This window comes from Natronorubrum daqingense (assembly GCF_001971705.1).
GTDB lineage: Archaea > Halobacteriota > Halobacteria > Halobacteriales > Natrialbaceae > Natronorubrum > Natronorubrum daqingense.
In genome coordinates, this window is sequence record NZ_CP019327.1 from 1 (window position 1) to 224,537 (window position 224,537).

General features: G+C 62.5%; 229 protein-coding genes (1 of these 229 running past the window's edge). 112 read left to right on the forward strand and 117 right to left on the reverse strand.

All coding sequences use genetic code 11. The features are described 5' to 3' along the window. Positions 1–68 precede the first annotated feature (68 nt). Both BB347_RS00005 and BB347_RS00010 read left to right on the forward strand, forming a co-directional pair. Positions 69–1,952, forward strand: a complete 1,884-nt coding sequence (locus BB347_RS00005; RefSeq protein WP_076579729.1) for a PAS domain S-box protein — start codon at positions 69–71, stop codon at positions 1,950–1,952. Positions 1,953–2,076: 124 nt separating this feature from the next. Next, entirely contained in the window at positions 2,077–3,207 is a 1,131-nt protein-coding gene (locus BB347_RS00010; protein ID WP_076580220.1) for a DUF373 family protein, read from the forward strand. 41 nt (positions 3,208–3,248) lie between these two features. Here the strand turns inward: BB347_RS00010 and BB347_RS00015 are convergent, their stop codons facing one another. The 4 genes from BB347_RS00015 to BB347_RS00030 all read right to left on the reverse strand — a co-directional run bounded on the left by BB347_RS00015 (position 3,249) and on the right by BB347_RS00030 (position 7,318). After that, positions 3,249–4,091, reverse strand: coding sequence for a polyprenyl synthetase family protein (locus tag BB347_RS00015; RefSeq protein ID WP_076579727.1), 843 nt, complete (start codon positions 4,089–4,091; stop codon positions 3,249–3,251). A gap of 84 nt (positions 4,092–4,175) precedes the next feature. Next, entirely contained in the window at positions 4,176–5,378 is a 1,203-nt protein-coding gene (locus BB347_RS00020; RefSeq protein ID WP_076580218.1) for an MFS transporter, read from the reverse strand. A 198-nt stretch (positions 5,379–5,576) separates the two neighbouring features. Then, positions 5,577–6,533, reverse strand: coding sequence for an electron transfer flavoprotein subunit alpha/FixB family protein (locus tag BB347_RS00025; RefSeq protein ID WP_076579725.1), 957 nt, complete (start codon positions 6,531–6,533; stop codon positions 5,577–5,579). Next, positions 6,530–7,318 (reverse strand): electron transfer flavoprotein subunit beta/FixA family protein, encoded by a 789-nt coding sequence (locus tag BB347_RS00030; protein ID WP_076580216.1) that lies wholly within the window; start codon positions 7,316–7,318, stop codon positions 6,530–6,532. Before BB347_RS00030 ends, BB347_RS00025 begins: the two co-directional genes overlap by 4 nt. Before the next feature lie 221 nt (positions 7,319–7,539). On the opposite strand from BB347_RS00030, the gene BB347_RS00035 reads away from it, so the two are divergent. The 4 genes from BB347_RS00035 (at position 7,540) to BB347_RS00050 (ending at position 10,482) form a co-directional block, all read left to right on the forward strand. Further along, positions 7,540–8,016, forward strand: a complete 477-nt coding sequence (locus BB347_RS00035; protein ID WP_076579723.1) for a TRAM domain-containing protein — start codon at positions 7,540–7,542, stop codon at positions 8,014–8,016. 158 nt (positions 8,017–8,174) lie between these two features. Further along, complete coding sequence (locus BB347_RS00040) at positions 8,175–9,173, forward strand: MBL fold metallo-hydrolase (RefSeq protein WP_076579722.1); 999 nt, start codon at positions 8,175–8,177, stop codon at positions 9,171–9,173. A 108-nt stretch (positions 9,174–9,281) separates the two neighbouring features. Then, positions 9,282–9,749 carry a Tfx family DNA-binding protein gene (locus BB347_RS00045; RefSeq protein WP_257787626.1) on the forward strand — a complete coding sequence of 156 codons (468 nt, stop codon included), beginning with the start codon at positions 9,282–9,284 and terminating at the stop codon, positions 9,747–9,749. Positions 9,750–9,873: 124 nt separating this feature from the next. After that, positions 9,874–10,482, forward strand: coding sequence for a hypothetical protein (locus BB347_RS00050; protein WP_076579720.1), 609 nt, complete (start codon positions 9,874–9,876; stop codon positions 10,480–10,482). Positions 10,483–10,517: 35 nt separating this feature from the next. Here the strand turns inward: BB347_RS00050 and BB347_RS00055 are convergent, their stop codons facing one another. Next, on the reverse strand, positions 10,518–11,189 hold the full coding sequence (locus tag BB347_RS00055; RefSeq protein ID WP_139326969.1) for a hypothetical protein: 672 nt from the start codon (positions 11,187–11,189) through the stop codon (positions 10,518–10,520). A 62-nt stretch (positions 11,190–11,251) separates the two neighbouring features. Next, complete coding sequence (locus tag BB347_RS00060) at positions 11,252–11,629, reverse strand: hypothetical protein (protein ID WP_076579716.1); 378 nt, start codon at positions 11,627–11,629, stop codon at positions 11,252–11,254. 122 nt (positions 11,630–11,751) lie between these two features. Here BB347_RS00060 and BB347_RS00065 point away from each other — a divergent pair, with 122 nt between their 5' ends. After that, positions 11,752–12,654: an HFX_2341 family transcriptional regulator gene (locus tag BB347_RS00065; protein ID WP_076579714.1), complete on the forward strand. Its 903-nt coding sequence runs from the start codon at positions 11,752–11,754 to the stop codon at positions 12,652–12,654. Positions 12,655–12,672: 18 nt separating this feature from the next. Here BB347_RS00065 and BB347_RS00070 read toward each other — a convergent pair whose 3' ends face one another. Beyond that, positions 12,673–15,372, reverse strand: coding sequence for an efflux RND transporter permease subunit (locus BB347_RS00070; protein ID WP_076580212.1), 2,700 nt, complete (start codon positions 15,370–15,372; stop codon positions 12,673–12,675). A gap of 154 nt (positions 15,373–15,526) precedes the next feature. Between BB347_RS00070 and BB347_RS00075 the strand changes: the two genes are divergently transcribed. From BB347_RS00075 to BB347_RS00085, 3 genes are all read left to right on the forward strand, one after another. Beyond that, complete coding sequence (locus BB347_RS00075) at positions 15,527–16,198, forward strand: hypothetical protein (RefSeq protein ID WP_076579712.1); 672 nt, start codon at positions 15,527–15,529, stop codon at positions 16,196–16,198. 158 nt (positions 16,199–16,356) lie between these two features. Then, positions 16,357–19,164, forward strand: a complete 2,808-nt coding sequence (locus BB347_RS00080) for a valine--tRNA ligase (RefSeq protein ID WP_139326968.1) — start codon at positions 16,357–16,359, stop codon at positions 19,162–19,164. Positions 19,165–19,223: 59 nt separating this feature from the next. Then, the gene (locus BB347_RS00085; RefSeq protein ID WP_076579708.1) at positions 19,224–20,228 is read left to right on the forward strand and encodes an immunoglobulin-like domain-containing protein; all 1,005 of its coding nucleotides are present in this window, start codon (positions 19,224–19,226) and stop codon (positions 20,226–20,228) included. Positions 20,229–20,421: 193 nt separating this feature from the next. Here the strand turns inward: BB347_RS00085 and BB347_RS00090 are convergent, their stop codons facing one another. The 6 genes from BB347_RS00090 to BB347_RS00115 form a co-directional block, all read right to left on the reverse strand. Further along, positions 20,422–20,799, reverse strand: a complete 378-nt coding sequence (locus tag BB347_RS00090; protein WP_139326967.1) for a hypothetical protein — start codon at positions 20,797–20,799, stop codon at positions 20,422–20,424. A 163-nt stretch (positions 20,800–20,962) separates the two neighbouring features. Next, positions 20,963–21,991: a hypothetical protein gene (locus BB347_RS00095; protein WP_076579704.1), complete on the reverse strand. Its 1,029-nt coding sequence runs from the start codon at positions 21,989–21,991 to the stop codon at positions 20,963–20,965. Between the two features lie 90 nt (positions 21,992–22,081). Next, positions 22,082–22,864, reverse strand: a complete 783-nt coding sequence (locus tag BB347_RS00100; protein ID WP_076579702.1) for an ABC transporter permease — start codon at positions 22,862–22,864, stop codon at positions 22,082–22,084. Between the two features lie 45 nt (positions 22,865–22,909). Continuing rightward, positions 22,910–23,692 (reverse strand): ABC transporter permease subunit, encoded by a 783-nt coding sequence (locus BB347_RS00105; protein WP_076579700.1) that lies wholly within the window; start codon positions 23,690–23,692, stop codon positions 22,910–22,912. Then, positions 23,689–24,639, reverse strand: coding sequence for an ABC transporter ATP-binding protein (locus tag BB347_RS00110; protein WP_076579698.1), 951 nt, complete (start codon positions 24,637–24,639; stop codon positions 23,689–23,691). The genes BB347_RS00105 and BB347_RS00110 overlap by 4 nt, the downstream gene beginning before the upstream one ends. A gap of 205 nt (positions 24,640–24,844) precedes the next feature. Further along, positions 24,845–25,573 carry a DUF1405 domain-containing protein gene (locus BB347_RS00115; RefSeq protein WP_076579696.1) on the reverse strand — a complete coding sequence of 243 codons (729 nt, stop codon included), beginning with the start codon at positions 25,571–25,573 and terminating at the stop codon, positions 24,845–24,847. 154 nt (positions 25,574–25,727) lie between these two features. Here BB347_RS00115 and pdxS point away from each other — a divergent pair, with 154 nt between their 5' ends. Beyond that, positions 25,728–26,639: a pyridoxal 5'-phosphate synthase lyase subunit PdxS gene (gene pdxS / locus BB347_RS00120; RefSeq protein WP_076580210.1), complete on the forward strand. Its 912-nt coding sequence runs from the start codon at positions 25,728–25,730 to the stop codon at positions 26,637–26,639. 90 nt (positions 26,640–26,729) lie between these two features. Here the strand turns inward: pdxS and BB347_RS00125 are convergent, their stop codons facing one another. From BB347_RS00125 to BB347_RS00135, 3 genes are all read right to left on the reverse strand, one after another. Further along, on the reverse strand, positions 26,730–27,065 hold the full coding sequence (locus tag BB347_RS00125; protein WP_076579694.1) for a hypothetical protein: 336 nt from the start codon (positions 27,063–27,065) through the stop codon (positions 26,730–26,732). 95 nt (positions 27,066–27,160) lie between these two features. After that, on the reverse strand, positions 27,161–28,042 hold the full coding sequence (locus BB347_RS00130) for a homoserine kinase (RefSeq protein WP_076579692.1): 882 nt from the start codon (positions 28,040–28,042) through the stop codon (positions 27,161–27,163). Positions 28,043–28,122: 80 nt separating this feature from the next. Further along, entirely contained in the window at positions 28,123–31,347 is a 3,225-nt protein-coding gene (locus tag BB347_RS00135) for a methyl-accepting chemotaxis protein (RefSeq protein WP_076579690.1), read from the reverse strand. 350 nt (positions 31,348–31,697) lie between these two features. Between BB347_RS00135 and BB347_RS00140 the strand changes: the two genes are divergently transcribed. From BB347_RS00140 to BB347_RS00150, 3 genes are all read left to right on the forward strand, one after another. Beyond that, positions 31,698–33,044, forward strand: coding sequence for an ABC transporter substrate-binding protein (locus BB347_RS00140; RefSeq protein WP_083687699.1), 1,347 nt, complete (start codon positions 31,698–31,700; stop codon positions 33,042–33,044). Between the two features lie 143 nt (positions 33,045–33,187). Next, a complete protein-coding gene (locus tag BB347_RS00145) occupies positions 33,188–34,537 on the forward strand; it encodes an ABC transporter substrate-binding protein (RefSeq protein ID WP_076579684.1) in 1,350 nt (449 codons plus the stop codon). Positions 34,538–34,740: 203 nt separating this feature from the next. Beyond that, the gene (locus tag BB347_RS00150) at positions 34,741–36,075 is read left to right on the forward strand and encodes an ABC transporter substrate-binding protein (RefSeq protein ID WP_139326984.1); all 1,335 of its coding nucleotides are present in this window, start codon (positions 34,741–34,743) and stop codon (positions 36,073–36,075) included. A gap of 22 nt (positions 36,076–36,097) precedes the next feature. Here the strand turns inward: BB347_RS00150 and BB347_RS00155 are convergent, their stop codons facing one another. Both BB347_RS00155 and BB347_RS00160 read right to left on the reverse strand, forming a co-directional pair. Further along, entirely contained in the window at positions 36,098–37,336 is a 1,239-nt protein-coding gene (locus tag BB347_RS00155) for a polysaccharide deacetylase family protein (RefSeq protein WP_076579680.1), read from the reverse strand. A 170-nt stretch (positions 37,337–37,506) separates the two neighbouring features. Beyond that, entirely contained in the window at positions 37,507–38,100 is a 594-nt protein-coding gene (locus BB347_RS00160) for a DUF6149 family protein (RefSeq protein ID WP_076579678.1), read from the reverse strand. A 326-nt stretch (positions 38,101–38,426) separates the two neighbouring features. Between BB347_RS00160 and BB347_RS00165 the strand changes: the two genes are divergently transcribed. From BB347_RS00165 to BB347_RS00175, 3 genes are all read left to right on the forward strand, one after another. Beyond that, positions 38,427–39,665 carry an NAD(P)/FAD-dependent oxidoreductase gene (locus BB347_RS00165; RefSeq protein WP_076579676.1) on the forward strand — a complete coding sequence of 413 codons (1,239 nt, stop codon included), beginning with the start codon at positions 38,427–38,429 and terminating at the stop codon, positions 39,663–39,665. Between the two features lie 199 nt (positions 39,666–39,864). Beyond that, entirely contained in the window at positions 39,865–40,101 is a 237-nt protein-coding gene (locus BB347_RS00170) for a hypothetical protein (protein ID WP_139326966.1), read from the forward strand. An 84-nt stretch (positions 40,102–40,185) separates the two neighbouring features. Further along, complete coding sequence (locus BB347_RS00175; RefSeq protein ID WP_076579667.1) at positions 40,186–40,596, forward strand: DUF7124 domain-containing protein; 411 nt, start codon at positions 40,186–40,188, stop codon at positions 40,594–40,596. Between the two features lie 28 nt (positions 40,597–40,624). Here the strand turns inward: BB347_RS00175 and BB347_RS00180 are convergent, their stop codons facing one another. Then, positions 40,625–41,275, reverse strand: coding sequence for a trimeric intracellular cation channel family protein (locus tag BB347_RS00180; RefSeq protein ID WP_076579665.1), 651 nt, complete (start codon positions 41,273–41,275; stop codon positions 40,625–40,627). A 119-nt stretch (positions 41,276–41,394) separates the two neighbouring features. Here BB347_RS00180 and BB347_RS00185 point away from each other — a divergent pair, with 119 nt between their 5' ends. After that, positions 41,395–41,931 (forward strand): DUF5815 family protein, encoded by a 537-nt coding sequence (locus tag BB347_RS00185; RefSeq protein ID WP_076579663.1) that lies wholly within the window; start codon positions 41,395–41,397, stop codon positions 41,929–41,931. 330 nt (positions 41,932–42,261) lie between these two features. Beyond that, entirely contained in the window at positions 42,262–45,492 is a 3,231-nt protein-coding gene (gene carB / locus BB347_RS00190) for a carbamoyl-phosphate synthase large subunit (protein WP_076579661.1), read from the forward strand. A 195-nt stretch (positions 45,493–45,687) separates the two neighbouring features. On the opposite strand, the gene BB347_RS00195 is transcribed toward carB, so the two are convergent. Further along, positions 45,688–47,355 carry a hypothetical protein gene (locus BB347_RS00195; protein WP_076579660.1) on the reverse strand — a complete coding sequence of 556 codons (1,668 nt, stop codon included), beginning with the start codon at positions 47,353–47,355 and terminating at the stop codon, positions 45,688–45,690. A 202-nt stretch (positions 47,356–47,557) separates the two neighbouring features. Between BB347_RS00195 and BB347_RS00200 the strand changes: the two genes are divergently transcribed. Beyond that, positions 47,558–48,340, forward strand: a complete 783-nt coding sequence (locus tag BB347_RS00200; RefSeq protein WP_170871997.1) for an ABC transporter ATP-binding protein — start codon at positions 47,558–47,560, stop codon at positions 48,338–48,340. A 136-nt stretch (positions 48,341–48,476) separates the two neighbouring features. Here BB347_RS00200 and BB347_RS00205 read toward each other — a convergent pair whose 3' ends face one another. Further along, entirely contained in the window at positions 48,477–49,139 is a 663-nt protein-coding gene (locus BB347_RS00205; protein ID WP_076579656.1) for a GNAT family N-acetyltransferase, read from the reverse strand. Between the two features lie 150 nt (positions 49,140–49,289). Between BB347_RS00205 and folP the strand changes: the two genes are divergently transcribed. Further along, a complete protein-coding gene (gene folP, locus BB347_RS00210; protein ID WP_076579650.1) occupies positions 49,290–51,827 on the forward strand; it encodes a dihydropteroate synthase in 2,538 nt (845 codons plus the stop codon). A gap of 131 nt (positions 51,828–51,958) precedes the next feature. Further along, positions 51,959–52,717, forward strand: coding sequence for a hypothetical protein (locus BB347_RS00215; protein ID WP_076579648.1), 759 nt, complete (start codon positions 51,959–51,961; stop codon positions 52,715–52,717). Between the two features lie 26 nt (positions 52,718–52,743). Here BB347_RS00215 and BB347_RS00220 read toward each other — a convergent pair whose 3' ends face one another. After that, positions 52,744–52,989 carry a hypothetical protein gene (locus BB347_RS00220; protein ID WP_076579646.1) on the reverse strand — a complete coding sequence of 82 codons (246 nt, stop codon included), beginning with the start codon at positions 52,987–52,989 and terminating at the stop codon, positions 52,744–52,746. 174 nt (positions 52,990–53,163) lie between these two features. Here BB347_RS00220 and BB347_RS00225 point away from each other — a divergent pair, with 174 nt between their 5' ends. From BB347_RS00225 to BB347_RS00235, 3 genes are all read left to right on the forward strand, one after another. Continuing rightward, positions 53,164–54,219, forward strand: coding sequence for an aldo/keto reductase (locus BB347_RS00225; protein ID WP_076579644.1), 1,056 nt, complete (start codon positions 53,164–53,166; stop codon positions 54,217–54,219). 179 nt (positions 54,220–54,398) lie between these two features. Next, positions 54,399–55,385 carry a bile acid:sodium symporter family protein gene (locus tag BB347_RS00230; protein WP_076579642.1) on the forward strand — a complete coding sequence of 329 codons (987 nt, stop codon included), beginning with the start codon at positions 54,399–54,401 and terminating at the stop codon, positions 55,383–55,385. Between the two features lie 102 nt (positions 55,386–55,487). Continuing rightward, entirely contained in the window at positions 55,488–55,946 is a 459-nt protein-coding gene (locus BB347_RS00235; protein WP_076579640.1) for an NUDIX hydrolase, read from the forward strand. Between the two features lie 11 nt (positions 55,947–55,957). Here BB347_RS00235 and BB347_RS00240 read toward each other — a convergent pair whose 3' ends face one another. Together BB347_RS00240 and BB347_RS00245 are read right to left on the reverse strand one after the other, a co-directional pair. Next, the gene (locus tag BB347_RS00240; protein WP_076579638.1) at positions 55,958–57,394 is read right to left on the reverse strand and encodes a DUF402 domain-containing protein; all 1,437 of its coding nucleotides are present in this window, start codon (positions 57,392–57,394) and stop codon (positions 55,958–55,960) included. Positions 57,395–57,461: 67 nt separating this feature from the next. After that, a complete protein-coding gene (locus BB347_RS00245; protein ID WP_076580208.1) occupies positions 57,462–57,839 on the reverse strand; it encodes a DUF7532 family protein in 378 nt (125 codons plus the stop codon). Positions 57,840–58,173: 334 nt separating this feature from the next. Here BB347_RS00245 and BB347_RS00250 point away from each other — a divergent pair, with 334 nt between their 5' ends. The 5 genes from BB347_RS00250 (at position 58,174) to BB347_RS19750 (ending at position 61,258) form a co-directional block, all read left to right on the forward strand. Continuing rightward, positions 58,174–58,671, forward strand: coding sequence for an FxLYD domain-containing protein (locus BB347_RS00250; RefSeq protein WP_076579636.1), 498 nt, complete (start codon positions 58,174–58,176; stop codon positions 58,669–58,671). Positions 58,672–59,016: 345 nt separating this feature from the next. Next, on the forward strand, positions 59,017–60,024 hold the full coding sequence (locus BB347_RS00255) for a PrsW family intramembrane metalloprotease (protein ID WP_076579634.1): 1,008 nt from the start codon (positions 59,017–59,019) through the stop codon (positions 60,022–60,024). 86 nt (positions 60,025–60,110) lie between these two features. Beyond that, on the forward strand, positions 60,111–60,461 hold the full coding sequence (locus BB347_RS00260) for a hypothetical protein (RefSeq protein WP_076579632.1): 351 nt from the start codon (positions 60,111–60,113) through the stop codon (positions 60,459–60,461). Positions 60,462–60,845: 384 nt separating this feature from the next. Beyond that, positions 60,846–61,067 carry a hypothetical protein gene (locus BB347_RS00265; RefSeq protein ID WP_139326965.1) on the forward strand — a complete coding sequence of 74 codons (222 nt, stop codon included), beginning with the start codon at positions 60,846–60,848 and terminating at the stop codon, positions 61,065–61,067. A 65-nt stretch (positions 61,068–61,132) separates the two neighbouring features. Then, entirely contained in the window at positions 61,133–61,258 is a 126-nt protein-coding gene (locus BB347_RS19750) for a hypothetical protein (protein ID WP_257787627.1), read from the forward strand. A 141-nt stretch (positions 61,259–61,399) separates the two neighbouring features. Here the strand turns inward: BB347_RS19750 and BB347_RS00270 are convergent, their stop codons facing one another. Both BB347_RS00270 and BB347_RS00275 read right to left on the reverse strand, forming a co-directional pair. Beyond that, entirely contained in the window at positions 61,400–62,158 is a 759-nt protein-coding gene (locus BB347_RS00270; RefSeq protein ID WP_076579628.1) for a TrkA C-terminal domain-containing protein, read from the reverse strand. A gap of 142 nt (positions 62,159–62,300) precedes the next feature. Beyond that, positions 62,301–62,975, reverse strand: a complete 675-nt coding sequence (locus BB347_RS00275; protein WP_076579626.1) for a riboflavin synthase — start codon at positions 62,973–62,975, stop codon at positions 62,301–62,303. A gap of 164 nt (positions 62,976–63,139) precedes the next feature. Here BB347_RS00275 and BB347_RS00280 point away from each other — a divergent pair, with 164 nt between their 5' ends. Next, complete coding sequence (locus BB347_RS00280) at positions 63,140–63,427, forward strand: DUF7533 family protein (protein WP_076579624.1); 288 nt, start codon at positions 63,140–63,142, stop codon at positions 63,425–63,427. Here the strand turns inward: BB347_RS00280 and BB347_RS00285 are convergent. The 4 genes from BB347_RS00285 to BB347_RS19500 all read right to left on the reverse strand — a co-directional run bounded on the left by BB347_RS00285 (position 63,424) and on the right by BB347_RS19500 (position 67,288). Further along, on the reverse strand, positions 63,424–64,602 hold the full coding sequence (locus BB347_RS00285) for a M24 family metallopeptidase (RefSeq protein ID WP_236995967.1): 1,179 nt from the start codon (positions 64,600–64,602) through the stop codon (positions 63,424–63,426). The genes BB347_RS00280 and BB347_RS00285 overlap by 4 nt on opposite strands. 35 nt (positions 64,603–64,637) lie before the next feature. Continuing rightward, positions 64,638–66,512, reverse strand: a complete 1,875-nt coding sequence (locus BB347_RS00290; protein WP_076579620.1) for a UvrD-helicase domain-containing protein — start codon at positions 66,510–66,512, stop codon at positions 64,638–64,640. Positions 66,513–66,615: 103 nt separating this feature from the next. Further along, complete coding sequence (locus BB347_RS19965) at positions 66,616–66,774, reverse strand: DUF7563 family protein (protein WP_449289605.1); 159 nt, start codon at positions 66,772–66,774, stop codon at positions 66,616–66,618. 328 nt (positions 66,775–67,102) lie between these two features. Next, positions 67,103–67,288, reverse strand: a complete 186-nt coding sequence (locus BB347_RS19500) for an HVO_0416 family zinc finger protein (RefSeq protein WP_076579618.1) — start codon at positions 67,286–67,288, stop codon at positions 67,103–67,105. A 195-nt stretch (positions 67,289–67,483) separates the two neighbouring features. Here BB347_RS19500 and ubaA point away from each other — a divergent pair, with 195 nt between their 5' ends. Then, positions 67,484–68,371 (forward strand): SAMP-activating enzyme E1, encoded by an 888-nt coding sequence (gene ubaA / locus BB347_RS00300; protein WP_076579616.1) that lies wholly within the window; start codon positions 67,484–67,486, stop codon positions 68,369–68,371. Between the two features lie 16 nt (positions 68,372–68,387). Here ubaA and BB347_RS00305 read toward each other — a convergent pair whose 3' ends face one another. The 4 genes from BB347_RS00305 to BB347_RS00320 form a co-directional block, all read right to left on the reverse strand. Continuing rightward, positions 68,388–69,350, reverse strand: a complete 963-nt coding sequence (locus BB347_RS00305; RefSeq protein WP_076579614.1) for a hypothetical protein — start codon at positions 69,348–69,350, stop codon at positions 68,388–68,390. A 45-nt stretch (positions 69,351–69,395) separates the two neighbouring features. Next, positions 69,396–70,181 (reverse strand): SDR family oxidoreductase, encoded by a 786-nt coding sequence (locus BB347_RS00310; RefSeq protein ID WP_076579612.1) that lies wholly within the window; start codon positions 70,179–70,181, stop codon positions 69,396–69,398. Between the two features lie 114 nt (positions 70,182–70,295). Next, positions 70,296–71,765, reverse strand: coding sequence for a sodium:solute symporter family protein (locus BB347_RS00315; RefSeq protein ID WP_076579610.1), 1,470 nt, complete (start codon positions 71,763–71,765; stop codon positions 70,296–70,298). Next, positions 71,762–72,037 carry a DUF3311 domain-containing protein gene (locus BB347_RS00320; RefSeq protein ID WP_076579608.1) on the reverse strand — a complete coding sequence of 92 codons (276 nt, stop codon included), beginning with the start codon at positions 72,035–72,037 and terminating at the stop codon, positions 71,762–71,764. The genes BB347_RS00315 and BB347_RS00320 overlap by 4 nt, the downstream gene beginning before the upstream one ends. Positions 72,038–72,212: 175 nt before the next feature. On the opposite strand from BB347_RS00320, the gene BB347_RS00325 reads away from it, so the two are divergent. The 3 genes from BB347_RS00325 to BB347_RS18870 all read left to right on the forward strand — a co-directional run bounded on the left by BB347_RS00325 (position 72,213) and on the right by BB347_RS18870 (position 74,885). Continuing rightward, the gene (locus BB347_RS00325) at positions 72,213–73,103 is read left to right on the forward strand and encodes an ArsR/SmtB family transcription factor (RefSeq protein ID WP_076579606.1); all 891 of its coding nucleotides are present in this window, start codon (positions 72,213–72,215) and stop codon (positions 73,101–73,103) included. A gap of 154 nt (positions 73,104–73,257) precedes the next feature. Further along, entirely contained in the window at positions 73,258–74,661 is a 1,404-nt protein-coding gene (gene dnaG / locus BB347_RS00330) for a DNA primase DnaG (protein ID WP_076579604.1), read from the forward strand. A gap of 62 nt (positions 74,662–74,723) precedes the next feature. Further along, the gene (locus BB347_RS18870; RefSeq protein WP_157524973.1) at positions 74,724–74,885 is read left to right on the forward strand and encodes a hypothetical protein; all 162 of its coding nucleotides are present in this window, start codon (positions 74,724–74,726) and stop codon (positions 74,883–74,885) included. A gap of 22 nt (positions 74,886–74,907) precedes the next feature. Here the strand turns inward: BB347_RS18870 and BB347_RS00335 are convergent, their stop codons facing one another. Next, positions 74,908–76,260, reverse strand: a complete 1,353-nt coding sequence (locus BB347_RS00335) for a DUF92 domain-containing protein (RefSeq protein ID WP_076579602.1) — start codon at positions 76,258–76,260, stop codon at positions 74,908–74,910. A 206-nt stretch (positions 76,261–76,466) separates the two neighbouring features. On the opposite strand from BB347_RS00335, the gene BB347_RS00340 reads away from it, so the two are divergent. After that, positions 76,467–77,072: an undecaprenyl diphosphate synthase family protein gene (locus tag BB347_RS00340; RefSeq protein ID WP_076579600.1), complete on the forward strand. Its 606-nt coding sequence runs from the start codon at positions 76,467–76,469 to the stop codon at positions 77,070–77,072. 10 nt (positions 77,073–77,082) lie between these two features. Here BB347_RS00340 and BB347_RS00345 read toward each other — a convergent pair whose 3' ends face one another. Together BB347_RS00345 and uppS are read right to left on the reverse strand one after the other, a co-directional pair. Further along, positions 77,083–77,457 carry a hypothetical protein gene (locus BB347_RS00345; protein ID WP_076579598.1) on the reverse strand — a complete coding sequence of 125 codons (375 nt, stop codon included), beginning with the start codon at positions 77,455–77,457 and terminating at the stop codon, positions 77,083–77,085. A gap of 170 nt (positions 77,458–77,627) precedes the next feature. Continuing rightward, positions 77,628–78,584: a polyprenyl diphosphate synthase gene (uppS, locus tag BB347_RS00350; protein WP_076579596.1), complete on the reverse strand. Its 957-nt coding sequence runs from the start codon at positions 78,582–78,584 to the stop codon at positions 77,628–77,630. A 125-nt stretch (positions 78,585–78,709) separates the two neighbouring features. Between uppS and BB347_RS00355 the strand changes: the two genes are divergently transcribed. The 4 genes from BB347_RS00355 to hemA all read left to right on the forward strand — a co-directional run bounded on the left by BB347_RS00355 (position 78,710) and on the right by hemA (position 82,388). Then, positions 78,710–79,114, forward strand: a complete 405-nt coding sequence (locus BB347_RS00355; protein WP_076579594.1) for a DUF5778 family protein — start codon at positions 78,710–78,712, stop codon at positions 79,112–79,114. A 40-nt stretch (positions 79,115–79,154) separates the two neighbouring features. After that, on the forward strand, positions 79,155–80,264 hold the full coding sequence (gene ahbB / locus BB347_RS00360) for a siroheme decarboxylase subunit beta (RefSeq protein ID WP_076579591.1): 1,110 nt from the start codon (positions 79,155–79,157) through the stop codon (positions 80,262–80,264). Between the two features lie 103 nt (positions 80,265–80,367). Continuing rightward, on the forward strand, positions 80,368–81,024 hold the full coding sequence (locus BB347_RS00365; protein WP_076579589.1) for a precorrin-2 dehydrogenase/sirohydrochlorin ferrochelatase family protein: 657 nt from the start codon (positions 80,368–80,370) through the stop codon (positions 81,022–81,024). Then, on the forward strand, positions 81,021–82,388 hold the full coding sequence (hemA, locus tag BB347_RS00370; protein ID WP_076579587.1) for a glutamyl-tRNA reductase: 1,368 nt from the start codon (positions 81,021–81,023) through the stop codon (positions 82,386–82,388). Before BB347_RS00365 ends, hemA begins: the two co-directional genes overlap by 4 nt. Before the next feature lie 134 nt (positions 82,389–82,522). Here hemA and BB347_RS00375 read toward each other — a convergent pair whose 3' ends face one another. After that, entirely contained in the window at positions 82,523–82,702 is a 180-nt protein-coding gene (locus BB347_RS00375; RefSeq protein WP_076579585.1) for a hypothetical protein, read from the reverse strand. A 120-nt stretch (positions 82,703–82,822) separates the two neighbouring features. Between BB347_RS00375 and BB347_RS00380 the strand changes: the two genes are divergently transcribed. The 5 genes from BB347_RS00380 (at position 82,823) to BB347_RS00400 (ending at position 85,274) form a co-directional block, all read left to right on the forward strand. After that, positions 82,823–83,104 (forward strand): 4a-hydroxytetrahydrobiopterin dehydratase, encoded by a 282-nt coding sequence (locus BB347_RS00380; protein ID WP_076579583.1) that lies wholly within the window; start codon positions 82,823–82,825, stop codon positions 83,102–83,104. A 4-nt stretch (positions 83,105–83,108) separates the two neighbouring features. Next, positions 83,109–83,486, forward strand: coding sequence for an LWR-salt protein (gene lwrS, locus BB347_RS00385; RefSeq protein ID WP_076579581.1), 378 nt, complete (start codon positions 83,109–83,111; stop codon positions 83,484–83,486). Between the two features lie 109 nt (positions 83,487–83,595). Further along, positions 83,596–83,952, forward strand: coding sequence for a hypothetical protein (locus tag BB347_RS00390; protein WP_076579579.1), 357 nt, complete (start codon positions 83,596–83,598; stop codon positions 83,950–83,952). Between the two features lie 70 nt (positions 83,953–84,022). Beyond that, positions 84,023–84,331, forward strand: coding sequence for a hypothetical protein (locus BB347_RS00395; RefSeq protein ID WP_076579577.1), 309 nt, complete (start codon positions 84,023–84,025; stop codon positions 84,329–84,331). Between the two features lie 145 nt (positions 84,332–84,476). Continuing rightward, positions 84,477–85,274, forward strand: a complete 798-nt coding sequence (locus BB347_RS00400) for an alpha/beta fold hydrolase (protein WP_076579575.1) — start codon at positions 84,477–84,479, stop codon at positions 85,272–85,274. Positions 85,275–85,337: 63 nt separating this feature from the next. Here BB347_RS00400 and BB347_RS00405 read toward each other — a convergent pair whose 3' ends face one another. Next, positions 85,338–86,654 carry a YihY/virulence factor BrkB family protein gene (locus BB347_RS00405; protein WP_076579573.1) on the reverse strand — a complete coding sequence of 439 codons (1,317 nt, stop codon included), beginning with the start codon at positions 86,652–86,654 and terminating at the stop codon, positions 85,338–85,340. Positions 86,655–86,758: 104 nt separating this feature from the next. Continuing rightward, entirely contained in the window at positions 86,759–87,877 is a 1,119-nt protein-coding gene (locus BB347_RS00410; RefSeq protein ID WP_076579571.1) for a tRNA (guanine(26)-N(2))-dimethyltransferase, read from the reverse strand. Positions 87,878–88,005: 128 nt separating this feature from the next. On the opposite strand from BB347_RS00410, the gene BB347_RS00415 reads away from it, so the two are divergent. Beyond that, positions 88,006–88,362 (forward strand): hypothetical protein, encoded by a 357-nt coding sequence (locus tag BB347_RS00415; protein ID WP_076580206.1) that lies wholly within the window; start codon positions 88,006–88,008, stop codon positions 88,360–88,362. A gap of 193 nt (positions 88,363–88,555) precedes the next feature. Here BB347_RS00415 and hisH read toward each other — a convergent pair whose 3' ends face one another. The 3 genes from hisH to BB347_RS00430 all read right to left on the reverse strand — a co-directional run bounded on the left by hisH (position 88,556) and on the right by BB347_RS00430 (position 91,349). Continuing rightward, positions 88,556–89,218, reverse strand: a complete 663-nt coding sequence (gene hisH, locus BB347_RS00420) for an imidazole glycerol phosphate synthase subunit HisH (RefSeq protein ID WP_076580204.1) — start codon at positions 89,216–89,218, stop codon at positions 88,556–88,558. A 118-nt stretch (positions 89,219–89,336) separates the two neighbouring features. Beyond that, positions 89,337–89,939: a uracil-DNA glycosylase gene (locus tag BB347_RS00425; protein ID WP_076579569.1), complete on the reverse strand. Its 603-nt coding sequence runs from the start codon at positions 89,937–89,939 to the stop codon at positions 89,337–89,339. 102 nt (positions 89,940–90,041) lie between these two features. Next, on the reverse strand, positions 90,042–91,349 hold the full coding sequence (locus BB347_RS00430) for an acetamidase/formamidase family protein (protein ID WP_076579567.1): 1,308 nt from the start codon (positions 91,347–91,349) through the stop codon (positions 90,042–90,044). 351 nt (positions 91,350–91,700) lie between these two features. Between BB347_RS00430 and BB347_RS19150 the strand changes: the two genes are divergently transcribed. After that, the gene (locus BB347_RS19150) at positions 91,701–91,859 is read left to right on the forward strand and encodes a DUF7576 family protein (RefSeq protein WP_168170914.1); all 159 of its coding nucleotides are present in this window, start codon (positions 91,701–91,703) and stop codon (positions 91,857–91,859) included. Positions 91,860–92,252: 393 nt separating this feature from the next. On the opposite strand, the gene BB347_RS00435 is transcribed toward BB347_RS19150, so the two are convergent. Next, positions 92,253–93,203 (reverse strand): formyltetrahydrofolate deformylase, encoded by a 951-nt coding sequence (locus tag BB347_RS00435; protein WP_076579565.1) that lies wholly within the window; start codon positions 93,201–93,203, stop codon positions 92,253–92,255. 189 nt (positions 93,204–93,392) lie between these two features. Between BB347_RS00435 and BB347_RS00440 the strand changes: the two genes are divergently transcribed. Next, on the forward strand, positions 93,393–94,778 hold the full coding sequence (locus BB347_RS00440) for an NAD(P)/FAD-dependent oxidoreductase (protein WP_076579563.1): 1,386 nt from the start codon (positions 93,393–93,395) through the stop codon (positions 94,776–94,778). Positions 94,779–94,946: 168 nt separating this feature from the next. Here the strand turns inward: BB347_RS00440 and BB347_RS18875 are convergent, their stop codons facing one another. The 4 genes from BB347_RS18875 to BB347_RS00460 all read right to left on the reverse strand — a co-directional run bounded on the left by BB347_RS18875 (position 94,947) and on the right by BB347_RS00460 (position 97,220). Next, complete coding sequence (locus BB347_RS18875) at positions 94,947–95,099, reverse strand: C2H2-type zinc finger protein (RefSeq protein ID WP_076579561.1); 153 nt, start codon at positions 95,097–95,099, stop codon at positions 94,947–94,949. 66 nt (positions 95,100–95,165) lie between these two features. Continuing rightward, positions 95,166–95,423, reverse strand: coding sequence for a hypothetical protein (locus tag BB347_RS00450; RefSeq protein ID WP_076579558.1), 258 nt, complete (start codon positions 95,421–95,423; stop codon positions 95,166–95,168). 108 nt (positions 95,424–95,531) lie between these two features. Then, positions 95,532–95,816, reverse strand: a complete 285-nt coding sequence (locus BB347_RS00455; protein WP_076579556.1) for a DUF7511 domain-containing protein — start codon at positions 95,814–95,816, stop codon at positions 95,532–95,534. Between the two features lie 12 nt (positions 95,817–95,828). Beyond that, complete coding sequence (locus BB347_RS00460) at positions 95,829–97,220, reverse strand: GTP-binding protein (protein WP_076579554.1); 1,392 nt, start codon at positions 97,218–97,220, stop codon at positions 95,829–95,831. Between the two features lie 174 nt (positions 97,221–97,394). Between BB347_RS00460 and BB347_RS00465 the strand changes: the two genes are divergently transcribed. From BB347_RS00465 to purQ, 5 genes are all read left to right on the forward strand, one after another. Beyond that, a complete protein-coding gene (locus tag BB347_RS00465; protein ID WP_076579552.1) occupies positions 97,395–99,089 on the forward strand; it encodes a nucleoside recognition domain-containing protein in 1,695 nt (564 codons plus the stop codon). A gap of 176 nt (positions 99,090–99,265) precedes the next feature. Continuing rightward, a complete protein-coding gene (locus tag BB347_RS00470) occupies positions 99,266–100,513 on the forward strand; it encodes an FAD/NAD(P)-binding protein (RefSeq protein ID WP_076579550.1) in 1,248 nt (415 codons plus the stop codon). Positions 100,514–100,609: 96 nt separating this feature from the next. Then, positions 100,610–100,978 carry a rhodanese-like domain-containing protein gene (locus BB347_RS00475; RefSeq protein WP_076579548.1) on the forward strand — a complete coding sequence of 123 codons (369 nt, stop codon included), beginning with the start codon at positions 100,610–100,612 and terminating at the stop codon, positions 100,976–100,978. 106 nt (positions 100,979–101,084) lie between these two features. Next, positions 101,085–101,336 carry a phosphoribosylformylglycinamidine synthase subunit PurS gene (gene purS / locus BB347_RS00480; protein ID WP_076579546.1) on the forward strand — a complete coding sequence of 84 codons (252 nt, stop codon included), beginning with the start codon at positions 101,085–101,087 and terminating at the stop codon, positions 101,334–101,336. Next, complete coding sequence (gene purQ / locus BB347_RS00485; protein ID WP_076579545.1) at positions 101,337–102,029, forward strand: phosphoribosylformylglycinamidine synthase I; 693 nt, start codon at positions 101,337–101,339, stop codon at positions 102,027–102,029. A 305-nt stretch (positions 102,030–102,334) separates the two neighbouring features. On the opposite strand, the gene BB347_RS00490 is transcribed toward purQ, so the two are convergent. The 7 genes from BB347_RS00490 to BB347_RS00520 form a co-directional block, all read right to left on the reverse strand. Then, positions 102,335–103,666: an ABC transporter ATP-binding protein gene (locus BB347_RS00490; RefSeq protein ID WP_076579543.1), complete on the reverse strand. Its 1,332-nt coding sequence runs from the start codon at positions 103,664–103,666 to the stop codon at positions 102,335–102,337. Further along, entirely contained in the window at positions 103,663–104,694 is a 1,032-nt protein-coding gene (locus tag BB347_RS00495) for an ABC transporter ATP-binding protein (RefSeq protein WP_076579541.1), read from the reverse strand. Before BB347_RS00495 ends, BB347_RS00490 begins: the two co-directional genes overlap by 4 nt. 2 nt (positions 104,695–104,696) lie before the next feature. Further along, on the reverse strand, positions 104,697–105,860 hold the full coding sequence (locus BB347_RS00500) for an ABC transporter permease (protein ID WP_076579539.1): 1,164 nt from the start codon (positions 105,858–105,860) through the stop codon (positions 104,697–104,699). Then, a complete protein-coding gene (locus BB347_RS00505) occupies positions 105,860–106,834 on the reverse strand; it encodes an ABC transporter permease (protein WP_076579537.1) in 975 nt (324 codons plus the stop codon). The genes BB347_RS00500 and BB347_RS00505 overlap by 1 nt, the downstream gene beginning before the upstream one ends. Before the next feature lie 89 nt (positions 106,835–106,923). Next, positions 106,924–108,480, reverse strand: coding sequence for an ABC transporter substrate-binding protein (locus BB347_RS00510; protein WP_077202620.1), 1,557 nt, complete (start codon positions 108,478–108,480; stop codon positions 106,924–106,926). A 419-nt stretch (positions 108,481–108,899) separates the two neighbouring features. After that, complete coding sequence (locus BB347_RS00515) at positions 108,900–109,274, reverse strand: hypothetical protein (protein WP_077202621.1); 375 nt, start codon at positions 109,272–109,274, stop codon at positions 108,900–108,902. A 99-nt stretch (positions 109,275–109,373) separates the two neighbouring features. After that, on the reverse strand, positions 109,374–110,492 hold the full coding sequence (locus BB347_RS00520) for an archaeosine biosynthesis radical SAM protein RaSEA (RefSeq protein WP_076579531.1): 1,119 nt from the start codon (positions 110,490–110,492) through the stop codon (positions 109,374–109,376). Between the two features lie 209 nt (positions 110,493–110,701). Between BB347_RS00520 and BB347_RS00525 the strand changes: the two genes are divergently transcribed. Then, the gene (locus BB347_RS00525) at positions 110,702–111,208 is read left to right on the forward strand and encodes an Lrp/AsnC family transcriptional regulator (RefSeq protein WP_076579529.1); all 507 of its coding nucleotides are present in this window, start codon (positions 110,702–110,704) and stop codon (positions 111,206–111,208) included. 55 nt (positions 111,209–111,263) lie between these two features. Here BB347_RS00525 and BB347_RS00530 read toward each other — a convergent pair whose 3' ends face one another. Together BB347_RS00530 and BB347_RS00535 are read right to left on the reverse strand one after the other, a co-directional pair. After that, complete coding sequence (locus BB347_RS00530) at positions 111,264–112,493, reverse strand: M20 family metallo-hydrolase (protein WP_076579527.1); 1,230 nt, start codon at positions 112,491–112,493, stop codon at positions 111,264–111,266. Positions 112,494–112,726: 233 nt separating this feature from the next. Continuing rightward, on the reverse strand, positions 112,727–112,915 hold the full coding sequence (locus BB347_RS00535) for an HVO_0649 family zinc finger protein (RefSeq protein ID WP_076579525.1): 189 nt from the start codon (positions 112,913–112,915) through the stop codon (positions 112,727–112,729). 157 nt (positions 112,916–113,072) lie between these two features. Between BB347_RS00535 and BB347_RS00540 the strand changes: the two genes are divergently transcribed. After that, positions 113,073–113,288, forward strand: a complete 216-nt coding sequence (locus BB347_RS00540; RefSeq protein ID WP_076579523.1) for a DUF1328 family protein — start codon at positions 113,073–113,075, stop codon at positions 113,286–113,288. A 248-nt stretch (positions 113,289–113,536) separates the two neighbouring features. Continuing rightward, a complete protein-coding gene (locus BB347_RS00545; protein WP_076579521.1) occupies positions 113,537–115,504 on the forward strand; it encodes an aldehyde ferredoxin oxidoreductase family protein in 1,968 nt (655 codons plus the stop codon). Positions 115,505–115,602: 98 nt separating this feature from the next. Here the strand turns inward: BB347_RS00545 and BB347_RS00550 are convergent, their stop codons facing one another. Then, positions 115,603–115,992, reverse strand: a complete 390-nt coding sequence (locus tag BB347_RS00550) for an ArsR/SmtB family transcription factor (protein WP_076579519.1) — start codon at positions 115,990–115,992, stop codon at positions 115,603–115,605. Positions 115,993–116,212: 220 nt separating this feature from the next. On the opposite strand from BB347_RS00550, the gene BB347_RS00555 reads away from it, so the two are divergent. Both BB347_RS00555 and BB347_RS00560 read left to right on the forward strand, forming a co-directional pair. Beyond that, positions 116,213–116,875: a helix-turn-helix domain-containing protein gene (locus tag BB347_RS00555; protein ID WP_076579517.1), complete on the forward strand. Its 663-nt coding sequence runs from the start codon at positions 116,213–116,215 to the stop codon at positions 116,873–116,875. A 137-nt stretch (positions 116,876–117,012) separates the two neighbouring features. Then, complete coding sequence (locus BB347_RS00560) at positions 117,013–117,174, forward strand: DUF7560 family zinc ribbon protein (protein ID WP_076579515.1); 162 nt, start codon at positions 117,013–117,015, stop codon at positions 117,172–117,174. On the opposite strand, the gene BB347_RS00565 is transcribed toward BB347_RS00560, so the two are convergent. From BB347_RS00565 to BB347_RS00615, 10 genes are all read right to left on the reverse strand, one after another. Beyond that, a complete protein-coding gene (locus tag BB347_RS00565; RefSeq protein ID WP_076579513.1) occupies positions 117,171–117,620 on the reverse strand; it encodes a pyridoxamine 5'-phosphate oxidase family protein in 450 nt (149 codons plus the stop codon). The two genes, BB347_RS00560 and BB347_RS00565, sit on opposite strands and share 4 nt — an antisense overlap. A gap of 80 nt (positions 117,621–117,700) precedes the next feature. Further along, a complete protein-coding gene (locus BB347_RS00570; RefSeq protein ID WP_076579511.1) occupies positions 117,701–118,108 on the reverse strand; it encodes a hypothetical protein in 408 nt (135 codons plus the stop codon). Next, entirely contained in the window at positions 118,109–118,381 is a 273-nt protein-coding gene (locus BB347_RS00575) for a hypothetical protein (protein WP_076579509.1), read from the reverse strand. 85 nt (positions 118,382–118,466) lie between these two features. Further along, positions 118,467–118,817, reverse strand: coding sequence for an AzlD family protein (locus BB347_RS19505; protein WP_076580202.1), 351 nt, complete (start codon positions 118,815–118,817; stop codon positions 118,467–118,469). A 58-nt stretch (positions 118,818–118,875) separates the two neighbouring features. Continuing rightward, entirely contained in the window at positions 118,876–119,664 is a 789-nt protein-coding gene (locus BB347_RS00585; protein WP_076579507.1) for an AzlC family ABC transporter permease, read from the reverse strand. Positions 119,665–119,759: 95 nt separating this feature from the next. Beyond that, the gene (locus BB347_RS00590) at positions 119,760–119,957 is read right to left on the reverse strand and encodes a hypothetical protein (protein ID WP_076579505.1); all 198 of its coding nucleotides are present in this window, start codon (positions 119,955–119,957) and stop codon (positions 119,760–119,762) included. Between the two features lie 85 nt (positions 119,958–120,042). Beyond that, positions 120,043–120,333, reverse strand: a complete 291-nt coding sequence (locus tag BB347_RS00595) for a ubiquitin-like small modifier protein 1 (RefSeq protein WP_076579503.1) — start codon at positions 120,331–120,333, stop codon at positions 120,043–120,045. A 94-nt stretch (positions 120,334–120,427) separates the two neighbouring features. Beyond that, positions 120,428–120,769: a hypothetical protein gene (locus BB347_RS00600; RefSeq protein WP_076579501.1), complete on the reverse strand. Its 342-nt coding sequence runs from the start codon at positions 120,767–120,769 to the stop codon at positions 120,428–120,430. A gap of 112 nt (positions 120,770–120,881) precedes the next feature. Next, positions 120,882–121,268 carry a hypothetical protein gene (locus tag BB347_RS00605; RefSeq protein ID WP_076579498.1) on the reverse strand — a complete coding sequence of 129 codons (387 nt, stop codon included), beginning with the start codon at positions 121,266–121,268 and terminating at the stop codon, positions 120,882–120,884. 1,380 nt (positions 121,269–122,648) lie between these two features. Then, a complete protein-coding gene (locus BB347_RS00615) occupies positions 122,649–122,984 on the reverse strand; it encodes a DUF7344 domain-containing protein (RefSeq protein WP_076579493.1) in 336 nt (111 codons plus the stop codon). Between the two features lie 165 nt (positions 122,985–123,149). Here BB347_RS00615 and BB347_RS00620 point away from each other — a divergent pair, with 165 nt between their 5' ends. The 7 genes from BB347_RS00620 (at position 123,150) to BB347_RS00650 (ending at position 133,021) form a co-directional block, all read left to right on the forward strand. Then, positions 123,150–124,166 (forward strand): Cdc6/Cdc18 family protein, encoded by a 1,017-nt coding sequence (locus BB347_RS00620; protein WP_076580200.1) that lies wholly within the window; start codon positions 123,150–123,152, stop codon positions 124,164–124,166. 265 nt (positions 124,167–124,431) lie between these two features. Beyond that, a complete protein-coding gene (locus BB347_RS00625; RefSeq protein ID WP_076579491.1) occupies positions 124,432–125,169 on the forward strand; it encodes a hypothetical protein in 738 nt (245 codons plus the stop codon). After that, a complete protein-coding gene (locus BB347_RS19510; protein ID WP_076579489.1) occupies positions 125,169–125,552 on the forward strand; it encodes a hypothetical protein in 384 nt (127 codons plus the stop codon). Before BB347_RS00625 ends, BB347_RS19510 begins: the two co-directional genes overlap by 1 nt. Then, positions 125,549–127,876, forward strand: a complete 2,328-nt coding sequence (locus tag BB347_RS00635) for a type B DNA-directed DNA polymerase (RefSeq protein ID WP_076579486.1) — start codon at positions 125,549–125,551, stop codon at positions 127,874–127,876. The genes BB347_RS19510 and BB347_RS00635 overlap by 4 nt, the downstream gene beginning before the upstream one ends. A 122-nt stretch (positions 127,877–127,998) precedes the next feature. Next, positions 127,999–130,872 (forward strand): PAS domain-containing protein, encoded by a 2,874-nt coding sequence (locus BB347_RS00640; RefSeq protein WP_076579483.1) that lies wholly within the window; start codon positions 127,999–128,001, stop codon positions 130,870–130,872. Next, on the forward strand, positions 130,869–131,333 hold the full coding sequence (locus BB347_RS00645; protein WP_076579480.1) for a response regulator: 465 nt from the start codon (positions 130,869–130,871) through the stop codon (positions 131,331–131,333). The genes BB347_RS00640 and BB347_RS00645 overlap by 4 nt, the downstream gene beginning before the upstream one ends. Next, positions 131,330–133,021: a bacterio-opsin activator domain-containing protein gene (locus BB347_RS00650; protein ID WP_076579477.1), complete on the forward strand. Its 1,692-nt coding sequence runs from the start codon at positions 131,330–131,332 to the stop codon at positions 133,019–133,021. Before BB347_RS00645 ends, BB347_RS00650 begins: the two co-directional genes overlap by 4 nt. Positions 133,022–133,142: 121 nt before the next feature. Here BB347_RS00650 and BB347_RS00655 read toward each other — a convergent pair whose 3' ends face one another. From BB347_RS00655 to BB347_RS00670, 4 genes are all read right to left on the reverse strand, one after another. Then, on the reverse strand, positions 133,143–134,000 hold the full coding sequence (locus BB347_RS00655) for an endonuclease/exonuclease/phosphatase family protein (protein ID WP_076579475.1): 858 nt from the start codon (positions 133,998–134,000) through the stop codon (positions 133,143–133,145). Between the two features lie 284 nt (positions 134,001–134,284). Beyond that, positions 134,285–135,196 carry a formyltransferase family protein gene (locus BB347_RS00660; protein ID WP_076579473.1) on the reverse strand — a complete coding sequence of 304 codons (912 nt, stop codon included), beginning with the start codon at positions 135,194–135,196 and terminating at the stop codon, positions 134,285–134,287. Between the two features lie 198 nt (positions 135,197–135,394). Then, a complete protein-coding gene (arcS, locus tag BB347_RS00665) occupies positions 135,395–137,152 on the reverse strand; it encodes an archaeosine synthase subunit alpha (protein WP_076579471.1) in 1,758 nt (585 codons plus the stop codon). 79 nt (positions 137,153–137,231) lie between these two features. Beyond that, positions 137,232–137,594, reverse strand: a complete 363-nt coding sequence (locus BB347_RS00670) for a TRAM domain-containing protein (protein WP_076579469.1) — start codon at positions 137,592–137,594, stop codon at positions 137,232–137,234. 187 nt (positions 137,595–137,781) lie between these two features. Between BB347_RS00670 and BB347_RS00675 the strand changes: the two genes are divergently transcribed. Continuing rightward, positions 137,782–138,114, forward strand: coding sequence for a HalOD1 output domain-containing protein (locus tag BB347_RS00675; RefSeq protein WP_076579467.1), 333 nt, complete (start codon positions 137,782–137,784; stop codon positions 138,112–138,114). Between the two features lie 143 nt (positions 138,115–138,257). Here the strand turns inward: BB347_RS00675 and tgtA are convergent, their stop codons facing one another. Beyond that, positions 138,258–139,733, reverse strand: a complete 1,476-nt coding sequence (tgtA, locus tag BB347_RS00680) for a tRNA guanosine(15) transglycosylase TgtA (protein WP_076579465.1) — start codon at positions 139,731–139,733, stop codon at positions 138,258–138,260. Between the two features lie 329 nt (positions 139,734–140,062). Here tgtA and BB347_RS00685 point away from each other — a divergent pair, with 329 nt between their 5' ends. Both BB347_RS00685 and BB347_RS00690 read left to right on the forward strand, forming a co-directional pair. Next, positions 140,063–141,562 carry a hypothetical protein gene (locus BB347_RS00685; protein ID WP_076579463.1) on the forward strand — a complete coding sequence of 500 codons (1,500 nt, stop codon included), beginning with the start codon at positions 140,063–140,065 and terminating at the stop codon, positions 141,560–141,562. Between the two features lie 175 nt (positions 141,563–141,737). Next, entirely contained in the window at positions 141,738–142,856 is a 1,119-nt protein-coding gene (locus tag BB347_RS00690) for a hypothetical protein (RefSeq protein WP_076579461.1), read from the forward strand. 29 nt (positions 142,857–142,885) lie between these two features. Here BB347_RS00690 and BB347_RS00695 read toward each other — a convergent pair whose 3' ends face one another. Continuing rightward, positions 142,886–143,440, reverse strand: coding sequence for an NUDIX hydrolase (locus BB347_RS00695; protein WP_076580198.1), 555 nt, complete (start codon positions 143,438–143,440; stop codon positions 142,886–142,888). 177 nt (positions 143,441–143,617) lie between these two features. Here BB347_RS00695 and BB347_RS00700 point away from each other — a divergent pair, with 177 nt between their 5' ends. Next, a complete protein-coding gene (locus BB347_RS00700; protein WP_076579459.1) occupies positions 143,618–143,893 on the forward strand; it encodes a PadR family transcriptional regulator in 276 nt (91 codons plus the stop codon). A 271-nt stretch (positions 143,894–144,164) separates the two neighbouring features. On the opposite strand, the gene BB347_RS00705 is transcribed toward BB347_RS00700, so the two are convergent. The 6 genes from BB347_RS00705 to BB347_RS00730 form a co-directional block, all read right to left on the reverse strand. After that, positions 144,165–145,502, reverse strand: a complete 1,338-nt coding sequence (locus BB347_RS00705; protein ID WP_076579457.1) for a DUF4397 domain-containing protein — start codon at positions 145,500–145,502, stop codon at positions 144,165–144,167. Positions 145,503–145,657: 155 nt separating this feature from the next. Next, entirely contained in the window at positions 145,658–146,425 is a 768-nt protein-coding gene (locus BB347_RS00710; protein WP_076579455.1) for a hypothetical protein, read from the reverse strand. A gap of 95 nt (positions 146,426–146,520) precedes the next feature. Then, positions 146,521–147,000, reverse strand: coding sequence for a hypothetical protein (locus BB347_RS00715; protein WP_076579453.1), 480 nt, complete (start codon positions 146,998–147,000; stop codon positions 146,521–146,523). Positions 147,001–147,084: 84 nt separating this feature from the next. Next, complete coding sequence (locus tag BB347_RS00720) at positions 147,085–147,333, reverse strand: hypothetical protein (RefSeq protein ID WP_076579451.1); 249 nt, start codon at positions 147,331–147,333, stop codon at positions 147,085–147,087. A 65-nt stretch (positions 147,334–147,398) separates the two neighbouring features. Then, complete coding sequence (locus BB347_RS00725) at positions 147,399–148,739, reverse strand: polysaccharide deacetylase family protein (protein ID WP_076579449.1); 1,341 nt, start codon at positions 148,737–148,739, stop codon at positions 147,399–147,401. 105 nt (positions 148,740–148,844) lie between these two features. Continuing rightward, positions 148,845–149,216: a hypothetical protein gene (locus BB347_RS00730; RefSeq protein WP_076579447.1), complete on the reverse strand. Its 372-nt coding sequence runs from the start codon at positions 149,214–149,216 to the stop codon at positions 148,845–148,847. A 162-nt stretch (positions 149,217–149,378) separates the two neighbouring features. On the opposite strand from BB347_RS00730, the gene BB347_RS00735 reads away from it, so the two are divergent. Then, positions 149,379–149,786 (forward strand): pyridoxamine 5'-phosphate oxidase family protein, encoded by a 408-nt coding sequence (locus BB347_RS00735; protein WP_076579445.1) that lies wholly within the window; start codon positions 149,379–149,381, stop codon positions 149,784–149,786. A 26-nt stretch (positions 149,787–149,812) separates the two neighbouring features. Here the strand turns inward: BB347_RS00735 and trmY are convergent, their stop codons facing one another. Continuing rightward, positions 149,813–150,409, reverse strand: a complete 597-nt coding sequence (gene trmY / locus BB347_RS00740; protein WP_076579443.1) for a tRNA (pseudouridine(54)-N(1))-methyltransferase TrmY — start codon at positions 150,407–150,409, stop codon at positions 149,813–149,815. A 181-nt stretch (positions 150,410–150,590) separates the two neighbouring features. Between trmY and BB347_RS19155 the strand changes: the two genes are divergently transcribed. Next, positions 150,591–150,764 carry an HVO_A0556 family zinc finger protein gene (locus tag BB347_RS19155; RefSeq protein ID WP_168170915.1) on the forward strand — a complete coding sequence of 58 codons (174 nt, stop codon included), beginning with the start codon at positions 150,591–150,593 and terminating at the stop codon, positions 150,762–150,764. A 61-nt stretch (positions 150,765–150,825) separates the two neighbouring features. Here the strand turns inward: BB347_RS19155 and BB347_RS00745 are convergent, their stop codons facing one another. The 3 genes from BB347_RS00745 to BB347_RS00755 all read right to left on the reverse strand — a co-directional run bounded on the left by BB347_RS00745 (position 150,826) and on the right by BB347_RS00755 (position 152,601). Continuing rightward, the gene (locus BB347_RS00745) at positions 150,826–151,017 is read right to left on the reverse strand and encodes a hypothetical protein (RefSeq protein WP_076579441.1); all 192 of its coding nucleotides are present in this window, start codon (positions 151,015–151,017) and stop codon (positions 150,826–150,828) included. Positions 151,018–151,021: 4 nt separating this feature from the next. Continuing rightward, positions 151,022–151,210, reverse strand: coding sequence for a DUF7511 domain-containing protein (locus BB347_RS00750; protein WP_076579439.1), 189 nt, complete (start codon positions 151,208–151,210; stop codon positions 151,022–151,024). Positions 151,211–151,497: 287 nt separating this feature from the next. Further along, positions 151,498–152,601, reverse strand: a complete 1,104-nt coding sequence (locus BB347_RS00755) for a S1C family serine protease (protein ID WP_076579437.1) — start codon at positions 152,599–152,601, stop codon at positions 151,498–151,500. Between the two features lie 151 nt (positions 152,602–152,752). Between BB347_RS00755 and BB347_RS00760 the strand changes: the two genes are divergently transcribed. Beyond that, positions 152,753–154,120 (forward strand): tRNA pseudouridine(54/55) synthase Pus10, encoded by a 1,368-nt coding sequence (locus BB347_RS00760; RefSeq protein ID WP_076579435.1) that lies wholly within the window; start codon positions 152,753–152,755, stop codon positions 154,118–154,120. A gap of 129 nt (positions 154,121–154,249) precedes the next feature. On the opposite strand, the gene BB347_RS00765 is transcribed toward BB347_RS00760, so the two are convergent. Then, positions 154,250–154,549 (reverse strand): hypothetical protein, encoded by a 300-nt coding sequence (locus BB347_RS00765; protein WP_076579432.1) that lies wholly within the window; start codon positions 154,547–154,549, stop codon positions 154,250–154,252. A gap of 82 nt (positions 154,550–154,631) precedes the next feature. Between BB347_RS00765 and rnhB the strand changes: the two genes are divergently transcribed. Both rnhB and BB347_RS00775 read left to right on the forward strand, forming a co-directional pair. After that, a complete protein-coding gene (gene rnhB / locus BB347_RS00770) occupies positions 154,632–155,339 on the forward strand; it encodes a ribonuclease HII (protein WP_076579429.1) in 708 nt (235 codons plus the stop codon). Positions 155,340–155,460: 121 nt separating this feature from the next. Continuing rightward, a complete protein-coding gene (locus tag BB347_RS00775) occupies positions 155,461–156,471 on the forward strand; it encodes a sodium:calcium antiporter (RefSeq protein WP_076579427.1) in 1,011 nt (336 codons plus the stop codon). Between the two features lie 80 nt (positions 156,472–156,551). Here the strand turns inward: BB347_RS00775 and BB347_RS00780 are convergent, their stop codons facing one another. The 3 genes from BB347_RS00780 to BB347_RS00790 all read right to left on the reverse strand — a co-directional run bounded on the left by BB347_RS00780 (position 156,552) and on the right by BB347_RS00790 (position 159,614). Beyond that, a complete protein-coding gene (locus BB347_RS00780) occupies positions 156,552–158,177 on the reverse strand; it encodes a preprotein translocase subunit SecD (protein WP_076579424.1) in 1,626 nt (541 codons plus the stop codon). Further along, positions 158,177–159,061, reverse strand: coding sequence for a protein translocase subunit SecF (gene secF, locus BB347_RS00785; protein WP_076579421.1), 885 nt, complete (start codon positions 159,059–159,061; stop codon positions 158,177–158,179). Before secF ends, BB347_RS00780 begins: the two co-directional genes overlap by 1 nt. A 79-nt stretch (positions 159,062–159,140) precedes the next feature. Then, the gene (locus BB347_RS00790; protein WP_076579418.1) at positions 159,141–159,614 is read right to left on the reverse strand and encodes a DUF5812 family protein; all 474 of its coding nucleotides are present in this window, start codon (positions 159,612–159,614) and stop codon (positions 159,141–159,143) included. A gap of 201 nt (positions 159,615–159,815) precedes the next feature. Between BB347_RS00790 and BB347_RS19970 the strand changes: the two genes are divergently transcribed. Beyond that, positions 159,816–160,121, forward strand: a complete 306-nt coding sequence (locus BB347_RS19970) for a DUF7344 domain-containing protein (protein WP_076579415.1) — start codon at positions 159,816–159,818, stop codon at positions 160,119–160,121. Between the two features lie 599 nt (positions 160,122–160,720). Beyond that, positions 160,721–161,533 carry a TrmB family transcriptional regulator gene (locus tag BB347_RS00800; protein ID WP_076579412.1) on the forward strand — a complete coding sequence of 271 codons (813 nt, stop codon included), beginning with the start codon at positions 160,721–160,723 and terminating at the stop codon, positions 161,531–161,533. A 43-nt stretch (positions 161,534–161,576) separates the two neighbouring features. Here the strand turns inward: BB347_RS00800 and BB347_RS00805 are convergent, their stop codons facing one another. Further along, on the reverse strand, positions 161,577–162,029 hold the full coding sequence (locus tag BB347_RS00805; protein ID WP_076579409.1) for a response regulator: 453 nt from the start codon (positions 162,027–162,029) through the stop codon (positions 161,577–161,579). A gap of 179 nt (positions 162,030–162,208) precedes the next feature. On the opposite strand from BB347_RS00805, the gene BB347_RS00810 reads away from it, so the two are divergent. Both BB347_RS00810 and BB347_RS00815 read left to right on the forward strand, forming a co-directional pair. Then, positions 162,209–163,510, forward strand: coding sequence for a glucose-6-phosphate isomerase (locus tag BB347_RS00810; protein WP_076579407.1), 1,302 nt, complete (start codon positions 162,209–162,211; stop codon positions 163,508–163,510). Positions 163,511–163,626: 116 nt separating this feature from the next. Further along, positions 163,627–164,742 (forward strand): CPBP family intramembrane glutamic endopeptidase, encoded by a 1,116-nt coding sequence (locus BB347_RS00815; protein WP_076579405.1) that lies wholly within the window; start codon positions 163,627–163,629, stop codon positions 164,740–164,742. Between the two features lie 15 nt (positions 164,743–164,757). On the opposite strand, the gene BB347_RS00820 is transcribed toward BB347_RS00815, so the two are convergent. Both BB347_RS00820 and BB347_RS00825 read right to left on the reverse strand, forming a co-directional pair. Next, positions 164,758–165,216: an NOB1 family endonuclease gene (locus tag BB347_RS00820; RefSeq protein ID WP_076579403.1), complete on the reverse strand. Its 459-nt coding sequence runs from the start codon at positions 165,214–165,216 to the stop codon at positions 164,758–164,760. 4 nt (positions 165,217–165,220) lie between these two features. Then, positions 165,221–165,466 carry a PRC-barrel domain-containing protein gene (locus BB347_RS00825; RefSeq protein ID WP_076579401.1) on the reverse strand — a complete coding sequence of 82 codons (246 nt, stop codon included), beginning with the start codon at positions 165,464–165,466 and terminating at the stop codon, positions 165,221–165,223. Positions 165,467–165,648: 182 nt separating this feature from the next. Between BB347_RS00825 and infB the strand changes: the two genes are divergently transcribed. The 3 genes from infB to BB347_RS00840 all read left to right on the forward strand — a co-directional run bounded on the left by infB (position 165,649) and on the right by BB347_RS00840 (position 169,849). Continuing rightward, on the forward strand, positions 165,649–167,448 hold the full coding sequence (infB, locus tag BB347_RS00830) for a translation initiation factor IF-2 (protein WP_076579399.1): 1,800 nt from the start codon (positions 165,649–165,651) through the stop codon (positions 167,446–167,448). A 228-nt stretch (positions 167,449–167,676) separates the two neighbouring features. Further along, complete coding sequence (locus tag BB347_RS00835) at positions 167,677–168,789, forward strand: acyltransferase (RefSeq protein ID WP_076579397.1); 1,113 nt, start codon at positions 167,677–167,679, stop codon at positions 168,787–168,789. A 103-nt stretch (positions 168,790–168,892) separates the two neighbouring features. Continuing rightward, positions 168,893–169,849, forward strand: coding sequence for a DUF6159 family protein (locus BB347_RS00840; protein WP_076579395.1), 957 nt, complete (start codon positions 168,893–168,895; stop codon positions 169,847–169,849). A 55-nt stretch (positions 169,850–169,904) separates the two neighbouring features. Here BB347_RS00840 and BB347_RS00845 read toward each other — a convergent pair whose 3' ends face one another. The 3 genes from BB347_RS00845 to BB347_RS00855 all read right to left on the reverse strand — a co-directional run bounded on the left by BB347_RS00845 (position 169,905) and on the right by BB347_RS00855 (position 171,909). Beyond that, positions 169,905–170,282, reverse strand: a complete 378-nt coding sequence (locus tag BB347_RS00845; protein ID WP_083687696.1) for a DUF4870 domain-containing protein — start codon at positions 170,280–170,282, stop codon at positions 169,905–169,907. 257 nt (positions 170,283–170,539) lie between these two features. Next, positions 170,540–170,920 (reverse strand): cyclophilin-like family protein, encoded by a 381-nt coding sequence (locus tag BB347_RS00850; RefSeq protein WP_076579391.1) that lies wholly within the window; start codon positions 170,918–170,920, stop codon positions 170,540–170,542. 80 nt (positions 170,921–171,000) lie between these two features. After that, entirely contained in the window at positions 171,001–171,909 is a 909-nt protein-coding gene (locus BB347_RS00855; RefSeq protein WP_076579389.1) for a hypothetical protein, read from the reverse strand. Between the two features lie 176 nt (positions 171,910–172,085). Between BB347_RS00855 and BB347_RS00860 the strand changes: the two genes are divergently transcribed. The 4 genes from BB347_RS00860 to BB347_RS00875 all read left to right on the forward strand — a co-directional run bounded on the left by BB347_RS00860 (position 172,086) and on the right by BB347_RS00875 (position 175,495). Further along, positions 172,086–172,436: a hypothetical protein gene (locus BB347_RS00860; protein ID WP_076579387.1), complete on the forward strand. Its 351-nt coding sequence runs from the start codon at positions 172,086–172,088 to the stop codon at positions 172,434–172,436. A gap of 127 nt (positions 172,437–172,563) precedes the next feature. Further along, on the forward strand, positions 172,564–174,252 hold the full coding sequence (gene pyrG / locus BB347_RS00865; RefSeq protein WP_076579385.1) for a glutamine hydrolyzing CTP synthase: 1,689 nt from the start codon (positions 172,564–172,566) through the stop codon (positions 174,250–174,252). After that, positions 174,252–175,169, forward strand: coding sequence for a glutamine-hydrolyzing GMP synthase (gene guaA, locus BB347_RS00870; RefSeq protein WP_076579383.1), 918 nt, complete (start codon positions 174,252–174,254; stop codon positions 175,167–175,169). The genes pyrG and guaA overlap by 1 nt, the downstream gene beginning before the upstream one ends. Next, on the forward strand, positions 175,166–175,495 hold the full coding sequence (locus BB347_RS00875) for a DUF7126 family protein (RefSeq protein ID WP_076579381.1): 330 nt from the start codon (positions 175,166–175,168) through the stop codon (positions 175,493–175,495). The genes guaA and BB347_RS00875 overlap by 4 nt, the downstream gene beginning before the upstream one ends. Before the next feature lie 524 nt (positions 175,496–176,019). Here the strand turns inward: BB347_RS00875 and BB347_RS00880 are convergent. Both BB347_RS00880 and BB347_RS00885 read right to left on the reverse strand, forming a co-directional pair. After that, positions 176,020–176,820, reverse strand: coding sequence for a 5-formyltetrahydrofolate cyclo-ligase (locus tag BB347_RS00880; RefSeq protein WP_076580196.1), 801 nt, complete (start codon positions 176,818–176,820; stop codon positions 176,020–176,022). Positions 176,821–176,902: 82 nt separating this feature from the next. After that, positions 176,903–177,562: a MogA/MoaB family molybdenum cofactor biosynthesis protein gene (locus BB347_RS00885; protein WP_076579379.1), complete on the reverse strand. Its 660-nt coding sequence runs from the start codon at positions 177,560–177,562 to the stop codon at positions 176,903–176,905. Between the two features lie 103 nt (positions 177,563–177,665). On the opposite strand from BB347_RS00885, the gene BB347_RS00890 reads away from it, so the two are divergent. Next, the gene (locus BB347_RS00890) at positions 177,666–178,691 is read left to right on the forward strand and encodes a zinc-binding dehydrogenase (protein WP_076579376.1); all 1,026 of its coding nucleotides are present in this window, start codon (positions 177,666–177,668) and stop codon (positions 178,689–178,691) included. A gap of 68 nt (positions 178,692–178,759) precedes the next feature. Beyond that, a complete protein-coding gene (locus tag BB347_RS00895; RefSeq protein WP_076579373.1) occupies positions 178,760–179,068 on the forward strand; it encodes a hypothetical protein in 309 nt (102 codons plus the stop codon). Between the two features lie 19 nt (positions 179,069–179,087). Here BB347_RS00895 and BB347_RS00900 read toward each other — a convergent pair whose 3' ends face one another. Next, a complete protein-coding gene (locus BB347_RS00900) occupies positions 179,088–179,417 on the reverse strand; it encodes a DUF7853 family protein (RefSeq protein WP_076579371.1) in 330 nt (109 codons plus the stop codon). 126 nt (positions 179,418–179,543) lie between these two features. Next, positions 179,544–180,113, reverse strand: a complete 570-nt coding sequence (locus BB347_RS00905) for an NUDIX hydrolase (protein ID WP_076579369.1) — start codon at positions 180,111–180,113, stop codon at positions 179,544–179,546. A 331-nt stretch (positions 180,114–180,444) separates the two neighbouring features. On the opposite strand from BB347_RS00905, the gene BB347_RS00910 reads away from it, so the two are divergent. After that, a complete protein-coding gene (locus BB347_RS00910) occupies positions 180,445–181,563 on the forward strand; it encodes a GNAT family N-acetyltransferase (RefSeq protein ID WP_076579367.1) in 1,119 nt (372 codons plus the stop codon). A 91-nt stretch (positions 181,564–181,654) separates the two neighbouring features. On the opposite strand, the gene BB347_RS00915 is transcribed toward BB347_RS00910, so the two are convergent. Continuing rightward, positions 181,655–182,068 (reverse strand): Lrp/AsnC family transcriptional regulator, encoded by a 414-nt coding sequence (locus tag BB347_RS00915; RefSeq protein ID WP_076579365.1) that lies wholly within the window; start codon positions 182,066–182,068, stop codon positions 181,655–181,657. A 102-nt stretch (positions 182,069–182,170) separates the two neighbouring features. Here BB347_RS00915 and carA point away from each other — a divergent pair, with 102 nt between their 5' ends. Further along, entirely contained in the window at positions 182,171–183,247 is a 1,077-nt protein-coding gene (gene carA / locus BB347_RS00920) for a glutamine-hydrolyzing carbamoyl-phosphate synthase small subunit (protein ID WP_076579363.1), read from the forward strand. 124 nt (positions 183,248–183,371) lie between these two features. Here the strand turns inward: carA and BB347_RS00925 are convergent, their stop codons facing one another. From BB347_RS00925 to purH, 3 genes are all read right to left on the reverse strand, one after another. Continuing rightward, the gene (locus BB347_RS00925) at positions 183,372–184,292 is read right to left on the reverse strand and encodes an NAD(P)/FAD-dependent oxidoreductase (protein ID WP_076579360.1); all 921 of its coding nucleotides are present in this window, start codon (positions 184,290–184,292) and stop codon (positions 183,372–183,374) included. After that, a complete protein-coding gene (locus BB347_RS00930; protein WP_076579357.1) occupies positions 184,289–185,473 on the reverse strand; it encodes an ABC transporter substrate-binding protein in 1,185 nt (394 codons plus the stop codon). Before BB347_RS00930 ends, BB347_RS00925 begins: the two co-directional genes overlap by 4 nt. A 352-nt stretch (positions 185,474–185,825) precedes the next feature. Further along, positions 185,826–187,463, reverse strand: a complete 1,638-nt coding sequence (gene purH / locus BB347_RS00935) for a bifunctional phosphoribosylaminoimidazolecarboxamide formyltransferase/IMP cyclohydrolase (protein ID WP_076579353.1) — start codon at positions 187,461–187,463, stop codon at positions 185,826–185,828. A 177-nt stretch (positions 187,464–187,640) separates the two neighbouring features. Between purH and purB the strand changes: the two genes are divergently transcribed. The 4 genes from purB to BB347_RS00955 all read left to right on the forward strand — a co-directional run bounded on the left by purB (position 187,641) and on the right by BB347_RS00955 (position 191,463). After that, the gene (purB, locus tag BB347_RS00940; protein ID WP_076579350.1) at positions 187,641–189,026 is read left to right on the forward strand and encodes an adenylosuccinate lyase; all 1,386 of its coding nucleotides are present in this window, start codon (positions 187,641–187,643) and stop codon (positions 189,024–189,026) included. 119 nt (positions 189,027–189,145) lie between these two features. Continuing rightward, positions 189,146–189,574 (forward strand): nickel-responsive transcriptional regulator NikR, encoded by a 429-nt coding sequence (gene nikR, locus BB347_RS00945; RefSeq protein ID WP_076579348.1) that lies wholly within the window; start codon positions 189,146–189,148, stop codon positions 189,572–189,574. A 248-nt stretch (positions 189,575–189,822) separates the two neighbouring features. Further along, positions 189,823–190,197 (forward strand): cupin domain-containing protein, encoded by a 375-nt coding sequence (locus BB347_RS00950; RefSeq protein WP_076579345.1) that lies wholly within the window; start codon positions 189,823–189,825, stop codon positions 190,195–190,197. 108 nt (positions 190,198–190,305) lie between these two features. Next, entirely contained in the window at positions 190,306–191,463 is a 1,158-nt protein-coding gene (locus BB347_RS00955; RefSeq protein ID WP_076579342.1) for an acyl-CoA dehydrogenase family protein, read from the forward strand. A 69-nt stretch (positions 191,464–191,532) separates the two neighbouring features. Here the strand turns inward: BB347_RS00955 and BB347_RS00960 are convergent, their stop codons facing one another. Further along, positions 191,533–192,108, reverse strand: a complete 576-nt coding sequence (locus BB347_RS00960) for a HalX domain-containing protein (RefSeq protein WP_076579339.1) — start codon at positions 192,106–192,108, stop codon at positions 191,533–191,535. 196 nt (positions 192,109–192,304) lie between these two features. Between BB347_RS00960 and BB347_RS00965 the strand changes: the two genes are divergently transcribed. Continuing rightward, positions 192,305–193,075 (forward strand): CPBP family intramembrane glutamic endopeptidase, encoded by a 771-nt coding sequence (locus BB347_RS00965; RefSeq protein WP_076579336.1) that lies wholly within the window; start codon positions 192,305–192,307, stop codon positions 193,073–193,075. 68 nt (positions 193,076–193,143) lie between these two features. Here the strand turns inward: BB347_RS00965 and BB347_RS00970 are convergent, their stop codons facing one another. From BB347_RS00970 to dapA, 7 genes are all read right to left on the reverse strand, one after another. Next, entirely contained in the window at positions 193,144–193,866 is a 723-nt protein-coding gene (locus BB347_RS00970; RefSeq protein ID WP_139326964.1) for a hypothetical protein, read from the reverse strand. Positions 193,867–194,156: 290 nt separating this feature from the next. Continuing rightward, positions 194,157–195,365 (reverse strand): M20 family metallopeptidase, encoded by a 1,209-nt coding sequence (locus BB347_RS00975; RefSeq protein WP_076579330.1) that lies wholly within the window; start codon positions 195,363–195,365, stop codon positions 194,157–194,159. Further along, on the reverse strand, positions 195,362–196,192 hold the full coding sequence (gene dapF, locus BB347_RS00980) for a diaminopimelate epimerase (RefSeq protein ID WP_076580194.1): 831 nt from the start codon (positions 196,190–196,192) through the stop codon (positions 195,362–195,364). Before dapF ends, BB347_RS00975 begins: the two co-directional genes overlap by 4 nt. 4 nt (positions 196,193–196,196) lie before the next feature. Continuing rightward, positions 196,197–197,573 (reverse strand): diaminopimelate decarboxylase, encoded by a 1,377-nt coding sequence (lysA, locus tag BB347_RS00985; protein ID WP_076579327.1) that lies wholly within the window; start codon positions 197,571–197,573, stop codon positions 196,197–196,199. A gap of 57 nt (positions 197,574–197,630) precedes the next feature. Next, positions 197,631–198,467, reverse strand: a complete 837-nt coding sequence (locus BB347_RS00990; RefSeq protein WP_076579324.1) for a 2,3,4,5-tetrahydropyridine-2,6-dicarboxylate N-succinyltransferase — start codon at positions 198,465–198,467, stop codon at positions 197,631–197,633. Further along, a complete protein-coding gene (gene dapB, locus BB347_RS00995) occupies positions 198,464–199,231 on the reverse strand; it encodes a 4-hydroxy-tetrahydrodipicolinate reductase (protein WP_076579320.1) in 768 nt (255 codons plus the stop codon). The genes BB347_RS00990 and dapB overlap by 4 nt, the downstream gene beginning before the upstream one ends. After that, complete coding sequence (dapA, locus tag BB347_RS01000; RefSeq protein WP_076579317.1) at positions 199,232–200,173, reverse strand: 4-hydroxy-tetrahydrodipicolinate synthase; 942 nt, start codon at positions 200,171–200,173, stop codon at positions 199,232–199,234. It lies immediately after the preceding gene. A 425-nt stretch (positions 200,174–200,598) separates the two neighbouring features. On the opposite strand from dapA, the gene BB347_RS01005 reads away from it, so the two are divergent. Together BB347_RS01005 and BB347_RS01010 are read left to right on the forward strand one after the other, a co-directional pair. Further along, positions 200,599–201,423: a M48 family metallopeptidase gene (locus BB347_RS01005; protein WP_076579315.1), complete on the forward strand. Its 825-nt coding sequence runs from the start codon at positions 200,599–200,601 to the stop codon at positions 201,421–201,423. A 260-nt stretch (positions 201,424–201,683) separates the two neighbouring features. Further along, positions 201,684–202,070, forward strand: coding sequence for a hypothetical protein (locus BB347_RS01010; RefSeq protein ID WP_076579312.1), 387 nt, complete (start codon positions 201,684–201,686; stop codon positions 202,068–202,070). Between the two features lie 150 nt (positions 202,071–202,220). Here the strand turns inward: BB347_RS01010 and BB347_RS01015 are convergent, their stop codons facing one another. Further along, positions 202,221–203,282, reverse strand: a complete 1,062-nt coding sequence (locus BB347_RS01015) for a twin-arginine translocation signal domain-containing protein (RefSeq protein ID WP_083687695.1) — start codon at positions 203,280–203,282, stop codon at positions 202,221–202,223. A gap of 148 nt (positions 203,283–203,430) precedes the next feature. On the opposite strand from BB347_RS01015, the gene BB347_RS01020 reads away from it, so the two are divergent. Beyond that, positions 203,431–203,928, forward strand: a complete 498-nt coding sequence (locus BB347_RS01020; RefSeq protein ID WP_076579306.1) for a LabA-like NYN domain-containing protein — start codon at positions 203,431–203,433, stop codon at positions 203,926–203,928. Positions 203,929–204,008: 80 nt separating this feature from the next. Here BB347_RS01020 and BB347_RS19160 read toward each other — a convergent pair whose 3' ends face one another. Then, complete coding sequence (locus BB347_RS19160; protein WP_168170916.1) at positions 204,009–204,185, reverse strand: hypothetical protein; 177 nt, start codon at positions 204,183–204,185, stop codon at positions 204,009–204,011. A gap of 250 nt (positions 204,186–204,435) precedes the next feature. On the opposite strand from BB347_RS19160, the gene BB347_RS01025 reads away from it, so the two are divergent. The 6 genes from BB347_RS01025 to BB347_RS01050 all read left to right on the forward strand — a co-directional run bounded on the left by BB347_RS01025 (position 204,436) and on the right by BB347_RS01050 (position 210,576). Then, the gene (locus tag BB347_RS01025) at positions 204,436–204,927 is read left to right on the forward strand and encodes a PUA domain-containing protein (RefSeq protein ID WP_076579303.1); all 492 of its coding nucleotides are present in this window, start codon (positions 204,436–204,438) and stop codon (positions 204,925–204,927) included. Positions 204,928–205,258: 331 nt separating this feature from the next. After that, a complete protein-coding gene (locus BB347_RS01030) occupies positions 205,259–205,648 on the forward strand; it encodes a nascent polypeptide-associated complex protein (protein WP_076579300.1) in 390 nt (129 codons plus the stop codon). 3 nt (positions 205,649–205,651) lie between these two features. After that, complete coding sequence (locus BB347_RS01035; protein WP_076579298.1) at positions 205,652–206,494, forward strand: 50S ribosomal protein L11 methyltransferase; 843 nt, start codon at positions 205,652–205,654, stop codon at positions 206,492–206,494. A gap of 164 nt (positions 206,495–206,658) precedes the next feature. Then, complete coding sequence (gene ppsA / locus BB347_RS01040) at positions 206,659–208,995, forward strand: phosphoenolpyruvate synthase (protein ID WP_076579294.1); 2,337 nt, start codon at positions 206,659–206,661, stop codon at positions 208,993–208,995. An 85-nt stretch (positions 208,996–209,080) separates the two neighbouring features. Further along, the gene (mfnA, locus tag BB347_RS01045) at positions 209,081–210,166 is read left to right on the forward strand and encodes a tyrosine decarboxylase MfnA (protein ID WP_076579292.1); all 1,086 of its coding nucleotides are present in this window, start codon (positions 209,081–209,083) and stop codon (positions 210,164–210,166) included. A gap of 74 nt (positions 210,167–210,240) precedes the next feature. Continuing rightward, entirely contained in the window at positions 210,241–210,576 is a 336-nt protein-coding gene (locus BB347_RS01050) for a hypothetical protein (protein ID WP_076579289.1), read from the forward strand. Between the two features lie 17 nt (positions 210,577–210,593). Here the strand turns inward: BB347_RS01050 and BB347_RS01055 are convergent, their stop codons facing one another. Next, entirely contained in the window at positions 210,594–211,955 is a 1,362-nt protein-coding gene (locus tag BB347_RS01055; RefSeq protein ID WP_076579287.1) for a sodium-dependent transporter, read from the reverse strand. A 215-nt stretch (positions 211,956–212,170) separates the two neighbouring features. On the opposite strand from BB347_RS01055, the gene metG reads away from it, so the two are divergent. Continuing rightward, positions 212,171–214,297 carry a methionine--tRNA ligase gene (gene metG, locus BB347_RS01060; RefSeq protein WP_076579285.1) on the forward strand — a complete coding sequence of 709 codons (2,127 nt, stop codon included), beginning with the start codon at positions 212,171–212,173 and terminating at the stop codon, positions 214,295–214,297. 535 nt (positions 214,298–214,832) lie between these two features. On the opposite strand, the gene BB347_RS01065 is transcribed toward metG, so the two are convergent. Beyond that, positions 214,833–215,120, reverse strand: a complete 288-nt coding sequence (locus BB347_RS01065; RefSeq protein ID WP_076579282.1) for a GYD domain-containing protein — start codon at positions 215,118–215,120, stop codon at positions 214,833–214,835. Positions 215,121–215,239: 119 nt separating this feature from the next. On the opposite strand from BB347_RS01065, the gene pyk reads away from it, so the two are divergent. The 5 genes from pyk to BB347_RS01090 all read left to right on the forward strand — a co-directional run bounded on the left by pyk (position 215,240) and on the right by BB347_RS01090 (position 220,226). Then, a complete protein-coding gene (gene pyk / locus BB347_RS01070; protein ID WP_076579280.1) occupies positions 215,240–217,012 on the forward strand; it encodes a pyruvate kinase in 1,773 nt (590 codons plus the stop codon). Positions 217,013–217,088: 76 nt separating this feature from the next. Further along, positions 217,089–217,544 carry a DUF7312 domain-containing protein gene (locus tag BB347_RS01075; protein WP_076579277.1) on the forward strand — a complete coding sequence of 152 codons (456 nt, stop codon included), beginning with the start codon at positions 217,089–217,091 and terminating at the stop codon, positions 217,542–217,544. 84 nt (positions 217,545–217,628) lie between these two features. Then, the gene (locus BB347_RS01080; protein WP_076579275.1) at positions 217,629–218,267 is read left to right on the forward strand and encodes an NfeD family protein; all 639 of its coding nucleotides are present in this window, start codon (positions 217,629–217,631) and stop codon (positions 218,265–218,267) included. Between the two features lie 111 nt (positions 218,268–218,378). Then, entirely contained in the window at positions 218,379–219,512 is a 1,134-nt protein-coding gene (locus BB347_RS01085) for an SPFH domain-containing protein (protein ID WP_076579272.1), read from the forward strand. Between the two features lie 90 nt (positions 219,513–219,602). Then, positions 219,603–220,226 carry a winged helix-turn-helix transcriptional regulator gene (locus BB347_RS01090; RefSeq protein ID WP_076579269.1) on the forward strand — a complete coding sequence of 208 codons (624 nt, stop codon included), beginning with the start codon at positions 219,603–219,605 and terminating at the stop codon, positions 220,224–220,226. A 75-nt stretch (positions 220,227–220,301) separates the two neighbouring features. On the opposite strand, the gene BB347_RS01095 is transcribed toward BB347_RS01090, so the two are convergent. The 3 genes from BB347_RS01095 to BB347_RS01105 all read right to left on the reverse strand — a co-directional run bounded on the left by BB347_RS01095 (position 220,302) and on the right by BB347_RS01105 (position 222,187). Next, a complete protein-coding gene (locus BB347_RS01095; RefSeq protein WP_076579267.1) occupies positions 220,302–220,970 on the reverse strand; it encodes an HAD family hydrolase in 669 nt (222 codons plus the stop codon). A gap of 188 nt (positions 220,971–221,158) precedes the next feature. Continuing rightward, on the reverse strand, positions 221,159–221,392 hold the full coding sequence (locus BB347_RS01100) for a DUF7123 family protein (protein WP_076579264.1): 234 nt from the start codon (positions 221,390–221,392) through the stop codon (positions 221,159–221,161). 267 nt (positions 221,393–221,659) lie between these two features. Continuing rightward, positions 221,660–222,187, reverse strand: coding sequence for a DUF84 family protein (locus tag BB347_RS01105; RefSeq protein ID WP_076579261.1), 528 nt, complete (start codon positions 222,185–222,187; stop codon positions 221,660–221,662). A 217-nt stretch (positions 222,188–222,404) separates the two neighbouring features. Between BB347_RS01105 and BB347_RS01110 the strand changes: the two genes are divergently transcribed. The 3 genes from BB347_RS01110 to BB347_RS01120 all read left to right on the forward strand — a co-directional run. Beyond that, a complete protein-coding gene (locus BB347_RS01110; protein WP_076579258.1) occupies positions 222,405–223,385 on the forward strand; it encodes a transcription initiation factor IIB in 981 nt (326 codons plus the stop codon). A 77-nt stretch (positions 223,386–223,462) separates the two neighbouring features. Beyond that, positions 223,463–224,155: a type I 3-dehydroquinate dehydratase gene (locus tag BB347_RS01115; protein ID WP_076579256.1), complete on the forward strand. Its 693-nt coding sequence runs from the start codon at positions 223,463–223,465 to the stop codon at positions 224,153–224,155. A gap of 90 nt (positions 224,156–224,245) precedes the next feature. After that, positions 224,246–224,537: the 5' portion of a DUF7575 domain-containing protein gene (locus BB347_RS01120; RefSeq protein WP_076579251.1), read on the forward strand. Its footprint extends 155 nt past the window's final position; 292 of the gene's 447 nt are visible here — the first part of the coding sequence; the start codon lies at positions 224,246–224,248; its stop codon lies off the right edge, out of view.

Here is a 224,537-nt window from a genome sequence, read left to right on the forward strand (position 1 = left end):
TCGAGGCCAAGTGCCGCTAAATCGGCCCGTGTACTATTATAGGTCGACACCCAACCGATTGCTAACAGATGACTTCCGGGATATCCGTACTGTGCGTCGACGACGACCCGGACATCCGAGCACTGACGACGACGGCGCTCGAGCGAACGGGTGAGGAGTTCACCGTCGTCACGGCAGGCTGTGGTCGCGACGCACTCTCCCGACTCACGGAGCGTGACCGGATCGATTGCGTCGTCAGTGATTACGACATGCCGGGTATGGACGGCCTGGAGTTACTCGACGCCGTCCGCGATCGCGATCCCGAACTCCCGTTTATTCTGTTCACCGGGAAGGGGTCAGAAGAGATCGCCAGCGACGCGATTTCGGCCGGCGTCACGGACTACCTACAGAAGGGGTCGGGGATGGACCAGTACACGGTTCTCACGAATCGGATCGAAAATGCCGTCGATCGACACCGAACGAGTCGCGCACAGCGCCGGAGTGAACGCGAACTCGAGCGCTACCGGACGCTCGTGGAATCGAATACCGATCCGATGTACGTGCTTGATTCTAACGGGATCTGTACGGTCGCGAACGAGGCGTTTTGTCGACTGGTGGAAACCGACCGTGAGGCCGTCGTCGGTACCCACATTTCTGACCTCATCTCTCGAGACGGACTCGAGCGTGGTGCAAAGACAGTTCGACAGTTGCGACAGGGGAATAGCACGTCCACTCGATACGAAGTCAGTCTCGGTCGAGACGACAACCGCTGGGTCGGCGAAGCGAACCTCGCGATGGTAACCGACGAGGACGGCAATATGACCGGATCGACCGCCGTTATCCGGGATATTACGGAGAGAAAACGCCGAGAACGTGAGCTGACGCAGTACGAGGAGGTCGTCGAACTCGCGCCGATTTCGCTGTTTATCCTCGGACCCGACGCGACGATCGAGTGGTTCAACGACGAGTTTGCCGAGGCGTTCGCAGAGGACGCGGACGAACTCCACGGCATGCGGTTTCCGGAACTCGTCGATCGAGGGTACTACGACGATCACGTCATCGAGAAGTACAACGATCAGGTTCGGGAGTTGCTCTCATCGTCGACCGACCTTCAGCGCGCGGAGTACCACATTCGCTTCCAGGCACCGGACGGCGAAGAACGGATTCACGACGTGCACACGAAACTCCTCCCGCTCGAGGACGGCTCGTTCGCCGGGACGATTCACGCGATCCGTGACATTACCAAACGCCGACGCTACGAACGCGAACTCGAGCACCAGAACGATCGACTCGAGGAATTCGCCGGCGTCGTCAGCCACGACTTGCGAAATCCGTTGAACGTCGCCCAGGGAAACCTCGAACTCCACGCGGACGAGTGTCCGGTCGAGACCGACACCAAGATGGGGTCGGTCGAGCAAATCCGCCACTCGCTGGACCGAATGGACGACCTGATCGAGGAACTCCTCTCGCTCGCTCGCCACGGACAGCGCGTCGGCGAACTCGGGCCGGTCGACCTCCCGCGACTCGTTCAGCAGTCCTGGAACGCTGTCGATACCACCGGTGCCACACTCGCGTGTTCGGTCGACGCCACGATCAGCGCCGACGAAGGCCGCGTCCGTGCACTCCTCGAGAACTTGTTTCGGAACGCCGTCGAACACGGGAGTGCGGGCTCTGACCTGGAATCTGGACGGGAGGAGGGGCACATCGGCACGGACGTGACCGTGACTGTCGATTTGCTCGAGAACGACGGCTCGACGAGTGGGTTTTACGTCGCTGACGACGGCACCGGGTTCGAGACGGATCCCGAGAAACTCTTCGAATTCGGCCACACGACGACGAGCGACGGGACGGGCCTCGGACTGGCGATCGTCGACGGAATCGCCGCTGCTCACGGCTGGACGGCGAGTGCCCGCGAGAGTCGGAGCGGCGGCGCTCGATTCGAGATCAGCGGCGTCAGGGTACTCGAGGAGTAACTCTCCGCCGGAAGGAACCGAAACGGCTCACGAGTGTCAATGCTGGGAATCAGTTACCATAGACACGTTCGTTTTCTGTCGTTCCCAGAAGATGGAAATACCCCGCACGCGAACGTTCGATTACATGCTGTTGGTCCTCTGTGTCGACCTCGACGACGACCTCGGGCGAAAAACCGGGTTTTCGACCCCGGTTATCGGCCGCGACCCCGTCGAGGAGGCAGCCGTCGCACTCGCGACTGCAGACCCGGAGGACTCCGACGTCAACGTCATCTTCCAGGGATTGCACATCTACGACGACCTCTCCGACCGTGACGAGAGCGTCGAAGTCGCCGTCGTCACCGGCAACGACGAGGGCGACGTGAAAGCGAATCGCGAGGTCGGCGACGAGGTCGATACTGTCCTCGCGAGCGTCTCGACTGCCGAGGACGTCACCGCGCTCGTCGTCACTGACGGCGCACAGGACGAATCCGTCATCCCTATCATCCGATCGCGGGTTCCCATCGACGGCGTCCGCCGCGTCGTCGTTCGTCAGGCACAGAACCTCGAGTCGATGTACTACACGATCAAGCAGGTACTCGACGACCCCGAGACGCGCGGAACGGTATTGATCCCGCTCGGAATCCTGTTACTCATCTACCCGCTCGCGCTGATCGGTTCCGCGCTGGATATGCCCGGATTCGTCCTCGGGACGACGTCGGCGCTACTCGGACTGTACCTCATCTCTCGAGGGCTCGGACTCGGAGAGCGACTCGACGACACCGTCGAGCGAACGCGCCGCCTGCTCTATGCCGGGCGCACCACGTTGCTCGCCTACGTCGTCGCTGCCGCCTTGTTCGTCCTCGGTGCGGTCAGCGGCCTCGATACCTTAGACGGCGTTCAAGAAACCACGCCCGGTCGAGTGGGTGCCCCGGTCATGCTCGCGGCGTTCGTCTACGGCTCGATTCAGTGGTTCGCCGCCGCAGCGCTCACGACCAGTCTCGGACAGATCACCGACGAGTACATCGCGGGCCGCTTCGAGTGGCGTTACCTCAACGCGCCCTTCTACGTCATTTCGATCGCCTTCGTCTTGCACGCCGTTAGCGCGTACTTCCTCGACGTCGTCGAGATGAGCTATCTCGCGATGGCGTTGACCGCCGGCACGCTCCTCGGTATCGTGAGTACGCTCGCGTTCGCCGTCCTCGAGTCCCGATTCTCGGAGTCGAGCGACCCAGAACAAGACGTCGAGGAGGGGACGCGGGATTTCGACGGAGCGTAAGATCGCCCGCTCCGCTCGGCCTGCCCTCGTCGTTTCTGGGGCTACCGCTCGCGTTCGACGACGAACCGCGCCAGTTCGAGGAGGTACTCTCTGGCCGTCGGGTCGACCACCTCGACGCGCTCGAGGGCCTCGATGGCACGATCCGACTCCTGTCTGGCCCGACTGTTCGCTTCCTCGGGTGTAAGGTCGGTCACCTGTACGACCGACGGCCGCTCGAGGGCGGCGTCGTGGCCGGTCGGCTTGCCGAGGTCGTCCGGGTCCGCGATCGCGTCGAGGACGTCGTCTCGGATCTGAAACGCGATGCCGACCCGTTCGGCGTACTCGCCGAGCGCTTCGACGGTAACCGGATCCGAGTCGGCGGCGATCGCGCCGAGTTCGGCGGCGGCACGAAAGAGTGCCCCCGTCTTCCGCCGGGCGAGTGTCATGTACTCCGCTTCGCTTTCGGGTTCGGCTGCCAACTCCGTTGCTTCGCCGACGCCGAGTTCGACCATCGCCTCGGTGACCACCTGCATCGCGTTCGGATCCGCAGAGAAGAGCGCGAAGGCCTCGCCGAGCAATCCGTCACTCGAGACGATCGCCGGCCCGTAGCCGAACTCGGCCCACGCGCTGGTGGTCCCGCGACGCAACTCGGAACGATCGATGATGTCGTCGATGACGAGCGACGCACTGTGGACGAGTTCGATGCCGACGCCGAAATCGACTGCGTCTGTCGTCGTTCCGCCGACCGTTTCGCAGGCCAACACTGTTACCATCGGCCGGACGCGTTTCCCACCTGAGAGTGCCGTGTGGCGAACTTCCTCCTGTAGCGCGTCCGGCTCGAGGCCGTCGACTACCTCGACGAGGCGCTCCTCGATCAGCGCCCGACGACGCTCCAGACGTTCCATTGCCAGCGCTTAGGACGGGGGTAAAAAGTAGGTGACGGATCAGGACCCATCGAGCATACTGACACTCTTAGAGCAGGTCGGCTCTCACTCCTGGGGCATTCGAAGCGTGAGGAGCGTGATGAGCCCGACAATCGCCGCCATAAGGAAATACCCTTCGTCGAAGTACCCCCGTTCTGCGATCCAGCCGAAGACGACCGGGCCGGTCGCGCCGAGCATCGACGCGCTCGAGCGGATGAGGCCGAGTCCGGTGCCCTGGACCTCGGGTGGGATCGTTTCGGTGAGGTACGACTGAGTGATCGCACCGGAACCGAGCATCGTGCTCATCAGGACCGTCACGCCCACGATCGGCCAGAATCCCTCGACGGAGGGAAGCAGGGCGAACCCGATCGCAGCGCCGCCGAGTACGAGCGGCAGCGACGCGCGAATCCCGATCCTGTCGTAGGCCGTCCCGGCCAGGGGTTTGATCACGACGCCGACGGCGAAAAACAGCCCGAACAGGCCGCCGGCGACCGTCGGCGAGACCCCCTTCTCGACGGTCAAGTACGTCGGATAGAACGCCGAGAACGTCTGCCAGACGAAGAGGAAGACGAACATTACGACACCCGTGAAGAGAATCGTCGGATTGCGGAAGGTTTCCCTGATGGCACCCCAATCCGTGTCCGCATCGTCCTCGCTCGAGTCGGTCGGCGAGTCGCTCGTCGGCAGCGTCAGCCAGATAATGACGGCGGCGAGTCCCAATATCGGGAGGACGTATCCGAGTCCGGCCTGCCAGGCAACCCAGACGGCGAGCACGCTCGCAATCGGCGGCAACACGGTCTGTCCGATATCGCCGGCGGCCATCGTTACGCCTAGTGCGCTTCCGATTCGATCCGGGTAGAGATCGGAGAGGGCGGTCATTCGCGCAATCGGATACTGCGAGAGCCCGAATCCGACGAATCCCGTCGCTAGAAACAACACCGTCGCCGTCGGGGCGAGGAGCACGAGTCCGAGACCCACGATTACGACCGAGACGCTGATCGTCAGAATCCGGCGCTCGCCGTAGCGATCCGCGAGAATTCCACCCGGCACCTGACCGATGGCGTAGCAGAGCCAGATGATCGTGACGAGCAATCCGGCGGTCGTCAGCGTGAGCCCGAAATCTTCGCTGAAATACGGCAACAAAACGGGGTAGATCATCCGCGTCCCGTTGAGCAAGCCCCACCCGAGAGCGATCGCCAGGAGCGTTTTCCCGGTGCCGCCCGCCCACAACCCACGGATTTCTCGACGAACCGCCGTTCGATAGCTCATCGGATCCAGTACGTCGCCCAAACGGCCGACGGGTAGAAACCCTCTCGAGAAGCGGACAGTCCTGCCGACGTCCTCGAGTCACCAGCTTCTTGTCGGAAGCTCAGCCGATCGTTCCGCTCGGGTCGCTTGGGACGCTCACGCAAGAAATCTCGACCAAAAAAGGCCGCTCGCTCCTGTGGTCGCTCGCGGTAGCCTCGATTACCCGCCGAACTCTTCGGTCAGTGCCGGCACGACGTCGAAGAGGTCGTCGTGGATCGCGTAGTCCGCGATGTCCATAATCGGCGCGTTCGGGTCCGTGTTGATCGCGACGATCGTATCGGAGCCCTTCATCCCGGCGACGTGCTGGACCGCACCCGAAATACCGATCGCGATGTAGACGTCCGGCGTGACGACCTTTCCGGACTGACCGACCTGGCGGTTTTTGGGCAGCCAGCCGTTGTCGACGATCGGGCGCGACGAGGAGACCGTCGCGTCCAGCGCTTCGGCGAGTTCCTCGATGATCGGGATGTTATCTTCTTCTTCGATCCCCCGGCCGACGCTGACGAGCACCTCGGCCTCGCTGATATCGACGTCGCCGCCGGCGACTTCCTCGAAGCCGGTGACGGTCGAGCCGATCGCGCTCTCGTCGATCTCGACGTCGGCGGCTTCGATCGCGGCGTCGCCGGTTCCTTCGGCGACGGGCCACTCGGCGCTGCGGATCGTGACGACCGACTCGCCCTCGAGTTCGTTCGTCGTCTCGACTTTGCCGCCGTACATCTCGCGGGTGGCGATCAGCGTGTCGCCGTCGGTCTCGAGGCCGATCGTGTCGGTCACGATCGGAAGATCGAGTTGGTTGGCGACGGCGGGGGCGTAGTCGAGGCCGTTGACGCTGTTCGGGATGAGGACGTACTGCGGGGCGAGGTCGTCGTAGAGTTGGGTGACGGCCTGCGTGTAGACGTCGTGGTTGAACTCCTCACCGTGGGACACGGTGTGGATGGCGTCGACGCCCTCGCGGTTGAGGTTCTCGGCGAAGTCGTCGACGGCGCCGCTGATTGCGGCGAGGTGGAGGTCGCCGCCGGTCTCGTTCGCGAGTTCGCGGCCGGCGGTGATAATCTCGTAGCTGACGTCGCGGAGTTCGCCGCGGCGGTGGTCGGTGATGGCGAGAATGTCCGTCATGGTGCCACCCCCTTGTCGCGAAGGAGTTCACCTAACTCGCCGGCGGTCTCGTCGGCGCTGCCGTCCCAGACAGTCACGTCGCTCTCGCTCTCCGGTTCGTACATGTCCGTGAGGGTAAGCTGGGATTCGGTCGCGCTCTCGTCGAGTCCGAGGTCGCCGAGGCTCTGGACGTCGAGTTCCTTGCGCTGGGCCTGGCGGATGCCACGCAGGCTGGCGTAGCGTGGCTCGTTGATCCCCGTCTGGATCGTCAAGACGGCCGGAAGCTCGATGTCGGTAAGTTCCTCGACGCCACCCTCGAGTTCGCGTCGGACGGAGGCGACATCGTCGAGGTCGTGCTCGAGATGGTTGACGACGGCACCCCACTGTGCGCCGATTTCTTCGGCGAGGGAGACGCCGGTTGCCCCGAAGCTGTCGTCGCCGGCTTGGACGCCGGTCAACACGAGGTCGGGGTCTTCTGCGTCGACGACGGCGCTGAGAATCTCCGTCTTCGCGTTGACATCGAGGAGGTCGACGTCCTCGAGGGAGTCGTCCCAGATGCGGACGGCGCGGTCGGCACCTTTCGCGAGCGCCTGCCGGATGGTCTGTTCGCTGTCTTCGGGACCGATCGTGACAGTGACGACTTCGTCAGCGATGCCAGCTTCTTGGAGCTGGACGGCTTCTTCGACGGCGTAGTCGTCCCATTCGTTGAGATCGGCACCGAGGTACTGGTCAGCAATCTCGGTGTCTTTGATCTCGAACTCGTCTTCGACGGTCGCGACTTCTTTGACCGTAACGAGGATTTTCATCATTGATCAATGCAACGTCCGTACCGTAAATCTTTTCGAAACGCTCCTTCGGATGGCTCCGGTTCATTTAGCGATTGTAACTGAAGCAAACTCGTTGGATTACACTCACGAACGGTGTGAGACAAAGGTCTTCCAGCGTTTCCTTCCAGCACGTCTCGAGGCGGGCGTCGGTCGATCTCCGAGACGGAAACGGTTTAACGCCACCGCTGGTAGTACGCTGTATGGCAGACTGTCCACTCGCCGACGACTGTCCGAGTTACTCCGAGCGGATCTCGGGTATGGGGTGTCAACACTACGGCGACCGAGGTGGCAAGGAGTGGTGCCAACACTACAGCCAGCCGATCGACGACCTCAAAACCCAACCCGTCAAGCAGGGCCAGGAGGTCGTCATCGACGTCGTCGATATGCACGAAAGCGGGGCCGGCGTCGGTCGAACCGACGACGGCTTCATCGTCATGGTCGACGGAGTTCTGCCGGAAGCCCGCGCTCGCGTCGAGATCACGCGAGTCCACAGCAACCACGCCCGTGCGGAGGAACTCGAGTTGCTCCCGATGGACGGCGAGGAGTCGGCCGACGGTGACGGCGACGACGGCGAAGGCGCCGCTGCCGACGGTGAGGAGGACGAATCCGAGGACGCCGTGTCGAGGGCGACCGACCGTGAGCGACTCGGTAGTCGCGAGAACTTCTGGGGATCGTAAGGCCGCTCTCGATACTGTGGACAGTCTTCGAGCGACGCGCTTTTCCCGACACGTTCGGATTTACCGACTGATTCGTTCGACACGCTATCGTGGCAAACTGCCCCGCGTTGGTGGCCGTTGTCACAACAGTTTTCCCACCGCTCATGTGATATGGTCCCATGGATCGAATTTCACTCTCGAATTCGGCGTTCGAAGGCGACAACAACGCCTACCTGTTAGCGGACGGTGAGGAAGTCGTGCTAATCGATACGGGCGACTGGATGGAGACGACGCGCGAGCAACTCGAGGCCGCGTTCGCCGACCGAGGACTCTCGTTTGCCAACGTCGATCGAATCTTTCTCACGCACTGGCACGGCGATCACACCGGGCTCGCAGGGCAGATTCAGGCCGAGAGCGACGCGGCGGTGTACGCACACGAAGCCGACGCATCGCTCATCGAGGGCGACGAAGGTGCGTGGCAGGAGCTGCACGACCTCCAAAAGCGGTACTTCGACCAGTGGGGGATGCCCGAGGCCAAACAGGAGGTCCTCCTCGAGCGGATGGTCTCCGGCGACGAATCGAACGACGCGCCGACCGTGACGACGTTCGAAGACGGCGACCGCTTCGCCCTCGAGGGGTACGAACACGACCTCGAGGTCGTCCACGCCTCCGGACACGCCGCGGGGCTGTCGATGTTCGAGACGACGGTCGACGGCCGCCGCGAGGTCGTCTCGGGCGACGCGCTATTGCCCGTCTACACGCCGAACGTCGGGGGTGCTGACGTTCGCGTCGACAATCCGCTCGAGAAGTACCTCCGGGCCCTACAGGGCATCGTCGACGCGGAGTACGACCGCGCGTGGCCGGGCCACCGCGATCCGATCGACGACCCGGCGGGACGGGCCCAGTACATCATCGACCACCACGAGGAGCGCGCCTGGCGAGTTCTCGACGCGCTCGATCGAAAGGGCCCTTGCGACACCTGGACCGTCAGCGACGACCTCTTCGGCGAACTCGAGAGCATCCACATTCTCCACGGACCGGGCGAGTCCCACGCCCACCTCGAGCACTTGGAGCGAGCCGGCACCGTCGTCCGGGAAGGCGACGAGTATCGGCTGGCGGATGGCGTCGCCGACGAACTCGCCGACAGCGAGGACGAGCGCTGGGAACTGGCGTACTGACTCCCGGCGAGTGAATCGGGGAAGCTTTGACCTTGCTACCGGCTAACTGTATCGTATGAGCGGACGCGAATTCGGACTCGAGAGTCGTCGGCAACTCGAGCGGCCGTGGTGGTCGCCGTGATCGACGAGGTAGCGGCGCTACTCGACGACATCGGGTTCGACGCCGAGACGAGCGTGCTGACCGAACGACAGGCGCAGGTGCTCGCGTTACGCGAACGCGACGAATCACAGGCCGACATCGCGGACGCCCTCGGGACCTCTCGGGCGAACGTCTCCTCGATCGAGTCGAGCGCTCGCGAGAACCTCGAGAAGGCCCACGAGACGGTCGAATTCGCGGAGGCGCTGCGCGCACCAGTTCGCGTTAGCGTCCCCGAGGGAACCGATCTGTACGACGTACCACAGCTCGTCTACGATGCGTGTGACGACCAGGGCGTCAAGGTCGGCCACACCGCCCCGGATCTGATGAAGGTGGTCAGCGACGCCGCGGGCTCGGCAGTCTCGGGCCGGGAAGTGGCAGCCTCGTTGCTCGTCGGCGTCACGGCTGACGGAACAGTCCGTGTCCGACGACAGGAGTAGTTTTTCGGTCGATTCAGGTCGTTTAACGGCCGTTTGGCAGCCGTTCGGCGAACGTCCGGCGACCGTTCGACTCGCTCGAAAAGGACCGCCAGAGCAAAACGCGACCGTCGCGTAGCTGGCGACGATGGGGACTGACCTGCCAGCAGCGCTCGCCGAGTCGTGGCACCCGATCGGAACGAAGACCGGCGAATCGAGCGTGCTCGTCGCGTCGATTCACGCCGAAACGACTGTCTACGGACCAACTGAACCTGCGGACGGAATCGAGTCGCTCGAGTTACTCGACATTCCGCCTCGCTCGCTCTTCACGGTCGATCTCTCGATTTCGCCGTCGCTTTCAGCCGTCGGCGTCTCGCCGGAGTCGGTCTTTTCGAAAGCGGCACCGAAGGCGAAATCACAGTTCGTCGAGACGCTCGAGGACGAGGGGCTGGTCGTCGAGGAGACGCGAAACACTCTCGAGTTCGAGGCGACGAACGGCGCTGCCGGTGCCTGGTACGTGCTCGATGCCGGCTACCCGGTTCCCCTCGACGGTGACGACCGATCGACCACCCTCGGCGTCGAGGCCCACGTCGCCGTCTGGCCACTCGAGGAGACGTTCGGGATGGCCGGTGGCATCGTGCCGCTCGAGGCGAACGAGCACGACGCGGGCTCGAGTAAACCCGAACAGAAACTCGAAATCGCTCCGGGTCGTGACCGTGAGACGATCGCAAAGTTGATTCGCACCGTGGATCCGTGAACGTTTGTCGATGCGGCAGCCTTCCGTTGACGAAATCACGTGTTGTTTCGTTCCAGTGTGTACTCCAAAATCATGTAACTGATTACGTCCTCGCTGAACTCAGCACCTCGTGACCACGAGAGGAATGTTAACACTATCGCTAATGGGAGCAATACGAGCAACGTCCCGGTCGATGCTGCAGCCTCAGCAAGATCGAACGATATCAACACGAGCAGTGCAGTATACGCCATTATCAGGACGATTCCACAGACTGTGAATCCACGCATAGCGAGAAAGAGTGCCTGAAGACGGATGGAACGGCTTCGAGACGTCGTCTCGAGTTTCGCGAGAACGAGTCGGTAGATGCTTTCCCAGTCGTTGTAGCTCGCGTCGAGGTCGAATTCCGCCCGGACAGACTCGACAAACTGAATGTCTGTCGGTTTTACGTCTGACGCCTCGCCATCTTTGGTGCCTTCAGTAACTCTTCGCATTCGTTCGATGAAGTCGTCTTCGCTCGAGTGAATAGTTCCACCCAATGCTTGCGTCATCAACCCGAGCGTGTACGCGAACACGATGAAGACGATTGAGCCACCGACGGTCACTTCGGTCAAGATAATTTCTGCTCCGCTGTACGGGATGAGGAGACTGAGCAATAGAAATGCTCCAGGAAGAAAACTAGCAAGGATATCGTAGAGATTGAAGTGGGATAACGATTCTTCTGTTTGCAAGGGTTTTGGTCAAATAATCTACCTAAATATTTAAAATAATTGGTTGATAGCGGCTGGGTCGTCTACGAATTGATTCGCTTGACAACGCGTTCGAATTCAGATGGGTCGACGCGATATTGCCCTGCTTCGTTCGTGACCACTCCATCTTGCTCGAGCGATCGTAAGGAGGGATATGCCGCGCCGAGTTCGAGTTCGGCTTTCCGTGCAATCTCCACTGGATTCAGACGATCGTCGGTCGACAATCCGAGTGAACTCTGTGCCAACTCTCCCAACAGAACGACCAATACTTTCTCTGGCGGCGAAAGGTCGGCGAAGGACGTCTGATAACGGAACTGGCCGTCACTGCTGAGACGGAGATACGGCGAGAGGATACGACTGAGTCGTTCCGGATCGACAGGCTCCTGGGGAATCACTAACTCGTCCAGTCGCTCTGTACTCATATTGGTCACTATTCCTTCTGCTGTTATAAAAGTATACGATATTCGAGATAACCTTCCGAATCGGCGACTGTCACTACGAGATGATCAATACTATTAGAAGTCCAACGCCCAAACTAACGTTCATGCAAACCCACATCGTTCCGGTCGGCTTCGACTACGACCGGCTGATCGCGCCCCTCGTGCGCGATCAGATCGACGTCGACAGCGTCATTTTACTCGAGGGAGCCGTCGGCAGCGAGGCCAACGTCGAGTACTCCCGGCACCTCTCGGAGAAACTCGAGACGGACTTTCGGAACCTCCTCGGCGCGAGTACGGACCGGTTCGTCCTGGAAGACGTCTACGACTACGACGCGGCGTTCGAGCAGGCCTACGACCTGATCACGGCGGAACTCGACCGCGGGAACGAGGTCTGGGTTAACGTCGCCGCGATGCCCCGAACCGTCAGTTTCGCGTTCGCGAACGCCGCTCACTCGCTGATGGTCGAACGACAAGAGGATCGCGAAGGCATCCACACCTACTATACGGCCCCCGAGAAGTACCTCGAGACCGAACTCGCCGAAGAGCTTCGCGAGCAGATCACCCTGCTCGAGGACTTCGACGCTGAGTCGGAGTCGGTCGACGGCGACCGGATCGACTCCCGTCTCGAGAGCGCTCGCGACCTTCTCTCGGAGTTCGACGAACGCGGGACGACGATCGGTGCCAAGGAAATCGACGGCCGCCACATCGTCGAGTTGCCCGTCGCCTCGTTTTCGAACGTCAAGCCGTTCGAGGAACTCATCCTCTACAAACTCGGCGAGGACGGCGAGTTTGACTCTGTCTCTGAACTCGCCGAGGCCTTAGCTCGCGAACTCAACGAGGAGTACACCGACAGCTTCCGTTCGAAGGTCATCTACAACGTCGATCGACTCGGGCCGGGCGGCAAAGGCTACATCGAACGCGAAGAACGCGGCAAATCCTACCGCACCAGACTCTCTCGCATCGGCGAACTGTGGGTTCGCGCCCACTCCGGTGACGACTCGAGTTGACCTCGGTGACGACCCAGGTTAGTTCCGATACCGACCGAGTCGCTCGTGAACTCGCTCGCGGAGCACGAGCAAACACGGCAGGACGGTCAGGCAGGCGATGAAGGCGAAGACGATGCTCAGTCCCGTCACCAGCCCGAAGCGTTGCAACGGCGGGGAGAGCGCCAACGCGAGGACCCCGAACCCGGCCGCCGTCGTCGCCGCGCTGCCGAGTAACGCCCCGCCGGTTCCCGTAATCGTCGCGGTGAGCGCGGCCTCGAGTGACTCCCGTTCGTCTCGTTCCGCGACGAAGCGCTCGCTGACGTGGATGCTGTAGTCGACGCCCAATCCGATCGCGAGACTCGTGATGACCGCCGTTTCGCTGTTGAACGGCACGTCGAGCAGCGCCATCGTTCCGAGCAGCCACGCCAATGCGGCGACGACCGGTGCGATCGTCACCGCACCGAGGGAAGGGGCACGGTGGCGATACCAGTAGAGCCCCGTCAGGAAGACGAGGATGACGACCAGCGTCACCGCGAACGCCTGCACGAGCGTCTCGAGGAGCGCGTCCTGCACGACAGCCGTCGTCACCGGTCCGCCCGTCGCGACGGCCGAGACGGGTGCGGTATCCTCGATTTCGTCAGCCACGTCACGCGTGTCGTCGTCGACGTCCTGTGCGGAGGCGTCGCCCTGTACGTTCACGAGGAGCCGCGCGGATTCGTACTCGGTGTCGCCGCCACTCTCCCCGTCGTCGACGTTGTTTCCACCGTCGCCGTCCCCGCCGTCGACGTCGCCACCGTCCCCGTCGACCCGGTGGAGCACGTCCGCCGCTCGGTCGGCGTCGGCGTCGAACAACACGTCGTAGAAGCCAGCGACGTCCTCGTTTGGGAGCCCGTCGCCGGTCGTATCGCGTTCCTCGAGTTCGCTCGCGACGGTTTCGTTGTCACTTGCGATTTCGTCGATCACCGACGGTGGGCCGTCGATTGCGGCTTCGCCGTCAGGCCGGAGGACGATGGTTCCGTCGTCGGCTTCGGTACTGTCGCCGCTCAACACGCCATCGTCGGTAGTGGTGGCATCGGCCATCGCCGTCAGTGCCGCCGGATCGGTGACGTTCTCGGTCACCAGTATCTGTGTCTGCCCGCCCTCGCCGCGGTCGGCGAAGTTGTCGCCGAGGTAGGCGGCGTCGTCGCTGATCGTGTACGTATCGGGTGCGAGCGGTCCCGGCATGGCCTTCGCCCACTCCGGAGCGTCCTCGGGGAGGAAATCCGCCTCGTTGAACTCCGTGTCGATCGTCGTCGCCCCGTAGGCACCACCCGTCGCGAGGAGGAACGCGACGAACACGATTCCGAGCGGAACCCGTCGGGGCACCGCGGCAACCCGGGAGAGAATCCGGTTTCCGGCCCCCGAACTCGATCCGAACGGGCGCTTCGCGCGGTTTCGATCGAATCGACCCTCGAGCACGCCGTCGACCTCGACTTTTAGCGCCGGCACGAGAATCGCGAAGGCGACGAACGTGGCGAGGATCCCACCCGCACTCAAGATTGCGAAGTCCTGAATGGCCGGCAGCGGACTCACGACGTTCGAGAGGAAGCCGACGCTGGTCGACACCGTTGCGGCGGCGAGCGCGAGGACGACACCCGCGAGACCCACGCGCATCCCCGTTCTCGAGTCGTCTCCACCATCCTCGAGCATCCCCGCTCTCGCCTCACGATAGCGCATGACGACGTGCAACGCGTAGTCGATGCTCAGCCCGATGAGCAGGAAGGGGACGGCGATCAGCAGTTGACTCGAGGGGATCTCGAGCCAGCCCATGATCCCGGCGAGCCAGGCCATGACGACACCGATGCCAAACAGCCCGATGAGCACGTCGACGACGTCGCGGTAGGTAATCGCGAGGACGCCGAGGACGAGCACGATCGCGACGGGCGTGATGATTGCGAAGCTGTCGCCGACGGCGCTCGAGGACGCTTCGTCGGTGACGCCGTCGCCGAAGACGAACGCGTCGTCGAAGCGCTCGTCGACGAGGCCGTCGATCTCGACCTGCGCGTCGGCGACGGTGTCGGATTCGTCGTCCGGCCCCGCCTCGTCGTCCTGAAAGAGGAGAACGAGTCGCGACTCAGATTCGGTCTCGCCCGGTTCGTAGCCGGTAGGAAGGAACTCGTAGGGATCGTCGCCTTCGCCACCCTGTTCGGGCCCCTGCGCGTCTCCCTCGTCGTCTCCAGCCTCGTCGGGGTCGAGCACGTCGGCGAGCAAGTCCTCGACGTCCGCATCAGAGCGAGAATCGAGCGCGTCGATCTGTTCCTCGAGGGTCGGCTGACTGGTATCGGGCGCGCCGTTCGCCTCCTCGGCTCGGTCCTCGAAGACGGCTCCCGTCGCGACGAGATTCTCGAGGCCGACGAACCCTTGCTCGTCGAGCGTTTCGTTCAGCTCCTCGTCGTCGCGGACGTCCTGTTGTAACTCGAGGCCATCGAGGAGTGAATCGCGCGTGAGGACGTCGCCGCCCTCGTCGCGAACGACGATCTGGGTGACGACGGCGTCGTCCGTCTCGTAGGTCGCCTCGATTTCCTCGAGTGCCTCGGTCTCTTCGGAGTCCGTCTCGAAGTCGCCGATCTCGCCGTCCTCGCTCTCGCCGATCGCTGCGCCGGCGGCGACGACGGCCGTCAGGAGCAAGACGAGGACGACGACGAGTCGGCTGTGGGAAACGAGCGCGTTCGCGTACCGTGGCGCGAGACCGCCGCTCACGGTTCGCCTCCCGTTTTCGCCATCGTCTCCTCTCGCTCCGTCACCAGCGTCTCGTCTCCCCCGAAACTCGCCTGAGAATGCATTGGCGATTCTCGAACCGGGCGAGTGATAGCCGTTGGGATCGAATTCGGTGTCGTATAATCGAAACCCGATTATGAACACGGAAATCGACCGCGAACGCGGCGTCCTCAGCCCCGCGGATCGCGCGTACTTACTCGGCGAACGGGAAATGAGCCACGACCAGTCGAAGCGAAACGCGGAGGCACGGATCAGACGACGGATTCGTGCGGGGATGCTCGACTTCGATCTGTTCTTGCACACGCTGTCCGAGAAGGACCGCCGGCAGGTGTTCGAGGAACCGGCGTCCGACGAGGCGGTAATCGAGGCCGTTCGCGCGATGGTCGCCTTCACTTATCTGGGACTCGAGGAGACGGGCCAGGACTTCGACGCGGTCCTCGAGCCCGCAGTCAGGAGTGCAGAGGAGTACCTCGCGGCGACTCGAGGCGACGAAACCGTCTCGGTGGACGTGACCTTCGACGTCGAGACGACCGTCGAGTCCTCGCTCTCCGGCGTCGTCTCGCGACTCGAGGCCGGCGATCCGGTCACGCCGCGCGAACTATTCACGCTGGTCATGCAGGGCGAGCACGATCCGACGGTCTACGACCGAATCGCCCTCACTACGGCGACCGACGAGGACCGAACGGACGGGTTTCTCGAGCGATTAGCGTCGTACCTCGAGGGCGACTTGCAGCGCGTGACCGACTCGCAGGCGGTTATCGTCCTCGAGTCCGACGATGGGACGACTGACGATCTACAGACGGATTGAACTCGGCGACGCGGGGACGAAACACCTAACACCGCTCCCGGGGCAACGAGTAGGTATGACCGAATACGTCGCAGCCGCTGCAGTTGCGGGCCGTCCTAACGGCGTGTTCGTAGGGCCGCCGTAGGCCCCATCTTCCCTCCCCCGTTTCGACGGATGTATTGTTGCCGACCAGCATTCACCGAACAACGACCGGTATCTCCGATGAACGAACACGCCTGCCACACCGAGACGACGCATCGACGACGCCCTTCGCGGGCGGTGAGAGCATGAGTGCGGACGCGCCCGACCGAGCCGACGACGAGTCTCCCCTCGAGGACGAAGAGCCGACGCTCGAGGGCGGCTACGACCCCGAAGCAGTCGAGAACCGCTGGCAGAACCGGTGGCTCGACGAAGCGGTCTACGCCTACGACGGCGATCCGGGACAGGACCCGAACACGACGTACGCGATCGACACGCCGCCGCCGACGGTTTCGGGCAGCCTGCACATGGGCCACCTCTACGGCTCGACGCTGCAGGACTTCGCCGCCCGGTTCCAACGGATGCACGACGGAAGCGTGCTCTTTCCGTTCGGATACGACGACAACGGCATCGCGAGCGAGCGTCTGACCGAGACCGAACTCGAGATCCGCCACCAGGACTACGAACGCCGCGAGTTTCAGGAACTCTGTCGCGAGGTCTGTGCGGAGTACGAAGCCGAGTTCACGGAGCAGATGCAGAGCCTCGGGACCTCGATCGACTGGTCGCACACGTACAAGACCATCGAGCCCCGCGTCCAGCGCATCTCACAGCTTTCGTTCCTCGATCTCCACGAGAAGGGCCGCGAGTACCGCAAGAAAGCCCCCGCGATCTGGTGTCCCGAGTGCGAGACCGCGATCTCGCAGGTCGAGACCGAAGACGACGAGCGCCACTCGCACTTCAACGATATCGCGTTCGAATTGGCATCCGACGGCGCCGACCGCGAGGAGTTCGTCATCTCGACGACGCGGCCCGAACTCATCCCGGCCTGCGTCTCCGTCTTCGTCCACCCCGACGACGAGGCGAATCAGGACCTCGTCGGCGAAACGGCGCGAATCCCGATCTTCGGCCACGAAGTGCCGATCATCGCGGACGAGCGCGTCGACATGGAGAAAGGTAGCGGCGTCGTAATGTGCTGTACCTTCGGCGACCAAAACGACATCGAGTGGTACCAAGCACACGACCTCCCCCTCCGAGTAGCGATCGACGAATCCGCGACGATGACCGACCTCGCCGGCGACTACGAGGGCATGTCCACCGAGGAGGCCCGCGAGGCCATCGTCGAGGACTTAGACGAGGACGGCTCTCTCCGCGACCGCTGGGAGATCACCCACGCCGTCGGCGTCCACGAGCGCTGTGAGACGCCCGTCGAGTACCGCGTCTCCAAGCAGTGGTACGTCGAGATTCTGGATCACAAAGAGGAGTACCTCGAGGCCGGCCGGGAGATGGAGTGGTACCCCGAGAAGATGTTCACCCGGTACAAACACTGGATCGAGGGCCTCGAGTGGGACTGGCTCATCTCTCGCCAGCGCGACTCGGGAATCCCGTTCCCGGTCTGGTACTGTGGGGAGTGCGACCACGAGATTATGGCGGAAAAGGAGGATCTGCCCGTCGATCCCCTGAGCGACGACGCGCCAGTCGACGCCTGTCCGGAGTGTGGTCACGACGAATTCGAGCCCGAAGAGGACGTCTTCGACACGTGGGCGACCTCCTCGCTGACGCCGCTCATCAACGCCGGCTGGGACTGGGACCCCGACGCCGACGGCGGCGACGGCGAATTCACGATGGCAAACCCGGAGCTCTATCCCTTCGATCTCCGGCCACAGGGCCACGACATCATCTCTTTCTGGCTGTTCCACACCATCGTCAAGTGCTACGAGCACACGGGCGAGGTGCCCTTCGACGCGACGCTGATCAACGGCCACGTGCTCGACGAAAACCGCGAGAAGATGTCCAAATCGCGGGGCAACGTCGTCGATCCGAACGACGTGCTCTCGGAGTACCCCGTCGACGCCGTCCGATTCTGGGCGGCCAGCGCCGCCGTCGGCGACGACTTTCCCTATCAGGAGAAGGACCTCCGTGCGGGGGAGAAGCTCCTGCGAAAGCTCTGGAACGCCTCGAAACTCGTCGACACCCTCGCGCCCGCCGACCCCGACGAACCCCCGGAACTCGAGGCGATCGACCGCTGGCTACTCGCCGAACTCGACGACGCAATCGAGGAGCTCACGGCCCAACTCGAGGAGTACGAGTTCGCGAAGGCTCGCGACCGACTCAGAACCTTCTTCTGGAACACGTTCTGTGACGATTACTTAGAGATCGCGAAAGGCCGCGAAGACAACCCCTCGACGCAGTACGCGCTGCGAACCGCACACCGAACCTTCCTCGAGCTGTGGGCGCCGTTCTTGCCCCACGTCACCGAGGAGATCTGGCAGGCCGTCTATAGCGACGATTCCGACGAACTGGAGGCAAACAGCATCCACACCCGCGAGTGGCCGCGTCCACAGGGCTACGAGGCAGACCTCGAGGCTGGCGAGACGGCGACGGAAGTCATCTCCGCGCTTCGTCGGTACAAGAGCGAGAAGCAGTTGCCGCTCAACGCCGACCTCGAGTCGGTGTCGGTCTACGGCCCCGTCGAGGGCTTCGAGGACGCCATCCAGAACGTGATGCACGTCCAGGAGTTGACGCTGCTCGAGGACGAACCCGAAGTGACGACCGAAGTCGCCTCGATCGACCTCGATTACTCGACGCTCGGGCCGAAGTTCGGCTCGAAAGTTGGAGACATCGACGCCGGGATCGAGAGCGGCGAGTACGAGATCGACGAGAGCGAGGACGTCCTGCGCGTTGCTGGCGAGGAACTCGAGAGCGACCTGTTCGAGGTCTCCCTCGAGCGAACCTACTCGGGCGAGGGTGAGATGATCGAGACCGAGTCAGCGGTCGTCGTCGTCGAGTAAGTTCCGATCGCGGTTTTACCTTGGCGAGCCTATTTATTGGTCCGCAATAATGTTCGCGTATGTCTGCTCCGACTCGCCGGAGACTGCTCGCTGCGGCCAGTATCGGTGCCCTCGCGGGCTGTATCGAGGGAATGGAACCAAGTAGCGGATCGTCCGACGACCCCGAATCAGACGACCCCGGATCGGACGGCGCACCGACGTCCTCGAGTCCGCCCGGGGACACCGAACCCGACTCCTGTCCGACCTACGGCGACAACGTTGACCGAGTCGTTTGCTACGACGACGTCGACGATGCCGAAACCGTTCTCGAGCCCGACGATCGGTGCGTCGAGGACGGTGGCTCGATCGCGTTTACGCTCGAGAACGGCTCCGACGAGCGTCTACAGACCAACTTCTACAACTGGCGGATAGACAAGTACGTCGACGACGAGTGGTACCGCGTCGCCCCGATGGAGCACAACGATCCCCTGATGTCGATCGAACCGGGCGAGAGCCACACCTGGACCGTGACCGTCGATCAATCGGGGGACGACGACGGAGAATTACCAGTCGGAAGTGGCGGGACTGAAGAGCTGACGCTCTCGGCCGTCGGAGCCGGAACGTACGCGTTCCGCGCTCGCGGCTGGTTCGACGGCGACTCACACGAGGAGTCGTTCGCGTTCGCGAGCACGTTCGACTTCGAGGGCGATCGCCTCGAGTTGACGCCCTCGGACGCGATTTCGGACACCGAGTGGGAGGACGACGTCCTCGTCGCTCACTCGACGCGGGGCGACCCGGACGACGACAACCACCGACTGGGTGCGTTCGACCTCGAGCGCGTCTCCGAATCCGAGGTGGGGACGGGCGACGGAGGAGACGAGAGACCGGAGTCGGTGATCACCGAACAACTGTTCCGACAGCCCCGGCTTCGGGACGTGATCGCGCTCTCGATCGAGAACGACGCCGACGACGTTCGACTCGAGGAGTACGACGCGACGCGGCCGATATTCGGCGCGCAATCGGACGGCCGCTACGAGTTTCAGGGAGAGTACTATCGGATTTCGACGCGGGAACTCGAGGAGTGACTGGCTACAGCGTCGATTGGGACCACGTTGAGGGTGTCATAGAACAGTTAGCATACCTTGCTCTGGTGATCTCGGGAAGCGATAAGTACAGGTGATACAGGTATCACTACAAGATAGGCAATTAGTGAGATTACGAGAGTTTCTTTCATTGTTCTGATCACACTGTTGGGATGACTACAAGAGTCGGTAACCGTTAATCGTCCTGTTCGTAGAACACAGCGGCTGCGTCGTCGTTCCGAGTTACGTAAGCGGCGGATTCAAACTCGTCGTCGCCTTCGTACCGTGGTAGCTCTTCAATTTGATTGATTGTCTCTTCTCGTTCTTCTTCGTCGTCGAGTCGCTGTGTCGCAGTATTGTTTGTCTCAATCGCTTCGACGACAACTGACTCTATAGGGCCGCCAATTTCCGGGTCTTCAACGCTCGTCGTCTCCGACTCAGGCGGCGCAGTATCGTACGGACGGGCAACGACACGGGTAACACGACTGTCGTCATCGTCATTGTTTCCGAGACAGCCTGCAAGAACCAATGATGTGGCACAGCCGCTCCCGGCAAGGAACTTTCGACGATTCATATCCTAGCCTTTCCGGTAGAATGGTAAATGTTTTTATTAAACTAAAACCGCTCTTTGTTCTGTCCCGTTCTCGCTCAGTGCGCAGAACTACTTATCGGCGTGTTCACAGTAGGAACGGATAAAATCAACACCGTGGAAAGCGTTCTATGACGCCCTCACCACGTTAATTAGAGACGGGACGAGACCGGACTCGATTGACCGCCACGCCTTCTTCTTCCCACGTCGCCGTCGCGGTTACTCGATCGCCGTCGATATCGACGGACCGGTTCGCTCCGGTGGTGCCGAGTGTTTCCTCGAGCGTCGCTTCGTCCGGGTCGTCGATAATCGCTGCAAAGTTGCCGGTGGACGTCCCTTCGCCCTCGACGGTGAGCGACGAAACGATGCTCTCGGCGTCCTCGAGTCCCTCGAACGAAAAATCGACGAACGCGCCGTTTCCGTCCGTTTGGGCACCTCCTCCGACCTGACCGACGACGGCGTCGCCGCCACCGGCGCTCGCGGCGGTCCACTCGAACGTCTCGGATTCGTCCGTCGCTCGCTCGCCGTCTCCCTCCGACGCGTCGATGGTCGTCTCGAGTGCGGCCAGCGGATCACCAGCGTCGGCGACTACGAACGCGTCGCTACCGACGGCGATCGCAGCCTCCACACTCCCCTCGACCGGTGTGTACACGTCGTAGCCGCTGATCTCGTCCGTCCGCTCGAGTTGCCTGATGAATTCGGCCTCCGGGTCGGCGGTGAGACGCTCGTCGATTTCCGCGGGCTCGATTGAACCGATCACGACGAACGTCTCGGGTGTTTGCACCAGGTCCGAAACGCTCGAGTCGAACGCGTCGTCGTCGTCGAGAATCCCGCCGAGTCGGTACTGGCCGAGATCGAGCCCGACGAAGAAGTACGTCGAAAGTGCCCCTTCCGAAACGGGCGCGATCATCGGGTCGGCTTCGTACTCCGCTGGGACCTCGTCGTCCGGCTCAGCCTCCGCGAGTTCGTCACCGACGTAGTCGTCGATCGTCGCCCAATCCAGGGAGGCGAACTCGAGTGCGCCGTCCTCGAGCGCGAGCCACTCGGTGTACGCGGGTAGCTCCTCGCCACCCTCCTGTGTGGCGACCGTGAGGGACCCTGTGGTCCCGACGGTTGCCGCCGTCGCCGTCGCCGTCGCAGCCGCGAACTCGAGCACGTCCCGTCGCTTCGGTGTCATGTGTGGACAGTACGCCGTTTACATCGATATAGCCCGTCCCTGCGTTCGTCACCGGTTGCGTGTCGGACCGACTGCGAAACGACGGTCGGATCAGATGTCTCGGCGCGTAAAGACGACGATGGCGACGGCGAGCAGGGCGAGAAACGCCGCCAGTAAGATCCCGGCGTCGAGAAACGCGTACTCCTCGTGAACGAGTATCTCCGTCTCGTCGTAGTACCGACTGGGCGTGACGGTACCGATCCACTCGTAGTCCGGATCCACCCTCGAGATACCGTCGACAAGCCACAGGACGAAGACCAGACCCAACGACGCCGCTCTGGCGGTCCGCACGTGGTCGAGGAGCACCGACAACACGAGTCCGATCCCGGCACAGACCAGCAGGTACGGCACCGAGAGCAGGTGCACCATCGCGAGCGCGACGGGGTCGAACGTCTCGCCGATGAGCAACGCGCCGAGGAAGACGATGACCGGGACTCCGACGTTCAACGCGACCAAGGGCACCCATAAGGCGGCAACCTTCTGGAGGACGACCGACTCTCGGGAGATCGGATTCGAGAGCGTGAGGTCCATCTTCCGGGCTCGAAGGTCACTCACGATCAAGCCAGCGCCGACGTACGCGAAGTAAATGGCGACGAGGAGCGACCAGAAAAAGGAGTAAATCTCGGCGGCGATGAACCCCTCGATCGTGTGGAGTTCTTCGATTCCGAACATGTCGAACATGAACCCCGGGAACGCCTCCTCGAGCACGTCCATCTCCGCTTGAATGCCGGGAAACATCGAGAAGTAAAACGCCGACAGCACGGCGAAGACGGCGACGAGGACGAGCGAACTCCGAACCCGCTTTCTGGACTCGACGCGGAGGATGGCAGTCATGGGGAGACCTCCTGTGAGCCGAGCGCGCGATGTTCGAGTTGCATCTCAGATATCCCTCCGGACGAAGACGGCGATAGCACCGCCGAGCAAGACGAGAAACGCCGCCAGTAAGATCCCGGCGTCGAGAAACGCGTACTCTTCGTGGACGAGAATCGCCGTTGGGTCGTAGTATCGACTCGGAGTCAATTCGCCAACCCACTCGAAATCCGGGTTCATGTGGGACAGACCGTCGATCAGCCAGAGGACGAACACCAGCCCGAATGCAGTGGCTTGCGCACTCTCGACTCGATCGAAGATCACGGAGAGTACGATACCGATCCCGGCACAGACTAACAGGTACGGAATACCGAGCGCGAGCGCCATCACGAGCGCGACGGGATCGAGCGACTCCTCGAGCACCCTCGCCCCGACGAGGAGGGCGGCCAGTAGCCCGCCGTTTAGCGCGACCAGGGGGACCCACAGTGCGGCGACTTTCTGGAGGACGACCGACTCACGAGAGACCGGCGTCGAGAGCGTGAGATCCATCCGACGCGTGCGGATGTCCCGCGAGATCATTCCCGCGGCGACGTACGCGAAGTAGATGCCGGCGAGGAGGACCCAGACGAACGGAAAGATGTAGCCGCCCAGAAAGCCCTCGATCGTGTGCAACTCCTCGATACCCAGTAACTCGAGCACGTACTCCGGATAGATCTCCTCGAACAGTTCGGCCTCCTCCTGGATACTCGGGAAGACGACGAGGAAGAACGCCGAGAGCACGACGAGCAAGCCGGTCAGGGTGAGCGTTCCGCGGACGAGCCGTCCCGACTCGTTACGAAGGATGGCCGTCATCCCGTTTCCTCGGATCCCGCGCCGTAGTAGTGCTTGAAGATATCGTCCAGTTGCGGATCGCCGATGTCGACGTCTTCGATGTCGAATTGGACGAGGTGCTCGAGCAACGCGGCGGATTCGCCGGTGTAGGTGAACCGAACCGTCCTGTCGACGACGTCTACGTCGATCATCTCCGGCGTAGTAAAGCGCTCCGCCTCCACCGGTTCCCCAAGCTGGACTCGAACGTCTTTTCCGCCCCTTCGGAGCAAATCGTCGATCTCCTCGAGTGCAACCACCTCCCCATCGCGGATGATACCGACGCGGTCGCAGACGCGCTGGACCTCGCTCAGGACGTGCGAGGAGAAGAAGATGGTCGTCCCGGCGTCGCGTTCGTCCTCGAGAAACAGGTGCATTCGGTCCTGTTTGAGCGGGTCCAACCCGGATGTTGGCTCGTCCATGATAACCAGGTCCGGATCGTGCATAAACGCCTGCACGATGCCGAGCATGCGTCGATTTCCGTGCGAGTAGGTTTCGACCGGCTTCTCGAGTGGCGGCCGAAACAACTCTAAGAGTTCCTCCCGGCGGTCGTCCCCGCGCATCCGGGCGAAGTAGTCGAGGACCTGCTTCCCCGTCAGTCGTTCCTCGAACCCGAGGGTGTCCGGGAGATAGCCGACGTTTCGCTTCACGTCGGTGAGCGCCCGCCGATCCCGAATATCCGCACCGAGAACCGTCGCCGTTCCCGCCGTCGGAGAGATGAGTCCGAGCAGTAGTCGAATAGTCGTCGTCTTCCCCGCGCCGTTTGGGCCCAGATAGCCGAATATCTCGCCGGCCCCGACCTCGAAGGTTACCTGATCGTTCGCGGTGACGTCGCCGTAGCGTTTGGTGAGTCCCTCGAGGCTGATAACCGTATTTTCGGGAGTCGAATCGGCGTCGACGACATTGCTATCGGTCTCAGTCTCAGTGCGCATGGCTCATCACGGTTCGGTGGGACACTGCGGCGTCGAGCGGACGCGTCACACAGGGGTGTCGACACCTCGAGTCGGTATAAATCGCGTCCCCCTTCGAGCAGACAGTCGTCTCGAGGTGGCTGTTTCGTGGAGTCGATTACGCAGTCTTAACGCTCGAAACGGTCGCTCGTTCGTTACTGGGCCAGACGGGAGGACGAGGACGAGTTCACCCGCCCCCGGGGTCAGTTCCAGCAGTTTCACCGCCGGTCCGACCGACTTCGGCTCGCTCGCACTTCTTCACTCGAGTCGCGAGCGCGAGAAAGAGCGCGAGCAGGGTGAACGTCACCTCGCCGGCGGCGATGACGCCGAGGGCGTCCGCCTCGAGAAACATGGCCGTCTCTCGCTCCACGGGAATCGTCGTGTGGTGGGGGTCGCCGACGACGGGGATGAAGTAGTCGACGATCAGGTTGCTCGCGTACCAAGCGAGTGCGACGGCGACGCCCCAGACGGGAAAGTCGGTAATTCGGTGGAGGACGAACGCCTGGACGACCATCGCGAGGTGACTCCAGAAGAGAAACTGGAACATCAGCGGGTGAAGGTAGGCGTAGGAGTCGGAGAAGACGAGCAAGGTGTAGGGCGTCCAGAGCCCGAGGATGACGTTTCCGAAGAACGCGAGCGCGGTCAGCCACGGCAGTTCGTGCCCGAGTTTCCAGGCGGCGATGGCGAGGGCGATCAACAGCGTCGCCATCGGGCTGTCGGGCACCCAGGGCCACATCACCGTCGCCGTCTCCGCGAACTGTCCGGAGTAGTACCAGAAGCCAAAGGCCGTCCCGACGAGGTTGATCGCGACGACGAGCCACGCGAACCGGAGGCCGAGATCCTCGAGCAGTTTCGGCACGGGGGCGAGATACCTCGGCAGCGGATCGCGCTCGGGTAACCGACTCGTCTCGAACATCGTTCACCTGACGTGATGGTCGTCACTCGCAAAACAGTAGCGGTTGTCCGACCCGTCTCGAGCGTCGATTCTCAACCCGAGTGACCTGTTACCACGCGAACTGATCCCGATTCGAACGGACATGTGTAAGTGCGGTGGGTTCGAACCACCGGCCATGACTGGAACCGAAACCGATCTCGAGGAACTGCGACGCGGGACCGACCTGATCAAGCGCGGATTCGCACAGATGCAAAAAGGCGGCGTCATCATGGACGTCGTCAACCCCGAACAGGCGCGGATCGCCGAGGACGCCGGCGCGGTTGCCGTAATGGCCCTCGAGGCCGTCCCCGCAGATATCCGCAAACGCGGCGGGGTTGCCCGGATGGCAGATCCCGCTGACGTCGCGGAGATCGTCGAAGAAGTCTCCATTCCGGTGATGGGGAAGGCCCGGATCGGCCACACGAAAGAAGCCCAGATTCTCGAGTCCGTCGGCGTCGACATGATCGACGAGAGTGAGGTGCTGACGCCCGCCGACGACGCCTACCACATCGACAAACGCGACTTCACGGCGCCGTTCGTCTGTGGCGCACGCAACCTCGGCGAAGCCCTGCGCCGGATCAACGAGGGCGCGGCGATGATCCGAACGAAGGGCGAAGCCGGCACCGGCGACGTCAATCAGGCCGTCCACCACCAGCGCACGATCAAGGGAGCCATCCGCGAACTCGAGGGCATGACCCACGAAGAGCGCGAAGCCTACGCTCGAGAGATCGAAGCCCCAGCCGAGTTAGTCCACGAGACCGCAGAGATGGGGCGTCTCCCCGTCGTCAACTTCGCTGCAGGCGGCATCGCGACGCCCGCCGACGCCGCGCTCATGATGCACCACGAGTGCGACGGCATCTTCGTCGGCAGCGGGATCTTCGGCGCAGAGAACCCGCCCGTGATGGGCGAGGCCATCGTCGAAGCCGTGAACAACTGGGACGACGCCGACGCCCTCGCAGACATTTCGAAGAACCTCGGCAAGGGCATGAAAGGCGACGCGAACGTCGACCTCCCCGAGGAGGAGAAACTGCAAGGTCGCGGCGTCTAACACCGATTCCACACTCTCTGTCCGCCTCGTACTGTCGTCGATCTCTCAACCCGACTGTTCACCGATTCTCACGCTCGAGAGCATTCCCCCTCAACGACGCCACAGAACCATCGCACAGTAAAAGCCGAGATACGTCACCAGCGACCCGAGGACGAACGACAACACGCTCGAGGGAGCAACGACCGCGCCGGCGGCGACACCGCCGAGTGCGAGGACGACGCTACCGACCTGAACGACCGGTCGTTCCCAGTATTCGCGAACCGTTTGTGGGTCGCGATACGCGAGGAGTTCGAAACCGATTGTTCCGAGTCCCCCGACGAGCGCGGCGAACACCGACAGCGATGCGTCGACGAGCACGAACACGAACACGAAACTGGCGACGGCGAGAACGAAAAGCGCGAGGATGGCGTCCATCAGGGTCCCCATCAGATGTTCGTGATTCCTATAGACGGTCGTGACACCGATAGCTGCTCGTAATGCCACTAAATTGGTCGGTCGTATGCGTACTCGGTCGCAGGCGTCTAGTCCCGGTATAGCCGCGCGCCGTCGCCGATCCGCGTCTGGTAGGCTCGACTGGTCACACCGAGCGCGTCGAACGCGTCGACCATCGCGCCGGCAACGTCGCGCTGGTCACGTTCCTCACAGACGGCGAGGATTCCCGGACCCGCTCCGCTGACGGTGACGCCAGTCGCACCGGCCTCGAGGGCCGCTTCGTGGACGCGATCGTAGCCGTCGATTAAGGCGCTGCGCTTTGGCGTCACGATCGCGTCGTTCATCCCGCGACCGACTAGTTCGGGATCGTTTTGCGTCATTCCGACGGTGAGCGTCGCCGCGTTTCCGACGGTCTCGACGACGTCCTCGAGTGCGGCCGAGTCGGGAACGACACCCCGCGCGTCGCGCGTAGACACTGATTGATCAGGCAGGCAGACGACGACGGGAATCGAGGTATCGACTTGCGTGACGTGGTCGCCGGAGACGATGGTGAAGCCGCCCAGCAGCGAGGGAGCGACGTTGTCCGAGTGAGCCTCACCGGAAACGAGCGCTTCACCCTCCGCAGCGATCGGCACGAGTTCCGTCCGTGAGAGCCCGCGGTCGTAGAGTGCGTTGAGCGCCAGCGCCGCCCCGGCAGCGCTCGCTGCGGACGAACCGAGACCCGAGGACGGGCGAATTCCCTTATCGATCTCGATGTGTGCCGGTGCGTCGAGGGCCTCAGCGACCGCTCCGACGGTGTTCTTGTTCGGATCTTCCGGAATGTACTGGCTGCCGGCACCCGTGACGGTAATTCGCGTTTCCGACGCGCGTTCGACCCGGACGACGTCGGCGGGCGTCTCGAGGGCAACACCAAACACGTCGAACCCACTCCCGAGATTCGCACTCGTCGCAGGTGCCCGCACGGTGAGCATGCCGAGTGCTTCCGAGAGTGCAGGCAAAAAGGTAGCGGACCGAGACGACCGTTCGGACCATCTCGGTTCGAGCGGCGACGTTACGTGTCGTCTGGCTCGCCGAACGTGAATACGTCGTCTTCGCCGTCTTCGGCGTCTTCGTCCGCGTTTTCGGCGGCCGCCTCACTGTCGCCGGCAGCGGCTTCGTCGTCTCCGCTGAAGTCGATCGCGTCGGCGTCGGTCGCCGCTGCGCCCGACGTTTGCTCGTCATCGTCGTCTTCCGGTTCACCCGCTGCGAACGGCACCGCTTCTGGCGTGTCGTCGTCTTCGCCGTCAGCCTCCGACTCGAGCGGCGTCGCAGCCGATGGGTCGGTGCTCGTCCCCGTCTCGTCCACAGCAGTGTCGCCCGTGGAACCCGACTCCGCGTGGTCGTCGAGTCCAAGGATATCCTCGGCAGCGAGTTCCGAGCCGTCACCGGTCGGCGCTTTTGGATCAGCGACTGGTCCATCCTGTGTCTCGCTCGCCGGTACCCGTTCGTCCTGCGTGTCGGGTTCGACGGACTCGGTCTCGAGCGTGTCGGGACTCGAGGCTGGTTCGACTGGCGTCGTGGTCGTCTCACTCCCAGTGACCACCTCGCCCGTGTCAGCGTCTCGAGCCGGCGCGTCACCGCTCGTCTTGGCGTCTCGAGTCGGCGCGTCGCTCGCAGGCTCCGGTTCTGGTTCTGCCGGTTCAATCGGTGCGTCACTCACTTCCGCCGGCGCGTGATCCGCAGGTTCCGTCGCCTGTTTCGGCTCGGACACTGCCGCGGTAGCGGATTGTGAGTCCTCGGCTGGCACCGCATCGTCCGCCTCATCCGTGACAGTTTCTGACGAATCGAACGTGATGCTCTGCCCGCCGCGGTGATCGTCCGACGGCGGCTGGCCGTCGTCGTCATCCTCGGCGTCGAACGCCGGCGGCTCGGAATCGTCGTCGTCCGAGTCGTCGAACGTGTCCTCGAGGTCGGCCCGCGCTGCGTCGGTCTCGAATCGATCGAGCGCCTCGGAGAGTTCGGCGGCCTGCCCGGAGAGGTTCGACGCGGATTCCGTCACTTCCGTCAGCGCCGTCGTCTGCTCTTCGGCGGCAGCAGCGACGTTCTCCGCCTCGGAGGTCGTCTCCTCGGAGACGGTTGCCGCGTCGTCGACCATCGCGACGACTTCCTGCGTCGAGGCGGCTTGCTCTTCGGTCGCGGCGGAGATTTCCTGGACGCCGACGTTGGTCTCCTGGGCGAGGCTGGTAATCTGCTCGAGCGCCTCGACGGCTTCTTCGACCTGCTCGCCGGCACTTTCGATGTTGGTGCTCGTCCCTTCGACTTCGTCCGCGGACTGTTCGGTTCGCTCGCGAATCGCCTCGAGGCGATCCTCCGCTTCGTCGGCGGCTTCTGCAACGTCTTCGGAGAGTGCCTTGACTTCCTTTGCGACCACGGAGAACCCTTCGTCGTCGCTGCCACTCGCGGAGCGAGAGGCCTCGATGTTCGCGTTGAGCGCCAGCATGTTCGTCTGGCGCGCGATTTCGGAAATCGTCGCGATCAGTTCGTCGATCTGTTGGACTTCCTGCTCGAGGCGGCGGATTTCGTCGACGGCATCTCCCGCTTCGGTTTCGATTTCGTTCATCGCCTCGATCGCCTCCTGTGCGGCTTCCTGCCCGCCCTGTCCGGTGTTGACCGTCCGTTCGGCGATATCTGCGACCTCGTTCGAGGAGGCGGCGATCTCTTCGGTCGTGGTCGAGAGCGCGCTCATCTCCTGGTTGACCGACTGCAGCGACTGATTCTGTCGCTCGGCACCGTCGGAAATCTCCTGAATCGACTCGGTGACCTGCTGGGAGGCCGAACGCACCTCCTCGCTCGAGGCCGTCACTTGCTCGGAAGCGGTCGCGACGTCGGTCGCGAACCGGTTGAGTCCGGCGACCGTTTCCTCGATTTCCTCGAGCATCTGGTTGAACTCGGAGCCGATCTCTTCCATCGCCTCGTTGTCGCTTTCGGCGTCCATGCGAGCGGTCAGGTCGCCGTCGGCGGCGGCTTCCATGACGTCGCTGTACTCGTCGGCTTTCCGCTCGAGTTGGTCGTTGATTCGCTCGACGCGCTTGCGTTCTTGCTCAGCCTCTTCGCGAGCCGATTCGGCCTCTTCGATCTGCTCTCTGAGCGCGACGCGCATCGAGTCGAAGCCGTTGTAGAGTCGGCCGATGTTGTCGACGCGTTTGGTCTCGAGGTCGACGTCGAGATTCCCGTCTTCCATCTTGCCTGCTTTGCCGGTGAGTCGGTCGATCGAGACGGCGGTGTTGCGCCCGAGGACGGCACCGATGAGTCCGATCATGAGCACGCCGGCGAGCGTAGCGATGTATCCCCAGTCGTTGACCGTGTTGACGAAGCCGTAGGCCTCGCTTTCGGGTTCGTGGGTGACGACGACCCAGTCGGTTCCCATCACGCGTGCCGAACTCACGACGTAGTCGTCGTCTTCGATCTCGTAGGCGTTGTTATCGAAGTTCAGTTCGGAGCCGTCGACTTCGTGCGTGCCGGCGCCCTCGGTTCGGGCCGGATCGACGATTGCGCCAATGTCACCGCCGTATTCGTCGCCGAGCGTCTCGTGGTCGCCGCCGTAGTCGGCATTGTCCATCATCAGCTCGTCGTTCCCGTCGAGAACCGTCGTGGTAACGCCGCTGTCGTCGTCGAGGGTGTTCGCGTGCGCCTCGACTTCTGCCGTGTAGACGATCGCGCGGTCGTCTTCGTTCGGCACGGACTGGACGTACGTCATGACGGCGACCTCCTCGTCACCGAGGTCACGATCGACGGTGTACGGTTCCGAAACCCACGGCACTTCTTCCGGGTGGCTCTCGTCTGCCTCACCGTGTGCGATGTCGTACGCTTCCTCCGGGACGCCTTCGATATCCTCGGCCGCTGCCGTGTCGGCGTCGAGGTCGGTGCTCGCGAGAACATCGTCGTCGTCGGTATCGACGTAACTTATCGCGTGCGTGTCCGCATCGAGATGCTCTTCCCAGTCGAGGAATCGTTCTTCGATCGCAGCTGATTCGTCGCTCGCGACGACGTCAGACCAGGCGATCACCCCGATGGTGTGCTCGTTTTGCTCGTTCCACATCTGGAGGTTCTGTGCTTCCTGGTCGGCGAACGACGTGTGATCGTCCTGGACCCGATCTTCTACCTGGTCGGTGATTCCTGCAGTCGCGACGAATCCAACCAATCCGACACCCAGACCGAGTACCAACAACACGATCCCGAACTTGACCGCGTATCGACGGCGGATCGCGGATGGCACCAATCGTCGAAAGACGTCCATAGATATTGTACGGGTACGAGTGTCCCTACATAAATTGTCAGTCACAGTTATCGGGAATGATAATTGGTTTACGTTGTCCATTTTACAAAAACGTCGGGTAGTTATGAATGAGTACACAACATCGAGCGATGAACTACGAGAAGCAGCAGTATAATTCAGAAATGAAATAGGTACTGAAATTACACCGTTCGTCGAACGCGCTTTCTCTCGAAACGGCCTCGAGTCGATCTAGTCTCTTCGACTAACGAGTTAACTATTGTTAAGCGTATGGCACACAAACACAACCAATTGACGTAGTAGCATTGATTTATTCACAAGTGTTAAACATATACTCCGTACTAACAGTCACTATGGAAAACACGTCCTCTATGCAGACTCTCGAGGATAACGGTCCGAACACGCTCGATCAGTTGAGTGTGCGTCGCCGACACGTTCTTCGATCGACCGCGGGCGGAATTGCCGGACTCTCACTCGCAGGTTGTCTCGACTCGACCGGCGTCGGTTCCGAGAGCAGTGACGACGAGGAACCGGTCACGATCGGATTGCTCGCTCCCCATCCCGAAAGTGACTATATCGGCCGCTCAATGGCACAGGCTGCCGAACTTGCCGTCGACGAACTCAACGAAAACGGCGGTATCGACGATACGCCCGTCGAACTGGTCGTTGCCAATACGAACGCGACGCCACTCGAGGCCCGACGCCAGTATCAACACCTCGTCTTACGGGAGGGGGCGGACGTGACGATGGGCGTCTTCGACAGCCCGGCGCTCAGAACGATCATGAACGATATCGCCGAGCACGAGACGATTCACCTCACAACTGGGGCTGCGTCAGCGACGGTCAGTGAACTGATCGCCGACGACTACGATCGGTACAAGTATCACTTCCGTGTGGGCCCGACGAACGACCACCACCTCGGAACGTCACAGATGTCCTTTCTCGACGAGATGGCAGACGACCTCGACTGGAACTCGGTTGCGCTTCTCGCAGAGAATTACGATTGGACGCAAGCGCCATGGGACGTCTATCAATCCGAACTCGAGGACACCGGAGTAGAACTCGTCGTGGACGAACGCTATCCGCCGGCGACCGACGACTTCACGAGTCGCTACGAGGAGGCGGAGGAGGCGGGCGCCGATATGGTGTTGATCTCGGCTGCGCACACCGGAAACGAGGCGATCGAGGACTGGGCGACACAGCAACGACAGTTCGCGTTCGGCGGGACTCACGTTCCGATGCAACTCCCCGAGTACTTCGAGCAAACGAACGGTGCATGTGAGTACGCCGTCGGACAGACCAGCGCGACGGCAGACAGCGAGTTCGCCGGGGGTGACACCGCGGCGTTCGTCGACGCCTACCGGGACGAGTTCGACGGTGCAGAACCGGTCTATACGGGGTATCACACCTACGACGCGGTGAACCTGTTTGCAGCCGTGGTCGAATCCGCTGGAACGCTCGAGACGGATGCGCTCGTCTCGGAACTCGAGACGGAGGTGTACGACGGCGTCGCTGGCACAGTCGAATTCTACGGCGACGGCGACGAATATCCACACGACCTCGTCTCCACCGATGAAGACACGCTGTTCTACCAGTGGCAAACGACCGACAGCGGCGACGGAGTACAGGAAATCATCTGGCCGGAGGAACAGGCGACGGATCTTGCTGCCGGCGAGTACGTCGATCCCGAGTGGGTGTAAGTACGTCTCGAGGGTACGGAACGTCGAACGTATGGTATGACTGGCGTTCACTAGAGCAATGGTATCGTGCCAGTACCTCTTATCTAAATGAATATCATATTTTCATAACTGTTAAGCAATCTAGTTGATAATCGCAGACTCATATGCATGAACATCTATGCCAAGGTGGGGGGAACAACGGATCGGGTTCTCGAGTGGGACGCGATTCGCTGAATCGGCGGACGGTACTCAAAGCGACGGGCGGTGCTGCAGCGAGCGTCTCTCTTGGGGGTTGTGTCGGATCGTACGAACTCGTCGGCTCGAGTCAGGATGACGACGAGACGATCCGTATCGGGGTCTTGGCACCGGAACCGGAGAGCGACTTCATCGGTCGATCGATGGCGCAATCGGCTGAGGTTGCAGTGACGGAACTCAACGAGGACGGCGGAATCGCCGGCCGAGACGTCGAACTGGTCGTCGGGAATACGAAAGACTCTCCGACCGAGGCGCGTCGGGTGTATCAGCAACTCGTCCTCGAGGAGGACGTCGACGTGACGGTGGGGATGTTCGACAGCCACGCGCTCGAAAATATCATGGATGAGATCGCTGATCAGGAACTGGTCCATCTCACGTCGGGCGCGGCGACGACTGCGGCGAGTCGAATGGTCTCCGAGGAGTACGACCGGTACAAGTACCACTTCCGTGTTGGACCGACGAACGACCGGGACCTCGGTAACGCACAAATCAGCTTCATGGACGAGTACGCCCACGAAATCGGCTGGGAGTCGATCGCGGTGTTAGCCGAGGACTATCCGTGGGCGGACGAGCCGTGGGACATTTACCGAGACGAACTCGCGGACACGCGAGTCGACGTCGTCTACGAGGAACGGTATCCGCCGGCGACGAACGACTTTACGGACCTCTACGACGACGTCGAGGAAGCCGGTGCCGATGCGGCCTTCGTCACGACCGCTCATACCGGTAACGAGGCGGTTCTCGACTGGTCGACCGCCCAACGACAGTTCGCATTTGGGGGGATCCACGTTCCGATGCAACTGCCGACGTACTACGACGACATCGGGGGTGCCTGCGAGTACGGCATCGGCTACTCGACGGCGACGGAAACGAGCGAGATTACGGACGCGACACAACCGTTCGTCCAGGAGTACGCCGACGAATTCGGTTCGTATCCACAAGATATGGGGTACAACACGTACGACGCCGTGCGAATCTTCGCCGACGCGGTCGAGGCTGCGGGGACGGTCGATTCCGAGGAACTCGTCTCGGAACTCGAGGACATCGAACACGAGGGGGCAAGTGGCTACATCGAGTTCCACGATTCGGACGACGAGTTTGCCCACGACCTGGTCTTCGATCCGGAGACACCGACGGCAGTCTACTTCCAGTGGCAGACGACCGACGACGGAGAACCGGTGAGGGAGGTTATCTGGCCCGAAGAACACGCGACCGACGATGCGGCAGGCGAGTACGTCACGCCGCCGTGGCTCGCGTAAGTGCCGGTCGTCTGATCGGTTCCGTCACATCGGCCGTCTGCGAACGCGATTTTGCCCGCCGTGAGCGTGTTTTCTCGACCTCATCGATAGTAAACACGAACAATCGATACTCCGTCTATCGGTTATGCCTGTGTGTAACAATGTTCTGACGGTTGGTACCTATTCACAAATACTAAGTTATATCAATATAAATGACCGTCAGTATGGTCGATACCGATCAGTGGGGCCGGCAGGCGGAGACAGCGACGCGCGATGATCGGACCCGTCGCCCGAATCGACGACAGTTCGTTGTGGCTACGGCTGGCGTTGCGGGCGGTGTTTCACTCGGTGGTTGCCTGGATTCGTTCGAGACCGTTTCTGGATCGACGACTGAGGACGAGACGATCACGATCGGGGCGTTGGCACCTGATCCGGCCGACGACTACCTCGGCCAATCGATCGTCCACTCTGCCGAACTCGCCGTCGAGGAGCTCGCGAATAATGGTGGAATAAACGGCCACGACGTCGACATCGCTATCGCCGACACGAAGTCGAGTCCGCTCGAGGCCCGTCGCGAGTATCAGCGCCTGGTACTCGAGGAAGACGTCGACGTGACGGTGGGGATGTTCGCCAGCGAGGCGTTACTCGCCATCCTCGACGATATCGCGGAACACGAGATCATTCACCTCACGTCGGGCGCGGCAACGACGGTCGCGAGTCAGTTGGTCAACGAGGAGTACGACCGGTACAAGTACCACTTCCGTGTCGGCCCGACGAACGACGCCGACCTCGGGCGGATGCAAGTCGACTTCCTCGACGATATGAGCGAGGAGATCGGCTGGGAGTCCATCGCGCTCTTCGCGGAGGATTACGAGTGGACAGAGGCTCCGTGGGAGGTCTATCAGGACCAGCTCGAAGGGGCGGGTGTCGAAATCGCGACGGAAGAGCGATATCCGCCGGCGACTGACGATTTCGGTGACCTCTACACGGAGGCCGAAGAACAGGATGCGGATGCGGTGTTCATTACGACTGCTCACACGGGTGACGACGCGCTGTTGGACTGGGCAGTTCCCCAGCGACAGTTCGCGTTCGGGGGGATCCACGTCCCGATGCAACTGCCAGCGTACTACGACCTGGTCGATCAGGCCTGTCGGTACGGCGTCGGACAGACCAGCGCGACGGCGACGAGTGAGATCACGGACCTCACACAGCACTTCGTCGGCGAGTATCAAGACGCCTACGACGGATCGAACCCAGTCTACACGGGCTATCACACCTACGATGCGGTGATGCTCTTCGCCGACGCCGTCGAGCAAGCGGACACCCTCGACTCCGACGAACTGGTCTCGACGCTCGAGGACGCGTCCTTTACCGGTAGCGCGGGACTCGTCGAGTTCCACGAACCCGACCACGAGTATGCACACGACCTCGTCTACCAACAGGACGAGAATCTCTACTTCCAGTGGCAAGAAAACGACGACGGCGAGGGCGTCCAGGAGGTTATCTGGCCCGAATCGCAGTCGACCGCCGACTACGTTACGCCGGCGTGGCTCGAGTGAGCGGTCCCTCGACGGGCGACGATTAGAACAGGAACCGTTCTTCGAGATCCTGTGGCAAGATCACCTCGAGTTCTCCCGACGATTCGTACTCGTGGAGCGTCTCGACCAGCGTTTCGAAGGACTCGAGATCCGATCCCTCGAGTCGGTGGTAGAAAATGCACGTGATGCCACCCCTCTCGGCGGTCCGCTCGAGTTCCGTCTCGACGCGTTCGGCGTCGGGTTCGCCGATGCGCGAGGCCAGTTTCGTGTTCGTCGTGTATCCCTGGACCGGTTGCCCGCCGGCGAAGCCGATCTCGTGGTGCTCGTCGACGAGCTCGATAGTCGTCTCGTCGTAATCGCCGAACGGGTAGGCGAAGTACCGCGCCCCTTCCTCGAACCCCTCCTCGATGAGCCACTCCTTAGAGTCACGGATCTCGGCCTTCTGTTCCTCGGCGTCGAGTTCAGAAAGATTCGGATGGCTCACGGTGTGGTTCGCGATACACCAGCCGGCGTCGTGGAGTTCGTGAAGTTCGTCGGTCGTCAACCGCGGATCGCCACCGACGTCGCCGCCGTCGATGTAATCCTTGTTGACGAACGTCACCGCAGGGTAGCCATACTCCTCGAGGATCGGGAGGGCTTTCGTGTAATCGGTCTCGTGGCCGTCGTCGAACTGGATCATCACCTTCCCCGTCTCCGGGCGCGGCGTGAAGTGGAAGTCGTCGAACCAGACCGTCCGTTCCTGATCCTCCCCGGCAGTGAGTTGGATGTGAACTTCTTCGACGGACTCGTCGTCGAACCCGTCGTCGATGTCGGTTATTCCGTAGTTGTAGCGCATGAGCGGGAGGTCTTCGCTCACGCCGCGTCGGTACTCGATGGCGTTGCGATCGGTGTCGATCAACCGAAGCCACGGGACGACGAGTTCGCCTGCAGCGCCAGCAACGCCGGGAACGACGGCCGAGAGATCGCGTGCCTCCGAGAAGGTCTTCGTTAGCCGTGCCGTTCCTTCCGTCATCTCGAGGCGTGCACCCTGTGAGCCGACGAGTGCTCGATCCTCGTCGGCCGTGAGCGTGCCGCCGCTTACTTCCCATCGATCGAGGTCCTCGAAGTCGTCGTCGGTGCCGGCGACATCGGGGAGATCGCGATCGTCGCCGTCGTCGCCGTTGCCGTTCGTCGACTCGCCATCGTCGCCTTCCTCGCCGCTCTCGAGAAAGCTGGCGTCTGTACAGCCCGCGAGGCCGATCGTTCCCGCCGTAATTGCCGTCATGTACGCGCGTCGTTTCATCGATCGATGAAGGATCAACGAGTGGCATTGTTACGAGGTCGTTACTGTCTCGTTCGTCACAACGAGACCCGTCTAGCTTTCGACTACTGGTCCGTACGCGACCGACTACTGCTGTTCGGATGCGTGCAAAACGAGGGTTCCACGACGGTTCGAGCGTGAGACGCGGTCGATTACGACTCGAGGTCGTCGTCGCCGACGCCGACGGCCTTCGAGATGTCGGCGTCGTCGGGTTCCGACTGACCGCCGACGACGAGGTCGCCGTCTTCGGTCTCGACGTAGACGTCGTCGGCGAATCCGCCTTCGGCGTGGGGGTGCTCGGGGTCCTCGAGTCGTTCGGGCGTCGACGGAGCGTCGGCCAATCCGTCGGCGGGGGCGAACTGTCCGAGCGGGTCGTCGATGGTAATGTCCCACCGTTCGAAGAACTCGCCGTAGCGGTCGTAGTGGGCCTCGAGTTCGTCCGCGGGGAACTCCATCATCTCGGTCCAGCCGTGGTTGTAGAAATCGAAATTGGCCTGAATGTGGGTAATTTCACGGGCCTCGGCCTCCGAGTAGCCGTCTTGTAGCGCACGGAGGTAGGTGTCGACCGTCGCGTCGAAGAGGTCGTCGAGTCGGTCTTTCCGTTCGTCCGCGCGCTCCGGATCCGCTTTCCCGAGGAAAATCTTGGTGTGTAAGCGAACGAGTCCCGACTTCGCGACCGACCGAACGACGGGGGTCTCGAGGGCTTTCCGGGATGCGAAGTGACGTGCGTTCTGCCGGAGTTTCATGTGCGGTCGTAGGCGGGGGCGACTAAAGAACGGTTCGGACGTCGACAGTGGGTTCGGAGGCGATGCTGGCTTCGAACGTCGATGGTAAGTGCGAACGATACTGCTGCTCGAGCGTCGTTGGGAGTCGACAGCGTCGCCCGGTTGCGGTTTGTCTCAGCTAGCAGCAAACGTTGCAATCTCTACCGTTGGAACGGAATTTGCGTGTTTGTCTTCCGATGTACTTCTCAATACGGCTTACAGTGTACATCTGTTCCATTTCTATCCCGTGCAAGGCAAAATGGACGAGATAGCAATCCACTTTAACCCGCATTACGAACCGTCGTGATATGACCCAGTACGTGATCATCGGTGACGGGATCTCGGGCAGTTCGGCTGCCGAGACCCTCCGGGAAGAAGACCCGGATGCGAAGATTACCGTCATCACCGATGAGGGGGAGCCCCTGTACAACCGGATTCTCATCAAAGAGCACGCGAAAGGCAAGCTCCCGGAGGCGCCGATATCGATTCACGAGGAAGAATGGTACGAAGAACGCGATATCGAGCTCTCGCTCGATACCCACGTAACGAGCGTCGACACCGACGCGAACGTCATTCATACGCACGATTCCGGCGATATCAGCTACGACAAGTTGCTGGTGGCGACCGGTGGGACGCCGACGCAGTTGCCCGTCGACAACAGCGATGCCGACGGAATTCATCACTTCTGGACGTTCCAGGACGCCCGCGGGATTAAAGAACACGCCGAACGATCCGACCGCGGCGTCATCGTCGGCGCGGGGCTCCTCGGAATCGACTTCGCGGCGGTCTGCGGTGCGCAGGGAATCGAAGCCGACTACCTGATGCGTGGCGATCGCTGGTGGCGTTACGCGCTCTCCGCAGAGGGTGCCGAAATCATGCACGAAGGCATGCGAGATGTCGGCGTCGAACCCGTTTTCGACAGCGGGGTCGATCGATTCGAAACGGACGACGACGGGCACGTCGTCGGGGCCGTCGACCCGAACGGCGAGCGCTACGATTGTGACTTCGCCGGCGTCGCGATCGGTCTGACGTTCAACACCGAGTTCCTCCGCGGTGCGGGCTTAGAGCAGAACAATGGTATCGTCGTCGACGAGTACATGCGGACGAACGTCGACGACATCTACGCGGCGGGTGACATTACTCGATTCTACGACGTCTTGCTGGGCGAGCACGCCCAGAACGGCTCGTGGGGGTCGGCCAAGGAACAGGGTCGCGTCGCCGCCGTGAACATGGCCGCGGACGACGAAGCGGAGGCCTTCGAGTGGGTTTCCTCGTACTCGATCACTCACTTTGACTTCCCGTTCCTCTCCTTTGGCCACCCGACGCTCGGCGACGAGCACGCCGAGGCAAAGTACAGCGACACCGAGTGGCGGCGTGTCGCGTTCAAAGACGGCAAGATCGTCGGCGGCGTCCTCATCGGCGATCTCTCACCACAGAGCACGTTCAAACAGCTCATGCGAGAACAGCGCGAGGTCGCCGATCAGGCTGAGGTCCTCCTCGAGAAGCAAGTCGACCTCGATAACCTCGCCCCCGAACAGCAATCCTGACGAACGGGGGTCGCCCTCGTCGATCGAGACGGCCGTTCATCCCGACTCTTCGTCGTATTCTGCCCGAACGGTTCTTTCGCGTCGATTTCACTCGTGCGTCGTTTGTTACAACACTGTGTTACGCGTCTCTTGACACCGTGACCGACAGTTGATTTGGCGAAACTGTTAAGTATTATCATGGCCTGTGGTAACAGTGTACATGGCGTCCAGTGAACTCCACCACAGCGATCACTGCCACCAATCGCTTCGCCTCGAGCGAGTCGAGTCGGTGACCAGCGACGCGACCGTTCGTCACGTCGACCAACTCGAGACGGAGACACTGGAGACGATTTATGCGGCACTAGAAGGGAACCGACCGATCCCGGCGACGGGTACCGACCTCGAGGTCGGTGAGATCATCGTGTTTACTGAGTATCTACGCGTCGTCCGACCCTGAGGCGATCACGAACCGGTCGAAATCGCGAGGGGACGAGTCGCACGTATCGAAGCCGTTTTCCCCCGTGCGCGTCTCCGTGCAGGTATGAACGGCGGTAGCGACATGACGCTCGCGTTCGAACTCGAGGCGCTGAAAGAACTCGCGTCGCCCGAGAGCGTCTTCGAGGACGCCAGAGGCTGGACCGAGTATATCGGCGTCGTCTCCGAGAAGCCGACCTACGTGGTCACGAACTTCACGCGAAAGAACCGTATCCGACAGGACTTCTTCTCGGGCCCGCGCGGAAAAGCCGAGAGCCTCGAGGGTGTCAAAGACCAGTTCGACACCGATCGATACGTCTTGATCGCCTCGAGCGAGGAAGACGAGCAACTCGCGGAGGACGTCGGTTGGGAGTACCTCGCCGTCGAGGACGCAGCAGAGGCCGCAGACTGGATCGTCGCCTCGGACGCCGACGCTGGCGACGACGACGCCGAACAGGTCCGAGACGACTGGCCCTGAGACTCGAGTCGGTTCGGTTTCTGCCGACTCAGTTCACTCGTTGGATCGACTGTGCCGTCGGAAGCGTCCAGCCGTAGGCGACCGCGATCAGCCGTACCAGAACGGTCGTCCCGGCGCACGCGGCCGCCGCAGTCCCGGCGGTGAGGCCCACAATCGTTGCACCGAGGTAGACGATAGCGCCGAGTACCGAACAGCTCGCGTAGAAATCCTCGAACAGGATGAACGGCGATCGATTGAGCAGAATGTCCGCGACTGCTCCGCCGCCAACTGCGTTGATCGTCGCTATCGCGACGACGCCGAAGCCCGAGACGCCGACGTCTACCGCGACGATCGCACCGGCGGTCGTGAACGCGCCGAGTCCGACGCCGTCAGCTACCAGCGCGACTGGGTGATCGTCGGCCGAATCGAGCACGAGGTGCAATCCGATTGCCAGGAGCACGCCGATCGTTCCGAGGGCGATTTCACCCGGCAACTGGAGGGCCAGCGGTATTCGTCCGACGAGGATGTCTCGGGTTACGCCCCCCGCGAACGCCGTGGCGAGGCCGACGACCGCGACGCCGAAGAGGTCGAACTCCCGGCGTATCGCCTTGGTCGACCCGACGAGCGCGAACGCGATCAATCCGATTGCGTTCATGACGGCGAACGGATCCAATACCCCTGCCAGAAACGCCTGAGTCATTGCACTACCTCACGTCGGGACGGTCTTGAGGGCACCGTCTCGACCGTCCGCCGTCTCGAGGCCGGAACTAACGCGCGGAGTCGCCGCGCTTATGGCTTCGCTGGCCCAACTTACCGGTAATGGCAGCGCCCCGCGTCCCGGGTTCCGGCGGCGATCGAACGCTCGAGTTACCCTGTGGGGAGACGCTCGACCCTCACGCGATCGATCTGGGCATGCGCGAGTACGCGTGTGACTGTGGCGAGACGCACGCGGTCGTCACCGACGTGCATCCGCCCTCGCGCTTTTTCCCCGAATCGCTCGTCACCATCTTACAGGAGACGATCGAACCCGCCGACGAGTTCGAGGAGTTCGGCACGCCACACCTACTGGGAGTCGTCATGGAGGAGTTTCCCGAGCAAATCGTCACCTACGACGCCAGCGACGACGGCGGCGTCGGCTACGCGATGCTCTGGGTGAGCGACTTCGACTCGCGGCGACTCCACGAGATCATCGTCGAACTCGTCGTCGAGCTCATGGATCACGCGATCAGTCACGCCGAAGACGACAACGCCGTTACGGATTTCGAATCGCAGATGCTCGAGTTCGACGTGAGCGAGTTCGTCGAGCAGTACCGTCGCCAACGAGATTTCGAGAGCGAACACGACCGCGCACTCTAAATTGAATACCTTTTCTGCGCGCGTTTTGCATGCGCTGGACGGCCGACGACGCGCTTACCGACGTCTCCTCCTCGCGAGTCGACCTGCTCGCTGTGAGTCGGTCCCGAAACGGGAGTCCGCCGAGTGGGTCTCAAACCGGTTGCTGGACGGTACCACGCCACTCCCCTATCTCGTTAACCCGCTGTAATCGTCCGCGCCGGCCCTCTGGCGCTCGCTCGCCACTCGAGGCCGATTCTCACCACACGAGTTCGAAATTCGAAAAGCCATTTCGAGATTCGTACTGTATCGTGGGGCTTATTACGATGTACGAACTGCGATCCAACAAGCAAAATGAGCACGGACCAGCAGGGCGAGGGCGACACCGGGGATGGACGCACGATCTTGCTGATCGGGAGCGGCCCGATCCAGATCGGACAGGCCGCGGAGTTCGACTACTCCGGCGCACAGGCCTGCCGAGCACTGCAGGAGGAAGGTGCTCGAGTCGTCCTCGTCAACTCCAATCCCGCGACGATCATGACCGATCCGGAGATGGCAGACGAGGTCTACATCGAGCCGATTACCACCGACGCCATCTCGGAGATCATCCGGAAGGAGCGTCCCGACGGCGTTATCGCCGGCCTCGGTGGCCAGACCGGCCTCAACGTCACGGCCGAGTTGGCCGAGGAAGGCGTACTCGAGGAGTACGACGTCGAGATCATGGGCACCCCCCTCGACACCATCTACGCGACGGAAGACCGAGACCTCTTCCGCCAGCGCATGGAGAAGATCGGCCAGCCGGTGCCGGCTTCGACGACCATCTCGCTCGACGAGGGTGAAGCGGTCGTCGAACTGACCGAGGACGACCTCGAGGAGCGCGTCGAGGCGGCCGTCGACGAGGTCGGCGGCCTCCCGGTGATCGCCCGCACCACCTACACGCTGGGTGGCTCGGGTTCCGGTGTCGTCCACGAGTTCGACGAACTCCTTCGTCGCGTCCGCAAGGGCCTGCGCCTCTCGCGCAACAGCGAGGTACTCATCACCGAGTCCATCGCGGGCTGGGTGGAGTACGAGTACGAGGTCATGCGCGACGCCGACGACTCCTGTATCATCATCTGTAACATGGAGAACATCGATCCGATGGGCATCCACACCGGGGAGTCGACGGTCGTCACGCCCTCCCAACTGGTTCCCGACGAGGGCCACCAGGAGATGCGCACCGCGGCGCTCGACGTCATCCGTGAACTCGGGATTCAGGGCGGCTGTAACATCCAGTTCGCCTGGCGCGACGACGGCACGCCCGGCGGCGAGTATCGGGTCGTCGAGGTCAACCCGCGCGTCTCACGTTCCTCCGCGCTCGCCTCGAAGGCGACGGGATACCCAATCGCTCGCGTGACCGCGAAGGTCGCACTCGGCAAGCGCCTCCACGAGATCACCAACGAGATCACGGGCGAGACGACCGCCGCGTTCGAGCCAGCGATCGACTACGTCGTCACGAAGGTGCCGCGCTGGCCCAAGGACAAGTTCGACGACGTCGACTTCGAACTGACGACGGCGATGAAGTCGACTGGCGAGGCGATGGCCATCGGCCGCACCTTCGAGGAGAGTCTGCTCAAGGCGCTTCGCTCCTCCGAGTACGAACCCGACGTCGACTGGGCCGACGTGAGCGACGACGAACTCGAGTCCCACTACCTCGAGCGTCCGTCGCCGGATCGTCCGTACGCGCTGTTCGAAGCGTTCGAGCGCGGGTACGACGTCGACGAGGTCGTCTCCCTGTCGGGCATCTTCGAGTGGTACGCCGAGCGCTTCAAGCGCATCGCCGACTCGACACTCGCCGCACAGGAAGGCGACTTCACCGAAGCCGCCATCGCCGGGCACACGAACGCGACGATCGCTGCGACTGCAGGCGGCGACGTCGACGTCGACGCCGTCGAACAGGAAGTTCCCGGACGCACGTACAAACAGGTCGACACCTGCGCCGGCGAGTTCGAGGCCGAGACGCCCTACTACTACTCCGCACGCAAGCCGGAGTTCGAGTCTGGGCCGCTCGTCGGCGACGCCGCCTCGGGAGAACTCGAGGTCGAGCGCGACGTCGAGAGCGTGATCGTCGTCGGCGGCGGCCCGATTCGCATCGGGCAAGGCGTCGAGTTCGATTACTGTTCGGTCCACGCCGTCCAGGCGCTGCGTGAGCAGGGGATCGACGCCCACGTCGTGAACAACAACCCCGAGACGGTCTCGACGGACTACGACACCTCCGACGGGCTGTTCTTCGAGCCGATCACGGCCGAAGAGGTCGCCGACGTTGCCGAGGCGGCCGACGCCGACGGCGTGATGGTCCAGTTCGGCGGCCAGACGTCGGTCAACATCGGCGATCCGCTCCAGGACGAGATCGACCGCCGCGGACTCGATTGTGAGGTCATGGGCACGAGCGTCGAGGCGATGGACCTCGCCGAAGACCGCGATCGTTTCAACGCGCTCATGGACGAACTGGGCATCGCCCAGCCCGAAGGTGGGGCCGCCTACAGCGAGACGGAAGCGATGGAACTCGCCCACGACATCGGCTATCCCGTGCTCGTGCGTCCCTCCTACGTGCTCGGCGGGCGCGCGATGGAGGTCGTCTACGACGACGAGGAACTCGAGACCTACATCGAGGAGGCGGTTCGCGTGAGTCCGGACAAGCCGATCCTCGTGGACGACTTCCTCGCGGACGCCATCGAACTCGACGTCGACGCCGTCGCGGACGGCGAGGACGTCCTCATCGGCGGCGTGATGGAACACGTCGAAACCGCTGGGGTCCACTCGGGCGACTCGGCCTGCATGATCCCGCCACGCTCGCTCGACGGCGAGACGCTGGCCCGCGTCCGCGAGGTCACCGAAGATATCGCGGAAGCCCTCGAGACGGTCGGCCTGTTGAACGTTCAACTCGCGGTGCGCGACGGCGAGGTGTACGTCCTCGAGGCCAACCCGCGCTCCTCGCGTACTGTGCCGTTCATCTCGAAGGCGACGGGCGTCCCGATCGCCAAACTCGCGGCCAGAGTGATGGCCGGGGAATCGATCGCCGACCTCGACGTCGACGAGCAGATTCCCGAGCAGACTTCGATCAAGGAGGTCGTTCTGCCGTTCGACCGCCTGCCGGGCTCGGACCCGCGTCTCGGCCCGGAGATGAAATCCACGGGCGAAGTGATGGGCAGCGCCGACTCCTTCGGCAAAGCATACGACAAGGCTCAGGACGCGACGGGCAAACCGATCCCCGAGTCGGGGACGGCGATCGTCGACCTCTCGGCCGACAAGTTCCCCGACCCCGAGACCGACGCCGGCGAGGCGATCGTCGATGGCTACACCGACCACTTCGACCTCTGTGAGGCCGTCGACCTCGTGGACGCCGTCAAGAAGGGTGAGGTCGATCTGATCGTCTCGCGGGATCGCGACTTACTCGAGGTCGCCGTCGAGGAGGAGATCACCTACTTCTCGACGCCCGCCAGCGCACAGGCCGCACTCGAGGCACTCGAGTCCACGGACGAACCGATCGACGTCCAGCCGATCACCGACCGTCCGAAGCGCTCGAGCGAGTGGGGCCGCTCTGACTGATCGGTCCGCACTCTTTCCGTTCGACATCTTCTACTCGGTCGCCGAATGTGGGTGCTCGAGTCCAGTTGAACGTTTTTGCACCTGTACGGGATGCTTCGCGTCCCTCGAGCCGTGTGAATAAGAGCGCAGCTCCCGTGAGCAGAGCGGGGTAAGTGAGCGAAGTGAGCGAATCCGAGAGGGAACCAAGTTGGTCCGTTACTCGAGCGTGTACCAGTCGAACTGCTCTCTCGCGAACAGCGCGGAGACGATCGGTGCGATCAGTCCGAGCACGAGAACAGTCCACGCGGCGATTTCGATTCCTCGAGCGGAGACCGCTAGCTCGGGGCCGGGTGCCCACACAGTGACCACGAGGAGCAACTCTGCGATGAGTTCGGGTGCGTCGACGTAGAGGACGAGCGCGGCGACCGCCGGGAGGATGATCGCGATCGAGTAGACGATGAACGCCAGCTTGCTCGGCATCACAGCTTCGCGGCTGTTCGTCACCTTCACACTTCCAAATCGTGGGAAGCCCGTGCCGATCCCCGTCGCGAGGGCGGGCGTGACGACGGCACCGAGTGTCGTCGCCGCGACCAGCGCGGCCGTCTGCTCGAGCGAGAGCGGACTGATCAGGCCCAGAGAAAGCGAGACGAGGAGGGCGAGCGGGGCGGCGACGAGGGAACCGGCGACGACGAGTCCCGTAATCGCCTGTCTTCCGGTGAGCGGCGAGGCGACGACGGCTGGGAGCCCTCGACCGAGATCGCCCAGCGGGTTCAGCGTGAACAGCGCACCCGCGGCCCAGACGACGTACAGCGAGAGGAAGACGGCGACGTGAGCGGGGACGGTTCCGGTCTGGAAAATCTCCTGGGCGAAGACGAGCGCGCCGAACAGTGGATAGCCGACGTACGCCAGTCGGATCGGTGCCCGTTTCGTCCGACGAATTGCGGTCACGGTGACCGTTCGAGTCGGCCGAGAGAGGACGCGACCGAGGATCGTATCGAGTCGACTCGAGGACTGACTCTCCTTCCGTGTCGGCTCCGACGTGTCCTCGAATCGGGCCGGATCCGCGAACCAGTGGCGGCGCGCGGAGGCGACGCCGACGGCGAGCGCAGCGCCGCTGAGGGCCACCGCGCCGACGACTGCGGCGAGGGCGCTGGTGCTCGAGGCGTCGACGTTTGGCACGGCGAGCAAGAGCAGGTGGCCGGCCCAGCCGAGTGGACTGTCCTGAAGGGCGACGAAGAGCTGATCGAGGACGAGGTTGAATCGACCCGTCGCGATCGCTCCGAAGTAGAGCACCCAGAATCCGACGAACACCAGCAGTCGATACTGTGCGATGGGTTCGTAGACGGTGACTAGGTGGCGAACCCAGATGCCGAGGACGAATCCGACGGGGATGGCCGTGAACAGCGCCAACAGTACAACGATGACAGCGAGCGCAACGGGCAGGATCGTCCCGGCCCCGAACGCGAACGCGGCCGAGAGAACGAGCGCCGGCGGGAGCACCCAGACGGCGAAGAGCAGGATTTCGGACCCAACGACGCCGACGACGACGGTTCGGAGCGACGTCGACGTCAACAAGAAGGCGGGTTCGTCGACCGAACCGGCGGCCGTAAACGCACGAATCGCGGCCATGAACGTCAGAAAGAGCCAGGCGACGGCGGTGCCTCCAGTCGCGAGTTCGATCGCCATCGCAGCCTCGCTCGAGGTGACGCCGTCTGCGACCTGTTCACCGAGCATCGGGAGCAAGTAGCCGCCGGCGACGACGATCGAGCCGAACATGAAGACGGCGAGTAGCGCCAGCATGAGCAGTTTCGATCGTTCGGACGAGACGGCCCGTATCGTGCGGCGAAACTCCGTTTTGGCGACGACGAGGGAGGTTCGAATCACGAGTGATCACCGCGACTCACTCGAGGGGCGAGAATCGCTGTTACTCGGCGCGTAGCGACGGGAACCATACACAATTCGGCGTCGTGCAACCAGTAAATCGTTTGGATTTTGTCATGCATCGGGTTCGATTGTGTGGCTGTTCTCTCCAGCGGGCCGGACGAACATGTCATACATTTACGTCGACTGGCGCGAAAGAGCCACTATGACCCCCGCCGACGCCCCCGCCATCGAAACCGACGGGCTCACGAAACGGTACGGCGACACGACTGCCGTTTCCGAGTTGACGATGTCCGTCGAGCAGGGAACGGTGTACGGCTTTCTCGGACCCAACGGCGCGGGGAAGACGACGACAATGCGGATGTTGACGACGCTCACGAAACCCACGTCGGGAACGGCCCGCGTCGCCGGCCACCCGATCACGGACCGCGAGTCGGTCACCCCGCATATCGGCTATCTTCCCGAAGAGCCGCCGATCTACGACGAACTCACCGGTCGCGAACAACTCGAGTACGCTGCCGGGTTGCGAGACCTGCCCGCAGACGTCGCCTCCGAGCGCATCGGCGCACACCTCGAGCGATTCGACCTCCTCGAGGACGCCGATAGGCGCATCGAGGGCTACTCGAAGGGGATGCGTCAGAAAGTCGGCGTCATCCAAGCCGTGCTTCACGAACCGGCCGTCGCCTTCCTCGACGAGCCGACGAGCGGACTCGACCCCCGCGCCGCCCGAACGATGCGCGAGACGATCGCCGACCTCGCGGATCAGAAGATGACCATCTTCCTCTCGACGCACATCCTCCCCGTCGTCGACGCGCTGGCCGACGAAATCGGCGTCCTCCACGGCGGCGAACTCGTCGCACAGGGCGACCCCGAGACGCTGAAATCTCGCGCCGAAACCGGCGAAGTCCGCAGTCTCGAGGAAGCATTTCTCGAGGTCACGCAGGACCACGGCGAGCAGGCACCCGAAACGGAACCTTCTGCAAAGTAGTCGAGTGGGAGAGTTCCGCCGGTGTGTAGGGCTTCGACGCTCGGGGGACCGGTTTCGTTTCGTTCGTCTGTCACTCGTTCTACAGTCACTGATCAGTCGTCCTGCGGACGCCGATCAGCCGTTCTTCGATCGCTGATCAGTCGTTCGATCGACCTGTGGCTTGCTCGTAAGAGAGCGTCTCCGCCGTTTCGTCTCGATCGCCACCGTCCGACTGCCGATACTGCTCTCGCGTGATCGTGTAGCGGTGGTGGTCGATGATTTCACCGTCCGGCCTGACGTCCGAGTTGCGGATGATGCCGTCGTACTGGCCGTCGTAGCTGTCGACGTAGGACTCGGCAGCGTTTCGCGAGCGTTCGTTTCCGTCCTGGATAGTGACGGCGACGAGTTCGAGATCCAGTTGGTCGAACGCCAGTTCGATGACGGCGGCGGCGCGCTCGCCCGAGTACCCTCGTCCCCAAAACGGTTTGCGCAACCAGATGCAGGGCTTTGCGGTCTGCGTCTCCCAGTCCAGTCGAAGTCCACCTGCACCCGCGATCGTTCCGGCACCGTCCTCCCCGGTTTTGGGTCGAATTACGTACTGCGCTCGATTTCCCTGCTCCCACTGGCGCTCGAGTTCGTCGATGTGTGCCTTCGATTCCGCGACCGTTTCGTGTGGATTCCACGGCAAGTACCGCGTCACCTCGTCGATCCCCTGCTCGTGCGTCGAACAACACTGATAGAAGTCGAAGACGTCGACGGTCTCGTGACAGAGGGGCTCGAGCGTCAGTCGCTCGGTCTCGATCGTCTCGGGGAACAACATACCCCGCCGTATTCCAACGGGCAAAAAGAACATTCTGGTATCTCATTAGACACGTTAAGAGAGTATCACAGCGACTGACAGACACCTCTCACTCGAGCGTCACGAACGCGACTCCGACACCCTAAAGCGCGCGGACTCTGTGATTTGGGTATGGAGTATTACGAGGCAGCGGACTTTCTTTTCGATCTGCGGCGGTTCCGCCCGAAGCCGGGGACGGAATCCACGGCGGGGCTCCTCGAGTACCTCGAGTCGCCCCACGAGGGGGTGAAGTTCGTACAGATTGCCGGCTCCAACGGGAAGGGGAGCACGGCACGAATGGTCGAACAGAGCCTTCGAGCGGCCGGGTACTCCGTGGGACTGTACACCTCGCCACACCTCGAGGACCTTCGCGAGCGAATCCGCGTCGACGGGCGGAAGATTCCTCGCGGGGCCGTTCGTGACTACGTCGAGGCGACTCGCGAGTACCTCACCGAACGTGGTGCCGACGGCAACTCGCCGACGTTCTTCGAGACGATGACGGCGATGGCCATCTGGCACTTCGGGCGCGAGGACGTCGACGTCGCCGTCCTCGAGGTCGGTATCGGCGGGAAGTACGACGCGACGAGCGTCGTCGACCCCATCGCGAGCGCCGTGACGAGCGTGACGCTCGAGCACACGGGTATTCTCGGCGAGACCGAAGCCGAAATCGCTCGAGACAAGGCCCATGTCGCCCCTACCGACAAGCCGCTGGTGACGGGTGTCTCGGGTGACGCACTCGCGGGTGTCCGGGACGTTGCCGACGAGGTGGTGACGGTTCGCTCGAGGCCGAAAGACGGCGGAGAGACTGTGGACGAAGAAACCGCGGACGAACTCGCAGACGATCCGAGTGACGACGAACCCGCCGACGTGCTCGTCGAGTACGAGGGTCGAGTGAACCACACCGAAAGCGCCGTCACCATTAGACGAGACGACTGGCGATTCGAGACGCGACTTCCCATGCCGGGCGCTCATCAGGCGGAAAACGCCGGTATCGCGGCCGTCCTCGCGAAACAGGTCGCGGATATCGCAGACGACGACCTCGCTCGAGGGCTGCGAAACGCACACTGGCCGGGTCGATTCGAGGTCCTCGATACGGAGCCATTGGTGATCCTCGACGGCGCGCACAACCCCGGTGCCTGCGAGCAACTCGCGGCAACGCTCTCGACGTACGCCTACGACGACCTCCGGGTCGTCTTCGGCTCGATGCACGACAAGGACCACCGCGAGATGGTCGCCGCGTTACCGACGCCCGACTCGGCGGTGACGACGGAACCCTCACTCGCACGCGCCGAGGACCGAGACGTGCTCGCGACGGTGTTCGACGACGCCGGCGTCGCGGACGTTCGGACGAACGAGACGGTTCGCGACGCCCTCGAGAGCACACTCACCGACGCGAGTCCCGACGACTGCGTACTCGTCACCGGCTCGTTATTCGCCGTCGCCGAAGCGCGTTCTCGCTGGACGGCGACCGGCGTCCCGAAACGCGTTCGAACCCTCGCGGACGCCAGCACCGCGCTCTCGAGTGCGAACGTTCCCGGCTTCGCCAGCCACAGCTCTCGAGGCAAGGCCGTCCACCGAGTGCTCACGCTCACGCTCGAGCGCCAGCACGCGACCACACTGCAATCCGCGCTGTTACGCCAGGGCGGCGAGTGCGCCCTCTCCGGTCTCCAGCGGGACGACGAAACCGTCGACGCGGTCTTGATGGGGACGCTGTCGCAGTTCGAGCGTCTCGTCGACACCCTCGAGTCCGAACGGGAACCCGCTCTGACCGACGTCGCCCGAGACGTTCGCGCGACGCTCGAGAACGCCGACGCGAGCGAGGCGACTGGATCGTCAGAGAGTCGAGCGAAGCCATCGTATCCGTGGCACGAACGCACCGCCGTGATGGGGATTTTGAACGTCACGCCGGACAGCTTCCACGACGGCGGCGAGTACGACGCACTCGAGGACGCCCTCGAGCAGGCCGAAGCGATGATCGACGCCGGTGTGGACGTGATCGACATCGGTGGCGAGTCGACTCGCCCCGGTGCCGACCCCGTCCCCGTCGAGGAGGAAATCGAGCGCGTCGTTCCCGTCGTCACCCAGCTCGCGGATCTCGACGTCCAGCTCTCGATCGACACGCGAAAGGCCGCCGTCGCGGACGCCGCACTCGAGGCCGGCGCGGACATCATCAACGACGTCTCGGGGCTTGAAGACCCGGAGATGCGCTTCGTCGTCGCCGAGCACGACGCCGCGCTCGTGGTGATGCACAGCATCGACGCGCCGGTCGTTCCGGACCGGGACGTCGAGTACGACGACGTCGTCGAGGACGTGATCGACCAGCTTTCGGAGCGAATTCTCCTCGCCGAGAAGGCTGGCGTCGACCGCGACAAGATCGTTGTCGACCCCGGCATCGGATTCGGCAAATCAGCCGCCGAGAGCTTCGAGATTCTCGACCGACTCGCGGAGTTCCACGCGTTAGGCTGTCCCGTGTTGTTCGGTCACTCCCACAAGTCGATGTTCGGCCACGTCGGTTGCGAGTCCGGCGAACGCGGGGCTGCGACGGTCGCCGCGAGTGCGCTCGCCGCCGACCGAGGTGCTGACATCGTCCGCGTCCACGACGTGCCCGAAAACGTCGCCGCCGTTCGGACGGCACTCGCCGCTCGCGATCCGGAGCGCTTCGAGTGGTGAGAGTGAGCGCCGGTCCGTCTTGTTCCTCGAGTGAACGGTCTCGATCTCGATAGTCTCAACTGCCGGTCAAACATTCAACTGTCTGGCCCGGTAAGGTCGAGGCGAGCGCATCGTGCGCATCGGATCAACCTATGTCTGAGGATCACGATTCAGCCCACGAGACGGAGTTGCCGACGGATCGACTCGACGAGTACGACATCGACGACCAACTCGAGACGGCCACGTCGCTCGTCGTTCGCACGCCCAAACGCGCGCTGGTGGCGCTCCTCGCCGGGAGCGTGTTGCTCCTCTCGGCGCTGCGCTCGCTCAGCCGCGGACAGTTTCGCGCGGTGCCCAAAGGCGTACTCGGTGCCGGCTTGCTCGGTTACGGCGTTCAACAGGGTCGCGACCACTCGAGCGACGATATCGCGGAGACGTTCGAACCGTCGCTCGAGGAGGTAGACGGTGAGACCGACGGGAAAGAGACGTCCGATCAGGCCCACGCCGCCGCCGAGCGTGACGACTCGGGTCGAGAATCCCAGATCAACGCTGAGGGCGAGATCGACGACTCGGCACAACTCGGTGACGAGCGAAACGACGAGTCTGACGCCGAAATCGAGTTCACCGACGAGTCGGGTGACGAGCCTCGATCGAAACCCGAAAGCGAGGCCGACGCGGAGGATCCGCGACGAAACACCGACGAAGAGACCGAGGTCGACGTCTCCGATACCGCGATGGCCGAAGAGGTCAGCGAAGCGACCGGTCCCGATCCAGAGCAGGCTCAGCCGACCCAGACAGACGCCGACGAACCCGAGGAGACGCCCGAGGAAGACGCCTCGCATCTGAAAGTCGAACCCGACGAGGACGAGGACGAGGCGGAATCGACCGACTCGAGTGACGACGATTCGTAAGCACCGAATTCGGACTCGGGTGACTCTTACTGTCGACGGCTCTGTGCGGTTGCGTGCTCTTCGCGTTCCCACTGGTAAAAGAGAATCGCGGGAACGACGACGGCGACGACGGCGAGAAGTGCGCCCGCGCCGATCGCCCAGCCGGTGAACGATCGCGGATCGAACTGCGAGACGGCGACGTACTGGACGCCGACGGCGAGCACGAGCACGGCGACGACGATCACGAGTACGGGGAGGAATTGCTCGAGTCGTCCCGGACGCTCGGTGGCCATATTCGACCCACGAGGCCAGCGGTATTGAAGCGTTCGAACGACGCTGTAGTCGTGGCTCCGCTCCGGACGAATCGATCCTCGAGCGTGGCCTCGTCCGTCGCTTTCGCTTGTGGGTTTTCCCGTGGCGCGGGACGTTCCGGTCAGGATAAGTCCCCTCGATTCTAAGGCAATCGTATGCACTCTCAGGAACTCGGCGACTCCGGCGTCGAGGTCAGCGAAGTCGGCTTTGGCGCGTGGGTCGTCGGCACCGACTGGTGGGGCGATCGCTCCGAAGAAGATGCACTCGAGATGGTCGAGTACGCCATCGATCAGGGCGTTACGTACCTCGACACCGGCGACGTCTACGGCCACGGCCGCAGCGAGGAACTGCTGGGCCGGCTTCTCCCCGACGTTCGCGAGGACGTGACGATCGCGACCAAAGTCGGCTACGACTTCTACAACAACCCCCAGGCCGGTCACGGCGAACTGCCGAAGGAGATGGACCCCGAGTACCTTCGAGACGCCGTCGAGCAGAGCCTCGAGCGCCTCGAGATCGACACGATCGACGTGCTTCAACTTCACAACGCCAACGTCGACGAGATTACGCCCGACGTGCTCGAACTCTTAGACGAACTCGAGGAAGAAGGCAAGATCCGCGCTCGCGGCCTCGCACTCGGCCCGTCGATCGGCTGGCTCGCTGAGGGCGACCTCGCCATCGAGGAGGAATTCGACTCCCTGCAACTCGTCTGGAACGTTCTCGAACAGGAAGTCGGGAATCACTTCCTCGAGACGATCGACCGAACGGGCTCCTCGACGAGCCTGATTCCCCGGGTTCCTCACTCCTCTGGCATCCTGAACGAGCAGGTTAGGCCAGACACGGAACTCGGCGAGGGCGACCACCGCGGCTTCCGCCCCGACGAGTGGTACGAAACGGGCTGGGAGAAACTCGAGAACCTGCGCTTTTTGGAACGAGATGGCGAGCGAACGATGGGACAGGCCTCCATCGCGTGGCTCCTGAGCCACGACCCGGTCGCGAGCGTGACGCCGACGTTCCGCACGAAAGCAGATATCGACGAGTGGGCGGCCGCGAGCGAGGTGCCGAAACTCTCCGACGAGGAGATGGCCCGCGTCGAAGAACTGTACGCGAACGACTTCGACATCGACCGCGACGACGGAATGGACTCGCTTCGTTCCTCGGTCGACGGCGAAGACATCTCGTCGGCCGGCCTCGACAAACTCGCTGCGGACTGATCGTTTTCGCAGTCGACTGATCGTTTTCGCCGTCGAGTGAACGCCTTCGTTTTGACTCGTTCAGTTTTCGCTGAGACGGTATTCACAGCAACTCACGGAACGGATGAGGCAAATCCTCCGCTTTCTTATACCGACCCGAGAGAGTGTGACTGTGACACTCACGGATTGGTGACTATCGAATGGGAAAATACTCTCGACTCGAGCGAATCGGACAGTTCACGAGCAAGTACTTCGTCGTCTGGGTAGTGATCGCGTCGGGGTTCGCACTCTACTCGCCGGAGCCCTTCGTCCCGATCAGCGACTACATCTCGCTCTTTTTGGGCATCATCATGCTCGGAATGGGATTGACGCTCACGCCGGCGGACTTTTTGCGCATCCTCGAGCGCCCACAGGACGTCCTCGTCGGATCGATGATCCAGTGGATCGCCATGCCGGTGCTCGCCTACGCACTCGTGATCGGTCTCGGATTGCCGTGGGAGATCGGCGTCGGACTCATCCTGCTGGGCGCGGCACCCGGCGGAACGGCCTCGAACGTCATGACGTACCTCGGCCGGGGCGACGTCGCGCTCTCGGTGACGATCACGTCGGTGACGACCATCGCCGCACCGATCGTCATGCCCGCCTGGGTAGTCCTCCTCGCCGGCGAGTCGGTGACGGTTACGTTCGGCGAGATGGCCCAGGAGATCGTCTTGATCGTCCTCCTCCCCGTCGTCGGCGGGTTGATCCTTCGGTACCTCCTCGACGAGCACGCGCCGGCCGCCGCGGAGGTCGGGCTGTCGATCTTCCCCGCGATCAGCGTGCTCGCGATCGTCGCCATCGTCTCCGGCATCGTCGCCCTCAACGTCGAAGAGATTCTGGCCGCGAGCGCGCTCGTCTTCCTCGCCGTCATCGTTCACAACGCCCTCGGATTGGGTGCCGGCTACGGCATCACCCGGGCGACCGGGATGAGCGAACCCCGAGCACGCGCCTGCGCGTTCGAAGTCGGCCTGCAGAACAGCGGTCTCGCCGTCGCGCTGGCGGTCGCCTTCTTCGACCCGATCGCCGCGTTGATTCCGGCCCTATTCAGCGTCTGGCACAACATCTCGGGCCCCGCACTCGCGACCCTCTTTACGCATCTCGACGACGAGACGGTTTCGGGGTCCGACTCGACCTCCGCAGCCGACTAATCCGAATCACTTGACTTTTCAGTATTCGTATTGCTTTTCCCATCAAACGCTAACAGTATTGGGGTCAGACTTTTCAACGGGGGTGGTGTGAGTTAGTATACTATGAATACCGTTACGTATGTACAGAAAGCGTGTGCATACATCACTCGCCAGACGGGCGAACTCCTGGTCTTCGACGGGCCGGGTCACGACGGCCTCCAGATCCCGAAAGGCACGCTCGAGGACGGTGAATCGCCGCGCGAGGCGCTATTTAGAGAGGTTCGCGAGGAGAGCGGCCTCGAGACGCTAAGCGGAACGACACACCTGACGACCGACGTCTGGACGCGTCGCGAGTCGCCGCCCAAGCGCTACGTCCGTCATTTCTTTCACTCGACGGTACAGGACTCACGCGATCGCTGGACCCACACGGTAACTGACGGCGGCGAAGAAGACGGTGCCGAGTTCGACCTCCGCTGGGTCCAGCCGACGACCACGCAGTCGTTTGCCCTCGATCTCGACGACTACGTGCACCTGCTGCCGACCGGTGGCCTCCGCGGCGACGTCGCTTCTGCATCCGATTAGCGTTCTTCCGCTTACTTCGACAGCGCACGCTCGACGGCTTCGGCGACGCCCATCGCCTTCGCGGACAACTCCTCGGTGACGTGGCCCTCGTCGACTGCGGCCTCGAGTTCGTCCGCATCGACGATTTCGACCGTCCCGTCTGGCAGGCGAATCACGTCGACGTAGAGGTCGACGTAGCGCGCCGCGTCCGGAAACAGTTCGACGGGGGTACAGACGTTCACGTAGGTTCCCTTCGTTGAGCCGTCGTCGGCTTTGTACGTCGTCGGATACCACCAACGTCCCTCCCGAAACTTCGTGACGGCCACGTCGCCGTCTGCTTTCGCCACGCCGAGGGCGTCGTAGCTGCCGCCCCCGCGCATCGAGCGCTCGAGCGTAATCGAGCCGTCGCGATCCCAGTCGGTCACCTCGCCTCGACCGAGCGAGAAGCACTGGCCGTCGGGTTTGCCGTGGTGAATCTCGAGGCGGTCGCCCGTCGTCGGGCCGAACTGCTCGGAGACGGCGGCGAACGGAAAATCGTCGTCCTCGGATTCGGTGGCGTTATCGAGTTCGGAGACGGCCTCCGCGAAGTCGACGGCCGCGCTCGCCGCCCGATCGGCGGCCTTGGTTCGGTGGTGGCCGGGCATCGTCGTCTCGACGTCGCGTCGCAGCGTGTCCAGTTCGAACCGGGTTTCGCGGCCGAACCAGCACCACGCCGTCCGACGCGGCGACGCGAGCAGTTGTGGTTCGCCAGGGTCGTCGGGTGCGTCCGCGAGTTCGTCCTCGAGCGTCTCCGCGCGAGTTACAGCCTGCTCGAGGGCGTCCGTCATGCCCTCGAGGTCCGCGTCGACGGCTGGGCGTTGCCAGCGCAGGCCCCAGCCCGCCGGTACGTCGACCGAGAGCAACTCGGTCATCCCGACGAGTTCCTCGGCTCGCTCACCACGGAGGGCCGCAGAAACGCCGGTTCGGTCCCCCGAGAGGTAGCAGAGTCCACCCTGCACCTCGAGCGTCGGGACGACTCGCGGGTCGTCGTCGCTCCAGGGCGGCGTCGGCTCGCGGACCTGCACGCGATAGCGGTTTCCGTCGTCGACGTAGCCGTCCACGTCGTCGTACGTCAGGTAGCCGCGTCGCCCCTCGCCGAGGTCGACCGTCGCGCCGCTGCCGCCGCCAGCCTCGAGCACCTCGCAGTCGAACACGGTGCCGCGAGCGACGGCGTCCTCCCAGCGGAAGGCATCGAGCGCGAGGGACTCGAGTTCGGCCGCGATTTCGTCGACGTCATCGGGGACGCCGGAAACTTCGACGCCCTGTCTGTCTCGTGTCGTCTCGAGGGTCACGTCGGCCGGTTCGGTCGCAAAGTCCGTGTCGAAACGCGCCTGGATCGGGTCCGATGCCTGTACCACGTCGAGGCCGTTCTCCTCGATAAGCTGGGTGATGGCCGTGGTGTAGATGCCACGGACTCGCGCGCTCGTCATTAGAATCCCCCCGTCGTCCGCAGTAGGTCGCGTCCTGTGTCACGTCTGAGCGTTCCACGCACGTCGATCACCGCAACGTCTCGCGGTCGGGGGCGAACCGAACGCGGTCGTTGATCGTCGGCCCGAGCGTCAGTTCGACGGAGTCGTCGGGCAAGAGCCGTCCGTTCTCGACGTACGCGCCCCACGTATCGAATCGGAGCCAGCCGCGCATCTCGTCGGCGTGAGTCATTAGGTCCAGGTGCTCGACCGCGTGTTCGGGGAACTCGGCGCTCGAGTGAGCCATATCCATATCAGAGTAGACGGTGTCGTACTCGTCGAAGAAGTCCTCGAGCGCCCGCGCGTCCGCTTCGACGGCCTCGACGACGGCTTCTGAGGCGGCTCGAAGGTCGTCGGTCTCGAGACCGACCTCCCGCAGCGCCTGCTGGGTTCGCTGATCGAAGTGCATACTCGTCGGTTGGTGAGGGAGGCCTTTGTGCATTCCGAGTGCGCGCTAGGTGCTGCGAGCACCGACTCGAGTGTGTAAACGAGTTTTAGAATACGTGAACGTCTCTTCAAATGAATTAACGGCGTTCGTTATGCTCGAATGTACTATCGATACCTGGATACACCTGTTTTTCTTGGACTTCAACCCCTCGATCGCAAACGGAATGTAGAATTCGAAGCGAGTGTCGATTATGTATTCTCCAACAAACAAGTTTTTTAGAATTTCACGAAATGTTACTGATTTCGTTCACAATTCGATTACTACATATGTCCTTGAGTGTCTGTGTAGATTGTAGATGGGATTGAAACAGACGCGGCGGAAGGTAATCGCAATGGGTGGCATCGGGATCGGTGCAGCACTCGCGGGTTGTACAGGGAGTGCAGACGATGATGACGAAGAATATCAGGGTGGCGGCGACGACGGGGACGACGACGGGAACGATAACGGGGACGACCTTCCCGACGAAGATGAAGTCGAAGACCGTGAGGAAGGTGAGGACTATCTCGAGTTCGGAGATCTCTCGATTACCGAGCACGACTTAGTTGTTGAAGAAGGCGAGTTCCGTGATGAGGTGTACGTCGAGGGAGTTGTCGAGAACGGCGACGACGAAATGTTCGATTACGTCGAGGTCAGTGTTCGCGTGTACGATGCGGACGGACACCAACTCGACCGATACATGACCAACACGCAGGATCTCGACCCCGATCAGACGTGGGCGTTCGAAGTCACTATCATGGAAGATGCCGAAGACGTCGACGACTTCGATATCGCTGTCAGCGGCTCCCAGCACTGAGATCGGTCGTCATCGCGGATTATTTTGAAGAGAATCGAGAGACGTTGTCGGCTTACTCTGTGTGCTGTTCGATGGACGGGAGACAGTACTAAGCGTACGGCTACGGGTGGTGCTGGGAAGTCGTCTTTCACGCGTACCCTCTCGCCGTCGCGACCGACGTCCGTTTGGGACCTCCGCCAGTCTAACCGCTATCAATATACGAGCATGAAATGATCACTCGAGACCGGTTTCGCCCAGTACTCGTCGATTGTTGCCGTTCGATCGCGTCGAACAGTGGGCAACGAATCGACAGGTCCGGAGGATGACCGCCGAACGCTTACCAGCGCGTCTCTCGTAGACGGTCCCATGGACCGACAGCAGGACCCGATCGAGCGAGCCGACGAGCACTCGAGGGACCTCTACGACGTTTCGACGTGGGAACCTCGCTCGCGACTCGATCGATTTTCGTGTACCGTCTTCGATGTCCTCAATTACGGCTACCAGACGGTTCTCCTCGTCGTTGCACTCGCGATCACGCTCCTCTTACTCGTCCAGCCAGCCGTTTTGGTGCTCGAGGATCCGTCACTCGCCGTTTTCTTCGGACTCTCGGTCGTTCCCGCAGGCCTCCTCGCGGCGTTCATCTGGTACACGGACATCACGACGAACGAACCCTTGAGCCTCCTCGTCGCCACGTTCGTGCTCGCCGTCCTGTTCGCGACGTTCGCGGCCGTCGTGAACTCGGCGGTCGGACCCGTGTTGCAGTCGATTCCCCTGATCGGCACGGTGCTCTTTTTCTACCTCATCGTCGGTCCGGTCGAGGAGACCGTCAAACTCCTCGCAGTGCGCTTTTTCGCGTATCGCAGCGACACCTTCGACGCGGTGATCGACGGGGCCGTTTACGGCGCGGTCGCCGGTCTCGGCTTCGCCGCCATCGAGAACGCGATCTACATCTCCGGTGAGGTCGCCGCGGCAGACGTCGGGACGATCACCGCGGCGAGCGGAATCGCGACCGTTCGCGCGCTCGTCGGCCCCGGGCACGTCATCTACTCCGCGATCGCGGGCTACTACCTCGGACTCGCGAAGTTCAACCCCGACAACGCGGGTCCGCTCGTCGTGAAGGGGCTGCTCATCGCCGCGTTCGTCCACGGGACGTACAACGTCACGGTCGGCATCGTCCCCGAACTGGTCGCGACGCTCTACGCGGTTCCCTACGGCCTCGCGTTCGTGGGCTACGTGATCGTCTTCGACCTCGCGGTCGGCTACTACCTCTACCGGAAGATCGTTCGCTACCGCCGGACCTACCGAACCGTCAGAGACGACACTGGTGACGTTCCCGATCCAGAACTCACGGAATTCGATCCGCCACAGCGATAATGCGGATGATTTTCACGCTCGAGTGACCATTTCGGTCACCGACTGCAACGAAGTTTATTTCCCGAGTGGACGTCTACGATGTTGTGATGGTTGCACTCATCGGATCACTCGTCGCGTTCGTCGTCGCATTGCTCGTCGGCGGACTCGCGATCTACTTCGGCGCATCGGTGATCGCCGGTGTCGACGACTACTCACACGCGGTCGTGACGGCGCTCGTGGGCGCGATCGCGTGGGCGCTCGTGGCCTGGATTCCGCTGATCGGGCCGCTCATCGCGCTCGTGGCCTGGATCTGGGTCATCAACTGGCGCTACCCCGGCGGGTGGATGAACGCTGCCCTCATCGGCCTCGCCGCGTGGCTATCCGCACTGTTGATCCTCTTCCTCGTGAACGCGGCCCCCGGGATTCAGATCGACGCGTTCGGCGTGCCGGGCGTCTGATCACGCGGCCCGTTCGCTCTGTTCGCTGTCTTTTTCGACCGTATTCGCTCAGTCGCGTTCGTTCCGTTCACTCGGCCGTTCGTCCGCCTCTCGAGTCGATTTCACGAATACAACAGTAGATATAAGTCACAATACGACAACATTTAGAACGGAAGTCACACTCCAGCAAGCCGCGGGGGCGTACGTCTGAACTGCCCCGGGTGGTAGAGTCACCCGAGACGTGGCTTCCATCCCAGATCGGGATCTGAACGAAGCCATGATTACATTACTAACACGACGATATAAACGTCCCGAACAGCAACCGAATCACACTCCTCGAGAAGTGATTTTGTCGCGACTGATGGAGCCCCAACCGACCCGCCCTCGAGTGTTGGAGTGGTCGATGTGAGCGACGACTCGAGCGGGAACGACGAGGGTGAAGCCACAGACGACCCGCTGCGTGAGTACGAGGCGTACAGCTATCGGGACGAGAACGGCATGAAACGCTGGACGCATTGCCCGAAATGCCACCGCACGGTGATGGTCGTCGCCCTCGTCGAACCCTCCGCCGCACAGGTTGCCCCCTGTGGCTGCCGACTCCCACCGGAGGTCATGAAAAGGCGGTAGCGACCGGCGGATTCTCGACTCGCCCGACCCAAAGAATTATGTTACTTTCCCGACGCTCGACAGGTATGGGAACGATCCTCTTACTGATCGTCTTCGGATTCATCGCGCTCGCGTTCGTGACGTACGCGGCCGTCATCGCCGCGCTCAGGAACTTTTTCGGCGGTGAAAGCTGGGAGGACGTGAACGCGTAACTCGAGGTAGCACGTCTCGACTGCCGTAATTCAGTTCTGGCGTATCCGAACCTGTCCGCGGTCAGTACCGGCTAGTAGGACGAATGCTGTATTGGATAATTTCAGTGAAACTGAATTGAGTAACTCGGAAACTACGTGTGCTTACTGATCGATGACTCGTTCTTGTTCAGAGAGGATGTTTGCGTGTTCGTCACGCGCTTCATTGTGCGCTCCAACGTCCCCTTCGTCTCGGTCTGCGAGTTCCTGTAATCGATCTTCTTTCCCATAGAGGGTCACGGTATCTTCCGGTTGAATCTCTGTATCGGGACCGGGGGCACCAATATAGTCCTCGTTTCGCTCGATCCCGAGCAGGATCACCCCTTCGTCAGAGAGATTCAATTCTCTGGCTGTATCATTTGCCAACCATTCGTCTTCGTTGATCTCAACTTCGGCGACGCGATATTCACTCTGAAGACCGAGTACCTGCGTGTAATCTTGGATGGTAAGGTCAGTCGTATGGTCAAGTGCCCCTTCGATAACTGGCGTCAATGCTCGATTCAATAGTTGGCTCCGAGCGAGAAGGATAATTCCAACAACGCCACCGATAACGTAGATGAGGGTAAGGATGTTTTCGCCCTCAGCGTTGATGAACGACAGAAGGAGCGACGCGAGCGCACTCACAACTCCGACACTTCCAAGTCGGATAAGCCAGATGACAATGGTTCGTCTGCTTGGCTCCGAGACCGTAAACTCTGCCTCTTCGGTCGTGTACCCTGCTCCCGAAAATGCCGATGCCGCCTGAAATGTGGCCACGTCCGGTGAGAGACCAGTCATTCGAAGTGCAATCGCTCCGATCCGGATCACGAGTAGTGCGAGGGCAAAGATGATGAAAACGGACAGGATTTGATTGGTCGCTACCATGAGATGGCGTCCTACAGAGCGCTGTAAAAAGACGTAGTCTTCATTCAACGGGATTGCGATATGAGCAGCCTCTACTGAACGTCTTTTTCACGCTCACTTCGAATAACAAAGCTGTCCTACCAACTGCTATATCGACACCCTATTACAGCAAATCGGATCCGTCCTCGAACCGCGCCTCGAGCAGCCGTTCGACGTACTTCGAGAGCACGTCGACCTCGAGGTGGATCGGGTCGCCGGGCGATTTCTCGGAGAGCGTCGTGAGGGCGTAGGTGGTCGGGATGATCGCCACGGTAACACGCCCGTTTGCTGCGTCAAGATCAGCGACGGTGAGGCTGATGCCGTCGAGCGTGATTGAGCCCTTGTCGACGACGTAGCGGCCGTAGCCCGCGGGCAAATCGAACTCGAAGAACCAGTCGCCTCCCGGCTCGTCGCCGGTCGGCTGTTCCGAGGCGCGTGGCGCCTCGCTCTCCTCCACCGATTCGACGTTCGAAACCGTCGCGACAGCGTCGACGTGACCCTGAACGACGTGCCCGTCGAATCGCCCGTCGGCCGGCATCGCTCGCTCGAGGTTGACGACGTCGCCTTCAGAAAGCTCACCGAGATAGGTCCGTTCGACGGTTTCCGTGGCGAGAAAGACTTCGAACCACGCCCCGTCCTCGAATCGCTCGACGGTGAGACAGACGCCGCTGACGCTGATACTCTGGCCGTGCTCGAGTCCCGTTGCGACCTCGTCGGCCGTGATCCGCAATCGAAGCCCGTCCTCGCTTTGGGCACGCGTGACGATCTCGCCGGTTTCCTCGACGATTCCCGTGAACATACTCGAACGTGCCCGCGGACGAATAAATCCGTTCCGACACCGTGATGCATTCCACGTTCGTCATCGAAAAGTTGTCGAGTTGTATTTTGCACTGGCGTCCGTTGTCCGCAACTCGCAAGCGACAGTCGCCGTCCTTTTGTCCACACCTGCGGTATCCTCGCCCAATGGCCGGTATCATCGATACGATCAAATTGGCAGGGACGCTCGTTCTCGCGCTCCCCGCCGCGCTCGCTGGACTCGAGTTCCTTCTCGTCCGTGGAGATCATTTCGTCGGTGCGACGTTGATCGTCCTCGCCGTCACGCTCGTCATCGTCCAGCAGCGAGTGACGTTGCCCTCCGACGTTCCCGGCCTCCTCGCCAAACGAGCCGCCGGTGCGATCCCAAAAGACGCTGACGACGACCAGAACGACTCGAGCGAAACGACGGCAGAATCGAGCGACAAGCGTTCCTAACGCTCCACCATCGCTGCAGGCTCGAGCGACCGGGACGGTCCCTCTAGATACGCCGCCCGTTGCTCGCCGTCCGGTTTGACGAGCACGTCGGCGATTCGGAGCCACGACCCGTCGTCGACGCGGGCGGCCGACTCGAGTCGCACGACGCTTCCGGATTCGATCCGGTCGCCACCCTCGAGGGGTGGCTCGACTGGCTCGAGACCCACGCCGGAGACGCGAGTCTGAACGGCATCGGGCTCTTCGAAACCGAACGCGCGCACCTCGGCCTCGAGGTCGGCTTCGACGGCGGTCACCGACTCCGAATCGGCGGTCAACATAGCCGCTGCGGAGCGAAAGGACTGGGTGACGCCGACGTGAGCCCGGCGTTCTCGCCCGCCGTCGCCGTCGACGACGAACGTTCGAGTCAGCCCGCCGTGATAGCCCCCGGGCCCGCATGGGGCCGTTTGGACGACGATCGGTTCGTCGGCCCGAAGCGGATCGGCCGTCGAGGAGGATCCTGCTTGCTCCTCGAGCGTCGACGGGTTGTGCTCGGGGTCCGGATTGACGATCGTGTTTGCCCCGGGAAGGCCACCGGCCGAGACGATTTCCTCGTCGACCAGCGTTCGGAGTCGCGCCGGCGTCAGTGGCTCTCCTTCGAGAACGAGCGTTCCGTCGTCGATCATCGTACTCGAGAGGGCTGTCCCGGCACGACGGACGCCGGCGGTCGCGGTCGCCTGCGCACTCGCGATTCGGTCCAATTCTCGCTCCGTCTTCGTCGCTCGAGTCCGACTCACGACAGCCGACGAGGCTAACTCGAAGCCGGCCTCCTCGAGGTAGAGCGCGCTGTCGTGTGGAATGTGTCGTGGGGCGAGCACCGTTCCCGTCTCACTCGAGTCGGCGAGTTTCATTGCGAGCGCGTCGGTTGGGTGACTCGAGGCACTCGTCGAGAATTTCGCGACCCACGCGTCGCCATCGAAGGCGAGTGCGACCGTCTCGCGGTTCCGTTCGGCGATGTGAGGACCGTGACCTCCGCCGGTGATTCGAGGGCGGTCGGCTGTCCCGTCGACCGTCGCCGATTCTTCGAGCGCGAACTCACAGTATCGAATCGTCGGATCGAAACGGGTGCCTACGACCACGAACGCGACCGCCTCGCGCACCTCGAGTTCCTCGTTGAGTGCCGCCTCGAGCGAGTCCACAGCGGTTTCACCGGTGGTGGGTGACGGCGCTGACGTCACGGTGCTTCGGCTTCGAGTTCCTCGCTGTTGGCGTCTGCTTCCTGGGGCTCTTGAGCCGCTTCGATGATCTCCTCGAGTGGCTCCTCTCGGAGTTCGTTGTGGAGCAAGACGTCGATCGGTAGCGTCGGAGCGCCGTCGACGAGGTTCTCGAGTATGACGAGGCGTTCTCGAGCCCGGGACATTCCGACGTAGAAGACGCGGCGTTCGTTGTCGGTGAGGACGGGAACGGGCGAGGTCGTTTTGGTAAACTCCTCACAGCCGGGAATGGCTTCGGGGTCGTCGACGGTCGCGACCATCTGCTCGACGACCTTCTCGGTGAGGTCGGTGCCGATGATGACGTGGTCAGCCTCACGACCCTTCGCGGAGTGGATGGTGCCGACGCGGACGCGGTCGGTCGCCATGCCGGTGTACTCGCCGATTCCGAAGTAGGATTTGATGCTTTTCTTCTGGAAGTTCGTCACTTTCCGGACCATGTCAGACGCCGAGGCTGGGCCGGGCATGAACGGGGCGTACTCCTCGATTACGTCGGCCGGAATCATGAGTTCCTCGAGGTCCTCGATGCCGGTCTCTTCCTGGCGCTCGTCGATTTCGTCGAAGAGTCCGTCGCGTTCGTTCGTTCCGAACGCGGACTCCTGAAGCATGTCGGCGAGGCGTCGTGCCTGCAGGCCGGTAACGTCTTCACCTTCCTCGAGCGCTTCGACGGCGCGGACGTACTGGGTGAGTCGGTCGGTCCACATTCGCTGGTCGGTCAGCGAGGTGAAGGGGACGCCTTCGGTGATGAACTCGTCGATGAACTGGAACATCTGATAGCGCGCCCGGAACAGGATCATGATGGTGCTATCGTCTTCGACGAGCGTTCGGCGGACCATTCGGACGACGTCGAGCATGGAGGCGTTGCGCCGGGCTTCGACGGCACCGCCCTCTTTTCGCGGCTTGAGGTCCTTGTCCTGGCGCTTGTCGATGTGGCGAATTTCCTTGTTGACGGCATTGAGGACGTTCGATGGAAGCCGGTAGGAGTTTGGCAGAATAACGTCGTCGTCGACTTCCTCGTCGAGTAAGAGTGCCGGATCGGCCCCCTGCCAGGAGTAGACAACCTGATCGTCGTCGCCGGCGATGAGGACCTGCTCCATGTGTGGTTTCCATTCCTCGTAGACGTCGTATTGCATCGTCGTGATGTCCTGAAACTCGTCGATCACGAGGTAGTCGACGCTCGGGAGGAGCGAGCGTTGTTTGACGCGCTCGAGCATGTCCGCGAAGCCGATCTTGCCGTGTTCGCCCTTGTAGGAGCGCCAGCCGCGAATCGCTTCGGGAACGTCGATTCGGTCGTCGTCGGAGGGCCACGTCGGCGTGTACTTGTTGCCCTCCTGGGCGTTCGAGTCGATCTCGGGCGGGAGTCGAACCTCCTCTTCGTCCCATTGGAAGGGGACATCGTACCAGTCGGCGACGTCGCGGCTGGTCCGCTGGAGCCACTGGCTCGTCGCGATGATCTTGTTTCCGATCGTCGTCGAGCGAGCGGTTCGGCGACCGGCACCACTGTACTCGTCTTCGTACTCGATGCCGTACTCCTCACAGAACTCTTCTTTGTCGGACTCGCCGATGACGTCGTTTCGAGAGAGATCGAGCAGTTCGTAGGCCTTCGCGTGCATCGTACAGACGTTTCCTTGCAGGGCACGCGGACTCTCGTCGAGTCGCTCAGCCAATCGCTCACGAACCTCTTGTGCAGCCGCACGAGTGTACGAGACGACGAGGATATCCCGGAACGTCACGTCATCCTGTTCGAGGATTTCTTCGACGTGGTCGAGCAGGGCAGTCGTCTTCCCGCTGCCCGGACCACCGAACAACCGGGTCACCTTCGTCTCCGTGGTAGCCATTGTAGCTGTTCAGGGGCGCGACACCCATAAGTCACGTGGGTTTTCCTCGAGAAAAACGTCGACTCGATTCCGGGGACTGCGGCGGGACGCTGTTTTGCGGGCTCTACTGATTTCGCGTCGAACGTGCGTTCCGAATTTCGGCACCGTCTCGGATCTTATCCCGGCAGTCGGGACAGACTCGAGGGTTGTCGACGCCACGCGGTGTGAACACGCGAGCGTATGCATCCGTGACGAACGTCCCACAGTTCTGGCACTCCGGCATAGTCGTTCTCAGCGAAATGTTGGTGATGGAGAGAATATAATTGTATCGAACACAGTTGGAAATATTATCGGTTCCCTCCGTCGGATAATCGCGGGTAACAATCGCTTGTCGACGCTGTTTCCTTGGTCCGAGAGGCTGTCCGTCCGTCCCACGACGTACGAAACGGATCTGTGGGTCGACTCTGGACGACTGCAACGAGGGACGGTTGACTAAAAAATGTGGATATCTCCACCCTCGACGACGCAGTTGCTCTCTGTGAATGTCGACGGCTCGAAACGAAACGGCAGGCGAGCAGTTCGGTTCCGGGTGGGAAGACGGGAGCGGGGGATTACACCGTCGGCTCCCACCCGCAAACGGTACAACTTCGTGCGGACGTATCGTGAAGTCCGCCACAATCGGGGCACTGCTTTTTGTTATAGTCCTGTTCCCACCCGACTTGTTCTACCGCGTGACCGCGGTCGGCAAGGTATTGATCGATGACGTCGTCACCGGCTCCACTGGGTGAGGTTGCCATAGGTGTGTCAATAACTCCCACGCTCTTAAACTGTGTGGTTCACCCACATCTCTGCCTCGAGTGGTCTCTCTCAAACCCCGATCCACGATAGGTCAAACCGTTGGCCATCGGTTCTGACCCAGTCTCGGTTGCTCGAGACGCTCGACTCGCCACCCGACCAGCGGACTTTTCCCCTTCTCGGCCGAATTGACGGGTATGAGCGACCTTCGCCTCGATGCGACCCAACTCGATCGGTACTCGAGACACGTCATCATGGACGAGATTGGGCCCGAGGGCCAACAGCGACTGCTCGACGCCTCGGTGCTCGTCGTCGGCGCTGGGGGCCTCGGTTCGCCCGCGATTCAGTACCTCGCGGCCGCTGGAATCGGTCGACTCGGCATCGTCGACGACGACGTCGTCGAACGCTCGAACCTCCAGCGCCAGATCGTCCACGGCGACGCCGACGTCGGCCGGCCGAAAGTCGAGAGCGCGGCCGACTACGTCGACGCGCTGAACCCCGACATCGACGTCGACGCACACGAGACGCGGATCACGGCCGAGAACGTCGCCGACCTCGTCGCAGCGTACGACGTGGTCCTCGACGCCAGCGACAACTTCGCGACGCGGTACCTGCTCAACGACCACTGCGTCCTCACCGAGACGCCACTCTCTCACGGCGCGATCTACCGCTTCGAGGGACAGGTGACGACGTTCACGAACGAGCGCGGGGCCGAGTCAAGCGTCGGGGACGACTCGAGCGACGGGACCGGCGCCGATCAGTCTCCGGACTCTCCACCGTGTTACCGCTGCATCTTCCCCGAAGCGCCCGAACCGGGAACCGTCCCCGACTGTGCGACCACGGGCGTCCTCGGCGTCCTTCCCGGTACCGTCGGGTGCATTCAGGCCACCGAGGTCGTCAAGTACGTCCTCGGGAAGGGCGAGGTACTCGAGGGTCGCCTCCTCATGTACGACGCCATGGACATGGGCTTCGAGACGGTCGACGTGCGCTCGAACCCGACCTGTCCAGTGTGTGGCGACGAACCGGAAATCGAGTCAGTCGAAGACGTCTCCTACGACGGAACCTGCCAGATTTCGGCCGACTAACTGTTCTCCCTCGTTCTCAACGTACGTACTCGACGGCAGCCTCGCGCACTTCGAGCGCCCCGAGGACGGCGATACAGGAGACGAACGCGATCGTGCCGAGTTTGCCGCCAGCACCCTCGAAGACGGGCGTCACGGCCAGAAAGACCAGTCCGGAGAGGGCCCCAGCGACGGCGACCTGCCACTCGTCGGCCAGCCGATCGACGCTCGACATGCCGACGAAAGAGGCACAGAAGGCAACGGCGGCGAGCGTCGAACCGAGGTCCGGAAACGCGAGCGGAAAGGCGATTCCGGCGACCACGCCGACGACGCCGGAGCCGACGACCCCACCCCACTCGAGACGGACGCTCAGGACGACCGTGGCGACCGCGCCAGCGGCCGCGACGGGGACGATTAGGGAGAGGAACTCCCACTCGGGCGCGCCGGGATCGGCGTACTCGAGACCGACGAGCGCGCCCGCCGTGAGACAGCCGAACAGCGCGAGCGTGCCGAGTTTGCCCCCGACGCCGCCGAACGATTCCGAAGTCGCGGCGAACGCGACTCCCGAGACGATGCCGGCGAGGGCGACGTACTCGAGGGAGCCGAAGACGCCGGGCGAGGCCATGCCGACGAACGAGCCGCAGTAAACCGGCGCGCCGACGTTCGCGACGGCGAGGCCGGCGAACAGCCCGACCAGCGCGGAGGCGAGCACCGGCCCGAGGCCGGCGTAGACGCTCAGCGCGTAGGTTGCGAGGGCCCCGACGACGACGGCGAACCCATCGATTGCGTCCGAGCGATCGAAGCCCGGCTGGTCCGACTCGAACGCGCCGAGCGAGCGTCGGTGCTCGACGAGTCCGGCGACGGCGGCCGTCACCACGAGTCCGACCTGCACGCCGGTCGTTCCGGCGGGCATCTCCACGGGCTCGACCAGCGAGCCGACGAGTAAGGCACCAGCCGTCAGGAGCAACGCGAAGTATCCCGCGAGCTGTGCCGATCGGTACACGAGTACTGCCAGATTGGGGCGATAAGAGAGCGTTACGATTCGAGCCTAACTTCGCATCAATCCGCCGTCGATCGGCACCTCGACGCCGGTGACGAAACTCGAGCGCGGACTCGAGAGGACGGCGACGATATCGCCTAACTCCCGAGGCTCGCCCAGTCGGTCCATCGGAATCTCGTCTGCGAGGGCGGCGAGTCCGTCCTCGTAGTCGTCGTAGATGCCGCGTTCGACGTTCGCTTCGACGAGTTCCTCGATGCGTGCGGTCTCGATCGTCCCCGGGAGGACGGCGTTCGCGCGGATCTCCGGGGCGAACTCCCGGGAAATCGTCTTGACCAGTCCGCTCACGCTCCGACGAACCGAATTCGACAGGAGGAGGCCGTCAGCCACCTCCCGAACCGTTCTCGAGGTGATGCAGGTGATCGTGCCGTAGTCGGAGTCGAGGAGGTGTTCGCGGGACTCCTCGACGGTCCAGACGACGCTCATCACGAGCAGGTCGTAGGTCTGGTACCAGTCCTGTTCGTCGGTCTCGAGGAAGGTCGTACTCGGCGGGCCGCCTGCACTCGTGACGAGGTGATCGAGGCCGCCGAAGGCGTCAACCGTCTCGCTCACGAGGTGGGTCACGTCGTCCGGATCGGTGATGTCGGCCGGCGTGGCCAGCACTTCCCCCGCCGCCGTCTCCGCGAGTTCCGCGCGAGCGTTCTCGAGACGCTCCTCGTCGCGACCACAGAGCATCACGTTCGCACCCGCTGCGGCCAGTGCCTGGGCGCTCGCGAAGCCGAGGCCGCTCGAGGAGGCCGTCACCAGTGCGCTGTTACCGTCGAGGTCGAGATCCATGTGCGGGTAGACGGCGAGGAGCTACTAAGTAGCGATGTCGGCGGAAATCGATGCGGACGGTGGTGTGTGAGGCGAATCAGAACCGGACGTCCGAAGGGACGAAACGACTTCGCTTCAGTCAGCACCCAGTTCGTCGAAGTAGAGCGACTGTTGCTCGTCGGCCGCGGGTGACGTCAGCAGCGAGACGCCGACGGTGACGACGAGTCCGATTCCCATACCGACCAGACCGGCCGTCCACCCGGCGTAGACGCGCGGGACGACGGCGACGAAGAGACTCGAGAGGTAAAACGCCTGACTGAGGACGATTCCGGCGGTGATGCCGGCCCGAGTCGTCCGTCGCCAGTAGAGGGCGACCATCACGGGGAGGGCGAGCTGGGCGAAACCGCTGAATGCTGCGTCGCCGAGTTCGAACAGCGTGGCCGGATTCCAGAGGCTGGCGACGAACGCGGCCGTGGCAAAGATCACGACGCCGACTCGAGCGAGGAGATCCTCGCGGCGCTCGGAGAGGTCCGCTTCGACGAACGGTCTGTAGAGGTCCCGCGTGAAGTACGACGACCCCGAGAGCAACATCGAGTCCGAAGAGGACATCATCGCAGCCATCGCGCCGGCGATGACCAGCGCGGCGAACCAGACGGGCGTGTACTCCGCGAGCACGACGGGGAGAACGTTCTCGCCCTCCGGAATCGTCACGTCGAGGCCGCGAGCCCACGCGCCGAGCATGAACGAGGGAACGAACAGGAGGACGCAGAGGATCGGCCACAGCGCGAACGATCGTTTGAGTACCGTTCGCGAACCCGCGGCGAAGAATCGCTGGTTCACCTGCGGGAACATCGCGACGCCAAAGCCGATCGTGATCGCCGTCGAGAGCATCCACTGAACCGTGTAGAAGTCACTCCCCAGCGCGAGGTGGTGAGCCGCTTCGGCCTCGAGTGCCGACGTCGCCGCACTCGGACCGCCGACGACGGCGAGCACCCAGAGCAGGGCGATCCACGTCGCGAAGAGCATGAACGCCCCTTGCAGGGTGTCGGTCCAGGCGATGCCGCGCATGCCGGCGACGACGACGTAGAGGATCATGAACGCCGTAATGAGCCCTGCGCCGACGGCGTAGGGGACGGCCCCCTCGGTCAGGGCCTCGAGGGCCGTGCCTGCGCCCACCTGCTGGAGCATGACGTACGGAAAGAGCCAAAGCAGGCTGATCCCCGCGACGAGGCCGCGAAGCCGTCTCGAGGCGAAGCGGTCGCCGAGCATCTCACAGAGGGTGACGTAGTCGTATCGCTGGCCGAGCAGCCACTGTTTGTAGCCGATGACGTACCAGAGGATGGCGAAGATGATGCCGTCCATCAGGCCCATGACGAGCACCCATTCGGGGCCTTCCTGATAGGCGACGTTCGGCCCGGCGAAGAACGTGAACGCCGAGAGGAGCGTCGCAAACGTCGTGAAGAGCAAGACGATGGTTCCAAAGGTTCGACTCGCCAGGTAGAAGTCCTCCGCCGTTCGGTCGGTCAGCCGGTAGGCGACTAACCCGATGACCAACGCGAGAATCAGGTAGCCGACGATGATACCGAGTTGGATCGCCAGCGTCACTGTCGTTCACCTCCCGTCCCCGAGGCTCGACTCGAGTTTCCCTCGTCGCTCGAGTCCGTCGCCGTCGAGTTCGATTCGATGCCGATCCCCCAGGCTCGTTGGGTAAACACCCAGAAAACGACCGATGCAACCCCCATCCAGCCGACGTGCCACCAGAGCCACAGCGGTATTCCCCAGACGACGGTACCGTCACCCCAGAGGAACCACGGAATCGCGAGTCCGCAGAGAACGACCGCGACGACGATCCACCCCCAGACTTCGAGTCGACGCATATGCCGTGGTTGGAGTCGACGTTGGTAATCGTTTCCCTTCAACACTATCCATTGAAGAGAATTTCCTATCGGGTGCTCGAGTGCGTGCCGTCGTGCACTTTCCCCAAGGTGAAATCGCTCTTTCAGGGAGGAGAAAGAGTATAGGGGTCGGCAGGCGAATGTCACTTGAACTGATATGGCCCGGCTGTTTCCGTTCCGTTCTGAGCCCACAGAAACCGAGGGCCAACCGCGCGTCGTCGACCTCGAGGGTGAAGACGCCGACGCCGTGTTTAGCGCGCTCTCGTCGACGACGGCGCGGCGGATCTACGCACGGTTAGACGACGAACCGGGGACACCGAGTGACGTCGCCGACGCGATCGATTCCTCGATACAGAACGTCCGCTATCACCTCGAGAACCTCGAGGAGGCGGGATTGGTCGAGGTCGTCGACACCTGGTACTCCTCGCGGGGGAACGAGATGAGCGTCTACGCGACGACGAATGGGCCGTTGATCGTCACGAGCGACGAATCTGCCGCGAGTCGGCTGCGCGAAGCCCTCTCGAGGTTCGTCGGCGGTCTCACCGTCCTCGCTGGAGGGAGTCTGTTGGTCCAACTCGGACTGACCAACTGGGCCGAATCAGCCGCTGACGGTTCGGCTGGCGGTGCAGGTGCACCGGCCGGAACTGACGACGCTGACGGCACCGACGACACAGACGAGACTGGCGGCGATGGAGCCGATACCGAGAGAGCCGATACCGAGGGAGACGATGTCGACGGAGCCGACGCCGATGGAACGGGCGACTCGAGTGCCGACGACGCTGACGACGATTTCGGCGCGCAGGATGCGGACTCCGACGACGAAGCGTCCGGCGAGGACGGCACTGATGGCGACGGTGCAGACGGTGACGGCGCAGGTGGGGAATCGATAACCGGTGACGGTTCACTCGAGGGATCAGGGGACGGGACGGCGGAGGTCGCAGAGGTACTGTTCACGACGGTGCCCCCGGGTCTACTCTTTTTCCTCGGCGGGTCGGTCGTCTTGCTCGCCGTGACGACGTACTGGTACTGGGTTCGGCCAGCGTACTGAGTGGCCTCGTACTCCTTTCGTGTCGCGTTTCGCTCACGCTCTCGTGACGATAGTGATGATGTACAGGTCAACAGCTATTTCCCCGTCACGGCCCAAAATCTAGGTAACCGCTTGCGGTACCGTGTCTGCGGTATCGCATCCGAGGGGAGATACCATGGAAGACACCTCGAAATACCTCATCCACGCCGACGTCACTGCAGACGGTGTCGTCGAGCGAAGCGACGTCGTCGGGGCCATCTTCGGCCAGACGGAAGGCTTGCTCGGCGACGACCTCGACCTCCGCGACCTCCGGCAATCGGGGAAAGTTGGGCGCATCGACGTCAAAATATCGAGTACCGCCGGCCAGTCACACGGCCACCTGACCATCGCGACCAGCCTCGACAAGGTCGAAACCGCGACGCTCGCGGCCTCGCTCGAGACGACCGATCGCGTCGGCCCGTGTCACGCCGACCTCGAGGTCACGGAGATCGAAGACGTTCGCGCGGCCAAACGCAAGGAGGTCGTCGATCGAGCGAAGGAACTCCTGCAGACGGGATTCGACGACTCCGTGATGAGCTCCGAGGAGATTCTCTCGGAGGTCCGCCAACACGTTCGCGTCGAGGACATCACCGAGTACGAGGGCCTTCCCGCCGGGCCGCGAGTGACCGACAGCGACGCGATAATCGTGGTCGAAGGCCGCTCGGACGTGCTCACCCTGCTCAAGTACGGCGTCAAAAACGCCATCGCGGTCGAGGGGACCAACGTTCCCGACGCCGTGGCCGAACTCTCACACCACCGGACGGTGACGGCGTTTCTCGACGGCGACCGCGGCGGTGACCTCATCTTCGAAGAACTCGCGCAGGTCGGCGACGTCGATTACGTGGCGTTCGCGCCGTCGGGAACCTCCGTCGAGGAACTCGATCACCACCAATTGTTCGCCTCGCTGCGCAACAAAACCCCCTACGACGTCGTCTCGGGGGTAAACGAACCGCGGGAGGCGGTCGCTGCGACGGACGGCAGTTCGACCCCCGCACCGGCACCGACGGAGACTGAGCGCAACTCGCCTCCGAACGCGACGGAATCGACACCGACGGCGACTCGAGACGTCTCAGACGCGCCTGCGATTTCCACCCCCACTGACGACGCGACGACGACGCGCTCGTCGACACGTCCGGATGCACTCGAGGACGCGGACGCGGTCGACTCGGCCCCCACATCACGCGATGCGACGTCACCGCAGGCACTCGAGGACGATTCCGAGTCGCCCCGGACCGTTTACGAGCACGCGACGGCGATCATCCGGGCGGAGACCGACACCGTCCGGTTCCTCGACGCCGACGGTGAGCCGATCGACGAAGCGCCCGCCGGGGAGGTCTACGACGAACTCGAGGGACTCGAGTCGGCCCCGGCGACGGTCGTTCTCGACGATATCCTCGATCAGCGAGTACTCGACCTGGCGGCTGACCGCGGCGTCGAACGGATCGTCGCCCAGTCGCTCGGTCAGTTCACCAAGCGGCCGACGGGCGTGCAGATACACGCAATCGACGACATCGCCGCGGAGCCACCCGAGACGGAGTAACCCTTCGGCTCTCGGGTTCTTCCGGACTTCTTGAAGATGCTCGGACCGACGTGTTGATACCCGTGCCGGCGCACGATTCGCTCGAGATGTCCCCGCCACCGACGGCCGCACTCGCCTTGCTCGGACTCTGGATACTCGTCGTGTTCGCCGCGACGAACGCGGCTGCGTACTCTCAGTGGTGGTCGAGTACGGAGGTCGATCCGACGGCAGACGAGCCGAATTGACTGAATTTCGCCGGTGCTCTCCTCAGCCGAAGACGGCGAACGAGACGACGAGGAGTGCACAGATTATCGCTCCAGAGAGCGTCGCGAGGAAGTTTACCCCCTGATTTCCGAGCACCGTCCCCTCGAGCGTCGCTCCCAGCAGACTGTCGACGGTCATCCCGACGATGCCGGCGGTGACGATGATGACGGCACCGACGACGGTGACCTCGGGAAAGAGGAGGTAGGAGATGCCGGCGACGACCACTGCGCCGGCGATACCGGCGACTTCACCCTGCCAGGTGACGCCGCCGTCGGTGCCCGGTTCGACGGGCTCGAGGGTCGTGATCAGTCGGGGCGTCTCGAAGACGCTGCCGATCTCGCTCGAGAGGGTGTCGCTCATGGCCGTCGCCACAGAGCCGGCAAAGGCGAACAGAAACAGCGTCGGTTCGGGGTCTCCGGGCACGAGCGAGGCCGAACTGGCAGCGTAGCCGAGGACGGCGATGATCGCGACCGCTGCGTTCCCGAGGACGTTCCCGCTGCCGCGTGCGCCGTCGTTCGCTTCGGCGACGCCCATCTCCGCTTTCTCTTCGTACCGGAACTTCGAGGAGAGGCCGCCGATCGCGAAAAAGGAGATCAAGACGACGAACCAGCCGTACCCGCCGAGGACGATCGTCAATAATCCGAGCAACACGCCGGTGAGCATCCCCGCGATGGAAGCCGTCTTGAGGGCGTAAGAGGCGTAGCCGAGGGCTGCGGTAATTGCGAGTGCGAGGGCGATTTCGCCGACCGTGAGCGAGAGTGCTGGCTCGAGTTCGGCGAGCAGCCAACCCAGGAGGCCAACCGAGAGCATGACGATCGGGTCGTCGCGTGCGAGGAAGATGTCGCGTAACAGTGAAGCGAGGAGCGCGCCGCTCGCGCCGAGAAAGACCATCGTCGGGGCGCTCGAGCCGATCGTTTCCTGAACGCCGCTTTCAGCGGTGAGTGCGTACGTAACGGCCTGTCCGGCGACGGAACCACCGGTCGAGACCAGGCAGAAGACGGCTACGGGGACGATGGTGTGGTCGGTTCGGCGTCGAGTGAGTTGCTCTGCGACGTTGCCGTAGCCGATGAGCAACACGGTGGCGACGAAGATGACGACCGACATCGACGTCGTAATCGAAATGAGTCCGAGCGTCACGGCCGCGAGAACGAAGGTGATGAGTCCGTACAGCCGTCCGTCCTCGTAATCACCCGGGTACGCGAGGAGGTCGAAGAGCGGCCCGTCGGTGACGGCGAACGCACCCAAAATGACCGTGGCTGCGATCGCAGCGCCAACCCACGGGCCGCCGACCGGGACGGCGAGGGCGAGCGTACAAAGGAGTGCAAACGCACCTGCCCGCCGAACGGCTGCTGTCACGATATCGAGTCCTTTCTGTGGCGATTACTTGAAGGTTCGTGAACCGTTCCGAACCCTCTCACACCCGTGTTTTCGCCATCCTCAGTGAGTCACGCACCGGGCACCGTCCTCGAGTGTGCACGATCGAACGGTCCGCTTTGGGTTTCGCGTTCCCGTGGCGTGAAAACCCGTAACCGGTATAGGAACGGGCGGGAAACGCTCCCGCTGTGGGAGTGTACGAACAGTATCTGTCGCTTCGCATTCGCCGCCACGAGGGTGAGCCGCCGGACCACATCGCCCTCGTCCTCACCGAACGGGACTTGCTCGAGCGCGGAGCGTACGAGACGCTGACCGACTGTTTCGGCTGGGCGTTCGAGTACGCCTCGCAGGTGACGGTGTACGTGAGCGTTCTCGACACGGCTGCCGTTCCGGCGTTGCGACGAGAACTCGAGACGATCGAGGCACCGCAACCGGTTGCCGTTCGCGGACCGGACGACCGGACGCGCGCCGACGCGCCGATTCGGATCGGGATCGGCCTCGGGGGCAAACACGAGTTCACCAGCGCCGTCAGGACGCTCGCGACGCGGGTCGAAGATGGCGAACTCGAGCCCGACGAGATCGACGACGAGCAGGTCGAAGAACACCTGATCTTTCCCTCCGAACCCGACCTCGTCATCAAAACCGGTGCCGAGCGACTCTCCGATTTCATGATCTGGCAATCGGTGTACTCGGAGTTGTACTTCACCGACGTCAACTGGCGGGACCTCCGCAAACGAGACTTCTTGCGTGCCGTTCGAGAGTACTGCAATCGCTCTCGACGGTTCGGTCGATAGGAAACGTCGGTTACCGATCTACTCCTGTGCGCGCCGGTGTCTCGACGGTTTCCACTACCACACCGAGTGGATTCTCGAGCCCGACGATCGGCCCGTCGACGGACAACTCCTCGCCCTGTAATTCGTAGCTGAGAACACCATAATCCTCGAGTTTTGGCAGTATCTCGTGGACGAGTGACACGCGTGCACGCTCCAATGAGACACCGTCGAGACGCGCCATTCCCGACGCGAGAGACTCGAGTGTGAGCGTCGGCTCGGCCCTCGAGAGGAGATAGATGCTGATCCGCGTCCGACCGGTTGCGAGGATGGAGTACGCCGTCTCGACGGACAGATCGGTCACCCGTGCAAACCTGTCGATGTCGATACGAATGTGGGGTGATGACATGGTTACTGATGCACGAATGACAACTATAGCTCTTGTGGAACAATGCTGTCACGTCGAGAATAATACTACTGCGAAAATGCCGACTGAAGCGGCTCGTACGGGTGCTGTAACGGTTTCCCGATAATCACTCCCCGGAGCAGCGACCACCGGTAAAGAACCACGACAGCCGCTCAGTCCGCGGCCTGTCCGCTCGAGTCGAGTCCGTCGGCGTGAGTGCTCTCGGTCGTCTCGAGCTCTTCCGGATCGGGTTGCTCGCCGGAGGGCAGCGAATCGCGGAATCGTTCGACGACCGATTTCGCTTCGACGAGTTCGGGATCGCTGACGGCTCCGAGGAGGGCGATGGCGCGTCGCGCACGGGTTCGTCGCCAGGACTCCTCGCGGTGCTCGTAGGTCCGGATTCCGCGAAGGAAGTCCGCCTTGGAGAACTCCGGCCAGTAGGGAGCACAGAAGAAGACTGCCGCTTCGTTTCCGTTGGCGTGCCACGGCAGGAAGTTCGAGGTCCGTTCGTCCCCGCCCGTTCGGATGATCAAGTCGACGTCGCGAACCGGGCGGTCGTAGAGTCGGTTTTCGATCGTCTCGACGGTGATCTCTCCGGGCTCGAGCCCCGCGCGCTCGACGTCCGTTGCGACGCCCTGAACCGCCTCGAGCAGTTGTGACCGGCCGCCGTAGGCGAGGGCGATGTTGAGAACGAACTGATCGTAGCTTCGGGTTCGGCGTTCGGCGTACTCGACGGCGTCGCGGACGCGTTCGGGGAGGCGTTCGACCTCGCCGAGGGCGCGAATTTGGACGCCGTTATCGTGAACGCGGTCGGCGTCGGCGAACTCGCGGAGTTTCTCACAGAGCAGGTCGAACAGCGCCTCGTTTTCCGCTTCCGGCCGGTCGAAGTTCTCCGTCGAGAACGTGTACAGCGTGAGCTCCTCGACGCCGATTTCCTGACACCACTCGAGGACCTGTTCGGTCGTCTGGACGCCTTCGCGGTGGCCGTCGGTCGCGTCGTCGCCCTTCCGACGGGCGTACCGTCTGTTCCCGTCTTGAATAACTGCAACGTGCGTCGGCGCGCCGGAAACCTCTCTCGAGAGCACCTCCTCGTAGACTGCATCGACGCGTTGCCGGAGCCAGCGCTTCATTGGCGAACAAAAGGTCAGCGATCCCTATGTGTCTTGTGTGGTATACGACACCATGAGAACGAAAGGGGCGTCACGAACGGGGGAAATCGTGACGGCTATCAGTTCGGCGTGCGTCGCGGTGGACAATGGCAGACACCATCGACGACGACCTCTACCGGCGGACCAAGGCGTTGCTCGAGCCGGGCGAAATCGACCTCAACGGTGCGATCGTCCACACCGACTACGACGGGCAAGCGGACGTCCAGATGATGCAGGCGACGATCGACGTCGGCGACGTTATCGCCACGCACTCGGGTCACGATCCGACCGACTGTTACGTCTACTCGGGCAACGACGATACCGACTTTTCCTCGAACCAACACCAGGGGCTGACGCTCGAGGACGAGGAATTCGTCTGGGAGTGCCAGCAACTCCTGCGAGAGGGGAGTTTCGACATCGTGATCTACTACCGAGCGAGCGCCGATCACGAGGCGATTCTCGACGACATCCGCGACCTCGGCTTCGACGTCACGGGCGTTCGCGGCGACTAAAGGACGGATTGTTTATCAGCGAGCAGTACCGAGCACGCGTATGACTTCGGACGTCGACCTCACCGAACGCGAACGGGCGGTCGTCAACGCCTTTCAGGGCGGCTTTCCCGTCGCGAAACGGCCCTTCGAACACGCAGCGGCCGCGATGCGCGATCGAGGGATCGACATCGACGCGACGGCGCTGCTCGAGACGATTCGTGACCTGGACGAGCGCGGCGTGCTCTCCCGATTCGGCCCGCTCGTCAACGCACAAGAGATCGGCGGTGCGGCGACGCTGGTCGCCATGCACGCCCCCGACGAGCGTTTCGACGAGGTCGTCGAGACCGTCAACGACCACCGCGAGGTCGCACACAACTACGAACGCGAGCATCCGTACCTGAACGTCTGGTTCGTCGTGAGCGTTGCCAAAGCCCAACAGGTCGATGCGGTCCTCGAGCAGATCGAGGCCGAAACCGGCCAGGAGACGTACAACCTGCCCAAACAACAGGAGTTTCGCGTCGAAGCCAAATTCTACGTCGACGGACCACTCGGTCCCTCGGACTCGGACTCGAGCGATTCGACCACACCGGGCGTCGACTGCTCGGCCCCCGGTCCCGACGTGTCGCCCACCGACGCCTCCACGTTGACTCCGGCCGAACGCGACCTCGTGCTCGAGGTGCAGGGCGGACTGCCCCTCACCGAGACCCCATACGCAGACGTGGCCGACGCGATCGACCAGGACCGCGAGTGGGTACTCGAGACCACGAAACGCTTCGATCGAGAGGGCAAGATTCGACGCATCGGCGTCGTCCCGAATCACTATGCCCTCGGCTACACGGAAAACGGGATGACCGTCTGGAACGTCCCCGACGAACTCGTCAGCGAGGTCGGCCCCGAAGTCGCCTCGCTACCGTTCGTCACGCACTGCTACGAACGGCCGCGTCACGAGGGCGTCTGGCCGTACAACTTCTTCGCGATGACCCACGGCCGCAGCGAGGCCGAAAGTGACCGGCGCATCGAGCAGGTTCGCGACACGATGGCCGAGTACTGGGACGTCGATGCGGACGACTGGGACTCGTTGTTTTCGACGCAAATATTGAAGAAAACGGGTATCCGGCTCGAGGAGCGAGCGGACGCGAACACAACGGGGGGTGACGAACTGCAAACATGATTTGTCCGCGAGCGACGGTCAGCGAGAGCAGCGCTCTCGCCGGACGGATTTTTTGCGCGAGTGGTCCGCTCCGCGGACCCGAGTGGAAAAAAGGTGGGCACGGATGATTCCACTGCTGCACGATTTCTCGAGTGCTCGCATTCTCGTCTTCGGCGGCGGTTCGGTCGGCGCGCGAAAGGCTCGCCGGTTCGCTCGAGAGGCAGATGTCGTCGTCGTGAGCCCCGAGTTCGCGGACGAATCCTTCGGCGGCGCGTCTCGCATTCGGGGCGCACCCGAGCCGGAGGAGATCGACGACTGGCTCGAGCGCGTCGACCCCGCGCTGGTCGTCGCCGCGACGAGCGACGAGGCGATCAACGACGCGATCGAACGAGCGACTCGAGCCCGCAGTATCTTGCTCAACCGCGCGGATCGCTCGGGGGAACGCGACGCGGGAAGCGTCGTCGTGCCCGCAACCGTTCGGGAAGACCCGGTCGTCGTCTCGATCGCGACCGGCGGGACGGCACCCGCCGTGAGCAAACATCTCCGACGCGAACTCGAGGAGACGCTCGAGGGAGCGGGCGAGATGGCTCGACTCTGTGGCGAACTCAGGGAGGAACTCAAATCCCGGGACGTGTCGCCCGAACGCCGTCGGGAGATCGTCACCGACGTCGTCGAACGTCCTGGCGTTTGGACAGCTTTACGTACGGGTGCTCCTAACTGTGGACAAGTGATTGAGGACGTGCTGAGCGAAGAACTGCCTACCGAGGGTGATCGATCGTGATCCCATCCGGTGTCGTAACCGGTGCACGCGTCACCCACGAGAGCGGGAGTGTCGACGACCTCGCCGCCGCGAGCCCCGAGAGTCAACGACACGGTGTGACGGACCTGTGCTCCGTCCCAGCGATCGAAGAGGCGTACGTCCTCTCGACGTGTAACCGAGTCGAAGCGTACGTCGTCGCCAGCGACGCCGCCGTCGGTCGCGTCGCCGTCTCCCAGTTTTTCGACGGTGTCGACGACGACAGCGTGGTCGTCAGCGACCACGACGAGAGCCTTCGACACCTCCTCTCTGTCGCGGCCGGCCTCGAGTCGGTCGTCCTCGGCGAAGACCAGATTCTCGGCCAGGTACGAACGGCCTACGAGGACGCCCAGAGCGCCGGCGGTATCGGCGAAATGCTCGAGGCTGCCGTCACGAAGGCCATCCACGTCGGCGAACGGGCGCGAACCGAGACCGAAATCAACGAGGGCATCGTCTCACTCGGCTCTGCAGCGACCACGCTCGCCGCACAGGAACGATCGCTCGAGGGCGTTCGCGCGCTCGTCGTTGGGGCCGGCGAGATGGGGCGACTCGCGGCTCGAAACCTCGCAGACGCGGGCGTTTCGGAGGTCGTGGTCGCCAACCGAACGGTCGACCACGCCGAACACCTCGCGAGCGAACTCGAGGCAACGGCCAGTGCGACGTCGCTGTCGGCGCTCGAGTCCCTCGCAAGCGACGTCGCCGTCGTCGTTACGGCTACCGGGAGCGCCGAGCCGGTTCTCGAGGAGACGCACTTCGAATCCGGCGGCTCCGCCGAGAGCGCGGGCAGCCGTTCGACTGCCGGGGACGATTCGACGCGAGTCGTCGTCGACCTCGGCCAACCTCGAGACGTCGCGCCGGCAGCCGACGATCTCCCGTCGGTGACCGTCTACGATCTGGACGACCTCGAGTCGATCACCGCCGAGACCCGCGAACAACGCGCCGACGCGGCTCTCGAGGTCGAGTCGATGGTCGATGCCGAATTCGAGTTGCTCTGTGAGCAGTACAAACGCGCTCGCGCGGACGAGGTCATCGCCGCGATGTACGAATCCGCCGAGCGAATGAAACAGCGTGAACTCGAGACGGCGCTCTCGCGACTCGAGGGCGAGGAATTTTCGCCCGCTCAGCGAGAAATCGTCGAGTCGATGGCCGACGCATTAGTCAATCAACTGCTCGCGCCGCCGACCAAGAGCCTCCGCGAAGCCGCTGCAGAAGACGACTGGAGCACGATCAACACCGCACTCCAGTTGTTCGATCCGGAGTTCGGCGGCGACGACGGCCCGATCGCGCCACCGTTGCCGACCGAGACAGTCGCGACCGAATCCGGACTCGAGGCGACGGACGACGATTAGCGCGGAACGGACTCGACACGGTGTGTGAACGATTGCGACGTAGTGAGGGGAATTTCCGAGAGAGTAGCCGTTTTTCGAGCGATCAGCCGGCTTTCGAGTGACCAGTCGGTTTTCGAGCGACCAGCACTCGAGCGTTAGTGCCAGAGCTTCGTCGCGTCGACGACCTCGAGATCGTCGTCGGCGTCGACTTCCCAGATCCGGAGGACGAGGTGTGCCTTACAGTAGTATTCGGTGGTCTCGATCCCGGTGCGCTCGTTTCTGAGCACGAGCTGGCAGGTGTCGGTATCTAAACACGTTCCAGACCGGTCACACATACGAACATCTCTCCATAGCCGTCTCGATGGTAAGTCCCTGTCGGTGAACACGATTCGCGCGAGTCGAGCGCGATCCGTCGACACGCAATCATTATTTGGATGGATTCCGTTCGAGTGCGTATGGCCGACCTGCTTTCCGACGACGAAATCGAGGCGCAGCTACCCGACGAGTGGACGCGCGATGGCGACGAAATCGTTCGGACGTACGAGTTCGACGACTACCTCCGCGGCGTCAACTTCGCCCAGATGGTCGGCGAAATCGCCGAAGCGCAGTTTCACCACCCCGAGACCATCATCCGCTACGAGGAGGTCGAAATCCGACTGACCTCCCACGAGGAAGGGGGCATTACCGACGAGGATATCGACATGGCCGAACTCATCGAATCCGAGCGAAACGCCTGAGGCGATGGAGGCCCAGTACGTCTTTCGCGCCCGACTCCACCTCGAGTCCGAGCGCCCCGACGTCCATCTCGAGCCGTCGACCGCCGAACCGACGGTGACCGTCTTCTTCGACGCCGCCGAGCCGGGCACCGACGGCTGGAAATTCTTCCGAGAGACGCTGTGGCGCGGCGAGGTGAACGACGAGGCGTACGGGTGTACCCTCATCGAGGAGTGGCTCGACGAACCCGTCGAATCCGTCTCGTTTCGGGAACTGCAGGTCGACGAGGCGTACTTCGAGGCGCTCAAAGACGAAATTGCGGCCGATCTCGAGGCGTTCAACGCCGACGACGTCTCCGCCGTTCTCTCGAAGTACCTCGGCTCGAGCATTCGCGTCCTCGAGTAACACGCTGGTCGTGGACGCTGGCTACGGCTCGTTTGTCTCCTCGAGTAATCGGTCGGTCGTGGCTCTTGCAGGCAGTATCTGCTTTTTCCCCGACGGTGAACCACCGATCATGTGTGCATCGTTGGCGGACGAGGACGTCGGCAAACTCGTCGAACGGGCCGACGGCCGGGTGATCGGAACCGTCGACTCGCTCGAGGGTGGGACGATTCGCGTCGAACCGGAGCCCGACGCGCTCGACACTATCAAGGCCCGATTCGGGTGGGGTGACCTCGGCGAACCGTTCACGCTCGAGGAGAGCGACGTTCGAGAGACCTCCGACACCCGCGTTCACCTCGAAGAGGGGTTTCGGCCGAGCGACCGCGATCGAACCGGTGAGACGGCGGACGACGCGTCGGACGGTGAGGTGCGAACCACTGATCAGTCGACTCCTGGCCCCGAAGAGCCTCGGAATCGCTCGGATCCCTGAGGTGTCCACTCGAGTCGACTTGCCGCTTGCAGGCACCACCGGCTTGCCCGGCGTCCGAGTAGTCTTCGCTATGAGCGCTCGTCTTACGCCGAACGACGTCGGGAAACCCGTCGAAAACGCCGCGGGAGAACGCGTCGCCGTCGTCACCTCGGTCGACCGCGATATCGCGTACGTCAGGCCGGCTACCGATTCGCTCGAGTCGATCACCTCGTCGATCGGGTGGGACGGCATCGTCGAGCAAAGCATCGGCCTGCACAGCGACGCCGTCCGCGAGGTTACCACCGAGACCATCCGACTCGAGGGTGAGTTGCCGTCGACCGACGATACCGTTACTCCCGCACTCGACAGCGGGGGCGGGGGCTCGCCCGACGAAGCGTAACGGCGTAGTGACTGCCACGGTACGGACGACACGGACGAGCGCGCCTCCTTAGTGGGCGACGTACACGGTCGCCCTCCACCCCTCGGCCGATCCGTGTTGCGTGTTCCGGCCCGGAAACTACACCGTTGGTCGTGATTGGAGGGGTATGTCACGACGAGAGGCCGACAGTGGACGCAGCGCTATCGACGACGCCGGCTCGGACGAGCACCAGTCGATCGTCTTCGTTCACGGCGCGATGTTCACGCGAAAACTCTGGCTCCCGCAGGTGCGCGGACTTGCGGACGACTATCACACGGTCGCGTTCGATCTCCCCGGTCACGGCGACCGCGCAAACGAACCGTTTCGAATGAACCCGGCAATCGCCGTTCTCGAGCACGTGATCGAGACGGAAACGGACGGCAGCGCGGTGTTGGTCGGGCTCTCGCTCGGCGGGTACGTCGTGACGGAGTACGCCTACCGCTACCCCGACGACGTCGACGGACTGGTGCTGACCGGTTCGAGCGCGAACCCCGTCGGCGGGATGGAGACGCTCACTCGAGGGGCCGGGGCGCTGGCTCGCCTCGCGACGAAACCGGACATTGGAGAGCGGACGGTCCGGCGATTGGGCGAGCGGTGGGTTCGAAATCGGGACCTCCCAGCGGACGTCGAGGCGGCGATCATCGAGGCGGGAATCTATCCGAGACAGTTCGGCAACGCCGGTCCGGAAATCGCCGGCGAGGACTTCCGCGCGAAACTCTCGACGTACCCCGGCCCGACGATGGTGCTAAACGGCGAGCACGACAAAATCATGCGACGAGGAGAACGAGCGCACGCCGGCGCGGCCCAGGACGCCCGCCTCGAGGTGCTCGCGGGCGTCGGTCACATCTGCAATCTCCACCGCCCGGCGACGTACGCGGATCGCGTTCGACGATTCCTGCGCCAGCGCGTCGTCACGACGCAGTAAGGGCTCGGTGGGTGTCTCGAGTCGGGCGAGCGGTGGGTAACAGTCGGGCGGAGTGGGTACGACTCAGGAGCGTCGATCGCCGATCGCATCGCGGAGGCGACCGGGGAGTCCGAGGATGGAGATCCCGAAGCCGAACAGGACCATCAGCGCGTAGACGCCGAGCGTCGAGGTCCAGACGACGAACATCGCGAGGACGGCCCAGCCGCCGGAGAGGAAGTAAAACGCCGCGATGGACATCGCCGTGCCGTACAACAAGACGAGGTACGGTCCCCAGTCGTGGGCGTGGCCGCGACGGAGTTTTCGCCGAACGTAGCGCTTGAGATCGCCCTCGAGCGAGTCCTTTTCGACGGTCCGCCGTTCGACGTTGTCCTCGAACGAGTCGACTCGGTCGCGAAGCCGTTCGATCTCCTCTCGAAGGGCTTCGGGATCGTCGGATCGATCTCGAGTCCGAGCGCGCTGTCGGGGGCTCGAGTCGGTTTCTGACGGCTGCGTGGCCGTGGCTGCCTCCTCCTCCGTCGTCCCCTCGTCGGCACCCGTGGCGTCGTCGGTCATCGCTTCTATGGAAACCTGTCGTCGGCCGGGACTTTGTAGCTGCCGATCCGCTTCACGGTCGGCGAGGACCGCGTTGAGCACCGCACCGAAGACGAGGATGATCGCCCCGACGTACAGCCAGATGAGCACGAGGAAGACGACGCCGATCGCGCCGTAGAGTGCGTATCCGCCGGTCAACTCGGTGTACACGGAGAACGTCCGACTCAGGGCGAACCAGCCGACTGCAGCGACGACCGTTCCCGGCAGCGCCTCCCACAGGCTGACGTTCGAGTCCGGGAAGATGACGTACAGCGGTAAGAACGTGACGACCAGTCCGAGGACGATGAACAGGGGACCGACGACGCTCGTCCCGAAAACGGGGAGCACGCGAAAGAGGTACTCGAGTCCGCCGACGATCGTCAGTCCGAACGCGATCGCGATGAAGACGATCATCGCGTCCCAGGCGGTGTCGACGAACGACTTCGACGCGGCGGTGCCGTAAATCTGTGAAAACGCTCGATCGAGGCCACGCAGGACGCGACTGGCTCCCCACAACAGTCCGAGCGCGCCGAGGACGGTAGCACTCTGGCGGTTCGTTTCGTCGAGCACCGTCTCCGCGAGGAGTTCCTGCGCCGACGGCGTGAGGATGTCGCTCGCCGCGGCCGTCAGCTGGGACGCGAGCGCTTCACCGCCGATCGACGCGGCGATTCCCAACCCGAGCAACAACATCGGCACGAGCGAGATGAAGCCGTAGAAGGCGACGGCGGCCGCGAGCAGCGTCAGCTGTTGGTGACGAGCGACGCTGATTAGTTCGCGTGCGACTTCGAGGAGTTGGTTGCGATCGAGCACTACTGACCCCCTACGAGGGCCAGCGACGTATGTCGTTCTGTGGCATACTCTGGGGCGAACCGGCGTCGGCTCGCACGATCGGCCACTGACCACTGTGAACGAACTTACTCGAGCGAGTCGCTCGTCGCGTCGAACATTTCGCCGACGCTCGCGTCCGTCTTGAACGTCGTTCCACCGTAGTGTGCCGGTGAGGCTTCGTACCCCGACTCTCGGAGATCCGCGAGGAAGTCGTCCATCGCGTTCGCGGGCAGCCCCCAGTTCTTGCACAGTTTGTGCTGATCGTAGTGAGTCGGCTCGTCGAGTTCCGTCTCGAGCGTCGTACAGAGTTCACGTCCCTTCTCTGCAGTGGCGAACGAGTCCGGAATCCGCTCGCGAACGTCGGCGACGAACTCGCGGTCGCGATACGGGCCGAGCCAGATCGGCCCGGCGACGAGGAGCCGTTTGCCCCCGCAGTTCGGACAGGTTTCGAGCGGGTCCGCGATCAGGCCGTGTTCGGCCTCCCTGTAGAGACAGTCCTCGCAACTCGAGACGTATCCCAGGTGCTCGAGTGCGGCGTCGGCTGCAGTCGGCTTGCGATCTAGCTCGAGGTAAGTCCGCACGTAGTGACTGGTCGCGTGGGTGAGGATTGGCTCGACGCCGACGTCGAAGCGGGCGGCGCTGCGAGCGAGCGCGGAGAGGAGGATCCGGACGCCCATCTCGGGGTGGTAGTCCGTGTTCTGGGGGACGGCGCTGTACGAACGCACGCCGCTGTTGAAGTGTGCGCCACACAGCGGCGCGGTGTCGGTGGCGGTCACGCAGACCAGGTCCCGACACCGAGAAAAGGCGGCGTCGGCGAAGGGCATCGGCGTCCCGTAGGGATCGAGGTCGATCACGTCGAACATCGACTCGTGCATGAGGGCGGTGACGTTTCGGTGTTCGACGCGGGCGTCCTCGAGTCCGTTTCGCTCGAGGTTGGCTCGAGCGAGGTCGACGGCGTCGGGTTCGACGTCACAGCAGGTCACGTCCCAGCCGTCGGCGGCCGCGCGAACCCCGCGAATGCCACTCGCCGCCATCGCGTCGAGGTACGATTCGGCTCGGTCCTCGTGCTCGCGAAAGGCGCGCAACGTCGCGATCGTTAGATCTCGGTTCAACTCCTGTCGGGGGTTGTAGAACACCGACTCCTCGACGCCTTCGGTCTGTTCGCCGGGGACCTCGAGTTCGACCCCACCCTCGGTGACGCGCATACACTCTCTCGAGGGTAGCGGGCGAAAAACGGTGTGGTCTCGCTCGACATCGACGTGCCGGCGTCGACGTATCGGCGTCGACGATGGACAACCGAACCGATTTTACAGTTGCGAACACAGTTCCGGTCGTGCCGGAGGCTAACCCAGTCGAGCAGTGGCAGGCCGCCCTCGAGGAAGCGGGCGAACTCACGCCGGAACTCGTCGAGCAGATCACCGGCGTGCACGGAGACCGGGGGGTCCGTGCGATCGAAGCCGTCGGCGAGGGGCGGGTGAAGGCCTACCAGGACTTTACGATCGTCGTCGGCTACGAAGACGAGTACATCGTCGAAGCCGAGGGCTGTACTTGCAAAGATAGCGAGTACAATTTAGACGACGACGATCCGACCGAACAGTGTTGGCACGTTCTCGCCGTCGCGATCGCTCGCCGGGTTGGCCACGTCGATTACCACGATATGTGGTACTCGGAGGTTCGAGAACTGTTGTAACGGTGCGTTGCGGTCATTATCGGTGCAGATTTCGCACACCCACCTTTTTTCTTCGGATCCTCCTTCGCTTCGCTCAGTCGAACCACTCGAAAAAATCTGTCTGGCGAGAGCATCGCTCTCGCTGACCGTCGCTCACTCCGTTCGCGAAGAGACCAAAAACACCGCTCACTCCCCGTGGTCGTTCGCGGGACAATTATTCGTCAGCGCAAATTCCGACGAAATTCCGCAGAATCTGGAGGCCTGTCTCGCCGCTCTTCTCCGGGTGAAACTGGGTGCCAAAGACGGTGCCGTCCTCGTTGGCGACGATCGAGGGGAACTCGCGCTCGTAGTCGGTCGTCGCGACTGATGCGTGATCGTCGTCAGGTGCCGCGTAGTAGGAGTGGACGAAGTAGGCGTAGTTCCCATCGACTCCCTCGACAAGCGGATGCTCGCGCTCGACGGTCAGTTCGTTCCAGCCCATGTGAGGGACCTTCTGGCCCTCGGCAAATCGAACGTTCGTCCCCGGAATCAGATCGAGGCCTCGCACGGCGGATTCACCGTCGTTCTCGCCTTCCTCGCTGGTCGTCAGAAGCATCTGCATGCCGAGACAGATGCCAAAGAGCGGCGTGTCGCTCTCGGCGACCTCGAGTAAATCCTCTCGAAGCGGGTCAGCGTTCTCGACGCCCTCGCGGAAGGCCCCGACGCCCGGCAGGACGACACCATCGGCGTCGGCGAACGCGTCCGGATCGTCCGTGATCTCGACGTCGGCACCCGCGCGCTCGAGACCGCGCGTGACGCTTCGAAGGTTCCCCAGTCCGTAGTCAACGATGACGACCGATGCGAGCGATTGGTCGTGAGAAGCCGAAACAGCGTTCATACCGACGTTGGGTGGGGCGCGTTCAAGTGTATTGCTGTTCGGGCGATTGTCGACTCGCGTCTCGAGTGCCCGTCTGCCTCGCGTCTCGAGTGCCGATCCGCCCCTCACAGTCGCGCGCTCAGAAACCGTCGAGTCGAGACTGCCCGCCCTCGCTGCCGTCCACGTCCGCGAGATCCGCCGCCCGCTCGAGTGCATTCGCGAACGTCTCCTCCTGACTTCGGTCGTACAGTGTGGCCGCGGGGTGGACACAGAGTAACACGCGCCGGGGCGTCCCCTCGATTCGCACCTCCTCGAGCGAGCCCGCTTCCTTCGTCACTGCCACGGAACGGTCGAGAAGGTGCTCGCTCGGCACCTTTCCGAGCGTGACGATCACGTCGGGGTCGAGGAGGTCGATTTCGTGCTCGAGGTAGCCACGACAGTTCTCGAGTTCGTCCGTCGAGGGGTCGCGATTCTCCGGCGGCCGACAGCGCACGCAGTTCGTGATGCGGACGTCTTCGCGCGCGAGGCCGACGTTCCTGAGGCCGTCGTCGAGGACCGTTCCGCTGCGGCCGACGAACGGTTCGCCCTGCTCGTCTTCGTTCGCGCCGGGCCCCTCGCCGACGAACAGCAAATCGGCGTCTTCGGGACCGGTTCCGTTGACGATCTGCGTGCGAGCGTCCACGAGCGCCGGACAGCGAGTACACTCGGTGACGCAGCGTTCGTCGTCGTCCATCGTTCCCATACTGGTGGCTCGAGCGGCCGCCTACTACGTCTTTCCGGTCGCAGGTGCCACGTCGGGAACACGAGAGCCGGGTCGCCCGACCGATCGCGCTCCGCCGTTCGCCTACAGTCCGTACTGTTCGCGGACGAGGTGTACGATTCCCCGGTCCTCGAGCACGTCCATCGGTGCGAGGAGGTCGAGTTGCACGACGCCCGGCAGCCGTCCGATCTGGACGCCGCCGGTGAACGTACACCGCGAGCGGACCTCGCCCTCGCTCATCTCGAGGAGGTCGGTCGCCCGGTCGAACGCGTTCTGGGTCGCGTCGTTGACCGTCGCGCCAGAGCCGATCACCTGGATTGGGCCCACGTCGTCCTCGAGTTCGACGCCGTGTTGCTCGGCGAGGGTTCGGCCGGCCTCGCGCTCGTCGTCGCTGTACGGTTTGCTGATGAACGGGAGGTCCTCTTCGTTAGGGAGGAGGACGGGGCCGTCGAGCTCGAGACCCTCGATGACTTCGACGTCCATCGTGACGGTACCGCTCACGTCGGTCGTGTGCAAGGAGAGTTCGCCGTCGCCCTGATTCGCGTGGAGGTCGCCGACGTAGACGCCCGCGCCGTCGACCGCGACGGGACAGATGAGCGTCGCACCCGCACGGACCTGTGGCACGTCCATGTGGCCGTCGGTCCGATCCTCGAGGTCGGCTGCAGTTTCGATCCCGTAGTCGTGGTCGGCACCGACGAGGAACTGGCCGAAGTCACCCGCGTTGTGCGAGTCGGGAATCGTGACCGGCGGCGTCGTTCCGACGTTGCCGATGAACGGTCGAAGCCGACCGAGCGTGCCGGGCATCTCGCCGGGTTCGTACAGCAGGATCGGATGCTGTCGGGAGTTTTCGGGGATATCCATCACTTCCGCGGCGTCTGTGGCGAGTTCGTGTGCGCCGTCTTCGTCGAGCGTGATGCCGACCGTGTGGTCGTCGTCGAACGCGACGGTGTAGCCGTACTCGAAGCCGAATGAAGAGGCGTTCGCGCCACACTCGGCGCACTTGATGGCCTCCTCGCCGGTTCCCTCGACGACCGACTCAGGCCACGTCGTTCCACACTCGGGACAGCGGTGGTCGACGAACGGGTCGTCGCCGAAGGCCTCCTCGCGTTCGGCCATCGAGCCCGTGCTGGTCGCCATGCTCGTCACCTCGACGTCGCGGATATGCAACGCGACGGCGTCGCCGACGCTCGCGCCTTCGACCCGGATCGGCCGTGTCACCTCGTGGCCGCCGCGGAAGTCGGGCGTGATCATCGGTCCCCAACACCCCGGCGGCGTGTACGTTCTGATCGTTCCGCCGTCCGCGACGGTCCCCGCCCACTCCTGGTCCGGACCGACGAGTCCCAGCGTGTACTGATCGACCGCGAGTTCCTGTTGCACTTCTTGCTGTGACATACCATGGCAACCTTCGTCGGTAACGGCGATAAGCCTGCTGCTCAACGTACCAGCACACTCCGCGCTCGAGACCGTCAGTGAGCCGTACCTCCCCACCGCTGCTTTCGAACCCTCCCGCTCGGGGGTGGGCGAGTACGCCTCGAGCAGGAGGGTTCGACGCCCCACACTCGAGGCCGTTTCAACCACCGATCTACCTAACTACCCGACTACCCAACGCGCTCCGAGACAAGGGGGCGACAAATCATGTCTCGAGTAAACCGTCCGAGTGACGCCCGCAGACGCCGTCCTGTCGCCGATGGCCGTATCTGCCGGAACAGATCCGTTAAACTTGGTTTTGTCCCATCACTCGCTATGGCTGATTCGACGGACGAGGATTCACTCGAGTGTCTGGCGTGTCGCGATCCGATTACATCGGCTGTCGACCAACGGGTCGTCCCCGCGCTCGAGGACGGTGAGGCGGTGTATCGACACTTTTGTAGCGAGACGTGCCTCGAGGAGTGGATGGCGTAGGTATCAGACCCAGTCGGCCACTCTCACCGTTGTAAATCAGTGACTGGATACACGCGAGACGGATCCGTTTCGTCCGACGAAATGCATCGACTGCGGCCGTCCGTCGCGGTGTGAGTTGGGTGTGGTATTCGCAGAGAGAATGGTTGGAGTAAGACTACCTGCTATCGTGGACACGAGGGAGTTCCACGTCCTCCCCAGCCGATTCGCTCCCTCACTGCGTTCGCTCACTCATCCCTCGCGTGCTGTCGTCGACTGCCCTCACTGTCGTTCGGCCAGTCGACAGCACGCGCCACCGCGTGTTGGATGACCGAGCGGGTACGATACGGTCTCTGTCTGTACTGAACGCGAGTTCGACGGCAGCTCAAAATGCAGAAACAGCGCGACGTGCTACTGTTATTGATTGTTCGCGACGGCGCTGCCGATCCCGTCGACCGGTCGATCCGGCGTGAACTCCTCGAGTTCTTCGGGGAGGCCGAGTTGGTACTCGGTGCCGTTCTCTCTGACAGAGGTTCGACCGCGGTGGACCGAGACGTCGCCATTGAGGTGGAGTTTGACGGCCTCGAGGAGGGCATCCGCCTCGAGTGGCTGCCCTCGCTTTTTCATCTCTTCCAGATCGGCGTCGTCGGGCACGTCGAACGCGCGCTGGGAGATGATCGGGCCCTGATCGAGGTCAGTGGTCACGTAGTGGGCGGTGACGCCGGCCACGCGGACACCCTCTTCGACGGCCTGCCGGTAGGCTTCCGCGCCGGGGAAGGCTGGCAGCAGCGACGGGTGGATGTTGATGATGCGGTCCTCGTAGCGAAAGACGACGTTGGGGCTGAGGATCCGCATGTACCGGGCGAGGACGATCAGGTCGACGTCGTAGTCGGCGAGTAACTCGAGGAGTTCGTCCTCGTTCTGTTGGCCGCCCTCGTCGCCGATGTCGTGAAACGGCACGTCGTAGTGTTCGGCGAGTGGTTGGAGGTCGTCGTGGTTGCCGATGACGACGCCGATATCTGCCCCCAGTTCGTCGTTGGCCCACGCCTCGAACATCGCCTCGAGGCAGTGGCTCTCTTTCGTGACGAGGACGGCGATTCGCTGGTGGTCGCGGTCGGCGGGGAAGCGAACTTGCACGTCGAGTCCGAGGTCGTCGCCGAGGTCGTGGAGGTCTGCCCGAAGCGTCTCCTTCGTACAGACCATCTCCTCGGTGTCGACGGCCAGATACATTCGAAAGACGCCGTCGCGAACGGCTTGATCGAGGTCTTCGATGTTGATGCCGCGCTCGAAGAGGAGGCTGGTCACGCGAGCGATGAGCCCGGTGTCGTCGTCTCCAATGACGGTGATTTCAGTGACATCGGTCGTCATCGCAGCCACCTCCGCTCGAGCGAATATGTAGTCATCACTACGTGATTCAGTCGACGTGTGGTCAAAAGTCCTGCTTTCTGTGGACGAGTCTGAGAATAGAACGATACCATGATACCCTCTCCTTCTACGAATTATTAGCAATTACTAGGGTAGGTTTATTAATAACGCGTCGGCTAGTGCGAGTACCGAATGACGCTTTCACGCACACTCGACGTCGCGATCGTCGGTGCTGGACCCGCAGGCGTCGGTACGGCAGTCGCACTCGAGCGACTCGACGTCGAATACGTCGTCCTCGAGCGCGAGTGTATCGGTGCCTCGTTTCGACAGTGGCCCGCGGAAATGGAGTTGTTGACGCCGTCGTTTCCGGCCAACGCGTTCGGCGTTCGCGATCTGAACGCGATCACGCTCGATACCTCGCCGGCGCTCGCCCTCGACAGCGAGCACCCGACCGGCGACCAGTACGCAGAGTACCTCGAGGCGGTCGCCGAGTTTCACGAACTCCCGATCGAGACGGGAGTCGACGTCGACGCCGTCGTTCCCGACGCCGGATCGTCGGAGTCATCGGACGGAGACGACGCGACAGCCGCGGACGGGTTCACCCTCGAGACGAGCGAGGGTCGACTCGAGGTTGCGTCCGTCGTCTGGGCAGCGGGACAGTATCAGTATCCCTCGAGTGGGTCGATCCCCGGTGCGTCTAGCGCGATTCACGTGTCGACGATCGACTCGTGGGCGGCCCACGCCGATCGGTGGTCGGGCGAGGACGGTTCGCCGGACGAAAGCGACCAGACTGTGGCGGCGTCGACGCCGTCCGCGTCCTCACAGTCCCCAGCATCGCCGCTTGCGGCCGACGGGGCTGGTGTCAGTCCCCCGTCTGCTGACGACGTCGTGATCGTCGGCGGCGCAGAGAGTGGTATCGACGCTGCACTCGGGTTGGCGGATACCGGCCTCTCCGTCACCGTCGTAGATCCCGACGGCCCGTGGCAGTATCGCAGCCCCGACCCCAGTGAGGTTCTCTCCCCGCGAACGACGGACCGACTCGAGGCGGCACTCGACGCCGAGCAGCCGATTACACTCGTCACCGACGCTCGCGTCGAGCGAATCGAACGCGAGGAAACGGGCACGGATTCCTCGAGTGAAGCGAGGGTCGAAACGCGAACTGACCCGTCTGACGGACCTGAGACGCCCGGCTCGACCGTCGAGCGCGCTGGCTACGCGGTGGTCACCGACGACGGGAATCGGATTCACTCGCGCACGCCACCGGTTCTCTCGACAGGGTTCGAGGGGAGTATCACGCTCGTCGACGACCTGTTCGCGGTCGACGAACACGGATTCCCCGAACTCACCGACCAGGATGAATCGACTGCGACGTCCGGCCTGTTCCTCGTCGGCCCGCAGGTCGCCCACGAGGGCCAGCAGTTTTGTTTCATCTACAAGTTCCGCCAGCGCTTCGCCGTCGTCGCCGAGGCTATCGGCGACAGACTCGAGGCCGAAACGACTCCACTCGAGGCCTATCGCGAGAAACGGATGTTCCTCGAGAACCTCGAGTGCTGTGAACCGTCGTACTGTGACTGCTAGGTGCCTTGAGTCCCGAGCGTGTCGAAATCGCCACTGACGACTCGGTTTCGCGCTCGCCGAACACGCCGGGATGGCAGCGACGACAGCGACGGCTGCGAAGGCAGCAACGCGACGGAAGCGGCAAAGTCGGGAGGGGTGTTTCTCGGCCAACCGTCAGTGCCTCAACCGTTAGTGCGTCGTGTGAATGTGCTCGCGAAGCTCGTCGGTTTCGGTGAACGAGTCGTCGCAGACGGCGCAGGTGTTGTGGTGCAGTGCAACGTGCTGGGTCACGCCAGCAGCGGATCGGAACGATTCGTCGCAGTTCGAGCAGTTGTAGGACATCGTGTGTGTCTATGACAGACACTCCTAAAAAGGACGGCCGATACATCGCCGGCGTCTCGAATACGCTCAGACGAGGTCCGTCGCTCGACGCTGCAACGACGGCTCGAGCGTCGTGTCCTCGGCCAGTTCCTCGAGTTCCGCATTCGCGTTACGATCGTTCAGACACTCGAGTGCCTGACGGCGAAACTCCCCGCGAAGGCCGCCCATCTGGACGAGCAGTGCGAGATGTCTGTGTTCGTCCCGTTCGGCCAGCCTCTCGATGGCCTCACGGCGGGTGGTGTGGTGGACAGCTGATTTGACGGCGGTCTGGAATGGCGTTGACATCGTGGGTTCGTTGGGTTGGCTGCTGGGTTCGTTGGGTTGGCTGCTGGGTTTGCCGCGTCGACTGCAGGGTTCGTCGCGTCGGCTGTTCTGTGATCGATACGTCCTCGGCTATCGAATTTCGTCTCGAGAGACGAACGCCGAGCCGGTTGCACGGATCCACGTCTCCTCGAGCGTGGCGGCCGTCACCGACGAGTAGATGGTACAGGTGTCGGGACGGGTTTCGGTTCGCTCGACGTACGCCTGGTAACACGGCGACACGTCGCCGTCCGGCGACGATGGCTCGGAAGACGTCCTCGAGTGCATCCTTTCGATACTATTGGTACTATCAGTACTACCGGTACCGTCGGTGCTGGCGTCTGGCTCGGTTTCGCCGTCGGTGTTTCCGTCGGTCATCGTGGGAGTGAGTCAGTCTGCAATGCCGAGTTCCTCCGTGCGGTCGTGTGCGTGCTCACGCTGGTCGTCGTTCTCGTGTCGGTTCGCCGTCTCGCTGCCATCGGCTGTGTCTGCATCGTCATCTGCGTCGGCCTCGAGTTCGGCTTCGGGCGGCTCGAACGTCGGGAATCGATCCTCGAACGTCGCGTCGGCCGCCAGTTCGTCGTCGGTGGCCAGACACTCCCGGAGGTCGGCCCGAAGCGAGTCGTGATCCATCTCGGTGCCGATGACGACGAGTCGAGTGTTGCGATCGCCCCAGCGTTCGTGCCAGTGGGCCTCGAGTTCGGGGTTGTCCTCGAGGTGCTCGCGACGCTCCTCGGCCGGGAGTGAATCGACCCACCGCCCGCCAGGGCCGACGCGGATCGACTGCCCGGCCACGTTGAACGTAAACGCCTCGTCCTCGCGGCTCACGTTTCGTTCTGCGTTCACGGTTGCATCGCTCTCTTCACCGGCGTCCTCGCTGCTCGCGATCCAGAAGTGACCTTTCGCTCGAACGACCGCGTCGGGGAATCGATCGAGGAGGTCGGCGAAGCGCTCGGGGTGAAACGGCCGGCGCGCCTCGAAGACGAACGAGGTGACGCCGTGTTCTTCCTCGGCCGACGCGTGGGGCTCCTCGAGTTCGCGGATCCAGCCCGCTGACTGGCTGGCAGCGTCGAAATCGAACCGGCCGGTGTCGACGAGGTGTGCGGGGTCGACGCGGCCGTGTTCGGTGCGAACGATCTCGGCGCGCGGCTGGAGCACCTCGAGCGTCGCTTCGATTTCGGCGAGCGTGTCGTCGTCGACGAGGTCGCACTTGTTCAGGAGGAGGACGTCACAGAACTCGACTTGTTCGACGACGAGGTCGCCGAGGTGCTTCTCGGTCCCGTCGTCGTCGAGCAGTTCGTCGGATTCCATCGCCGTCCGGAACTGGTGGGCGTCGACGACCGTCACGGCCGTATCGAGGTGACAGCCCTCGAGCGGTTCGATACCGGTCTCTTCGTAGAACTCCGTGGGATCGAGGTCGGCCTGATCGAATCCGAGCGTCAGCGTCTGCGCGACGGGGAGTGGCTCGGCGACGCCGGTCGACTCGACGACGATGGCGTCGAACTCGCGCGCTCGAGTGAGTTCGCCGACGGCGTCGAGTAAGTCTCCGCGGAGCTCACAACAGATACAGCCGTTCGAGAGTTCGACGAGCTCTTCGTCTTCGTCCGCGATATCCGAGGATTCGGCGACGAGTTCGGCGTCCACGTTCACTTCGCCCATGTCGTTGACGAGAACGGCGAGCTCTCTGTCGTCGCTCTCGCGGAGGACGTGGTTCAGTACGGTCGTTTTCCCCGCTCCGAGTATCCCGGACAGAACCGTGACGGGAATCGAGTTATCGGGCATCTGGTTAACAATAGAATATCAAACCTAATAGTAGTTATTATCTATAGCAGGAGAATTATTAATACCGGCGTTCGAGATGCAGTCACGAATGATCCGAGAGACAGCCTGCACCGCTCGAGTGGAGCGGTGTTCGCCGGGAACGGCGAGAACCGGACCGACTGGGAGCGACACTGAATGACCGGGACGAACCGCGAGCGCGTCGTCCTGATCGGCAAGGAGAGCGTCGGAAAGTCGGCGCTCGCGACCGGACTGACGAACGCGCCACCGACTGCGACGGCCGTCGGGGGCTCGACCGTCTCGTGCGAACGGTATCGATGTGACTCCCTCGAGGTGGTCGACACGCCAGGAATCACCCTCGACGCGGACACGAAAACGACTCGAGACGCGCTCGCCGCCCTCGAGGGTGCGGCGACGGTCGTTCTCGTCGTTCCAGCGACGGATCTCGACCGAGACCTCGCCGATCTGCTTTCGCTCGTGCAGGGACGGGTGGGTGCAGTAGTCGTCACTCACTGGGACAAAGTCGAGTCGATCGACGAGGCAAGCGGTGTCGTCGCGTCCCTCGAGGCCGACCTCGGTGTTCCCGTGATGCCCGTCGATGCGCGACGTCTCGGCCACGTTGCGGCGGACGGTGGGGTCCGAACGGGGGGCGGTGAGGGAGCGGCGAACCGATCGGGGCGGGCTGCAGACGGTCGCGACGTGATCGCCGCGCTCGAGCACGCGGGTGAGTTCCCCGCCGAGACTGCTGTCCGGGCGAACTGGCAGATCGACCCACGTAAACGGGTCTTCGACCGTCCGTACCTCGGTCCGGTGGCGGGTGCACTCGTCCTCGCGTTGCCCGCGCTGGTCGCCGTCTGGTTCGCGAACACCGTCGCTGGAGAACTCGACCCGCTCGTCGACGCCGCACTCGAGGGACCAGTCGCGTACGCGGCGTCACTGCCGGGACCGCTCGCGGCCGTGCTGGGCGGTGAGTACGGCCTGCTCGCGATGGGGCCGTTCCTGTTCGTTTGGGCGCTGCCCACCATGCTCATCTTTGCAGTGTTCATGGGCGCGTACTCGGCGAGCGGGCTGACGATGCGCGTCACGACGGCGCTTCACCCGGTTATGCGCCGGATCGGACTCACCGGCCGGGACCTCGTTAGAGTCGTCATGGGATTCGGTTGTAACGTTCCCGCGGTGACGAGTACCCGCGGCTGCTCGGAGTGCACCCGCTGTACGACGATCTCGGCCATCTCGTTCGGGTCGGCGTGTTCCTACCAGTTCCCCGCCACCCTCGCCGTCTTCGCCGCCGTCGGTATGCCCTGGCTCGTCGGCCCCTACCTCGCGATCCTCGTCGCGACGACGCTCCTCTACGTTCGCCTGATCGCGCCACTCGAGGCCCGAACGACCGCTCTCGCCGTCGATCGTCGAACGTTCCTCGAGTGGCCCCGTCCCCGGGCGATCTGGCGCGAGGCGCGTCGGTCGCTCGCGAGTTTCCTCACGACGGCACTCCCCGTCTTCGCGGGGATCTGCGTCGTCGCCGCGCTCCTGGAGTACGTCGGTGCGCTCGAGCGATTGGGGGCCGTTCTCGAGCCGGCGATGGCCGCGTTTGGACTGCCCGCCGAGACCGCGTTGCCGGTCGTCTTCGCGGCGATCCGCAAGGACGGCATCGCGCTGCTTACTGCGGACACGACGGGGATCGCTTCGCTCTCGGCGCTCGAGGTGCTGGTCGCCGTCTACCTCGCCGGGGTCTTACTTCCCTGTCTCGTCACCGCTATTACGATCGCACGGGAGGTCTCGATCCGATTCGTCGCGACGATGCTCGCCCGGCAGGCCGCCGCCGCGGTCGGATTCGCACTCGCCATCGCCTGGGGCGGCCGGTTGGTGTTCTAACTCTACCGTCGACGGGCCACTCGAGCGGTCCACCGAGTGATCCGTCGGCGTACCAACCGCGAAATCGCTCGAGGGGTCACACCGAACGTAGCGCTGGCCTATGAACTCGAGCTATACAAATACCAGTAGTTAACAACACAAAGGACTAAAGTAACAACACGGCGTACCGGCCGTCCATGTACGAGTGCGTCATCGTCGGCGGCGGCATCCACGGTACCTACTGCTGTCAACGGGTACTCGAGGAGACCGACCTCGAGCGCGAGGATCTCCTGATCGTGGACCCAAACGAACGGCTGCTCGCGTCGTTTCGCCGAAAGGCGGCTGCCTGTGACATGGACGAACTCCGGTCGACGTTCGTCCACCACGTCGGCACCGAGCCGTTCGGCCTCGAGAGCTTCGCCGAAGGCCACGACCGCGAGGACGAACTCCGGCCGACGCCGGGCTATCCGCGCCGCCCGACGCTGTCGTTGTTCCTGGATTACGCAGACTACGTGATCGAACGCGCGAACCTCGCGTCGCTCCACCGGCAAGCGACCGTGAACTCGATTCGTCGATCGGACCAGCGTAGCGAGCACTTCGTTCTCGAGACGACGGCCGAAAACCGAGCGACGGACTCGCCGGCCACCGAACGGATCCGAACTCGCACCTGCGTCCTGGCGATCGGCCACGGCGGCCGCTATCGCGAACCCGAGTGGACCGACGGCGTCGACTCGATCACGCACGTCTGGAGCGATTTCGATCCCGAACGGTCCGTCGATGAGACCGTCGTCGTCGGCGGCGGAATCACCGCCGCCCAACTCGCGACCTGTCTCGCCGCTCGGGAGTCAGTCACGCTCTGTCCCCGACACGAACTCGAGACCGCAGCGATCGAAGCCGACCCGCGCTGGATCAACTGGAATCACATCGGTCACCACCTCCACCGACACCCACCGGGGTCACGTGAGCGACTCGAAACCGTCAGCGAGGCGCGCAACGACGGGACGATTCCACCCACGCTGTTCGAGCGCCTCGAGACGGTCCGCGAGGACGAGTCGCTCTCGGTCCGACGCGGCGACGTTCGCTCGGCTCGCGCAGTCGGCTGCGACGGCCGCGTCCGGCTCTTGCTCGCAGACGGCGGTTGTCTCTCTGCCGACCGAGTCGTGCTGGCGACCGGGTTCGACCCCGTCTTCGAGCACCCATTCGTCGACCGCGCGGCCGACGAACTCGCCCTCGAGCGAGGGTATCGAGGGATGCCAGTTCTCGACGACGAGACGTTGGCGTGGACTCGAGGGGACGGCCAGCCGTCGTCACTATTCGTCACTGGTGCTCTGGCAGCGGGTACCGTCGGCCCGCTGGCGGGTAACATTGCAGGCGCACGTCGAGCGGCGGACCGGCTGGCACCCGCGATCGCCGCGGCCAGCAACCAGGCTATCCCGGCCGACTAACTCGGGTCTCGCGCGTCTCCACATCGACTCTCGTTTCCAGCCGGCGAGTTACGCGCTATCCGCACTGTTTTGGCTGTGTGCTCACGAGTGTGACTCATGAGCAAGATCAGTCCCTCGGAACTCGAGGAGCGACTCTCGAGTGACGACCCGCCGTCCGTCCTCGACATCCGCCCGAGCGACGCCTACGAGCGCGGGTCTATCGACGGAAGCCACAACGTCCCCGTGTACGACGATTTGCGACGCGGCGACGAGGCCGCCCTTCGCGACTCGCTTTCGGAGATCCCGGACGACCGGCCCGTCGTCACGGTCTGTAAAGCCGGCGTCGTCGCGACGAAGGCGACCGACCTCCTCGAGTCGGAAGGCTACGACGCGCTCACGCTCGCTGGTGGCATCCGCCGATGGACGGGGTACAGAAATCAGTCACTGGGCTACCGCCTCTCGTCGTTCCTTCGGCAGTTAGTTTGAGGGGGCTCGAGGCAGCCAACGGTCGCCCACGGCGGCAGTATCCACGTTCGTGTATCACCAAGCAAACCCGAAAGCGTTTTTGAGCACGGTTACGGGGTTTCACGTGATGAGCGCCTACACCGCGACGGTGACCGTCCGACTCAAACACGGCGTCCTCGACCCCGAGGCCGAGACCACTAAGCAAGCCCTCGAGCGGCTCGATTTCGACCTCGAGGATCTCCGTTCGGCGGATCGCTTCGAGATCGACCTCGAGGCCGAATCGCCCGAGAACGCGAGCGAACGCGCGAGCGAGATGGCGAAACGCCTGCTCGCGAACCCGACCATCCACGACTACGACGTGGAGGTCGACGAGCGGTAGATGACCGTTTCGATCATCCGCTTTGGCGGCTCGAACTGCGACCGCGACGCCGAGCGAGCGCTCTCTCACCTCGATATCGACGCCGAAATCGTCTGGCACGAAGACGGGCTTCCCGAGGATACGTCGGGCATCGTCCTGCCGGGTGGGTTCTCCTACGGCGATTACTTGCGCGCGGGAGCGATGGCAGCGCGTTCGCCCATTATGGACGAGGTGCGCGAAGCGGCGGCCGACGGCACGCCCGTCCTCGGCGTCTGTAACGGCGCGCAGGTCGGCTGCGAGTCCGGGCTGACCGACGGCGCGTTTACGACGAACGAGCGCGCTCGCTTCCAGTGTGAACACGTCTTCCTCCGCGTCGAGCGCGCGGATACGCCGTGGACGGCAGCCTACGAGGAGGGCGACGTCATCGAGATTCCGATCGCTCACGGAGAGGGCCGCTACGAGATCAGCGAGGAGCGACTCGAGGCGCTCGAGGACGACGGCCGCGTGCTCTTTCGGTACTGCGACGAGAACGGCGAGCCGAGCGCGGACGCGAATCCGAACGGCTCGAAGCACAACGTCGCGGGCATTCTCGGCGATCGAGAGACGGTCGCCGTGTTGATGCCCCACCCGGAACGTGCGACGTTGCCCGACGTGGGGCGGACTGACGGACAGGGTGTCCTTCGCGGATTCGAGGCAGTCGAACCTGGTGCGTAGTAGTACGCTATCGGGAGTGCTTGGCGGATTTGGTGGCGAATCGTGGCGAATCGTGGCGGCTCCCGGGACCACTCCGTTTGTGCGCTGGCTCAAACAGTACTGGCGTGGCGGTTCGTCGACGAGGATGAGTCCAACGATGAGGGTAAACGGAATCTGAAACGCGTCTCGTCTCCGTCGGATCCGACGTGAGCGACGCCGTTGGACGGGGGTCTCCGTGGCGTCGTCGGAACGGTCATGACCGTTGCCGTCGACTGAAAACGTTCGAAGCAAGCATCGTCGACCGTCACTCGCGGTGGTCGGCTCGTTCAGTCGGTCGTTCCCGTCGTTTCCGCCGCCAGTTGCTCGCGGGCCGTCGACTCGCCGACGAGGTGACAGGCGACTCGGTGACCGTTCTGCTCCGTGCGGAGTTTTGGCTTCGACCGTTGACAGACTGTTGTGAACTCCTCGTCGAGCAACTCGCGTGCCGCCTCGCCGTCGCCGGCCGCGAGCCGTTCGGCCGTGCGTTCGAAGACTGACTCGGCCTCGGCGTCCTCGATTCGGGCATCGAGTTCGTACTCCGACCGGAGCGCATTCTCGACCGCATCGACGGGTAGTTCCTCGGGAACCTCGTTCTCGTCGAGTGGCTCTTCGGGATAGAGTAATTCGTAGAGCCCGTCGATCTCCATCCCGTCTTCGACCCGTTGTTTGAAGTCGAGCAGGGATCGCCAGGTCGACTGGTCGACGTCGTACTCCTCCGGCGGGATGACCTCGGGACAGCGGGTGTGGAACCGACAGCCGCGTGGTGGATTCGCGGGATCGGGGACGGACCCCTTGAGTCGAACCCGTTCTCCCCGCTCCGAGAGGTCAGTCGAGGGAATCGCCGAGATGAGCGCACGCGTGTAGGGATGCTCCGGGTTCGAGAAGAGATCTTCTGTCGGTCCGACCTCCACGAGTTCCCCGAGGTACATGACCCCGACGCGGTCGCAGATGTGTCGAACGACGCCGAGGTTGTGGCTGATGAGCAGGATGCTCAGACCGAATTCCGCCTGCAGGTCCTCCATGAGTTTGAGGATCTCCGCCTGAATCGAGACGTCGAGCGCGCTGACCGGTTCGTCCGCGACGAGCAGCCGCGGGTTCAACACGAGCGCTCGAGCGAGCCCGATTCGCTGTTTCTGCCCGCCGGAGAACTCGTGTGGGTACCGATCGATGTCGTCTGCCTGCAACCCGACGCGGACGAGGAGTTTCTCGATGATCGACCGGCGAAGCTCTCGATCTTTCATCCCGTGGACGATCAGCGGCTCGGCGATCGACTCGCCGATGCTCATCCGCGGATCGAAACTCGAGTCGGGGTCCTGGAAGATCATCTGCGCCTCCCGACGGAAGCGCTTGAGCTCCGTTCGGTCGTACTCGGTAATGTCGCGGCCGTCGAACCGAACGGCACCGTCCGTCGGATCGTCGAGACGGAGGATAGATCGGGCTGCCGTCGACTTGCCACAGCCGGATTCGCCGACGATTCCGAACGTCTCGCCCGCCTCGACCTCGAAGGAGATCCCGTCGACGGCCCGTACGCGGCCGATCTCCTCTTTCATGACCCCTCGAGTCATCGGGAAGTGTTTCTTGAGGCCGTCGACCTCGAGCAGGGCTCGACCGGGGCTCATAGTTCACCTTCCAAGCTGACGGTCGCATCGTGGACCTCCGCCGGATCGGGGAGTTCGTCGATATCGTCGCGCCAGTGGATACAGGACACCTGGTGTTCGTCGCCAATCTCGTACAATGGCGGTTGCTCGCCGACACGACACTCCTCGGTCGCGTACTCACACCGGGCGTGGAACCGACAGCCATCCGGCGGATCGGTCGTGCTCGGGAGGCTCCCGGGAATCGGCTCCAGATTCGACTGGCCGGGGAGACACTCGAGCAGCGCCTTCGTGTAGGGGTGAGCCGGATTCTCGAAGATGTCCTCGACTGACCCGGTTTCCATCACTTTCCCCGCATACATGACGACGACCGTGTCGGCGATCTCGGCGACGACGCCGAGGTCGTGGGTTACGAACACGATGCCCATGTCGTACTCGTCTTGGAGGTCACGAAAGAGGTCGAGAATCTGGGCTTCGATCGTCACGTCGAGCGCCGTCGTCGGTTCGTCGGCGATCAGCAGATCCGGTTCGCAGACCAGCGCCATCGCGATCACGACGCGCTGTTTCATCCCGCCGGAGAACTCGTGGGGGTAGTCGTCGACGCGAGTCGCGGCCTCGGGGATGCCGACGGCCTCGAGGAGGTCGACCGCCCGCTGGCGGGCCTCCGCCTTCGAGACGTCGTGGTGGGCGTCGATCGCCTCCCGGATCTGGTAACCGACGGTGTAGACGGGGTTGAGCGCTCCCTGTGGGTTCTGGAAGACGTGACCAATCCGGCCGCCGCGCAGTTCGCGCAACTCGTCGTCGGGCAGCGCAGTTACGTCTACGCCGTCGAAGTACACCTCGCCGCCGGCGATCTCGCCGGGAGGCATCGGGATCAGTTGCGTCACCGTTTCGCACGTCACGGACTTTCCGGACCCGCTCTCACCGACGACGCAAACGGTCTCGCCGCGGTCGACATCGAAGCTGACGCCGTCGACCGCTCTGACGAGACCGTCGTCGGTGTGGAAGTGGGTTTGTACGTCTTGGATGGAGAGTAGTGGTTCGTCGGTCATCGTTATTGGTGTCGAGGGTCGAGCGCGTCTCGCAACGCGTCGCCGAGGAAGTTGAACGCCAGTACCGTCAGGAACAAGAACACGCCGGGGATCGTCGAGACCCACCAGGCGTTCTGGAGGTCGCCCCGACCGACGGAGATCGCCCGCCCCCACGACCAGACGTTCGGATCGCCGAAGCCGAGGAACGCCAACACCGCCTCATAAAGGATCAGCGACGGGATGACGAGCGTCGCTGCGGTGATGATCGTGTTCGAGACGTTCGGCACGAGGTGTCGCGTGATGATCCAACGCTCGCTCGCACCGACGTTCTTCGCCGCGTCGATGTACGCCTCCTCGTTGCGCTGGAGCGCCTCCGACCGGACGATTCTCGAGGTCGCCGTCCACGTCGTCAGCCCGAGGATCACGATGATCGTGAACAGGTCGCCGCCGTAGAGGTAGACGACGAACAGGATGAGGAAAAACGTCGGGAACGTGAGCATGATGTCGACGAATCGCATCAGCACCTCGTCGACCAGTCCGCCGAAGTAGGCGGCCGTCGTTCCGACGGCGCTCGCGAGCGCGATGATCATCAGACAGCCGATGAGGCCGACCATCATGCTCACGCGAGCGCCGATGACGACGACCTGCAGGATGTCTTCTCCCGACTGCATGGTTCCGAACGGGTGAGCCCACGTGCCACCCTCCCAGCCCGGGACGTACTGATAGAACACCGGCGGCTCGTAGGCGTTCGTGACGTCGATATCAGGGCGTCCGAACACGAACGGGCCGAACACCGCGACCAGGAAGACGAACGCGAGGAAGAACAGGCTCAAGACGGCGGCTTTGTTCTTCTTGAACTCCGTCCAGTAGTGTCTCGTCATCCGCGGGTTCTGGTACAGGGGGACGATTCCATAGAAGAACAACACCGCGATGGTGAGCGCGAACAACCACTCGACGTTCCCCGGATTCGGGGCGAATTCGATCGGCCCCAGGTCGTACTCGACGAGGGGCTGTCGGTGGTGGCCGAACAGGTAGTCCAGAATCCAGCCGACGACGATGGCGCCCATCGTCACCAGGGCCGCGATTCGGGCCCGAGTCAACGTGACGCCGCCGCCGTACTCGTCCCAGTCGATGTCCTCGAAGCTGATGTCGTCGCGAACGGCGTCCGTCTGCGTGTCTGAACTCACTAGCGATCACCGAATTCGATTCGTGGATCGAGCATGGTGTAACAGATGTCCTGTACGAGGTTGCCGATGATGGCGATAAACACCGGAATCAACACTGTCGCCAGCACGAGCGGCGTGTCCTGCTGAATAATTGCGTTGTAGCTGATCAAACCGAGTCCGGGTATCTGGAAGATGTACTCGATGACGTACGCCCCGGCGAACAGCAAGCCGAGGATGTCGCCGACGAGGATCGTGATCAGCGGCACCATCGCCGGTCGGAAGATGTGTCTGACGGTCACCTCGTTCTCCGAGAGCCCCTTCGCCCGCGCCGTCTTGACGAACTCCGCGTGGACGTACTCGAGCGACTCCGCCCGGGCGTAGCGCATCTCGCTGGCGATCGCCGACGTCGAGAGGACGATCACCGGCAGTACCAACTGATGGGCGTTCTCCCAGGAGAGAATCCCGGGAACGTTCGTCGTGTAGTATATGGGGAACCAGTCGAGGTAGACGCCGCCGACCAGGATCAGCATGATCGCGAACCAGAAGTTCGGTAGGCTGACGCCCGTGAACGCGAACAGCGTCGCCGCGTAGTCTTCTTTCGTGTACTGGTGGGTGGCCGAGTACAGACCGATCGCGAATCCGAGGACGACCGAGATGATCGTCGCCGGGAGGACGAACTGGAACGAGTAGATCCACGAGCCCATGATGACGTCGGTCACCGGCTGGTTGTACGTCGTCGACAGCCCCCAGTCGAACGTCACCAGTCCGATCATGAAGTTGGTGTATCGCTCCCAGACGGTGTCGCCGTGGCCGAGTTGGTCTTCGTACAGTTCCCTCGCTTCGTCCGCGTCCATCCCTGACTGGACCTGCTGGTCGACGAACTCGGCACCGGCGGCCGAGATCGGCGAGAAGTCGATAAGCAGGAACGTGATCGTCAGCGTGACCCAGGTCGCGAAAACGGTCCACGCGAGGCGCTTTGCGATGTACGCTTTCATTTGTCGTGTGAATGCATATCAATGTCTATGTCGGAAATCCCCGTTGTCGGGGAGAGTGGTCGTTCAAACTGAACGGGACGATCCCCGCGTTACTGCTCTTGTTCGATCTCCCACCGGTTGATATCGTACTCCCACGAGATGCTCGAGTCTTCGCTCGGTTCGACGTGGTCTCGGTAGCCTTCGATATCCTCGGGGAAGTAGAGGAAGTTCCACGGCTGGTCCTCGCTGAGGATGCCAAACACCTCCGCGAGTTGGCTCTGTCGCTCGTCGGCGTCCGCCATCCTCGCGGCGTCGGAGAGCATATCGGCGACGCCGTGTGGGTCGTCGTAGCCGTAGCCGTTGGCGGACTCGCCGGGCCGCCAGAAGCCCTCCGTCGCCTCGGGTGCGCGGGGATACGCGTTGCGACCGATGCCTGACATGAAGTCCCACTCTTGGGCTTCGCCGGCTTCCTTGTACAGGTAGTCGTCCAGCATCGTGTTCCACGGAACTTCGTCGAGTTCGACCTCGAGACCAATTTCGTCCATCTCCTCCTGAATGATTCGAGCGGTGAGTTCGGTGTCATCCGCGGAGTCGCTGAAGACGAAATTGAGGACGACTTCCTCGCCGTCGCCGTCGACGACGCGGTCGTCGGAGTAGCCGTACGGGCTAGGGAGATTGTCCTCGAGTTGTTGGCGGGCAGCGTCCGGGTCGTAGTCCCACTCGACGACCTCGGAGTTGTCGTAGAAATCGGAGTACTCCGGCGAAAGCGTGTGAGCAACCGTTGCGTACCCGTACTGGACTTCCTCGACGAGTTCCTCCCGGTCGACGGCCATCGTGAGCGCCTGACGCACTTCCGGGACCTGGAGGCCCTCCCAGCCGTCGTCACGCATGTTGTAGAACATGCTCTGGCAGTAGACTGTCGGGTTCTCGAAGATGTTGACGTCGTCTATGTCGTCATCGAACTCCTCGGCGCGACGTGGCGGAACGCCGGAGTGGGTGATCTCGCCCGACTGGAGGGCCGATAGTCGGGTCGACTCCTCGCTCATAACCTGGTACGTCCACTCTTCGATGACGGGGGCGTCCTCGAAGCCGTCGTAGTTTCGCAGGTAGTAGTCGTCGTTGCGAGTGGCATTCATTCGCGCTTCGATCTCGAGCACCTCGACGGTGAACGCACCGAGGTTTCCGGTGTAGGACAGTTCCTGAATCTCGTCGTCTTCGTTCATCGCGTCGCCGTCTTGGTCCTCGACGAACTCCTCGGCGAGGTCCTTGGGGATGACCTCCTGGAAGCCCCAGAGAATCGGTTCCTCGAGGAAACCGGGGAACGGCAGCGGCATCTCGACCGTGAACTCGAATTCGCCGGTCTCCTCGACGTTGAACCAGGCTTGCTCGCCGTCTTCGTCGGCCGCTTCGAACCCGTCCGGGACCTCGTCGACGGACATTCGCCAGTCGTCGGCCATCGAGGCGTTGGCCCAGTTGTCTTCGCCTTGGAGGATCTCGGTGATCGAGTACACCCAGTCCTCGGCGGTCATCGCTCCGTAGGGATCGGACCACTCACCGTGCTCGGTGAGCGTGAACGTCCACTCGGTGTAGTCGTCGTTGACCTCGTAATCCCGAATCAATCGAGGCACGAACTCGTCGTTCTCGTCGAACGCGTACGCCGGGTCCATGACGCGAGTGACCCGGTCTCCGGACGTCGTGTCCGTGATGCGGAACACGTTGTAGTTCGGAGCTTCGCTTCCCTGGGCACCGATCCAGTGCTTCGTGTCTGAGTCCTCTGGAGAGTCCCCGACACAACCCGCTAGAAACGCAACACCACCAGCCGCTATCGACTTCAGCACTGTTCGCCGCTTGTTACCTGTTAACTTGCTTTCGGATCGCACGAGCAACAATTGGTGTGGTATTATATAACACTTTCCACGAATGTGATTTTACAAGTATAGTCACATTCAGTGCTAAATTATTCATTGGTGAACAATACAGTCCATTCACTGTCTGTATCGTACATTCGCAGTACACCCCTCTCAAAATACACACCGTGTCTCTCCGGGACGAGTCGGTCGGCGAAGCCACAGTTCGCCAGCGCGGTTCACCGAAGGGGTGCGTACTGAACGAACAACGACACGCAGAGTAACGTTGTCGCGACGAGTCCCAGTCGGATGCCCGCGTGAAACTGGGCGTTCGGATCCCGCACTCGCGACCGTCCGCCGTCGGGTTCACGGTCGTCGCCAGTGGACTCATCGTCCGCTTGCGCTCGCTGGATCTTCCGCCGCCGCGAGACGGACGGCCGGGTCAAGACGACGGTAATCCCGAAACACCCCACCGCGAGGACGAACAACGCGTCGGCGACGAACGTGAGGCCCCTGCCCGTAACCGCGGTCACGACCGCGACGACGGCGAGACAGCCGACGGTGGCCGCCACCGACGTCTGTAGGTGAGAGCGGTATCGTTCTGTCGTGGTCACTGTCGAGACCAGACAGTAGTTCGTCGTAACTGTTTCGCTACTTGCATGTCGAAATAGCCGGCTGTGGTACCGCCTACTCCGTCGACCACCCCCGCTTCGTTACCGCGTCAGTGGCTGGTTGAAGCTCCGTTCGCGTTCCATGACGACCTCCCACGTCGCCTCACACTCACAGGAGACCTGCTCGAACACCGTCGGGTCCTGTCGGAGGCCGAAGTCCTTGATCGCCTTCTGGACGAGGTCGTCACACTCCTGGCAGTTGTGCGGGCCGCGGTCGGAACCGTGACCGACCGGGTCCGAGACGACGATGGCGTCGATATCGGCCGTTTCCTCGAGTACGTGGGTGACCGACCAGAGCCACGGCGGACGGTAGCCGTCGTTGAAGTAGAGTTCGTCGACCATCGTGTAGCGCTGGACGTTACACGGGTTCATCGAGACGGTGTGACAGCCCTCGACGTCGGCGCAGCGTTCGATGGAGGAGATCATGTCTTCGACGGCTTCGGATTCCGTGAGGAACGGCGGCTTCATCAGGAGGTAGGCTTTGATGCCGGCTGCTGGGCCACTGGCATCAGCTTCGGCGTCACCCGCAGCCTCGTCGGCCGCGACGGCCTCTGCGCAGGCGTCTTCGAAATCCGCGAAGTCGAAGTACTTGTTCACGCAGTCGTGGCGCACGCGGTCCGTGGCCGTCTCGAGACCGATCGCGATGTCTGTGTCGATACCGTGGCGGGTGAAGTCGCCGATCTTCTCGCGGTCGACGAAATCCGGCAGGGATTCGAGGACGATCCGCTCGCGGTCGGCGAACGTCTCGCCGATGGCGCGGCGGGTCTCTGCGCCGACCTCGCGTTCGTCGAGGAACGATCCGGAGGTGTAAATCTTGATCAGGTCCGCCGGCTCGTCGCCGTGTTCTGTCTCGTGTGCGAGGCAGACGTCGATCTGGTCCATGAGGGCGTCGTGGGAGACGCTGCCGCCGTCGACGCTCTCGGCGACGTAGCCACACATCGTACAGCCGCCGGCGCGGGCCCAGCGACAGCCACCGGTGTTGAGGATGATCGTTAGACTCTGCTTGACACCGTCGGGGGTGTTGTCCTCGTCGAGCCAGACGCGGGTCGGCTCGTGGGGGTCGTAACTCGCCTCCTTGCGCGAGCGGATCTCTCGCATCGCTTGATTGTGGGCGTCCATGCCCTTGCCCTGCTCGTAGACCTCGGGCGTGGGTTGACTCATTGGAGAGACAAAACGGCTCGGCGCCTAAAGCGCCTTCGTTGGCGCGTCGGTTACTCGCACGCGGCGGCTCGAGGAGGTGTGTTATACCACCGCTCGAGGCTCGAGTTACCGCATCGAACGTCAGACACATTCGACTATAGACATCGTATTTATATATAACTCGTCACAATACCGAAATTATTTGTTGACGTTAGACGCATTCTTATCTAATGGACGAGACTGACGTTCGCATTCTGAAGGCGATGGCCGATCACGGGACGGTGAGTCCAAACGACATCAAAGAGCAGACGGACATTCCCAAGTCGACGATCTACTACCGAATCGACAAGATGAAAGAGGACGGGACGATCAGAAACGAGATTTTCGACCTCGACAACGATCGGGCCGGCCTCGGGATTACGATTATCTCCGAAGTAATTGCGACATACGACGCGGAGTACCACACGACGGTTGGCGAGAAACTCGCTGATATCGACGGCGTCTCGCACGTGTACTTCATGATGGGTGATACCGACTTCATCGTCATCTCCCACCTTCCCGATCAGGACCACGTCGAGGACCTCATCAGTTCGTTCGAAGCGATCGACGAAGTCGAACGGACCAGTTCCCAGTACACGATCTCGACCACGAAAACGGGTGGAAACGTGTTCTCGAATCACGACCTCGAGACGCTCTTTGCGGCTCACGATATCGACGCGACCACCGACGAACCCTGACCTTTGGCTGACGTGCCGGGCGTGGGGCACTTTCTCGTCGTCTTCGGTGACTAACTTACTCGCGTGCGAGGTCGAGCGCCGCGTTCGCGAGCGTGTTCGCGGCCGCATAACAGTCCTCCCAACTCGTGTACTCCGCCGGCGAGTGGCTCTTCCCGTCCTCGCTGACCGCGAACACCATCCCCGTGTCCGTCACCGACGCGAGGTGGGTCGCGTCGTGGCCTGCACCCGAACCTAACTGCAGACTGTCGTACTCGAGGTCGTCGGCAGCCGACTGGACGGCCTCGATACACCGATCCGCGAAATCGACACTCTCGGCGCGCATCGTCTCCTCGGACTCGAGTTCCACGCCTTCCCGCGAGGCGGCGTCGTTCGCCTCCGCCAGCACCATTTCGTAGGCGCGTTGAACGACGGCGTCGTCGGGATCCCGGAACCCCCACGTCATCGTCACTTCCCCGGGAATGATGTTCACCGAGTTGGGACTCACGTCGATCGAACCGACGGTGCCGACGGTCTCCTCGCCGAGGGAGTTCCCGATGCGTCGAACCGCCTGAATCGTGTCCGCGGCCGCGACGAGCGCGTCGCTTCGGTGATCCATCGGCGTCGGCCCCGAGTGGTCGGGGTCGCCGACGAAGGTCAGTTCTCCCCAGGTGAAGCCGACAATGCCGGTTACGACGCCGACGTCCGAACCCGCCGCCTCGAGTTTCGGCCCCTGCTCGACGTGTAACTCGAGGTACGCCTCGTACGCTTCCCGGGGCTCCGCCGGGACGTCGCCTCGGTAGCCGATGCGCTCGAGTTCCTCGCGGAAGGTCGCGCCGTCGGCGTCGGTTTTCTCGTACTCCGTCTCGAGGTCGTGGGCACCGGCCCAGACGCCGCTGCCCTGCATCGCCGGCTGAAAGCGCGAACCCTCCTCGTTCGTCCAGTTGACGACCTCGATCGGGTGCGTGGTCTCGACGTCTCGGTCGTTCAACGTCAGGACGAACTCGAGTGCCGCGACGACGCCGAGCGCGCCGTCGTAGATCCCGCCGTTTGGCTGTGAATCGAGGTGCGAACCGAGCAACACGGGGGAAGCGTCCGGGTCCGTCCCTGCGCGTCGGCCGAACGTGTTTCCGAACTCGTCGACGCGGACCTCGAGTCCAGCGTCTTCGAGGTGCTCGCGAAACCAGTCTCGAGCGGCTCGGTCGTCCGCTGAGAGCGCTAATCTGTGCAACCCGCCGTCAGCCGTCTCGCCGATCGCCGACTGCTCGTTCAGCAGGTCGACGAACCTGTCACGATCGAGTTCGATCATACCCTCGAGTGAGAGCGTTCGCCGTAAAATACTGACTCGATTAGTCTTCTGTTGTGAATTTACTGTGAAGTGATGTGTTCCTGTCCGATGATGCGTCTGTTGTGCGTTCCGCGTGTTCTCGAGGTGCTGGAGGCGAGCCTGTGGCTACCGAACGTTTTCACGAAGTAATCAGCGACGGCGGGTCGATGGCTGGTATACCCGCCCCGTCCGTTGGTCACCACTCGGTGCTCGCATTACAGTCGCATCTCGCGCGTATCGATCGCATCGCAAGTCGGACAGACGAACTGGTACCGCACGCGACTTCCGGTGGTCGTCACTCGCCAACTCCCGTCGTCGTCGACGTACCCGCACGCCGAACACTGCGGGTCCGATTCGTCGAACTTTGCTCGAAGTTGCTCGAATGGGGAGCGGTACGTAGACATGTGCTACCATATAGCGTGGCAGGGTATAACAGTTAGGGTCGTCCGGTAACAGTGACTGACACGTTCCCCTGAATGCGCGCCATACTGGCCTGTAATCCGAGCGTAGCATCGTGGACGGTCGCCGGCGTTTATCATCCCCGTCGTGGTAGCGACGACTATGCTCGAGATCGCACCGACGATCCCACTGCACGTAACCGACGTCGCGCTGCAAGTCGGCGGCGGCGACTTCCTGTACTGGGCGCTGATCTTCTTCGTGCTCGCGGTCGTCGCCGCCGCGGTCGGCGCTCGTGGCGTCGCCGGCATTTCGATGGAGATCGCCCGGATCTTCGTCCTGGTCTTCATCATCCTCGCGGTCGTCGCATTACTGTTGTAGCGTGCGTCGAGTGACGACTCGAGCGATCGTCGCTCGAAATCTTCCGTCGTTCGCGCGCCGTCGAGACCAACATCAGTTACGTATTGGCAGCATTTGCGGTCGTTTGCCATCGCTTCGAACGACATAGCGTTTTAGAAACGCCGCTCGCCACTCGAACCCGGCAACGGCTATCAGGTAACCAACGTTGGTTACTAATGAGTGGGAATACCTAACAGGATAGGCGACGAAGTGAACGGTGAGACGTTACCATGACTGAACTCGGCGGATTCCAAGACAGGGTCGCCCGCGTCGACCTCTCGGATGGCTCGGTCGCCTACGAATCGATCGACGAGGACGACGCGAAACAGTATATCGGGGCGCGAGGGCTGGGGGTCAAGTACGTCTTCGAACAGGGCGTCGACGTCGACCCGCTCGGGCCGGACAACCTGCTCGCGTTCATGAACGGCCCGTTGTCGGGCACGCAGGTGACCATGAGCGGTCGAATCGCCGTCTGTACGAAGTCGCCACTGACCGGTACCGTCACCGACAGCCACCACGGCGGCTGGTCCGGCGCGCGACTCAAGTGGGCCGGCTTCGACGGCTTACTCTTCGAAGGCGAAGCCGACGAGCCCGTGTACGCCGTCGTCGAGGACGGCGAGGTCGAACTCCGGGACGCCTCGGACGTGTGGGGAAGTGGGTTCCACGAGACTCGCGACGCACTCGAGGCGGAAGTCAAGGGCTCCTACGGCAAGAACCTGAGTATCATGGGGATCGGCCCCGGCGGCGAGAACGAGGTGAAGTACGCCTGCATCATGAACGAGGACGATCGGGCCTCCGGTCGGGGCGGAACGGGCTGTGTCATGGGCTCGAAGAACCTCAAAGCCGTCGTCGTCAAGTCCACCACGAAGATGCCCCAGCCTGCGGACCCGGAGACGTTCAAGGAAGGCCACCAGCAGGCCATGCAGGCGATCACGGAGTCCGAAGTCACGGCACCCAACGAGGGCGGACTCTCGATGTACGGCACGAACGTCCTGATGAACGTCGGCGAGGAAATGGACGGCCTCCCGACGAAAAACGCCCAATACACCTCGACCGAAGCTATGCGCGACGCCGAAGGTGTCGATATCGACGCCGAACGCGTCTCCGGCGAGAACGTCCGCGAGAACATCCTCGTCGACGAACCGACCTGTCACTCCTGTCCCGTCGCCTGCAAGAAGGAAGTCGAAGTCACCGCGATGCACAAAGGCGAGGAGATGAACGTCCGCACGGAGTCCTACGAGTACGAATCCGCCTACGCGCTCGGGCCGAACTCCGGACACACGGACCGCGACGCCGTCGCCCTCATGATCGACCGCTGTAACGACATGGGCCTGGATACCATCGAGGCGGGCAACATGATGGCCATGGCGATGGAGATGACTGAACAGGACAAACTCGAGGACATCGGTACCGACGGGCAGAGCCCGTCCGCTCGTGAGACTGAGTCCCACGCTGGCCTCGAGTGGGGCGATTACGAGACGATGATCGACATGATCGAACAAATTGCCCGCCGCGAGGGTGACCTCGCGGACCTCCTCGCAGAAGGGCCACGCCGGGTCGCCGAGGCGAAAGACGCCCACGACAACTCGCTGGCGGTCAAGGGCCAGACCATCGCGGCGTACGACCCGCGAGCCCTGAAGGGGATGGGTATCGGCTACGCCACCTCGAACCGCGGAGCCTGTCACCTGCGCGGGTACACCCCCGCAGCCGAGATTCTCGGCATCCCGGAGAAGGTCGACCCCTACGAGTACGAGGGGAAGGGCGAACTCACGGCGGCCTTCCAGGACCTTCACGCCATCTCAGACAGCTTCGACATCTGCAAGTTCAACGCTTTCGCCGAAGGCATCGAGGAGTACGTCCTCCAGTACAACGGCATGACCGGCCTGGACGTGAGCGAGGACGACCTTCTCGAGGCCGGCGAACGGATCTACAACCTCGAACGGTACTACAACAACCTCGCCGGTTTCGACGGCAGCGACGACTCGTTGCCCGAGCGCTTCCTCGAGGACGGCATCCGGGGCCAGGGCGCGAGCGAGGGCGAGTACTGCGAACTCGAGGAGATGAAAGAAGAGTACTACGACCACCGCGGCTGGGTCGACGGCGTCGTCCCGGACGAGAAACTCGAGGAACTCGGCATCGACCTCGGGCCCGGAACTGGTGTTTCGGCGGGCGATTCTGCGGCACCGGCCGACGACTGAAGCCGCTCGCTTCCGACCGTCTCCGTTTTTGATTCTTCGAACTGGTCGATATGAACCTAGTCCGCCACCTGATAATATTCTCGAGTAGCGACCGCGTCTCAGTCGTCGGCGACGGTGAACGACGGTTCGGAATCAGCGTTCGCCGTCGGTTCAGTCACTTCGAGGTCGATGGTGCCGCCGCCGACCGACACCTGCACGTCGTCGAAACAGGTTCGGTACTCCGTCGCGTGCTTCCCCGAGGTGTTAATCCGAACGTACGACTCGAGGAGCCCCGCCTCGGCCAGTTGCTCGACTTTACGGTACGCCGTCGAGGCCGGAATTTCACACCGCTCGGAAAGTTCCGTTGCGGTGAGCGACTTCGCGCTCGTCGCCTCGAGAATCGCCCGGCACGCGTCGTCGCTGAGCACCTCGAGTACCGTTTCGGCGTCGATTTCGTCCTCAAGTGCACTCCCGTCTCGCTCCGTCGTGGTGATCGTCGGGGTCGTCATTATCTCATCGTACGAAGTGGGCCACCACGAGTCGTCTCCCACTAAATACAGGGTGTTTTATATGGGGTCGCCTATCTGGTCTCGAATCGGGGACTACTGACGCTGAGGGGCCGTCGACGTCTGTAGCGACCGCCCGATCCGCCTCGCGATACGAGCGAGCGCCATCGATCTCCGGCGCCGGGCACAGCGTTTAGGAGGGTCGCCTTCCCACCACTACTCGATGGCGTCGGGAATCCGTGCCGAAGTGAAGATCGACGATCCGGACGGCTGTGTCGTCACGACGGTCGCCGGTTCCACCGACGGGTCCGTCACCTCCGTCTCGAAGAGTGCGAACCCCGACGCGCCCGAGCGCGTCACCGAGGAGTTCATGCTCGAGAGCGAAACTGACGTCGACTCGGTCGACACCGACGTCGATCTCTCGTCGATTTTCTCCTACGGCTCGAGCGACGTCTACCGATTCACGCGTGCGCTCGATCGGGAGTGCCCCTGCGGGTGGATCGAACGACACGACTCGCCCGTCGTCGACGTCCGCGCACGGGGGAGTGCGCTGTACCTCACGTTTCACGCCGCAGATATGAGCGCACTGCAGGCGATCATCGGCGACCTCAAAACTCACTGCTCGAACCTCGACGTGCAACGACTCCTCCAAACCCAGCAAGGTCGGACCGAACAGCACCTCGTCTACGTCGACCGAAACACGTTGACGACGCGCCAACTCGAGGTCCTCGAGACGGCCCACCGAATGGGCTACTTCGAGCACCCGAAACGGGCGAACGCCGGCGAGGTCGCCGCGGCGCTCGACATCACCAGCACCACGTTCACCGAACACCTCGCAGCAGCCCAGACGAAACTCCTCGATGCAATTCTCGCCTACGACGAGTGACTCTCGCTCACGAATCAGGGATCAAGAACGCTTCGGGAGCTACTGGCATTCGGTGGTGAACCGCAGCCCTATATATACCGACCGCACAGTTGTGAACAGAGACACGCGTCACGATAACTCGGACACCCGCCTCGCTCATGAGTAGATTCGAATTCACCTGTCCCGACTGCACGCAAGTAATCGAGGTCAACGACTCGATGCGAGAAGCCACGCTGACGCACGGCTGTCCAGTTTGCGGCGCTGACGTGACGCAGGAAGCCTTCGACGCCACGCGGTCACAGTCCCCTTCTCGCGATTAATCTCGCTCGACGTCCGTCCGTCGGCCGTTCAGCGAGTCCGGCTCGAGTCGGTACAGTTCGATGTCGAGGTCGGCCTTCGACTGCGCCCAAATTTCGAACAGCGGGCGCTTCGCCTCTCCGTACTGGGCGATCTGTTCGGGCGTCAACGCCGACGGCGGAACGTTCTCGAGTGACCCCGTGGCGATGATGCTTCGATAGGTCGAGCCGTGCTCGTCGTAGACGACGAGTCGCGCACTCGGGGAGGACTCGAGGTACTCCCGTTTCTCGCTGTTCGGCGTCGACACCAACCGCAGATAGAAGGCACGATCCTCCTCGTCGTAGCCGTAGGAGATGGGGATCGCGTACGGATCGTCGGTCCGCGCGAGTGAGAGGACACCCGTTTCGTGGCGGCCAAGGAAGTCGTCAACCGCCGCGTCGGACATCTCGGTTTCCTGGTCGATAGCCATCGTCTCAGTGTGGGACGATGGAAGAACACGCTCTTTATAGTTGCCATCGGCGTCCGGTTGCGTTCGACCCCCGTGAGACGCTACGCTGTCGAATCTGAGGACGACGACGACTCCGACGGCTCCGACGGGTCACCAGTCGCGATACAGACCGGCGCACGAATCTCGAGTGTGGTCTCGAACTCCGCCTCGCGGTCGCTCCGACGGCCAATTCGTCCGAATTGCTCCTCGTGTGCGCGTCGTACCGCCGAGAGCTCTCGATCGCCGAACTCGAGTTCTGCACCGATGTCCGTCCAGTGGTCTGAGTCGACCAAAAACACCTCGCGTTCATCGCTCGCGTAACAGCGTTCGTACGACCGACGGTATCGCTCGAGTGCCGGTCCCAGCGTGGCTTGAACCTGATCGACGAGCGTCGGCAGTCGCTCCGGGGGGATGCTCGCCTTGGCAGCCGCGAGCAAGAGTACCTGCCCCTCGATCGGTTCTCCAGGCATTCACCCACCCGCTCGCATCGCTTTCTGCGCAAATCGGTCGACGAGCGACTCGAGGTCGTCAGCGTCTCCCTCGCTCGTCGCTTCGAAGACAACTGTCACTTCGGTCAGCGTCAGCGAGGGCCCGATACCGACCGTCTCCGAGGAAACCGTGGCCGTCCACTCCGGTCCCTCGACGGTATCGTCGGCGACTTGTTCGCCACCGAGATTTCCCAGATACCGGATCGCGAGTCGCTCGGAGATGCCCCGAAACGATCGCTCGACGCGCGTTGTCATACACCTGCGTTCGGCGGCTATCCCGATAAATCCGCCCGCTGCCTCGCGATGTCTCCGTTTCACGCTGTCCCACCACCGTCGTCGATCAGAGGACGGCTCTGAACGCGACGACGCCGAGGACGCCCGCACACAGCGCCAGCAGGATACTCTCGGTTTTCCACATCACCACCAGGACGACCCCCGCCGCGCCCCACTCTGCTGGCCCGCCGGCCGCGAGTTCCGGCCCGAGCACGGCGATCACGACCGCACCGGGCAAGACGGTGAGTCCGGCCTCGAGGCGCTCGCTCACCTCGATTTTGCGGATGAACCAGATGCCCCCGACCTTCGCGATCACCGTGACGATCGTCATCGCCAGAATCACGCCGACGACGAGCGGATCGAGCGAGAGTGCGCTCGGGACGACGGACTCGAGCGGTGTGGCTCCCGCTGTGCTCACCGTCTGCGCCGGGCCCGCTGCTTCCGGTATCGTTCCCGTCCGGACGAACGAACTGGTCTCAGCGATCATGGCGGATCACCTCGAGGGCGGCGGCAGCTAATCCGCCGATGAGGATGTACCACCGGCCCGGTAACACGTTCGCGGCGATGATGCTCGTTGCGAGCGCGACGAGCCACGGAACGAGCGAGGATTTCCCCTCCCAGAGCTCTGCTGCGAGCGCGACGAAGACCGCCGCGAGGACGAAATCGAAGCCGTAGCGTTCGGGTTCGCCGACCGACTCGCCGGCGAAGACCCCGAGGACGGTCGAGCCAACCCAGAACAGCCAGAGGACGATGCCACTCCCGAGCAAGAACGCGCCGCGGCCGCTTCCGGACTTGAGTTCACGCATCGTCAGCGCCCAGTTCTCGTCGGCCATCACGAGCAGACTGCCGTAGATTTGCGTCGGCGAGAGGTGGCGAAACCAGGGCTGTAACGCCGCCCCCATCAACGAGTAGCGCAGGTTGACCGCGAACGTCGTCGCGACGATTGCCGCGATCGGAATCGGGTCCGCCCAGAGTTCGACGGCGATAATCTGGGATGCGCCGGCTAACACCGTCGCACTCATCAACGCGGCTTCCGCGACGCTCAAGCCGGCCTGATTCGCGAGGACGCCGAACGCGATTCCGTAGCCGCCGACGCCGATCGCGATCGGCGTGCCGGTGAGGATTCCCGCGCGGATTCCGTCCCACCGGAATGTCACGTCGTCGTCCGATGGCGTTTTCACCGGATCCGTCGGCTCGCCGTCGACCGCGTGGTCACTCGAGACGCTCGAGAGAGAGTCACCCGGGTCGTTGTCGTTCGCACTCACTAGCGGAGATGACGTGCGCGCAACTAAATCGTTCTCGGAACCAGCCCGCCGTCGGATCGCGGGAGGGCGATTCGTCCGTTCTCGTCGCTCGAGAGCTACCGCCCGTACACCAAGAGAACCGCGGCGACGAGCGCGAGGAGTGGCCCGTACCACCGTTGACTGACGAGAAATACGACGATACCGGCCAGCACGCCCGTGAGCCCGAGAAAGACACACGCCTGTTCGAATCGCGTCCGGTGTTCGGGTCGATCGTGAACGTTCGAGACGACGTCGACGAGTAGGTCGAGGACCATTTACTCGATCGACTATTCGCTATTCGATCATAATTTTTCCGCTACAACTGGTGGATAATACGACAACTCAACTCCTCTCGCAGCGTTACCCACCCGCCACCGGCGGGAACACCGACAGTCGGTCGCCGTCCTCGAGTGGCGTCTCCGGCCCGTCCATGTGCGTCACGTCGCGGCCGTTCTTCAAGACGCTCAGTTGTGGCCGGATCGAGCGTCGCTCACCGTCCTCGTCGAGTAACTGCCCGTCGAGTCCTTCGTACTCGCCCTCGAGAGTCGAGAGCACGTCCCCGACGGCCATACCGTCGTCGAACGTCTCCTGTTTCTCTTTTTGCCCAACAGCCTCGCGGAAGGTCGCGAAAAAGCGCAACTCGAGTTCCATACCACACGGTTGTTGCTCGAGAGCATAAGTTCGGGTGGCCGCCGACCAGCACACACTCGACGACGACGGCTGCGATGGCCACCCACGGAACTACTCAGGTCGAGGACACCGTCGGTTCGGCCGTGTACGTCACCCCGTCGACCCCCGCTCGCTCGAGCACGTCGTGGATCGTGTCGACACCGATCTCGGCGGCCTCCTCGCGGTCGCCGACGTCGAGTTCGACGGTCACCGAGACGGCGAACGCGATCGTGTAGGGCTCGAAGGGCGCTGTCGGGTGTTCGTCCACCTCGGCGTTCTCGACCTTCCAGTCGACGACGTGCTCGTCTTCCTCGAGGCCCGCCGCGAGTTCCTCGCGTGCGTCTTCTCGCGCCGTGGTCTCGCTGCCGCTGTGGAGCGTCCACCGACACCGTCCGGTTCGGGACACTGTAACCTCCATACGTCCCGTACGCGCTCCGCGCTCGTGAACGCTGGCTTCGTTCTCAGATTCTCTCGATCGCTTCCCACGAAATCGCCGCTCTTCTGCGGGCAGACTGACTCGACCACGGCCGCTAGAGATCCTGCAGTCGAATACCGTCCTCGACCAACCGCGCGTTTCGCTCGCGCTCGAGGTGTTCGCCCAGATCGTCGTGTGCGTGCAACTGCGCGATCACGTCCGCGTAGAGCGTTCGCCACGAAATCGCGTAAATCGGCGACTGGCCCCACGCCCGTAACTCCGGAACGAGGTCGTCGTATCGTTCGTATCGCTCCTCGAATCGATCGATCGCCTCGAGAACCCGACTCGCCGCCTCGCGGTCGTCTTCGGCGTCCGCAATCGCCCGGTTCAACCGTTGCTCCCAGTCTGCAACGGCCGTCTGCATATCCGACGCGACGTGATCGTCGTCGGCCGGTAGTCGCTCGAGTACCGGCTTTGGCACGCCGAGTGAGAGTTCGTCCATATCGGCTGTAGGACGCCGTCTGGCAAGAAACTACGGACGACGAGCCGGATGCTCCGTTCGACGCGTTCCGTCGTTCCTCTTCCCATTTGATAGCGCGACATGTGGTTTATCTTCCGTCGGTACCGCTCTCAATAGCCTCGTTCTCCGCCAGTTCCCTCGGACCACTATCGGTAGCGTCCGCTCTTTCCACAAATTCTCGGGCTGGCCGTCCGTCACGACCGCTCGAGTAAGCGCGAACGCCATCTACTGGTCAATCGGGTCGTTCCGAGTGGTGGTTCACCCCTTCCGGATGGTGGTTTCGAGTCGGGTCGAACCTCGATCGATTCGGTGGCTCGTTCGCACTCACCGCTGCCACCTCAACACGAAATGGCTCCGCACGGTCGACCGGCGAACGAGCGGAGCTTTTCTACGGCAGTGCACCTCGACCGATCACCGTCTCTCCGACTTCGCTGTCCCTCGTTCGATTGTCGCCTCGGAGCTATCGCTCTCGAAGCACACCCACACAATTCTGCCAGCTCCGTCGCCTACGGGCCCGCGTCATCGAATCGATACCATCGACGACGTCCCCTCTGAACGGGTAACACTCTGCAGCGGTGTTCTCCTTTCTGCGTGGCGAATTTTGGCTGCCAATCGTTTCCGAGAACGCGACCGTCGGCGGAGGGGTGGCGTATCGACGCTCGACTCCTGGGTTCGAGCCTTCAGTTCGGTATTCGCTGACTCTCGTGGGAACCCTCAGTTGCGGTCCAGCACGTCTTCACCAGCAATTCGAGTGGCCTCTCACGCACGTCCGTTGAGACCATCTCCAGACTCATTCTATTCGTGTTCTGTCATTTCGATTGAGGAGTGCAAACTGGGACGCTCTATCGACGTTCGAGTGGGTCGACCCGTCATTTCGACCAACTCGAATCGGGACGTTCCGGTCGTCGGTCGGCTGATCGTCTCTCGTTCGCGCTGAAAAGGCGCTCGACGGAGCAATCTCTCAGCGACACTGGCTTCGGAGACTCGAGGTGATCCCGACGCCATCGAGTCGTCCACTCGAAGCGCGGCGAGTTCGGATTTTGATCAGTTCGTTCGCGACCGATCCGCCATCACGCTCCACCCTCGAGTCGCGGTCGCCTCCGGTCGCCGCTTTCGATCGCGTTTCAAATTGCCCCTCGAGCGCCTCGAACACGATACAACAGGCGAATAAACCACATAGGGCGATATCGAATAGAGGTCGTTACGCCACTCGAGTCCTGTCGCGCCGACGAGCGAATTGCTCAACAGCCAAGTTACTGCGGTGACGACACCATCTTCGACAGACGTGCACTCGACGGCCGACACCGCTGAAAATAGTATTCGTCGTACCGGCCAGTAGTGTAACCCGCTTGCGTCCGCTGCTTACGCTTCCACAGCCTGTGGGATGGTCGCTGCGATCGCGTCCATCATCGATTCGACGGCCGAATTCCCCCAGTACCGAACGGTTCGGCTGCGTGAATCGTACTCGAGGACCCCCAGTTCGTCGAGTCGTGGGAGTGCCGAGTGGTGCAACTGAACGACTAACTGCGATTCGTCTTCGCTCGTGTAATCACTGAGTGCGCGAACGAGGTCGTCAACCGAGGCGACTGTCGTCGACGATTCACGGAAGTACCACAGGATTCTGCGACAGCGGTGATTGGCCAGCACTGTCAGCAGTTCGTCTACGGTCGTGGACTGCAGTGGTTGGGCATCGTCCATTGTGTGATCCCTGTGAACGATACACAAACAAATGGTCGACTAATATATAAGTATACCTGCCAGGACCGGCGTCCATCGGTGTACGGGCGAGTCGGTGATCGCGGTTTCGGAAGAATCGGAACCGAGACGCTATCGCTTACAAAGGTCGACGACAAATCAGATACCGTGATCGTCGACGACCGCGTCCTGCGCGAGGATTTCGTCCCCAGCGAGGTGGTTCATCGCCACGACGAGGTGAACCTCCTTTCGGAGTCCCTCGAGCCGATACTGGACGGACACCGAGCAGATCCCGCGTTTTGCTTCGGTCCGACGGGCGTCGGAAAGACCTGCATCGCTCGATACACCCTCGCACAGCTGTGCGAACAGGAACCTGCGGTCTCGGTCGCCTACGTCAACTGCTGGCAAGAGTACACCCGATTTCGAGTGCTCTACGGCATCCTCGAGTCGGTCGGTCGAACGGTCGACATCCACCGATCGACGCCGAAAGACGAACTGTTCGGGCGGCTCCGAGAGACGAACGACAGTCCGATCGTCGTCATCTTAGACGAAGTCGACCAACTCGAGGAGACGGCCGCCCTCTACGACCTCCACCGGTTGGGACACGTCTCGCTCGTCCTGATCGCCAACCGCGAGGAGGAGTTGTTCGCGAGTTTCGACGATCGGGTGCGCTCGCGACTGCGGGCGGGAACGCGGGTCAGATTCGATCGCTACGGAACCGACGAACTCGCCGCGATCCTCGCCGAGCGGGCCGACAACGCCCTCGAGCCGGGTGTCATCACGGATGCCCAGCGACGGACCATCGCCGACGCTGCGTCCGGAGACGCCCGCGTGGGGATCGGCATCCTTCGCTCGGCCGCCAGACGAGCATCTCAGCAGGGTCACGAGCGCGTGACCGACTCCGTTCTCGAGGCAGCGATTCCGGACGCGCGGACGGCGATCCGACGGAAGACCGTCGAGGGGTTGATCGAACACCAGCGAGTGCTCTACGATATCGTCGCCGAAGCGGACGAGATCGAACCCGGCGACCTGTACGACGAGTACGAACGTCGAGTCGACGATCCAAAGACGAACCGGACGCTACGAAACTATCTGACGAAGATGGTCCACTACGACCTGATCGAAGCCGTCGGGGAGCGCCGCGGGCGGACGTACCGGGCCGTCGACGACGGCGCGGTCGACTGAGAGTAGCGGCGGGTTCGCTGGATTTTCCGATTCGAAGGAGGTCGTACGTGTCCGTAGCGCGTTCGCACGCGTCTCGAGTCGCGGCTCTTGTAAGGAGGTCCGGGTCGCGCGTCTGTCCCCGACACTCGAGTTTCGGAACGCGATTCGGCAGGTTCGAATTCGACGCGTTCGACGCTCTACAGGCCAATTTCTCTCATTCGGGTGGTTTCGGAATTTCGGAAACGGTGTTCCGACGCTTATGCGGAACTGGCGCGAGAATTCTGCTATGCGAACACACGCATTCGAGTTCGGCACTGGAGTAACGCTCCTCGAGGTGCCGTCGCCGCGGTCGACGATCGGGCACCGACTCGCCTGTGCGAGGCTGGCCGAAATGGCCGGATCTGGCACCGGTGGGAAGAGGGGGAACGCGACGGCGTACTGGATCGACGCGCGAAATGCGGCCGCACCGCAACTCCTCTCGGAGTGCGCCGCGAGTCCGCACCACCTCGAGCCCCTGCAGATCGCGCGGGCGTTCACCGCCTACCAGCACCACTCGCTAGTTCGAGAGGTCACCCGTCACGTCGACGCGAGTACGGAACTGCTCGTCGCGCCGAACGTCGCCAGCCTCTATCACGACGCGGACCTGTCCGAGTGGGAGCGCGAGGATCTCCTCGCCGCGTCCCTCGAAACGCTCGCCGAACTGGGGCGAGTCCTCGAGTGCCCCGTGCTGGTGACGAGCGCGGTCGACGAACACGCCGACACGATTGCGGCGTACGCGGCGACGAGAATCGAGTGCGTGCGCACCCGCGATGGAATCCGACTCGAGGCCGCGCACTCGGATGGGAAAAGCGACGCGACCGGCGGTGCGGGCGAGGGTCTCACCATCGACGAGACGGCGGGTTACTGGCACGAGGAGTACTGGCAGACGACGATTCCCTACTGGGTCGAGTGCTACGGCGCTGTCGGCGAGGTTCGCTCCGTCGTCGACGCCCACGACCGCGGCCTCCTCGAGGTGACGCCCTGATGGGGCGAACGAACCCGACCTACCGCGACTCGCTGCGGGCGCTCGAGTCCGAGTGGTCGCCGATGCGACGGGCACTGCGCCGGGAGTACCAGGCGGATTTCGACCGGTTGTTCGATCGGGGTCGCACGTTCGCCGACGCGGCGGGTTACGCGAATCCGATGGATCCAGAACGCGCGTTCGTGCTCTCGCTGTTGCTCGCCCACGAGGTCGAGATTCGCCGGCTGCGAGGCGAACTCGAGGAGGTGGAGGGTCGGGTTTCCGATTCGGAGTCGGAGGGACAGGTGCCCGATTCAAAGTCAGTGGATCGGATTTCCGATTCGAACGACGAACCGGACGCGACGCCCGAGGACAAATCGGACGCGACGCGCGAGGGCCCCGGATGAGTCCCTACACGTTCGAGTTCGCGGACGATTCGGTTCGCGAGTGGACGCTCACCGAGACGGGGGCGGAGCCGACGCTCGTCGAGGAGTACGCGCCGTCGGTGTTCGTCTCGGGACCCGACGACGCGCTCGCGGACCTCCGTTCGCGCCTCGAGTCGGACCCGAAGGTGGACGATCTGAGCGTCGAACGCTGGGCGAGGGACCTCCACGAGGTCCACGTCGGCGAGCGAAGCCGGCTGTTGCGCGTCGACCTCGAGCGCGTCAGTGACGTTCGCCAACTCGCCCGCGAGATCCGGGGCGTCCACGAGCGCGAGACGCACGCGCCGGGCACGTTTCGGCTGTACGACGTGGACCTCGAGCCGGGCTTTCGGTACTGTCTCGACCGCGGGATCGATCCGACGCCGAGCCGGGACCTGCGCGTCCTGCGCATCGAAATCGACGACGCCGCGCTGGCCGACGGCGACGTCACCGCGATTCGACTCGAGGGTGAGTCCGTCCTCGAGGATGAGCGGAGGCCCGATCGTGATCGTGACGCAGACGACGTGCAAGCGGTTGGTCGTGGGTCAGACGGTGCGCGAACGGTCGGTAATGTGCCAGACGACGCGCGAGCGACGCTCGAGAACCTCCAGTGGCGACTCGAGCGCGACGACCCTGACGTGCTCGTCGTCAGCCACGCCGAGTTGGTGCCGTTGCTCTCCCGGCGGGCCGCCGAGGTCGGCCTCGAGTCGTTCGCGCTGGGGCGGCTGCCGGGGTGGACGAGACTCGCCGGATCGAACACGTACGAGAGCTACGGGCGGGTGGGTCACTCGCCCGCGCGCTATCGAGTACCGGGGCGGGCGATCGTCGACACCTCGAACAGCTTCCTCTGGCAGCAGTCGGGGCTGGCCGGCCTCGAGTACATGGTCGAGCGGACGGGTCGCCCGCTTCAGGAGGCCGCCTGGGGGAGCATCGGGACGCTGTTGACCTCGAGGCAGATCCGACTCGCTCGCCGCGAGTGGGACGTCCTCGCGCCACAGAACAAGTGGGAGCCGGAGCGATTTTCCGACGTTCGCACGCTCCACGCGGCCGACCGCGGCGGGTTCACGTTCGCCCCCGACGTGGGCTTTCACGAGCGCGTTCACGAGATCGACTTCGCCTCGCTGTACCCCCGAATCATCTGCGAGTACGGCATCAGTCCGGAAACGGTCGGCTGCGCCCACGAGTCGGACGACACTGCGGCGGACACTCGCCGCGTTCCTGATCTCGGGTACGAACTCTGTTCGGGCGGCCCGGCCGAGACGCCGTTTCTCCCGTCGGTTCTCGAGCCCTTGCTCGCGGATCGAGCCGACAGAAAACGCCGACTCGCGGACGATCCGCCGGAGGCGACGGCGAGTCGCCTTCGAGCCGAATCGGGGGCGATCAAGTGGGTGCTCGTCTCCTGTTTCGGTTATCAGGGCTATCGAAACGCCAAGTACGGCCGAATCGAGTGCCACGAGGCTATCAACGCCTACGCTCGCGACGTCGCCTTGACGGCCAAGCGTCGACTCGAGGACGGCGGCTGGCGGATCGTTCACGGTATCGTCGACAGCCTCTGGGTGACGCCGCGAGAGGGGGTCGACCCGGAGCCACTCGAGTCGGTGATCGCTGACGTGTCGGCCGCGGTCGGTATTCCGCTCGAACGCGACGGCAGCTACGAGTGGGTCTGTTTCGTCCCGTTGCGCGAGTCGGTTCGTAGCCGAGAGGCGGCGACGGATCGGGGTGGGACGACGGGCGACGCCGAGACGTCACGCTCGTCCGGTACGGCGGGCGCGCTCACCAGATACTTCGGCAAGCGCGAGTCGGGGTCGTACAAGTTTCGCGGCATCGAGGTGCGCCAGCGGAGCACGCCGACGTTCGTCGCCGAGAGTCAGCGCGCGTTCGTCGAGGCGCTCGACCGCGAGCGGGACCCAGTTGCCGTCTGTGACGTCCTCTCCCGTCGATTAGGGATGCTTCGACGCGGCGACGTCGACCCCGGCGACCTCGAGATCACGACCCGCGTCTCGAAGCCGCGCTCGGCGTATCGTCAGCGGACCCGAACCGTGGGGGCGCTCGAGCGATACGAGCGTCACGGAATCGAGCGCCACCCCGGTCAGTCGGTCCGATACGTCGTAGTCGACGACGAGGCGCGAACTGTAGATCGCGTTCGCATTCCGGTCGAATCGATCGACGAGTACGATCTCGAGTTCTACGAAGGCAAACTTGTCGAGGCCTGTGAGAGTGTGTTGTCACCGCTCGGGTGGGATCGAACGCGGATCCGTCGGCACGTTTCTGGTGTGACAGTGACGCGGCTCTCATCATTCCTCGAGTAGCTGACCATCTCATCGTCTGTTCCGCAGATGAAACTGTATTATGGCTGTGATAGTGCCTACGAACGGTGATTTCGGGGCACCACATTTATACTCGCGAGTCGATTTGTGGATAGCAATTGAGTATGGCAGCGTCCAACCCGCCACCAGGGCAACTTCGATCTCGCATTCGACAACAGGAGGTGGTCGCAGAACTGAGTCAACTCGCGCTCGAGTCGACCGAACTCGAGTCGCTATTGGCGGCGGCGACCAGTGCCGCTCGGGATACCCTCGATGTCGCGTATTGTGGCGTTCTGGAGTCACGAAACGGGGGCGAAACGATGGTGGTGAGAGCGGACGAGGGGTGGCGAAACGGTACCGTCGGAACGGCGGTTGGTCCCCTCGACTCGGATACGGTTGTTGGAACCGCCCTCGAGACCGATATGGCGGTCGTCGTCGAGGATATCGACGCGGCCGACAGCGTGACACAGTCGTCACTCAGCGTCGACCACGACGCCGTCGGTGGGGTCGGCGTCTCGATCGAATCTGATGGCGATCCGTGGGGTGTGTTCGTCGTGTATACGGCGGAACACCGAGGGTTCGCCGACCACGACGTTGCCTTTCTCGAAGACGTCACGTCTCTGCTCGCGTCGGCGGTCCAGAACCGTCAACAACACCAGCGTCTCGAGACGGAACTCGAGACGACGGTCGATCGGATCTCGGATGCGGTCGTCGGTCTCGATACGGAGTGGCAGTTCACGTACGCCAACGATCGGGCTCGAGAACTCCTCGACCGCGAGGACGCGGATTTGCACGGGACGAATTTTTGGGAGGCGTTTCCGGAGGCCATCGATTCGACGTTCGGCCAGGAGTACCGGCGGGCGATGGAGAGACAGGAGTCGACGGCGTTCGAAGCGTACTACCCGCCACTCGAGACCTGGTTCGAGGTCCACGTCTATCCCTCCGAGACGGGACTGTCGATCTACTTTCGAGACATCACCAGCCGCAAGCAGACGGAACGGGAACTACAACGGACCAACCGGACGTTACAGCAACTGTACGCGATCACGGCGGATCGAGAGCGGACCTTCGAGGAGAAGGTACAGGAACTCCTCGACATCGGCCGCGAACGACTCGGTCTCGAGGTCGGGTTCATGGCCGATATCGAACCACAGAACGACCGATTCGAGGTCGTCCACTCGAGCGGGGACGACGAGCGATTGCGGCCGGGGACGGTGACGGAGCTCTCTGAAACGTACTGTCGAAAGACGGTCGAATCCGACGAGTTGCTCGTGCTCACGAACGCACCCGTACAGGGGTGGGCCGACGACCGCGCCTACGATAGGTGGGACTTCGACAGCTACCTCGGCAGCAAGATCCACGTCGACGACGAGCTGTTCGGAACGCTGTGCTTTGCCGACGAGGAGCCCCGATCAGACGCGTTTACGCCCGCCGAACGGGGCTTCGTCGAGTTGCTCACGCAGTGGTTGAGCTACGAACTCGAGCGCCAGCAGCGAAAACGAGAACTCGAGGTGAGCGAACAGCGCTACCGTACGCTGATCGAACACTTCCCCAACGGCATGGTCGCGCTGTTCGACGACGACCTCCGATACACGCTCGCCGGAGGCGGGGTGCTCGAGGAGCTCGACGTGTCGACCGAGACGCTCGTCGGACAGACGGTCGAGGAGCGATACGAGGGTGAGACGCGCGAGGCGTTCGAATCGAACTTCCGGGCTGCGCTCTCGGGTGAGCGTCGACGGTTCGAGTACCACCTTCACGGCCGAGAGTGGCTCGCGTACGCGCTCCCGGTCGAAGACGACGACGGAACGGTGTTCGCCGGCATGGTGATGGTCCAGGACGTCACCGCCCGCAAGGAACAAGAGGAAAAACTCCGCGAGCGCGAGGCCCACCTCGAGCGATTCAAAGCGTATACCGACGACATTCTGGACGCAATCGACGACGTCTTTTACGTCGTCGACGAGGACGGGTCGTTCCAGCGCTGGAACGAGACGCTGTGTCACGTCACGGGGTACTCGGACGAAGAGATCGCGTCGATGAGTTCGATAGCGCTCTTCGAGCAGGACGATCACGAGCAGATGATCGAAGCGATCGGAACGGCGTTCGAGACCGGGTACGCCCGAACCGAGACCAACCTCGTGACGAAATCCGGTGAGACGATCCCCTACGAGTTCATCGCGAGTACGCTCGAGGATCCCACCGGGGAGCCGGTGTTGACCGGCGTCGGGCGCGACATCTCTAACCGGCGAGCAGACGAGCGACGACGCGAGGTGCTCGTGGGCGAACTCGAGGCGTCGAACGAACGTCTCGAGCAGTTCGCCTACGCCGCCTCGCACGACTTACAGGAGCCGTTGCGGATGGTCACGAGTTACTTGACGCTCCTCGAGCATCGATATTCCGAGGAACTGGACGAGGACGCAGAAGAGTTCATCGAGTACGCGGTCGATGGGGCCTCCCGGATGCAAGAGATGATCGACGGGTTGCTCGCGTACTCGCGAGTCGACACGCAAGGAAATCCGTTCGAAGTCGTCGACTGTGAGGACATCCTCGAGGACGTGGTGACCGACCTCGAGGTTCGGATCGAGGAAACCGGGGCTGCTATTACCGTCGAGTCACTCCCGTCGGTATATGGCGATCCGGGACAGCTTCGGCAAGTGTTTCAAAACTTGCTCGATAATGCACTCACGTACTCCGGTGAGCAATCACCTCAGATAGCTGTGTTCGCCGAAAGAGACGGTCACGAGTGGCATATTTCAGTTCAAGATCACGGGATTGGGATCGATCCGGACAACGCAGATCGCATCTTTCAGGTGTTCGATCGACTACACAGCGTCGACGAGTACGCCGGAACTGGAATTGGACTCGCACTCTGTCAGCGCATCGTCGAACGACACGACGGCGACATTCGCGTCGTCTCGGAGCCTGGTGAGGGTGCGAGGTTTACCGTGACGTTGCCAGCACCGCCGGAAACTGCATCCACGACTACACCTGCAAGCAAATGACTAATCGCAGACAGTCTTCTCTCGAGTCAGCACAGATCCTCCTCGTCGAGGACAACCCGGGCGACGTTCGGCTGACCGAAGAAGCGTTCAAACAAGCACAGATCGAGAACGACTTACACGTCGTTCCGGACGGAACTGAAGCCCTCGACTTTTGTTACCAGCGAAACGAACACGAACACGCGCCGCGACCGGACCTCATCCTGTTGGACCTCAATTTGCCACAAAAAAGCGGCGAGGCGGTCCTACAGGAACTCAAGACGGATCCGGATCTCCGCTCGATTCCGATCATCGTCTTGACGAGTTCTCGAGCCGAAGCGGACGTGCTCAGATCGTACGAACTGCACGCGAACGCGTACCTGACGAAACCGGTCGACCCGGACGAATTCATCGAGACCGTCCACGCATTCGAGCGGTTCTGGTTCTCGGCCGTTCGGTTGCCACACAACGGAGAGTACTCATGAGCGACCCATCCACACAGACAGAATCCGACGCCACGACAGAGGCGGCCACGCTAGATGTCCTCCTGATCGAGGACAACCCCGGCGACGCACGACTCATCCAGGAGATGCTCCGCGACACTGAAGAACTCGCCCAGCGGGTCAGTTCGGACGAGTCTGCGGGCCGGACACCCGAAATCACCCGCGAAACGCGACTCGAGGACGGCCTCGAGACGTTCGAGGAGGGCGATTCGGACGTGGTATTACTCGACTTGAACTTGCCCGACAGCGGCGGATTGGACACGCTCGAGACCGTTCACGAGGCGAACGAGGAGACACCTATCGTCGTCCTGACCGGCGTTCGAGATCAGCAAGTCGGCGTCGAGGCGATCCAACGCGGCGCACAGGACTTCCTCGTCAAAGACGAGGTGACGAGCGAGTTGCTCGTGCGGACGATTCACCACGCGATCGAACGCGCACGACAGGAGCGCGAACGCCGTCGTCAGCGCGAGCAGTTAGAGGCGCTCAATCTTCTCAATCGAATCGGCCACGACATCACGCACGCCGTCATCCCGACCGAGACGCGCTCGGAGTTAGAACAGCGCGTCTGTGAACGGCTAGCTGAAGACGACGCCTATCGGTTCGCCTGGATTGGGAGCGTCAACCCGGGGAGTGATCACGTCGTTCCAGCCGCCGCAGCGGGCGCCGAGGAGGGGTATCTCGATACCGTCGAGATCAGCGTCGACGAGGACGACCCGATCGGACAGGGACCGGCCGGAACGGCGATCAGGACCGGACAGGTTCAGGTCGTGAACGATATCGAACGAGACGGCGAGTTCGATCCGTGGAGTGAGGAAGCCCTCGAGCGAGGGTATCGCTCGGTGGCGGCGATCCCACTCATTCACGAGGATCTCGTCTACGGCGTGTTAGGTATCTACGCCGAGTCGCCGCGGTCGTTTACCAGCCCGGAGACGACGATCCTCTCCCGGATCGGTGACGTGATCGCCCACGCGATTACGGCGATCGAACGCAAGGACGCGCTCGTCAGCAACGCGGTCATCGAACTCGAGTTCCGCATCGAGGAGTTAGCGGAGCCACTCGTGCAACTGTCGACGGACGAGGAGTGTACGATCGAACTCGAGCAACTGATTCACGGCGACGAGACGCTGCTCGCGTACGGGTCGGCGTCCAACGTCGAGCAGGAGACGTTCCAGGAGACGATCGGGGAAACCGAGGGGTTCAGTGAGGTTCGATTCCTCACCGTGCGCCGCGACGAGTTCCAGTTCGAACTCGTCGCCCCAGCGGCCGTCTCGCTGTTCGAGACGATCGCGACCCACGGCGGGCGCGTTCAGTCGGCGACGATCAACGACGGCGAGTTCCGTTTCGTCGTCGAACTCCCTCGCGGACGAGACACGCGCCAGATGATCGAACTCATCAACGAGCAACGCGACGACGTCACCTACCTCGCCCAGCGGACCAGCGACCGAAACACGCCGAGTGAGTCGGGATCCACGTCGGTTCTCGACGACGACCTCACCGACAAGCAACGTGCTGCACTCGAGACGGCGTACTTCGCGGGCTACTTCGACTGGCCCCGCGAGAGCACCGGCGAGGAGATTTCCGAGCGACTCGGCATCGCGCCGGCGACGTTCAACCAGCACCTGCGGACGGCAGAACGGAAGTTCTTCGATTCGGTCCTCGGTGAGGAGTGAGCGGGGAAGTACTCGGTAGTTCTGTTGAAACACTCCATCGATGACAGATTTTAGCAGTTGTGCTGAGTACACAGCGCGTATCTCGCCACAGGTGAGTTCTGGAGCGAAATTCTGTTACCACTCAGGGATCGAAATCGGCAATGAGTGCGGCGTGGTCGCTGTGTTCGAATGACTCTCGATCGTAGAAGCAATCAATCGGGTTCAATTCCTCGGAGGCGATGATGTGGTCAAACCGGCTGTTTCCGAAGCTTTCGTCGAGCGTGTCCACGTCCCCGTACCCCCATTGATACCGGAACACGTCCACCATTCCTACGTGGCCCAGTCCCTTGAGGATGTTCAGCGCCGCATTTCGCCACCGATCACGGATTTTCGGATCCTTATCGTTGATATAGGTGACTACCTGGCCATCGGCCAACTCCGTATCGGGTGAGTTGAAATCACCCGCGAGAATCCGGTGTCGCTCTTCACCGTTGAGAATCCGCTGGAAGACTGTCTCGAATATTTTAATTTTCTCTTCGCCCTTCATACTCCCTGGGACAGCTCGCACATTCCAGATTTCGATCTCTCCACCCGCGAGCTCACACGTTGTGACGAGGATCTTCTCGGGGTAGTGTGTGGAAAGATGCTTGCTGTCCTCATTGTCGTACGTTTCATCGAAGAGTTCTAAAGGAGTGTGCTCGATGCAATCAGCGTCACGGACAGCCGTCAAATTACCGTTCGTATGACCGATGTCATGATGTGGGGGAACCTCACTGTCACGCAATTCGTTTGCCCACGAGAGTGTGTCTACGACTCCTTCGTATCCTAATTCGTCGGTAACCAGGTTACGGATGAACTCCCGTCTATACTGGTTCACCTCGTTCAACATTAGCAAATCTGGCTTATTATTCAGATTCTTGAGATATTCAAACTGCGCCGCGATTTCATCCTCTGCTTGGTATGGGAACGCCCCCTTGACGTTCCAGGTGAGTACTCGCATATGTCACCTGCGTTGGCCGACGACAAATAACCAGATTTTAGAGAGCATTGACGACAGTACCTCTCTTCAATTGCATGGAAGTAGTGAGTTCACGGTGACCGAGCGCCTAGTTCACTGATACTGATGTAATTGGGGGCCACTGTGTTGTGTATATCCCCTGTATTCAGCAGGCCATACGTATCAGCCGGTATATATTCCAATACGTTCGACTTGGACGGTCTGCTGTGAGTCAGTTTCGGGGACACCGCGACCGTCCTGCGGTTTCCCCGGTACAGCAAGCCGTTTCAGTTCGTCCAGCGACTCAGATACTCCGCGATCCGGTTCGACGACCGACTTCGCTCGAGTCGCCGCTGGAGGCGTCCGCTGCAGTTTTTCGCGAGGATACGGCCGGCGAACGCGCCGGAGCGTCGCAGATCGCGGGAGTAGAACTCGCCGAGTCGGTGGTCGGGAACGACAGCGGGTTCGAACGTCGGATCTTGCAGGTTCGAGATGCCCGTCGTCAGGAGATCGACCTGGAGGGTGGCGAGGCGGTCGAAGACGTCCCAGAGCGTGTGACAGTGACTGATCGAGACGTCTTCGTACGCGACGATTTCGCCGCCGTCGATCGACTCGTCGAGTCGCTGGAGCGTCGAGCCGGCTCGAGTTCTGCCGTCGTGGAAGGCGACCGGCGGCCCCATTCCGCGGTAGCGTCGGATGTCGGCCGGGTGGAAACTCACGACGCCGTACTCGGGCGCGGTGAGGACGTCGCCACGGATGAGACCGAAGCCGAAGCGAACGACGACGTCGCAGTCGACGGCGAGACGGTCGACGATGTCGTCGGGCAATTCGTTCCAGTTGCCGTCGGTCAACGGGGAACAGCGGACGTGTTCTGCGTCGGCGAGGCAGTCGACGTTCTCGATCGAGTGGCGATGCCATCGTTTCTGATCGTCACCGGCCACTCGACCGAGGGTCCGTTCCGCGAGGACGAACGCCCACGCTCGCTCTCGTTGGGCGATTTTGAAAAACTGTCGGACGTCATCGAACTCGAGGCGCGACTTTTTGTTCCAGGATTCGGCGTCGTACTCCTCGGTACTCGAGTTGACGACGACCAGCGGAATCGTCACGTCGGCCTCGCGTCGTACCCGTTCGATCGCACGCACCTGCCACTCGTAGAGAAACGGTTCGGCTAAAATCCCGACTGTCGACGGGCGAGTCATGTACCACGTCCACGCCAATTTCGCCCTTCGTTACGAGCACCATTTGCAGCGACCGTATTCGGTTGAACCGTGATAGTGACGGGTTCATCCCGGTCAATCGCTGATTGGCCCGGTATTCGTTCAATTATTCGTCACCGGCCATCTGAGCGGACAGAACGCGTGCGGCGAATCACCGGCTGCAGTGAGTGTGCGGACGCGTTATTTCTCTTCGACGTGTCGAATTTCGGCGGCGATGCCGCGCGTGCTCTCTTTCATCTCCCGACCGAACATCTCCGCGCGGCCGATTCCGAACGCCTTCGGCCCCTCGACGACGACCTCGTCACCGACGCGGATGTCCTCGTCGGCGTCGACGATGCCGGGTGCGAGGACGCTGCCGTGGGGAACGAAGCCGTCGATCTCGATTCGTTTCGTCGGGACGTCGCTCGTAACCCAGCGTTTCGCCCCCTCGAGTGTGAACGAAAGCGTCCCGTACTGGGGCACCATCGTCGCCAGTTGCGTCTCCTCGTCGTTTCGAACCTGAATTTTCGGATACCGACTGGTCGTCTGAATATCCTCGAAGAGGTCGTCGCCGGCACCGTCGCCGAGCAGGTAATCCGCGAGGGCGCGGACGGTGTTGTGCTCGCGCTCGCGCTTCGAGTACTTCAATTCGCCCGACAGCGCACTCGAGAGGTTCGCGAGCGATTCCTCGTCGGTCGGGTGACCGCCCTCGGGGACGGTGTAGGTGATCTCGAGGTCGAGTTCGTCTTCGACGCGGCCGACGATGTCGCGATAGCCCTCGCCGGGAACGTGGGCGATGATGTCGGGGTACTCGTTTCGCTCGAGGTAGCGCTCGAGGACCGCGCTCACGAACTGCTTTTCGTCCTCGGACCAGCGACCCGTGACGACGGTGTCGTAGTGTTGGGCGGGGTAGGTCGTCTCGAGTTCCTGGGGAACGACGCCGATAGGGCTGGTCATCGAGACGAGGTGGGCGCGCCACTGGATGGCGTCGTGGAACTGGCGGTGGCTCTGGGACTCGCTGTAGGGTTTGGCCGCCGAGCAAGGGACCAACACGAGCGGATTTTTGAACCGGTTTCGGTAGCGACTCGTCACGCGATCCGCGTAGCGCTGGATCTCGACGCGACGCAGGGTGTCCTCGGTCGCCGCCGAAATTTCGGCGTCTCGCAAGATTGGGGTTCGCTCCTCGAGGTAGCCCCACTGGGAATCGAGTTCGCGCATGGCGGCGGTGAGCCACTGGTCCTGACGGGCCTGTCCTTCGACGTAATCGCGGAGTCGTCCGTCGCGAATCCGACGGCGAACGATGGCGAGTTCGGCCGCGAGCGCGTTGGCGTTGTGTTCGGCGCAGTCCTGTCGAGTGAACTCCTCGCGTGGCTTCTGGCAAGCCGGACACGAGCAGGGCAGTTCCGCCAAGTCCTCGAGGAAGTAGGCCTCGTCGGTGGTGAGGTATCGACCTTCAGTGCCCTTCACGACGGCTGCGGTTTCGTCGAAGAGATCGACTCCCGCGTAGGCGAGGAGGGCGACGTTTCGAGGCGTGGCGACGCCGGAGAACAAGAGCGCGGTGTCGGTCGGAATCTCCTCGCGGACGGAGACGACGGCGTCGACGAGCGCCGCGCCGTGTCCCGTGATCGACTGCACGTCAGAGACGGCGTAGGCGTCGGTCTCTTGGGCCGTCACGTGCTCGCTCGAGACGACGGCGACGCTCGGGTAGTCGACGTCGGGGTGGTCCACGGCGAACGATTCTTGAACCTCGTCGGCCGTCCCACCGGGGAACGCCCGGTGGGGGAGCACGGTGAGTTGGGAGTCGTCACCCGCGGGGACCTCCCGCTCGCCGCTCCAGAGCGAGCCGGCGTCCGCGAGGACGTCGTCGACGAGCGCCGGGGTCGTGACGGGCGACTCGAGGCGGAGTTCGCCCACTCGAGCGGCCCCGTCGCGCTCGTGGACTTCGAAGTAGTCGGTCATACTCGATTATGGCGGGGGCGCGCGAAAGAGGCTGTCGATAGCGATCATCGGGAGGAGGGAACATCCAGGCAGCGACGAATCAAGCGCGGCGCTCGAAGGTCGCCGTCGCGGAGGTGTGTCCGCGGTTGAACGAGAGGATCGTGACTTCGATTACGTCGCCGACCGAGAGGCCGTCGGGAATGTTCTCGACGAAGACGACGAATCCCTGGACCTTGCAGACGGCCTGTCGCTCGCCCGTGTGGTGTTCAGTAAACTCCTGGACGGCGACGTCGTGGCTGTCACCGATTTCGACTGGCGCTTCACGTTGTTGAGCGTCTCGATGACGTTCGTACGATTGCTGTCGATCCGACGAGTCGCTCCCCCCACGTACTCGGTTCACGAGCCACGAACCGAACAACACGGTGATGAGGAGGCCGAAAGCGAGCGACGTTACCTCGAACATAGTCGATGCAGGTGTCGCGGTCGTCTTTGCTGTTTCTGATCTCCGACGGATTCGACCGTATTGGAACCAATTCAGAAACGCCCGTCTGTTCTTAATACGATCACAACATTCGGGCGCCCTCTGAATGCCTGATCAATCATAACACACGGCCACTACATTTTTCCCTTCCCAAACGTTGGGGTGAAGCGTGAGCGATCTATCTATCGGTTCGGCTGAGAACGGCCTCGATGAATCCGTGAGCATCGCGGTCGTTACAGCGGTCGCGGACCGACGGGAAGTCCCCGTAACCGAACTCCCACCACTGTACGAGTGGATCGATCCGGATTCGCTGGACGCCCTGTTCGAACCGACCCGGCGACACGGTTCCCGTTCCGGCTCCCTTGAGTTCGACTACGACGGACACGACATCGTCGTCGAGGTCGAGAACGGCCTCGAGATTACGATCGACGGGACGGCGGCTCCCGAACCGATATCAGCGTCGAGGTACGGGTTCTCCGACGACTCGTCCTCGAGCGTGTAGCGGCTGACGGGCCGTCGAGAGACCGAAATGGATCGATTCGTGTCGGTCACCGTTCGAACGATTTCGTCGCTATTTGTCGCTCTGTATCCGTCACATGTTCTCCGAAAACGTGTTGTGAGCGGCGCTATTCGCCGTGAGCGATGCTACTCGGCGTCCAGATCGACTCGCTCGACCGCCTCCGGCACGCGCTCGAGGACACCCGCTGGCCAGCCCCGATGGCCCAACGTGATCGCCGCGTCAGGATTGGCCTCTACGAGTCGGCTGACGCCCTCGGCTGCGGCCTCGAGGGCCGCGCGATCCGTTCGATCCGGCACTTCCGCGGTGAGCGGATAGCTCTTCGAGAGCGCCCGCGGGAAGGGGCCAAACGGCGGTTGGACGCGCCAGGAGTCGTCGAACTCGTCGGTCCGTGCGGAATTTCCTTCCGTGAGAAACAGCGAGTCGGGCACGGAGAGGCGCTCGAGACGTCGGTGGTGGCGAACGACTTCTGGCCGCCGGGCGCTCTCGTGGGAGGTGTAGAAGAACGCGCCCTTGGAGACGGGGTCGCTTTGCTCGAGTTGGTCGGCGTGATCGAGCAGCGTTCGGTAGCCGTCGAGCATCGTCGGGTGGGCGCGAGCGCGTTGCTCGACGAGTTCGAGGAGGTTCCCCGCGCGAATAGCTTGCTTGATTCGGCGGATCTCTTCGAAGGTGACGTGGAGGTTGTGCGCGCCGAGTTCCGTTTCCCGCGCGTCGTCGTCCAGCGCGCGCAGTTCCTCGGGAGAGTGCTCGGTACAGATGGGACACGAACAGGGCAGATACTCGAGGTCCTCGAGGTGGCGAGTGCCACGAACCGTCAGGTAGCGATCGTCGCGGGCGTAGAGCGCGTAGGCCGCGGAGTCGAAGAGGTCACAGCCCATCGCGACGCCGAGGGCGAACATCATCGGATGGCCGGCACCGAAGAGGTGGACCGGTGCGTCAGCGCCGAGACCGCGTTTGGCTCCCGCGACGGCGTCGACCATGTCGTCGTAGCGGTAGTCGTTCATCAGCGGGACGACCGCACCGACGGGAAACACGTCCAGATTCGTCGCGTCGGCGTGGCGGCCCGCCCGCTCGCGCAGATCCGGGTACGTCGAGCCCTGGACGGGTGCGCTGACGAGCATGTCCCCAGTGTCGACGGTTTCGGCCAACTCGAGGCGCTCCTGGGTCGTCTCGAGTTCGTCCTCGGCGCGCTCGCGAGGGACGTCCGGCGGGGTCGGGATGTCGACCGGCGTCGCGATGTCCGAGCCGATTTCGTGCTGGAACTCGAGGATCTCTTCGGTCGTGACGTCGATCTCACCGTACTCGGAGAGTTGGAACGAGCCCGAGTCGGTCATGATCGCGCCGGGGAAGTCGAGCAGGTCGTGGAGGCCGTCCTCGAGGGCCTCCTCGCGGACGTCTTCGGTCCCGTGGATGATATACGAGTTCGTGATGAGGATTTCGGCGCCGAACTCCGTGGCCAGTCGACGGGGGGCGATCGTGTCCAGATTCGGGTTGATTACCGGCAACAGCGCCGGCGTCTCGACGGTAACGTCTGCTCGCGGAACGGTCAACTCGCCGATTCGCCCACCGGCGTCCGTGTCCCGGACTTCGAAGCACTCGCGCATCGAACGTGGGTTGGGCCGTCCGACGTAAGTCAGTGAAGGTTTCGACCGGGACGTGTCGACCGCCTGTTTTCTCCCCCTCTCGAGGACGATGCTGAGCAAACAAAACCATCCGTTACGACGCCAGAATCGCATGATATCGGCGAGTGCAGGCACAACTACAAACCACGTCTACCGGGGGGTGGTATTTTGCGAGCGAGAACGCTCGTTCACTCGAGGGAGTGAATCAGCGATTAGCGACCGTTACACGAGTGCAAAGTGCGACTTTCGCCGCGATAATCTCGTAACAGTCGGCTCGTTTTAGCCCGTGAGATGCCGATAGCACCGGACGCATGGATTCACGATCGCAGAAACTCGGTGTCGTATTCATCGCGCTGATGGTTGCTCTCTCGGGGGGTCCTGCCCTCGCGGGTGCGTCAACAAGTGCGACTGACGATGCCGGCGACATGAGCGCAACGATTCAAGATACGGACGTTGAGACACTCGAGCTCGATGATGCCACCGTCGAAGACGCGACGATCGAAGAGCTGAACGTCGAGAACTTCGACGCTGACACGACCGAACTCGAAGAGGAACTCGACGGCGCTGACGACGAGAACGGCGCCGACGACGCTGAGAACAACGACGAGGAAGAAACTGCCGCAGTTGTCCAGGACGACGAGGAAGCCGAGGACGATGAGGCTGAAGACGAAGCTGACGACGAGGCGGAAAACGGTGAGGAAGTCACGATCTCCGACATCCAACTCGAGCAACTCGAGCTACAGGATGTCTCCATCGAGGACCTCGAACTCGACGAAGAAGACGAGGACGCTGACGACGCAGACGATGCGGAGGCTGACGACGAGAACGGCGCTGACGACGCTGATGAGAACGACAACAACGAGGAAGAAACTGCCGCAGTCGTCCAAGACGACGAGAACGACGCAGACGACGAGGAAGCGGACGACGAAGACGCTGACGATGAAGACGCTGCAAACGGACAGGATCTGATCGACGAGGACGCTAGCGAGGTCACCGTCGAAGAGCTCACCATCGAGACGATGGACGTCGAGACGCTGACCATCGACGAGCTAACCGTCGGTGACGAAGCTGACGACGAGGAGGCTGACGACGATGACGCCGACGATGCGGACGCTGACGACGAGAACGGCGCCGACGACGCTGACGACGAGAACGACGAAGCGGAAACTGACGCCGCCGTCCAAGACGACGAGAACGACGAAATGGACGACGAGGAAGCGGACGATGAGGATGCTGACGAGGACGCTGACGACGAAGACGCTAACGGCGAAACCGAAGACCTCGGTCAGCTCACCATCGAGCAGTTCGACGTCGACGAGATTACCATCGACTCGATGACCGTCGACGAAGCCAACGAAGAGGAGGCTGACGACGCAGACGACGACGCTGATGCGGACGCTGACGCCGACGACAACGGTGCTGACGACGCCGACGAGAACGACGAAGAAGAAACTGCCGCAGCCATTCAGGACGACGAGGACGACGACGCTGAGGCAGACGCTCCTGACGAAGACGACGCAAACGACGAGGACGCTGACGATGAAGATGCTGACGAAGAGACCGTCACGCAAGCCTCTGCATCCACGATCGACATCGGTGACGCGAGCGCAGACTCGATCACGCTCGCCGACGCAAGCGAACTCGAGGAAGCGGACGATGAAGACGCTGACGACGAGGAGGCTGACGATGCAGACGACGAAGACGCTGACGAAGACGACAACGGACTCCTCAACGGTGACGACGAGGACGAGGACACCGAGGATGACGAGGAAGACGACAACGGACTGCTCCCGAGCGCGTTCCTGAGCTAATCCGGACGTTCCTCCACACTTTTCTTCGCACTACCGACGCTCGAGCGCCCGCTCAGTCCGCATCTGGTAGATCGATGAACGGCGGATTAGCGCGCCAGCACGCGTGCTAACCGTCTATTTCTTCGAGAGAACGGTCGCCTCGTTTTAGCCGCGTGCTCCGCTTCGCCGGGAGTGTATGACGTCACGATCGCAGCAACTCGGTGTCGTATTCGTCGCGCTGATGGTCGCACTCTCTGGGGGACCGGCCCTCGCGGGCGCGTCGACCGGGGCGAGTGCCGACGCCGGAGCGACCGGAGAGACGAGCGCGACGCTCGAGAACGTTCAGATCGATTCGCTCGACCTCGCCGACGCGACGGTCGAGGACGCGACGATTCAGGAGTTGACCGTCGAGAACTTCGACGTGGACGACGAGATCGAGGAGGAACTCGAGGAGAACGACGACGCTGGGAACGGAGACGCCGAGGAGAACGGAGCCGAACAAACCGCGTCGATCGTCCAGGAAGACGACGAGACCGAGGAGGACACCGCCGACGGCGAGCAGGTGACAATCTCGAACATCGCGTTCGAGCAACTCGAACTCGAGGACGTCTCGATCGAGGATCTCGATCTCGAGGAAGCAGACGAAACGGATGCGGACGAAGCGGACGAGGAGAACGCAGACGACGCAGCCGACGGCAACGGCGAGGACGCCGACGAGGAGACCGAAGAGGAGGAACTGATCGACGAGAACGCGACGGAAGTCACCGTCCAACAGCTTACGATCGAATCTATGGCCGTCGAGCAACTGACGGTCGACGATCTGACCGTCGAGGACGACGGCATCATCGATCAGATCGGCGACTTCTTCGACGACATCATCGGCGACGACAACGGTGACAACGACGACGCACAGACCGGCGCGGCCGTTCAAGACGAAGACGAGGATGTCGACGACCCCGCCGCCGAAGACGTCGACAACGGCGACGACCCGACCGAGGATATCGACGTCCTCACGATCGAACAGTTCGACGTCGACAGCATCTCGATCGACTCGATGACGGTCGAGTCGCTCGAGGAAGACGCGGAGTCGAACGACAACGGTGAGAACGAGGCCGAGGACGACGATGCCGCCGAGGACGGCGACATCGTCTCACAGGCGGCCGCGACCTCGATGTCTATCGACACCGTCACTGCCGACAGCGTGACGCTCGGGGAGGCGAGCGACCTCGAGGACGCGACCGACGACGCAGCCGACGGAAACGACGAGGCTGACGAGCAAGACGAAGACGCTGGCGACGACGACAGCGACGAGTAGTCTCGGGTATCCGATTCACCGTTTGGGTTTCAGTTTTCAGCTTCGAAGAGCCGGTAGTACGACAGCGCGAGCACCAGTCGTCCGTCGCGGACGTCTCCCTCGCGGACGGCCTCGAGCGCGTCCGATTCGCTCCAGTGAGTCACGCGGATGCTCTCGTTGTGATCGAGTCGCTGTTCGGCCGTCGGTCGACAGCCGGTGGCGACGAAGACGTGGAGGACCGAATCGGCGAGCCCGTTCGCCGGTTCGACGGTTACCAGCGACTCGAGCGAGTCCGCTTCGTGGCCCGTCTCTTCGGCGAGTTCGCGCCGGGCGGCCGCCTCGAGGGAGTCGTCGTCGGGTTCGGTCCCACCGACGGGGATGCCCCGGTTGACTCGAGAGACGGCCTGTCGCCACTCGTCGATGCAGACGATGTCTCCGTCGGGGGTAAAGGGGAGGATGCAGACGCTCGGCGGTTCGGAGACGTAATCGAACTCGGTTTCGGTGCCGTCGGGCAACTGAACGGACTCGTTAACGACGTCGAACCCCGGACAGGAGTAGGCTACCTGTTGGCTCGTCGTCACCCAAGAGAGCGGATCGTTCGTCATATCGGCCCGTACGCCGGTCTCTGCAAAAAACGCGCTGTCTCGGCGTCGCTCTCGAGCGACGAGACGCACCGTCTCCGCCCGTCGGCCCTATGTCCTGCGTTCTGATTTGCCGAGCGCTCGTACCTGCTCTATAACAAAGCCACAGATCGGTGAACGTCGTCATTCAGAGGGTGATCCATGGATCAGCTCACAGGCTTCCAACGAGACTTGCTGTACGTAATCGCCGGTAAAGACCGTCCGTCCGGACAGGAGATACTCGACGACGTCAATCGCTATATTGACCAACCGGTCACGCACGGCCGGCTGTATCCAAATCTCGACACCTTAGTCGAGAAGGAACTCGTCGAGAAAGGCCAACTCGATCGGCGGACGAACTACTACGCATTGACCCCGAAAGGGAGACGCACCCTACAGCGCCGTCAGGAGTGGGTCGACCAGTACGTCGACGTCTAACACCTCCTGACTGCTCTTCACGGCCGATCCAACCATCCCGAGAGCCGTGGCCTCACACTGTTACTCCGGTCCATTGTCTCCGCGGAGACGTGTCTGCAATTTCTGCGGATAGTCGTCTCGCAACTGCTTTCTGCGGATAGTCGTCTCACAACTGCTTTCTGCGGATAGTCGTCTCACAACTGCTTTCTGCGGATAGTCGTCTCACAACTGCTCACCGGTGCGTTGACGTGAAAAAACGAGGCGGGTGGATGGCGCGTGAGCCTACACGAGGTTAGTCGTCGGCCGGCACCGGCTCTTCTTCCTCGTCGGCTGGGTCGTCTTCGTCGGCATAGTCGTCCTCGGGTTCGTCTTCGAGATCGTCCTCAGGGTCGGTTTCTGGATCGGTCTCGGGATCGTCCTCGAGTTCTTCGTCGTCGAACTCGTCTTCTGGCTCGTCGTCCTCGAGGTCGTCTTCGTCGTCGTCGACTTCGTCCTCGTCCGGCTCAGCTTCCTCCGGTTCACCGTCGACGTCCTCTTCGCCGCCGTCGACGGCAACCCGCATCTCGAACGGTCGGTCGCCTTCTGCGGTCGCACCGTCGCCGTCTCCCTCTTCGAAGTAGCCGATAACGTACACCGTGTACGCGGTTCCTTCCTCGAGGTCGGCTTCGGCGGCGGCGAGTGGGTCTTCCTGTGCGATGACGCCACCGAAGTCCTCCTCGTCGTCGCCCTGGAGGTCGTCGTCGCCCGATTCGAAGAGCTGGATCGTCCGGGAGCCGGAGTCGATCGGCGCGTATCCCGGTGGCTCGGCGTAGGCGACGTTTTCGAAGATGGTGTACCCGTCTTCTTCCTCCGCGACGTCCAGTTCGGGCGAGTTCGGCGAGGCGTTGAAGACGCGAAGCTGGGACTCCTCTTCGACGTCGTCGGGGCCTGCGTCGTAGAGCATCCGAACTTCGAACTCACCGTCGTCGGTGATCTCGTCCTCGAGGTCGTCGTCTTCGTCCTCGAGGTCGTCGTCTTCGTCTTCGAGGTCGTCGTCATCCTCGAGGTCGTCATCGGGGTCGTCCTCGAGATCATCGTCGAGGTCGTCTTCGGGGTCGTCTTCTACGTCGTCCTCGAGGTCATCTTCAGGCTCCGCTTCGGGCTCGTCCGCCGGGTCGTCGTCAGCGTCGTAGTCGTCGTCTTCACCGTAGTCGTCATCGTCGTCGTACTCGTCTTCGTCCTCCTGAATCGACGAGCCGGTTTCAGCCGTTTCGTCGCCGTACTCGCCGATCGCAGCGACCGTATAGTAGTCCGTGTCGACCGTGATGGAGTCCTCGTAGATCGGGTCCTCGTCGCCGGCCTCCGTTATCGTCATCGTGTACGTACCGGGGGCGATGTCGAGGTACGGCGAGAGTTCGTCGTAGCCGACGTCCGAGAGAACCTGCTGATTGGCGATGTAGACGTCGACGTCGGGTGCGTCCGGCGAGAAGTGCCCGACGCGAATCGCGCCCACTCCGCCGTCGTCTTCATCGTCTTCGTCGTCTACGTCGTCTACGTCGTCTTCTTGGATGGCCAGAGCCGTTCCAGTCAGTGCCGACCCTGCGCCAGCGACACCGATTGCCTTGATTGTCGTTCGTCGTGATAGCGTCATACTACGATACAGAATGGTGAGCGAAATCGGGAAAAACCGGTTAGTCAGTTAGCCTGATTGTCGCTTCGTTTACTCGGTCAAACGCTGTGTAGAGTGTCCGTAACTGATCGAACGGCTTTCCTACACACGAGTATCGTCACCGAACACCGCTGCCCTTACCCATCTTCGCCCAGAGACACCTGTGACAGATCTGCCTCGAGTCCCCTGACATGTTCGTTAAACGCATCGACGAACGCCCCGACGTCGTCGGCGAGTCGGCGTACTTCGGGGGCCGAGGGCGGACTGTACTGCGAGATGAGGTACGTTCCGTCCGAGCCGCCGACCCGGAGGTACGAGACCGCCCCCTCGTCCCACTTGAGTTCCCAACGTGTGCCCGAAACCGTCGTCGCGTACGTGCCGTAGTCGCCCTCGTAGCGATAGAGTTCGCTCGCCATCGCGTTTCCGACCTCGCGAATCCGTTCGACGATCCGGTCGCGTTCGGCGACTAGCTCCGCCGTCGACTCGATTTCCGGAAACTCGTCGGGAACGTCCTCGAGGAGTCCGTCGAACGAGCGCACGTACTCGTTGTACGCCGCGACGAACGCGCCGTAGTCGGTCATCGCCGTCTCGAGCGGTTCGGGCTCCGGCGGCTGCTTGCTCGAGACGACGTACGTCTCCGCGCCCGATTTGGGGTCGAATCGAAGGTACTGCACGTCGCCCGCGTCGTACTTGAGCGTCCACGACCCGGCGTCGGTGTCGAACGTCTCCTGGCCGTAGTCGCCGCCCTGTAACACGGCGAGTTCCCGCGCGATCTCGCCGGCGTGTGCTCGGACGCGTGCGGCCAGTTCATCGCGTCGCTGGGCGATGTCGTCCATCCCGTCGACGGCCGTCTCGAGTCCGTCAGTTCCGCCGATTTCGTCGCTCCCCTCGGTCCCGTTGGTCATTGTTCGAGTGAGGGACTCGAGGGCGATACCCCTTGCGTCTCGGGAATTGAGAAACACCCACCCGACGCGGTGGAGGCGAGCGAACAAGCCGATAGCTACAGCGCGGCCTGACCGGCGATCGATTCGGTCGCCTCGAGCACTCGCCCGCGTTCGCGTTCAGCTTCGACGTACATCTCGAGGAGTTCACGGCCGATCAACTCGAGTTCGGGGACGGTCGCTTTCTCCCAGGTCCCGTCGTCGCGACGTTCGACGCGCTGGCTGTCTGGTCGCCACTCGAATCGCCAGTTCTGTCCCCGGATCACGACCGCTGGATCGTCGTTTCGCGCCCACGTCACGTGATCGAGCCGGTCGTCTCCGCCCTCGTTCTCGTCCGCTTCCCCGACCTCGAGATCGTCGAGAAGTTGCTCGAGAAAGGCGTCCGTATACTGAATCGTGCCGTCGTAGGAGTCGACTAGCACGTCGTGAAACACCGACTCGAAGGGCAACTCGTACTGATTGGCGAACAGGGAGACGTTCACGGGATAGCTCAGCAACCGCGACCGCGAGCGGTACTCGGCGGGCGGAAGGTGTGGCATATGGACATCGACGAGGAAGACCCAGTGGAAGTAGGGTGACTCTGTGTCGGCAATTCACGCCTGACTGTCGTCGGAGAACGACTCTCAGTCGACGAACGTATCCTGTCTCTGGTACCAGTTGAGCAGCGTTGTCACGCCGTCGGTGACGACGTTTCGCTGGTCCAACCCACCGTCGACGAGTCCGTTGGCGAGATTCACGTACACGAAATCCTCGAAGTGATCGAAATCCCGGTCGAAGTTGACGTACCAAGGGGTCCACGGATTAGCCGTAAACGCCGTCGTTTCGTACCCCCTCTCCGAAAACCGTCGTGGCAGCGTCCGTCGCGAACGCATGTGCTGTCGGATGCGTTCCGTGTAACACCGACGGAGTTCTGGCGATAACTGCGCGCTACCCGTTCTCACTCGTCGTCGACGACAGACTCGGTCTCGAGATCGGTGACAGCTCCGACCTCGAGATCACCGTCGTCGACGTACTCTTCGAGACGTTCCATCGTCTCTTCGAAGCGCTCGAGCGCGTCCTCGTCCTCGAGTGAGCCGTAGGCGAAGACGGTGACGCCGCCGAGTTCTTCCGTTCGTTCCAGATATTCCTCGGCATCCTCGACGGCCGGATCGAACACGCGCGGGTAGCGGGTCGGATCGACGACCGCTCCCTGAACGGGGTCGCCGCTGGCGAACGCGAGGTCGACGGTGTCCGCGACGGCCTCGAGTGACGCGGTGTCGTAGCGGCCGTTCGGATACGAGACGGAGGCCGCGCCGTCCTCGTAGCCCTCGTCTTCGAGCCACTCCTGGGCGTCCTCGAGTTGCTCCGTTAGGTCGTCCGCGTCGATTTCGTCGAACGTCTCTCCGGTTTCACCGTGGCTGGCAACCGTCCATCCGGCGTCGTCGAACTCCTCGAGGTCTTCTTCCGTGAGGAAATCGCCGTCTTCCTCGTCATCATCATCGTCATCGTCGTCGTCATCATCATCATCGTCATCGTCGTCGTCATCATCATCGTCATCATCGTCGTCCTCGAGAATCAGTTCCGTCGGGACGAACACCGTCGCCGGATAGTCGTACTCCTCGAGAATCGAGAATCCCTCCTCGTAGATCGATTCGTGAGCGCCGTCGAACTGGAGCAAGATCACGCCGTCGTCGACTCTCGGAAGAATATGCAGGTCGTCGATCAGGAGTTCGGCTGTCGAGTCGTCGGTGAAAATCGCGATGTGGATCGCGGTAATTCGCTCGAGGTCGACGGTCGTATCCACGCTCGAGATGCCGAAGTGACACCGCCTGAGATCCTCGCTCTCGTGAACCGTCGCGCGAAATTCGATACTGTTGTTGTCCTCGTCGAACAGCTGAATCCTCGGCGTCACCGTCTCGGATGTCGCGACGGCTATCCCGAGGTTCACCGCCGAGCAATCGATCGGTTCCGAGAGTTCGCGGACGATTCGGACCTGTTCGTGGTGGTCTCTGGCCTCGAGCAAGACAGATTGTTCGCCGGCGACGACCTCGTCTTCGACAGCCGTCATCGCGCCGTCGATCACCTCCCAGGCGTCGAGGTCATCGAAATCGTCGATCGTCCCCCGTTCGTCGGGTCCCTCGAGTCCGGACGGCTCGTCCTCGCTCGAGTCGTCCACCCCCTCGGTGCTCGCCGATTCGTCTGCCTCTCCGTCGTCCTCGTCGTCGCCGAATCCGACGCAGCCGGCTGCGGTCACCATCGCCGCACCGGTCGCTGCCCCGAGGTACGCCCGTCGGTTCATGCCCGTCGGTTCGAACCGGCGAAGGGTTGTTATGTGCGAAATACACGTCTCTCGAGACGGCCGAACTCCGGGACGGGGATGCGCGTACTGTCGGAGGAAAGCACGCTATTCGTCGTCTTCGGTATCGTCACCCTCGCCCTCGTCACCCTCGTCCCCGTCATCGTCGTCATCGTCGATATCCTCGTCTCCGACGTCGCCTTCGATCTCGTCGTCGTCCTCATCCTCGCCGTTTCCGGCGATATCCTCGTCCTCGTCCGCTTCATCTTCGTCTTCGTCCTCGTCCTCGTCTTCTCGTTCCTGGCCGTTGCCCGTCCCTTCCTCCGCCGAGGGATCCTCGTCCTCTTCGGGACCGGCCGGTTCCTCGGGATCTTCCTCTTCTTCCTGTCCCGGGCCGCCACAGCCGGCGAGCAGCGCCGTCGACGCCGCAGCGCCGGTCAACTGGAGTAGCCGTCGCCGTGATCGTTGGTCTCGAGTCATTACCAATGCGATAGCCTCGAGCGCTGAAAAGCCACCAGCCGACACTCGCGTGGTCGATTCGCTCGCACGGGCGGACCGTAGGTCGATGCGACTCGCGCCCGTCCTCGAGGAACCTCCCCATGTAGGCACCACAACAAAACCGTGGCTCGGTGAACTGATCCTATGGCATCCGTTCCCGACGCCTTCCAAGACCTCTTCGAGAAGCGAACGATCGCCCACGTCGCAACCGTCGGCGACGAACAGACACCACACGTTACTCCGGTCTGGGTCGACTACGACGCCGAGGACGAACGAATACTGGTCAACACCGAGCGAGCGCGCCGGAAGGTCCAAAATATCGAGGACGACCCAGCCGTGGGCGTCAGCATGACCGATCCGGACAACCCCTATCGCCGACTCTCCGTCATGGGCGAAGTCGACGAGCTCACCACCGACGGCGCTCGCGAACACATCGACGAACTTGCTCGCCGCTACACCGACGCGGACGAGTACCAGATGCCCATCGAAAGCGAACGCGTCATCCTACGTATCCGCATCGACGAAGTCGTCGACGCACAGGACTCGAGTTGAGGGCGACGGAAGATTTAATTCGCCGATCAAAATGTCTCGTACCCGTCCGTATCCAGATAGTGATGCGCTACCGTAATTGCCTGATCGGCGTGTAACAGCGACGGCCCCAGTCGAAGCCGCCGGTCGACGACGTCCTCGAGCAACCCGACTTCCTTGTCGGTGAAATTCTGGTGATCCGAGAGGACGAAGATGGGGTCCTCGAGTGCTTCGACGTCTCCGACCGACTCCCCGTCCTCGTGCAGTTGCACGACGGTGCCGTCGTCCGCGAGTTCCTCGAGCGTCGCCTCGAATCCGCGACGATAGACTTCGATTCCGGGACTCGGTTCTGCGGGAAGTGCGCCGATAGCTTCCTCGCGGTGCTCGAGGGCGTTTCGAACCAGGGCGGCCGTGCTTCGTTCGTCCGGGTTCAGCCGACGAAGCTCGCTGCCGTCGAAGGTGATGGTGAGTTCGTCCTGGACGACGAGGTGGGTGCGAACGTCTTCGCGAATACCGTGTGAGGTGACGAACGAGGCGGTAATCGATCGACAGAGGGCGTCTAAGCGACCGGCACCGCCCGCGAGGTCGTCGAGCGAGAAGTCGGCGTCGGTCGGAACCTCGTGACCGATGCATACGAACTGGCGCATACTCGCAGGTGAGCGGCCGATGGGATAGCCTCCACGATTCGACCCGCCGGGATGGTTCGAGTACAGCCGGACTCGACGAACAGTTTACCACGCCGAAATCAGCCCGCAGCGACGTTCACACCGAATTGGCTGGCATAGGCATGGCCAACCGTTTCAGGTGTCTCGAGGGTGGTATACGGACATGGCAAAATCTCAGTCGTCACCCGCGAAAGGCGATGACTCAGGAGTCCTTGCGCACCTCGACGGCAGAGCGTGCCCCTACTGCGAGTCGGGAACGCTCGAGGAAGGTGTCTACAAGGACAATCGCGCGGTGATCTGCACCGATTGCGAGACGCCACACGCACAGTTGTGGTGAGAGGCGCGGCGAAGAAACCCCGAGTAGCGAACGCAGGCGGCGACGAACCGCGAATCGCGACTTACGGTTGCGAATCCGGGTACTCGTGTCCGACGATCAGCGCGAGCGCGTGGACCGAGAGGAGGCCAACGAGGACCAAGAACGCGCCTGCCGAATCGATTCCGGCGAGGAAAACCGGCAGGTAGGCGACCGGCAAGAGCGTGCCGAGCCAGAATCCTGCGGCAGTGATTGCGTAATTCAGGTGGCGGCTCATTGTATTAACGCATCGACTCGAGCGAGACGAACGAATCCGCTTGGGCCGTGATCCAGGTGGTTGAGAGGATGTCGTCACTCGCGTCTCGTGGGAAGATCGCACACTCGTCGGGGGCGTCATCGTTCTCGACCGTGACGTAATCGAGCGTCGTCGGTTCGCTATCGGCGTGGTGTGAGTCGGCATTCGTGTTCATCGGTGACAGGCGATCGTGGAATCGCGCTACCTGCAGCTAACGCCGAATACCCTATTGTTATCGACCTGCTAATACGCTGAACGGTGTCGGTAGCGTTCATTTCCGTTCGAGTTTAGCCCGGTTATTCATACTGCCGTGAACGAAATCGTCTCGTGGGTGTACGCCGCGATTACGGTATTTCCAGTGTGCGCCAGCGGCGAACCTATCCGTGTACGTGAGTATTGTAACCGTTTACACGACCCGATTTCGACGAAAGTGGGATCGATTCGAATGAAGTCTGAACCGAGTTACTCCATCGACGGACGGGCACCGAGCGTGAGCGACTCCGTCGCCTCCGTTCCGTCTCGCAAGAGGCCAATTTCGATCGTATCGCCGGGACTTCGCTGTAGTTCGAGGTACCTCGAGAGGGCGTGCTGGTCGGGAATCTCCTCGCCGTCGATTTCCTGGATCACGTCGCCGCCAATCGGCAGTGGCTCGCCTCGCCTGCTGATCGACGCTGGCTCGAGGACGCCGTCTGCCGGTTCGCCGTCTACGACGTCGACGACCATGACGCCCGCGGCTTCCTCGAGGTCGTTTTCGTCCGCAATCTGGCGGTCGACGGTGGCGAGTTCGATTCCCAGATACGGGTGCTCGTATTCGCCCGTCTCGATGATCGACGGGACGACGCGGCTCGTGATGGCCGCCGAGATGGCGAAGCCGATGTTGTCCCCGCCGCCGGCGTTGATGACGCCGACGACGTTCCCGTCGAGGTCGACGAGCGGACCGCCACTGTTGCCCGGGTTGACCGCGGCGTCGGTCTGAACCACGTTCGAGTGCGAAAAGTCGCGCTCGGCCGTCTCGAGCGTTCGATCGACGCCGCTGACGATCCCTTCCGTCATCGTTCCCTCGAGTCCGAGCGGGTTACCGATCGCGAGCACCTGCTGGCCGACGACGGGGTACTCCTCGGAGAGCGAGAGCGGCGAGGACTCCTCCGGGACGTGGTGGGCCTCGAGTACGGCCAGGTCGCTGTAGGCGTCGGCACCGACGACGGTCGTGCTGGTCCAGTCGCCGTTGATGTATTGGAGGTCGACTTCGGTGCCGTCTGCGATCACGTGTTCGTTCGTGACGAGGTGCGTGTCGTCGATGAGGAAGCCGGAGCCCTGTCCCTCGCCGTCGCTACCGAGACCGGTATCGATGCCCGAGACCCGGACCTGCGTCACCGAGTCGATGACGTCCTCGTAAATATCGGTGTAAACCGAGCCGTCGGCGACGTTGTCCGGGTCGTACGTGTTCGACGAGCCTCCCTCCATGGTGTTCTCCGAACGGGGTTCGGCACAGCCGGCGAGGACACCGGCCGCTGCCGTTCCGGCGAGCGTGAGCACCCCTCGCCGATTCAGTGTGAAGTCGTTCATACTGGTGAGGTAGGAGGCGACCCATTTGAACCTCCGGACTCTCGAGTGTTGACACGACGCCACAATCGATCGATTCGAACGCGCGGCTCCGCGGTGGATTCGGCCCGCCAAAGGGAAAACGTGTTACCCGCGGCCGCCCGTTTGCTGTCATATGATCACGGAAGACGCCCGCGCGTTACTCGAGACGGGCCCCGTTTGTGACTCCTGTCTGGGGCGGCCCTTCGCCGAGCGAAGCTTCGGCCTGACGAACGACGAGCGCGGCCGCGCGCTGCGAACGACCATCGCGCTGGCCGACGACGAGGACTACGACCCGACCGAACCGGCCGAGTGTTGGGTCTGTGAGGGATACAGCGGCACCTACGACGCCCTCGCCGAAACGATCGTCGACGCCCTCGCCGACGTCGAGTTCGACACCTATCAGGTCGGGACGCGGGTGCCCCCACTCGTCGAAGAGAACGATCGACTCCTGCGCGAGGACGCCGGCCTCGAGCCCGACGCCGGCGAAGCGATGAAACGCGACGTCAACCGCGAAGTGGGCCGTCGCGTCGGCGAGAAGACGGGAACCGACGTGGACTTCGACCGCCCCGACGTGCTCGCCGTCGTCGACCTCGAGGGGTTCGACCCGCTCGAGGCCCTCGAGTCGGGGTCCATCACGAGCCACGCAGTCGACGTACAGGTCAACGCCGCGTTCGTCTACGGCCGCTACCGGAAACTCGAGCGAGACATCCCCCAGACGGAGTGGCCGTGTAGAGAGTGTGGCGGCAGCGGAATCCAACTCGCCGACAGCGGCGAAGAACCCTGTGACTACTGTGGTGGATCCGGCTACATGTACGACACCAGCGTCGAACAGGTCGTCCGTCCGCACGTCGTCGACGCACTCGAGGGCGACGAGGGGACCTTCCACGGCGCGGGTCGCGAGGACGTCGACGCCCGCATGCTCGAGGAGGGCCGGCCGTTCGTCCTCGAAGTGACGCGGCCGCGGACGCGCGAGACGGACGTCGACGCCCTCGAACGCGAGATCAACGAGGCCGCCGCGGGGGCCGTCGAAGTCGAAGGGCTCCGTCTCGCGACCTACGACATGGTCGAACGCGTCAAGGAACACGACGCGAGCAAACACTATCGCGCGGACGTCGAGTTCGGCGACTCGGTCGACGAAGACGCCTTCGAGGCCGCACTCGAGGAACTCACCGGGACGACCGTCGACCAGGACACGCCCCAGCGCGTCGACCATCGGCGCGCAGCCCTCACGCGCGAGCGAACCGTCTACGAGATGGACGGCGAGTTACTCGAGCCCACTCGAGCCGAGGTCCGCATCCACGGCGAGGGCGGCCTCTACGTGAAAGAACTGGTTAGCAGCGACGAGGGCCGAACCGTGCCGAGTCTGGCCGGCTTGCTCGAGACAGCGGCCGAGGTGACGGCACTCGACGTGACGGGCGTGCAGGGCGAGGACGAGCCGTTCGAACTGGAGGCGTTCTTCCGCGACGAAATCGGCACATCAGACGATAGTATCGACTCTTAGTCCGTTTCGAGGCGATCTCGTGTCCGTTGCACGTAGCAGTTCTCTTCCCAACTTCGTTTTGCAGCGATCGAATCGAGCAGTGCAATCGTTTTCGTCGTCATACGATGTGTCTGCAATTACGCCTGTCAGTTACAAGTCAGCGATTTCGTCGATATACTCGTCGTTGAGTTGTTCTTTGAGCACACGCAAATTGGCGGCTTCCTCACGACCGACGAGTTCAGTCAACTGATTGGATGTGATTTCATCGTCGTAATAGGCTGCGGCAATTTCCTGCTCGAGTTCGTCGTCGTGCGCTGCTTCACGAAGGTACTCTCTCAGTGCAGTGACGAGGATCTCAGTTCGATTCGAACCGAAAACCGTTGCGAGTGTATCCGCTCGATCGACGAGTTGATGCGGTGCTTGAAACTCCACTCGCTTTTTCTCCCTCATTTTGTGTCCATTGCACAGCCGTCACCATAGTTGTCGTGCGAACAACGCAACGATTTAGCAGGTAGCCTCAGATGCTCGTCGTATGCAATTCGGCGTCGACGAAGCCGGGAAGGGGCCCGCCCTCGGCTCGATGTTCGCCGCGGCCGTCTCGCTCGAGGACCCCGCGACGCTGCCCGGGGGCATCGCGGACTCGAAGCGACTCGCACCCGAGCGACGCGAGGAACTGGCGTCGACGCTTCGCGAGGACGAGCGAATCCGCGTCGGCGTCGCCGAGATCACGCCGGCGAGGATCGACGACCCGGAGACGGACATGAACTCCCTCGCGGTCGCGGCTCACGCCAACGCCATCGTCGCGGCTCACGACGAACTCGCGGCCGACGCACTCGAGTCGACGCCGATTTCGGGACTCTGTGACGCCTGCGACACCGACGCGTCGCGGTTCGCTCGGCGCGTGGCGGACGCCTGTTCCGACGCGGCTGCCGCCGCCGACGCTGACTCCTCGCTCCTCGCACACCTCGAGGTCGACGCTCGTCACGGGGCCGACGACGAGTCGCCGCTCGTCGGCGCAGCCAGCATCGTCGCGAAAGTCGAACGGGACGCCCACGTCGCCGCGCTCGCCGAGGAGTACGGCCAGATTGGCAGCGGCTATCCAAGCGATCCGACGACGCGGGAATTTCTCGCGTCCTACGTCGGCGAACGCGGCGAACTGCCGCCGTGCGCTCGCGAGTCCTGGTCGACCTGCGAGACGGTACTCGCGGAGTCCCAGCAGACGGGCCTCGAGCAGTTTTGACGCGTTCTCCCAGTCTGTTTCACCCCGCCACCGACGCGCAGATTCGGTCTGAACCCCCGCCGTCGACGCGCAGACTTGGCCGGCATCCTATTTATACGCACACGCGGTGCACGAGTGAATCGTGTTCGACGTGCTCGTCTACCTCGGTCTCGCAACCCTCGCAACGGCCGTCCTCTGGCGGGGGAGCCGGTGGCTCGAGGCGTCCGCGGACCAACTCGCGGTGGGCTACGGCGTCCCAGCCGTGGTGCAGGGAGCGGTCATCGCCGCCGTGGGATCGAGCATGCCGGAACTGGTGAGCGTCATCGTCGCCACGCTGCGCCACGGCGCGTTCGAACTCGGTGTCGGCGCGATCGTCGGCTCTGCGGTGTTCAATCTGCTCGTCATCCCCGCTGCGTCGGTGCTGGTCGGCGACGGGGGGATGGCGACGAACCGAGATCTGGTGTACAAAGAATCGCTGTTCTACATGCTCGCCGTCGCGTCGCTCCTGTTGACGTTCTCGCTCGCGGTGATTTACTATCCACTCGAGGGCGAGGGTCTTCAGGGGGCTGTCACCCGCCCGCTCGCGTTGTTCCCGCTGGTGTTGTACGGTCTCTACGTCTTCACGCAGGTGCTCGACGCCGCGGAGCACGAAGGCGTGGGCGACGCGACGGTCGATATTGGTCGTGCTTGGCTCTGGTTCGGTCTCGGGTTAGTAGTCATCATCGTCGGCGTCGAGGGACTCGTTCTGGCCGCGCTCGGACTCGGTGACGCCTTCGGAACCCCCGCCTTCCTCTGGGGGATGACCATCGTCGCCGCGGGCTCGAGCCTTCCCGACGCGTTCGTCAGCATCGTGGCCGCCCGATCGGGACGGGCGTCGGTCAGCCTCGCGAACGTGCTCGGAAGCAACGTCTTCGACCTGCTCGTGGCCATCCCGGTCGGCGTCCTCGTCGCCGGGACGCTTTCGATCACGTTCGCCCACATCGTGCCGATGATGGCCTTCCTGATCCTCGCGACGATCGTCTTCTTCACCATCGTTCGCACCGAAATGCGACTGACCGTCCCCGAAGCGTGGACCCTGCTCGCGCTCTACGGCGTCTTCGTCGTCTGGCTGATCCTCGAGAGCGTCGGGCTCTCGGACGTCGTCCCGACCTGAGCGACGCTCGCGACGAGTGGGTTCGTACTGGAAATGCCGAAACGACACGCAGAAACCGGACTCGAACTCGAACTCGAGCGTTACTTGTCCGTCATCAGCCGCTGGAGGATGTCCCCGTAGGCCGGACGGGTGATGAGGACGCCGATCAGGACGCCGAGGATGGTGATGATCGCGAACCCTTGGAGGTCGCCGAGGCTCATGACGGCCAGCGGCGACATGGCGATGATCGTCGTCGCCGCGGCGGCCCCGATGATCCAGAACGCTTTGCGGAAGCGGGATTCGAACACCCGCTGGGAGCTGACATCGCCCTCGTCCATCACCTCGTCGGCGATGATGATGAGGTCGTCCACCCCCGTCCCGACGACGGCGATGAACCCGGCAACGTGCGAGAGATCCAGCGGCATGCGTATCAGCGCCGCGAACCCGAGGAGGATGACCACCTCCGCCATCGCGGTGAGGATCATCGGCGTCGCGACCCGCACGTCGCGATAGCGCAGGAAGACCATCCCGCTGACGGTCAACACCGAGAGTCCGCCGATGAGCAGCGAGTAGAGCTTGAACTGATCGGCGAGTGCGGGCGACAGCGAGTACGTTTGTTCCTCGCTGAAGTCGAGTGGGGCGGGCATCGCACCGGCTTGCAGACTCACGGAGAGTCCCTGTGCCTGCTGTTGGTTCTGGGCCCCCATCTGGAAGGATGGGTCGGATGCCCATTCACCCTGGTTCATGTTGTTGCCTAACTCTGGACCCATGCTGTGAGCGTCGATGGGCTCACCGTCGACGACCGTGAGCAGACAGTACTGCTCGTCGCTGTGATCGAAGTCGACGGTGTCTCCGTCGGGCTCGAGCGAGCACATCTGCTGTCCTTCGTCGGTGAACCCGAGGTCGTTCAGATCCTCCTGAAAGTCGGGTGCGGCGTTACTGTCGACTTCGACCGGAACGTCGTATCCGCTCCCGCGCTCGGAGGGTTCCGGCGGATCGACGGTCGCGATGTCGTCACCCTCGAGTACCGTCTGATTCGCCTGACCGTCGTCGTCTGGGTAGTAGGCGACGACCTCGACGATGCCACGATCCGAGAGCAACTCTCGGAGTTCGTCGGGGTCCATGTCCGGTACTTCGGTGACGACGTAGTGCTCGCCGCCGACCTGTTCGGATTCGTAGGTGTCGCCGCCGGAGAGGCCGGCTTCGTTGATCATCGACCCGATCGTGTCGACCATCTGAGCGCGCGTCTGATCCGAGACGCCGTCGCGAACGTCATCGTCGGGATCGACTTCGTGACCTGTCTCGTCGCTCAGGACCGCGGCGAACTCCTCTTCGGTCACCTCGTCGGTGAACACCTCCGCGTGGACGTTCCCGCTGTCGTCGTGATCGACGCTCGCGTTCCCCGTGTCGAGGTCGAGTTCCTCGTAGAGGGCGGACTCGATTTCGGTGAGCCGTTCCCTGTCGACGGATCCTTCCTCCTCGTCCGTCGCGTCAGTCTCGATGTCCTCGGCGACCATCCCGACGACTGGGGCACTAATACGCGTGCCGCCGTCTAAGCCGAGTCCGTACTCGAGGTTCGTCGGATTGTCGTCGATACTCTCGTCGTCGACGTAGCTGTCGTCGGCCATGATCCCGCCAGGGATGAAGAGGGCGACGAGGGCGACGCTAACGAAGACGAGCAACAAGATGAGTCGCCAGTACTCGAGGATGAAGCGTTTCGGCCCCATTAGGATCTCACCCCCTCGAATTTGTACCAGCGAAGGAGACTCAGATTGAGCATGTACGTGTTCATGAGGTCGGCTGCGAGACCGACGAAGAGGATGATTCCGATCGAGGCGAGCAACTCGACGCCGAAGAGCCAGGCGGAGACCCCCATGACGAGCATCGCGGCCATCGAGGTCACCGTCATCGTGACGCCAGTTTGCATCGCTCGGTTGGTACTCTCGTAGAACTCACCCTGTCGGCGCAGAATGTGGTTGTTCAACAGAATATCCGAGTCGACCGAATATCCGATCAACATCAACAGTGCGGCGACGGTCCCGAGCGAGAGCGAGATTCCCGTTACCGCCATGAACGCGAGCGGGATCATGATGTCTGAAAACGCCGACAGCACGATCGCGATCGACGGAACGAACGTCCGAAAGAGCAAGAACGCGATGACGCTCATCCCGAGAAAGGCGACGGCGATGCCCAACAATGCCGTCTGTTGGGTCTGTTCGCCGAAGCTCTCGGAGACCGTCGACTCGAGTTGGACGACGTCCGCGTCACCGTCTTGTTCCAGGTTTGACTCGGCTTGCTCGGTCAACGACTCGAGATCGGTCGTGGTGAACTGCACGATGTACTGGTTCTCCGTCTCCGGGGCCGTCACCTCCTGTACCGACTCGGGCTCCTCGTCGAACGCCTGCTCGATCTCTTCTTCCGAAGAGGTCGTCTGCACGGTCAGTTCGGACCCGCCAGCGAAGTCCATGCCGAGCTGAACGGGTGCGCCCGTCGCGAGAAACGAACCGGTGAGAACGAGCAGTGCAACCGCGAGAACCGCGAGCGGCACTGCCGCGAGTTGGCGGTTGCTGTACCGGGTGTAGTCGAACTCCGGTACGTCGAAATTCGCCATGTGTCCAACCTCTGGCAGTCCGGAAAAGTAAGCCTTCCCAATTTGTATACCACGTTTTCCGACCAATCCGGACGAGCGCTCAATCGGGCAAATATCGAACGCTCAAAACGCCGCCGCCCACATCGCGACGAACTTCGACGCGAACCGCCTCGAGTCGGGCCGCACGCGCGACGGTCTCCTCGTCCTCGAGAACGTCCGTTGCCGCCGCCTCGACGTCCTCCTCGGGTACTCGGAAGACGTGGATTTCACCCGTTCCAGCCCGTTCTTCCTGAATCAACTCGCCGATATCTGCGTCAGCAGCGAGTTCCTTCGCGTGTTGGGTCGGCTCGAGGTCGCTGTCGACCAATTCGATCGAGCGCCGGTCGTCGACCTCGACGACCTGCCACGTCACCTCGAGTGGCGGGTCGGGCGCGACAGTCGCCTCGAGCACGTCGTGGACCTCGAGGCCTGGGTTCGACGCGAGCGTGTGTACCTGTGCAGTCTCCACGTCACGAACGACAGCCGAGTCGGATTCGGCGTGCGTGACGACGAAGGTACCCGTCGTTTCGGTCATAGGAGTTCATACGGGCAGGCTCGGTTTCCGCGTTTCGGCTTGTCTCGAGAGATTCACCGTCACGTAGCGGTTTGGACGCTGTCTCCGGACGAGTTCCGGTATTCTCCTCACCACACCATCATTCACTCAGTTAATCAAAACCCATCGGTGCGTGAAAATGGGGCGAGTCTAACAGTGCCTATCCCCTATATACTCCTGTAGATGACCCAAGTTCACGACAATTTATTCGAAGTGTTATCGAATGTACAGCGACGGCGAATATTATTCACGCTCGTCGAAGGATCCGAGACGGTCAATCTGGATTCTCCGCCAGACTCGTTCGATGAGCGAACCAGGTCGACAATCGAACAACAACACGTTCATCTTCCTAAATTAGCGGACTACGGATTTATCGAGTGGCACGAACGAGACCGCCTCGTCGAAAAAGGACCGAGATTCGACGAAATCGAACCGCTGTTGCAGTATCTGCTGTCCCAGCAAGACTCGTTGTTGCTTGAGCGCGTATAGGAGCAAATTCACGATTTCAGGCCCATTATACCCACGTTCACTACGCCCAGTATCCGACTGAATCGATCGATACTCTCGTACTCGAAGCGAGTCCACACGACGTTCGAGTACTCGAGGAAGCGTTCGAACTGACAGCGATACCCACCGAGACGAGACGCTACCATGCCTCGAGTGGGATCGCGATATCGTTCGCTGTTAGGACGCCCACGTGAGTACCCCTCTGACGAAACCGACGGGTCTGGATACGTTCCGGTTGCTCGTCGAGTCGATTTCACACGGTTGGCTCACCCAAGCACATCTCCTGTCGTCGTCGTTGTCGTTCAGATGTCACTACACGTTCGTGTTCGGTACGCTTTCTCCGTTAGCAGATGATCGAGTAATATTTGGCAGGCCCCAATATGGTTGGGCCAAACGAGGCCTGCCACTTCTTCCTACTGAGTGTGTACTCAAGTACCTTGTGTGATAATCTGGGTGAAAAGTACACTTTTCCGGTCTAACGCGCTTGAACTCGCTGCTATTGCGTGTTATCCGAACACGAATTCTTTTCCATCCGCGCGCCCTACTCTGGATGTTCGGATATCCGAATTCGTGGTTGGGCCATGACACAGAACGAAACAACAACAGAAGCGATCAGTCTGCTGCAGGACCTCGGACTCCAGGAGTATGAGGCGCGCTGTTTTATCGCATTGAATAAACTCCCCATGGGGACGGCAAAAGAGATTCACGAAATCTCCGACGTTCCCCGGACGAGAGTGTACGATGCGATTCGCGTCCTCGAGTCCCAAGGGTTAGTCGAAGTGCAACACTCGAGTCCACAGCAGTATCGCGCAGTGAATATCACCGAAGCGACGCAGATCCTTCGCCAAAAGTACAACGAGCGGATCGATACGCTCGAGACGTACCTCGAGAATACGGACGTCGAAACGTCCGACGACGACGACCAGGTACAGGAAATCTGGTCGCTGACCGGACACGAAGCAATCGAATCTCGAACCCTCCAACTGATCGACGAGGCGGAGACCGAAATCGTCCTTCTGGTCGTCGACGAATCGGTCCTCTCGGAAGCGCTCCACGCTCATATCGAGCAAGCCACGACTCGAGAGCCCTCGATCGTTCTCGGTGGGAAGACGGACGCAATTACAGATGCGCTCGAAACACAACTACCGTCGAGTCGTGTCTTCGAAACTGGACTCGAGTGGCTCACCGGACCTGAACAAGACAGCGAGGTTGCGATCAGTCGAATTTTGCTCGTCGATCGCGAGACGCTCTTGATCGGGTCGTACTATCCGAATTCTGGTACCGACCGCCAAGAACAGGCTGTTTTCGCAAAAGGCCTCCAGAATGGGGTCGTGGTATTGCTTCGGCGATTGGTGACGGCAGGGTTAGCCACAATCGAAGATCCCGGAAAATAGCGTCGACGTGTTCTCCGACCTCCGTGACGGTTCTGTCGTCGACTCATGACGGTTCGGGCGGATGCCGCGCCGAGTCGATCCAGAAGTCCTCGATTGCCTGCGCCAGCGTATCGAACTCGTCGGGACTGTCGGGTTTCGTCAGATACGCGTTCGCTGCCCGGTCGTAGCTCTTGATGATGTCTTCATCCGTCTCCGAACTCGAGAGAACCAACACTGGTGGCGGCGGATACTCGAGTTGTTCGCTCAAAATCTCGAGGACTTTGAAGCCGTCGACGCGTGGCAGGTTCAAGTCGAGTAACACCAGATCGGGATTGGTACTTTTGTTGTCCGTTTCACAGACGTCGAAGTACCTCGTGGCCTCCTCGCCGTTCGTGACGGTGTGAAACTCGATCTCACTCTGGATCGCTTTGAACGCCTCCTGGGTCAGGCGAATGTCGCCGGGATTGTCCTCGACGAGCAAGATGTCGATTGGCTCGGTAGGCTTGTGGCTGCTCATTGTGCTTGTCTCTTCTATCGGTGTCATCCGTGTAAGGGTAGTCCCTACACATGTTGTGGCACGCTACGGTTGGCAAGCATCTGTCGACGATCGTTGTCTGTTACTGGTACGACACTACGAGTTGAATAGACGATACCGATCACGGAACGCCTTTACCCCTCGCGGTCGCCTGCTCGCGTATGAACGTCGATATCGGGAACGCGCTCGCCTCGGTCGCCTCACCCGGCGTCTCGAGGGAGTCACTCGAGCGCCTCGACGACCAGGTCGGAGACGCTCACGAGCGAATCGAGCGGGGGATGGCCGACGCAGAACACGGCTACGAAGCCCTGAACCTGCCACAGCGGACCGATCCAACGGAGATCAGGGCAGCCGTCGAACCCGTCGCAGACGCCGAGACCCTGCTCACGATCGGGATCGGCGGCAGTGCACTCGGTGCAGCGACGATCACGGACGCCCTCGCCGCCGAGAGCGACACGGAAGCCATCTATCTCGACAACGTCGATCCGGCGTGGATCTCCCAGCTCCTCGAGAACCGCTCGCTCGAGAACACGGCGATCAACGTGGTCTCGCGCTCGGGAACGACCGCCGAGACGCTGGCGAACTTTCTGGTCGTTCGAGACGCCTTCGAGTCGGCGGGCGTCGACTGGACCGACCGAACCATCGTGACGACCGGCGAATCGGGTCCTCTCCGAAATCTCTCCGACCGTCACGATCTTCCCTCGTTGCAGGTTCCCGACGGCGTCCCCGGACGGTTCTCGGCACTGTCCGCCGTCGGCCTCGTCGCGGCGGCAGTCTGTGAGCACGACCTCGAGGCGCTGTTAGACGGCGCCGCAGCCGAAGCCGAGACGCTCTCCGGTTCGCTGTTCGAGTGTCCGGCCTACGCCTACGGCGCGACGGCATACGCCCTCGACCAGCGCGGTGCGGGAATCAACGCGATGGTTCCCTACGCCGAATCGCTCGAGACCTACGCCGAGTGGTTCGCCCAGCTGTGGGCCGAGAGCCTCGGCAAGGACGACCTCGGGCAAACGCCGGTGCGCGCGCTCGGCGTCACCGACCAGCACTCCCAACTCCAGCTCTACCGTGCCGGGCCCCGGGACAAACTCGTCACGTTCGTCTCGCCGGGAGAGCTCGCTGATCGCCCGATTCCCGACACTGGCGTCGACGAACTGGCCTACCTCGGCGACTCCACGCTCGCGGACCTGCTCGAGGCCGAATTCGAGGCCACCGAAGCCAGCCTCGCCGCTGCCGGTCGACCGAATGTCAGAGTCGAACTCGAGGGCGTCGACGAGTACGAACTCGGCGGGTTGCTCTACGGCATGGAGGCGGCCTGCGTGCTCGCGGGCGAACTCTACGCCGTGAACACGTTCGAACAGCCCGCCGTCGAGTGGGCGAAGAAGGCGACTCGAGGGCTCCTCGGCGGCGGCGACTTCGAGGAAGCCGACGCCGTCGCCGAGAAGACGGAGCTACGGATCGAACGATAACGGATCGGTCGTCACCTTTTCGCTGACTGCTCGTTGGCCCCTCGAGTGCCTCGTCTCAGCCCCTCAGTTCTGCGTCAATTCGATTCGCCTTTGGGTCCGCACTCGAAAGTCCACGTATGAGCGATTCCGTTCGGCGCGTCGACGACGGTGGCCCGGCGTCCGCAGCCGCCGTTTCGTCGCTGGGAGCCGTTCTCTCGGCCGTTACCCTCGGTTTCCTCTTTCTCTCACTCACTCGCGGACCCGAGAGTGCGGTGATCTGGGGTGGGGCAGTTGGCGCACTCGTGGCGACCGGTGCCTTTCTCGCCAGTCGGTACGGCCTCCTCGAGCGAGCCGTCGCGGGTCCTATCGGCGCTGGCTCGAGCCTGCTGGTCGTCGCGCTCTCGGCCTTCGCGATCATGCAGGGGACGCTCGGCTCGGTCGTCCTCCCCGGCCTCGAGTGGTCGGTCTCGTCGCTGTTCGCGGCGTTTTTCGTCGGCGCAGGGGTCGTCGGTGTCGGCGTCGCCGAGTACGCCCATCTTTCGGGCCGTGAACTGGTCGACCGACTGACCCTGACGGTCGAGATGATCGCACTCGCCGTCGTCGGGCTCTTTGGAATGTCCATCGCGTACCTCTTTCTCGAGTTGCCGGTCATGCTCGCCGTCGGCGAACCCACGGCGACACAGCAGATGACCCTCGAGTACCTCTCGACCGGCGTCGGACTCGGTGCCGTCGCCGCCGGCTACCTCGCTTATCGCGAGCACGACTGGTCGTTCATCGACCTCGAGTGGCCGACGCGCTGGACGGTCGCCTGGATCGTCGTCGGCTCTCTCCTCATTATCGGCGTGAACATCGGCGCCTCCTCGTTGATGACGTTCGCCGGTATCGAAGGCTCCGAGCACTCGCTGACACAGGACATTCTCGAGAACCCGTCATTGCTGGTGATCATCGTCCCGGCGATGGTGTTGATCGTCGGGCCGTTCGAAGAACTCCTCTATCGAAACGTCGTTCAGAAGTCCCTCTACAGCACGTTTTCGCGGACGGGCGCGGTCGTCGTCGCGAGCGTCGTGTTCACGCTGGTTCACATCATCGCGTACGCGACCGCGGGTGCTGGAGAAATACTCGCGAGTCTGTCGTTACTCTTCGTGCTCTCGCTGATCCTGGGTGGGCTCTACGCGCGGACGGAGAACCTCCTGGTTCCGGCGCTCGCACACGGCTGTTACAACGCCGTCGTCGTCTCGTTCGTCGTCTTGTGAGAAGACGAAGGCCCCTTACGACGGATTCTTACGGGCCAGTTCCGAGCCACAGATCGGACAGCGATCTTTCTGTTCGTCGAACTCGCGACCACAGCCCTGACACTGATAGTGCCAGTGACGTTGCTCTTCGATGCCATCACGAGCAATCACTTCGACGGCGACGTTGAGTTTCTCGGCGACGTTTTGCATCGCGTAGTCGTCGGTGACGAGCGTTCCGTCGAGTTCGAAACTCGCCGCGACGAGGCGAATGTCGGTGTCCGAAAGCACGTCGAGGTCGCCGGACTCTTTGGCCGCTCGGCGGACCTTTTCGGTGGTATCCTCGTTCGGAATGTGAATGTGCATCCCTGAGCCTTCCATCGCGTCGAATCGGTAGGCGCTCTCGTCCTCGAGTTCCTCGCGGACGAGCGGGATCGTTGCAGTCTGTTCTGTCGTGTGGAAGTCGTGGATAAACGCCGAGGAGTCGAGAATGTACATACCGTTATCGCTGGACCACAATGTAATCTTTAACCGCTTGGACACGACTCACGGGGACGAGGAACCGACCCTCATCGTCGCGACTGAAGTCGATCGACCGAACGGGGAGTTCTTCGTCGGGTTCGATGACGAGATCGTTCAGTTGTCCGGACTTGAGGTCCATCGTGATGTTGTAGAGCAATCCCAGTTCAGTTCCGTCAGACCCCATGACGGACTTCCCCGAGAGATTCTCAGCGAGTATATCGCTCATGTGTACCAGTATTTACCTAGTCGGTATTAAAAATCACGGGGTTGGTGGGGTGTCCTCACAGGTGGGTCGTCTCTCACACGGGCGCTTCACTACCGCTCGAGGAGCGACTCGAGGGTCGATGACGATGGGTTTAACTACCGCTCTCCCGACGCGTTAGATAAGACCTTCTCGGGTGGTTCACCATGTCGAATACGGATACGCGCGACCCAACATCTCTCAGAACACCGATCGTCGCCGTCCTCGGACACGTCGATCACGGCAAGACCAGTCTCCTCGACAAAATCCGTGGCTCTGCGGTTATCGAGGGCGAAGCAGGAGCGATCACCCAGCACATCGGCGCAACAGCCGTCCCGCTGGACATCATCTCTTCGATTGCAGGTGATCTCGTCGACCCCGACGACTTCGACCTGCCCGGCCTCCTCTTTATCGACACGCCGGGGCATCACTCCTTCACGACGCTTCGCTCTCGCGGCGGTGCCCTCGCCGACATCGCCATTCTCGTCGTCGACGTCAACGACGGCTTTCAGCCACAGACACTCGAGGCCCTCGAGATCCTCAAACGCTCCCAGACACCGTTTATCGTCGCGGCGAACAAGATCGATACCGTTCCGGGTTGGAACGCGACCGAGGACGCGCCGATCACCGAGACGTACGAGTCCCAGTCGGATCGCGTTCGCTCTCGCCTCGACGAGAGCCTCTACGAGATCATCGGCAACCTCAGTGACGAGGACCTCTCTGCGGACCTGTACTGGCGGGTCCAGAACTTCCAACGCAACGTCGGTGTCGTCCCCGTCTCCGCGATGACCGGCGAGGGCGTCCCCGACCTCCTGACGGTGATGATGGGACTTTCCCAACGGTACATGAAAGAGGAGATGGAGATCGACGTCGCCGGCCCCGGCGTCGGGACCGTCCTTGAGGTCAAAGAGGAGAAAGGCTTCGGAACGACCATCGACACTGTCCTCTACGACGGAACGATTCAGGACGACGATACGCTCGTCGTCGGTGGCCAAAACGATCCGATCGTCACCGATGTCCGGGCCTTGCTCCAGCCCCGTCCGCTCGCGGAAATCCGAACCGAGAGTCGGTTCGAAAAGGTCGAATCGGTCTCGGCGGCGACGGGGATCAAAGTTGCCGCACCCGACCTTGCAGACGCCATGGCCGGCGCACCAGTCCGCGTCGTCCGTGATCGTCCACTCGAGGAGGTCGTCGACGAAGTCGAAGCCGAACTCGCGGATATCGCCGTCGATACCGACGAACAGGGCGTCGTCGTCAAAGCCGACACGCTCGGTAGCCTCGAGGCCATGGCCGACGCACTCGAGGAGACCGAACTTCCCATCGTCCGCGCGGAAGTCGGTGATGTCGCACCGCGGGACGTGTCGGTCGCCTCCACCGCTGAAGATCAGAAACAGCAAGTCATCCTCGGCTTCAACGTCGACGTGCTCGGTGATGCCGACCAGCGCGCCGAGAACGACGACGTGCGGATTTTCACGGACGACGTGATCTACCAACTCATCGAGGAGTACGAGGAGTTCGTCGACGAACTCGAGCGCGCACAACAAGATACCATTCTGGAGAACATCGTGCGACCGGCACGATTCCGCATCCTGCCGGATCACACCTTCCGTCAGAACGACCCCGCCGTCGTCGGCGTCGAGGTGAACTCGGGAACCGTCCAGAACAACGCGAACGTCGTCAAATACGAGAACAACGAGCCAGAACGCGTCGGCCAGGTCAAAGGCATTCAAGAACAGGGCGAGGACGTCGACGAGGCCCGCGCCGGAAACCGCGTCTCGGTCGCTATCGACGGCCCCACCGTCGGCCGCCAGATCGAAGAAGACGACGAACTCTGGATCGAAATCCCCGAAAAACACGCCAAGATCTTAGAACAGGAACTGACCAGCGAGATCCCCGGCGACGAACTCGAGGCGCTGAACATGTACCTCGACAAACAGCGCAGTCGCGACCCCTTCTGGGGCAAGTAAGGATCGTCTTCGACCGGATTGACGCGTCTCAATTCGAATTTGCGTGACTTTCGTTCGATGCTAGCTCGATAGCGGCGCATACTTTCGAGTTGAACAATTGAGCCTATTCGAAACGATAGTCGGCATACTGTCTCCGTATTGTACTATTCGTGACGAACACATAATTGATCTATACGATAACCGGACGATCCAAAAGAATCATAGGTGCCACCGAAATGGGCTCGAGCAATGGCCAATCGAATCTACAGTCTGGATTCGATGCGGATCGTCGCGATGGTGTTCGTCGTCGCGATTCACACGAACCTCTTCAGGGGCCTCGGCGCGTACGGAAACGTCGCGAACTTCGTGATCGATTCGGCTGGGCGATTCGTCGTTCCGTTTTTCTTCATGACCTCGGGGTACCTCTTCGCGCTCAAAACGGTGAATCGAGACCCCAAGACCTACTTGATCAACCGAGTGGTGACTATCACCTCCCTTTACGTGTTCGGTCTGTTGCTCGCCGCGCCGGTGTTTCTGGCCGGCGCTGCCCTCGAGACGGGGATAAACAACCCGTACGTCGCGAGCGTTCTCCTCACTGAATTTGCGGGGTTTATCTCGCCGACCGGATTGCTCTACTACGGAGACTCGGTGTCCGTCATTCTGTGGTTCCTCCCGGCGCTGGCGTTCTCTCTGGCGTTCGTCTACAGTTTCGTTCGAGCGGGCAAGACCGCGTATCTCCTTCCCGTTTCGATCGTGTTGCACGCTATCGGGCTCTTGGGGGCGAGCTACACGATGTTCGTCGATATTCCATTCGAGGTGCGAGACGCCGTATTCTTCGGGTTCTTCTACACGAGTCTCGGATACGTCATCTACTCGCAGGGGTTGACTCCGCGTCGAGATCACAGCACGACCTACCTCGGGTTGACCGTGCTGTTCACCGCCGTTCACGTCGGCGAACGATACGTGCTCGGATACGTGCTCACGGGTGAGACGATCACACAGGAGGTGTACGTCTCGAGCTATACGATCGGCACCGCGTTGGCCACGTTCTTCTTGTTTATGTACCTCCTCTCGCGACCGAACCTAGGAAAGGGAACGCCGGTACCGTCGTGGGGGACGTACGCCGTCGGCATTTACGTCGTTCATCCGGCCGTGTTGTACCCACTCGAGCGCTTCGATGAGGTCCTCCGAGTGCTCGGATACGATATTGGTAATACGCTCGCGTGGCACCTCCTCCTGCTCTGGGCGACGTTCTTCGGCGCGTTGCTCATCTACCTCGTCGCACAAAAAATCGGAGCGCTCGAGCGAAATCGGTTACGTCTTCCACGAATTCGTCGGATTCGAAAGTTCGGGTCGAATTGAACGATACAGCCTATATCCACTTTTGCGCTCGTAATCGACGTTCGAGCATCAAACAGGTGCTAAAACAAGTAAGCTTTTACATTTCATTGGGTGAAACTTATTCATGGCTGCTCAATTATCCCTCCGGGACCGGGTTCGAATGGGGGTCGCTATCACGCGCGGGTCGTTTCGCACGCTTCGACAACGGAAGTGGTTGTTCGTCTTTCCGATCTTGTACGGCCTCACGTGGGTCATCGGTCTCGGTCTCATCCTCGGTGGGATTTTCGTCGCATTAATCGCCGCGGGATACGCGCTCGCAGCACTCGAGTCGTTCGTGTCTCTCCCCGAAGGCACGGCAGACGACGTGGCGATGGCAGTGTTGTTCGCCTCGTCCGCGGTGTTCTTGTTCATCACGTCCTCCGTCGCGACGTTTTTTAGCGCCGCACTGGTCCATTCCGTCGGGAACATCTTCACAGACGAACAGACGGGAGTCCGCGACGGACTCGCGGGGGCGTGGAGTGCGAAACGAACGATTCTCGCGTGGGGTGGCGTCGGTGCGGTCGTCGGACTGGTTATTCGGATCCTCGAGAACCGGACCGGACGTGGCTCCCGGTTCGTTCAATCTACGCTCGGATTCGCGTGGTCTGCGATGACGTTTTTCATCGTCCCCGTGATCGTCTTTCAAGCAGGTGGTCTCCGCGAGTCAGTTCGAAACAGTCTCGAGATATTCCGTCAGACCTGGGGCGAGGCAGCCGTGATCAACCTCGGAGTCGGACTCGTGATGTTTCCGTTGATCGCGATCATTGGGTTCGCCGGGATCGGTGCGCCGGCGCTCTTGCTCGAGGAACCGGGAACCGTGCTCACGATTACGGCTGTACCAACGCTCGTCCTCGTCGGAATCGCACTGGCGACGTATCAGGCTGCAACCGGCGTCGCGAAAACGGCGCTGTACTACCACGCAACCGGGAAGCCCTTGCCCGAAGAATTCGGCGACATCGATCCAACTGAATTCGTTTCGCAATCGGTAGATGACGACCGCCACTCACCAGAGCCATCACCGCAGCAATCCGACGGAGTCTAACCTCGTTTCTTCTCGCTTCTCCTCGATACTCGAGTAAAAACACGATGACGGCAGTTCAGAGTATCTTCGGTGCGAGCGGATACTCCCAGGCGGTGTCGCCGCTTGCTTTGATCGTTGCCCACACGCAAAACGCGATGTCTATGACAAACAGGAGGAAGATCACCAACACGGCGACCGAGGTGATCGTTCCAGAGACCGATTGCAATCCGATTCCGACGAGGAACGCCAGGGCGAACGATGCGAAGAAGAAGAGTTGCCAGTTGAGTGCATTTTGTGCGTTTGCTTCGGTGTATTCGCTGCTCGAGAGCAGATAAACCACTCCTGCCCCGATAAATCCGAAGACCAGTCCGATTATGTGGACGAGGACTCCCATGACAGTTCTTTCGTTCGACTGTGCATCGCTCGCGGACGGGTTGGTAGTTGGTGTTGCCATCGTTCAATTCACGGATTAGTGTAATATACATATAGTTTTTGTGGAGAATTTAATGTGTTCGAACAGAGCCCTCTGTGTGCCAGTCTCTACACTCTCTGAACGAGTGGATCGGCGGAACTCAGATATCGGTATCCACAAACCACGTTCAGACTCGGTCGCGATTTCGATGCGAACGACGCACACCTGCGAGCGTCTATCGTTGGAAACCGAGCTAGAACCGATTGAGCGGAGAGGAACGGGGTCGCGTTCGTCGTGACTCAGCCCTCGGTTCGTGACTCGAGGCGGAGACGCGCTTCACCTTCGAGTTCGGTAAGTGCCGACACGTCCTCGAGTCGTGCGACGACGGACACCGGTGTGGCGGCGCGTGGTTCGTCGGTTTCACTGGCGGGAGTCGGGCCCCAGAACAAACACAGTTTGTCGCCCGCCGGCCAGTAGGCGAGTGCACCCTCGGGAACGACTTCTCGAGCGCTTTCCGGCGGTACGTCGAGTGCGACGTCGATATAGAGCTCGTCGCCCCAGCGGACGGCATCGCCACCGACGGGGAGTACGCACTCGAGTGCAGCCTGCGTTTTCGGCGCGTCGCCGGTCCAGGTCGCCTCGAGGGCGTGATCGTCGACGAAGACGGTGAGGTCGGCCATACGCTGTGCCAGACGCCGTCGATACTTCAGTGTCCGTGGTGTGTTGGGTCCGTTGGCAACGATACCGAGGTCTACTGGTTCTATTGGCGCGGCGCGTCGATCTCGCGTGAGCGAACGCGTTCGACCCTCTCGAGTGCGCCCTCGGGGTCGTCGATCGCGTCGCGGTCACAGCGAACGTCGAACCAGCGGTTGCGCTCGATGACGAGTTCCTCGTCGGTCAGCTCGATCGTGCCAATTCGGTCCCACGGAATCAGCTTAGAGTTGAATCGATCGACGACGAGGCCGGCGTCGTATGCCTGAAGCGTGGCCCCGCCCCATCGAGAGTCGGCTTCCGGCTGTTCGAAGGCCCCCCACTCGCGGCGCTGTCCGACCCACAACAAGAGGAGAATCGAGCCATAACCGAGAAGGCGCGCCCCGGACCCCCCCTCCGAAAACGCTGCCTGGAGACCAGCGAGTACGAACAAGACGCCGGAACCGACGATCGCGATACTCCAGCCAGGACCGTCGAATCGTGTGGTCTGCCAGGTCCACTCGACAGTCGGCTCGCCAGTTACCGCTGCAATGAATCGGTTGCGAGTCATCTGGGAGAGGCCAATCGCGATCGCGACCGTAATTATCGCGAATCCGGCCGCGGTCGCGGCGAGTTGCGGAGAGAGGGTGATCTGTACCAGCCACGCAGCGAGTGGCACGGCCGCGAACGCTACCGCTGGGAGGTACCAGAGCGACCGCCGGAGGCGGTTCTGGCCGAGTCGTTCGGGGACGCCCTCAAGTCGATTCCCGAAGACGAGGGTTACGAGTAAGACGCCGGTAACCGTGCTTGGTGCGGTTGCGAGGAGCGTCGCCGTCGAGGCGTCAACGGCAATCCCACCGATCGTCGCGAATCCGGCGACGACGAGGCCGAGGTAGAAGCCGATACCGACCTTGAAACCGAGGTCGATACCGTTGCTCCCGGCGGGTTTGGGGACGGACTGTCGCTCGCGGGAGAGCATCTACCGGAACGATGTGACACTGTTACTAAACGATTCTGTCTGCTATCGTTCATCTCGGTGTTGATCGAGCGAACGCCGCCGTCGTCTGCGAGCAGTCGTGTCGGTCGACCGAGATCGGTCACGAACGACTTCGAACCCCAGCAAGGATTAACACGCTGTTCGTGGTGACTCGTCGCATGTTCGCACGCTTAACCCAGTACAAACACGAGGAGGTCCAGTTCGACGACAACCGGACGACCGGCGAGTCCCAAACCGAGGACTCGGTCAATCCGGACGCGGAGGACTACTTCGGCACCGAGATGGACGAACTGGGCGTCGAGACGTGGGAGACTGTCGAATACGAGGACGATCCGATCCAGCGACGCTCAATCACGGTCGACGGCGTCACTGCCATCTCCGTCTCGCAAGAGTCGATCGATGCGGACGAACAGGACCTCCCCGGGCGGCCGATCCAGTTGCACGTGGGTGCGGGAACGACGACCCTCGAGCACGCCGAAATCGTGGAAGTTCAGGACGAAACCCCGTAGCCGCCCGAGAGCCCGGAGGCCTTGCCGCCACTAAATCGCGCGTTACGCCTCGAGTCGAGAGTGCTAGTCCGTCCCGGTGGCGAACCAGTCCCGAAATCGTTTTCAACCGCTCACGCGGACACTCGGTATGCCGACGGAATCGGACACTCATTATGACCCTTCCCTGGGGAACAAGTTCATCTTCGTCACCGGCGGCGTGATGTCGGGACTCGGCAAGGGGATCACGGCCGCGAGCACCGGCCGACTCCTCAAAACGGCCGGGTTCGACGTGACTGCCGTGAAGATCGACCCGTATCTCAACGTCGACGCGGGGACGATGAATCCGTACCAACACGGAGAGGTGTACGTCCTCGAGGACGGCGGCGAGGTCGACCTCGATCTGGGGAACTACGAGCGCTTCCTCGATATCGACATGACCTCGGACCACAACATCACCACCGGGAAGACGTACCAACACGTCATCGAGAAGGAGCGTGCGGGCGACTATCTCGGGAAAACCGTCCAGATCATCCCACACATCACCGACGACATCAAGCGGCGGATTCGGGAAGCCGCCGAGGGCACCGACGTCTGTCTCATCGAAGTCGGTGGCACCGTCGGTGACATCGAGGGGATGCCCTACCTCGAGGCCTTACGCCAGTTCGCTCACGAGGAACCCGAGGAGAACGTCCTCTTCACGCACGTCACGCTCGTCCCGTACTCGAAAAACGGCGAGCAGAAGACGAAACCGACCCAACACTCCGTCAAGGAGGTCCGTTCGATCGGTCTCCAGCCGGACATCATCGTCGGCCGCTGCGAGGATCGACTCGACCCCGAGACGAAAGAGAAGATTGCGCTGTTCTGTGACATCCCGACCGACGCGGTGTTCTCGAACCCCGACGTCGAGGACGTCTATCACGTCCCGTTGATGGTCGAAGAGGAAGGACTCGACCAGTACGTCTTAGAGCACTTCGGACTCGCCGACGAAGCGCTGGCGACCGGCGAGCGGACGAACGACTGGCGCGAGATCGTCACGACCGAGAAAGACGGGAACGTGGATGTCGCACTCGTCGGAAAGTACGACCTCGAGGACGCCTACATGTCCATCCACGAGTCGCTGAAACACGCCGGCTTCGAGGTCGGTGTCGACGTGAACGTCCACTGGGTGGCCGCCGATGAACTGGCCGACGGCCACGACGGCCAACTCGAGGGAATGGAGGGCGTTATCGTCCCCGGCGGCTTCGGCATGCGCGGCTCGGAGGGCAAAATCGAGGCCGTTCGCTACGCCCGCGAGAACGACGTTCCGTTCCTCGGGCTCTGTCTCGGCTTTCAGATGGCCGTCGTCGAGTACGCCCGGAACGTGCTGGGACTCGAGGGCGCACACTCCGCTGAAATGGTCGAGGATACGCCACATCCGATCATCGACATTCTGCCCGAACAGTACGAAGTCGAGGACATGGGCGGGACGATGCGACTCGGCGAGCACACGACCGTGATCGAACCCGAGACGCTCGCCTACGACCTCTACGACGACACGTCCTGTACGGAGCGCCACCGCCACCGATACGAGGTCAATCCGGAGTACTTCGATGACTTCGAGGACGAACCGCTGACGTTCTCGGGAACGGCAGGAAACCGAATGGAGATCCTCGAACTCGAGGATCACCCCTACTTCCTCGGGACGCAGTTCCACCCCGAGTACACGTCCCGACCCGGCCAGCCGAGTCCGCCGTTCCTCGGCCTCGTCGAGGCGATTGCCGGAGACGGGAACGGGACAAACGCGGCGGACGCGGACCGCGACTCGACGACCGATGCGGAAACGGAGGTTACTCACTGATGGTAGAAACAGACACGTTCGTTCCAGAGGCAGTTGCAGAGATCGGCGACGAAATCGGCGACTCGAACGCCGTCATCGCGCTTTCGGGCGGTGTCGACTCCTCGGTCGCCGCCGCACTCGCGTACGAATCGATCGGGGACCAGCTTACTCCGGTCTACGTCGATACCGGATTGATGCGCAAAGGCGAGACCGACCAGATCCGCGAGACGTTCGACTACATGGAGTCGCTGCGGATCGTCGACGCGAAAGATCGGTTCCTCGAGGCCCTCGCCGGCGTCACGGACCCCGAGGAGAAACGACACATCATCGGCGAGCAGTTCATCCGGGAGTTCGAGCGCGAGGCGACTGAGGCCGACGCTGACTACCTCGTCCAGGGGACGATCTATCCCGACCGAATCGAGAGCGAGGGGGGAATCAAGTCCCACCACAACGTCGGCGGCCTCCCCGACGTCGTCGATTTCGACGGCATCGTCGAACCCGTCCGCGACCTCTACAAGGACGAAGTTCGCGAGGTCGCACGCCACCTCGGCCTCGACGAAATCGTCGCCGAGCGGATGCCGTTCCCCGGCCCCGGCCTCGCCGTGCGCGTCATCGGCGAAGTCACCGACGAGAAACTCGAGGTCGCGCGCCACGCCTGTCACGTCGTCGAGGACGAACTCGAGGAGTACGAGCCGTGGCAAGCCCTCGCCGCCGTGATCGGGAAGGCGACCGGTGTCAAAGGTGACAATCGGGTTCACGGCTGGGTCGTCTCCGTTCGCTCGGTCGACTCCCGTGATGGCATGACCGCCCGTGCTCAGGAAATCGACTGGCAGACCCTCCAGCGGATCCAGTCGCGTATCACCGGCGAGAACGAAACCGTCGCTCGCGTCGTCTACGACGTGACGCACAAGCCACCGGCGACGATCGAGTACGAATGACGGAACTGAACGCGATCGTCGTCGGTCCCGACGAGGACGAGATCACGCCCGCGCTCGAGGCCGAAGGAGCTAGCGTCACCCGCCTCAATGGCGTGGTAACCCGGCCCGTGCTCGAGGAAGCTGGCATCGTCGAGGCCGATCTGTACGTGCTGACGGATATCGGGCAGGCGACGACGATTCCGATCGTCTGTGATCTCACGGACGACGTTCGGACGGTCGTCTACGCTCGCAGAACCGTTCCGGAGTTCGTCAAGGGCCAACTGGACATCGCGATCGATCCGAAGCTGATGGACGCCTCGCTCGTCGCCGAGGAACTGACCGACTAACGTCGGCGCTGTCGCTCTTTTTCACGAGCGGTACGGACGCATATCGCACACGCGACGGACAGTGAAACGGAAACCAATCACGATACCTGAAATGTAATCGATCTCGAACGGAGATTTAGCCGAATAAAACTGGGCTAAATTCGGTGGAATCCGGTGTAAGACACTGCTACCATCGCCCCGGTTGAAGTGCAAGCCGCTGATTGGATGAGATGGAGGTCGACGGGCAGACCCCACCAAGGCATTATGCCTATTCCCGTGACTTCCAGCAACCCCACCACAGCACCCTTCCCCACCATTGCCACACCGTTTTCTAACTGACACGGGCTCTTGCACCAGTCCGTGTCGGCTACGGTAGGCAATTTCGAGGCGCGTCAACCCGACGCGCTTCTTTACTGGGTTTCTACGCACATCGACACTGCACTCGTCAGTGGCTCGTCTCCGTTCTGAATAGCCACATCAAAAGCGACTCCTTCTATTGGCTAATCGGTCGCCGCTTCCGCGAGACGCATCGACTGCGCCGTCGACTAGTCGCCTGCGTCGCTGAGTCGCTCCAATACCGGAATCTCCTCGAGTCGCTGCGCCGAGAGGATATCCCAGTCGATTCCAGACGGCTGCTCGGCACCGTCCGGTCGAATCGTTCGCTCGGGCGTGACGATCAGGTCCATCGAGACGTCGTGATCGCCGATCGAAACCGCGTCGTCGACTAGCTGTCGTTCGTGTACCGTTGTCGCGACCGTGGTCGTCTCGTCGACGAGGCCGAATTCGGCCAACAGCGCGTACTCGAGGTCGCTGTAGCCCTCGCCTTTGCCGATTCGACCGCCCTCGACGGACTCGTGGCTAGCGCTGCGTGTCGTCTCCGCCGAGTTGTGATCCACGCTCACTGCCACGCTGCCGGAAACGATCAGGTCAATTTCTGGGACCGCTTCGGGACCGACTTGTTCGCCGTGTTTCGACGACCCCGAAACCGTCGTGGCCGCGTCGTAGTCCTCGAGTTCGTCTGGGTCTAGTTTCAGGAAACACCGCTCGTCGGCGAGTCGGGGAACGGCCATGTAAACCGTCTTCCCGGCTTTCAGCGCGCGGCGTCGAACCGGGAGCTGTGGTGCGTCGGGGTTGGCTTTGATCGTCGATGCGTCTCGCCACGCCTGCTGTTGTGCGAGTCGCTCCGCTGCCTCGTCCGCACCGTCGAAGTTCGGAATCCGACCGTGGGGCGGAAACGGGAATCTGGCCGTTCCGCTCTCCTCGAGGTCGTCCCAGACGCGTTCGCGAATCGATTTCTTGTCGGTCGGTTCCACCGGCTCAGTCGACGGCGTCTCAGTGTCGTCCATCGTTGCCTCGGTTTCGTCCGTGGTTGCCTCGGTCTCGTCCGTATTCGGGTCTGTCTCGTCCATCTTGCTGACCTCCGTTCTGTTAGTGCTCTCCGTTCTCGTGGTCGGTCGTTTCCGCGTCGGCGTCGGCAGTGTCGACTGCACCGTTTGCGTCCGCGTCCTCGTCGTCACTCGTCCACCGCGTTTCCTCGAGTTCCTCGCGTGCGAGGCTGACGAGATGGGTCACTTCGGGGAGGAGAATCTCCTCGGCTCCGAGGCGGGCCGCGTCTTCGTTTCCAGGCAGACAGAAGACCGGAACGCCGTCGGCAACGCCCGCGAGCGGCCGTGCAGCGATCACTCGAGTCCCGACGTTGTCGAACGAGAGGCTGGTAAAGACATCTGCGAACGCGGGGAGTTCCTTCCCGAGAAGCGGTCGGATCGCTTCGATGGCGATATCGTCGGGTTCGACGCTCGTCGCACCGGCCGTAACGACGATCTCGACGTCGTCACGGTCGATCAATCGAGAGACGGTGCCCTGGACGCGATCGAGATCGGCACCGACGTGCTCTCGCGTCGCCACCTCGTGTCCACCTTTCTTGAGCGCCGTTACGATCGCACCGCCAGCGGCGTCGGACTCGAGCGTTCGGTCGGTCGAAATCGTCACGACACCGGCACAGAGTTGCGGACCGTCTGCGTTCTCGGCGTCGCGTGTTCCGCGTCCGTGCTCGCTCTCCTCACGTCGACTCGAGTCCGAATCGGCCATGAACGTGGTTCGACGGGCCAGCGGGTAAAACCTGCTCACTGGAAGATTCGATTCGGAGATGGAGCCCAACTGTTATGGACGGCGTTTCCGTCTGTGTACGCGTATGCAGGCAGTCACAATCACCGAACACGGCGACACCGATGTCATCGACTACGGGGACCATCCTGACCCCGAAATCGGCCGCACCGACGTGCTGGTCGACGTGAAAGCGGCGGCGCTCAATCACCTCGACATCTGGACGCGACGCGGAATGCCCGGACTGGACCTCGAGATGCCCCACATTCCGGGCAGCGACGGCGCGGGAATCGTCGAGGAGGTCGGCGAGGACGTCACTCGATTCGAGGCGGGCGACCGCGTCGCCCTCTCGGCTGGCTGTGGCGACCTGCGGATGGACGATCCGACGCTCGACCCCCACTACTACATCATCGGCGAGCACGTGCCCGGCATTCACGCCGAGTACGCCGCGATTCCCGAGGAGAACCTGATTCCCGTTCCCGACCACGTCGACTGGACCGTCGCCGGCTCGAGTTGTCTCGTCTTCCAGACGGCCTGGCGCATGCTGATCGAACGTGCCGACCTCGAGGCCGGCGAGAAAGTGCTCGTCCTCGGAGCCAGCGGCGGCGTCGGCCACGCGGCGCTTCAGATCGCCGACCACGCGGGCGCGGAAGTGTACGCGACGGGCAGCACCGAGGAGAAACTCGAGTACGCGAAAGAACACGGCGCTGATCACGTCTGTAATTACGAGGAGGAGAACTTCGCGGAGTGGGTACAAGCGGAGACCGACGGCCGCGGGGTCGACGTCGTCGTCGAGCACGTCGGCGAACCAACGTGGCAGGACTCGATTGCGAGCCTGACGAAGGGCGGGCGACTCGTCACCTGCGGCGGCACCGCCGGCGGTGCTCCCGAAACGGACATTCCGCGGATCTTCTGGAACCAACTCGAGATCATCGGGTCGACGATGGCGACGCCCGATCAGGTCGACGACGTGATGGAACTCGTCTGGGATGGAACGTTCGAGCCCGCGATTCGCGAGGAGTTGCCGATGAGCGAATCCGCGCGCGCCCACGAGATCATCGAAAATCGGGAAGGCTTCGGCAAGGTCGTCGTCCGGCCGGATAGCGAGCTCTAGGCTCGACGACGAGTTCGATTCGTCTCGGAACCGTGAGGGCTTTCACCACGGACTCGAAACACTCGAGCGTGAGTTCGAGCGACGACGGCGGCTACGTACACGACCCGGGCGCGTTCGACGAGGACGGAACGCGAGCAGCGTCGGCTGAGGACGACGACTGGGTTCGGAATCCGGATCATCCCGAGGCGGCCGACCGGGAATTCGACTGGCGAGGGTGGACCGTCGTCGGCATGATCGTCCTCGCGTTTATCGTCGCCCCGGTGGCGATCACGTTCTGGCCGCCGGGCGTCGGCTATCGCTTCGCACTCTTGACCTTGCCACTGTTCCCGGCGTTTTTCCTCGCCGTCACCGCAGTGTGGGCGACGACGCGTCCGTAATCGAACGAAAAACAGCCCGTTATTGGGGTGGCGATTCACGCGACTCGAGGCGAGTTTCGAGTCGGTCGACGACGGCCGATCCGTGGACGGTATCGTCTTCCGGAGTGTCCACACGCGCGAGGTACGACGTCAGTCGGTCGACGAGCGTCTGGGCCTGATAAGCGGTGAAAACTGTCGTCTCACCGGCCGCTTCGAGCGTCTCGAGTGCCTCGAGCGTCCACTCGGCAGGTGATTCGCCGTCGTCGATCGCCCCGTCGATTTCGCTCGCGAGGACACTGTGGACGACCCATTGTTCGTCTCTGGAGAGCGTCACTTCGTGCGTTTCTGTTTCCGGTTGTGGAGAACTCATTACGTCACACGGACCGATTTCGTCGGCCCTTGGGCGACGCTACGAACGGCGTTGTAATAAACCTTGTCGCATGTTACCATGCGTTGCTTGCCGGAGTCGGGTGATTCGCCGCGGTCGCCGACCCGATCACTCGTCGCGAACGTCTCGTCGCATCGCGATTTCGAACCACGGACAGAGCCTGAGCTGACGATACCACGACGGATTGGCGTGGAGTCGCTCGTACGGAACCCACATGAGACCTGCAACTTCCTCCTCGTTCGGCTCGAGCGTTCGATCCGTGAGGGTGAGTTTCAACACCGCACAGACTTCGTGTTCGACGCCGGCGTCCTCGAAGTAGCGTTTGTACTCGAAGCGGTCGGTAACTCGCAGGTCGTCGTACTGCTCGGGCGCGATTCCCAGTTCGTCCTCGAGTCGTTCTCGAGTGGCTTCTTCCTGACTCTGGCCCTCGACTGGGTGGGAGGCGACGGTTCCGTCCCAGTACGTCCCCCAGAGGCGTTTCTCGGGCGCTCGTTGGGCGAGCAGGACGTTTCCGTCGCCGTCGAACACGAGCGAGGTAAACGCCCGGTGGCGAACGCCGTCGCCGGTGTGGGCCTCGAGTCGGTTGACCGTCTCGAGTGCGGTGTCTTCTGGGTCGACGGCGATTACGTCCTGGTTCGCGTTTTCGTGTGGGCGTTCGTCGCCCGGTGGTGTGGTCATATTCGCATCATTCTGGAGCGGTGTGAAACCAGTGTCGTCTCTTTACGAGTGACTGGTACTTCTCACGGTCGAACGGTACTTGTTCACACGATTCCTCGGCCGAAAACACTGTTTCAGGGGAGTAATCTTCCCGTACGTCGTCGCGTTCGATACACGTGCAGTTGTTCGCGTCGGTGACCGTCCGATAATCAATCGTTTTCGAGCGCTGATAATGGCGTGTTACTGGATCCCACGTACGTGACTGATACGGACGGTTGTGCTCGCTGATGTGTGTCTGTAGGCTAAAATAACTTAACCCGCTTCTGCCCGGAGAGAACTCGATAGAGAACAGATGGCCCAGCACGCTAGTGGAAGTACACACTCGAATCGGGACGAAACGACTGGGAGAACCGTCCAGACGATGACGGACGACCAATCGGGCCTGACGGTAGACGTCATCGACACGGTGGTGATGAAAGATCGGTCCCGATGGAACGACCTCGTCGAGCGCTCCGAACTCGGAACGGTGTTCCATCGCTACGAGTGGCTCGAGGCCGTCGAAAACGCGCTCGAGTATCCGGCCAGACACATCGTGGTCGAGAAGGATACGAATCCAATCGGTCTCTTTCCGAATTTCGTCGCTGAGATACCGAAAACACCGTTTTACCGACTCACGTCGATCTATCCCGGATTCGGTGGCCCCTTGATGACGACCGACGTCACCGAGTCGCTCTCGACCGTCCTCGACGTGGTCCCCCAACTCTGTGATAACCGAACGATCGTCCACGAGATCAGGGCCTGCAACACGAATTTCCTCCGATACAACGACTTCCTCGAGGCGGAGGGCTACGACTCGAGTCGCGTCGGCGGCCGCTTCGTCGTGAATCTCGAGAAGGGATACGACACGATTTTCGAGGAGATGGACAGCTCCAAGCGGCGGGCGATCAGACGTGGCCGAGAAACCGACCACGAAATCGTCGAGGCTGAACTTTCACAGGTCAATCTGGAGCGATTCTACGAGAAGTACAAACAGCACATGAAAAGCGTCGGCGGCATCGTCTATCCCTTCGAGTTCTTCGAGGAACTCTCCGCGATGGAGGATCGGATTTTACTGTTAATGCTTTACGTCGAGGGCGAGTACGCCGGCGGCTTCCTCGAACTACTCAACGACGAACAGGACGTCGTCCACGGCTTCTTCGCCGGCGTCCCCTCGGAGTCCTTCCAGTATCACGCCTCGGAGTTGCTCTACGACTACTTGTTCCAGTGGGCCATCGACGAGGGCTACGAGAAGTACGACTTCGGCGGCGGCGGTGCGGATTTCGAAGACGGCGCGTTCCAGTTCAAAGAGGAGTTCGGCGGCGAACTCGTCCCGAACATCTACTGGGAACGGGGCACTGGACCGACCTGGAAACTCGTCGAAACCGGGAGATCGCTGTACAACCGATACAACCGGGAGACGGACTCGAGTTGAAACTCGGCTACGGAACGAGTGGCTCCACGAACGCCGGCCTCACCCGAGTTGAAACTCGGCTACGGAACGAGTGGCTCCACGAACGCCGGCCTCACCCGAGTTGTTTCTCGAGGATCAGTCGCGTTTTCGTGCTCACGACCTCCTCTTGATCGCGGGCTTTGGTGATCAGGTCGTTGACTCCGCGCGTGTCCGCCGCGTCGACGACGAGCACGATGTCCTGTTCCCCCGAAACCATCCAGACGAGGTCGACTTCCTCCCACTCGGCCATCCGCTCGGAGACGGCTTTCGTGTCGACGTCGACTGCCACGCTGATCTCGAGCATCGCCTGGACGTTGCCCGTCCGCGTGGTAATCGTAAAGCGTTCGATGACGCCGTCGTCCATCATCCCTTCGACGCGGTTGCGGACAGTCCCCTCGCTCGTTCCGACCTCGTCGGCGATCTCGGTGTACGGCGTTCGCGCGTCCCGCCGGAGCATATCGAGGATCTGTCGGTCCAGATCGTCCATGGAGATGCGAACCTACGAGCGACCCCCACTTACCGATTACGAATTTCGTAACTCAGCTTCGAAGACAACACTTATGATGGTCGATCCAATACGTAGATCGTAATGACAGCTGCCTACGTTGCACTGGAGGGTGGCCACGTACTCGAGGCGCGTGGTCGTGCTCCGGGAACGGCTCGTGGCGAACTCGTTTTCACGACGGCGTACACTGGATACGAAGAAAGTCTCACCGATCCATCCTACGAGGAGCAGATCCTGGCCTTCTCGTACCCACTGATCGGTAACTACGGCGTCCGAGAGGAACGATTCGAGTCCGACCGCGTCCACCCACGAGCCGTCCTCGCGAAGGAACTCACCGAGGACGTCGCCGACTGGCTCGCGAGCGAGGGCGTTCCGGCAGTCGACCGTCTCGACACCCGAGACGTCGTCACCGACATCCGCGACAGCGGCGCGATGAAGTGCGGAATCGCCGTCGGTGAGGACGTCACCGAGGAGGACGCACTCGCCGAACTCGAGGCCTGTAAGGCCATGAGCGAGCACACGGAGATCGGCGAACAGGTCAGCGTCGACGAGCAGACGACCTACGGCGCGGACAACGACGGCGAGACCGTCGCACTGGTCGACTGCGGTGCGAAGGGATCGATCGTCGACTCGCTGCTCGCCCGCAACGCGACGGTTCACGTCCTCCCACACGACGCGAGCGCCCACGACGTCGACGCACTCGAGCCGGACATTCTGTTCATCTCGAACGGCCCCGGCGACCCGGCGAACTACGAGCACGCGATCGATCTCGTCCAAGCGTTCGCCGAGGACACGCCCGTCGCCGGCATCTGCCTCGGCCAGCAGATCGTCGCCGAAGCCCTCGGCGGCGCCACCGAGAAGATGACCTTCGGCCACCGCGGCGTCAACCAACCCGTCCTCGACTTAGAGTCCGGACAGGTCGTCATGACGACCCAGAACCACGGCTACACCGTCGCCGAACCAGGTGACCACCTCGAGGTCACCCAGATCAACGTCAACGACGACACGCCGGAAGGCCTCGACGGCGTCGACTACGACATCATCACGCGCCAGTACCACCCCGAAGCCAACCCCGGCCCGGAGGACACCCTCGACTTCTTCGACGACGTCCTCGCGATGGCCGACGCTCGAGCGACGACTGCCGTTCCCGCCGACGACTAACTGCGGTTTCGTCTCTCGTAATTTCCGTTCTCTCTTCCCGTGGCGGGTCACTCTCGAGATGTCCGTCGTTCGTATCGATGCGACTAGTTCCGGTCGTGGGCTTGCAGCACGCAGCGATCGCCTCTTAGGTGGACTCTGCCGACGACTCGAGGGACGTGGCGTACTCGTGTATGGCGTCGTCGTCGACGGTCTCGAGCAGAATGTCGTCGTCGAGCGTTTGCGCGAGTCGTCGCTGACCGCGTTCGGCTCGGTCGGCTGCTACCGCTGGTTCGACGTGTGCGTCGACGTGTTCGGTGGCGTACGCTTCGGCGAGTCGTTCGACGGTCGCGGGCTCGAGGTCGTCGGGAGCATCCTGTTCGAAGCGAGCGATCCACCGGTCCGCGCTGGCCCACTCCTCTCGCAGGTCGGTGGTCCGTCGGACCCAATCGTATCGCGTCGCGAACCAACTCCAGTACCCCTCCGCACGACGCACGTCGTGGAGGATGGTACGCGCGACCGTCGCGCCGTGGCCGGCTGCGACGATCGCCTGATCGCCACGGCCGGCGAGCGGGCCAGCAACGTAGAGGCCGTCGATCGGCGCCCGTCCGTCGTCGTCCAGACAGCTCGGATCGAACCGCTGGCTGGTTTCTCCGCCGTGCTCTTGGGCGACGAACAGCGGGTCGTCGCTATCGAGCCCGCGAAGATAGTCGGCACCGTGCTTCGTCGCGGCGAGTACGAACCGTGCCGTGATCGCCTCACCCGTCTGTGGCTCGATTCGGAACCCACCGTCGGTCGACACGGTCACCGCCTCGACGAGATCACGTCGCATCCGACAGCCAGACTGGATCGCGTGATCGTGCGCCAACTCGAGAAACGTCTCGACGTCGATTCCGCAGGGAAAACCCAGGTAGTTCTCGAGGGACGCACAGCGTCGCAACGATGAGGGGCCGCGATCGAAGATGACCGTCTCGAACTCGTCTCGAGCGGTAAAGACGCCGGCAGCACAGCCGGTCGGACCGCCACCGACGATGGCGACATCCGCGTCGAAGGTGGGAGTCTCACTCATAATGACCCGGTGACAATGTTCGCGACGCGCTGGCGGTCGAACAACTGTTCGTCGGTCGGAATCTCGGGATAGGGCTCGGCAGTCGTGTGGCCGGGCCACTCGCCGAAATGGTCGGGATAGAGTTGTTTCGCGGTCATCTCGAGTTGGAAGAGGTTCATGATCGGTCCTTGATAGCGCATCCCGCCGGCGACGACGCGGTCGTCTTGGACCGCGCTCAAGTCGCTGCCGATGGGATGGTCCGCGAGTCGTTCGCGAACACTCTCGATGGAGTAGTCCGGTGTGATCCCCCACAGATGGAGGATGACGTCTGGATCGGCCTCGGCCATCGCTTCGTAGTCGAGGACGCCCCAATCGTCAGACCACTCGAACGTCTCGAGGGCGTCGCGTGCCCCAAGTGGACGCGTGTCCGCTTGCCAGAAGCCGGACTCGTTGAGGTGGTACGTGTAGAACTCCTCGCCTTCGAGGGTGACTCGCGCGGCGGTCGGTCGGTCGTTCTCGGGCGGGAGCGTCGACTCGATGTGCGATCGAAGGTCGTCGTACACGTCCTCGAGGGCTTCGTAGCGTTCGCGTTCTCGAAACACTGCGGCGACCCGCTCGAAGAGTTCCCAGAGCGTGTAGTACTCGTAGTCGTCGGTGTAGGCCTCCGCCGGCTCGCTGTGGACCCCGCTGTGGAAGTTGCCGATCCACGGCCCGATCGTTTCGGCGATCTCGTCGAGGTCGGCCTCCTCCCAGTCGCCTCCGGTCGTCAGCACGTAGGACGGATCGAGGAAGTGGACGTCGCTGTCGAGTTCGTAGAGTTCTTCCTCGACGAGTCCCTGCTCGAGCGGATTCGACAGCCCCTCCCACTCGAGGTCGACCCCCTCGAGGTGGTCGTAGAACGCGTCCATCGTTGACCCCGCCATGTCGGGAGAAAAAAGGGTGTTCGCCGCCTCGCCGTGACCGAGGGCGACCATCATATCTGCGTACTGTGGGAACGTGACGAAGACGTTCTCCGGTACGGCGTCGAACGTTACCTCCCCAACGGGGGCCATCGACACCGTATACGGGTCGGTGTCACCGGTTTCGTCCGACGCCTCGCGTTCGCTTCCGCTGATACAGCCAGCGACGGCCACGCTACCGACCGCTGCACTCGTCGCGAGAACCGCTCGTCTAGTTTGTCCGTCTACGCCTGCAGGTTCCATGGGTTTAGGCTGGCCTAAAACATTAAAAGTGATTCTATTTAGGGCGGCCTAAAAACTAGCCTGGCACGCTCGCTCGAGAGCGAAGCGATTGACGAACGCGGGTGCTACTCGTGTCTGAACGGCCGCTGGCCCGTAAACGCGGCATCCACCTTTTTCCGCTCGGGTTCACTCCCACCGGTCGCTCACCCTCGCGCAAAAATCTGTCTGGCGAGAGCATAGCTCTCGCTGACCTTCGCTCACTCCGTTCGCAAAGAGGCCAAAAAGTTGCTCACTCACTTCGTTCACGGCTCGCTATGGCTCCCCGTTCACGTTTCCGCGGCGCGTTGGGCCGCGCACCGTTCGTTCGTAGGAGTTAATCGTGACGGAACGACCGCTGACCCGTAAACGCCATCGCAATATCGTGTTCGTTCGCCGCCTCGATCACGTCGTCGTCGTTGACCGACCCGCCGGGCTGGACGACCGCCTCGATACCGGCCTTCGCAGCCTCTTCGATGCCGTCCGGGAACGGGAAGAACGCGTCCGAGGCCATGACCGCACCCTCGGCGTCCTTGCCTTCTGCATGCTCGTCCGCTTTCATCGCCGCGAGGCGAACTGCGTCGACTCGAGAGACCTGTCCCATCCCGACGCCGACCGTCTCCGTGCCGTCTGCGAAGAGGATGCCGTTCGATTTCACGTGTTTGAGCGTCTGCCAGGCGAAGACCATCGACTCGAGTTCCTCGTCGCTTGGCTCGCGCTCGGTGACGACCTCGAGGTCGTCGACCGAGATTGTCTGGAGGTCCCGTTCTTGCACGAGCCGGCCGCCGACGAGTGGTTTCTCGGTAAAGCGCTCCGTGGACTCACCCAACGCTCCGACGTCGAGCACGCGAAGATTGTCCTTCTCGAAGAGCACCTCGAGGGCGTCGTCCGTATAGCCCGGCGCGACGACGACCTCCTTGAACGAGTCAATCACTTGCTCGGCGGTCTCGGCGTCGCACTCCCGATTGAGCGCGACAATGCCGCCGAAGGCGCTCATCGGGTCCGTCGAGAGGGCCTTCTCGTAGGCCTTGGCAAGCGAATCCGCCGTGGCACAGCCTGCGGGGTTAGTATGTTTGATGACCGCGGCGGCTGGTTCGTCGAACTCCTTGATCAGGTCGAGCGCACCGTCGGCGTCGTTGTAGTTGTTGTAGCTCAGGGCCTTCGCGCCCTCGTTCAGCTGGTCGGCGTGGACGACGCTAGCCTCGTCGGTGGTGTAGTCGGCGTAGACGGCGGCGTCTTGGTGTGGATTTTCTCCGTAGCGGAGGGTATCGACGCGATCGCTCGAGGAGAGTCGGCGAGCGGGAAGCCCGTCGTGATCGTCGCTGTCGGTACTCGCGATGTCCGACTCGACGCGCGCCTCACCCGCCTCGAGATCGATGTCCACTGCGTCCTCAGAAAACCACTTCACCGCACGCGGGTACGCGCGGAACTCGCCCTCGTAGAGGACTCGCTCTTTTAGACCGTCCACGTCGTCACCCTCGTAGACCGGGATCGGTTCCTGCGTGACGATCGGACCGCCGTCGACCTCGCTCTCGAGGACCGCGCCGTCTTCGTCCGTCGCGTCGGTCACGACGTGGACCGTACAGCCCGTGACCGAGACGTTCGCCTCGAGCGCGTCGCCCCAGGCGTCCATGCCGGGGAAGGCGGGCAGCAGGGAGGGGTGAACGTTCAGGGTCGTCGGGGCCTCGGAAAGGAAGGTATCCGAGAGGATCCGCATGTAGCCGTCGAGGCAGACGAGGTCAAAGTCGTACCCCGAGAGAGCCTCGAGGACGGCTTCCTCGTGGGTCGCTCGATCCATCCCGTCCTCGAGCGGGACGACTTCGGTCGGAATATCGCGCTCGGCGGCGGCCTCGAGCACCGGCGCGTCTTCGTCGTTCGTGAGGACGACGGCGAGGTCGGCTCCTCCCGGTCGTCGGTCGGCGATGTTCAACAGGTTGCGCCCTCGGTTGCCGGCCATCCCGGCGATTCGCGTCATATGCAGATGCCCGCCCGCGAAGGGCAAAGTGGTTGCGGTCTCGTTGACTGAAGTATGCACAAACGTGTATCTCTGCGGCAGTATTTCCGACGACGGTGCTCGAGATATGCACGCTCGTGGCCCTGTACGGGGGCGACTTCGATACGCTTTTGCACCGCCTGGGGAAAGCATTCCAACATGACCGAAACCGACGCCCTGTACGCCGTTTCGCCGCTGGACGGCCGCTACGGCAGCCGGACTGCGCCGCTGTCGCCGTACGTCAGCGAGGCCGCGCTCATGCGTGCACGCGTCCGCGTCGAAGTCGAGTACCTGTTCGCACTCGCCGACCTCGAGGCGACGCCACTCGAAATCGACGCCGACGAACGCGACCAGCTTCGAGGCTTGTACGAACACTTCGCGGAGGAAGACGCCCGACTCATCAAGACGCTCGAGACGGAGGGCTACGCCGAGTTCGAAGCGACCAATCACGACGTCAAAGCCGTCGAGTACTTCGTCCGCCACCGGCTGTCCGAGGACAGCGACGCCTCGGCGTGGATCCACTTCGGGTTGACCAGCGAGGACGTGAACAACCTGGCACACCGGCTGCTCGTTCGCGACGCCGTCGACGAGGTGCTCCTCCCGGCGCTGTACGACGTTCGAGACTGGCTCGCGGAGATGGCACAGAACTACCGCGACCTCCCGATGCTCGCCCGAACGCACGGCCAGCCCGCGACCCCGACGACCTTCGGCAAGGAGATGGCGGTCTACGCCGCCCGACTGGGCCGCACGACGGGCCGCATTCGGCGGGCGACGGACGAACTCCGGGGGAAACTCGGCGGCGCGTCGGGGACCTACGCTGCCCACCACTCGGCCTACCCGGACGTCGACTGGTCGGCGTTCGCCGAGGCGTTCGTGACGGACCTCGGCCTCGAGTTCGAATCGCTCACGACGCAGGTCAACCCCTGTGACGACCTCGCAGCAGTGTTCGACGCCTTCCGCGGCGCGAACGACGTCCTCCTCGATCTCGACCTAGATATGTGGCTCTACGTCTCCGATCGCTACCTCGGACAAGAAACCGTCGAGGGCGAGACGGGCTCCTCGACGATGCCCCACAAGGTCAACCCAATCGACTTCGAGAACAGCGAGGGGAACCTCTCGAAGGCGAACTCGGATTTGACCTTCCTTGCCGACTACGTCACGACCTCGAGACTTCAGCGTGACCTCTCCGATTCGACGGTCAAGCGAAATATCGGCGCGGCCTTCGCCCACTGTCTGATCGGCTACCGCAAAACCGAATCCGGCCTCGAGAAGGTCGTTCCGACGGAGCAGGTCATGCGCGAGGACCTCGAGTCGACGCCCGAAGTCATCGGCGAGGCCGTCCAGACGATTCTGCGCCGGGAAGGGCAAGAAGACGCCTACGAGCGCGTCAAGGCCGTCACGCGGGGGAAGGACGTCACGCTCGAGGACTTCCGTGACATGTTCGACGAACTCGCGGTCGACGAGGAGGTTCGCGAGGAACTCCACGCGCTGACGCCGACGGGCTACACGGGGGTTGCGGACGAGTTGGTCGACGAGATCGAATAGTACTCGCCATTCCGTCGGCTGTTTCGCAGGATTTCGTTCTTCGAACCGAAGATCTCGTCGTCGTCAAGCGCGCCCTCGAGATGATAAGGATTATTATTCTAAGGCGGCTGAGTTATTACATGGCAGTCGTCAGCGTCTCGATGCCGGACGAACTTCTCGAGCGACTCGATCAGTTTGCAGATGACCACGGCTACACCGGCCGCAGCGAAGTCGTCCGGGAAGCCTCTCGGAACCTCCTCGGCGAATTCGAGGACACTCGTCTCGAGGAACGCGAACTGATGGGTATCGTCACCGTGCTCTTCGATTACGAAACCACGAGCGTCGAAGAGCGGATGATGCACCTCCGTCACGAACACGAGGATCTCGTCGCCTCGAACTTCCACAGCCACGTTGGCGACCACTACTGCATGGAACTGTTCGTTCTCGAGGGCGAACTCGAGGATATCTCGACGTTTGTCGGGAAAATTCGAGCGACGAAGGACGCGCTGACCGTCGACTACTCCGTGATTCCGGTCGACAGCTTCGATCCGATCTCACAGGACGGATAACGGCCAGCGCTTCGGCTATTCTCGGTTGTCTGTGTCGATATTCGATGTATCAGTTGGATGTATAGTCAGGCGACGAAACTGGACGATGTCGGTGCACGGTAGAACCCTCTCGAGCGACGTCTGGGGCATGGAGCACACAGACGCGGAGAATCGCTCGAGTTGCTCGTCGAACTGATGGGGGAGTGAGACGTTCTCGCGAATCGTCCCGGAACGCGTAGTTTTACTGGGGTCCCGCCCAATGTGTACACATGACCTATCGGAAAGTGAACTACGAGGACGTCGATCAGGTCTCGAGTGCGATGCACTTCCTGAGCGATCCACTCGAGACCGAACAGGTCGGCGTGACGGTCGCACGGTGTGACCCGGGCTGGAACAGCAAGCCACACGATCACACCGACAACGAGCACGAGGAAGTGTACGTCCTGATCGAGGGCGCTGCGACGGTCGTCGTCGACGACGAACCGGTCGAGATGGAGACCGGTGATGCACTCTGGCTTCCACCGGAGTCGACGCGTCAGATTCGAAACGGCGACGACGAGAGCGCGTTCGTCCTCGTCAGCGCGCCCAGTATCGGCGACGAGAACGGCGACGACGAGCGACTACTCTCCGGATTCGCTGGGTGAACGGACGGCCTCCTCGAAACGTCCGAGACCGAGGACAAACTCGGACTTCCGTTCGGACTTGCACTGTTGTGGTGCGACTATTTCTGGCACACTATCATGTAGTGGTGCATGGAGCTACTCGAGGACAGTATTGTCCCGGAGCACGCACGCGACGTCAAAGCCGAAGCCCGCGAGTTCGCGCGTGAACACATCGAACCAAACGCGCAGGAGCACTTTCAGGATGGAACGTATCCGGAGGAGATCCTCGAAGCGGGCCAGGAGGCCGGTCTCGTCGCACAGGACATTCCGGAAGCGTGGGGCGGTCGCGGATTCGACCTTCCCCAACTGCTCGCACTGACGGAGGAGTTCTATCGGGCGGATGCGGGCATCGCGTTGACGCTCCAACTGGCGAGTTTCGGCTGTGAGATCACGTACGAACACGGCACCGACGAGCAGTGCGAGGAGTTCGTTCGCCCGGTTGCCGAGGGGGAGATGCGTTCGGGGCTCGCGGTTTCAGAGCCCGATACCGGCAGCGACCTTACGGGTATGGAGACCACCGCGGAACGAGACGGCGACGAGTACGTCCTCAACGGCGAGAAGTACTGGATCGGAAACGGCGTCGAAGCGGACTGGGTCACCCTCTACGCGCGAACGGACGACGACGAGACCAACCGCTACGGCAATCACTCGCTGTTCATCGTCCCGACAGACACCGACGGTTACGACGCCGAACACATTCCCGAAAAGATGGCGATGCGCGCCTCGAAGCAGGCGCACATCGAACTCGAGGACTGTCGTATCCCCGCGGAAAACCTGATCGGCGCGGAAGGTGCGGGCTTCTGGCTGCTCGCCGAATTCTTCAATCACGGCCGCATCGTCGTCTCGGCACACGGCTTGGGATTGGGAGCGGCAGCGATCGAGGAAACCTGGGAGTTCGTCCACGACCGCGAGCAGTTCGGCCGGTCGATCAGCGACTTTCAGGCGGTCCAACACGGCCTCGCGGAGATGTTGATGGCCTTCGAACGCGCTCGAGCACTCACCTGGCGTGCCTGCCAGAAGGTCGAGAATGGCGACGACGTGGGATACTGGGCGGCATTGTCGAAGACGAACGCGACGGAGATGGCGGTCGACGTCGCCGAGCAAGGTATGCAGTTTCACGGCGGGCGGTCGATACTCGACGAGCGCCGAATCGCGCGCGTCTATCGCGACGTGCGCATTCCAGTCATCTACGAGGGAGCGAACGAAATCCAGCGAAACCTGATCTACGGGCAGGCACCGAGGAGCTAAACAGCGTCAGCGAACGAAACGGACGTTTCGGTATCGGGTTGGGAAAACGAGCGGAGCGAACGGGAACCGTTAGTTTTCGGATGAGATGTCTTGGAAGACGCCGACGAATTCGTCGTGATTTCGAAGGCTCGAGACGGTCGCGTCGGTCCGTTCCTCGAGTTCTTCGACGCGCGTACAGAGCGTCTGATACTCTTCGTTACCTTCCAGTTCTGGCGCGGATTTTTTGGACTCGATGAGGGCTTTCTTCGAGACGAGCGTGTAGTACGTCTGAACCTCCGATTCGTAGGTGGCTCGTTGGTCGATGTGGTCGACTACCGTGAGGAGTTCTTCCTCTGAGAGTGGTTTGACCAGGTAGTCGTCGAACCCCATTTCGATGATGTCGAAGTCGGGATCGACTGCCGTCGCCATGACGACGCGTACGTCGTACCCGTTGTCTCGAATCGTTTCGAGGACCTCCTCGCCGGTTTGATCCGGCATCCGACGGTCTAACAGAACGATTTCGATGGACGCCGTAAGTTTCTCGAGGGCTGATTCGCCGTCGTAGGCCGTCTCGACGGACCATCCGTCTTGTTGAAGCCACTCGGTGTACAGATCGGCAAGTTGATTCTCGTCGTCGACGACGAGGATGTCTGGTTCAGTGCTCACTTACTTTCCCCTCGGTTCGTCTCATCCATCACACTCATGAGCAATGAATTCTTCTACTGTATGATAAATCTCGCGACTATCCACGAGAACACATATTTACACTAACTGGTCTATGAAAACACGTTGTTCATAGACACCAATCAACACGCACTCCGGATCTCGAACCTATTTCTACCGGAGGTGTGAACGAGCAGGTATGGGCTCGAGTCGGCGTTCGACGGCGATCTCCCACCGACTTCGCGTGCTGGGGCTCTGTTTCGCTCTCGCGATCGGTGGCTGGCTGACCGGATTCGCCGCGACGCTGGGTGTCGAACTCCACGCCCTCGCCGCTGGTTACGATATTCGGGCGATTATGCAGATCGGCTCGTCGGTCGCGTTCAACGTCGTCGGCGCTGCCGGGGTCGCGCTCACGTACCTCATCGTCCGTCGAAACGGGTTCGACCTGCCGTTCGCCCTCGAGTTTCTCCGAATTCGGAAGCCGACGGTCTGGGACATGCTGTGGATCGCCGTCGGGCTGTGGGGGGCGTTCGCCGTCGTCATGGGGTATCAGGTGTTCATCGAGTTCGTCGATCCGTTTGGAACGGGTGGTGAGGGCGAGACGCACTCGTCGATCGAAGACGGACGACAGTATCCCTCGCTCTTTTTGGTTGCCATCCCGATTGCGCTCTTCCTGACCGGCCCTGGCGAGGAACTGCTCTATCGCGGCGTCGTTCAGTCACGTCTCGGCGAGGTGTTCCCGTCGTCGCTCGCCGTCCTCCTCTCGTCGCTCGTCTTCGCGGCTGTCCACCTCCCGGTGTACATGGGCGAAGAGTTCGGTGCCGTGCTCGTCAGTCTCGGCACGGTGTTCGCACTCGGACTCTACCTCGGTATCCTCTACGAACTCTCCGATACCCTCGTCGTCCCCGCACTCATCCACGGCGGCTACAACGCCCTCGTCTACTACTCGAACTACGTCACGTACGCCTGAGAACTCGTCCGACGCTCGTTCCCCCGGTCGAGTTCGATCTCCGACTCGAGGTGCCAGAATTCCCCCTCCTACAGCTCTCGTTCGTCCCGAATCGAATCGTCGCCACGAGTGTCGTCGAGAGTTGCGGAGGTCGTTTCAGTCCACCGGGGCTGGTCGACCGACTCGGCTCTCGAGGGTCGATCCCCGTTTTCTTCGTCGAACAGCCGTCGCTCGAGTTCGGTGCGCTGGCGAAGGATCGCCCCGATTGCGACGGTCGCGAGCCCCATCGCGACGAGGGCTCCCAAAATCGGAATCAGTTGACTCGAGGCGAGAACGAGTACGCCGGCCAGGAGCGCCCACCAGAGTGATGGCTCCTCGCCGGTGACGCTCTCGAGGAGGTGGTGGCTCACGGCGAGCGCACCGAGCGTCGCGCCGAAGGCCAACAGGAGTCCCCAGAAGAACAGGCCGGGAAGCGAAACGATCCCCGCCAGCGCAACGAGAGTCGCCTGCTCGTACACCGTCGTGACGATCAACGGGGAGGAAACGACGACCAGAACGCCGAAGAATCCCAGAAACCCGATCGCGAACGTTCGATCCGGGTGGGCACTGATTTCAGTCCCAATCGAACGCGTGAACGACGACGACCCGGCGACGAAAAGGACACCGAGGACTCCAGCGGTGACGGCAACAGCGAGACTCAACAGTACTGGCCGCGGGAGGTCGATACCCGCAACGAAGAGTTGCCGTGGGAGACTCGAGACTGTCGCCGAAACTGCCTGCTCGAGCGACACGCCGGCGGGAACTGGAAACACGAGTGTGCCCTATTGCTTCGGCAGTAACGACAAAAAACGATCGAAACGAGGGGCTGTGAGTGACCGCTGCGGACGCCCGTTTTCCAGCCAGCGACCAACACCGCTTTGAGCGGGCACGTTCAACGCTCTCGTATGAGCGAGGCGTTACTCGAGTACCTCTTTCCCGAAATCGCGACCATCGCCCTCTTTACGATCGCTATTCTGGGCATGATCGCGCTATTGTACATCTCGACGCAGTGGGACGAGTGAGACGGGCGAAATGAGTTGGTAAAGTCGTCTAAAAAGTCGAGTCACTCGAGAACCGTCTGTAGCGTCTCCTCGAGTGCACGTGCGGCCTCGCGGACGGCTTCGATCCGGACGTACTCTCGCGGGGCGTGGGCGACGGCACCGTTCTCGTCGGCGAGCACGCCGGGTCCGAAGACGACCGTCGGCGCGTCCTGCGCGAAGTACGACGCCTCCGTCGCCGCCGAAAACGGCCGGACGGCACCGCCTGCGGCGTCGGCGAGCACGTCGACGATCCGTGCGTCGGGGTCGGTATCCCACGCCTCGAGGAACGGGGTCGGCCGGTCGGTAAAGCGGAACTCGACGCCGACTCCCGCCGGCACCGCGACCTCGAGTCGGTCGGTCAACGCGGCGTGGAAGTCCTCCGCCGTTTCGGGCGGGACGCTTCGTCGGTCGACCGTCAGCGCGCAGTCGGCGGGCACCTGATTGGTCGCCTCACCGCCCGATACGACGGTCGGCGTGAGCGTCGCTTCACCGAGTTGGAGGTGGGTCGGCGGGGCGTCGTCGCGTTCGTCGAACGTCCGGATCGTCTCGAGGACGGGTTCGAGGGCAGCGACGGCGTTGATTCCGGTCTCGGGTTCGGCAGCGTGGGCGTTCGCACCCGTCAGGTGAATCGTCCCCTGAAACCGACCTTTCGCCGCCGTGCAGACGTCGAGATCGGTCGGTTCGCCGACGATCACGGCGTCGGCGTCACGCGTCGGCGAATCCGCACTCGAGACCAGTTCGTACGCGCCGATCGAGAGCACCTCCTCGTCGGGCGTGATCGCGAGCGTCACGCGGCCGGCCCCACTCGAGAGGTCGACCGCGAAGAAGGCTGCGAGCATGGCGGCGAGGGGTCCCTTCGCGTCACAGGAGCCACGGCCACAGATGATCTCGCCGTCAGTTTCGGGGTATCCATCGCGTCCGTCGATCTCCCGTTCGAACGGAACGTGGGGCGAGACGGTGTCGATGTGCGTGTTCAATACGACGTGTGCGTCCGCATCGGCCGAGCCTCGCGTCGCGAGGACGTTTCCGTGCTCGTCGACGCGCGGGTCGACGCCGTTGGCCTCGAGCGTCTCGCACAGTAACTCCCGCATGGGTCCGATATCCTCGTGCGAGGGGCGTTGCACAGCGGTCTCGAGGAACGAAACGGGGTCGAACGCGGAGGACGGAGTGTCGGCGCTGCCCGTCGACTCGCTCTCGGCCGGAGCCGTTCCGGATGGGTCGTCTCTGCTCACAGTTCTGTCGGGGACTTGATGGCCACTTCGCCGTCGAACTCGTGTTCGACGGGGCCGGTCAGCGTGGCGTTCCCGCGATCGTTGAAACTCACTCGCAGGTGGCCACCCGGCGGGTGCACGTCGACCGGATCGGCGTCGGTCCGCCCGAGGCGGCGAGCGACGACGGCGATGCCGACCGCGCCGGTTCCACAGGAATCGGTTTCGGCCTCGACGCCCCGTTCGTAGGATCGCTGATCGAAGCCGCCCGAACCGTCGGGACTCGCGATCGTCACGTTCGTCCCGGCCGGGAACTCGTCGCCGTAGCGAATCGGCGGTGCGACCGCCTCGAGGTCGATGTCGTCGACGTCGTCGACGAAGGCGACGGCGTGAGGGACGCCGGTGTTGACCATCGTCACCTCGAGTCCCTCGATCTCCTGCTCGAAAACGGGTTCGTCGGCTCTGACGGGCACGGCTTTCGGATCGAACGTCGGCGTCCCCATCTCGATCGTGATGTCGCCGTCGGTTCGATCAGCTCGAAGCGTGCCAGCTTGGGTGTCGATCATGACGCTGTCCGCGCCGGTTCGTCGCATGGCCCACTCGGCGGCACAGCGCGCGCCGTTGCCACACATCGGAGCCGTCGCGCCGTCGGGCTGGACGAGCGTCATAACGACGCGCGGCGGAGAGAACCGTTCCTCGAGTGCGAGATAGAGGATGCCGTCGGCACCGACGCCCTCCTCGCGGTCGCACTCGCGCTCGGCGAGCGCACCGCGGTTGGAGACGTACTCGTCCGCAGGAATGATTAGAAAGTCGTTGCCGGTGCCGTGGTACTTCTGGAATGGGACAGTCATCGTGCTATCGTGTGTCGTGCTCGGCATGAGTCTCGTGGTTCGCGCTCGGTTCCGAATCGCGGGCCTCGCGCTCGAGACGGGTCACGTCCTCGAGCGTCTCGCGGCGGCGGGCGAGCCGAACGTCCCCGTCCTCGAGGACGATCGATGCAGGCCGCGGCCGTGAGTTGTACTGGTTCGCCATTTCGTAGCCGTAGGCCCCCGCGTTGCCGATCACGAGCACGTCCGTGCGCTCACTTACGGGTAAGTGACGGTTCTCACAGAAAACGTCTCCGCTCTCACAAATCGGACCGGCGATGGTCTGTGCAACCGTTTCGCGGCCACGTTCGTCGTCGCTCGCGCCGTGTTGCTCGGCTTCGATGGCGGCCGTCAGATTCCGAATCGGATGGTACGCGTCGTACATCGCGGGTCGCAAGAGGGTCGTCATGCCGGCGTCGACGCCGACCGCGAGGGTATCTCGGGCCTCCTTGACGGTGTTGACCGCGGTCAGGAGGACGCCCGCGTCCGCGACGAAATAGCGGCCGGGTTCGATCGTCAGTGCGGCGTCGACGTCACCGAGCGCGTCCCGGGTCGCGTCGCCGACCGCCTCGAGATCCAGCGGCTGGTCTTCCTCGCGGTAGGGAACGCCGAAGCCGCCGCCGACGTCGACGAACTCGAGACCGTCGCCATCTCCCGCGAGCGCCTCGCTCACATCCCGAGCGAGGTCGCCCATCCGCGAGACGAACTCGCGGTGGTCGCCGAGTTGATCGCTCGAGACGCCGGAGCCGACGTGGGCGTGGATACCAACGACGTCGAAGCCTCGGTCGGCGGCGTCTGCGAGGACGTCGACGGCACGCTCCGCCGGGACGCCGAACTTCGCGGCAGCGCCGGTCTGAACCTTCTCGTGGTGACCGGCGCCGATACCGGGATTGACGCGTAAACAGAGTCGCCCGTCGTAACCCCGCTCTTCGAGGCGGTCGATGGTGTCCTCGGCACCGACGGTGATCGTCAGGTCGGGGTACTCCTCCCAGGCGTCGACGACCCACTCGAGGTCGCGTGCTGGCGGGTTGACCGCCGTATAGTGGACGTTCGCGCCCGTCGCGCCGTTCTCGGCCGCAGATTCGCTGGCCGCGAGCGCGCGTTCCACTTCGCCGGCGGAGGCACACTCGAGGCCTGCCCCCTCCTCGCGAAGCGTCTCGAGAACGTCACCAAGCGCGTTCGCTTTCACCGCGTAGAGGATTTCGGCGTCGGGAAACGCCGACTCGAGGCGGCGATAGTTCTCGCGGACGCGCTCGAGGTCGAGGACGTAAAGCGGCGAGCCGTAGTCCTGGGCGAGGGACTCGAGGCGCGTCGGGTCCCAGTCGGCGAGGCGGCGGATCGAGGGCGACTCCACGGGCGCGGTCATCGTTTTGGCAAAGTGATCGTGTTGATTCAAGCGTTTGGATTCGATGCGTCGACGTCGTTATTCGCGCAGCGCGTCCTCGCGCTCGGTCGCCTCGAGTGTCTCGGTCTCGAGGTCGGTGGCGACGACGGCTGGCTTGTACGCGCCGCCCTCGAAGAGGTCGTGGTCGCTGATCGAGGACTCGACGAACCGGGTGAACGCCCGGCGGTTCGCGGGCAGTTCGCCGTAGACGACCTCCTCTTCGACGAGGTCGTAGACGGGGATGCGCGGCGTCAGCAGCGTATTTTCCCCGACTACGCTGTTTTCGCCGACGACGAAGCCGCTCGTGACGCGACAGCCGGCGCCGAGGGAGACGTTGTCCTCGACGATCACGGGTGCGTTCTCGACTGGCTCGAGGACGCCGCCGATGAGGGTGTTCGCACCGAGTTTGACGTTTGCTCCGATCTGCGCACAGGAACCGACCGTGTCACAGGAGTCGACGAGCGTGCCGTCGCCGACGTGAGCGCCGATGTTGACGAATGCCGGACTCATCAGGATGCAGTCCGAGCCGATGTGGGCACCCTGACGGACGACGGTGCCGTCCGGCGTGTTGCGACTGCCGCGCTCGCCGTAGTCACTCGAGTCCGCGAGTGGCAAGACGTCGTTGTACGTGACGCCGCCGTGTTCGAATCGCTGAATCGAGCGCAGGCCGAAGTTGAGCAAGATTCCCTGCTTGACCCACTCGTTGGCTTCCCAGGTATCGCCGTGCTTTTCGGCCGCGCGAGCGTCGCCCGCTTCGAGCGCGTCGAGGAAGGCCTCGAGGGTCGCGTAGGCGTCTTCGCCTGCGCTCCCGGCGTCGATCTCGTCGTCCTGATACTGGCTCCACAGCTCCGTAATCTCCTGTTCGAGCGTGCTCATTCGTCGATCACGTCCGCAAACTCGTAGCGACCTGCCTTTTGTCCAGCGATCCACACCGCGGCGTCGACCGCGCCCGCGGCGAAGACGCCCCGATCCTCGGCGCGGTGAGTGAGACGAACCTCCTCGTGGTTGCCCGCGAGGACGACCTCGTGTTCGCCCGTGACGTTACCCGCGCGGAGCGCGTGAACGCCGATTTCGCCCGCTTCACGGGGGTCGACCCCCTCTCGGCCGTGCGTGCGATCGGTGAATTCACCGTTGGCCTCGATCTCCTCGAGCAACCGATTCGCGGTGCCACTCGGCGCGTCGCGCTTCGCGTTGTGGTGGGTCTCGACGAGTTCGACGTCGTAGCCCGGAAGATTCTGGACGGCCTCGCCGACGGCATTCAACAGGGCCTGTACGCCGCGAGCGAAGTTCGGCGCGTGAAGCACGGGGATCTCGGCGCTCGCGTCCTCGAGTGCGTCTTCCTGCGCGTCGCTGAAGCCCGTCGTCCCGGTGACGAACGCGACGTCGGCGGCCGCGCAGGCCTCGAGGTACTCGATGGCCGACTCGGGGCCGGTAAAGTCGACGACGGCGGTTGGCTCGCGCTCGTCGACGAGCGAATCGAACTCGCTCGCTGACTCGAGTTCGACGCCCTCGACCGTCTCGCCGTCGGGCTCACGGTTGACCGCGAAGACGACGTCGCACTCTGGGTGGTTGTCGACGGCGGCGATGACCTCACGGCCCATCCGCCCCGTTGCGCCGGTGACGCCGACCCGTACCGTCATCTACTCACCCTCCGCGGCGGGCTCTACGTTGGAGTCGTCTGCCGCCGCGGGTGAGGTCGTCTCGAGATCGTCGAGGACGGCCTCGAGGTCGTCGCGATACTCTTCGGAGAGCCGGCTGAGAGGTGAACGCATCCGGGCGGGTCCGTAGCCGCGGATCTCCATCGCTTCCTTGACCGGGATCGGGTTGGTCTCGACGAAGAGTTCGCGAAAGAGGTCGCCGAGTTCGTGGTGAATTTCCTGTGCCCGTGCATAATCTCCATCGAGTGCGGCACCGACCATCGCACAGGTCAGTTCGGGTTCGACGTTCGCGGCGACGCTGATCGTTCCGGTTCCGCCGACCGAAATCGTGGGGAGCGTGAGCGCGTCGTCACCCGAGAGGACGGCGAAGTCCTCGTCCATCGTCCGCTCTGCAATTTCGCCGATCTGGCCGAGGTCACCGCTTGCGGCCTTGTAGCCTGCGATGTTCTCGTGGCTCGCCAGTTCGACGGCGGTGTCGGGTTCGATGTTCCGGCCCGTTCGCGAGGGGACGTTGTAGACGATCTGTGGGAGGTCTACCGCGTCTGCGATCGTTCGGAAGTGCTCGACAAGTCCGCGCTGTTCGGGCTTGTTGTAGTACGGCGAGATGAGAAGCAGTCCGTCCGCACCGGCTTCGGCGGCGCGCTCGGAAAGCTCGAGTGCTTCGCGGGTGTTGTTCGAACCCGTGCCCGCGATGACCGGGACGTCTTCGACGGCGTCGATGACGCTCTCGACGACGCGGACGTGTTCGTCGTGAGTCAGCGTCGCAGATTCGCCGGTCGAGCCGACGGGAACTAAGCCGTCGACGCCCGCGGTCTCGAGTCGCTGCGCGTCGGTCTGGAGGGTTTCGAAGTCGATCCGTTCGTCCTCGTCGAAGGGCGTACACATCGCCGGAAAGACGCCCGTGAAGTCGATATCGTGTGTCATTGGTGTTGTCTGCTGGTTGGATAGCGGTTACTTGGTTATGGGTGATGTACGTCTCGGTTGGGGTCGAATACGGGTTCAACCCGGGTTCGTCTGGACCGTACCCGGGACGGGGGCGCTACGCCCGCCTCGAGCACTGTTCACGGACGTTTTTTACCAAAAGGAGCCACAGACTGTCCGCTCACGGGACGGGAGACGGCGATGCGAGCGGAGCGGGACATACGAGTGAGACGAACGGGGGCGAACTTATGAATTTCGTTCCGCCTCGATCGACGCGATGTACGCTAAACGTGGCGCGGGACGGACCTATCAACGTCCCCGGTCGATCGATTAGCGACGATTATCGGACTGCGAAATCGCGCGATGGGCCACCGAATCCGTCGATATATCTCGCTGTGTTTATACACCATGATCACCTACAGCCGCCTATGACAGACTTCGGACTGAAGCTACGGATGTTCGTTGTCGGCTCGATGCTGGCGGCGCTGTACCTGTTCGTCGGGGCCGTCGGACTGACGCTCCTGGGTACGGGGGCCTGGCCGATCGTCCTGTTGTTGTTGGTGACGTTCCCGTTCCTCCAGTACAAACTCGGGACCTGGGCCGCCACCAGAAAAGCTCAGGAGATGCCCGAAGAGGGCCAATATGCGGATATCCACCGGATGACTGAGTCACTCTCCCGTGACATGGGTATCAAGAAGCCCAAACTGATGGTCCAGCAGATGGGCGTTCCGAACGCCTTCGCGACCGGCCGCAAGGGCAACGGCGTCGTCGTCGTCAGCGAGGAGCTCATCCGGCTGCTCGACCGCGACGAACTCGAGGGTGTCGTCGCCCACGAACTCGCCCACATCAAGAACCGTGACGTGCTCATGATGACGGTCGGTAGCTCCATCGGGATGATGGTCGGCTACGCCGTCTACTTCGTCTACGTGTTCGCGGGCGAGGACAACCCCGGCGGCTTCATCGTCGGAATGGTCCTCTCGATGATCGCGCAGATGCTCGTGACGGTGCTCGTGATGGCCATCTCGCGCTACCGAGAGTACGTTGCCGACGACGACGCCCGCCAGTACATCGGCAGCGGCGACCCGCTCGCTCGAGCCCTCGAGAAGATCTCGCAGGGCGCAGAAAACCGCGAGTCGACCATCGACGACGGGCAGGCCGCGCTCTGTATCTTCAACTCCGAGCGCGGACTGCTTGAGACGGTGTTCGCGACCCACCCACCAACCGAAAAGCGCATTCAGAAGCTCCGTAGCTGAACGTCGCGGACAATTCGATCCCGTCGGCTTTTTTTTTTGCAGACGTCGATACGTCAACAGCGTCATCGACCCCCTCGAGTGAATTCGCACGTGTTTTACCCTGGCGCGTAGCGTTTTTCGACATTTCGGCTTTCCACCGTCCTGGCCGATTTGAAATCACTATACTTCTTGGTGTAAGTGACCTGACTGAACATCACCATTGATTACAGGCGTAAATTTCAGTGATAAAACTTATTGCCTGGCAGCAAAAATCGGAAAATATGGTTTCGCTCTGGCACTTCGTTGGCGGTTCCGTACTGGTACTGTTCGGTCACCTCTATCTACTTGTTCCGCTCTCGGGAGATGCTTCGGTGCCGGTCGCTATCGGGTTTCTCGCATTGTACGCGGCGCTCGTCCTCACCGGAGCTGTCGAAATCGCGGTCGCGTTCGGTCGGACGCGGTTCGCGGATCGCCGACGAGAGATGGGTGGCGTCGGTTGCATTATGTTTGGCATCGCCGCGGCCCCATTGGCGATCATGGATCTCCTTGATTCGGGGACCAGCCTCTCGGAGGCCGCGCTCTGGGTATCGATAGCCGTCGTGATGCCCGCAATGGGCGTCTACTATCTTCGTGGCGGGGGATCATTTGGCGAACCGTCTCCGAATTGAGCGATTTCGACCGACGACTGCGGTGAATATCAATATTCTGGCCTATGTTCACGGACTCGACCGGAACATGTCTCTTTAGCTACCGCTCGCGGCCCTCGAGCCTCTCACATTGTAGAGAAAATAGTTGTTGATCATCTCGCCAAGTGGCGGCTAAATATGTCCGTTGTCTTCCAGACAGGCCACCGCGCCGTTCGGACCGACACAACTGGTTCCCGTCAATACGTGCGAACACATTGCGAAGACACAGGCGACACAGACGACGGCACCGACTCCGGTAGAGCCGGCAGCACAGCCCGGTGCACATCGGTAACACGAACTGATACTGGTAATGATGCCCGCAACGCATTCTCCAGCCTCGTAACCACAATCTCCGGCAGCACCGGGAAGGGTCGTCTCGATGACGTCTTTCGCGTACTCCCTTGGGTCCGGAATGTTGTCGTGGGCGAACTGTACGGAGACCTCCCCAGAAACACCGTCGCTGTGGGCAATGAGTTCCGGACTCCCAACCGACGAAATCTCAGTCGATTCGGGATCAAACGTCGCTACATCCTCGGCGGGTAGTACGTATCGCCAGGCCTTCAGTTCGTCTTCCGATGTATCGAACACGTTGACGAAAATACCGTCGACATCGGATTCGGTATAGGCAACTGCTTCTTGATCACCACTGACTTGAACTTCAGTGAGTGCAACCTCGCGTTCTCGATCCGTCGCCGTACGACGGAAAACGGTCTCATCATCGTCCCCGAGTAGCCAAGCAGTCGTCCCCGCTGGAATTTCCCTGTACTGCTCGGGAACGTTCGTTCGACCGTGAGCGTTCCCACGACCCTCGTCTCGACGGTGTGGGTTTCCTTCACCGTTCGATGGGTTCTCCCATTCAAAGGCGAACGCCGCGCTTGTTTCCCCGTTGATTTGACCGATCTGTAAGATCCCGTATTCGAATTCGACTTCCGTGACAACTAATTCGATCGTGTCGCCGACGAGTTCTTTAGTCTCTGGCGCATCAACACCGGGTAAGCCGGTTTCACCGAGTTTGTCCAGAATCGACTGGACTTCTGGTAATGCTTCGAACTCCTCAAGTTCGTCGGATTCGGTATCTCTCGTCGCGATTACAGACTGACTTAGTCCGGTAGCACCGACACTCGCGCCGACTGCGCTCTTTTTCAGCACGTTCCGTCTGCTTAAACCGTCACTCCTGTCTGTATTCTCAGACATAATTAGTTAATCTACACAATAATATTTAAAATTTTTATTAAAAAGAATGTAATATATGGTCTTCCAGATGAATAATGGATGCAATTGATTCGGTAGCAAACACGGCAATTGACGCGACTTTTTAACGGTGGCCGATTCAGTATAGCATATGACGGAAATCCATCCCGGTCAGCGCGTCGCGGTTCTCGTCGACGCCCAGAACCTCTATCACACCGCACAGAGCATCCACAGCCGCAATATCGACTACTCCGCGCTCCTCGAGAAGGCCGTCCAGGACCGCGAACTCACTCGAGCGATTTCCTACGTCATTCGCGCGGACGCACCGGAGGAGGAGAGTTTCTTCGAGGCGCTGGTCGACATCGGCTTCGAGCCGAAGATCAAGGAGATCAAGACGTTTTCCGACGGCACGAAGAAGGCCGACTGGGACGTCGGCATGAGTCTCGACGCGGTGACGCTTGCGAACCACGTCGATACGATCGTCCTCTGTACGGGTGATGGGGATTTCTCGCGGCTGTGTTCGCACCTGCGCCACGAGGGCGTCCGTGTCGAAGTGATGGCCTTCGAGTCCTCGACGGCAGAAGACCTCATCGCCGCGGCCGATTCCTTTCTCGACCTCGGCGACCGCCACGAGACGTTCCTCCTGTAGGTCGAGTTCGTCCGCGCAGCCGATTGCGTGACACTCGCGGATTTCGTATCAGTTCTTCTCTCGGCCTTGCTCGAGGAAGATCAGTTCGGATACTGGTTGCGTCCGATGCCAACCAGGAGTGCGTATCCCGTCACACACAGTGTCGCGGCCGTCAATAGATAGGTTACCGGGCCAGAGACGAGCGTCGCCGGACCAGCCAGCGTTAGCCCCCCGAGAACGAGCAGTGCCGTTCCGAGGCCGATTTGCGTGGCGTCCATGAGATGATGGAACTTTCGGATCGAGTGTTATAACCTTCACCATATCCATAATATGGCGCTATTTTCTCTGGTAGCCACTGAACATCGGTGCACACCTGCTCGCCAGACGGTTCGACGATCGGTGCCTGATTCGACTCAGTTGGTGCGATAGTTGACTCTGAGACGACAGGCCACGGCCTTCGCGAGAACGGATACTGAGACGAAACTCGAGGTCGAAGGGCTTTCGACCGCTCGGAAGAAGAGGTGGGTAATGAGCGACGGAGCCACCGAGGGCGGGTTGGCCGGCGTGTCCGAACTCCGAACGATCGCGGACTACCAGTTCGGGGCGGGCGCGGGGTCGGCCCTCTTTCCGCGCGAGGAGTCGGTAACGGTCAAACGAACGAATTCCGGACGGCCCCAGCAGGTCCACGCCGACGGCGGCCGTCTCGTCTCCTTTGGCATCGACGGCCGATTCACCCTCGGACTCGAGGGCGGACGACGACTGCACGAGGCGCTCGAGTCCCCCGCCTACCGGGTGATCGTCGACGACGAGAGCGAACCGTTCGTCCGCGACGAGAAGAACGTCTTCGCGAAGTTCGTTCTCGAGGCGGGACCCGACATTCGTCCCGGTGACGAGGTGCTCGTCGTCCACGAGCGCGGCGAACTCATCGCCGTCGGGACGGCCGACCTCGCCGCCGAGGGAATCGAGGACTTCGAGACGGGAATGGCAGTTCGCGTGCGCGAAGGCGTGCCCGCGGAGTGAGTCAAAATTCCCGGAGAGAGTCCAAAGCGCTGGCCGGGAGCGGGGCTCGAGCCCTGCGAGAGCCCCGCGACCCTACGGAAGAGCACACTCTTCCGAGCATCGCGGACGCAAGCGTCCGCTCAGCGGGGAAGGGCAGGCTGTTTACCGATACTCACCGCGAACGAACGAAGTGAGCGAGCGGGCCGACGACCGATGTGAAGACTCCGGAGGTGTCGAAACGGAGGGAGGAGTGCTTTTCATCAAAGTTTTGCCGAGGGCGCGGCGAAGCCGCGACCGCAGCGCAAAAGTTTGGACCGTAGCATAAAAGGTTGCTGACAGCGACGTGTCGGGTATGTTCGGAGGAGGCGGCGGACTGAACCCGCGCAAGATGGAACAGATGATGGAACAGATGGGAATCGACGTCGAGGATATCGACGCCGAGGAGGTAATCATCCGCACGGACGAGTACGACCTCGTCTTCAACGACGCCGAAGTCACGAAGATGGACGCTCGCGGCCAGGAGACCTACCAGGTCATCGGCTCGCCCGAGCAAGTCGAATCCGGTGCTGCCGGCGGGGCTGGCGGGGCTGGCGGCGACGAGGACGCGGACGCCGGCGGTGCGATTCCCGACGACGACGTCGAACTCGTCGCGGCCCGTACCGGAGCGAGCGAGGACGACGCGCGCGCAGCACTCGAGGACGTCGACGGCGACCTCGCCGCTGCGGTCGAATCCCTCGAGTAACGCGTGACGGACGATTCTTCCCTCGACGACGACACCGAGAGCGACCACGACCACGACCACGACGACCGAGGGGCCGACGAATCCACCGAAAGCGACCGCGTTCCCGTCTTGCTCGTCCGCGAGGATCGAGAGTTCCTCATCGAACCGGGCGCGGAGCAAGGCACCGATCTGGGCGTCCTCGAGGTGCCGGCGGACGTGCAACCGGGCGAGATCGTCGAGACGCATCTGGGCGAGGCGTTCCGGGTGCGCTCGCTGCGCGGCCCGGATCTCTTTCACCACTTCGAACGAACCGGGGCCCCGATGGTCCCGCGGGACATCGGACTGGTGATCGGCGAGACGGGCGTCTCGCAGGGTGACCAGATCCTCGATGCCGGCACCGGGACCGGAGTCCTCGCGGCTTCGATGGCCCGTGCTGGGGCGTCAGTAGTCACATACGAACGAAAGGGCGAGTTCGCCGACGTCGCTCGAGCGAATATGTCGCTGGGGGGCGTTTCCGACGCCGTCGACGTTCGAACGGGGGATTTGGCGACGCTGCTCGAGGAAGAGGGCGTCGAATCGCTCGGCTTCGAGTCGTCGTTCGACGTGCTCACGCTCGATACTGGCGATGCGGCCTCGATCGTCGACTACGCACCCGACGTGCTCGTCGACGGCGGCTTCCTCGCGGTCTACAGCCCGTTTATCGAGTCGACGAAGGCGACCGTCGAGGCGGCGCGCGAGGCCGGATTGTCGAATATTCGCACTCGAGAGACGATTCAACGAGAGATGCAGTTCGACGACCGCGGCTCGCGCCCGTCGACCGCACCGGTGGGTCACACGGGCTATCTCGTGATCGCTCGGAACGTGTAATTCCCGCCACCGAAGGCTATCGACGATCAGTGACCGGCTGTCGACAGCCGGATTTCGCGTTTCTCAGCCGCTCGCGCCGAAAAAGACTCATTCAGTTGCGAGTAGCGAATCACAGGAACTGTTCGCAACCTTCTTTATTCGTTCGGGTGTCCACGAACATAGCAATGGCTGTACTCTGGCTGGACGAGATCAGTGCCGACGACCTCGAGACGGTCGGCGGCAAAGGCGCCTCTCTGGGCGAACTTACGGGTGCTGGGCTGCCCGTCCCCCCGGGATTCGTCGTCACCGCCGGGACCTACCGATCGTTCATCGAAGAAGCCGAAATCGATGAAGAACTGTTCGAGGCCGTCGACGTCGACGTTGACGACTCGAGCGCGCTCGCGAGCGCGGCCAACCGCGCACAGGAACTCATTCTCGAGACGCCGTTTCCGGACGACCTGCGCGAGGAGATTCTCGCGTCGTACCAGGAGGTCGGCGACGGCGAGGCGTTCGTCGCCGTTCGATCTTCGGCGACGGCGGAGGATCTGCCAGACGCCTCCTTCGCGGGTCAACAGGAGACGTTCCTGAACGTCACCGAGGAGGCGCTCCTCGACCGCGTTCGGGAGTGTTGGGCGTCGCTCTTCACGCAGCGAGCGATCTACTACCGCCAGGAGCAAGGGTTCGACCACTCCACGGTCAACATCGCCGTCGTCGTTCAGCAGATGGTCGACGCCGAGAAATCGGGCGTGATGTTCACGAGCCATCCCTCGACTGGCGATCCGACGATGATTATCGAGGCCGCGTGGGGACTCGGCGAAGCCGTCGTCTCGGGTGCCGTCTCGCCGGACAACTACGTCATCGAACGCGAGGACCGCGAGGTCGACGTCACCGTCGCCGAGAAGAAAGTAATGCACGAAAAGGACGAGGAAACCGGAGAGACCGTCGAACGCGAGGTTTCCCAGGAAAAACGCAACGAGCGAGTCGTCTCCGACGAGGAGATTAACGCGCTCATGGACCTCGGCGAACGCGTCGAAGACCACTACGGCGAACCACAGGACGTCGAGTGGGCGATCGTCGACGGAGAGGTCTTCATGCTCCAGTCCCGACCGATCACGACCATCGACGAGGACGGCGGAGCCACGGCAGAGACGGGCAGCGTCGACCCGACGACTGGAATCACCGACGGCAGCGGTAGCGTCCAAGCGACAGGGGGCGGAAACGGCGCCACAGCAAGTTCTGGCGGATCTGGCGACGTGCTCGTCGACGGCCTGGGCTCGAGTCCAGGGACCGTAAGCGGCGCCGCGCGAATCGTCAAAAAGCTCGACGATCTCGACAAAGTCAGCGAGGGCGACGTCATCGTCACCGAGATGACGATGCCCGACATGGTGCCGGCGATGAAACGCGCCTCGGGGATTATCACCGACGAAGGCGGCATGACCAGCCACGCCGCGATCGTCTCCCGGGAACTCGGCGTTCCAGCCATCGTGGGCACGACGAACGCCACGACGGTGCTCGAGGACGGCCAGGTCGTCACGCTCGACGGCGACAAGGGTGCGGTGCTCGAGGGACAGGAAGTCGATCCCGACGAGGAAACCGAACCCGTCGAGGAGGTGCGTCCGCAGTCGCCGGTCAAACCGATGACCGCGACCGAGGTGAAAGTCAACGTCTCCATTCCGGAAGCCGCGGAACGTGCGGCGGCGACGGGGGCCGACGGCGTCGGCTTGCTCCGCATGGAGCACATGATCCTCTCGCTGAACCAGACGCCGGCGAAGTTCATCGAGGAAAACGGCGAGGACGCCTACATCACCGAACTCGTCGAGGGCATCCGCGGCGTCGCCGACGCCTTCTATCCGCGGCCGGTTCGCGTCCGCACGCTCGACGCCCCGACCGACGAGTTCCGACAACTCGAGGGCGGCGAGAGCGAGCCGAGCGAGCACAATCCGATGCTGGGCTACCGAGGGATTCGCCGCTCGCTCGACCGGCCCGACGTGTTTGGCCACGAACTCGAGGCGTTCCGTCGCCTCTACGAGATGGGCTACGACAACGTCGAACTCATGCTCCCGCTGGTCAACGATGCCGAGGACGTTTACCGAGCGAAGTCGCTCATGGAGGATGCCGGTATCGACCCCGAGAAGCGAAAGTGGGGCGTGATGATCGAGACGCCGGCGTCGGCGCTCTCCGTCGAGGGAATGGCCGAGGCGGGAATCGACTTCGCGTCGTTCGGGACGAACGACCTCACCCAGTACACGCTCGCGGTCGATCGGAACAACGAGAACGTCGCCGACCGCTTCGACGAACTTCACCCGGCGATCTTGCGACTCATCGGTGACGTCATCGAAACCTGTCGCGAACACGACGTGAACACGAGTATCTGCGGGCAGGCCGGTTCCAAACCCGAGATGGCCCAGTTCCTCGTCAACGAAGGTGTGAACTCGATTTCGGCCAACATCGACGCCGTTCGCGACGTCCAACACGAAGTAAAGCGCGTCGAGCAAAAGTTGCTCCTCGATTCGGTCCGCTAGAACGAGTCGACGAACTCTCGGACAGTTTTCTTCACTACTTCGAGTAAACGTAACGCATAAATTCGCGAGTACGGACTGTCGGGGTATGCAACGCGAGCCGCAATCGTTCGATCGAGTGCTCTCCTCGATGTGTTCCGAGCCACATCCCCTCGCACGCGAGGCGGCCGAACGATTTCTCGCGACGAACCCCGGCGATCCGGGAACCTATCCAACTGTGACGGCCCTCGAGGAGGAGGCGCTCGCCACGCTGGGCGAGATCGCCGGTCTCGAGAACCCGTCGGGGTACATCGCGAGCGGCGGGACGGAAGCGAACGTGCAGGCGGTGCGAATCGCCAGAAACCGTGCCGAGACGCGGACGCCGAACGTCGTCATGCCCGAGTCGGCACATTTCAGTTTTCAGAAGGCTGCCGGCGTGTTGGGCGTCGACCTTCGAATCGTGCCGACCGACGAGAGGTTTCGGGCGGATCTCGAGGCCGTTCGCGCGTCCGTCGATGCGGATACCGCACTCGTCGTCGGCGTGGCCGGATCGACGGAGTACGGCCGCGTCGATCCGATTCCGGCACTCGGTGAGATCGCTCGAGACGCGGGAGCGATGCTCCACGTCGACGCAGCCTGGGGCGGGTTCGTACTCCCGTTTAGCGGGGACGAGTGGCACTTCGGTCACGCGGCCGTCGATACGATGGCGATCGATCCACACAAGATGGGCCAAGCCGCCGTCCCCGCGGGCGGTCTGCTCGCCCGTTCGGACGACTTGCTCGACGAACTCGCCGTCGACACGCCCTACCTCGAGTCGACCTCGCAGGCGACGCTGACGGGGACGCGCTCCGGCGCGGGCGTCGCGAGCGCCGTCGCCGCGATGGACGAGTTGTGGCCCGATGGGTATCGCGAACAGTACCGTCGCTCTCAGGAAAACGCCGAGTGGCTCGCCGCGGAACTCGAGCAGCGGGACTACGATGTCGTCGAGCCGACGCTGCCGCTGGTCGCGGCCGAGATTTCGGGGTCGACGTTCGAGGCGCTGCGCGAGGAGGGGTGGCGGATCTCCCGAACCGCGAGGGACGAATTGCGCGTCGTCTGTATGCCACACGTGACTCGGGAGATGCTCGCGTCGTTTCTCGAGGATCTCGATCGACTCGAGCGAGGGGCGAGCGTTCCAGTCGCGAGTGACGGCTGACGCTCCGCGAACGCCATCGAGATACCGATGGGTCGGATCGGTAGCGGTTTGCCCTCCCGCTTCGAGACTCGAGTATGGCGCTGGATCGCTTCGACGTGGTCGCGATCGTCGGTTTCGTCGGACTGGTTGGGGCTTCGGCGGTTCTCGAGGGAGTACTGGTCGCGGCCGCACTGGGCGGATTCGCCCTCTCGCTGTCGAGTTGGCGACTGTACGACGGCCGTCCGTGGGAGGCGCTGGCCTGGATCGCGTGGGTCGGTGCGGCGGTGTCGATCGTCGTCGTTCCCAGCGGCGGCGCGTTCCTCGTCGCCTTCTTCGGCTGTCTCCTGGTGGGAATCGGCTTGTTGTTCGGCGCCCGCCTCGAGTGGCTCCCGGATATCTGGCACGCCTCGTCGCCTGGTAGTGAGGAGTGATTCACCCGTGAGCCGCGTTACTCCTCGAGCCACGCCGCGAAGTCCCCGCTGAGGAACTCGTAGTAGTCGAGGATACCGAGGACGAGGGCGACGACGAGCACGAGGACGACGGGGATCCTGACGGCCCAGATCCACGCCGTTCCGAGCGAGCCGAGGTCACCGATTCCGCGCTCGAGCTCTTCGATGGCGAGCGTCGACAGCGACCAACTGACGAGTATCGCGAGCAACAGTCCGCCGAGGACGAGCAGGATCTGGTCGGCGAAGAGGTCGAACAGGTCGAGCAAGACGAGGTCGTACGCCGAGGGGATGCCGAGCAGGAAGATCGCGCCGCCGATGGCGAGGGTGGCCGTTACCCGGTCGAGGTCTAACTCGTCGATCGCGTAGGAGACGACCACCTCCATGAGACTGATCGCACTCGAGAGCGCGGCGATTGCGACGGTGGCAAAGAAAATTGCGCCGATGAGCCAGCCGAACGTGAGGTCGCCGAACGCGGCGGCGAGCGAGACGAAGATCGCACCGGCCCCGGGATCGCCGGGGGCGACGCCGGCCGTAAAGAGGACGGGGAAGACGATCAGTCCGGTGACGAACGCGATTGCCGTGTCGAAGCCGATGATGATCGCGCTGTCTTCCGCGAGATTTCGGTCCTCACCGAGGTACGACGCGTACGTGATCATCACACCCATCCCGAGCGAGAGCGTGAAGAAGGCCTGTCCGGCGGCCGCGGGCAGGATGCTTTGCCACTCGGCGGCGATCACCCCCCACTCCGGCGAGAGGTAGTAGCTGTAGGCTTCGCTCGCCCCCTCGAGCGTCGCGACGTAGACGGCGAGACCGAGCATGATGACGATGATCGCCGGGATCATCACCTTCACGGCGAGTTCGATCCCGCGTTCGATGCCGTAGGCGACGATGGCGATGACGGCGACCATGAAAATCGCGTGAAGGAAGATGGCATCGAGGCCGCTCGCGAGCGTGACGAACTGCGCTTCCGCTTCGGCGGCGTCGGCGATGTAGTCGTCCTGTAAACCGAGGAGCGTGTAGCGAATCGTCCACCCGGCGACGACGCTGTAGTACGAAAGGATCACGAACCCGGTCGCGATGAAGATCCAGCCGACGTACCTCCACGCGCCGGCGCCGATTTCCTGGAGGGCGCCGACTGGGTTGCGTTCGGTGTGACGACCGACGACGAACTCGATGAGCATCGCCGGAAAGCCGATGAGGACGATAAACAGGAGGTAGATGACGAGAAACGCCGCGCCACCTTCCTGACCGACCTGAAACGGGAACCGCCAGATGTTCCCCAGACCGACGGCGCTACCGACTGCCGCGAAAATGAACCCGATTCGGGTTGCCCACTGTTCGCGTTGGCCACCGCTGCTCATACCTTGGTACGTCCGGATGGCGTGTCAAAACAATGCATGACAGTCTCGGTGGAGAAATTCGACATTTTGTCCCGTACCGTGACGATACTCTCACTCGAGCCTTGGATTACCGACCGAACCGCCGTACTGCGACGGCGCGATGTCGATTTCGTTCGAGCCAATGTTCGCGACCGAAAACCGGCGGGTTTTACGCCCGCCAGCGACAGCGTACAGATATGAGCAACGACGAGTTTCCGACCGACACGCCCGCGGTCGTGACCTGCGGGTTGCCGTACGCGAACGGCGACTTGCACATCGGCCACCTGCGGGGGTACATCGGCGCCGACGCGTTCGACCGCGCACTCGAGACGCTGGGTCAACAAACCGCCTACGTCTGTGGCTCGGACATGCATGGCACGCCGGTCGCCGTCAACGCCGAGCAGGAAGGCGTCGATCCGGAAGACTTCGCACTCGAGTGGCACGACCAGTACGAGGAGACGTTCCCGAAGTTCAACGTCGACTTCGACAACTACGGCCACACCCACGACGAGACGAACACCGAACTGACCCAGGAGATCGTCCGAACCTTAGACGAGGAGGGCTACATCTACGAGAAGGAGATTCAGGTCGCCTACGATCCCGACGCGGACCAGTACCTTCCCGACCGGTACGTCGTCGGCACCTGTCCCTACTGCGGCGAGAAGGCCCGAGGGGACGAGTGCGACGAGGGGTGTCAGCGCCACTTAGAGCCCGGCGAGGTCGAGGATCCGACGAGCACGATCACGGGTAACCCCGCCGAGTACCGCGAGCGTCCGCACAAGTTCTTCGAGGTCTCCAAGTTCGAGGAGTACCTCACCGAGTTCTTGGACGGCCTCGAGGGAACCTCGAACGCGCGAAATCAGCCCCGACAGTGGATCGACGACGGCCTACAGGACTGGTGTATCACCCGCGACATGGACTGGGGGATCGACTACCCCAACGGCGGAGATGGAGACGGAGAGGACCTCGTCCTCTACGTCTGGGTCGACGCACCTATCGAGTACATCGCCTCGACGAAGCAGTACACAGAACGCGTCGGCAGCGACGAGTACGACTGGGAACAGCCCTGGAAGGGCGAGGGCGAGATCGTCCACATCATCGGCCGGGACATCATCCAACACCACACCATCTTCTGGCCCGCGATGCTCGAGGGTGCCGACTACAACGCCCCCCGCGCCGTCGCGGCGACCGGGTTCATCACGATCAACGGCAAAGGCCTCTCGACGAGTCGCAACCGCGCCATCTGGGCGAAAGAGTACCTCGAGGAAGGCTTTCACCCGGACCTCCTGCGCTATTACCTGACGACGACCGGCGGCCTTCAACAGGATGTCGACTTCTCCTGGGACGCCTTCCAGGAGAAGGTCAACGGCGAACTCGTGGGAACGGTCGGCAACTTCTGGTATCGCTCGCTGCTCTTCGCGTACCGAAACTACGAGGGCACGCCGGAGACGGACGTCTCCGAGGGAGTCAGCGAACGAATCGAGGGCGCGATCGGGCAAACCCGCGACGCGGTCAACGACTACGACCTTCGGGAAGTCGGCCGCGCCGCGACCCAACTCGCGCAGTTCGGCAACGAGTACATCCAGCGCAACGAGCCCTGGAAGCTCACCGACGACGACCCCGAGGAAGCGGCGCAGGTCATCCGCGACTGCGTCCAGATCGCCAAGGCCGTCGGCGTCCTCTTAGAACCGATCGCGCCCGACAAGGCGCAGGCCCTGTGGGAACAGTTGGGCGAGGACGGATCGGTTGCGGACGCTCACCTCGAGGACGCGCTCGAGGCCCCGCCGCGAAACTTCGCGGAACCCGGCGAACTCTTCGAAAAGATCGAAGACGACCGCGTCGAGGAGTTGAACGAGAAACTCGAGGAGCGCGTCGCCGCCGCGGGAGACGATTCGGAGGACGGCGAGGAGGACGACGAGGACGACGCGGAAACCGAAAGCGACGACACCGACGCGGGCGAAGCGACCGATATGGCAGCCCCAGACGACCTCGAGCCACTCGCTGACGAACGAATCGAGTTCGAGGACTTCCAGGACGTCGACATCCGCGTTGGGCGAATCGAGTCGGCCGAAGGCATCGAAGGAGCGGACGACCTCGCGAAACTCGAGGTCGACATCGGCTTCGAAACGCGACAGGTCGTCGCGGGCATCAAACAGCTCCACGACCTCGAGGCGCTTCCGGGCGAGAAGTGCATCCTGCTCGCGAACATGGCAAAAGCCGAACTGTTCGGCGTCGAGTCCAACGGGATGATCCTCGCTGCGGGCGAGGAGGCCGATCTGTTGACGACCCATGGAGACGCCGAGGTCGGCGAACGGGTTCGTTGAGCCACGACCGGATCGAGCACCACAGACCACCGTAGCGACGACGGAACTCGCAGTGGGTCTTCGTCCACTGCTCGCGCATCGTGGCCGGAGTTACTCGTTTCCCGGTCCCAATTCGTTCTTTCTGCCATCTGTAGACGGATATGCCAATAAAAAACTCCGAGAACGGGGATACGAACAACACTCGCTCATAGAAACCATAGCGCTTATTTTATAGATTGTTGAAATTTAAATATGGATTACAGAATTCGAACGTACGTTGGAATCGCTACGTTCTCCGGGATGGTGTACGTTCTGCTCGCGATCGATACGCAGAGCAGTTTGTCCCAATCCGTCTACGGCTGGGCGGTTGCTGTACTTTCGATCCTCGTTCTTCTGCTGGTAGCCGCTGATCTGTATCACAGCGTACAGAGCTAATCGAAGGCGAGTGGGTTTCCGGGCATCTCGAACGAGTGACAGATGGCCACGAGCGTCCTGATCGGCGAGCATGGAGCCGGCGGGACTGTTCGGCTCTCTGTCAATTGACGTTCGATCCCGCTCACACTTCGTCGACGAGATCCGCGAAATCGTCCGTATCCACGATCTCCATCGTCTGAGCCTCGAGGCCGTGCCTACGAAGCGTCAGCGCGGATTTGAACGCGCTCTCGCGGTCGGGTGCCTCGAAGATGACCAGAAAGTCGTGGCTCCCGAGCATCGCGTAGGAGTCGACGAGTTCTGCCTCGTGTTCGGTGAACTCGCCTCTGACCTCGCCCCAGATTGAGGCCAGTTCCTGGACGTTCTGTACGTCTCGGTCGGCGACGTCGACGAACGCTGCGTAGCTGGGCATTGTCGAGGCTACTGGACTACCGCGGAAAACGCTTGGGCCGAAACGAGTCTTGGAAAAAGATAGACTCGAGTCCGAGTTAGTCACCTACCTTTTTGCCCGTACTCGCGCTACCTCGAGTTATGAGAAACGCGAAGATCGTCTGCACGCTCGGGCCGGCCTCGAGCGACCGCGACACGATCGAGGACCTCGCCGACGCTGGCCTCTCCGTCGCTCGGTTGAACGCCAGCCACGGAACGCGGGAGGACCGCGCCGAGTTGATCGACCGCGTCCGCGCCGTCGACGAAGCGCGCGAGGAACCGGTCGCCGTTATGCTCGACATGCAGGGACCAGAGATCAGGACCGCGACGCTTCCCGAGGGCGAGACGGTCACACTCGAGACGGGATCAAATATCCGCTTCGTCGAGGGCGAGGAGGTCTCTCCCGAGACGGTGGGCCTCTCGCTTCCCATCGACGCCGTCGAAGAGGGCGATACGATCTTGCTCGACGACGGATTGATCGAGACGACCGTCCTCGAACGCGAGGGCAAGGGCGACGGCGTCCGCGCTCGGGTCGATACCGGCGGCGAACTCGGCGGCCGAAAGGGTGTCAACGTTCCCGGCGTCGATCTGGATCTCGACATCGTCACCGAATCGGATCGAGAGGACCTCGAGTTGGCGGCCGAGAAGGACGTCGACTTCGTCGCCGCGAGTTTCGTCCGCGACGCGGAGGACGTCTACGAGGTCAGCGAGGTGCTCGAGGAACTGGGTGTCGAGATCCCCCTCATCTCGAAAATCGAACGCGCTGGCGCTGTCGAAAATCTCGACGAGATCATCGAAGCGTCCTACGGAATCATGGTCGCTCGCGGCGACCTCGGCGTCGAGTGTCCGATGGAGGACGTGCCGATGATCCAAAAGCGAATCATCCGCAAGTGCCGAAACGACGGCTCACCGGTCATCACGGCGACGGAGATGCTCGACTCGATGGTGCACGCTCGCCGTCCGACTCGAGCGGAGGCTTCGGACGTGGCGAACGCCGTCCTCGACGGCACCGACGCCGTGATGCTCTCCGCGGAGACCGCCATCGGCGACCATCCTGTTGCGGTCGTCGACGCGATGGATAGCATCGTCAGCGAGGTCGAGGCGTCCGAGGAGTACGACGAACTGCTCGAGCAACGCGTTCCGTCGGCTGGCGAGGCGCGGACGGACGCGCTGGCTCGATCTGCCCGCTTCCTCGCGCGCGACATCGGTGCGGACGCGGTCGTCGCCGCCACCGAGTCCGGCTACACGGCGCTGAAGACGGCGAAGTACCGTCCAGGGGTCCCGGTCGTGGCGTCGACACCGAGTCACGAGGTTCGGCGACGGCTCGCGCTCTCGTGGGGCGTGACGCCGCTCTACGCTCGCGTGTCGGATCAGGGAGCCGACGCCGTTGTCGAGAAGGCCGTTCAGGCTGCACTGGACGCCGGCGTCGCAGAGAGCGGCGATACCGTCGTCGTCCTCTGTGGCATGATGACCGAACTCGAGGGCGCGAACACGACGAACATGCTCAAGGTCCACGTCGCCGCCGAGGCGCTGACGACCGGCCGCGTCGTCGTCGACGGGCGCGTGACGGGCCCCGTTGTGCGAGTGGGTGACGGCGACCTCTCGAGTGTTCCCGACGGGGCAATCCTCTCGTTGTCGGCGGAGTTCGATGGCGAGTTCGAGGGAGACCTGTCGAGGATCGGCGGCATCGTCGACGCCCAGCGGGGGCTGACGGGCTACCCGGCGCTGGTCGCTCGAGAGATGGACATTCCGATGGTCAGCGGAGCCTCGCTTCCGGCGGGTATCGAAGGGAGCGTCGTCACGCTCGACGCCGAACGCGGCGTCGTCTACGGCGGAGAGATTGGCGACCGGACGAACCGTTCGGAACTCGAGTAACGTCGTGGGCAGTCACTCGTTCGCTGTTCGGTGCGGGACCGCGGCTTTTTGATGGCGCGGGGATTAGGATCCGATCATGACAGACGACGCGTCCGAACCTGACGAGGACGCACACCGGGAAGGGACGACGGATTCGACGGCTCACACCCCCGAGGACGGCTCCGAATTCGAGCGAGAACGCGACTGGTGGGATGATCCCGCTGTCGATACCGATCGTGATGACACGCTCGAGGACGAGATTCGCGTGTCTCCGGACGACGTTCGCGACCCCGGGTCCGAGTCCGAACGCGGCCGTCGCGACGACGCGTACCGAGTCCCGTTGGATCTCTCGGGATCAGCCGCTGACGACGACTGGGGAACCGACGAGGCAAACGCCACGGCGAACGACGATGAAGACGATCCGTACGCACCGGAACCCAGTTCGACGCCGATCGAACCCGGCGAACCGAGCCTCGAGCACGCGCTGTTCGTCGTGCTCGGCGTCGTCGCGATGGTTCTCGTCATGTTCCAACTCGGAGCGCTCGTCTTCTAAGGCCGACGTCGAAATTCCGCCGCCTCCGAGAGCCGCGGTCGACCCTCGGCAACCTTTAATTTGGGTGAGAACTTAGCTCGAGGTATGCTCGAACTCCTCTTTGGCAACATGCCACTTGCGCTCCTCTCGGTGGGGCTCATTCTGATGGCACTCGAGGCCCTCTCGCCGGGCGCACACCTCATCGTCGTCGGCGTCGCGCTCGCTGGCGCTGGGCTCATCGGACTGATCTTCCCGCCGGTCGCCGACGTGTTCGTCCTCTCGGCGCTGACGCTCGTCATCGGACTCGCCGCGGCGTACGTCTACAACGAGTTCGACTTCTACGGCGGAAAGGGGACGGCCCAGACGTCGGACTCGAGTTCGCTAGCCGGATCGACGGGATACGTCACGGAGGCCGTCACGTCCCGAGACGGCGAAGTCAAACTCGACGACGGCGGGTTCGCCCCCTTCTACAGCGCTCGCTCGACGAGCGGAACGATCGAGGAGGGCGAAGAGATTATCGTCCTCGATCCGGGTGGCGGGAACGTCCTCACCGTCGAATCCCTCGGTGCGATCGGTGACGACGAAATCGATCGCGCGCTGGCACAGCACAACGGAGACGCTGATTCTGGCTCTAACGAGGCCGCCGAATCGGTCGAACCGGGCGATAGCGAGGCCGAACCCGAAACCGAGTCCGGACCAGAGACCGAAACTGAGACCGAGACCGAAACCGAGAAATCGAACTGAGCGTCGGAGCTAGGAGCCGACTCGAGTCACACGGACTTGTGATACTCGCCAGAAAGGATATGTCGTGAAAATAAGGGAACGCTTTTCCCCTCACCACCGTAACACGGTACCATGGTCGTAGAAGTACTCCCCTTGCAAACCGGTGGTGCACTGTTGTTCCTCGGTGCGCTCGTTCTCCTCGTCGTCGTCGCCGCACTGCTCAGTGCGATCGAAATCGTCGACGCGTACGAGAAACGAGCGCTCACCGTCTTCGGTGAGTACCGCAAACTACTCGAACCGGGTATCAACTTTGTGCCGCCGTTCGTCTCGAATACGTATCGCTTCGACATGCGTACGCAGACGCTCGACGTGCCACGACAGGAAGCCATCACGCGCGACAACTCGCCCGTGACGGCCGACGCCGTCGTCTACATCAAAGTGATGGACGCCAAGAAGGCGTTCCTCCAGGTCGACGATTACAAGAAGGCGACCTCGAATCTCGCCCAGACGACCCTGCGTGCCGTCCTGGGTGACATGGAACTCGACGACACGCTCAACAAGCGCCAGGAGATCAACGCGCGAATCCGACAGGAACTCGACGAACCCACCGACGAGTGGGGGATTCGCGTCGAGAGCGTCGAGGTCCGCGAGGTCAACCCATCGAAGGACGTCCAGCGTGCGATGGAACAACAGACCTCCGCGGAGCGCAAGCGCCGTGCCATGATCCTCGAGGCCCAGGGTGAACGCCGCAGCGCCGTCGAGAAGGCGGAAGGTGACAAACAGAGTGAGATCATCCGCGCACAGGGTGAAAAGCAGAGTCAGATCCTCGAAGCGCAGGGTGACTCGATCTCGACCGTCCTCCGTGCTCGGTCCGCCGAATCGATGGGCGAACGTGCGATCATCGATCAGGGCATGGAGACGCTCTCCGAAATCGGTCAGAGCGAATCCACGACGTTCGTCCTGCCCCAGGAACTCTCCTCGATGCTCGGACGCTACGGCAAGCACCTCTCGGGCAGCGACGTCCAGGAGGCCGACACCGAACTCGAGAGTCTCGAGTTCGACGAGGAGACGCGCGAACTGATCGGTCTCGACGACATCGCCGAGATCATCGGCGAAATCGACGAGGAAGCCGAGATGGACCTCGAGGCGATGGAACAGGAAGCCCAGGCGATCAAAGAGGGCAAGGATACGGCGGAGATCTCCGATCCCGACGACGTCATCGAGGAGATGGATCAGGAGTTCGCCGGCGACTCCAAATCCAGCTAACGCTCACCGCGCGCAGACACTCAATTCTCGGAGAAGAAAGCGGAGCGAAACCTGTTTTACGTGCGGTCACGTTCGGTTGATACACACCACATGACGAGTTCCGATGGGGTCGACGACGAGAAGCGAGCGACCCTGCGACGATTCGCGGCTCTCGGGGCCGCGACACCGCTTGCCGGCCTTTCTCCCTCTGCAGCCGCCGATACGGGCGAGAGCGATGCCCGCGATGCGATCGCAGGGTATCTCTCGACGACCCCCGGCGCTCACTTCTCGAAGATCAGAGACGACCTTCAACTCGGCACCGGTGAGACCCAACATCACCTCCGTCGACTCGAGGAACTCGATGCGATCGAGCGGTTTCGCGACGGCGATTACAAGCGGTTCGTTCCGGCCGACCGATTCGACGAGTACGAAAAACACGCGCTCGGATACCTTCGCCGGGAGACCCCTCGCGGGATGTTGATCGAACTCCTGTTGACGCCAGACGCGAGTGCTGGCGACCTCGCGACCTCACTCGACGTTTCGGCACCGACGGTGAGCAAGTACGCCGGCGAACTCGAGGAGGCCGGATTGCTGTCGCGCGAAGACGGCTACGCCGTCGAACGCCCGGAAACGGTCCTCGTTTTGGTTATTCGCCACGCCGATTCCTTCGGCGAGACGGCCCGCCAACTCGCCCAGCGTGCCGATCAACTCATCGAGTACGACGCCGAACAGTAGCCGGTAATCGCGTATTGACTGCTCCTTTTCGGCGGTATTCCCGGCTTACACTTGAAGCGACTCGGCCAGCGACGACTACCGCGCGTCGAGCGTCTCGAGCACCGCTGGCAGTTCGGTCAGCGACTCGATGACCGTCGTGGCGCCGGCCGGTCGCTCGACGTCGCGATTGTGTGGTCGACGAAGGTACGCCGTCTCGAGGCCGGCCGCGTTCCCGGCCGTGACATCTTTGAGCGAGTCGCCGACGTAGAGTGCGTCGTCGACGGCGAGGTGCTCGCAGGCGTCCTCGAGAAAGGTGGGATCGGGCTTTCGACGGCGGTAGTCCTCGAACGTCGGCTGGCGGCCGCGAACGACGGCGAAGTCGACGGGGAGGGAGTCGGCGACGAACTCGCCGGTGGCGTGGCGATTGTTCGTGACGAGACCGACCGTCGTTTCTGTAGCCAGTTCCTCGAGTGCGTGGACGTCGTCGTACAGGCCGCGCTCGCCCGTTCGAACGCGCTCGTGAGTCCGTTCCGAGGCGAATCGGTCTTTCAGTCGCCAGAATTCGTCGGCGTCGATATCCAGCGTCTCGCAGTGTTCGACGACGTGCTCGAGGTCGTGGCGTCTGAGGTCTCGTCGCTGTGCCGGCGTGGGCTCGACGCCGAGTTCGGCGAGTGCAGCGTCGGCCGCGTCCGCGTAAATGCCCGGAGCGGTTCGTGGCCCCTCGAGGATGACGCCATCCATATCGAACAACACTGGCGGTGTCATTACGTGTCTCGAATAGGTCAGCAGCAATCAAAAACCGTTCGACGACTTGTACGGACCACTAGCTAACACGGGGGTTTGGTAGAGGAAGGTACACACGAATGGTATAGATAGTGAATTCGTTAGTGCGTCTACGAGCGGGTAAACACGGAGTTGAGTGGTGGGTTATCGGCTGCTCGAGCGGTTTAGTCCTACGTAATCACTTTCCACGTCGTACTCGAGGAGTAGCCCCACTTTTCGATCTCGACGTCGTAATCGCCGTCCTGCAGGGCGGCGATGTTCGAGCCGACCTCTTTCGCCGTCATGCCGAGTTCCTTGCCGATCAGTCGCGACTTGAAGTAGGTTTTCGTTCCGGCGTTCCTGCGGAGGTATTGGAGTATCTGCCGTTGTTTACCGGTGAGGTCCGTGGTTACTGCGGTGCTCATAGGCCAGTTAATGGCAAGACTGCCCTTATGGGGTTTGGTACGCGCGGTTAACCCGCTGCCTGCTTGCGGTTTTTTTCGGTAGTAATCGGTGGATAACCCGACAGAAACGTTCCGTTGGTACGGGAGGTTAATACATACGACCGTAGTACAATATAAATACGATGACTGTCGAGAGACGGTGAGTCTCAGTACCGGCTGACGATGGTACATTCGAACGCTTTGAAGCGGGAAAATCAACTCTGATGACGCAATGACGGCGACCGTATCCTATCTGTGATCGGTGAGAATTCCTTCGACGACGAACGGACCGAACGCACAGGCGAGCGCCTCGCCGAGTGCCTGTGACCGATTGGTCAAGCCGGCAGTGAGCACTCCCGCAGCGCCCTCGCTTTGCGCGATGCCATCCGTGTCGTGACGGTCGTCCATGATCGGACCTAACTCTTCTCCGGCCTCGAGTCGGCGAGTGACGTCGTCGGGAAGCGCCAGCGTCGGTCCACCACCGTGTTCCAGACGCGTGCCGTCGGTGACGGCTGCCCACATGATCAACGAAAGCCCGGACACGCCGTCGATCCGAGCGACGCCACCCTCGAGCCCGACGCCGTAGTCGCCACCGGTCGCCTCGAGCGCTCGCCGGGCGCGGGTTTCCGCACCGGTGACGGTTTCCTCGACCGACCGTGGCTGTTCGGCCACCCCGGAATCGACCGCGTGCGCGGTGACTCTCGGCTGAAATCGCTCGAGTGTCTGCTCGACTGCCCTAACTTTGACGGGGTTCGTGCTCCCGACGGCGACGTGCATACGTCGTCGTTAGGACGGGTGTGGTTTGATCGCTCCGATCCGACACTTCTGTGCTTCAATGTTTTGATCGATCATGCTCGATCCAACGAATTACGCGCTTTCGAGCGGTATCGGGACGCGATTCCGAAACCCTTAACCCTCGAGTCTAAGAACGAGGTAGGTAACGAATCCGTCCGGGCTTTTGCAGTCAGTTCGGCCGGTCAGCATTTGCCATCGTATGACCAATTCAACACCGAGCACCAGAGTACGACGTACCGAACGCGAATCGGACCAAGAGACGACCGAAACGGAAGACAGCGACCTCTCGTGTCCCGAATGTACGGGTCACCTGGTCGTCGACGACGAACACGGCGAAACCGTCTGTGAGGACTGTGGCCTCGTCGTCGAAGAGGATTCGGTCGACCGCGGCCCGGAGTGGCGAGCCTTCGACGCCGCCGAGAAGAACGAGAAGTCCCGCGTGGGTGCGCCCACGACGAACACGATGCACGACAAGGGCCTCTCGACGAACATCGACTGGCGAAACAAAGACGCCTACGGCAACTCGCTTGGCTCCCGCCAACGCGAGAAGATGCAGCGCCTGCGCAAGTGGAACGAGCGCTTTCGCACCCGAGACTCGAAAGAGCGCAACCTCAAGCAGGCGCTTGGCGAAATCGACCGGATGGCAAGTGCACTCGGACTGCCGACGAACGTCCGCGAGACGGCCAGCGTGATCTACCGACGCGCACTCGACGAGGACCTCCTCCCCGGTCGATCGATCGAAGGCGTCTCCACGTCCTGTGTCTACGCCGCCGCTCGACAGGCCGGCGTCCCCCGGAGCCTCGACGAGATTGCAGATGTCTCCCGCGTCGAGAAAAACGAGATCGCCCGAACCTACCGCTACGTCGTCCGAGAGCTCGGTCTCGAGGTCCAGCCGGCTGACCCCGAGAGCTACGTTCCGCGTTTCGCGTCCGGACTCGACCTCTCCGACGAGGCCGAACACCGCGCACGCGGCCTCCTCCAGAACGCGAAGGAAAAAGGCGTCCACAGCGGCAAGTCGCCGGTCGGTCTGGCCGCCGCAGCCGTCTACGCCGCCGCCTTGCTCACCAACGAGAAGACCACGCAGGCCGCAGTCAGCGACGTCGCGGACATCTCTGAAGTGACGATCCGCAACCGCTACCACGAACTCCTCGAGGCCGAGGAGACGCTCGGACTGGCGTAAGATCCCGGTATCGACGCCGTCGTAAACTCGCGAAATCGACACCGTTTTTCCCGTTCTCGCCTTTCTCATCGCTACTGATGGGACTCGACTTCGACTCGTTCGTACTCGCCGCATCGACCGCCGATCTCTCGACGGAACCGGCCGCTCGAGACCACGCCGACGCGATCGAATTCCGCATGGATCTCGCGGCGGAGCCACTCAAGGCGCTCGAGTCCTACGACGAGGGTGACGGCGAGTTACCCGTCTTGGCGACGAACCGCGCCGAGTGGGAAGGCGGCGAGTGGGACGGCGACGACGCCGCCCGTCTCGAGGTGCTCGCCGAGGCGACGCACTTCGACGCCGTCGGTGCGATCGATATCGAACTCGAGTCGATTCTCGAGGGTGACGCCGAGGACCTTCTCGAGACTGCACGCGAGCGAGACGTGACGGTCGTCGCGTCGGCACACGATTTCGAGGGGACGCCGACTCGCGGCGAGATGGTTTCGACGCTGACCGAGGCTGGCAAGTACGCCGACGTCTCGAAACTGGCCGTCACCGCCGAATCGCACGCCGACACGCTCGCGGTCCTCGCCGCGACCGAACAAATGACGGCCCACGGCGACCGCGTGGCGACGATGGCGATGGGCGAGTTGGGAAGTCACACGCGTGCCGTCGCGCCGGTGTACGGCTCGAAAATCGGCTACGCCCCCGTCGAGTCGGCAGACGCGACCGCGCCGGGTCAGTACGACCTCGAGACGCTCTCGAGGCTCGTCTCGCAGCTAGAGGCCTAACGCTGCGTGGCTGGCTCCCAGTCGGGGAACGGTCCGCGGCGAGTATAAAATCGGAATGTTAAGGGCCCGGGTCTCCAATCACCACGTACGATGACATGGCTTCGTACGATGGCCGCCGCTGGTCTTTCGCTCTTTTTTCCGGGGGCAGGTCACGCCTTACTTCGCGATTGGTTCCGTGCACTCGTCTTTGCCGGACTGTACTTCTCGGCGGTCTGGTTCTTCTTTCCGGTCGAGCAAATGGCTTCCGCGAGCTCGTTCTCGGGGATGATGGACGTCGTCAACACGGAGACGGACACGATGTCACAGTTCTTCATCATGTTCATCGCGCTCTTTGCGGCGATCGACGCCACCTTCAGAGCGCTCGGCTTTCCGCCGGAAAGCA

Excerpts from the sequence above, each read along its gene's own strand:
- dapF (WP_076580194.1), bottom strand. The coding sequence starts at position 196,192 with ATGACTGTCCCATTCCAGAAGTACCACGGCACCGGCAACGACTTTCTA.
- BB347_RS00260 (WP_076579632.1), top strand. The coding sequence starts at position 60,111 with ATGGTTGCACTCATCGGATCACTCGTCGCGTTCGTCGTCGCATTGCTC.
- BB347_RS01030 (WP_076579300.1), top strand. The coding sequence starts at position 205,259 with ATGTTCGGAGGAGGCGGCGGACTGAACCCGCGCAAGATGGAACAGATG.
- BB347_RS00905 (WP_076579369.1), bottom strand. The coding sequence starts at position 180,113 with ATGACCACACCACCGGGCGACGAACGCCCACACGAAAACGCGAACCAG.
- BB347_RS00690 (WP_076579461.1), top strand. The coding sequence starts at position 141,738 with ATGACGTCACGATCGCAGCAACTCGGTGTCGTATTCGTCGCGCTGATG.
- carA (WP_076579363.1), top strand. The coding sequence starts at position 182,171 with ATGACAGCTGCCTACGTTGCACTGGAGGGTGGCCACGTACTCGAGGCG.
- BB347_RS00380 (WP_076579583.1), top strand. The coding sequence starts at position 82,823 with ATGGCCGACCTGCTTTCCGACGACGAAATCGAGGCGCAGCTACCCGAC.
- BB347_RS00750 (WP_076579439.1), bottom strand. The coding sequence starts at position 151,210 with ATGAACACGAATGCCGACTCACACCACGCCGATAGCGAACCGACGACG.
- metG (WP_076579285.1), top strand. The coding sequence starts at position 212,171 with ATGAGCAACGACGAGTTTCCGACCGACACGCCCGCGGTCGTGACCTGC.
- dapA (WP_076579317.1), bottom strand. The coding sequence starts at position 200,173 with ATGACACACGATATCGACTTCACGGGCGTCTTTCCGGCGATGTGTACG.
- ahbB (WP_076579591.1), top strand. The coding sequence starts at position 79,155 with ATGACTTCGGACGTCGACCTCACCGAACGCGAACGGGCGGTCGTCAAC.
- BB347_RS01075 (WP_076579277.1), top strand. The coding sequence starts at position 217,089 with ATGACAGACGACGCGTCCGAACCTGACGAGGACGCACACCGGGAAGGG.
- BB347_RS01065 (WP_076579282.1), bottom strand. The coding sequence starts at position 215,120 with ATGCCCAGCTACGCAGCGTTCGTCGACGTCGCCGACCGAGACGTACAG.
- ppsA (WP_076579294.1), top strand. The coding sequence starts at position 206,659 with ATGGCTGTACTCTGGCTGGACGAGATCAGTGCCGACGACCTCGAGACG.
- BB347_RS00450 (WP_076579558.1), bottom strand. The coding sequence starts at position 95,423 with ATGTCAACGCCATTCCAGACCGCCGTCAAATCAGCTGTCCACCACACC.
- folP (WP_076579650.1), top strand. The coding sequence starts at position 49,290 with ATGGAGTATTACGAGGCAGCGGACTTTCTTTTCGATCTGCGGCGGTTC.
- BB347_RS00685 (WP_076579463.1), top strand. The coding sequence starts at position 140,063 with ATGGATTCACGATCGCAGAAACTCGGTGTCGTATTCATCGCGCTGATG.
- BB347_RS00835 (WP_076579397.1), top strand. The coding sequence starts at position 167,677 with ATGGCCAATCGAATCTACAGTCTGGATTCGATGCGGATCGTCGCGATG.
- BB347_RS00520 (WP_076579531.1), bottom strand. The coding sequence starts at position 110,492 with ATGAGTCAACCCACGCCCGAGGTCTACGAGCAGGGCAAGGGCATGGAC.
- BB347_RS00090 (WP_139326967.1), bottom strand. The coding sequence starts at position 20,799 with ATGAATCGTCGAAAGTTCCTTGCCGGGAGCGGCTGTGCCACATCATTG.
- BB347_RS00230 (WP_076579642.1), top strand. The coding sequence starts at position 54,399 with ATGGGAAAATACTCTCGACTCGAGCGAATCGGACAGTTCACGAGCAAG.
- trmY (WP_076579443.1), bottom strand. The coding sequence starts at position 150,409 with ATGCGCCAGTTCGTATGCATCGGTCACGAGGTTCCGACCGACGCCGAC.
- BB347_RS00510 (WP_077202620.1), bottom strand. The coding sequence starts at position 108,480 with ATGGACCCGGCGTACGCGTTCGACGAGAACGACGAGTTCGTGCCTCGA.
- BB347_RS00130 (WP_076579692.1), bottom strand. The coding sequence starts at position 28,042 with ATGCTCACCGTGCGGGCACCTGCGACGAGTGCGAATCTCGGGAGTGGG.
- pyrG (WP_076579385.1), top strand. The coding sequence starts at position 172,564 with ATGCCGACGGAATCGGACACTCATTATGACCCTTCCCTGGGGAACAAG.
- BB347_RS00075 (WP_076579712.1), top strand. The coding sequence starts at position 15,527 with ATGAACACGGAAATCGACCGCGAACGCGGCGTCCTCAGCCCCGCGGAT.
- pdxS (WP_076580210.1), top strand. The coding sequence starts at position 25,728 with ATGACTGGAACCGAAACCGATCTCGAGGAACTGCGACGCGGGACCGAC.
- BB347_RS00900 (WP_076579371.1), bottom strand. The coding sequence starts at position 179,417 with ATGAGTTCTCCACAACCGGAAACAGAAACGCACGAAGTGACGCTCTCC.
- BB347_RS01095 (WP_076579267.1), bottom strand. The coding sequence starts at position 220,970 with ATGACACCGCCAGTGTTGTTCGATATGGATGGCGTCATCCTCGAGGGG.
- BB347_RS00035 (WP_076579723.1), top strand. The coding sequence starts at position 7,540 with ATGGCAGACTGTCCACTCGCCGACGACTGTCCGAGTTACTCCGAGCGG.
- BB347_RS00250 (WP_076579636.1), top strand. The coding sequence starts at position 58,174 with ATGGGATTGAAACAGACGCGGCGGAAGGTAATCGCAATGGGTGGCATC.
- BB347_RS00575 (WP_076579509.1), bottom strand. The coding sequence starts at position 118,381 with ATGACAACGCGCGTCGAGCGATCGTTTCGGGGCATCTCCGAGCGACTC.
- BB347_RS00290 (WP_076579620.1), bottom strand. The coding sequence starts at position 66,512 with ATGGCTACCACGGAGACGAAGGTGACCCGGTTGTTCGGTGGTCCGGGC.
- BB347_RS00535 (WP_076579525.1), bottom strand. The coding sequence starts at position 112,915 with ATGTCTACGTACCGCTCCCCATTCGAGCAACTTCGAGCAAAGTTCGAC.
- BB347_RS00650 (WP_076579477.1), top strand. The coding sequence starts at position 131,330 with ATGAGCGACCCATCCACACAGACAGAATCCGACGCCACGACAGAGGCG.
- BB347_RS00135 (WP_076579690.1), bottom strand. The coding sequence starts at position 31,347 with ATGGACGTCTTTCGACGATTGGTGCCATCCGCGATCCGCCGTCGATAC.
- BB347_RS00815 (WP_076579405.1), top strand. The coding sequence starts at position 163,627 with ATGAGCGATTCCGTTCGGCGCGTCGACGACGGTGGCCCGGCGTCCGCA.
- BB347_RS00490 (WP_076579543.1), bottom strand. The coding sequence starts at position 103,666 with ATGAGCCCCGGTCGAGCCCTGCTCGAGGTCGACGGCCTCAAGAAACAC.
- BB347_RS00710 (WP_076579455.1), bottom strand. The coding sequence starts at position 146,425 with ATGACCAACGGGACCGAGGGGAGCGACGAAATCGGCGGAACTGACGGA.
- BB347_RS01025 (WP_076579303.1), top strand. The coding sequence starts at position 204,436 with ATGAGCGACGGAGCCACCGAGGGCGGGTTGGCCGGCGTGTCCGAACTC.
- BB347_RS01080 (WP_076579275.1), top strand. The coding sequence starts at position 217,629 with ATGCTCGAACTCCTCTTTGGCAACATGCCACTTGCGCTCCTCTCGGTG.
- guaA (WP_076579383.1), top strand. The coding sequence starts at position 174,252 with ATGGTAGAAACAGACACGTTCGTTCCAGAGGCAGTTGCAGAGATCGGC.
- BB347_RS00005 (WP_076579729.1), top strand. The coding sequence starts at position 69 with ATGACTTCCGGGATATCCGTACTGTGCGTCGACGACGACCCGGACATC.
- BB347_RS00170 (WP_139326966.1), top strand. The coding sequence starts at position 39,865 with ATGGCGTCCAGTGAACTCCACCACAGCGATCACTGCCACCAATCGCTT.
- BB347_RS00700 (WP_076579459.1), top strand. The coding sequence starts at position 143,618 with ATGGATCAGCTCACAGGCTTCCAACGAGACTTGCTGTACGTAATCGCC.
- tgtA (WP_076579465.1), bottom strand. The coding sequence starts at position 139,733 with ATGCGCGAGTGCTTCGAAGTCCGGGACACGGACGCCGGTGGGCGAATC.
- lysA (WP_076579327.1), bottom strand. The coding sequence starts at position 197,573 with ATGACCGCGCCCGTGGAGTCGCCCTCGATCCGCCGCCTCGCCGACTGG.
- BB347_RS00640 (WP_076579483.1), top strand. The coding sequence starts at position 127,999 with ATGGCAGCGTCCAACCCGCCACCAGGGCAACTTCGATCTCGCATTCGA.
- secF (WP_076579421.1), bottom strand. The coding sequence starts at position 159,061 with ATGGCGAATTTCGACGTACCGGAGTTCGACTACACCCGGTACAGCAAC.
- BB347_RS00255 (WP_076579634.1), top strand. The coding sequence starts at position 59,017 with ATGGACCGACAGCAGGACCCGATCGAGCGAGCCGACGAGCACTCGAGG.
- BB347_RS00615 (WP_076579493.1), bottom strand. The coding sequence starts at position 122,984 with ATGGACGATGCCCAACCACTGCAGTCCACGACCGTAGACGAACTGCTG.
- BB347_RS00890 (WP_076579376.1), top strand. The coding sequence starts at position 177,666 with ATGCAGGCAGTCACAATCACCGAACACGGCGACACCGATGTCATCGAC.
- BB347_RS00655 (WP_076579475.1), bottom strand. The coding sequence starts at position 134,000 with ATGCGAGTACTCACCTGGAACGTCAAGGGGGCGTTCCCATACCAAGCA.
- BB347_RS00025 (WP_076579725.1), bottom strand. The coding sequence starts at position 6,533 with ATGACGGACATTCTCGCCATCACCGACCACCGCCGCGGCGAACTCCGC.
- BB347_RS00555 (WP_076579517.1), top strand. The coding sequence starts at position 116,213 with ATGGCGTCGGGAATCCGTGCCGAAGTGAAGATCGACGATCCGGACGGC.
- BB347_RS00705 (WP_076579457.1), bottom strand. The coding sequence starts at position 145,502 with ATGACGCTATCACGACGAACGACAATCAAGGCAATCGGTGTCGCTGGC.
- BB347_RS00365 (WP_076579589.1), top strand. The coding sequence starts at position 80,368 with ATGATTCCACTGCTGCACGATTTCTCGAGTGCTCGCATTCTCGTCTTC.
- BB347_RS00125 (WP_076579694.1), bottom strand. The coding sequence starts at position 27,065 with ATGGGGACCCTGATGGACGCCATCCTCGCGCTTTTCGTTCTCGCCGTC.
- BB347_RS00855 (WP_076579389.1), bottom strand. The coding sequence starts at position 171,909 with ATGCTCTCCCGCGAGCGACAGTCCGTCCCCAAACCCGCCGGGAGCAAC.
- BB347_RS00605 (WP_076579498.1), bottom strand. The coding sequence starts at position 121,268 with ATGGACGAACTCTCACTCGGCGTGCCAAAGCCGGTACTCGAGCGACTA.
- BB347_RS00200 (WP_170871997.1), top strand. The coding sequence starts at position 47,558 with ATGACCCCCGCCGACGCCCCCGCCATCGAAACCGACGGGCTCACGAAA.
- BB347_RS00725 (WP_076579449.1), bottom strand. The coding sequence starts at position 148,739 with ATGAACCGACGGGCGTACCTCGGGGCAGCGACCGGTGCGGCGATGGTG.
- BB347_RS00050 (WP_076579720.1), top strand. The coding sequence starts at position 9,874 with ATGGGGACTGACCTGCCAGCAGCGCTCGCCGAGTCGTGGCACCCGATC.
- BB347_RS00780 (WP_076579424.1), bottom strand. The coding sequence starts at position 158,177 with ATGGGGCCGAAACGCTTCATCCTCGAGTACTGGCGACTCATCTTGTTG.
- BB347_RS00165 (WP_076579676.1), top strand. The coding sequence starts at position 38,427 with ATGACCCAGTACGTGATCATCGGTGACGGGATCTCGGGCAGTTCGGCT.
- BB347_RS01115 (WP_076579256.1), top strand. The coding sequence starts at position 223,463 with ATGGGACTCGACTTCGACTCGTTCGTACTCGCCGCATCGACCGCCGAT.
- BB347_RS00925 (WP_076579360.1), bottom strand. The coding sequence starts at position 184,292 with ATGAGTGAGACTCCCACCTTCGACGCGGATGTCGCCATCGTCGGTGGC.
- BB347_RS01010 (WP_076579312.1), top strand. The coding sequence starts at position 201,684 with ATGGTTTCGCTCTGGCACTTCGTTGGCGGTTCCGTACTGGTACTGTTC.
- BB347_RS00400 (WP_076579575.1), top strand. The coding sequence starts at position 84,477 with ATGTCACGACGAGAGGCCGACAGTGGACGCAGCGCTATCGACGACGCC.
- BB347_RS00220 (WP_076579646.1), bottom strand. The coding sequence starts at position 52,989 with ATGGCCACCGAGCGTCCGGGACGACTCGAGCAATTCCTCCCCGTACTC.
- BB347_RS00060 (WP_076579716.1), bottom strand. The coding sequence starts at position 11,629 with ATGAGTACAGAGCGACTGGACGAGTTAGTGATTCCCCAGGAGCCTGTC.
- BB347_RS00670 (WP_076579469.1), bottom strand. The coding sequence starts at position 137,594 with ATGTTCGAGGTAACGTCGCTCGCTTTCGGCCTCCTCATCACCGTGTTG.
- BB347_RS00105 (WP_076579700.1), bottom strand. The coding sequence starts at position 23,692 with ATGACGGCCATCCTTCGTAACGAGTCGGGACGGCTCGTCCGCGGAACG.
- BB347_RS00440 (WP_076579563.1), top strand. The coding sequence starts at position 93,393 with ATGACGCTTTCACGCACACTCGACGTCGCGATCGTCGGTGCTGGACCC.
- BB347_RS00470 (WP_076579550.1), top strand. The coding sequence starts at position 99,266 with ATGTACGAGTGCGTCATCGTCGGCGGCGGCATCCACGGTACCTACTGC.
- BB347_RS00030 (WP_076580216.1), bottom strand. The coding sequence starts at position 7,318 with ATGAAAATCCTCGTTACGGTCAAAGAAGTCGCGACCGTCGAAGACGAG.
- BB347_RS00845 (WP_083687696.1), bottom strand. The coding sequence starts at position 170,282 with ATGGCAACACCAACTACCAACCCGTCCGCGAGCGATGCACAGTCGAAC.
- BB347_RS00550 (WP_076579519.1), bottom strand. The coding sequence starts at position 115,992 with ATGACGACCCCGACGATCACCACGACGGAGCGAGACGGGAGTGCACTT.
- BB347_RS00805 (WP_076579409.1), bottom strand. The coding sequence starts at position 162,029 with ATGAGCAGCCACAAGCCTACCGAGCCAATCGACATCTTGCTCGTCGAG.
- BB347_RS00395 (WP_076579577.1), top strand. The coding sequence starts at position 84,023 with ATGAGCGCTCGTCTTACGCCGAACGACGTCGGGAAACCCGTCGAAAAC.
- BB347_RS01005 (WP_076579315.1), top strand. The coding sequence starts at position 200,599 with ATGACAGACTTCGGACTGAAGCTACGGATGTTCGTTGTCGGCTCGATG.
- BB347_RS00185 (WP_076579663.1), top strand. The coding sequence starts at position 41,395 with ATGGCAGCGCCCCGCGTCCCGGGTTCCGGCGGCGATCGAACGCTCGAG.
- BB347_RS00460 (WP_076579554.1), bottom strand. The coding sequence starts at position 97,220 with ATGCCCGATAACTCGATTCCCGTCACGGTTCTGTCCGGGATACTCGGA.
- BB347_RS00085 (WP_076579708.1), top strand. The coding sequence starts at position 19,224 with ATGTCTGCTCCGACTCGCCGGAGACTGCTCGCTGCGGCCAGTATCGGT.
- BB347_RS19970 (WP_076579415.1), top strand. The coding sequence starts at position 159,816 with ATGACCCAAGTTCACGACAATTTATTCGAAGTGTTATCGAATGTACAG.
- BB347_RS00435 (WP_076579565.1), bottom strand. The coding sequence starts at position 93,203 with ATGACGACCGATGTCACTGAAATCACCGTCATTGGAGACGACGACACC.
- BB347_RS00915 (WP_076579365.1), bottom strand. The coding sequence starts at position 182,068 with ATGGACGATCTGGACCGACAGATCCTCGATATGCTCCGGCGGGACGCG.
- BB347_RS00495 (WP_076579541.1), bottom strand. The coding sequence starts at position 104,694 with ATGACCGACGAACCACTACTCTCCATCCAAGACGTACAAACCCACTTC.
- BB347_RS00735 (WP_076579445.1), top strand. The coding sequence starts at position 149,379 with ATGGCATCCGTTCCCGACGCCTTCCAAGACCTCTTCGAGAAGCGAACG.
- BB347_RS01015 (WP_083687695.1), bottom strand. The coding sequence starts at position 203,282 with ATGTCTGAGAATACAGACAGGAGTGACGGTTTAAGCAGACGGAACGTG.
- BB347_RS01100 (WP_076579264.1), bottom strand. The coding sequence starts at position 221,392 with ATGAGCACCGCAGTAACCACGGACCTCACCGGTAAACAACGGCAGATA.
- hisH (WP_076580204.1), bottom strand. The coding sequence starts at position 89,218 with ATGAACGCTGTTTCGGCTTCTCACGACCAATCGCTCGCATCGGTCGTC.
- dapB (WP_076579320.1), bottom strand. The coding sequence starts at position 199,231 with ATGACGGTACGGGTCGGCGTCACCGGCGCAACGGGGCGGATGGGCCGT.
- BB347_RS00215 (WP_076579648.1), top strand. The coding sequence starts at position 51,959 with ATGTCTGAGGATCACGATTCAGCCCACGAGACGGAGTTGCCGACGGAT.
- BB347_RS01105 (WP_076579261.1), bottom strand. The coding sequence starts at position 222,187 with ATGCACGTCGCCGTCGGGAGCACGAACCCCGTCAAAGTTAGGGCAGTC.
- BB347_RS00645 (WP_076579480.1), top strand. The coding sequence starts at position 130,869 with ATGACTAATCGCAGACAGTCTTCTCTCGAGTCAGCACAGATCCTCCTC.
- BB347_RS00755 (WP_076579437.1), bottom strand. The coding sequence starts at position 152,601 with ATGAACGACTTCACACTGAATCGGCGAGGGGTGCTCACGCTCGCCGGA.
- BB347_RS00990 (WP_076579324.1), bottom strand. The coding sequence starts at position 198,467 with ATGAGCACGCTCGAACAGGAGATTACGGAGCTGTGGAGCCAGTATCAG.
- BB347_RS00525 (WP_076579529.1), top strand. The coding sequence starts at position 110,702 with ATGGACGAGACTGACGTTCGCATTCTGAAGGCGATGGCCGATCACGGG.
- BB347_RS00590 (WP_076579505.1), bottom strand. The coding sequence starts at position 119,957 with ATGGTCCTCGACCTACTCGTCGACGTCGTCTCGAACGTTCACGATCGA.
- BB347_RS00430 (WP_076579567.1), bottom strand. The coding sequence starts at position 91,349 with ATGTCACAGCAAGAAGTGCAACAGGAACTCGCGGTCGATCAGTACACG.
- BB347_RS00160 (WP_076579678.1), bottom strand. The coding sequence starts at position 38,100 with ATGAAACTCCGGCAGAACGCACGTCACTTCGCATCCCGGAAAGCCCTC.
- BB347_RS00600 (WP_076579501.1), bottom strand. The coding sequence starts at position 120,769 with ATGGAGGTTACAGTGTCCCGAACCGGACGGTGTCGGTGGACGCTCCAC.
- infB (WP_076579399.1), top strand. The coding sequence starts at position 165,649 with ATGTCGAATACGGATACGCGCGACCCAACATCTCTCAGAACACCGATC.
- BB347_RS00800 (WP_076579412.1), top strand. The coding sequence starts at position 160,721 with ATGACACAGAACGAAACAACAACAGAAGCGATCAGTCTGCTGCAGGAC.
- BB347_RS00245 (WP_076580208.1), bottom strand. The coding sequence starts at position 57,839 with ATGCACTTCGATCAGCGAACCCAGCAGGCGCTGCGGGAGGTCGGTCTC.
- BB347_RS00840 (WP_076579395.1), top strand. The coding sequence starts at position 168,893 with ATGGCTGCTCAATTATCCCTCCGGGACCGGGTTCGAATGGGGGTCGCT.
- BB347_RS00765 (WP_076579432.1), bottom strand. The coding sequence starts at position 154,549 with ATGAGGGAGAAAAAGCGAGTGGAGTTTCAAGCACCGCATCAACTCGTC.
- BB347_RS00465 (WP_076579552.1), top strand. The coding sequence starts at position 97,395 with ATGACCGGGACGAACCGCGAGCGCGTCGTCCTGATCGGCAAGGAGAGC.
- BB347_RS00695 (WP_076580198.1), bottom strand. The coding sequence starts at position 143,440 with ATGACGAACGATCCGCTCTCTTGGGTGACGACGAGCCAACAGGTAGCC.
- BB347_RS01055 (WP_076579287.1), bottom strand. The coding sequence starts at position 211,955 with ATGAGCAGCGGTGGCCAACGCGAACAGTGGGCAACCCGAATCGGGTTC.
- BB347_RS00720 (WP_076579451.1), bottom strand. The coding sequence starts at position 147,333 with ATGCGTTCGCGACGGACGCTGCCACGACGGTTTTCGGAGAGGGGGTAC.
- purS (WP_076579546.1), top strand. The coding sequence starts at position 101,085 with ATGAGCGCCTACACCGCGACGGTGACCGTCCGACTCAAACACGGCGTC.
- BB347_RS19965 (WP_449289605.1), bottom strand. The coding sequence starts at position 66,774 with ATGCCGGAGTGCCAGAACTGTGGGACGTTCGTCACGGATGCATACGCT.
- BB347_RS00850 (WP_076579391.1), bottom strand. The coding sequence starts at position 170,920 with ATGGCCGACCTCACCGTCTTCGTCGACGATCACGCCCTCGAGGCGACC.
- BB347_RS00955 (WP_076579342.1), top strand. The coding sequence starts at position 190,306 with ATGGAGCTACTCGAGGACAGTATTGTCCCGGAGCACGCACGCGACGTC.
- BB347_RS19510 (WP_076579489.1), top strand. The coding sequence starts at position 125,169 with ATGGGGCGAACGAACCCGACCTACCGCGACTCGCTGCGGGCGCTCGAG.
- BB347_RS00150 (WP_139326984.1), top strand. The coding sequence starts at position 34,741 with ATGGTCGATACCGATCAGTGGGGCCGGCAGGCGGAGACAGCGACGCGC.
- BB347_RS19150 (WP_168170914.1), top strand. The coding sequence starts at position 91,701 with ATGGCTGATTCGACGGACGAGGATTCACTCGAGTGTCTGGCGTGTCGC.
- BB347_RS01110 (WP_076579258.1), top strand. The coding sequence starts at position 222,405 with ATGACCAATTCAACACCGAGCACCAGAGTACGACGTACCGAACGCGAA.
- BB347_RS00825 (WP_076579401.1), bottom strand. The coding sequence starts at position 165,466 with ATGAGCGATATACTCGCTGAGAATCTCTCGGGGAAGTCCGTCATGGGG.
- BB347_RS19160 (WP_168170916.1), bottom strand. The coding sequence starts at position 204,185 with ATGGACGCCACGCAAATCGGCCTCGGAACGGCACTGCTCGTTCTCGGG.
- BB347_RS00425 (WP_076579569.1), bottom strand. The coding sequence starts at position 89,939 with ATGGGAACGATGGACGACGACGAACGCTGCGTCACCGAGTGTACTCGC.
- BB347_RS00730 (WP_076579447.1), bottom strand. The coding sequence starts at position 149,216 with ATGACTCGAGACCAACGATCACGGCGACGGCTACTCCAGTTGACCGGC.
- BB347_RS00375 (WP_076579585.1), bottom strand. The coding sequence starts at position 82,702 with ATGTGTGACCGGTCTGGAACGTGTTTAGATACCGACACCTGCCAGCTC.
- BB347_RS00530 (WP_076579527.1), bottom strand. The coding sequence starts at position 112,493 with ATGATCGAACTCGATCGTGACAGGTTCGTCGACCTGCTGAACGAGCAG.
- lwrS (WP_076579581.1), top strand. The coding sequence starts at position 83,109 with ATGGAGGCCCAGTACGTCTTTCGCGCCCGACTCCACCTCGAGTCCGAG.
- BB347_RS00965 (WP_076579336.1), top strand. The coding sequence starts at position 192,305 with ATGGGCTCGAGTCGGCGTTCGACGGCGATCTCCCACCGACTTCGCGTG.
- BB347_RS01020 (WP_076579306.1), top strand. The coding sequence starts at position 203,431 with ATGACGGAAATCCATCCCGGTCAGCGCGTCGCGGTTCTCGTCGACGCC.
- BB347_RS00595 (WP_076579503.1), bottom strand. The coding sequence starts at position 120,333 with ATGGAACTCGAGTTGCGCTTTTTCGCGACCTTCCGCGAGGCTGTTGGG.
- BB347_RS00235 (WP_076579640.1), top strand. The coding sequence starts at position 55,488 with ATGAATACCGTTACGTATGTACAGAAAGCGTGTGCATACATCACTCGC.
- BB347_RS00885 (WP_076579379.1), bottom strand. The coding sequence starts at position 177,562 with ATGGCCGATTCGGACTCGAGTCGACGTGAGGAGAGCGAGCACGGACGC.
- BB347_RS00810 (WP_076579407.1), top strand. The coding sequence starts at position 162,209 with ATGAACGTCGATATCGGGAACGCGCTCGCCTCGGTCGCCTCACCCGGC.
- BB347_RS00320 (WP_076579608.1), bottom strand. The coding sequence starts at position 72,037 with ATGCGTCGACTCGAAGTCTGGGGGTGGATCGTCGTCGCGGTCGTTCTC.
- BB347_RS00100 (WP_076579702.1), bottom strand. The coding sequence starts at position 22,864 with ATGACTGCCATCCTCCGCGTCGAGTCCAGAAAGCGGGTTCGGAGTTCG.
- dnaG (WP_076579604.1), top strand. The coding sequence starts at position 73,258 with ATGGAAGACACCTCGAAATACCTCATCCACGCCGACGTCACTGCAGAC.
- BB347_RS00715 (WP_076579453.1), bottom strand. The coding sequence starts at position 147,000 with ATGCCACACCTTCCGCCCGCCGAGTACCGCTCGCGGTCGCGGTTGCTG.
- carB (WP_076579661.1), top strand. The coding sequence starts at position 42,262 with ATGAGCACGGACCAGCAGGGCGAGGGCGACACCGGGGATGGACGCACG.
- BB347_RS00355 (WP_076579594.1), top strand. The coding sequence starts at position 78,710 with ATGGCAGACACCATCGACGACGACCTCTACCGGCGGACCAAGGCGTTG.
- BB347_RS00820 (WP_076579403.1), bottom strand. The coding sequence starts at position 165,216 with ATGTACATTCTCGACTCCTCGGCGTTTATCCACGACTTCCACACGACA.
- uppS (WP_076579596.1), bottom strand. The coding sequence starts at position 78,584 with ATGAAGCGCTGGCTCCGGCAACGCGTCGATGCAGTCTACGAGGAGGTG.
- purB (WP_076579350.1), top strand. The coding sequence starts at position 187,641 with ATGACCGAAACCGACGCCCTGTACGCCGTTTCGCCGCTGGACGGCCGC.
- BB347_RS19750 (WP_257787627.1), top strand. The coding sequence starts at position 61,133 with ATGGGAACGATCCTCTTACTGATCGTCTTCGGATTCATCGCGCTCGCG.
- BB347_RS00310 (WP_076579612.1), bottom strand. The coding sequence starts at position 70,181 with ATGGATCTCGACCTCGACGGTAACAGCGCACTGGTGACGGCCTCCTCG.
- BB347_RS00225 (WP_076579644.1), top strand. The coding sequence starts at position 53,164 with ATGCACTCTCAGGAACTCGGCGACTCCGGCGTCGAGGTCAGCGAAGTC.
- BB347_RS00455 (WP_076579556.1), bottom strand. The coding sequence starts at position 95,816 with ATGACCGACGGAAACACCGACGGCGAAACCGAGCCAGACGCCAGCACC.
- BB347_RS00950 (WP_076579345.1), top strand. The coding sequence starts at position 189,823 with ATGACCTATCGGAAAGTGAACTACGAGGACGTCGATCAGGTCTCGAGT.
- BB347_RS00180 (WP_076579665.1), bottom strand. The coding sequence starts at position 41,275 with ATGACTCAGGCGTTTCTGGCAGGGGTATTGGATCCGTTCGCCGTCATG.
- BB347_RS00270 (WP_076579628.1), bottom strand. The coding sequence starts at position 62,158 with ATGGTAGCGACCAATCAAATCCTGTCCGTTTTCATCATCTTTGCCCTC.
- BB347_RS00155 (WP_076579680.1), bottom strand. The coding sequence starts at position 37,336 with ATGAAACGACGCGCGTACATGACGGCAATTACGGCGGGAACGATCGGC.
- BB347_RS00040 (WP_076579722.1), top strand. The coding sequence starts at position 8,175 with ATGGATCGAATTTCACTCTCGAATTCGGCGTTCGAAGGCGACAACAAC.
- BB347_RS00860 (WP_076579387.1), top strand. The coding sequence starts at position 172,086 with ATGTTCGCACGCTTAACCCAGTACAAACACGAGGAGGTCCAGTTCGAC.
- BB347_RS19500 (WP_076579618.1), bottom strand. The coding sequence starts at position 67,288 with ATGGCAACCTCACCCAGTGGAGCCGGTGACGACGTCATCGATCAATAC.
- mfnA (WP_076579292.1), top strand. The coding sequence starts at position 209,081 with ATGCAACGCGAGCCGCAATCGTTCGATCGAGTGCTCTCCTCGATGTGT.
- rnhB (WP_076579429.1), top strand. The coding sequence starts at position 154,632 with ATGCAATTCGGCGTCGACGAAGCCGGGAAGGGGCCCGCCCTCGGCTCG.
- BB347_RS00410 (WP_076579571.1), bottom strand. The coding sequence starts at position 87,877 with ATGCGCGTCACCGAGGGTGGGGTCGAACTCGAGGTCCCCGGCGAACAG.
- BB347_RS01090 (WP_076579269.1), top strand. The coding sequence starts at position 219,603 with ATGACGAGTTCCGATGGGGTCGACGACGAGAAGCGAGCGACCCTGCGA.
- BB347_RS00540 (WP_076579523.1), top strand. The coding sequence starts at position 113,073 with ATGCTCGAGATCGCACCGACGATCCCACTGCACGTAACCGACGTCGCG.
- BB347_RS18875 (WP_076579561.1), bottom strand. The coding sequence starts at position 95,099 with ATGTCCTACAACTGCTCGAACTGCGACGAATCGTTCCGATCCGCTGCT.
- BB347_RS00015 (WP_076579727.1), bottom strand. The coding sequence starts at position 4,091 with ATGGAACGTCTGGAGCGTCGTCGGGCGCTGATCGAGGAGCGCCTCGTC.
- BB347_RS00205 (WP_076579656.1), bottom strand. The coding sequence starts at position 49,139 with ATGTTGTTCCCCGAGACGATCGAGACCGAGCGACTGACGCTCGAGCCC.
- BB347_RS00635 (WP_076579486.1), top strand. The coding sequence starts at position 125,549 with ATGAGTCCCTACACGTTCGAGTTCGCGGACGATTCGGTTCGCGAGTGG.
- BB347_RS00240 (WP_076579638.1), bottom strand. The coding sequence starts at position 57,394 with ATGACGAGCGCGCGAGTCCGTGGCATCTACACCACGGCCATCACCCAG.
- BB347_RS00910 (WP_076579367.1), top strand. The coding sequence starts at position 180,445 with ATGGCCCAGCACGCTAGTGGAAGTACACACTCGAATCGGGACGAAACG.
- BB347_RS00115 (WP_076579696.1), bottom strand. The coding sequence starts at position 25,573 with ATGTTCGAGACGAGTCGGTTACCCGAGCGCGATCCGCTGCCGAGGTAT.
- purH (WP_076579353.1), bottom strand. The coding sequence starts at position 187,463 with ATGACGCGAATCGCCGGGATGGCCGGCAACCGAGGGCGCAACCTGTTG.
- BB347_RS00625 (WP_076579491.1), top strand. The coding sequence starts at position 124,432 with ATGCGAACACACGCATTCGAGTTCGGCACTGGAGTAACGCTCCTCGAG.
- pyk (WP_076579280.1), top strand. The coding sequence starts at position 215,240 with ATGAGAAACGCGAAGATCGTCTGCACGCTCGGGCCGGCCTCGAGCGAC.
- BB347_RS00175 (WP_076579667.1), top strand. The coding sequence starts at position 40,186 with ATGAACGGCGGTAGCGACATGACGCTCGCGTTCGAACTCGAGGCGCTG.
- BB347_RS00505 (WP_076579537.1), bottom strand. The coding sequence starts at position 106,834 with ATGAAAGCGTACATCGCAAAGCGCCTCGCGTGGACCGTTTTCGCGACC.
- BB347_RS00095 (WP_076579704.1), bottom strand. The coding sequence starts at position 21,991 with ATGACACCGAAGCGACGGGACGTGCTCGAGTTCGCGGCTGCGACGGCG.
- BB347_RS00390 (WP_076579579.1), top strand. The coding sequence starts at position 83,596 with ATGTGTGCATCGTTGGCGGACGAGGACGTCGGCAAACTCGTCGAACGG.
- BB347_RS01050 (WP_076579289.1), top strand. The coding sequence starts at position 210,241 with ATGGCGCTGGATCGCTTCGACGTGGTCGCGATCGTCGGTTTCGTCGGA.
- BB347_RS00065 (WP_076579714.1), top strand. The coding sequence starts at position 11,752 with ATGCAAACCCACATCGTTCCGGTCGGCTTCGACTACGACCGGCTGATC.
- BB347_RS00565 (WP_076579513.1), bottom strand. The coding sequence starts at position 117,620 with ATGGCTATCGACCAGGAAACCGAGATGTCCGACGCGGCGGTTGACGAC.
- BB347_RS01085 (WP_076579272.1), top strand. The coding sequence starts at position 218,379 with ATGGTCGTAGAAGTACTCCCCTTGCAAACCGGTGGTGCACTGTTGTTC.
- BB347_RS00325 (WP_076579606.1), top strand. The coding sequence starts at position 72,213 with ATGGCCCGGCTGTTTCCGTTCCGTTCTGAGCCCACAGAAACCGAGGGC.
- BB347_RS00875 (WP_076579381.1), top strand. The coding sequence starts at position 175,166 with ATGACGGAACTGAACGCGATCGTCGTCGGTCCCGACGAGGACGAGATC.
- BB347_RS00880 (WP_076580196.1), bottom strand. The coding sequence starts at position 176,820 with ATGGACGACACTGAGACGCCGTCGACTGAGCCGGTGGAACCGACCGAC.
- arcS (WP_076579471.1), bottom strand. The coding sequence starts at position 137,152 with ATGACCGACTACTTCGAAGTCCACGAGCGCGACGGGGCCGCTCGAGTG.
- BB347_RS00145 (WP_076579684.1), top strand. The coding sequence starts at position 33,188 with ATGCATGAACATCTATGCCAAGGTGGGGGGAACAACGGATCGGGTTCT.
- BB347_RS00570 (WP_076579511.1), bottom strand. The coding sequence starts at position 118,108 with ATGCCTGGAGAACCGATCGAGGGGCAGGTACTCTTGCTCGCGGCTGCC.
- ubaA (WP_076579616.1), top strand. The coding sequence starts at position 67,484 with ATGAGCGACCTTCGCCTCGATGCGACCCAACTCGATCGGTACTCGAGA.
- BB347_RS00660 (WP_076579473.1), bottom strand. The coding sequence starts at position 135,196 with ATGACTCGCCCGTCGACAGTCGGGATTTTAGCCGAACCGTTTCTCTAC.
- BB347_RS00280 (WP_076579624.1), top strand. The coding sequence starts at position 63,140 with ATGGCCGGTATCATCGATACGATCAAATTGGCAGGGACGCTCGTTCTC.
- BB347_RS00345 (WP_076579598.1), bottom strand. The coding sequence starts at position 77,457 with ATGTCATCACCCCACATTCGTATCGACATCGACAGGTTTGCACGGGTG.
- BB347_RS00790 (WP_076579418.1), bottom strand. The coding sequence starts at position 159,614 with ATGACCGAAACGACGGGTACCTTCGTCGTCACGCACGCCGAATCCGAC.
- BB347_RS19155 (WP_168170915.1), top strand. The coding sequence starts at position 150,591 with ATGGCAAAATCTCAGTCGTCACCCGCGAAAGGCGATGACTCAGGAGTC.
- BB347_RS00475 (WP_076579548.1), top strand. The coding sequence starts at position 100,610 with ATGAGCAAGATCAGTCCCTCGGAACTCGAGGAGCGACTCTCGAGTGAC.
- BB347_RS00020 (WP_076580218.1), bottom strand. The coding sequence starts at position 5,378 with ATGAGCTATCGAACGGCGGTTCGTCGAGAAATCCGTGGGTTGTGGGCG.
- nikR (WP_076579348.1), top strand. The coding sequence starts at position 189,146 with ATGGCAGTCGTCAGCGTCTCGATGCCGGACGAACTTCTCGAGCGACTC.
- BB347_RS00745 (WP_076579441.1), bottom strand. The coding sequence starts at position 151,017 with ATGAGCCGCCACCTGAATTACGCAATCACTGCCGCAGGATTCTGGCTC.
- BB347_RS00275 (WP_076579626.1), bottom strand. The coding sequence starts at position 62,975 with ATGTTCACGGGAATCGTCGAGGAAACCGGCGAGATCGTCACGCGTGCC.
- BB347_RS00930 (WP_076579357.1), bottom strand. The coding sequence starts at position 185,473 with ATGGAACCTGCAGGCGTAGACGGACAAACTAGACGAGCGGTTCTCGCG.
- purQ (WP_076579545.1), top strand. The coding sequence starts at position 101,337 with ATGACCGTTTCGATCATCCGCTTTGGCGGCTCGAACTGCGACCGCGAC.
- BB347_RS00010 (WP_076580220.1), top strand. The coding sequence starts at position 2,077 with ATGCTGTTGGTCCTCTGTGTCGACCTCGACGACGACCTCGGGCGAAAA.
- BB347_RS00140 (WP_083687699.1), top strand. The coding sequence starts at position 31,698 with ATGGAAAACACGTCCTCTATGCAGACTCTCGAGGATAACGGTCCGAAC.
- BB347_RS00110 (WP_076579698.1), bottom strand. The coding sequence starts at position 24,639 with ATGCGCACTGAGACTGAGACCGATAGCAATGTCGTCGACGCCGATTCG.
- BB347_RS00560 (WP_076579515.1), top strand. The coding sequence starts at position 117,013 with ATGAGTAGATTCGAATTCACCTGTCCCGACTGCACGCAAGTAATCGAG.
- BB347_RS00760 (WP_076579435.1), top strand. The coding sequence starts at position 152,753 with ATGATCACGGAAGACGCCCGCGCGTTACTCGAGACGGGCCCCGTTTGT.
- BB347_RS00545 (WP_076579521.1), top strand. The coding sequence starts at position 113,537 with ATGACTGAACTCGGCGGATTCCAAGACAGGGTCGCCCGCGTCGACCTC.